At 71.7% G+C, this 223,743-nt stretch carries 214 protein-coding genes and 3 tRNA genes (2 of these 217 running past the window's edge); 98 read left to right on the forward strand and 119 right to left on the reverse strand.

All coding sequences use genetic code 11. The features are described from left to right. Positions 1–663, forward strand: partial view of a hypothetical protein gene (locus ABIB53_RS13345; RefSeq protein WP_354588513.1) — the 3' portion only. It extends 774 nt beyond the left edge of the window; 663 of the gene's 1,437 nt are visible here — the last part of the coding sequence; its start codon lies beyond the left edge, outside the window; it ends in the stop codon at positions 661–663. Here the strand turns inward: ABIB53_RS13345 and ABIB53_RS13350 are convergent. Then, a complete protein-coding gene (locus tag ABIB53_RS13350; RefSeq protein WP_354588699.1) occupies positions 644–1,681 on the reverse strand; it encodes an alcohol dehydrogenase catalytic domain-containing protein in 1,038 nt (345 codons plus the stop codon). The genes ABIB53_RS13345 and ABIB53_RS13350 overlap by 20 nt on opposite strands. Positions 1,682–1,733: 52 nt before the next feature. On the opposite strand from ABIB53_RS13350, the gene ABIB53_RS13355 reads away from it, so the two are divergent. The 4 genes from ABIB53_RS13355 (at position 1,734) to ABIB53_RS13370 (ending at position 4,289) form a co-directional block, all read left to right on the forward strand. Beyond that, on the forward strand, positions 1,734–2,291 hold the full coding sequence (locus tag ABIB53_RS13355; RefSeq protein ID WP_354588514.1) for a DUF4396 domain-containing protein: 558 nt from the start codon (positions 1,734–1,736) through the stop codon (positions 2,289–2,291). Further along, positions 2,288–2,932 carry a class I SAM-dependent methyltransferase gene (locus ABIB53_RS13360; protein WP_354588515.1) on the forward strand — a complete coding sequence of 215 codons (645 nt, stop codon included), beginning with the start codon at positions 2,288–2,290 and terminating at the stop codon, positions 2,930–2,932. The genes ABIB53_RS13355 and ABIB53_RS13360 overlap by 4 nt, the downstream gene beginning before the upstream one ends. A gap of 676 nt (positions 2,933–3,608) precedes the next feature. Continuing rightward, on the forward strand, positions 3,609–3,779 hold the full coding sequence (locus ABIB53_RS13365; RefSeq protein WP_354588516.1) for a hypothetical protein: 171 nt from the start codon (positions 3,609–3,611) through the stop codon (positions 3,777–3,779). Between the two features lie 33 nt (positions 3,780–3,812). Beyond that, the gene (locus ABIB53_RS13370; RefSeq protein ID WP_354588517.1) at positions 3,813–4,289 is read left to right on the forward strand and encodes a hypothetical protein; all 477 of its coding nucleotides are present in this window, start codon (positions 3,813–3,815) and stop codon (positions 4,287–4,289) included. A gap of 251 nt (positions 4,290–4,540) precedes the next feature. On the opposite strand, the gene ABIB53_RS13375 is transcribed toward ABIB53_RS13370, so the two are convergent. Beyond that, positions 4,541–5,116, reverse strand: coding sequence for a GNAT family N-acetyltransferase (locus ABIB53_RS13375; RefSeq protein WP_354588518.1), 576 nt, complete (start codon positions 5,114–5,116; stop codon positions 4,541–4,543). A 79-nt stretch (positions 5,117–5,195) separates the two neighbouring features. Here ABIB53_RS13375 and ABIB53_RS13380 point away from each other — a divergent pair, with 79 nt between their 5' ends. Further along, the gene (locus ABIB53_RS13380; protein ID WP_068271266.1) at positions 5,196–5,897 is read left to right on the forward strand and encodes a hypothetical protein; all 702 of its coding nucleotides are present in this window, start codon (positions 5,196–5,198) and stop codon (positions 5,895–5,897) included. 68 nt (positions 5,898–5,965) lie between these two features. Continuing rightward, positions 5,966–6,394: an adenosine deaminase gene (locus ABIB53_RS13385; protein ID WP_123092697.1), complete on the forward strand. Its 429-nt coding sequence runs from the start codon at positions 5,966–5,968 to the stop codon at positions 6,392–6,394. Positions 6,395–6,548: 154 nt separating this feature from the next. Here the strand turns inward: ABIB53_RS13385 and ABIB53_RS13390 are convergent, their stop codons facing one another. Together ABIB53_RS13390 and ABIB53_RS13395 are read right to left on the reverse strand one after the other, a co-directional pair. After that, entirely contained in the window at positions 6,549–7,376 is an 828-nt protein-coding gene (locus tag ABIB53_RS13390) for an oxidoreductase (protein ID WP_354588519.1), read from the reverse strand. Between the two features lie 265 nt (positions 7,377–7,641). Continuing rightward, positions 7,642–9,867, reverse strand: a complete 2,226-nt coding sequence (locus ABIB53_RS13395) for an MMPL family transporter (protein ID WP_354588520.1) — start codon at positions 9,865–9,867, stop codon at positions 7,642–7,644. 203 nt (positions 9,868–10,070) lie between these two features. Here ABIB53_RS13395 and ABIB53_RS13400 point away from each other — a divergent pair, with 203 nt between their 5' ends. The 5 genes from ABIB53_RS13400 to ABIB53_RS13420 are packed head-to-tail and all read left to right on the forward strand — an operon-like array spanning position 10,071 to position 15,308. After that, complete coding sequence (locus ABIB53_RS13400) at positions 10,071–11,375, forward strand: sensor histidine kinase (protein ID WP_354588521.1); 1,305 nt, start codon at positions 10,071–10,073, stop codon at positions 11,373–11,375. Then, entirely contained in the window at positions 11,372–12,052 is a 681-nt protein-coding gene (locus ABIB53_RS13405; RefSeq protein ID WP_123092701.1) for a response regulator, read from the forward strand. The genes ABIB53_RS13400 and ABIB53_RS13405 overlap by 4 nt, the downstream gene beginning before the upstream one ends. 1 nt (position 12,053) lies before the next feature. Next, positions 12,054–12,965 (forward strand): DUF4097 family beta strand repeat-containing protein, encoded by a 912-nt coding sequence (locus tag ABIB53_RS13410; protein ID WP_354588522.1) that lies wholly within the window; start codon positions 12,054–12,056, stop codon positions 12,963–12,965. 25 nt (positions 12,966–12,990) lie between these two features. Then, positions 12,991–14,031 (forward strand): peptidase dimerization domain-containing protein, encoded by a 1,041-nt coding sequence (locus ABIB53_RS13415; RefSeq protein ID WP_354588523.1) that lies wholly within the window; start codon positions 12,991–12,993, stop codon positions 14,029–14,031. A gap of 29 nt (positions 14,032–14,060) precedes the next feature. Then, complete coding sequence (locus tag ABIB53_RS13420; RefSeq protein ID WP_354588524.1) at positions 14,061–15,308, forward strand: glucose-1-phosphate adenylyltransferase family protein; 1,248 nt, start codon at positions 14,061–14,063, stop codon at positions 15,306–15,308. 277 nt (positions 15,309–15,585) lie between these two features. Here ABIB53_RS13420 and ABIB53_RS13425 read toward each other — a convergent pair whose 3' ends face one another. Then, complete coding sequence (locus ABIB53_RS13425; RefSeq protein WP_354588700.1) at positions 15,586–16,086, reverse strand: GNAT family N-acetyltransferase; 501 nt, start codon at positions 16,084–16,086, stop codon at positions 15,586–15,588. Further along, positions 16,083–16,952, reverse strand: a complete 870-nt coding sequence (locus ABIB53_RS13430; RefSeq protein ID WP_354588525.1) for an SMP-30/gluconolactonase/LRE family protein — start codon at positions 16,950–16,952, stop codon at positions 16,083–16,085. Before ABIB53_RS13430 ends, ABIB53_RS13425 begins: the two co-directional genes overlap by 4 nt. A gap of 79 nt (positions 16,953–17,031) precedes the next feature. Here ABIB53_RS13430 and ABIB53_RS13435 point away from each other — a divergent pair, with 79 nt between their 5' ends. Next, complete coding sequence (locus tag ABIB53_RS13435; RefSeq protein ID WP_354588526.1) at positions 17,032–17,622, forward strand: hypothetical protein; 591 nt, start codon at positions 17,032–17,034, stop codon at positions 17,620–17,622. A 193-nt stretch (positions 17,623–17,815) separates the two neighbouring features. Further along, positions 17,816–19,510, forward strand: a complete 1,695-nt coding sequence (locus tag ABIB53_RS13440) for an ABC-F family ATP-binding cassette domain-containing protein (RefSeq protein ID WP_354588527.1) — start codon at positions 17,816–17,818, stop codon at positions 19,508–19,510. Between the two features lie 46 nt (positions 19,511–19,556). Here the strand turns inward: ABIB53_RS13440 and ABIB53_RS13445 are convergent, their stop codons facing one another. Next, on the reverse strand, positions 19,557–19,901 hold the full coding sequence (locus ABIB53_RS13445; RefSeq protein ID WP_354588528.1) for a TraR/DksA family transcriptional regulator: 345 nt from the start codon (positions 19,899–19,901) through the stop codon (positions 19,557–19,559). Positions 19,902–20,001: 100 nt separating this feature from the next. Between ABIB53_RS13445 and ABIB53_RS13450 the strand changes: the two genes are divergently transcribed. The 3 genes from ABIB53_RS13450 (at position 20,002) to ABIB53_RS13460 (ending at position 21,944) form a co-directional block, all read left to right on the forward strand. After that, positions 20,002–20,190: a hypothetical protein gene (locus ABIB53_RS13450; protein WP_354588529.1), complete on the forward strand. Its 189-nt coding sequence runs from the start codon at positions 20,002–20,004 to the stop codon at positions 20,188–20,190. A 61-nt stretch (positions 20,191–20,251) separates the two neighbouring features. Further along, positions 20,252–21,031 carry a histidine phosphatase family protein gene (locus tag ABIB53_RS13455; RefSeq protein ID WP_354588530.1) on the forward strand — a complete coding sequence of 260 codons (780 nt, stop codon included), beginning with the start codon at positions 20,252–20,254 and terminating at the stop codon, positions 21,029–21,031. Further along, positions 21,024–21,944: an NAD(P)H-hydrate dehydratase gene (locus ABIB53_RS13460; RefSeq protein WP_354588531.1), complete on the forward strand. Its 921-nt coding sequence runs from the start codon at positions 21,024–21,026 to the stop codon at positions 21,942–21,944. Before ABIB53_RS13455 ends, ABIB53_RS13460 begins: the two co-directional genes overlap by 8 nt. Here the strand turns inward: ABIB53_RS13460 and ABIB53_RS13465 are convergent. Beyond that, positions 21,881–23,578, reverse strand: coding sequence for a hypothetical protein (locus ABIB53_RS13465; RefSeq protein ID WP_354588532.1), 1,698 nt, complete (start codon positions 23,576–23,578; stop codon positions 21,881–21,883). The two genes, ABIB53_RS13460 and ABIB53_RS13465, sit on opposite strands and share 64 nt — an antisense overlap. Positions 23,579–23,712: 134 nt before the next feature. Between ABIB53_RS13465 and ABIB53_RS13470 the strand changes: the two genes are divergently transcribed. The 3 genes from ABIB53_RS13470 to ABIB53_RS13480 all read left to right on the forward strand — a co-directional run bounded on the left by ABIB53_RS13470 (position 23,713) and on the right by ABIB53_RS13480 (position 26,520). Further along, entirely contained in the window at positions 23,713–24,597 is an 885-nt protein-coding gene (locus ABIB53_RS13470; protein ID WP_354588533.1) for a methyltransferase domain-containing protein, read from the forward strand. Positions 24,598–24,753: 156 nt separating this feature from the next. Beyond that, positions 24,754–26,004, forward strand: a complete 1,251-nt coding sequence (locus tag ABIB53_RS13475; protein WP_354588534.1) for a hypothetical protein — start codon at positions 24,754–24,756, stop codon at positions 26,002–26,004. Positions 26,005–26,178: 174 nt separating this feature from the next. Continuing rightward, positions 26,179–26,520 carry a YciI family protein gene (locus tag ABIB53_RS13480; protein WP_354588535.1) on the forward strand — a complete coding sequence of 114 codons (342 nt, stop codon included), beginning with the start codon at positions 26,179–26,181 and terminating at the stop codon, positions 26,518–26,520. 16 nt (positions 26,521–26,536) lie between these two features. On the opposite strand, the gene ABIB53_RS13485 is transcribed toward ABIB53_RS13480, so the two are convergent. Beyond that, positions 26,537–27,403 carry an endo alpha-1,4 polygalactosaminidase gene (locus ABIB53_RS13485; protein WP_354588536.1) on the reverse strand — a complete coding sequence of 289 codons (867 nt, stop codon included), beginning with the start codon at positions 27,401–27,403 and terminating at the stop codon, positions 26,537–26,539. Between the two features lie 112 nt (positions 27,404–27,515). Here ABIB53_RS13485 and ABIB53_RS13490 point away from each other — a divergent pair, with 112 nt between their 5' ends. Then, complete coding sequence (locus tag ABIB53_RS13490) at positions 27,516–28,220, forward strand: IclR family transcriptional regulator (protein ID WP_163562453.1); 705 nt, start codon at positions 27,516–27,518, stop codon at positions 28,218–28,220. 51 nt (positions 28,221–28,271) lie between these two features. Here ABIB53_RS13490 and ABIB53_RS13495 read toward each other — a convergent pair whose 3' ends face one another. The 3 genes from ABIB53_RS13495 to ABIB53_RS13505 form a co-directional block, all read right to left on the reverse strand. Continuing rightward, positions 28,272–28,565, reverse strand: coding sequence for a hypothetical protein (locus tag ABIB53_RS13495; protein ID WP_354588537.1), 294 nt, complete (start codon positions 28,563–28,565; stop codon positions 28,272–28,274). A 30-nt stretch (positions 28,566–28,595) separates the two neighbouring features. After that, a complete protein-coding gene (locus tag ABIB53_RS13500; RefSeq protein WP_354588538.1) occupies positions 28,596–28,832 on the reverse strand; it encodes a hypothetical protein in 237 nt (78 codons plus the stop codon). A gap of 260 nt (positions 28,833–29,092) precedes the next feature. Next, a complete protein-coding gene (locus tag ABIB53_RS13505; RefSeq protein ID WP_354588539.1) occupies positions 29,093–29,701 on the reverse strand; it encodes a hypothetical protein in 609 nt (202 codons plus the stop codon). Positions 29,702–29,943: 242 nt separating this feature from the next. Between ABIB53_RS13505 and ABIB53_RS13510 the strand changes: the two genes are divergently transcribed. Beyond that, positions 29,944–30,822, forward strand: a complete 879-nt coding sequence (locus ABIB53_RS13510) for a hypothetical protein (protein ID WP_354588540.1) — start codon at positions 29,944–29,946, stop codon at positions 30,820–30,822. A gap of 365 nt (positions 30,823–31,187) precedes the next feature. Here ABIB53_RS13510 and ABIB53_RS13515 read toward each other — a convergent pair whose 3' ends face one another. The 9 genes from ABIB53_RS13515 to ABIB53_RS13555 form a co-directional block, all read right to left on the reverse strand. Beyond that, on the reverse strand, positions 31,188–31,646 hold the full coding sequence (locus ABIB53_RS13515; RefSeq protein WP_354588541.1) for a hypothetical protein: 459 nt from the start codon (positions 31,644–31,646) through the stop codon (positions 31,188–31,190). 355 nt (positions 31,647–32,001) lie between these two features. Next, positions 32,002–33,117 (reverse strand): hypothetical protein, encoded by a 1,116-nt coding sequence (locus ABIB53_RS13520; RefSeq protein WP_354588542.1) that lies wholly within the window; start codon positions 33,115–33,117, stop codon positions 32,002–32,004. Then, entirely contained in the window at positions 33,114–33,599 is a 486-nt protein-coding gene (locus ABIB53_RS13525; protein ID WP_354588543.1) for a SigE family RNA polymerase sigma factor, read from the reverse strand. Before ABIB53_RS13525 ends, ABIB53_RS13520 begins: the two co-directional genes overlap by 4 nt. 286 nt (positions 33,600–33,885) lie before the next feature. Next, positions 33,886–35,118: a hypothetical protein gene (locus ABIB53_RS13530; RefSeq protein ID WP_354588544.1), complete on the reverse strand. Its 1,233-nt coding sequence runs from the start codon at positions 35,116–35,118 to the stop codon at positions 33,886–33,888. An 835-nt stretch (positions 35,119–35,953) separates the two neighbouring features. Next, complete coding sequence (locus ABIB53_RS13535; protein WP_251719609.1) at positions 35,954–36,559, reverse strand: hypothetical protein; 606 nt, start codon at positions 36,557–36,559, stop codon at positions 35,954–35,956. Beyond that, a complete protein-coding gene (locus ABIB53_RS13540; protein ID WP_354588545.1) occupies positions 36,556–37,041 on the reverse strand; it encodes an RNA polymerase sigma factor in 486 nt (161 codons plus the stop codon). Before ABIB53_RS13540 ends, ABIB53_RS13535 begins: the two co-directional genes overlap by 4 nt. A gap of 303 nt (positions 37,042–37,344) precedes the next feature. After that, a complete protein-coding gene (locus ABIB53_RS13545) occupies positions 37,345–37,824 on the reverse strand; it encodes a hypothetical protein (protein ID WP_354588546.1) in 480 nt (159 codons plus the stop codon). Between the two features lie 49 nt (positions 37,825–37,873). After that, positions 37,874–38,755, reverse strand: coding sequence for an MFS transporter (locus tag ABIB53_RS13550; RefSeq protein WP_354588547.1), 882 nt, complete (start codon positions 38,753–38,755; stop codon positions 37,874–37,876). A 189-nt stretch (positions 38,756–38,944) separates the two neighbouring features. Next, complete coding sequence (locus ABIB53_RS13555) at positions 38,945–39,805, reverse strand: LysR family transcriptional regulator (protein ID WP_354588548.1); 861 nt, start codon at positions 39,803–39,805, stop codon at positions 38,945–38,947. A gap of 108 nt (positions 39,806–39,913) precedes the next feature. Between ABIB53_RS13555 and ABIB53_RS13560 the strand changes: the two genes are divergently transcribed. The 8 genes from ABIB53_RS13560 (at position 39,914) to ABIB53_RS13595 (ending at position 51,035) form a co-directional block, all read left to right on the forward strand. Continuing rightward, positions 39,914–40,951 carry an EamA family transporter gene (locus ABIB53_RS13560; protein WP_354588549.1) on the forward strand — a complete coding sequence of 346 codons (1,038 nt, stop codon included), beginning with the start codon at positions 39,914–39,916 and terminating at the stop codon, positions 40,949–40,951. 683 nt (positions 40,952–41,634) lie between these two features. Continuing rightward, positions 41,635–44,316 (forward strand): BbrUII/HgiDII family restriction enzyme, encoded by a 2,682-nt coding sequence (locus tag ABIB53_RS13565; protein WP_354588550.1) that lies wholly within the window; start codon positions 41,635–41,637, stop codon positions 44,314–44,316. Between the two features lie 89 nt (positions 44,317–44,405). Next, a complete protein-coding gene (vsr, locus tag ABIB53_RS13570) occupies positions 44,406–46,040 on the forward strand; it encodes a DNA mismatch endonuclease Vsr (RefSeq protein WP_354588551.1) in 1,635 nt (544 codons plus the stop codon). Positions 46,041–46,261: 221 nt separating this feature from the next. Beyond that, a complete protein-coding gene (locus ABIB53_RS13575; protein ID WP_354588552.1) occupies positions 46,262–47,695 on the forward strand; it encodes an Eco57I restriction-modification methylase domain-containing protein in 1,434 nt (477 codons plus the stop codon). Between the two features lie 47 nt (positions 47,696–47,742). Then, on the forward strand, positions 47,743–49,404 hold the full coding sequence (locus ABIB53_RS13580) for an Eco57I restriction-modification methylase domain-containing protein (protein WP_354588553.1): 1,662 nt from the start codon (positions 47,743–47,745) through the stop codon (positions 49,402–49,404). Then, on the forward strand, positions 49,397–50,380 hold the full coding sequence (locus tag ABIB53_RS13585) for a hypothetical protein (protein ID WP_354588554.1): 984 nt from the start codon (positions 49,397–49,399) through the stop codon (positions 50,378–50,380). Before ABIB53_RS13580 ends, ABIB53_RS13585 begins: the two co-directional genes overlap by 8 nt. A gap of 72 nt (positions 50,381–50,452) precedes the next feature. Beyond that, positions 50,453–50,683, forward strand: a complete 231-nt coding sequence (locus ABIB53_RS13590; RefSeq protein WP_354588555.1) for a hypothetical protein — start codon at positions 50,453–50,455, stop codon at positions 50,681–50,683. A 172-nt stretch (positions 50,684–50,855) separates the two neighbouring features. Continuing rightward, positions 50,856–51,035: a hypothetical protein gene (locus ABIB53_RS13595; protein ID WP_354588556.1), complete on the forward strand. Its 180-nt coding sequence runs from the start codon at positions 50,856–50,858 to the stop codon at positions 51,033–51,035. Between the two features lie 279 nt (positions 51,036–51,314). Here ABIB53_RS13595 and ABIB53_RS13600 read toward each other — a convergent pair whose 3' ends face one another. The 7 genes from ABIB53_RS13600 to ABIB53_RS13630 all read right to left on the reverse strand — a co-directional run bounded on the left by ABIB53_RS13600 (position 51,315) and on the right by ABIB53_RS13630 (position 59,951). Continuing rightward, complete coding sequence (locus ABIB53_RS13600; RefSeq protein ID WP_354588701.1) at positions 51,315–52,487, reverse strand: AlbA family DNA-binding domain-containing protein; 1,173 nt, start codon at positions 52,485–52,487, stop codon at positions 51,315–51,317. A 173-nt stretch (positions 52,488–52,660) separates the two neighbouring features. Continuing rightward, positions 52,661–54,019, reverse strand: a complete 1,359-nt coding sequence (locus ABIB53_RS13605; RefSeq protein ID WP_354588557.1) for a TniQ family protein — start codon at positions 54,017–54,019, stop codon at positions 52,661–52,663. Further along, positions 54,016–55,506 (reverse strand): TniQ family protein, encoded by a 1,491-nt coding sequence (locus ABIB53_RS13610; RefSeq protein WP_354588558.1) that lies wholly within the window; start codon positions 55,504–55,506, stop codon positions 54,016–54,018. Before ABIB53_RS13610 ends, ABIB53_RS13605 begins: the two co-directional genes overlap by 4 nt. Then, positions 55,503–56,498, reverse strand: a complete 996-nt coding sequence (locus ABIB53_RS13615) for a hypothetical protein (protein WP_354588559.1) — start codon at positions 56,496–56,498, stop codon at positions 55,503–55,505. Before ABIB53_RS13615 ends, ABIB53_RS13610 begins: the two co-directional genes overlap by 4 nt. Further along, entirely contained in the window at positions 56,495–58,651 is a 2,157-nt protein-coding gene (locus ABIB53_RS13620) for a TnsB C-terminal domain-containing protein (protein ID WP_354588560.1), read from the reverse strand. Before ABIB53_RS13620 ends, ABIB53_RS13615 begins: the two co-directional genes overlap by 4 nt. Before the next feature lie 41 nt (positions 58,652–58,692). Beyond that, a complete protein-coding gene (locus tag ABIB53_RS13625) occupies positions 58,693–59,388 on the reverse strand; it encodes a hypothetical protein (RefSeq protein ID WP_354588561.1) in 696 nt (231 codons plus the stop codon). A 395-nt stretch (positions 59,389–59,783) separates the two neighbouring features. Further along, a complete protein-coding gene (locus tag ABIB53_RS13630; protein ID WP_354588562.1) occupies positions 59,784–59,951 on the reverse strand; it encodes a hypothetical protein in 168 nt (55 codons plus the stop codon). 462 nt (positions 59,952–60,413) lie between these two features. Here ABIB53_RS13630 and ABIB53_RS13635 point away from each other — a divergent pair, with 462 nt between their 5' ends. From ABIB53_RS13635 to ABIB53_RS13650, 4 genes are all read left to right on the forward strand, one after another. Further along, positions 60,414–61,202, forward strand: a complete 789-nt coding sequence (locus tag ABIB53_RS13635) for an 8-oxoguanine DNA glycosylase OGG fold protein (protein WP_354588563.1) — start codon at positions 60,414–60,416, stop codon at positions 61,200–61,202. A gap of 272 nt (positions 61,203–61,474) precedes the next feature. Then, positions 61,475–63,772, forward strand: a complete 2,298-nt coding sequence (locus ABIB53_RS13640; protein WP_354588564.1) for a sensor histidine kinase — start codon at positions 61,475–61,477, stop codon at positions 63,770–63,772. Further along, a complete protein-coding gene (locus tag ABIB53_RS13645; protein WP_354588565.1) occupies positions 63,769–64,974 on the forward strand; it encodes a hypothetical protein in 1,206 nt (401 codons plus the stop codon). The genes ABIB53_RS13640 and ABIB53_RS13645 overlap by 4 nt, the downstream gene beginning before the upstream one ends. Then, a complete protein-coding gene (locus ABIB53_RS13650; RefSeq protein ID WP_354588566.1) occupies positions 64,971–65,708 on the forward strand; it encodes a hypothetical protein in 738 nt (245 codons plus the stop codon). The genes ABIB53_RS13645 and ABIB53_RS13650 overlap by 4 nt, the downstream gene beginning before the upstream one ends. 254 nt (positions 65,709–65,962) lie before the next feature. Here the strand turns inward: ABIB53_RS13650 and ABIB53_RS13655 are convergent, their stop codons facing one another. The 4 genes from ABIB53_RS13655 to ABIB53_RS13670 form a co-directional block, all read right to left on the reverse strand. Next, complete coding sequence (locus tag ABIB53_RS13655) at positions 65,963–66,841, reverse strand: hypothetical protein (protein ID WP_354588567.1); 879 nt, start codon at positions 66,839–66,841, stop codon at positions 65,963–65,965. A gap of 224 nt (positions 66,842–67,065) precedes the next feature. Beyond that, on the reverse strand, positions 67,066–67,497 hold the full coding sequence (locus ABIB53_RS13660; protein WP_354588568.1) for a PaaI family thioesterase: 432 nt from the start codon (positions 67,495–67,497) through the stop codon (positions 67,066–67,068). A gap of 90 nt (positions 67,498–67,587) precedes the next feature. Next, on the reverse strand, positions 67,588–68,085 hold the full coding sequence (locus ABIB53_RS13665; RefSeq protein ID WP_354588569.1) for a hypothetical protein: 498 nt from the start codon (positions 68,083–68,085) through the stop codon (positions 67,588–67,590). A gap of 301 nt (positions 68,086–68,386) precedes the next feature. Continuing rightward, positions 68,387–69,598, reverse strand: coding sequence for an ATP-binding protein (locus tag ABIB53_RS13670; protein ID WP_123093145.1), 1,212 nt, complete (start codon positions 69,596–69,598; stop codon positions 68,387–68,389). A 126-nt stretch (positions 69,599–69,724) separates the two neighbouring features. Between ABIB53_RS13670 and ABIB53_RS13675 the strand changes: the two genes are divergently transcribed. Continuing rightward, on the forward strand, positions 69,725–71,266 hold the full coding sequence (locus tag ABIB53_RS13675) for an HNH endonuclease signature motif containing protein (protein ID WP_354588570.1): 1,542 nt from the start codon (positions 69,725–69,727) through the stop codon (positions 71,264–71,266). A gap of 191 nt (positions 71,267–71,457) precedes the next feature. Then, entirely contained in the window at positions 71,458–72,543 is a 1,086-nt protein-coding gene (locus ABIB53_RS13680; RefSeq protein WP_354588571.1) for a winged helix DNA-binding domain-containing protein, read from the forward strand. A gap of 116 nt (positions 72,544–72,659) precedes the next feature. On the opposite strand, the gene ABIB53_RS13685 is transcribed toward ABIB53_RS13680, so the two are convergent. Further along, on the reverse strand, positions 72,660–73,205 hold the full coding sequence (locus ABIB53_RS13685; protein WP_163562449.1) for a GNAT family N-acetyltransferase: 546 nt from the start codon (positions 73,203–73,205) through the stop codon (positions 72,660–72,662). Positions 73,206–73,380: 175 nt separating this feature from the next. Between ABIB53_RS13685 and ABIB53_RS13690 the strand changes: the two genes are divergently transcribed. The 3 genes from ABIB53_RS13690 to ABIB53_RS13700 all read left to right on the forward strand — a co-directional run bounded on the left by ABIB53_RS13690 (position 73,381) and on the right by ABIB53_RS13700 (position 76,356). Continuing rightward, on the forward strand, positions 73,381–74,862 hold the full coding sequence (locus ABIB53_RS13690) for an NAD-dependent malic enzyme (RefSeq protein WP_068271188.1): 1,482 nt from the start codon (positions 73,381–73,383) through the stop codon (positions 74,860–74,862). Between the two features lie 176 nt (positions 74,863–75,038). Next, positions 75,039–75,530, forward strand: a complete 492-nt coding sequence (locus ABIB53_RS13695; RefSeq protein ID WP_068271185.1) for a MarR family winged helix-turn-helix transcriptional regulator — start codon at positions 75,039–75,041, stop codon at positions 75,528–75,530. A gap of 34 nt (positions 75,531–75,564) precedes the next feature. Then, entirely contained in the window at positions 75,565–76,356 is a 792-nt protein-coding gene (locus ABIB53_RS13700; protein ID WP_354588572.1) for a fructosamine kinase family protein, read from the forward strand. Between the two features lie 85 nt (positions 76,357–76,441). Here ABIB53_RS13700 and xylB read toward each other — a convergent pair whose 3' ends face one another. The 7 genes from xylB to ABIB53_RS13735 form a co-directional block, all read right to left on the reverse strand. Next, entirely contained in the window at positions 76,442–77,884 is a 1,443-nt protein-coding gene (gene xylB, locus ABIB53_RS13705) for a xylulokinase (RefSeq protein WP_354588702.1), read from the reverse strand. Then, a complete protein-coding gene (locus ABIB53_RS13710) occupies positions 77,884–79,080 on the reverse strand; it encodes an NAD(P)-dependent alcohol dehydrogenase (protein WP_354588573.1) in 1,197 nt (398 codons plus the stop codon). Before ABIB53_RS13710 ends, xylB begins: the two co-directional genes overlap by 1 nt. Beyond that, positions 79,077–80,147 (reverse strand): zinc-dependent alcohol dehydrogenase family protein, encoded by a 1,071-nt coding sequence (locus ABIB53_RS13715; protein ID WP_354588574.1) that lies wholly within the window; start codon positions 80,145–80,147, stop codon positions 79,077–79,079. The genes ABIB53_RS13710 and ABIB53_RS13715 overlap by 4 nt, the downstream gene beginning before the upstream one ends. A gap of 393 nt (positions 80,148–80,540) precedes the next feature. Beyond that, complete coding sequence (locus ABIB53_RS13720) at positions 80,541–82,028, reverse strand: mannitol dehydrogenase family protein (RefSeq protein WP_354588575.1); 1,488 nt, start codon at positions 82,026–82,028, stop codon at positions 80,541–80,543. Further along, complete coding sequence (locus ABIB53_RS13725; RefSeq protein WP_123093151.1) at positions 82,028–82,891, reverse strand: carbohydrate ABC transporter permease; 864 nt, start codon at positions 82,889–82,891, stop codon at positions 82,028–82,030. Before ABIB53_RS13725 ends, ABIB53_RS13720 begins: the two co-directional genes overlap by 1 nt. After that, positions 82,888–83,829 (reverse strand): carbohydrate ABC transporter permease, encoded by a 942-nt coding sequence (locus tag ABIB53_RS13730; RefSeq protein WP_354588576.1) that lies wholly within the window; start codon positions 83,827–83,829, stop codon positions 82,888–82,890. The genes ABIB53_RS13725 and ABIB53_RS13730 overlap by 4 nt, the downstream gene beginning before the upstream one ends. Beyond that, positions 83,826–85,187: an ABC transporter substrate-binding protein gene (locus ABIB53_RS13735; protein ID WP_502914650.1), complete on the reverse strand. Its 1,362-nt coding sequence runs from the start codon at positions 85,185–85,187 to the stop codon at positions 83,826–83,828. The genes ABIB53_RS13730 and ABIB53_RS13735 overlap by 4 nt, the downstream gene beginning before the upstream one ends. Positions 85,188–85,306: 119 nt before the next feature. Between ABIB53_RS13735 and ABIB53_RS13740 the strand changes: the two genes are divergently transcribed. Beyond that, entirely contained in the window at positions 85,307–86,236 is a 930-nt protein-coding gene (locus ABIB53_RS13740) for a sugar-binding transcriptional regulator (RefSeq protein ID WP_354588577.1), read from the forward strand. On the opposite strand, the gene ABIB53_RS13745 is transcribed toward ABIB53_RS13740, so the two are convergent. The 6 genes from ABIB53_RS13745 to ABIB53_RS13770 form a co-directional block, all read right to left on the reverse strand. Further along, on the reverse strand, positions 86,229–87,089 hold the full coding sequence (locus ABIB53_RS13745) for a DNA-formamidopyrimidine glycosylase family protein (RefSeq protein ID WP_229300059.1): 861 nt from the start codon (positions 87,087–87,089) through the stop codon (positions 86,229–86,231). The genes ABIB53_RS13740 and ABIB53_RS13745 overlap by 8 nt on opposite strands. Next, positions 87,082–88,158, reverse strand: a complete 1,077-nt coding sequence (locus ABIB53_RS13750) for an App1 family protein phosphatidate phosphatase (RefSeq protein ID WP_123093154.1) — start codon at positions 88,156–88,158, stop codon at positions 87,082–87,084. Before ABIB53_RS13750 ends, ABIB53_RS13745 begins: the two co-directional genes overlap by 8 nt. Before the next feature lie 32 nt (positions 88,159–88,190). Beyond that, positions 88,191–88,727, reverse strand: coding sequence for a thioredoxin domain-containing protein (locus tag ABIB53_RS13755; RefSeq protein ID WP_191564659.1), 537 nt, complete (start codon positions 88,725–88,727; stop codon positions 88,191–88,193). A 160-nt stretch (positions 88,728–88,887) separates the two neighbouring features. Beyond that, the gene (locus ABIB53_RS13760) at positions 88,888–89,598 is read right to left on the reverse strand and encodes a GAF and ANTAR domain-containing protein (protein WP_354588704.1); all 711 of its coding nucleotides are present in this window, start codon (positions 89,596–89,598) and stop codon (positions 88,888–88,890) included. Positions 89,599–89,603: 5 nt separating this feature from the next. Continuing rightward, complete coding sequence (locus ABIB53_RS13765; RefSeq protein WP_354588578.1) at positions 89,604–91,007, reverse strand: MFS transporter; 1,404 nt, start codon at positions 91,005–91,007, stop codon at positions 89,604–89,606. A gap of 17 nt (positions 91,008–91,024) precedes the next feature. Continuing rightward, positions 91,025–91,864 (reverse strand): DUF3152 domain-containing protein, encoded by an 840-nt coding sequence (locus tag ABIB53_RS13770; protein ID WP_354588579.1) that lies wholly within the window; start codon positions 91,862–91,864, stop codon positions 91,025–91,027. A 36-nt stretch (positions 91,865–91,900) separates the two neighbouring features. Here ABIB53_RS13770 and ABIB53_RS13775 point away from each other — a divergent pair, with 36 nt between their 5' ends. Continuing rightward, a complete protein-coding gene (locus tag ABIB53_RS13775; RefSeq protein ID WP_354588580.1) occupies positions 91,901–92,848 on the forward strand; it encodes an aldo/keto reductase in 948 nt (315 codons plus the stop codon). Between the two features lie 77 nt (positions 92,849–92,925). Here the strand turns inward: ABIB53_RS13775 and ABIB53_RS13780 are convergent, their stop codons facing one another. Next, entirely contained in the window at positions 92,926–93,174 is a 249-nt protein-coding gene (locus ABIB53_RS13780; protein ID WP_354588581.1) for a DUF4287 domain-containing protein, read from the reverse strand. Positions 93,175–93,296: 122 nt separating this feature from the next. Between ABIB53_RS13780 and ABIB53_RS13785 the strand changes: the two genes are divergently transcribed. Next, positions 93,297–93,515: a hypothetical protein gene (locus ABIB53_RS13785; RefSeq protein ID WP_191564600.1), complete on the forward strand. Its 219-nt coding sequence runs from the start codon at positions 93,297–93,299 to the stop codon at positions 93,513–93,515. Between the two features lie 54 nt (positions 93,516–93,569). Here ABIB53_RS13785 and mgrA read toward each other — a convergent pair whose 3' ends face one another. Next, on the reverse strand, positions 93,570–94,640 hold the full coding sequence (gene mgrA, locus ABIB53_RS13790; RefSeq protein WP_201464600.1) for an L-glyceraldehyde 3-phosphate reductase: 1,071 nt from the start codon (positions 94,638–94,640) through the stop codon (positions 93,570–93,572). Between the two features lie 158 nt (positions 94,641–94,798). On the opposite strand from mgrA, the gene ABIB53_RS13795 reads away from it, so the two are divergent. Beyond that, positions 94,799–95,386: a hypothetical protein gene (locus tag ABIB53_RS13795; protein ID WP_354588582.1), complete on the forward strand. Its 588-nt coding sequence runs from the start codon at positions 94,799–94,801 to the stop codon at positions 95,384–95,386. A 22-nt stretch (positions 95,387–95,408) separates the two neighbouring features. Here ABIB53_RS13795 and ABIB53_RS13800 read toward each other — a convergent pair whose 3' ends face one another. Then, on the reverse strand, positions 95,409–96,332 hold the full coding sequence (locus ABIB53_RS13800) for an exodeoxyribonuclease III (RefSeq protein ID WP_354588583.1): 924 nt from the start codon (positions 96,330–96,332) through the stop codon (positions 95,409–95,411). Between the two features lie 55 nt (positions 96,333–96,387). Here ABIB53_RS13800 and yaaA point away from each other — a divergent pair, with 55 nt between their 5' ends. After that, on the forward strand, positions 96,388–97,164 hold the full coding sequence (gene yaaA / locus ABIB53_RS13805; protein ID WP_354588584.1) for a peroxide stress protein YaaA: 777 nt from the start codon (positions 96,388–96,390) through the stop codon (positions 97,162–97,164). Between the two features lie 54 nt (positions 97,165–97,218). Next, a complete protein-coding gene (arsC, locus tag ABIB53_RS13810) occupies positions 97,219–97,572 on the forward strand; it encodes an arsenate reductase (glutaredoxin) (RefSeq protein ID WP_201464596.1) in 354 nt (117 codons plus the stop codon). Positions 97,573–97,607: 35 nt separating this feature from the next. Here the strand turns inward: arsC and gdhA are convergent, their stop codons facing one another. The 3 genes from gdhA to ABIB53_RS13825 are packed head-to-tail and all read right to left on the reverse strand — an operon-like array spanning position 97,608 to position 100,284. Next, positions 97,608–98,948 (reverse strand): NADP-specific glutamate dehydrogenase, encoded by a 1,341-nt coding sequence (gdhA, locus tag ABIB53_RS13815; RefSeq protein ID WP_354588705.1) that lies wholly within the window; start codon positions 98,946–98,948, stop codon positions 97,608–97,610. A 17-nt stretch (positions 98,949–98,965) separates the two neighbouring features. Further along, the gene (locus ABIB53_RS13820) at positions 98,966–99,625 is read right to left on the reverse strand and encodes an SDR family oxidoreductase (protein WP_354588585.1); all 660 of its coding nucleotides are present in this window, start codon (positions 99,623–99,625) and stop codon (positions 98,966–98,968) included. 29 nt (positions 99,626–99,654) lie between these two features. Continuing rightward, on the reverse strand, positions 99,655–100,284 hold the full coding sequence (locus tag ABIB53_RS13825) for a hypothetical protein (protein ID WP_354588586.1): 630 nt from the start codon (positions 100,282–100,284) through the stop codon (positions 99,655–99,657). 62 nt (positions 100,285–100,346) lie between these two features. Here ABIB53_RS13825 and ABIB53_RS13830 point away from each other — a divergent pair, with 62 nt between their 5' ends. From ABIB53_RS13830 to ABIB53_RS13855, 6 genes are all read left to right on the forward strand, one after another. Continuing rightward, entirely contained in the window at positions 100,347–101,051 is a 705-nt protein-coding gene (locus ABIB53_RS13830; RefSeq protein ID WP_354588587.1) for a M50 family metallopeptidase, read from the forward strand. A 142-nt stretch (positions 101,052–101,193) separates the two neighbouring features. Beyond that, positions 101,194–101,937 carry an SDR family oxidoreductase gene (locus ABIB53_RS13835; protein ID WP_191681897.1) on the forward strand — a complete coding sequence of 248 codons (744 nt, stop codon included), beginning with the start codon at positions 101,194–101,196 and terminating at the stop codon, positions 101,935–101,937. Between the two features lie 110 nt (positions 101,938–102,047). Next, positions 102,048–103,049, forward strand: a complete 1,002-nt coding sequence (locus tag ABIB53_RS13840) for a DNA topoisomerase IB (protein WP_354588588.1) — start codon at positions 102,048–102,050, stop codon at positions 103,047–103,049. A gap of 61 nt (positions 103,050–103,110) precedes the next feature. Then, on the forward strand, positions 103,111–103,590 hold the full coding sequence (locus ABIB53_RS13845) for a MarR family winged helix-turn-helix transcriptional regulator (protein ID WP_354588589.1): 480 nt from the start codon (positions 103,111–103,113) through the stop codon (positions 103,588–103,590). After that, positions 103,587–104,009: an organic hydroperoxide resistance protein gene (locus ABIB53_RS13850; RefSeq protein WP_068271111.1), complete on the forward strand. Its 423-nt coding sequence runs from the start codon at positions 103,587–103,589 to the stop codon at positions 104,007–104,009. Before ABIB53_RS13845 ends, ABIB53_RS13850 begins: the two co-directional genes overlap by 4 nt. Next, a complete protein-coding gene (locus tag ABIB53_RS13855; protein WP_502914651.1) occupies positions 104,009–105,028 on the forward strand; it encodes an NADP-dependent oxidoreductase in 1,020 nt (339 codons plus the stop codon). The genes ABIB53_RS13850 and ABIB53_RS13855 overlap by 1 nt, the downstream gene beginning before the upstream one ends. 57 nt (positions 105,029–105,085) lie before the next feature. Here the strand turns inward: ABIB53_RS13855 and ABIB53_RS13860 are convergent, their stop codons facing one another. Beyond that, on the reverse strand, positions 105,086–106,231 hold the full coding sequence (locus tag ABIB53_RS13860) for an NYN domain-containing protein (protein WP_354588591.1): 1,146 nt from the start codon (positions 106,229–106,231) through the stop codon (positions 105,086–105,088). Positions 106,232–106,274: 43 nt separating this feature from the next. Continuing rightward, complete coding sequence (locus tag ABIB53_RS13865; protein ID WP_354588592.1) at positions 106,275–107,054, reverse strand: alpha/beta fold hydrolase; 780 nt, start codon at positions 107,052–107,054, stop codon at positions 106,275–106,277. Positions 107,055–107,106: 52 nt separating this feature from the next. Here ABIB53_RS13865 and ABIB53_RS13870 point away from each other — a divergent pair, with 52 nt between their 5' ends. Continuing rightward, entirely contained in the window at positions 107,107–108,873 is a 1,767-nt protein-coding gene (locus ABIB53_RS13870) for a GNAT family N-acetyltransferase (RefSeq protein ID WP_354588593.1), read from the forward strand. A 153-nt stretch (positions 108,874–109,026) separates the two neighbouring features. On the opposite strand, the gene ABIB53_RS13875 is transcribed toward ABIB53_RS13870, so the two are convergent. Both ABIB53_RS13875 and ABIB53_RS13880 read right to left on the reverse strand, forming a co-directional pair. Continuing rightward, a complete protein-coding gene (locus ABIB53_RS13875; RefSeq protein ID WP_354588706.1) occupies positions 109,027–111,354 on the reverse strand; it encodes an ATP-binding cassette domain-containing protein in 2,328 nt (775 codons plus the stop codon). 64 nt (positions 111,355–111,418) lie between these two features. After that, on the reverse strand, positions 111,419–112,747 hold the full coding sequence (locus ABIB53_RS13880; RefSeq protein WP_354588594.1) for a serine hydrolase domain-containing protein: 1,329 nt from the start codon (positions 112,745–112,747) through the stop codon (positions 111,419–111,421). Between the two features lie 202 nt (positions 112,748–112,949). On the opposite strand from ABIB53_RS13880, the gene ABIB53_RS13885 reads away from it, so the two are divergent. Then, entirely contained in the window at positions 112,950–113,825 is an 876-nt protein-coding gene (locus tag ABIB53_RS13885) for a sunset domain-containing protein (RefSeq protein WP_354588595.1), read from the forward strand. 309 nt (positions 113,826–114,134) lie between these two features. Here the strand turns inward: ABIB53_RS13885 and ABIB53_RS13890 are convergent, their stop codons facing one another. The 3 genes from ABIB53_RS13890 to ABIB53_RS13900 all read right to left on the reverse strand — a co-directional run bounded on the left by ABIB53_RS13890 (position 114,135) and on the right by ABIB53_RS13900 (position 116,083). After that, complete coding sequence (locus tag ABIB53_RS13890) at positions 114,135–114,626, reverse strand: pyridoxamine 5'-phosphate oxidase family protein (RefSeq protein WP_354588596.1); 492 nt, start codon at positions 114,624–114,626, stop codon at positions 114,135–114,137. A gap of 105 nt (positions 114,627–114,731) precedes the next feature. Next, a complete protein-coding gene (locus tag ABIB53_RS13895; RefSeq protein WP_354588597.1) occupies positions 114,732–115,433 on the reverse strand; it encodes a hypothetical protein in 702 nt (233 codons plus the stop codon). A gap of 29 nt (positions 115,434–115,462) precedes the next feature. After that, positions 115,463–116,083: a TetR/AcrR family transcriptional regulator gene (locus ABIB53_RS13900; RefSeq protein ID WP_354588598.1), complete on the reverse strand. Its 621-nt coding sequence runs from the start codon at positions 116,081–116,083 to the stop codon at positions 115,463–115,465. An 83-nt stretch (positions 116,084–116,166) separates the two neighbouring features. Between ABIB53_RS13900 and ABIB53_RS13905 the strand changes: the two genes are divergently transcribed. The 3 genes from ABIB53_RS13905 (at position 116,167) to betT (ending at position 121,577) form a co-directional block, all read left to right on the forward strand. Then, positions 116,167–117,657 (forward strand): aldehyde dehydrogenase family protein, encoded by a 1,491-nt coding sequence (locus ABIB53_RS13905; RefSeq protein WP_354588599.1) that lies wholly within the window; start codon positions 116,167–116,169, stop codon positions 117,655–117,657. A 159-nt stretch (positions 117,658–117,816) separates the two neighbouring features. Further along, positions 117,817–119,568 (forward strand): choline dehydrogenase, encoded by a 1,752-nt coding sequence (gene betA / locus ABIB53_RS13910; RefSeq protein WP_354588600.1) that lies wholly within the window; start codon positions 117,817–117,819, stop codon positions 119,566–119,568. Beyond that, the gene (gene betT / locus ABIB53_RS13915; protein WP_354588601.1) at positions 119,565–121,577 is read left to right on the forward strand and encodes a choline BCCT transporter BetT; all 2,013 of its coding nucleotides are present in this window, start codon (positions 119,565–119,567) and stop codon (positions 121,575–121,577) included. The genes betA and betT overlap by 4 nt, the downstream gene beginning before the upstream one ends. Before the next feature lie 257 nt (positions 121,578–121,834). Here betT and ABIB53_RS13920 read toward each other — a convergent pair whose 3' ends face one another. Both ABIB53_RS13920 and ABIB53_RS13925 read right to left on the reverse strand, forming a co-directional pair. Beyond that, the gene (locus tag ABIB53_RS13920; protein WP_354588602.1) at positions 121,835–122,272 is read right to left on the reverse strand and encodes a hypothetical protein; all 438 of its coding nucleotides are present in this window, start codon (positions 122,270–122,272) and stop codon (positions 121,835–121,837) included. A gap of 32 nt (positions 122,273–122,304) precedes the next feature. Beyond that, entirely contained in the window at positions 122,305–122,961 is a 657-nt protein-coding gene (locus tag ABIB53_RS13925; protein WP_354588603.1) for a dienelactone hydrolase family protein, read from the reverse strand. 108 nt (positions 122,962–123,069) lie between these two features. Between ABIB53_RS13925 and ABIB53_RS13930 the strand changes: the two genes are divergently transcribed. From ABIB53_RS13930 to ABIB53_RS13950, 5 genes are all read left to right on the forward strand, one after another. Beyond that, complete coding sequence (locus ABIB53_RS13930; protein WP_354588604.1) at positions 123,070–124,440, forward strand: lysine N(6)-hydroxylase/L-ornithine N(5)-oxygenase family protein; 1,371 nt, start codon at positions 123,070–123,072, stop codon at positions 124,438–124,440. After that, positions 124,437–126,773: a GNAT family N-acetyltransferase gene (locus tag ABIB53_RS13935; RefSeq protein WP_354588605.1), complete on the forward strand. Its 2,337-nt coding sequence runs from the start codon at positions 124,437–124,439 to the stop codon at positions 126,771–126,773. Before ABIB53_RS13930 ends, ABIB53_RS13935 begins: the two co-directional genes overlap by 4 nt. Further along, the gene (locus ABIB53_RS13940) at positions 126,766–129,273 is read left to right on the forward strand and encodes a GNAT family N-acetyltransferase (protein ID WP_354588606.1); all 2,508 of its coding nucleotides are present in this window, start codon (positions 126,766–126,768) and stop codon (positions 129,271–129,273) included. The genes ABIB53_RS13935 and ABIB53_RS13940 overlap by 8 nt, the downstream gene beginning before the upstream one ends. Before the next feature lie 131 nt (positions 129,274–129,404). Further along, positions 129,405–130,388 carry an excalibur calcium-binding domain-containing protein gene (locus ABIB53_RS13945; protein WP_354588607.1) on the forward strand — a complete coding sequence of 328 codons (984 nt, stop codon included), beginning with the start codon at positions 129,405–129,407 and terminating at the stop codon, positions 130,386–130,388. Positions 130,389–130,430: 42 nt separating this feature from the next. Continuing rightward, positions 130,431–131,117: a class F sortase gene (locus ABIB53_RS13950; protein WP_354588608.1), complete on the forward strand. Its 687-nt coding sequence runs from the start codon at positions 130,431–130,433 to the stop codon at positions 131,115–131,117. 110 nt (positions 131,118–131,227) lie between these two features. Here ABIB53_RS13950 and ABIB53_RS13955 read toward each other — a convergent pair whose 3' ends face one another. Beyond that, entirely contained in the window at positions 131,228–131,698 is a 471-nt protein-coding gene (locus tag ABIB53_RS13955; RefSeq protein ID WP_354588609.1) for an SRPBCC family protein, read from the reverse strand. Between the two features lie 36 nt (positions 131,699–131,734). Between ABIB53_RS13955 and ABIB53_RS13960 the strand changes: the two genes are divergently transcribed. Continuing rightward, the gene (locus tag ABIB53_RS13960) at positions 131,735–132,274 is read left to right on the forward strand and encodes a mycothiol transferase (RefSeq protein WP_354588610.1); all 540 of its coding nucleotides are present in this window, start codon (positions 131,735–131,737) and stop codon (positions 132,272–132,274) included. Positions 132,275–132,279: 5 nt separating this feature from the next. On the opposite strand, the gene ABIB53_RS13965 is transcribed toward ABIB53_RS13960, so the two are convergent. Further along, positions 132,280–132,657, reverse strand: a complete 378-nt coding sequence (locus ABIB53_RS13965) for a very short patch repair endonuclease (RefSeq protein ID WP_354588707.1) — start codon at positions 132,655–132,657, stop codon at positions 132,280–132,282. 252 nt (positions 132,658–132,909) lie between these two features. Between ABIB53_RS13965 and ABIB53_RS13970 the strand changes: the two genes are divergently transcribed. From ABIB53_RS13970 to ABIB53_RS13990, 5 genes are all read left to right on the forward strand, one after another. Further along, positions 132,910–134,385 (forward strand): DNA cytosine methyltransferase, encoded by a 1,476-nt coding sequence (locus ABIB53_RS13970; protein ID WP_354588611.1) that lies wholly within the window; start codon positions 132,910–132,912, stop codon positions 134,383–134,385. A gap of 468 nt (positions 134,386–134,853) precedes the next feature. Beyond that, positions 134,854–135,558, forward strand: coding sequence for a hypothetical protein (locus tag ABIB53_RS13975; protein WP_354588612.1), 705 nt, complete (start codon positions 134,854–134,856; stop codon positions 135,556–135,558). After that, complete coding sequence (locus tag ABIB53_RS13980) at positions 135,551–137,599, forward strand: Z1 domain-containing protein (RefSeq protein ID WP_354588613.1); 2,049 nt, start codon at positions 135,551–135,553, stop codon at positions 137,597–137,599. The genes ABIB53_RS13975 and ABIB53_RS13980 overlap by 8 nt, the downstream gene beginning before the upstream one ends. Continuing rightward, on the forward strand, positions 137,592–138,710 hold the full coding sequence (locus ABIB53_RS13985; RefSeq protein WP_354588614.1) for a ParB N-terminal domain-containing protein: 1,119 nt from the start codon (positions 137,592–137,594) through the stop codon (positions 138,708–138,710). Before ABIB53_RS13980 ends, ABIB53_RS13985 begins: the two co-directional genes overlap by 8 nt. Positions 138,711–138,765: 55 nt before the next feature. Next, positions 138,766–139,578, forward strand: a complete 813-nt coding sequence (locus tag ABIB53_RS13990) for a hypothetical protein (protein WP_354588615.1) — start codon at positions 138,766–138,768, stop codon at positions 139,576–139,578. Between the two features lie 222 nt (positions 139,579–139,800). Here ABIB53_RS13990 and ABIB53_RS13995 read toward each other — a convergent pair whose 3' ends face one another. Next, positions 139,801–140,703 (reverse strand): arylamine N-acetyltransferase family protein, encoded by a 903-nt coding sequence (locus tag ABIB53_RS13995; RefSeq protein WP_354588616.1) that lies wholly within the window; start codon positions 140,701–140,703, stop codon positions 139,801–139,803. 71 nt (positions 140,704–140,774) lie between these two features. On the opposite strand from ABIB53_RS13995, the gene ABIB53_RS14000 reads away from it, so the two are divergent. Together ABIB53_RS14000 and ABIB53_RS14005 are read left to right on the forward strand one after the other, a co-directional pair. Next, positions 140,775–141,506 (forward strand): hypothetical protein, encoded by a 732-nt coding sequence (locus ABIB53_RS14000; protein WP_354588617.1) that lies wholly within the window; start codon positions 140,775–140,777, stop codon positions 141,504–141,506. A 199-nt stretch (positions 141,507–141,705) separates the two neighbouring features. Continuing rightward, positions 141,706–143,334 carry an ABC-F family ATP-binding cassette domain-containing protein gene (locus ABIB53_RS14005; RefSeq protein ID WP_354588618.1) on the forward strand — a complete coding sequence of 543 codons (1,629 nt, stop codon included), beginning with the start codon at positions 141,706–141,708 and terminating at the stop codon, positions 143,332–143,334. A 97-nt stretch (positions 143,335–143,431) separates the two neighbouring features. On the opposite strand, the gene ABIB53_RS14010 is transcribed toward ABIB53_RS14005, so the two are convergent. From ABIB53_RS14010 to ABIB53_RS14030, 5 genes are all read right to left on the reverse strand, one after another. Then, entirely contained in the window at positions 143,432–143,881 is a 450-nt protein-coding gene (locus ABIB53_RS14010; RefSeq protein WP_252975616.1) for a DoxX family protein, read from the reverse strand. A 49-nt stretch (positions 143,882–143,930) separates the two neighbouring features. Continuing rightward, a complete protein-coding gene (locus ABIB53_RS14015) occupies positions 143,931–144,764 on the reverse strand; it encodes an alpha/beta fold hydrolase (RefSeq protein WP_354588619.1) in 834 nt (277 codons plus the stop codon). Next, positions 144,761–145,711: a 3-carboxyethylcatechol 2,3-dioxygenase gene (locus tag ABIB53_RS14020; protein WP_354588620.1), complete on the reverse strand. Its 951-nt coding sequence runs from the start codon at positions 145,709–145,711 to the stop codon at positions 144,761–144,763. The genes ABIB53_RS14015 and ABIB53_RS14020 overlap by 4 nt, the downstream gene beginning before the upstream one ends. Further along, positions 145,708–147,471 carry a bifunctional 3-(3-hydroxy-phenyl)propionate/3-hydroxycinnamic acid hydroxylase gene (locus ABIB53_RS14025; RefSeq protein ID WP_354588621.1) on the reverse strand — a complete coding sequence of 588 codons (1,764 nt, stop codon included), beginning with the start codon at positions 147,469–147,471 and terminating at the stop codon, positions 145,708–145,710. Before ABIB53_RS14025 ends, ABIB53_RS14020 begins: the two co-directional genes overlap by 4 nt. A gap of 280 nt (positions 147,472–147,751) precedes the next feature. After that, a complete protein-coding gene (locus tag ABIB53_RS14030) occupies positions 147,752–148,546 on the reverse strand; it encodes an IclR family transcriptional regulator (RefSeq protein ID WP_354588622.1) in 795 nt (264 codons plus the stop codon). Positions 148,547–148,672: 126 nt separating this feature from the next. Here ABIB53_RS14030 and ABIB53_RS14035 point away from each other — a divergent pair, with 126 nt between their 5' ends. Further along, positions 148,673–150,046: an MFS transporter gene (locus tag ABIB53_RS14035; RefSeq protein WP_354588623.1), complete on the forward strand. Its 1,374-nt coding sequence runs from the start codon at positions 148,673–148,675 to the stop codon at positions 150,044–150,046. Positions 150,047–150,184: 138 nt separating this feature from the next. On the opposite strand, the gene ABIB53_RS14040 is transcribed toward ABIB53_RS14035, so the two are convergent. Both ABIB53_RS14040 and ABIB53_RS14045 read right to left on the reverse strand, forming a co-directional pair. After that, positions 150,185–150,270: transfer RNA gene (locus ABIB53_RS14040), tRNA-Leu, on the reverse strand. Between the two features lie 77 nt (positions 150,271–150,347). Beyond that, positions 150,348–150,983, reverse strand: coding sequence for a MerR family transcriptional regulator (locus ABIB53_RS14045; RefSeq protein ID WP_354588624.1), 636 nt, complete (start codon positions 150,981–150,983; stop codon positions 150,348–150,350). Between the two features lie 84 nt (positions 150,984–151,067). On the opposite strand from ABIB53_RS14045, the gene ABIB53_RS14050 reads away from it, so the two are divergent. Next, the gene (locus tag ABIB53_RS14050) at positions 151,068–151,601 is read left to right on the forward strand and encodes a DUF4188 domain-containing protein (protein WP_354588625.1); all 534 of its coding nucleotides are present in this window, start codon (positions 151,068–151,070) and stop codon (positions 151,599–151,601) included. A 52-nt stretch (positions 151,602–151,653) separates the two neighbouring features. Here the strand turns inward: ABIB53_RS14050 and ABIB53_RS14055 are convergent, their stop codons facing one another. From ABIB53_RS14055 to ABIB53_RS14065, 3 genes are read right to left on the reverse strand one after another with little or no spacing between them, the layout of a single operon-like run. Continuing rightward, positions 151,654–152,184, reverse strand: a complete 531-nt coding sequence (locus ABIB53_RS14055; protein WP_354588626.1) for a DinB family protein — start codon at positions 152,182–152,184, stop codon at positions 151,654–151,656. 59 nt (positions 152,185–152,243) lie between these two features. Continuing rightward, positions 152,244–152,864: a response regulator gene (locus ABIB53_RS14060; RefSeq protein ID WP_354588627.1), complete on the reverse strand. Its 621-nt coding sequence runs from the start codon at positions 152,862–152,864 to the stop codon at positions 152,244–152,246. After that, on the reverse strand, positions 152,861–154,036 hold the full coding sequence (locus ABIB53_RS14065) for a sensor histidine kinase (RefSeq protein ID WP_354588628.1): 1,176 nt from the start codon (positions 154,034–154,036) through the stop codon (positions 152,861–152,863). Before ABIB53_RS14065 ends, ABIB53_RS14060 begins: the two co-directional genes overlap by 4 nt. Positions 154,037–154,190: 154 nt before the next feature. On the opposite strand from ABIB53_RS14065, the gene ABIB53_RS14070 reads away from it, so the two are divergent. Both ABIB53_RS14070 and ABIB53_RS14075 read left to right on the forward strand, forming a co-directional pair. Then, on the forward strand, positions 154,191–155,270 hold the full coding sequence (locus ABIB53_RS14070; protein WP_354588629.1) for an FtsX-like permease family protein: 1,080 nt from the start codon (positions 154,191–154,193) through the stop codon (positions 155,268–155,270). Further along, the gene (locus ABIB53_RS14075; RefSeq protein ID WP_354588630.1) at positions 155,267–155,959 is read left to right on the forward strand and encodes an ABC transporter ATP-binding protein; all 693 of its coding nucleotides are present in this window, start codon (positions 155,267–155,269) and stop codon (positions 155,957–155,959) included. Before ABIB53_RS14070 ends, ABIB53_RS14075 begins: the two co-directional genes overlap by 4 nt. Before the next feature lie 673 nt (positions 155,960–156,632). Here ABIB53_RS14075 and ABIB53_RS14080 read toward each other — a convergent pair. Together ABIB53_RS14080 and ABIB53_RS14085 are read right to left on the reverse strand one after the other, a co-directional pair. Continuing rightward, positions 156,633–157,112: a DUF427 domain-containing protein gene (locus ABIB53_RS14080; protein ID WP_354588631.1), complete on the reverse strand. Its 480-nt coding sequence runs from the start codon at positions 157,110–157,112 to the stop codon at positions 156,633–156,635. Positions 157,113–157,148: 36 nt separating this feature from the next. Next, positions 157,149–157,601: a MarR family winged helix-turn-helix transcriptional regulator gene (locus tag ABIB53_RS14085; protein ID WP_318835858.1), complete on the reverse strand. Its 453-nt coding sequence runs from the start codon at positions 157,599–157,601 to the stop codon at positions 157,149–157,151. 48 nt (positions 157,602–157,649) lie between these two features. Between ABIB53_RS14085 and ABIB53_RS14090 the strand changes: the two genes are divergently transcribed. Further along, positions 157,650–159,662 (forward strand): MMPL family transporter, encoded by a 2,013-nt coding sequence (locus ABIB53_RS14090; RefSeq protein WP_354588632.1) that lies wholly within the window; start codon positions 157,650–157,652, stop codon positions 159,660–159,662. A 157-nt stretch (positions 159,663–159,819) separates the two neighbouring features. Here the strand turns inward: ABIB53_RS14090 and ABIB53_RS14095 are convergent, their stop codons facing one another. Then, positions 159,820–160,728, reverse strand: a complete 909-nt coding sequence (locus tag ABIB53_RS14095) for a LysR family transcriptional regulator (RefSeq protein WP_354588633.1) — start codon at positions 160,726–160,728, stop codon at positions 159,820–159,822. A 260-nt stretch (positions 160,729–160,988) separates the two neighbouring features. Here ABIB53_RS14095 and ABIB53_RS14100 point away from each other — a divergent pair, with 260 nt between their 5' ends. Genes ABIB53_RS14100 through ABIB53_RS14115 form a run of 4 tightly spaced genes read left to right on the forward strand, consistent with a single transcriptional unit; the run spans position 160,989 to position 165,666 of the window. Beyond that, complete coding sequence (locus tag ABIB53_RS14100) at positions 160,989–162,110, forward strand: PrpF domain-containing protein (protein WP_354588634.1); 1,122 nt, start codon at positions 160,989–160,991, stop codon at positions 162,108–162,110. Next, positions 162,107–163,270, forward strand: coding sequence for a Bug family tripartite tricarboxylate transporter substrate binding protein (locus tag ABIB53_RS14105; RefSeq protein WP_354588635.1), 1,164 nt, complete (start codon positions 162,107–162,109; stop codon positions 163,268–163,270). Before ABIB53_RS14100 ends, ABIB53_RS14105 begins: the two co-directional genes overlap by 4 nt. Positions 163,271–163,279: 9 nt before the next feature. Then, on the forward strand, positions 163,280–165,265 hold the full coding sequence (locus ABIB53_RS14110; RefSeq protein WP_354588636.1) for a tripartite tricarboxylate transporter permease: 1,986 nt from the start codon (positions 163,280–163,282) through the stop codon (positions 165,263–165,265). Positions 165,266–165,288: 23 nt separating this feature from the next. Next, the gene (locus tag ABIB53_RS14115) at positions 165,289–165,666 is read left to right on the forward strand and encodes a universal stress protein (protein WP_354588637.1); all 378 of its coding nucleotides are present in this window, start codon (positions 165,289–165,291) and stop codon (positions 165,664–165,666) included. A gap of 263 nt (positions 165,667–165,929) precedes the next feature. Here ABIB53_RS14115 and ABIB53_RS14120 read toward each other — a convergent pair whose 3' ends face one another. Further along, the gene (locus tag ABIB53_RS14120; protein WP_068271025.1) at positions 165,930–166,613 is read right to left on the reverse strand and encodes a helix-turn-helix domain-containing protein; all 684 of its coding nucleotides are present in this window, start codon (positions 166,611–166,613) and stop codon (positions 165,930–165,932) included. Further along, positions 166,610–167,866 (reverse strand): sensor histidine kinase, encoded by a 1,257-nt coding sequence (locus ABIB53_RS14125; protein WP_354588638.1) that lies wholly within the window; start codon positions 167,864–167,866, stop codon positions 166,610–166,612. The genes ABIB53_RS14120 and ABIB53_RS14125 overlap by 4 nt, the downstream gene beginning before the upstream one ends. A gap of 187 nt (positions 167,867–168,053) precedes the next feature. On the opposite strand from ABIB53_RS14125, the gene ABIB53_RS14130 reads away from it, so the two are divergent. The 7 genes from ABIB53_RS14130 (at position 168,054) to pknB (ending at position 176,477) form a co-directional block, all read left to right on the forward strand. Beyond that, complete coding sequence (locus tag ABIB53_RS14130) at positions 168,054–168,716, forward strand: hypothetical protein (protein WP_354588639.1); 663 nt, start codon at positions 168,054–168,056, stop codon at positions 168,714–168,716. Between the two features lie 126 nt (positions 168,717–168,842). Continuing rightward, complete coding sequence (locus ABIB53_RS14135; protein ID WP_354588640.1) at positions 168,843–169,841, forward strand: FHA domain-containing protein; 999 nt, start codon at positions 168,843–168,845, stop codon at positions 169,839–169,841. A 79-nt stretch (positions 169,842–169,920) separates the two neighbouring features. Continuing rightward, positions 169,921–170,403 (forward strand): FHA domain-containing protein FhaB/FipA, encoded by a 483-nt coding sequence (locus tag ABIB53_RS14140; RefSeq protein WP_068271019.1) that lies wholly within the window; start codon positions 169,921–169,923, stop codon positions 170,401–170,403. Between the two features lie 3 nt (positions 170,404–170,406). After that, positions 170,407–171,651 (forward strand): Stp1/IreP family PP2C-type Ser/Thr phosphatase, encoded by a 1,245-nt coding sequence (locus ABIB53_RS14145; protein ID WP_123093211.1) that lies wholly within the window; start codon positions 170,407–170,409, stop codon positions 171,649–171,651. Beyond that, positions 171,648–173,024 (forward strand): FtsW/RodA/SpoVE family cell cycle protein, encoded by a 1,377-nt coding sequence (locus tag ABIB53_RS14150; protein WP_068272308.1) that lies wholly within the window; start codon positions 171,648–171,650, stop codon positions 173,022–173,024. The genes ABIB53_RS14145 and ABIB53_RS14150 overlap by 4 nt, the downstream gene beginning before the upstream one ends. Then, positions 173,021–174,475 carry a peptidoglycan D,D-transpeptidase FtsI family protein gene (locus ABIB53_RS14155; RefSeq protein WP_123093212.1) on the forward strand — a complete coding sequence of 485 codons (1,455 nt, stop codon included), beginning with the start codon at positions 173,021–173,023 and terminating at the stop codon, positions 174,473–174,475. Before ABIB53_RS14150 ends, ABIB53_RS14155 begins: the two co-directional genes overlap by 4 nt. A gap of 67 nt (positions 174,476–174,542) precedes the next feature. Beyond that, positions 174,543–176,477 carry a Stk1 family PASTA domain-containing Ser/Thr kinase gene (gene pknB, locus ABIB53_RS14160; protein ID WP_354588641.1) on the forward strand — a complete coding sequence of 645 codons (1,935 nt, stop codon included), beginning with the start codon at positions 174,543–174,545 and terminating at the stop codon, positions 176,475–176,477. A 13-nt stretch (positions 176,478–176,490) separates the two neighbouring features. On the opposite strand, the gene ABIB53_RS14165 is transcribed toward pknB, so the two are convergent. The 3 genes from ABIB53_RS14165 to ABIB53_RS14175 are packed head-to-tail and all read right to left on the reverse strand — an operon-like array spanning position 176,491 to position 179,047. Beyond that, positions 176,491–177,558, reverse strand: a complete 1,068-nt coding sequence (locus tag ABIB53_RS14165; protein ID WP_354588642.1) for a YihY/virulence factor BrkB family protein — start codon at positions 177,556–177,558, stop codon at positions 176,491–176,493. 24 nt (positions 177,559–177,582) lie between these two features. Beyond that, a complete protein-coding gene (locus ABIB53_RS14170; RefSeq protein ID WP_354588643.1) occupies positions 177,583–178,239 on the reverse strand; it encodes an aminodeoxychorismate/anthranilate synthase component II in 657 nt (218 codons plus the stop codon). Positions 178,240–178,258: 19 nt separating this feature from the next. Then, positions 178,259–179,047 carry a DUF881 domain-containing protein gene (locus ABIB53_RS14175; RefSeq protein ID WP_354588644.1) on the reverse strand — a complete coding sequence of 263 codons (789 nt, stop codon included), beginning with the start codon at positions 179,045–179,047 and terminating at the stop codon, positions 178,259–178,261. Positions 179,048–179,145: 98 nt separating this feature from the next. Between ABIB53_RS14175 and ABIB53_RS14180 the strand changes: the two genes are divergently transcribed. Continuing rightward, positions 179,146–179,496, forward strand: coding sequence for a cell division protein CrgA (locus ABIB53_RS14180; protein WP_354588645.1), 351 nt, complete (start codon positions 179,146–179,148; stop codon positions 179,494–179,496). A gap of 222 nt (positions 179,497–179,718) precedes the next feature. On the opposite strand, the gene ABIB53_RS14185 is transcribed toward ABIB53_RS14180, so the two are convergent. After that, complete coding sequence (locus tag ABIB53_RS14185; RefSeq protein WP_191564194.1) at positions 179,719–180,582, reverse strand: rhomboid family intramembrane serine protease; 864 nt, start codon at positions 180,580–180,582, stop codon at positions 179,719–179,721. 24 nt (positions 180,583–180,606) lie between these two features. Further along, positions 180,607–181,125, reverse strand: a complete 519-nt coding sequence (locus ABIB53_RS14190; protein WP_191564195.1) for a peptidylprolyl isomerase — start codon at positions 181,123–181,125, stop codon at positions 180,607–180,609. A 145-nt stretch (positions 181,126–181,270) separates the two neighbouring features. Between ABIB53_RS14190 and ABIB53_RS14195 the strand changes: the two genes are divergently transcribed. The 5 genes from ABIB53_RS14195 to ABIB53_RS14215 all read left to right on the forward strand — a co-directional run bounded on the left by ABIB53_RS14195 (position 181,271) and on the right by ABIB53_RS14215 (position 185,907). Then, entirely contained in the window at positions 181,271–182,392 is a 1,122-nt protein-coding gene (locus ABIB53_RS14195; RefSeq protein ID WP_354588646.1) for a hypothetical protein, read from the forward strand. A 568-nt stretch (positions 182,393–182,960) separates the two neighbouring features. Further along, positions 182,961–183,761, forward strand: a complete 801-nt coding sequence (locus ABIB53_RS14200) for a DUF4397 domain-containing protein (protein ID WP_123093221.1) — start codon at positions 182,961–182,963, stop codon at positions 183,759–183,761. Between the two features lie 35 nt (positions 183,762–183,796). Further along, positions 183,797–184,504: a class F sortase gene (locus tag ABIB53_RS14205; RefSeq protein ID WP_354588647.1), complete on the forward strand. Its 708-nt coding sequence runs from the start codon at positions 183,797–183,799 to the stop codon at positions 184,502–184,504. A gap of 64 nt (positions 184,505–184,568) precedes the next feature. Beyond that, the gene (locus ABIB53_RS14210; protein ID WP_123093223.1) at positions 184,569–185,093 is read left to right on the forward strand and encodes an RNA polymerase sigma factor; all 525 of its coding nucleotides are present in this window, start codon (positions 184,569–184,571) and stop codon (positions 185,091–185,093) included. Continuing rightward, entirely contained in the window at positions 185,086–185,907 is an 822-nt protein-coding gene (locus tag ABIB53_RS14215; protein WP_354588648.1) for an anti-sigma factor, read from the forward strand. Before ABIB53_RS14210 ends, ABIB53_RS14215 begins: the two co-directional genes overlap by 8 nt. 15 nt (positions 185,908–185,922) lie before the next feature. On the opposite strand, the gene ABIB53_RS14220 is transcribed toward ABIB53_RS14215, so the two are convergent. Continuing rightward, positions 185,923–186,285 carry a tRNA-binding protein gene (locus ABIB53_RS14220; RefSeq protein WP_354588649.1) on the reverse strand — a complete coding sequence of 121 codons (363 nt, stop codon included), beginning with the start codon at positions 186,283–186,285 and terminating at the stop codon, positions 185,923–185,925. Positions 186,286–186,333: 48 nt separating this feature from the next. Beyond that, positions 186,334–186,690, reverse strand: coding sequence for a hypothetical protein (locus tag ABIB53_RS14225; RefSeq protein ID WP_354588650.1), 357 nt, complete (start codon positions 186,688–186,690; stop codon positions 186,334–186,336). 181 nt (positions 186,691–186,871) lie between these two features. Between ABIB53_RS14225 and ABIB53_RS14230 the strand changes: the two genes are divergently transcribed. Next, positions 186,872–188,119, forward strand: a complete 1,248-nt coding sequence (locus ABIB53_RS14230) for an IS256 family transposase (RefSeq protein WP_354588651.1) — start codon at positions 186,872–186,874, stop codon at positions 188,117–188,119. A 64-nt stretch (positions 188,120–188,183) separates the two neighbouring features. On the opposite strand, the gene ABIB53_RS14235 is transcribed toward ABIB53_RS14230, so the two are convergent. The 18 genes from ABIB53_RS14235 to ABIB53_RS14320 form a co-directional block, all read right to left on the reverse strand. Beyond that, entirely contained in the window at positions 188,184–189,764 is a 1,581-nt protein-coding gene (locus ABIB53_RS14235; protein ID WP_354588652.1) for a tetratricopeptide repeat protein, read from the reverse strand. Between the two features lie 106 nt (positions 189,765–189,870). Beyond that, entirely contained in the window at positions 189,871–190,167 is a 297-nt protein-coding gene (locus ABIB53_RS14240; protein ID WP_354588653.1) for a hypothetical protein, read from the reverse strand. A 57-nt stretch (positions 190,168–190,224) separates the two neighbouring features. Beyond that, positions 190,225–190,545 carry a hypothetical protein gene (locus ABIB53_RS14245; protein ID WP_354588654.1) on the reverse strand — a complete coding sequence of 107 codons (321 nt, stop codon included), beginning with the start codon at positions 190,543–190,545 and terminating at the stop codon, positions 190,225–190,227. A 298-nt stretch (positions 190,546–190,843) separates the two neighbouring features. Then, positions 190,844–190,916 (reverse strand) — tRNA-Ala (locus ABIB53_RS14250). Between the two features lie 24 nt (positions 190,917–190,940). After that, complete coding sequence (locus ABIB53_RS14255) at positions 190,941–191,123, reverse strand: DLW-39 family protein (RefSeq protein WP_354588655.1); 183 nt, start codon at positions 191,121–191,123, stop codon at positions 190,941–190,943. A 38-nt stretch (positions 191,124–191,161) separates the two neighbouring features. Next, positions 191,162–191,235, reverse strand: a tRNA-Ile gene (locus ABIB53_RS14260). 141 nt (positions 191,236–191,376) lie between these two features. Next, positions 191,377–191,838: a DUF3566 domain-containing protein gene (locus tag ABIB53_RS14265; RefSeq protein WP_354588656.1), complete on the reverse strand. Its 462-nt coding sequence runs from the start codon at positions 191,836–191,838 to the stop codon at positions 191,377–191,379. Next, positions 191,835–194,432 carry a DNA gyrase subunit A gene (gene gyrA, locus ABIB53_RS14270; protein WP_354588657.1) on the reverse strand — a complete coding sequence of 866 codons (2,598 nt, stop codon included), beginning with the start codon at positions 194,430–194,432 and terminating at the stop codon, positions 191,835–191,837. Before gyrA ends, ABIB53_RS14265 begins: the two co-directional genes overlap by 4 nt. 50 nt (positions 194,433–194,482) lie before the next feature. Then, complete coding sequence (gyrB, locus tag ABIB53_RS14275) at positions 194,483–196,654, reverse strand: DNA topoisomerase (ATP-hydrolyzing) subunit B (RefSeq protein ID WP_502914656.1); 2,172 nt, start codon at positions 196,652–196,654, stop codon at positions 194,483–194,485. A 157-nt stretch (positions 196,655–196,811) separates the two neighbouring features. Beyond that, a complete protein-coding gene (locus tag ABIB53_RS14280; protein ID WP_354588659.1) occupies positions 196,812–197,711 on the reverse strand; it encodes a serine hydrolase in 900 nt (299 codons plus the stop codon). A 7-nt stretch (positions 197,712–197,718) separates the two neighbouring features. Further along, the gene (locus tag ABIB53_RS14285) at positions 197,719–198,657 is read right to left on the reverse strand and encodes a hypothetical protein (protein WP_354588660.1); all 939 of its coding nucleotides are present in this window, start codon (positions 198,655–198,657) and stop codon (positions 197,719–197,721) included. A 124-nt stretch (positions 198,658–198,781) separates the two neighbouring features. Continuing rightward, entirely contained in the window at positions 198,782–200,230 is a 1,449-nt protein-coding gene (locus tag ABIB53_RS14290; RefSeq protein ID WP_354588661.1) for an aldehyde dehydrogenase, read from the reverse strand. Then, entirely contained in the window at positions 200,227–200,451 is a 225-nt protein-coding gene (locus ABIB53_RS14295; protein ID WP_354588662.1) for a tautomerase family protein, read from the reverse strand. Before ABIB53_RS14295 ends, ABIB53_RS14290 begins: the two co-directional genes overlap by 4 nt. Further along, on the reverse strand, positions 200,451–201,254 hold the full coding sequence (locus ABIB53_RS14300; RefSeq protein WP_068270942.1) for a 2-keto-4-pentenoate hydratase: 804 nt from the start codon (positions 201,252–201,254) through the stop codon (positions 200,451–200,453). Before ABIB53_RS14300 ends, ABIB53_RS14295 begins: the two co-directional genes overlap by 1 nt. Continuing rightward, positions 201,254–202,342 carry a 4-hydroxy-2-oxovalerate aldolase gene (gene dmpG, locus ABIB53_RS14305; RefSeq protein ID WP_205473719.1) on the reverse strand — a complete coding sequence of 363 codons (1,089 nt, stop codon included), beginning with the start codon at positions 202,340–202,342 and terminating at the stop codon, positions 201,254–201,256. The genes ABIB53_RS14300 and dmpG overlap by 1 nt, the downstream gene beginning before the upstream one ends. Then, positions 202,339–203,334, reverse strand: a complete 996-nt coding sequence (locus tag ABIB53_RS14310; RefSeq protein ID WP_354588663.1) for an acetaldehyde dehydrogenase (acetylating) — start codon at positions 203,332–203,334, stop codon at positions 202,339–202,341. The genes dmpG and ABIB53_RS14310 overlap by 4 nt, the downstream gene beginning before the upstream one ends. 14 nt (positions 203,335–203,348) lie before the next feature. After that, positions 203,349–204,143 (reverse strand): 2-keto-4-pentenoate hydratase, encoded by a 795-nt coding sequence (locus ABIB53_RS14315; protein WP_354588664.1) that lies wholly within the window; start codon positions 204,141–204,143, stop codon positions 203,349–203,351. A 505-nt stretch (positions 204,144–204,648) separates the two neighbouring features. Then, entirely contained in the window at positions 204,649–205,461 is an 813-nt protein-coding gene (locus ABIB53_RS14320) for an IclR family transcriptional regulator (protein ID WP_354588665.1), read from the reverse strand. A gap of 78 nt (positions 205,462–205,539) precedes the next feature. On the opposite strand from ABIB53_RS14320, the gene ABIB53_RS14325 reads away from it, so the two are divergent. Continuing rightward, positions 205,540–206,292 (forward strand): IclR family transcriptional regulator, encoded by a 753-nt coding sequence (locus tag ABIB53_RS14325; protein ID WP_354588666.1) that lies wholly within the window; start codon positions 205,540–205,542, stop codon positions 206,290–206,292. Here ABIB53_RS14325 and ABIB53_RS14330 read toward each other — a convergent pair. The 7 genes from ABIB53_RS14330 to ABIB53_RS14360 are packed head-to-tail and all read right to left on the reverse strand — an operon-like array spanning position 206,289 to position 211,976. Next, complete coding sequence (locus ABIB53_RS14330; protein ID WP_354588667.1) at positions 206,289–207,161, reverse strand: alpha/beta fold hydrolase; 873 nt, start codon at positions 207,159–207,161, stop codon at positions 206,289–206,291. The genes ABIB53_RS14325 and ABIB53_RS14330 overlap by 4 nt on opposite strands. A gap of 8 nt (positions 207,162–207,169) precedes the next feature. Continuing rightward, the gene (locus tag ABIB53_RS14335; protein WP_354588668.1) at positions 207,170–208,264 is read right to left on the reverse strand and encodes an NADH:ubiquinone reductase (Na(+)-transporting) subunit F; all 1,095 of its coding nucleotides are present in this window, start codon (positions 208,262–208,264) and stop codon (positions 207,170–207,172) included. A gap of 42 nt (positions 208,265–208,306) precedes the next feature. Next, positions 208,307–208,645 carry a phenol hydroxylase subunit P4 gene (locus ABIB53_RS14340; RefSeq protein WP_068270924.1) on the reverse strand — a complete coding sequence of 113 codons (339 nt, stop codon included), beginning with the start codon at positions 208,643–208,645 and terminating at the stop codon, positions 208,307–208,309. Position 208,646: 1 nt separating this feature from the next. Then, positions 208,647–210,227 carry a YHS domain-containing protein gene (locus ABIB53_RS14345; protein ID WP_354588669.1) on the reverse strand — a complete coding sequence of 527 codons (1,581 nt, stop codon included), beginning with the start codon at positions 210,225–210,227 and terminating at the stop codon, positions 208,647–208,649. Positions 210,228–210,241: 14 nt separating this feature from the next. Then, the gene (locus tag ABIB53_RS14350) at positions 210,242–210,532 is read right to left on the reverse strand and encodes an MmoB/DmpM family protein (protein ID WP_068270921.1); all 291 of its coding nucleotides are present in this window, start codon (positions 210,530–210,532) and stop codon (positions 210,242–210,244) included. Positions 210,533–210,542: 10 nt separating this feature from the next. Beyond that, on the reverse strand, positions 210,543–211,550 hold the full coding sequence (locus ABIB53_RS14355) for a ferritin family protein (RefSeq protein WP_354588670.1): 1,008 nt from the start codon (positions 211,548–211,550) through the stop codon (positions 210,543–210,545). A 24-nt stretch (positions 211,551–211,574) separates the two neighbouring features. Then, a complete protein-coding gene (locus ABIB53_RS14360) occupies positions 211,575–211,976 on the reverse strand; it encodes a hypothetical protein (RefSeq protein ID WP_251720055.1) in 402 nt (133 codons plus the stop codon). Positions 211,977–212,321: 345 nt separating this feature from the next. Between ABIB53_RS14360 and ABIB53_RS14365 the strand changes: the two genes are divergently transcribed. After that, positions 212,322–213,260, forward strand: a complete 939-nt coding sequence (locus ABIB53_RS14365) for an AraC family transcriptional regulator (RefSeq protein ID WP_354588671.1) — start codon at positions 212,322–212,324, stop codon at positions 213,258–213,260. Between the two features lie 200 nt (positions 213,261–213,460). Here ABIB53_RS14365 and ABIB53_RS14370 read toward each other — a convergent pair whose 3' ends face one another. From ABIB53_RS14370 to dnaA, 8 genes are all read right to left on the reverse strand, one after another. Then, positions 213,461–213,898, reverse strand: coding sequence for a GlcG/HbpS family heme-binding protein (locus ABIB53_RS14370; protein WP_354588672.1), 438 nt, complete (start codon positions 213,896–213,898; stop codon positions 213,461–213,463). Continuing rightward, positions 213,895–214,824, reverse strand: a complete 930-nt coding sequence (locus ABIB53_RS14375) for a catechol 2,3-dioxygenase (protein ID WP_123093626.1) — start codon at positions 214,822–214,824, stop codon at positions 213,895–213,897. The genes ABIB53_RS14370 and ABIB53_RS14375 overlap by 4 nt, the downstream gene beginning before the upstream one ends. 3 nt (positions 214,825–214,827) lie before the next feature. Further along, positions 214,828–215,196 carry a 2Fe-2S iron-sulfur cluster-binding protein gene (locus ABIB53_RS14380; RefSeq protein ID WP_354588673.1) on the reverse strand — a complete coding sequence of 123 codons (369 nt, stop codon included), beginning with the start codon at positions 215,194–215,196 and terminating at the stop codon, positions 214,828–214,830. 152 nt (positions 215,197–215,348) lie between these two features. Then, on the reverse strand, positions 215,349–215,954 hold the full coding sequence (locus ABIB53_RS14385) for a DciA family protein (RefSeq protein WP_354588674.1): 606 nt from the start codon (positions 215,952–215,954) through the stop codon (positions 215,349–215,351). Further along, positions 215,951–217,159: a DNA replication/repair protein RecF gene (gene recF / locus ABIB53_RS14390; protein ID WP_354588675.1), complete on the reverse strand. Its 1,209-nt coding sequence runs from the start codon at positions 217,157–217,159 to the stop codon at positions 215,951–215,953. The genes ABIB53_RS14385 and recF overlap by 4 nt, the downstream gene beginning before the upstream one ends. Before the next feature lies 1 nt (position 217,160). Next, complete coding sequence (gene gnd / locus ABIB53_RS14395; protein ID WP_354588708.1) at positions 217,161–218,345, reverse strand: phosphogluconate dehydrogenase (NAD(+)-dependent, decarboxylating); 1,185 nt, start codon at positions 218,343–218,345, stop codon at positions 217,161–217,163. Beyond that, positions 218,342–219,475 (reverse strand): DNA polymerase III subunit beta, encoded by a 1,134-nt coding sequence (gene dnaN, locus ABIB53_RS14400; protein WP_068270893.1) that lies wholly within the window; start codon positions 219,473–219,475, stop codon positions 218,342–218,344. Before dnaN ends, gnd begins: the two co-directional genes overlap by 4 nt. A gap of 692 nt (positions 219,476–220,167) precedes the next feature. Further along, the gene (dnaA, locus tag ABIB53_RS14405; RefSeq protein ID WP_372456508.1) at positions 220,168–221,664 is read right to left on the reverse strand and encodes a chromosomal replication initiator protein DnaA; all 1,497 of its coding nucleotides are present in this window, start codon (positions 221,662–221,664) and stop codon (positions 220,168–220,170) included. Between the two features lie 443 nt (positions 221,665–222,107). Here dnaA and rpmH point away from each other — a divergent pair, with 443 nt between their 5' ends. The 4 genes in view from rpmH to yidC are tightly spaced (at most 12 nt apart) and all read left to right on the forward strand, a layout consistent with a single transcriptional unit that may run on beyond the window. Continuing rightward, on the forward strand, positions 222,108–222,245 hold the full coding sequence (gene rpmH, locus ABIB53_RS14410) for a 50S ribosomal protein L34 (protein WP_068270888.1): 138 nt from the start codon (positions 222,108–222,110) through the stop codon (positions 222,243–222,245). A gap of 12 nt (positions 222,246–222,257) precedes the next feature. Then, the gene (gene rnpA, locus ABIB53_RS14415) at positions 222,258–222,635 is read left to right on the forward strand and encodes a ribonuclease P protein component (protein WP_354588676.1); all 378 of its coding nucleotides are present in this window, start codon (positions 222,258–222,260) and stop codon (positions 222,633–222,635) included. Continuing rightward, positions 222,632–222,994, forward strand: a complete 363-nt coding sequence (gene yidD / locus ABIB53_RS14420) for a membrane protein insertion efficiency factor YidD (protein ID WP_201468136.1) — start codon at positions 222,632–222,634, stop codon at positions 222,992–222,994. The genes rnpA and yidD overlap by 4 nt, the downstream gene beginning before the upstream one ends. Further along, a protein-coding gene (gene yidC / locus ABIB53_RS14425; protein ID WP_354588677.1) for a membrane protein insertase YidC crosses the window boundary here: on the forward strand, positions 222,991–223,743 show its 5' portion. The gene runs 297 nt beyond the window's last position; the window shows 753 of its 1,050 coding nt (coding positions 1–753); the start codon lies at positions 222,991–222,993; its stop codon lies beyond the right edge, outside the window. Before yidD ends, yidC begins: the two co-directional genes overlap by 4 nt.

Genomic DNA, 223,743 nt, shown 5'->3' on the forward strand with positions numbered 1-223,743 from the left:
ATGCGGCGCGACGGCGACACCGTCGAGGTCACCTCGCTGCGCACCGGTGGCACGGTCGCGACGACGACCTGCCCGGGCGCCCGGCTGGGCAACCCGGGCGACACCCAGGGTCGTCTCTCCGAGGACGGGGTGCTCACCGTCGAGTGCGGCGACTCGGTCCGCCTGCTCGACGGGTCCACCTTCGTCACGGTCGACGCCCCCCCGGTCGGCAAGGACCAGCAGGTGCCCGACGGCGGGTCGGTCAGCCACGACCGGCTCGTGCTGACCCGCACGGGCGACACCCTCGCCGTCCGCGACGCGCTCGCCGAGCGCGACCTCGGCACCGTCGAGGTGCCCGAGGGCATGCGCATCGCCACGAACGAGCCGCGCGGCCGGGCCCTCGTCCTCTACGAGACGAAGGAGAGCTCGTGGTTCACCGGCAACCGCCTGCGCACGAAGGTCCAGGTGCTCGACACCCGCACCGGCGAGCTCGTCGTGAGCACCGACCGCGGGCTGTCGCCGGGCAGCTCCGTCTCGCCCGACGGATTCGTCGCGATGAGCGCGTCGGTCGACGGCCGGTCGACGACGTCACGCCGGTCGCGCTACCGCGAGGACTCGGTGCACTCCTGGGTGGTCTCGGTGCGCGAGGTGAGCCCGTCGTCGGTCACGGCCGGACGACGGTGATGCCGGCGGGTGCGCCCGCGCCCAGCGCGACGAGCGCGTCCGGGGCCTCGTCGAGGCCGACGACCCGCCCGACGAGCGCGGTGAGGACGATCCCGCCGGCGACGAGGTCGAGCATCGCGGGGTAGTCCGCGGCCGCGAGGCCGTGGGTCCCGTGCACCGACAGCTCCCACCCGACGACCCGGTCCATCGGCAGGGCGGCGTCGGCCTGGTCGCCGAGGAGCAGACCGGCCTGGACGTGACGCCCCCGGCGGCGAAGGGAGAGGACGCTCGCCCGCGCGGTGGGGACGGACCCGTAGGCGTCGAGGGATAGATGGGCACCACCGCCGGTCGCCGCGACGACCTCGGCCGCGACCTCCTCGGGGGTGCGACCCGACCCGTCGACGACCGCGTCGGCCCCGAGGGTGCGGGCCAGCTCGAGCGCGCTCGGCGCGACGTCGACGACCGTGACGCGGGCGCCCAGGGCGCGCGCGACGAGCAGCGCGGACAGCCCCACCCCGCCGGCGCCGTGGACGGCGACCTCGTCGCCGGGACGGACGGCCCCGTGCTGCGCGACGGCGCGATACGCGGTGGCGAAGCGGCAGCCCAGTGCCGCGGCCTCGACGTCGCCCACGCCGTCGGGCACGGCCACGAGGTTGTGGTCCGCGGCGTGCAGCGCGACCTGCTCGGCGTAGCTGCCCCAGCCGGTGAAGCCGGGCTGGGTCTGGTCGGGGCAGACCTGGCCGTCGCCCTGCGCGCACCACTGGCACCGGCCGCAGCCGCAGACGAAGGGAGCGGTGACCCTCTCCCCCACCTGCCAGCGGGTGACCTCGGGGCCGACCTCTCGGATCGTGCCGACGAGCTCGTGCCCGGGCACGTGGGGCAGCTCGACCGGGTCGTGACCCATCCACGCGTGCCAGTCGCTGCGGCACACGCCCGTCGCCGTCACGGTGACGACGACGCCGTCGCGCGGGCAGGCGGGGTCGGGCACCTCGGTGACCTCGGGGCGGGTTCCGGTGCGGGTGACGAGGACGGCGCGCATGGTCGTCATGATGCCTGGCGTGCATACCCCTATGGGGTATATGGTCATGATCATGGACACCACCGCTCACCACGAGGACGCGCACGACATGTCCGGCATGGCGGTCAGCGCGACCTTGCACTGCCTCACCGGGTGCGCCATCGGTGAGATCGCCGGTCTGATGATCGGCACGGCGCTGGGGTGGCACACGCTCGGCACCACGGCTCTGGCGATCGCGCTGGCCTTCGTCTTCGGGTACTCGCTGTCGGCCCTGCCCCTGGTGCGGGCCGGGATCGCCCTGGGCTCGGCGCTCACCCTCGTGCTCGCCGCCGACACCCTCTCGATCGCGACGATGGAGATCGTCGACAACGCGGTCATGTGGCTCGTGCCGGGCGCGATGGAGGCGGGGCTGGGCGACTGGCTCTTCTGGGTCTCGATGGGGCTCGCCCTGACGGTCGCGTTCTTCGCCGCGCTGCCGGTCAACCGCTACCTGCTGCGACGAGGCCGGGGTCATGCGATCACCCACGAGGCCACCGGGCACGCGGCGATGGACAACCGCCCGCTCGTCTTCGGCATCGTCGGCTTCCTGCTCGGCGGGCTCGCCGCCGCCATCGGGTCGGTGCTGTCGTGAGCGACACCGATGACGTGCGCGCGGCCTACGACGCGATGGCGCAGGCGTACGCGGCCGCGTACCCGACGACCGAGCCCGAGAGCGCGCCCGAGCTGGCGATGGTCGACCATCTCGTCGAGCTCCTCGGCCCGGCGGCCCGGGTGATCGACGCCGGGTGCGGCACGGGCCGGATGAGCCGCTACCTCGCCGACCGAGGGGCGGTCGTCGAGGGCGTCGACTTCTCGCCGGGGATGCTCGAGCAGGCGAGAGCCGCGCACCCGGACCTCTGCTTCGAGACCGGGTCGCTCACCGACCTCGGTGGCGACGACGGTCGCTACGACGGGGTGCTCGCGTGGTACTCGCTCATCCACCTCGACGACGCCGACGCGGCGCGCGCCGTGCGCGAGATGGCCCGGGTGGTCCGGCCCGGCGGGCTCGTGCTCGTGGGCTTCCAGACCGGGTCGGGGGTGCGCGACCTCGGCGAGCGGATGCGCGAGCGCGGGCTGGCCGTCGATCGCCTGCCCCGCTGGCACCGCGAGCCCGACGCGGTGCTGTCGATGCTCGCCCGAGCCGGCCTCGTCGAGGTCGCGGTGATGCGACGGGGCCCGGTGGGCGCCGAGCAGGACGGCCAGGCCGCCGTGCTGGTCCGTCGCGAGACCTGAGGCGGCGGGCCCTTGCTGGTCGAGGCGCGGAGGCCCGCCAGGGCCGGAGCCTCGAGACCACGCCTCGGTCGTGACCCGCGGGTACGACGACCACCGGGGTCACCCCCTTCGCGCCGGTCCCGCGATCGCGGGACCGGACGAGTGCGGCGGGACGGCAACGGTCGTCGCCCGCGCGCTGCCCGGGCAGCGGCCGGGTGCGTGGAGCATGACCGGGGTCTACTTCCTGCCCTTCTCGGCACGCGCCTCCACGAGCCGACCCGTGTCATGCCTTACCGGCAGGTCGTCCACCCACGAAGCGTAGGAGCGCACCCGGTGGGGTCTCGATCAGATGGCGGGCTCGCCGGGTGCCGTCCCCGCGGCCGCGAGCCCCGCTAGCGTCACGCCATGACAGTGCTGGCACGCACACGCCGAGGCCGGACCCTCCGCACGCTCACGCTGAGCGTCGGCCTCGTGGTGCTGACCGCGTGCGGGGGCGACGTCCAGGAGAGCGACGGCGGCGCACGTCTGGTGACCGGGCGCCTGGGGTCGATGAACGACGCTGAAGACCTTCACGGTCACGGGCCTCGACGACCAGGGCTGCGTCACCGCCACCTACGAGTCCCCGGCGTCGACCACGACCGGCGTCCTCGTCGTGCCAGAGGGGTCCACGGTGTCGGGGGGTGCCGAGGACCTCGTCGTGCGTCTGGATGACGAGACCGAGCTGCGGGCCGGGGACAGCGTCGACGGCGGTGGCGCGAGCCTGCAGGCGACGAACCGGGCCACGATGGATGCCACGAACGCCTCGGTGCTCGACCGGGTCGAGCAGACCTGCGGGGCAGACGTGGCCGTCGTCGTCAACAGCTGGTGATGCCCGCCCCTGACGGCACCTACGATCAGGCCCATGCGTGCGAGCTGGGGGATCAGGACAGGTGCGGCGGCGGCGACGGCACTCGGGGTGATGGCGCTCTCGGCGTGCGGCGCCCGCAGCGCGCACGACGCGGCGGACGACTTCGCCTCGGCGGTCGCGGACGGCACCGTCTCGGAGCACCCCGAGCTCTTCGAGCCCGCGCCGAGCGACGCGCAGATGGCCGTGCTCGACGACTTCCACACCCGGTGCTCGGTCGACGAGGACTCGGCCGAGGTCGCCCCGGGTGCGATCACCCCGCAGATGCGGAGCATGGCCGTGGTCGTCGAGTGCGACGGGCGGACCATGCTCATCGGGACGCAGGTCACCGAGCCGAGCTACGGGACGGACGAGAGCAGCGACTTCGTCATCGAGCCGCACTTCCTGCCCGGCGGCGAGCGGGACGGCAAGTTCTCCCGCTCCGGGCTGCCCGACGACATCAAGCACCTCGACCGGGTCCCCGCCGCCGGCTAGTCCGCCCCGTCGCCTCGCCACGTCCCGTGCATGGCGGCCGGTCGATACCCGCGGGGAGCAGGACTGCGTGCGGGGTCCATGACCCGCGCGTGGCCCACGACCCCCGCCGAGGTATGGCGATCGGTCCCGGATCCGTGGATCCGAGACCGATCTGCCATACCTCGGCGAAGGGGGAGTCAGGTACCTCGAAGGGGGAGTCAGGCCCGTCGGCGCGGTCCGTCGTCGACGACCCCGCTCGAGGGGCTCATCACCTATCTCAGGTCGAGACGCATGACGATGCGGGGCATCTTCGAGGCGACGGCGTCGGTGACGCCGACCTGCTCGAAGCCCGCCCGCTCGAAGATCGCCCGTGTCCCGACGAAGGCCATCGTCGTGTCCATCCGGCCCTCCGGGTCGACGGGGTACGCCTCGACCGCCGGGGCGCCGCGGGTGCGGGCGTACGCGACCGCGCCCTCGACGAGGTGGGCGGTGACACCCCTTCGCCGGTGCCCTCCGCGCACGACGAAGCAGATGATCGACCAGACGGGGACGTCGTCGACGGGGCGGATGAGCTCGGAGCGCACGAGCCGCGGGATCTCCTCGCGCGGGCTGATGTGGCACCACCCGACGGGCACGCCGTCCTCGTAGGTGATGACGCCGGGGCGGCTGCGGCGGGCGGCGAGCGCACGCATCGCCTCCTCGCGGCTCCCGCCGCCGAGCTCCTCGATCTCTCCCGCGCGCAACCGGTGCGACAGGCACCAGCAGTGGGTGGCACGGCGGTTCGGGTTGATGACGTCGGCGAAGTCCTCGAAGCGTGCGGGGGTCAGCGGATGGGTCTCGAAGGCCACGGCTGCCCCCTTCGCTCGACGTCGCGTCGAGCATGGCACCGCGACGAGCGCGAGGCGACCCACGACCTACCCTTCGTGCGTGCCTCGTCTCGACCGCCTTGACGCCGACCGCGTCCAGGCCACCATCGCCACCCTCGAGGAGCGCGTGACGACGCGCTTCCCCGACCGCAACCTCCCCCGTGTCGCCCGCGAGCTGTCGACGCTCGCCGACGAGGTCGAGGACGTCTCCGGTGCCTCGCGGGTGCGGCTGCGGATGACGCGGTGGCTGTCCTTCGCGCTCGGCCTGGTCATCGTCGGCGTCACGCTCTACGTCGTCGCCGCGGTGCTGCGCGAGGTCATGGGCACCTACGAGGGCGAGGCCGGCCGCTGGGTGCCGCTTGTCGAGTCGGGGATCAACGACGTCGTCTTCGCGGCGATCGCCGTGTGGTTCCTCCTCGCGCTGCCCTCGCGGCTCGAGCGTGCCCGGATCCTCGCCCTGCTGCACCGGCTGCGCTCGCTCGCGCACGTCATCGACATGCACCAGCTGACGAAGGACCCCGAGCACCTCAACCCCGCGTACGTCCCCACCGAGGCCTCGGTCGGCGACGCGATGACCCGCGCCCAGATGGCGCAGTACCTCGACTACTGCTCCGAGCTGCTCTCGCTCACCGGCAAGGTCGCCGCCCTGTGCGCCGAGGCGAGCGAGGACGACGTCGTCCTCGACACCGTCTCCGACGTCGAGACCCTGTGCTCGGGCCTCGCCGCGAAGATCTGGCAGAAGATCTCGCTCCTGCCGGGGTAGCCGCTCGCGGGCAGCCGGGGTGGACAAGAACCCCCGTCGGCCCACCCCCCGCGTGTCAGGGTGGAGGCATGAGCGACCAGCCCACCAGCGACAACACCGACCGCGAGATCGTCGGGCTCGACGAGCACCTCGACGAGGCTCAGCAGGACGTCCGGATCGGCTCCGACGAGACCGACGACCTGCCCATCACGCCCCCCGACATGCAGCCGCGCAACACCGAGCGCGAGATGGCCGGCTGGGCCGAGGGCGAGGAGACCATCGACGAGCGGATCGCGCAGGAGGTGCCCGAGGAGGGCACCGCCTACGGCGCCCCCGACAACGAGAGCGGCCTGGACCGCGAGCCGCGCGTCGGCGGCGACGACCCGCTGTCGATCCCGGCCGAGGACGACTTCGTCTCCGACTCCGCGGCCGACGAGCGGCACGTCTCGCAGGACGACCCGGCCGAGGAGGCCGCGATGCACGTCGAGGGTGACGAGCCCCTCGACGACACGGTCTGAGCGGTACCCGAGCCCGCCACCCCTCTCTCCACCCGCTGCCCGCCCGGGGCCAGCGACGCCAAGACCCGCTCGTGGTCCGTGACACCCGCTCCTCGCCGACCGGCGGGCACCGGGTCTCGCGGACGACGAGCGGGTCTCGGCGCGGCGGGCCGGCTCAGCCCATCCCGCGCGCGACGAGCGCGTCGAGCACCCGGGCCGGCAGGACCCTCGCGGCGACGGTCGCCGGCTTCGCGCCCGCGCCGATCGCGTAGCGGATCCGGGGGCGATCGGCCGTGGCGGCGTGCTCGATGGCCTTGGCCACGACGTCCGGCGACGACGCGATGCGCTCGATGCCGCTGGACAGCCCCTTCGCCATCCGCCGCACCCGCTCCGCGTACGGCCCGTCGCCGGACACCTCGACCGCCGAGTCGGTGGCGATCCCGCCCCACTCGGTCTTGATGGCGCCGGGCTCGACGACGCTCACCCGGATGCCGAAGGGGGCGACCTCGGCCCGCAACGAGTCGCTGAGACCTTCGAGCGCGAACTTGCTCGCGTGGTACCACCCGCCGAAGGGCCCGGCGAAGCGCCCGCCCATCGACGAGACGTTGATGATGCGTCCGGATCCCTGCGCGCGCATCGTCGGCAGGACGAGCTGGATCATCCGGGCCAGGCCGATGACGTTGGTCTCGAGCTGGCGCCGGGCCTCGTCGAGCGGCACCTCCTCGACCGACCCGTACGAGCCGTACCCGGCGTTGCCGACGAGCACGTCGACCCGGCCGTGCTCCTCGAGCACCTGCTCCACCCCGGCCACCATGCTCGCGTCGTCGGTGACGTCGAGGACGAGGGGGCGCACCCCGTCGCCGAGCTCGGCGAGGCGGTCCGCCCGGCGGGCGGCGCCGTAGACGACGAAGCCCGCGCGGGCGAGGCGGCGAGCGGTGGCCGCCCCGATGCCCGAGGAGGCACCGGTGACGATCGCGACGGGCGACGGGGTGGGTCCGGCCATGACAGCTCCTGCGGTGGGTGAGGGCGGGCTCCCATCGTCACCCACGACGGTCCCCCTTCGCCCGCCGACGTCCCCCGTCGCGCCGGCTCGACCCCCCTTCGTGCCGCGTCGTCTCCGTCCGCCGAGACCCGCTCGTGGTCCGTCATGCCCGCTCCTCGCGGGGCGGCGACGAGCGGGGTTCGCGGACCACGAGCGGGGTTCGGCGTGGGTGGGTGGGGCGAAGGGGGCCCGCGGGGGGGGGTGGGCGAAGGGGGACCGCAGCCCCTCAGTGGTGGAAGGCCGGCAGCCACCGCGGCCCGCGGTGCGCCCGGTCGCCGAGGAGCGCGAGCACCGCGGGGAGCAGCAGGGCGCGCACGACGGTCGCGTCGAGGAGGATCGCGACGGCCAGCCCGACCCCGAGCTGCTTCATGTCGAGCACCGACAGGGTGGCGAAGATCGAGAAGACGCCGATCATCACCGCCGCCGCGCTCGTGACGACCCCGGCGGAGCGGGCCACCCCGAGGCGCACGGCCTCGCGCGGTGACGACCCGGCCAGCCGCGCCTCGCGCACCCGGCTGGTGACGAAGACGTGGTAGTCCATCGACAGCCCGAAGAGCACGACGAACATCAGCAGCGGCAACCAGGCCGCGATCGCACCGGTCGAGTCGAAGTCGAGCACCGACTCGGCCCACGTGCCGGAGAAGATCGCGGTCATCACGCCGTACGCGGCGCCCACGGAGAGCAGGTTGAGCCCGATCGTCGCGGCAGCCAGCCACAGCGACCCGAAGGACAGCGCCATGACGACGAAGGTCAGCGCGAGGACGAAGCCGACGACCCACGGCAGGCGCGAGTCCATCCACTGCGTGAGGTCGGTCGACGCGGCCTGACCGCCGACGTGCACCTGCGCGCCGGGCACGTCGGCGAGCTCGGCGCGGATGTCGTCGGCCTCGTCGCGCACCTGGGCGACGACGCCGGGCAGGCGCTCGTCGGACGCGCTCATGCCGACACCGACGTCGAGCACGCTCACCGTGCCGTCGCCGGACACCTGCGGCTGGGGCGCCACCCCGGAGACGTGCGGCAGAGCGGCGAGGTCCCCCGCGGACGCCTCGAGCGCCCGGGCCACCTCGGCCTCGCTGCCGGTCGGAGCCCTGACGACGACCTGGACGGCGGTGCCGTCGCTCGGGATCGCCCGCTCGAGCTGGTGCGTGGCGGCGACGACGGGCAGGTCCTGGGGCAGGGTCTCGACCCCGCCGAGCGCGGTCTTCATGCCGAGCGCGGGGGCGGCCAGCGCGACGAGGAGCGCGGTGACGACCGCCGCCCACGCGAGCGGGCGGCGGATGGCCACGCCGGCGACGCGGCCCCAGACGGAGCGACCCGCGGCGCGGCGCGCCTCTCGGCGCCGGGCGAAGGGGAGCCGCAGCGCGTCGACCCGGTCGCCGAGGACGGCGAGCAGGGCGGGCAGCACGGTGGCGGAGAAGACGACGGCGAGCGCGACGACGACGATCGTCCCGACCGCGAGCGAGGAGAAGAGCCCGCCCGCGACGAGCATCCCCGCCATCGCGACGACGACGGTGACGCCGGAGATGACGACGGCCCGGCCCGCGGTGGCACCGGCGACGGCGATGGCGTCCTCGACGCTCGCCCCCGCGGCCCGCTCCTCGTGGGCGCGGCGCAGGACGAAGAGCGCGTAGTCGACACCGACGGCCAGCCCGATGAGCAGGACGAGGCTCTGGGCGTTCGGGTCGACGTCGACGAGGCCACGGCTCAGCGCGGCCGTGATGCCCATCGCCGTGACGACGCTCAGCAGACCGAGCACGAGCGGCACGCCTGCGGCGACGACCGCGCCGAAGGCGATCGCGAGGATGACGAGGGTCAGCGGGATGCTGAAGAGCTCGGCCCGGGCGAAGTCCTCGCCCATCGACTCGTCGAGCGCCAGGGAGGCCGACCCCTCGCCGACCTGCCCGACCTCGAGATCGGGGTGCGCCGCGCGCACGTCGTCGGTCACGGCGAGGACCGGCCCGACGACGTCGGAGGCGCTCGGCCCGTCGGCCTCTGCACCGCCGGAGCTCGAGACCGCGTCGAGCTCGACGGGCAGCACGACGCTCGCGCCGTCGGCCCCGGGGACCGGGTCGCCGACCGAGGCGACGCCGTCGACCCCTTCGTAGGCGGCGGTGAGCTCGCGACCGAGAGCGGTCCGCTCGGCCACCGACATCGAGCCGTCCCGCGCGGTGACGACGACGTGCTCGACGGGGGCGCCGCCGAGGTCGGACGCCATCTGGATGTCGACCGCCGCGCGGGAGTCGCCGACGAGCTGGGCCTCGGGCGGGGTCGTGACGATGCCCCGGCTCGCGGCGGCCCCGCCGCCGAGGAGGGCGACGAGGGCGAGCGCGAGGACGACCCACCGGTGGCGGGAGCACCACCGGGCGAGGGGGGATCCGACCGGGCGGGTCGACGCCCGGGTCGGCGGGGGCGTGGGCGGTGCGGGGTCGCGGTGCGGCGTGAGGACGGACATGGGTGGCTCCATGGGGTGGCGAAGGGGTGAGACGTGGCGTGGTCGTGCGCCTCCAACCTCCCGCCGGGCACCCGTGCGCCGCACTGGTGCCGGCGCCCGTCCTCGCCGCCGTCGACCCCACCTCGGGGGTGGGGCCAGCCCCACCCCCGACCTGGGTGCCCGCGGGGCAGACGTGGCGAGCCGGTCCTCCTAGGTTTGTCGACATGACCAGCACCGCCGTCGCCGCCCCGACGCACCCACCCGGCCTGGCCCGCACCTGGGTGCGCGGCTGGGGCTCGCTCGCCCTGCTCCTCACCGACCTGCTCACCGGTGCCGTCGCGATCGTGCTGTCCTCTGTGCTCCTCGCGAGCATCGTCAGCCTGCCCGGTGCCCTCGTCACCCTGCCGCTCGCCGTCGGCACGCTGCTGCTCGGCGGCTGGCTCGGTCGGGCCGAGCGCCACCGCGTCGGCGCGCTCACCGGCGCGACGATCGACCCTCCGACGGTGCGCACCGACCAGCCGCTGTGGCGCCGGCTCGTCCTCGACCCCGCCGACTGGCGGGCCGCCGCGTACTGGGCGCTCCACGCGCTGTGGGGCACCTTCATCGGGGCCGTGACGCTCGCCGTCCTCGCCCAGGCCCTGCTCCTCGCGCTGCTGCCCCTCATCCGGCTCGGCGTCGACGTCGAGACGGTCCGGATCTTCTGGGGCATCCCCATCGGCGACAGGAGCGGGCCGTGGGTCGGCACCGCGATCGGCGTCGTCGTCCTGCTCCTGCTGCCGCTGGCCGCCCGCGCCCTGGCCGCCGTCGACGTCAACCTCGCCCGGTGGCTGCTGGGGGCTGACCGCCGCCGGGAGGTCGAGCAGCTGAGCGCCCGGGTGGACACCCTCACCGAGAGCCGGCGCGAGACGGTCGACTCCGTCGAGGCCGAGCGCCGCCGGATCGAGCGCGACCTGCACGACGGTCCCCAGCAGCGGCTCGTCTCGATCGCGATGAGCCTGGGCATGGCCCGCGACGCCCTCGAGCGCGACCCCGCCACGGCCCGCGAGCTCGTCGACGAGGCGCACGCCTCGGCGAAGGAGGCGATCGTCGAGATGCGCCAGGTGGCGCGCGGCATCGTCCCCCCGATCCTCGCCGACCGCGGGCTCGACGCCGCGCTCTCCGCGCTCGCCAACCGCAGCCCGCTGCCCGTCTCCGTCACCGTCCGCGGGGTGGGCCGGGTCGACCCGACGCTCGAGGCGATCGCCTACTTCGTCGTCTCCGAGGCGCTGACCAACGTCGCCAAGCACGCCGCGGCCACCTCGGCCACGGTCGACGTCAGCCGCGCGACCGCCGCCGACGGCGAGGTGCTCGCGCTCACCGTGAGCGACGACGGCCGCGGCGGTGCCGACCCCTCGCGCGGCACCGGGCTCGCCGGCCTGCAGCAGCGCGTGGCTGCGGTCGACGGCCAGCTCTACGTCACCTCCCCCGCCGGCGGGCCCACCACCCTGCACGCCGTCCTCCCCCTTCGTCCCGGCAGGAGCCAGTCATGACCACCCCCACCCCCACCGACCTCACGGTCGTCCTCGCCGAGGACTCGGTCCTCCTGCGCGACGGACTGGTGCGGCTGCTCGGCGCGTCCGGCATCACCGTGGCCGCCGCGTGCGGCGACGCCGAGAGCTTCTTGCGCGCAGTTGCCGAGCACGAGCCCGACCTCGTCGTCGTCGACGTACGGATGCCGCCGACGTACACGAGCGAGGGGATCAAGGCCGCGCTCGTCGTGCGCGAGCAGCACCCCGACACCGCCGTCATGGTGCTCAGCCAGTACGTCGAGGAGCAGTACGCCACCGAGCTCGTCGCCTCGCGGCCGCGCGGAGTCGGGTACCTGCTCAAGGACCGCGTCGCCGACACCGGCGACTTCGTCGCCGCGCTGCACGAGGTGCACGGCGGCGGCACCGTCCTCGACCCCGAGGTCGTCGGCCAGCTGCTCTCGCGGGCCGCGAACCGCGACCCGCTCGCCGCCCTCACCCCCCGCGAGCGCGAGGTCCTCGGGCTCATGGCACAGGGCCGGACGAACTCCGCGATCGGTGCCGCCCTCTTCGTCTCGGACGGGGCCGTCGAGAAGCACGTCTCCTCGATCTTCACCAAGCTCGACCTGCCGCCGGCCGAGGGCGACCACCGCCGCGTGCTCGCCGTCCTGCGCTGGCTCGACCACGGAGAGGAGCGCTGAGATGGCCGCCGACGACCGCACCCAGCCGGTCCCCCCGCCCCCCGCGGGCTCGACCCCGACCGCGACCCTGGCGACGGCACGACCCGCAGGTGCGGGCGGCCCGGCGGCCCTGCCCGGTCTGCCCGGCACCTCCGGTGCACCCGGCGCCCCCGGCCAAGGGGCACCGCCCCAGCGCCCGCGCGGCGGCCCGACGACCCGGTCGCTCGCCTGGCTCGTCCGGCTCGTCGCCGGGGTCCTCGCCACCCTGCTCGTCCTCGGCGTGATGTCGGGACTCGTCGGGCCGATGATCACCAAGGAGGACCGCCAGGAGCAGGCCCTCCCGGCCGGGATGACGAGCCTGCGCGTCGCCGGGGGCACCGGGTCCGTGCAGGTCCGCGCCGCCGACCCGGGCGAGCGACCCTCGCTCGTGCGCACGACGCGGTGGAGCTTCGTGCGGCCGGAGGTCTCGGTGAGCACGGCCGGCGACGAGGTCGTGGCCAGCAGCGAGTGCCGCAGCGGGCCCTTCAGCAACCCCTGCGAGACGCGGTGGGTGCTCGTCGTGCCCGAGGGCACGCAGGTGGGCGTCGACCTCGACGTCGGCGAGATCCGCGTCGCCGGCACCTCCGGCGACGTCGACGTGCAGACCGACGTCGGGGAGATCCGCGTCGTCGGCACGACCGCTGAGCGGGTGACCGCCCGGGCGGACGTCGGCTCGGTGCGGGTCGTCGCGGCGTCTCCCGTCCGCTCGGCCGACGTGAGCACCGACGTCGGCGAGGCGGTCCTCGTCCTGCCCCGCGGCAGCGAGCGCTACCGGGTCGACGTGCAGGCCGATGTCGGCAGCCCCGTCGTCGAGGTCGACGACGACCCCACCGCAGACCGCTCGGTGACGGTGAGCAGCTCGGTCGGCGACGCCCGGGTCCAGTACGCCGACTGAGCCCGAGGGGGAGCACCATGGGGACATGAGCGTGCAGAGCGTCCTCGAGCCCCTCGCCACCGTCCGCACCGAGCTCGAAGAGCTCTACCGCGACCTGCACGCCCATCCCGAGCTCTCCCACGAGGAGCACCGCACCGCCGGGCTCGTCGCGCAGCGGCTGCGGGCCGACGGCTTCGATGTCCACGAAGGGGTCGGCGGCACCGGCGTCGTCGGGGTCCTCGCGCACGGCGAGGGCCCCGTCGTCCTGCTCCGGGCCGACATGCGGATGGTCGACGACGGGCTGGCCGATCTCATCCCTTCGCCCGACGTCGCGCTCGGGCAGCACGTCCTCGTCGCCCCGGCGGGCCACGTCGGCACCCGGTCCGGCCCGGTGCTCAGCGCCGCCGACAGCCTGCGGGTGACGATCCACGGGCGCGGCGCCCACGGGTCGATGCCCCACGTCGCCGTCGACCCGGTCGTCGTCGCCGCGACCGCGGTCGTCGCCCTGCAGCAGGTCGTCTCGCGCGACGTCGCGCCGACCGAGCCGGCGGTGCTCACCGTCGGCTCGATCCGGGCCGGCACGACGGCGAACATCATCCCCGACACCGCCGAGCTGCTCATCAACATCCGCACCTACGACGACGACACCCGTCAGGTCGTCCTCGACGGGATCGACCGGGTCGTCCAGGGCATCTGCGCAGCGGCCGGCACCCCGCACCCGGCGGACGTCGAGCGCTACCAGAGCTACCCCCTGACCGACAACGACGCCGGCACGACGCAGCGCGTCCACGAGGCCTTCGCGGCGGTATTCGGCGACGCGGTCGTCGAGCTGCCGCTGCAGTCGGCGAGCGAGGACTTCAGCGACGTCCCCACCGCGCTCGGGGTGCCCTACACGTACTGGGGCATCGGGGGCACCGACCCCGAGGTCTACCGCCGGGCGCAGGAGGAGGGCCGCCTCGGCGAGCTGCCGGTCAACCACTCGCCGGCCTTCGCCCCCGTCGTCCAACCCACCCTCGACACCGGGGTGAGCACCCTCGTCACCGCGGCGATGGCGTGGCTGGCGAAGGGGGAGCCACCCGCCGTGTGACGTCGGGCCGCGCGACTAGGTTGAGCCACATGTCGAGCGTCGTCCCCCTCTCCCGCATCCCGAAGATCGTCGGGGTCGTCCAGGCGGGTGGTCAGGGCTCCCGGATGGACGTCCTCACGCGTGAGCGCGCCAAGCCCGCCCTCCCCTTCGCCGGCAGCTACCAGCTCGTCGACTTCGCGCTGAGCAACTTCGGCAACAGCGGGATCGCCGACGTGTGGGTGTCGGTCCAGTACGAGGCGTCCTCGCTCGACCGTCACCTCGCCGGCGGGCGCCCGTGGGACCTCGACCGCACCCGCGGCGGCTACCGCCGGCTCGTGCCGGAGGAGGGGCAGCCCAGCGGGTCCGGCGGCTTCAGCGCCGGCAACGCCGACGACCTGCTGAAGATGGGGGCGCAGCTGCGCGAGGCGGGCGCCGAGGTCGTCGTCGTGACGAGCGCCGACCAGGTCTACCGCCTCGACATGCGGGCCGTCGTCGCCCAGCACCTCGAGCGCGGGTCCGAGGCCACGATCGTCACCGTCGAGGTGCCGCTCGCGCAGGCCAAGCACAAGACGGTCGTCGACGTCGACCGGGACGGCGTCGTGCAGGGGCTGACCGACAAGCCCACCGCCCCGCCGCACGGGACGATCGCCGCCGAGGTCTTCGTCTACGACGTGCCGGTGCTGCTGCGCACGCTCGACGCGATCCGGCACGAACGGGCGCAGGCCGACCCAGGGCTCACGGAGGGGATCGGCGACTTCCCCGACCGCCTGCTCCCGCGGCTCGTCGACGGCGGCAAGACCCACGCGTACGCGCTCACGGGCTACTGGCGCGACCTCGGCCGCCCCTCCGCCTACCTCGCCGCGCACCGCGAGCTGCTGCGCGGACGGGTCGACGTCTTCGACGACCCGGCGTGGCCGATCCTCACCCGGTCGCCGGAGATGCCGCCGCCGATGATGCACGCGGGCAGCGTCGTCGAGGACTCGATGATCAGCCCCGGGTCGCACGTGCACGGCACCGTGCGCCGCAGCGTCGTCGGACCGGGCTGCGTCGTCGAGGCGGGGGCGGTCGTCGAGGACTCGGTGCTCATGCACCGGGTCCGGGTCGCGTCCGGTGCCCAGATCTTCGCCGCGGTCGTCGACGACTCGTGCCGGGTCGGCGAGGACGCGCAGGTCGGGGCGCAGCCGAAGCGCTGGCCGCCCTCGGACTCCGCCGTCGTGCTCGTCGGTCGTGAGTCGCACGTGGCGAAGGGGGTCGTCCTCGAGCCGGGCGCCCGCCTCGAGCCCGGCACCACCGCCTGACGTCTTCGCTGGTCGAGGTGCGAGGGCATCGTGCCGGGCGAGACCACCCGGGACGATGACCAAGGTGCCGAGGGTGGCTTCAAAGCTCCTTCGTCGCACCTCAACACCGAGGTCGTTGGTCGCGGTCACCTGGTCGCCGCTCCCGCCTTCGCGACCGAGTGAGCGCGAAACGCCGCTACGCCCGCGACGTAGCGGCGAGTTGCGCTCACTCGACCCGGCCGGCTCACTGTCGGGGCTCGCTGGCGCTCGGCGCCCGAGCCTCGAGACCACTTCCCCTCTACAGCTCGCGGATGTAGCAGAGCATGAGGTCGCCGGTGCCGGGGTCGACGCAGGAGAATCCCCACCGCTCGTAGAAGCGGCGGGTGTCGGTGTCGACGGCGTCGACGTTGATGTCGAGCTCGACGGCGCCCGCGGCGACGGCGTCATCGAGGGCGCGACCCAGCAGGGCCGCACCCACCCCTTCGTCGCGCAGCGCCGGCCGGACGTAGAGCTCCTCGAGCTGGACGAGCGGGCCGTCGCCGTACGGGGTCGGGCGGTACGTGAGGTAGGCGAAGCCGATGTCCTCGCCGCCCTCCCGCGCGAGCAGCACGACGACGTCGTCGCGCTCGAGCAGCCGCTCGAAGCGTGCCGCGAGGACCGCGGCGGCCGGCGTCGGCGTGACGAACTCGGTGTTGAAGTCGAAGAGGAGCAGCCCGACGGTGCCCGCGTCGGAGGGACCCGCCCGACGGACCTCGAGGTCCGCCGGGCCGGGTGCCGCGCTTTCTCCCCCTTCGCTCAGAGCGTCGCCGCCTCGATCGTGCCGGCGCTGCGGCCGTCGACGTGCACGGGCTCGCTGCCGGGAGCGGTCATCGCGTAGAGGGTGCGGCCGTCGGGGCCGCCGACGGCGCAGGCGAAGGCGTTCTGCGTGGTCTGGACGGTGCCGGTGACCTCGCCGCCCTCGGCGTAGCGCACGACGGCCGCGCCGAGCGCCGCGGCGACCCAGATCCCGCCGTCGGGGTCGGCCGCGATGCCGTCGGGGGCGACCATCTGGGGGGCGGTCGAGGCCCAGACGCGGCGGTCAGTGAGGGAGCCGTCGGGCTGGACGGTGAAGGCCGTGAGCTGCAGGCGCAGGGTCTCGGCGAGGACGAGTGTGCGACCACCGTCGAGCAGCACCATGCCGTTGGGGAAGCGCACGTCGGGCGCGGCGACGCTCACCGTGCCGTCGGGGTCGACCCGCACGAGGTCGGTCAGCCCGGCCTGCTCGTCGGCGAGGATCGTCTCGACGTCACGCTCGTCCATGTCGGCGTGCAGGTCGTAGCCGAAGTTGCCGACGTAGGCGCGGCCCTGGTCGTCGACGACCATGTCGTTGGCGTGGAAGCCGCAGTGCTGCGAGATGTCGGCGTGCTCAACGAGGCTGCCGTCGGGCTCGAGGCGCAGCACCCGGTGGTCGGTCATCGACACGACGAGCATCCGCCCGTCCGGCAGCCAGCCCAGCCCGGAGGGCTGGCCGGGCACGTCGACCACCTTCGTCTCGTCACCCGTCTCCGGGTCGAAGGTGTACACGGCATGCCGGTAGAAGTCGCTGAACCACAGCAGACCACCCCGCCAGCGCGGACCCTCTCCGAAGTCGAGACCGTCACGGACCACCAAGGACGTCGTCGTCATGGCCGCAGCCTCGCACCAGGGGGCCCTTCGTGGAGGGGAATCGCTACGGTGACCTCTCCGGACCCTCGGCAGGAGGCCCATGACGACCTTCGTCGCCCACGACCAGCACGCCCCGACGGCCCGCGCCTTCGCGTGGGCGATGCGTGGGATCGGGCTGCTCGGCGCCCTCGTCGTCGTCGTCCTGCTCCTCACCGGTGTCCTCGACGTCGACGACGACCGCTTCATGGTGGTCTTCATGGCGCTGGCCGTGCTGGCGATGCTCTTCGTCGTCCCCGGCGCCATGGGTCAGCGGGCCGAGCTCGTCGCCGCGCACCCCCTGCTGCAGCTGCACCCGGACGGCTTCGCCTACGGCGGGAGCGACTTCCCCGCGAGCGCCGTCGTCGGGGTGCTCCGCGCCGACCTCGGGTCGCAGGGCGAGCACTCGAGCTACGAGCAGGGCGAGGCCTACTACGTGCGCTTCGACCCCGAGCGGCTCGGCTACAGCCGCCGCGACGACCTCATCCGCACGAAGACCCGCCGCCTCGTCATCAAGCCCTCCGACTTCGACGACCCGGTCGGCATGTCCCGCGCCCTCGTCGCCCACCTCGGCAGCCTCGGGATCACCTACGTCGACTGCGGCCGCTCGCAGCAGGACGTCGAGCGGGCCGAGACCGAGCTCTCCCGCCGCTGACTCCCCCTTCGCCCCCCTCCTACAAAACCCTGCTGGCTGGGTCTTGTCGTGCCAGGACCCCTTCGAGACCCTGCTGGCTCGTCGAAGGGCTGCCAGCAGGGTTTTGTCAGATCGGGGTTGCGAAGGGGGGCGACTCAACCGTCGCCCGAAACCCGGGTGACTCCGCCGGCCGGCTCGACCAGACTCCTGCCCCGTGGGACACGTCGACGTCAGCAGCATCCGATACTCCCTGCCCGACGGCAGGCCGCTCCTCGGCGACGTGAGCCTGCGGGTGGGCGAAGGGGCGAAGGTCGCGCTCGTCGGGCCGAACGGCACCGGCAAGACCACCCTGCTACGGATCATCTCCGGCGAGCTCGACGCCCACGACGGGGCGATCACCCGCACCGGCGGGCTCGGCGTCATGGCGCAGCACGTCGGCGTCGTCGGGCGCGGCGACGACGAACAGACGAGCGTGCGCGACCTGCTCGTCAGCGTCGCGCCGCCCGCCGTTCGTGAGGCCGCGCGGGCGATCGACGAGTCCGAGCTGGCGATGATAGAGCGCGACGACGAGCCCGCCCAGATGGCCTACGCGCAGGCGCTCGTCGACTGGGCCGACGTCGAGGGCTACGAGTGGGAGGTGATCTGGGACGTCTGCACGACGCAGGCCCTGGGGATGCCCTTCGAGCGGGCGCAGTGGCGCGACGTGTCGACCCTGTCCGGCGGCGAGCAGAAGAGGCTCGTCCTCGAGGCGCTCCTGCGCGGGCCCGACGAAGTGCTCCTGCTCGACGAGCCCGACAACTACCTCGACGTACCCGCGAAGCGCTGGCTCGAGGAGCAGCTGCAGACCTCGCCGAAGACGGTGCTCATCGTCACCCACGACCGCGAGCTGCTCGGGCAGGTCGCGACGCGGGTCGCCACCCTCGAGCCGACCGCGGCGGGCAGCGTCGCGTGGGTGCACGCCGGCCGCTTCGCGACCTATCACCAGGCGCGCGCCGAGCGAATGGCGCGGCTCGAGGAGCTGCGGCTGCGATGGGACGAGGAGCACGCGAAGCTCAAGGCCCTCGTGCAGATGTACAAGCAGAAGGCCGCCTACAACTCCGACATGGCCGCGCGCTACCAGGCGGCGCGCACGAGGCTGCGCCGCTTCGAGGACGAGGGCCCGCCCGAGGCGACGCCGTACGTCCAGGACGTGAAGATGCGGCTGACGGGCGGTCGCACCGCGAAGCGTGCCGTCGTCGCCGAGGGGCTCGAGCTCACCGGTCTCATGCGGCCCTTCGACCTCGAGCTCTGGTACGGCGAGCGGGTCGCGGTGCTCGGGTCGAACGGCTCGGGCAAGAGCCACTTCTTGCGGCTGCTCGCCTCGGGCGGGTCCGACCCCGACGTCGAGCACCAGCCGGTCGGTGACGTGCGCCCGGAGCCCGTCGCGCACAGCGGGGTCGTGCGGCTCGGGTCGCGGGTGCGGCCGGGGTGGTTCGCCCAGACCCACCAGCACCCCGAGCTGCTCGGTCGCACGCTGCTGGAGATCCTGCACCGCGGCGACGAGCACCGGGCGGGCATGGGCCGAGAGCAGGCGGCGCGCGCCCTCGACCGCTACGGGCTGGCGCGGGCGTCCGAGCAGACCTTCGCGTCGTTGTCCGGCGGGCAGCAGGCACGGATGCAGATCCTCCTGCTCGAGCTGAGCGGCGCGACGATGCTCCTGCTCGACGAGCCCACCGACAACCTCGACCTGCACTCGGCCGAGGCGCTCGAGGAGGGGCTCGACCGCTTCGAGGGGACGGTGCTCGCGGTGACCCACGACCGGTGGTTCGCGCGCCGCTTCGACCGCTTCCTCGTCTTCGGCGCGGACGGCCGGGTCTACGAGTCGGACGAGCCGGTCTGGGACGAGGGACGGGTGGCCCGCTCGCGCTGACCCGGCGAGCTGCCGGGCCGCAGGGCGAAGGGGGACCGAGCCCCCGTCAGCGCTGGGCCGAGGCGCACCGGATGCACAGCCGCGCGGTCGGCTTGGCCTCGAGCCGGGCCTCGCCGATCGGCTCGCCGCACCGCTCGCACGTGCCGTAGCCACCGCCGTCGAGGCGACGCAGGGCTGCGTCGATCTCGTCGAGGTGCTCCTGCGTCTGCCGGATGAGCGAGGTGACCTGCGCCCGCTCGAAGGCGATGGTCGCCCCCTCGGGGTCGTGCTCGTCGTCGGCGTTCGAGTCGCGCGAGGCGTCGACGACCATGTCGAAGTCGCCGGTCAGCGCCGCCAGCCGGCGCCGAGCCTCGGCCTGCTCGGCGTCGAGCCGCTCTCTCGCACCGTCCATCCAGCCATGCTCGCACCGCTCACAGACAGCCCACTTCGTAACGACAGCCGACGCGCAGCCAGCAGCGACACTGTGGCTGCACCCGACCCGAGGAGCAGCCATGAGCACGATCGAGATCCCGATGAAGCCGGACGCGGACCGCACCGTCCGTGAGCTGCTCTTCGAGCTGGGTCAGGTCGAGGAGGCCGAGCGCCGGGTGCAGGCGTCCACCGACCCCGACGAGCGCCGCCGCCGGGTCGTCCTGCGCCGCCGCGAGCGCCAGCTCGTCGCCGAGCTGCGCCGTCGTTGACCTCGCGCACCCCCTCATCGGGGTGAGTCCCCGCCCCTGACCTGATCCCTAGGGTGGACGGATGCCACTGCAGCAGGTCATCCTCGTCCGCCACGGCCAGTCCGAGGGCAACGTCGCCGCCGAGCTCGCCCAGCGCGACGGCCTCGAGCGCATCGACGTCCCGGCCCGCGACCCCGACGTCGAGCTCTCCGCGACGGGCCGCGAGCAGGCCGCCGCGGTCGGTCGGTGGCTCGGCGAGCTCGCGGACGCCGACCAGCCCGGGGTCGTGTGGACCAGCCCCTACCGCCGGGCGCGCCAGACCGGCGAGATCGCACTGCACGAGGCAGACGTCGACCTCGACATGCGCGTCGACGAGCGGCTGCGTGACCGCGACATGGGCATCACCGACATGCTCACCGCCGACGGGATCACCAAGAAGTACCCAGAGGAGGCCGAGCGCCGGGCCTGGATCGGCAAGTTCTACTACCGACCGCCGGGTGGCGAGTCCTGGGCGGACGTCGCCGGGCGGGTCCGCGCGGTGCTCGCCGAGCTCGCCACGGTCGAGGGTCACGAGGTCGCCCTCGTGACGGCGCACGACGTCGTCGTGCTGCTCTTCTGCTACGTCGCCGAGGGGCTCGACGAGGAGGCCGTCCTCGAGCGGTCGCGCTCGAACCCCCTTCGCAACGCCGCCATCTGTCGCCTCGTGAGCGACCCCTCCTCCCCCACCGGGTGGGCGGTCACCGACTACAACCTCGACGACCACCTCCGGCGCGAAGGGGTCGAGGTCACCGACCAGCCCGGTGCGTCCGACGAGGTCGGCGGCGGCTCCCGCGACGAGCAGAGCGAGGACGTCGATGCCTGAGCAGATCCCCGACGAGGTCAGCGGCGGGACTCTCGCCGACCCCCGACTCGTGACCCCCGACGTCCTGCGGCGGTGGCCGCTGCCCGAGCCCACCGGCTCGAAGTACGGCCGCGGCCAGGCGGTGGTCGTCGGCGGCTCCTGCTCGACCCCCGGAGCGGTCCTCCTCGCCGGGGTCTCGGCGCTGCGGATGGGTGCCGGCAAGCTGCACCTCGGGGTGGCCGAAGGGGTGGCCCCTCACCTGGCCGTAGCCGTGCCGGAGTCCGGCGTCACCGCGCTCGCGCAGTCCGCGTCGGGCGCGGTGACCGGCACCGGCGCCGGGGCGGCTCTCGAGCGCGAGACCGGCCGGGCCGACGCCGTGCTCGTCGGGCCCGGTCTCGACGACCCCGAGGGATCGGCCCGGCTCGTCGCCGAGGTCGTGCCGACCCTCGCCCCGGACGCCCCCGTGCTCCTCGACGCCTTCGGGCTCACGGTCCTGCCCGACCTCGACGACGACGTCCGGGGCTCCCTTCGTGGGCGTCTCGTCGCGACCCCCAACCCCGGCGAGCTCGCGCATCTCCTCGACCGCGCCGAGGTCGAGGACGGCGACGTGGCCGAGGCGACCGTCGAGGCGGCCCGGCGCTACGACGCCGTCGTCGGCTGCGGTGACTGGGTCGCCTCAGCAGACGGCGCCCTGTGGCGGATGACGACCGGCGACACCGGTCTGGCGACGTCCGGCAGCGGCGACGTCTGCGCGGGCGCCGCGCTCGGGCTGCTCAGCCGAGGCGCCGGCCTCGTGCAGGCGCTCGTCTGGGCGAAGTCGGTCCACGCCGCGGCCGGCGACACCCTCGCCATGCGACTGGGCCGGGTGGGCTACCTGGCCGGCGAGATCCCCTCCGAGCTGCCCCTCGTGCTGCGCACCCTGCGGGGCGACTGACGAGCGGGGTTGACACCCGCTCGACGCGGGCGGGGCTCAGGCTCCGGCCACGGTCCGAGCGGCTTCGGCTCTGGCTCTCGCGCCAGGTCCTCCTCGGTCGACCGCCCCCGCTTCGCACGCTCGAACCTGGCCAGGCTCTCTTCGAGCTCCCGTCCGAGCCGGTCGCTCTCGGCCATCTGCGCCTCGTGCTCGCGGACCCACTCCTCGTGCTCCTGGGCCACCTCACGCTGCTCCTGCTCGAGCGCACGGAGCATCTCGTCCCAGTCGAGATCTGCAGCGTCGTGCTCGCCCTCGATCATCCCCCGGTCCAGGGCGACCTGCCGGCTGCCGGCCGCGTCGTCGAGCGCCCGTAGCGTCGATGTGAGCCGACGGTGCGTGTCGTCCCAGGCGGCCTGCCGCCCAGCCTCTTCGTCCTCCTCCTCTTCCCGCGCGCGGGCCACCGGGCCATCAGGCCCGAGATAAGCGGTCATGCGGGCGGTCCACGCAGGCGCGCCTTGCGAGCCGAGCAGCTCACGGACCTGGGCCTCGACGATCGCCGGACCGATGAGGTCCCCGATCTCACGCAGACGCTCGAGCCACTCCCATGTGGCCTCAGCTGCGTCCTCGACCCCCGGCTCGTCCGCGTCGCGGCCGACGGTGGCGTCACGCAGCAGGACGGCTGTCAGACGTGCCTCCAGGAAGTGCGCGGGGATCCTGCGCAGCGCGCCTGCCAGCACCCCAGGTGTGGTGGGACGAAATCTCAGGTCGGTCGCCGAGAAGGTGCCGTCGGCGTGCACCACCTGCCGCATCCTGTCCCGCGGCTGGGCGACGATCTCGTCCCCGCGGGCGAGCGGACGGCTGCCCTCGTGATGCAGCCAGAGCCCGCGGACGTACTCGCGGACCGCCTCCTCCGTGTCGACCACCGGGCCGCGCTCGACGGCGTAGGCCCTGGCCCAGCACAGCGCGGACGACTCCGGGCCCAGCTCGACGGCGCGGTCGAGCGCCCACATCGCCGTGAGCCAGGTGTCCCGCGCGGGCAGCGGCCCGGCCATCGCGGCGAGATTCACGTTGCCGAGTGCGAGCCATGACGGCCCGTACGTCCCGCGTGCCCGACGCACCGCGTGCTCTGCCGCATCCCGGGCGGAGCTCAGCCGTTCAGACGTCGGCTCGAGCCCGAGCCAGGACGACTCGGCGTCCTCGGCTAGCCCGAGGACGCTGTCGTCCAGACGGGCCCGCACCTTGCGCCGTGCCCCGACGAGGTCGGCGGCCGAGGCGGCGAGGACGACGACTGCCGCGACGACGAAGGCGAGCAGCAGCCAGCTCTCCTGACCGCCGGCCTCACCCACGCCGGCATCCTGGGAGACGGCCGCCGACAGGACGACCACCGCACCTGCCAGCACGACGACGACCCCCAGGGCGATGCGGTCGAGACGGTCCTCGCTCGCCTCTTTCAGCGCGCGGTACTGGTTCTCGAAGAGGCCCGGCTCGATGACCCCGCCATCCGCAGCTGCCGCCTCGACGGCGTCGTCCATGTCCTGCGCGATGCCGAGCGCCCTGTCGAGCTGACGATGCACCCGTGTGGCGAGGAAGCCGGCCGCGAAGGTCGTCGCTCCCACCAACGCCCCCAACGTGGTCGATGTGGCCTCGTCGATCATGCCGACCCCCAGGTGGCGGACCGCCAGGTCGCGGCGGCGTGACCCCCTATCGTCCCGCTCGCCTGACCGGCAGGTCAACGGTGAGGTCGAGCCGGTCCGTTGACGACGCTGGGCCCGCGGAGGATCGTCGACGCATGACGAGCGACGCGGACTACCCGCGCACGACCCGCGGGGCCTTCCAGGAGAGCCGGTCCGCTGAGCTCAGCGAGGACGACGTCGCCGCCCTCGTGCGGGTGCTCGACCTCCAGGAGCGCTCCCCCGCCGTCCAGCGGCTGCGCGACTGGACCCTCGAGCGGCTCGAGCTCGCCGACGGCGAGAGCGCGGTCGACGTCGGCTGCGGCACCGGCAGCGAGGTGCGCCGGATGGCGCTGCGGGTCGGTGACAGCGGACGGGCGACCGGTGTCGACACCAACCCGCGCCTGCTCGCCGTGGCCGCCGACCGCACCCCGTCGCACTCGAGCGCGCGGTTGTCGCTCGCGTCGGCGAGCGACCTCCCCTTCGCCGACGGCAGCGTCGACGCCCTGCGCTGCGAGCGGGTCTTCCAGCACCTGGAGCACCCGCAGGCGGCGGCCGACGAGATCGCGCGCGTCCTGCGGCCCGGCGGCCGCGCCGTTGTCGTCGACTCCGACTGGGGCACCTTCGTCACGGTCACCCACGAGCCCGAGATCATGCGCCGGGTGCAGGAGTGGGGGTGGCACACGCAGTGGCCGAACCCCTTCGCCGGTCGCCACCTCCGTGCACAGCTGCGCACCGCAGGGCTCGAGGTCGACGACGACATCGGCTCCTCGGCCCTCGTCCTGCCGCCAGAGGCGCTTCTCGGCTGCGGTCCGCTCGGCCGCACCGTCGAGAGCGCGCAAGATGACGGGGCGATCACCCCCGACGAGGGCGGCCGCCTCGTCTCGGGGGTCGAGGCGAGCGCCCAGCGGGGCGACGCCTTCGTCGCCGTGACGATATTCGCCGTCGTCGCCCGCACCGGGCTGAGCAGCGGACCGGGCTCTCCCCCTTCGTCCGCAGCCTGACGGCGATGTCTGCACCAGGCACGCGACATACCCCGTGCCAGGTGCACGGATCGACGGCGGGCCACTCGAGGGCTCGCCCGAACCGCCCGCAGGAGGTACACCCCAGTGGATAGTTCTCTCTGAACGTCCTCCCACCACCAAGAGCCGAGGAACGATATGAGCGACGAGATCGAGCTGATCAGCGACGGGGACGGCCTTGCCGTGATCGGCGAGCGGTCTGCAGTCGAACGCTTCCTCGAGTCGCAGCGGCTCGAGTCCCGTGCGATCGATACGCGCCGTCTGAGTGCTGCGCTCGGGACGGGCGCTGCGATGGCAGAGAGCAGCGCCGCCATCTCCGCCGACTACGGGCGGTGGGTGAAGCTCACCAAGGAGTCCGCCGAGAGCGTGCAGAAGATTGGTCTGAGCAGGAGCGCGAAGACCGGGCTGGAGACCGGCGTCCTCCGAGGACCGAAGGGGCAGATCAAGGGGTTCGTCGAGTTCGCCTCGTCCCCCAGCTCGGCTCTCACCAATCCCGCGCTGCTGTCGGGCGCCGCGGGGATCATGACCCAGATGGCCATGCAGCAGGCCATGGACGAGATCACCGACTATCTCGCGGTGATCGACGCCAAGGTCGACGACATCCTTCGCGCGCAGAAGGACTCAGCCCTGGCCGAGATGATCGGCGTCGAGCTGATGATCGACGAGGCCATGCACATCAGGCACAGCGTGGGCCGCGTGTCCGAGGTGACCTGGTCGAAAGTCCAGGGTGCCTCGACCACCACCGCGGTCACGCAGTCCTACGCGTTGAAACGACTTGAGGCGGCAGCCGAGCGCCTTACGAAGCAGCGGAAGATGGGCGACATCGAGAAGGCCGCTCGAGCGGCCGAGACCGACGCCCACGAGTGGCTCGCAGTCCTCGCCCGATGCTTCCAGCTGCAGGACGCACTCGCGGTGCTCGAGCTCGACCGGGTGCTGGATGCATCGGCGGACGAGCTGGACGACCACAGGACCGGGCTGCAGGCCGCGCGCGAGCAGCGGATATCGAAGATTGCGGCAACCACCCAGGTCCTCCTAGATCGCATCACCTCCGCGGGCACAACCGCCGACACCAAGCTCTTGCTCCATCCCTCGTCGGCTACGCAGGTGGTCCAGATCAGCAACCGCTCCGCGTCGAGGGTCGTGGAGTTCAGAGAGCTGGTGGGCGTCAGCGTCGAGCGCTCTGACCTCGAGGAACGACGGTGGCGACAAGCCGCCGCGGAGACGCGTGACACCGTCCTCACGGCGGGCAGCGAGAAGGTGGGCGCAGCACGCCAGTTCGGCTTGGACCGCGTCGGATCCGCTCGTGCTGCTGCGGCTCGCATCCCGACGGTCGACGTGCGGGTCAGCCTGAGACGACGGGGTTCGAAGAGGGACGACGACACCGACTGAGGCGCTTCGCCATCTTCGTCCGCAGCCTGACGGCGATGTCTGCGCCTGGCACGCGACATACCCCGTGCCAGGTGGAGGTATCGCCGTCACCCCGTCGACCTGTTCCTGAGCGACTCCCCTTTCGCTACCCTGGTGGTTGCAGATCGCAACCACTACGGACGAAGGGGTCCGGCCATGACGAAGTACCTCATCTCCTTCCCGAGCTCGGCGATGCGGGTCACCGCCGAGGAGCTGCCGCAGGTGTCGGAGGACTCGCACGCGGTCATCGAGGAGGCCAAGGCGGCGGGCGTGTACGTCTTCGGCGGCGGCATCGACGAGAGCGTGGCCCCGGTCCTCGTCGACGCGGGCGGGGTGGTCACGCCGGGGACCTACCCGCAGACCAGCCAGATCGAAGGGGGATATCTCGTGCTCGAGGTGGCGTCCCGCCGCGAGGCCGAGGAGTGGGCCGCAAAGGTGGCGACCTCGTGCCGGTGCAGCCAGGAGCTGCGAGAGTTCGGCTACGACCCGGCGAGCTGATCCCCCTTCGCCCGACCTACGGGCAGACCCGCGCGACGTGGCCGGGTGACCCGGCGGGCTCGAGGTCGCGGTCGCGCAGCACCATGGAGCGCGGCGAGGCCTCGTCCGCGCACATGGCGGCGAAGGTGCGGGGCAGGTTGTCGGTGTACTCGATGTCGAGCACACGGTCGCCGTAGACCTGCTCGTACGTCGGGCACTCGCGGTAGGCCGCGCACTCCTCGACGACGGCGAAGTCGAAGCCCGCGCCCTCGCGCAGCACCTCGGAGTCCTCGGCGGCGTTCTTCTGGCCCGCCGCCAGCCCCTTCGCGTGCGCTGCGTCGACGAGCCGCCTCGCGAGCGCGACGTTGTCCTGCCGCTCCAGGGCCCCGCCCGAGCGGGTGTAGCTGTCGAGGTTGTCGAGCTCGACCGCGTCGTACCCGTCGTCGGCGCACCCCTCGACCCACGGGACGAGGACGGCCGCGATCCGCTCGCGCCGGGCGTCGGTCGAGGTGTCGAGCAGAGCCTCGTCGGGCCAGTCGGGGTCGGTGACCACCCGGCCGTCGCGCCGCAGCAGCGTGTCGTCCGGCCACAGCTCGCGATCGCCCGGCTGGGTCTGGAATGCGTTGACGTAGCAGACCGAGTACCGGTCGGGATCGGGGCTGGCGGCCCGGTCGCGCACGACGGTCTGGACCGGTCCCGCCGGGGGGTAGGCCCCGCCGAGCTGGTAGTCGACGCGACCCCCGGCCGGCGGCAGCGCGACTGCAGACGTCGACTCGGACGACCGGTCGGTGGGCGAAGGGGTGGAGCGCGCGGCGTCGGCACAGCCGGCGAGCGCGAGCGCGGTGGTGAGGGCGAGGGCCAGGTGGTGGTGGCGCCGGCGACGCCGGTCTGACCTGGACGACATGGGGCGAGGCTATCCACGGTCCTGGGAGGGCCTGGCTGCAGCGGCAGGCGGCCCTTCCTTCGCTGAACTATCGTGTTCACATTCCGCACACCTGGAACGAAGGACTGACGAGATGGCCGACCCGGCAGCGCCGACCGGTGCTCAGACGATCGACCGTGGCCTGCGGGTGCTGTGGCACCTCGCCGAGCAGCCGGGCGGGGCGAGCCTGGCCACGCTGAGCCGTGACCTCGACATGAACCGCACGGCGCTGCACCGGCTCATGGAGACCTTCCGGGCGCACGACATCGTGCGGCGCGACGAGAACAAGCGCTTCCACCTGTCGTACGGGCTCGTGCAGCTCGCGTCGCACGTCGACAACGACCTGCACCGCCTGGCCTACCCGGTCATGGCGCAGCTGGCCGATGCCACGGGCGGCACGGCGCACATCATGGTGCCGACGAGCGAGGTCGAGGTGCAGGCGATCAGCGTCGTCGAGCCGCGCAACGCCGCGGTGCACCTCGCCTTCCGCACCGGCCACCGCCACCCCATCGACCGGGGGTCGGGAGGGGTCGCGATCCTCGCCGCGCGCCCTCCGCGCGACGAAGACTCCGAGGAGGTCCGCGAGGCGCGGCGGCTCGGGTACGCGCTGTCCTTCGAGCAGATCATCCCGGGCGTCGCCGGGGTCTCCGTGCCGCTGTCGACCCCGACCCCCATGCCCGAGGCCTGCATCGGCATCTCGCTCGTCGACCGCAACGCCGCCGGTCGCGCCGCCCCGCTCGTCGTCGAGGCCGCCCGCGAGCTCAGCTCGCTGCTCTACGCGCACGAAGGGGGTCGCTGACCCCTTCGTCCATCTCGGGGCTCGCCCCGGGTGAGGGTCGGGCCGTACGGCTCATCGCTCGAAGGCGATGGTGTGCGAGGTGTACCTGCCGACGTCTTGCGTGCCGTGCACCAGGAGCAGATCGGCCTCGTCGTCAGCCGAGACGAAGACCGCCAGATCTGCGCCCGGCCACCGCTCCCGGGCGGCGCCAAGGACGCTCGTGACGTCGGGCGCGCCCGCCCAGTCGTAGTAGTCGACGCAGGTGCCGAGAGTCTCCGGATGCTCGACCGCTACGCGGACCATGAACCGCGGCGCATCCAGGGAGAGACGGCTGTCCAGCGACTCGGTCCAGCGGAAGTCGTCCATCAGCCCTCACCCCGGTCCGACCCGACCCCGTCAGCGCTCGCCCACGCCGATGCGCAGGCTGCGGAAGGCGGCGCGCTGCTCGCGGGTGGTGAGCGCGAGGAGGCCGGACCCGCGCAGCTCAGCCTCGAGCCGGTTGAGCGTGCGCGTGACGTGGTCGCGCTCGTCGTCGGCGACGACCTCCCAGAACCTCGGGTCACGCCGGAGGACCTTCACCACCCCGTGCATGTACTGCGCGGAGGGTGACGCTCGCAGACCGTTGCGGCTCATCGTGGGGTCCTCCCGATTCGGGCCCTGGACGGAGCGGTTCGCGGGCCGGGTGCTGTGCTCGTCGCGAACTCTGCCAGGGCGGACGGCTCGTCGCTGGGGAATGCCGTGGTTGCCCCCCCCCCCCCCCCCGATCCTGGTGACGGGCGCGTCCGAAAGTCACCGTGCGTCGCACTTTCGAGCAGGGCCCTCAGTGAGCAGGGATTTCGAACGCTCCCGAGGCCGGCCCAGGAGGGTGGGTGATGGCTGCTCGAAAAGGATCGTCAGTGGGCAGGGCCCGATGACCGATTTCTGCGAGTGCGCCGGATGCCGAAGGCGGCTGCAGACAGTGCAATGGCGCCGGCGCCGCCGAGAAGTAGGACTTTCCCCCCAGCCTCCTCCTTGGGAGGCGAGTCGGTCTGGACGACATCTGGTCGAGCGACGTCAGTGTTATCTGGGGAGGGTGCGGCGTGTGAGGGATGGGCTCCGAGGAGGGTGAGGGTGGCCGGCCTGGTGCTGTACCCATCCGCCAGCGTTGCGTAGATCTCGAGGTGCCCGGTGACGTCGGCAGGAAGGGTGACGCGCTGAGTGAAGGCGTAATCGGCGTCAGCGTCGACTGTGGCGAGGGTTGTTGGGGTGCCGTCAGCGTTGAGCACGAGGTCGATGTCCGCTGCCGGATCGCCCAGGACGGCGTCGGAGACCGTCGGCCCAGCGTCGTTGCAGTCCGTGCCGAAGGCGGCGCCCGTCACTGTGACCTGATCTCCGGGGCCTACTTTCTTCGGCAAGACCGTGATGGACGGCCCGACACAGCTGGCGGTAGCGGCTGGTGCGGCGACGACCCCGAGGGTAAGTGCGGCGGCGGCGGATGCGGCGAGGGCGGGCAGTCGGTTCATGGTGTTGAGACGTGAGCGCCGCGTGGACGGTTCCCCGCCTGACCGGTGAGCTAGGTGCAACTAGTGCCCGCTCGAAGACAGAAGCCGACGTCACGAAGCGATCTCGGCCTCGTGTCGCCGTTCGAAAAACCATTGTCACTGAGCACCCAACGAGGGGCAGTCGGGTTGTCGAGTCCGACGATCAGCCAGGATGCCGTTAGTAAACCGGCAGCCGGCCGCACGACTACCCGAGGGACACAGAGATGGTCTTCCACCACCGTCAGTACGCCGGCGAGCCACTAACACGAGACGCCCTCACGGCGCTGCTCGCGAACCTGAAGCGCCCCTCGTGCGTCCTCGTGGTCGCGACGGTGAAGGGCCCCTTTGGGTACGACGAGGTCCAGGCTGCACCCGAGGTCGTTCTCGAAGTCGTAGCCCAGCCAGGAAACCCTGGCTGTCGGTCGCCATTCGTGAACATCTCATCGGGCGGGACCTTCGTCGCGCGCGTCGAGCTCAACAGCCTCCTGGTGATGGAGCCCGGACCCTGGATCGACGAGCTGAGCCACCTCCCGCACGAGCGCGTGCCCTGGTCCTGGCTGAGCACGCACTTCGGCGGCGAGGGCTACCCGCCCCCGGAGATGAGGCGCGCGCAGCAAGCCGTCATCGACGTGGCCAAGAGCGAGGGCGAGGCCGTCGCGATCCGCCGGCTCGGGGTGGGCGACGTCGACCGCGACGTCGAGGCTTACCTCGATCGACCTGGGTCTCGGGCCCACTGGGTAGCGCGCAGCAAGCGCCGCCTGGGGTACTCCCAGCCCTGGGTCGACACCGGCGACCTGAACGCCGACGCAACGACGTGGTGGGATTCGTTCGTGAAGAAGATCAACCCCTCCGCCGACACCGCTGCGCCCACCGAGCACCTCGTGCGCTACTCGCTCACCGAAGCAGACTCGCTCGACCTCACCCCAGATGACGTCGAGGACGCCGTCGACGACGCAGTCGCCGCTCACGGCGGAGAGACCGACAACCCCACCGAGACCGGCGACTACCTCGAGATCCCCGTCATCGGCAGCACCACCGCCGGCCTTGCGGCAGCGATCAAAGCGCTCCACGACCTGGGACTGACCTCAGCCCACGAGGCATAACCGAGGCTCGTCGTCGAAGACTGCGCGGCGATCTGCTCGAAAAGATCAACCCACCCACACTGAGCGGCCCCACGACGACTTTCGAACCATCACTGAGCAGGCCGACGCCCGTCGGTCGTCACCGTTCGAAAACCATCGTCAGTGAGCGGCGGTTTGAGATTTGGCAGACAGGGGTGGTGAATGCGGCACCGAGCGGACAGCTCTTGGACGGCGACGCGCGGAGGCGCAACGACCAATCGAGCCTCGAGGAGCGGGCCGACCGGAAGGGCTCCACTACGCACATGCTGCCCCACAAGGACCGTTCAGGGGCCGCGCCAGTCACCTGCGGTCAGGAGGGCAACGCTTCGGCGCCGATTAGGAGCAGATTAATCAACGGGGGTGCTGAGTGCGTCGTCGATTGCAACCCACGGCGGTGGTCCGCAGTCGTCGGGCAGGTCCCCCCAGTCCGCGGACAGCCCCCGCTGATTGGCAAGGACGCCTTGCCCGACCACCTGGGAGCCTTCGCCGAAGCGGTCACCGTCGACCGAGACAACCGTCCACTCTGCGCCCTCCCCCTCGACCGTGGTCCCGTCGGGGAAAGCGATCGGATGGCCTCGGCCGTCGGTGACGCACCCAGTAGCGGGATCGAGCACCAACGTCGCGCGCACCTGCACCGCATTGGCGTCGCCGCGTGGTTCAAGGGTCAGGATGCGCACCGGGCCACCCGAAACGTGCACCCCGCTCCGCATCTCAACGATCGCCAGCCACACGACGACGACCATTCCGGCTGCGAGGAAGGCACCTGCAAGCACCCGCAGTCTCGATCGAGTCGACGCATCAGCCATGGCGACCGCGCACCCATCCTCGACAGCTCACGTGAGGTTGGCGCACCCAGCTGGGTCGCGGACCATGCCCAGCGACGCCCAGTGGAACCTCGCCGGCCGTCAGGGAGGCCTCAGAGCTGCGATCCAGCGCAGCGGCAATCACGGGCGGACGACTCATGGTGGTGAGACGTTAGCGCCGCACAGGAGGTTCCGCGCCTGACCAGCGAGATAGGTACAACTCGCGCCCGCTCGAAAGTCGGAGACAGACGTCACTGAGCCGCTCACAAACCGACTTTCGAACCATCACTGGGCACACTCTGGTCGGCCTCGTGCCGCCGTTCGAAAACGATCGTCACTGAGCACGCGCTGGCCACACCTAACGAGCCTTCGGCGCATCCTCAGGTATGACGTCGCTGAGCTCCATGCCAAACCCGTCGGGTTGGTGGGCGCCGGAGAGCGCGTCAGCAAGAGCCTGCTTAGTCAGGGACTTGATGGTCGAACCGTCATCGATGCCGCGGTGTGCGCATCCGGAGTAGCGCAGCACGACCTCGTGGGTGCGGCCGCTGGTGTCGCCCATCCGCAGCAGGGTGATCCGATCGCCGTAGTCATCGCGACAGTTCTTAGGATCGGGGATCCCACCGATCGGCGCAGCGGCGATCGCGTCGGCGGTGCGCCGGATCGCGCTGTCGGGGAGCTGTGTGGCTGCCCGCAGGCGCCCGCCGGTGCCGAGGTCATAAGTGCAGACCGCGACGTCAGCGATGGCGTCGGGCTCTGGCATCGGTTGCGCGGCCGGTCGCCAGGAAGGGTCGTCGATGAGGGGAACGTCGCGTCGGCACCCGTTGACACCCGAGGCGGGCAGCGGTGTGATGGTCGCCAGGATCTGGTTGCGAAGGGGTTGGGCGGCCTGGACCTCGATGGCTGTCTGACCCACGATCCTCGTCGCGCGGTCACCGGTGGTGTCACCGTCGGTGACCTTCGGCACCCGGTAGCGAAGATCTCGACTCGGGCTCATGTCGACGAAGGTGCCGGCGACTGCGACCGTGTCTGGCTGGAGACCCCCGCTACAACCCATGAGCGGCACCGCCCCCGGTCGTCCGACCGTGGTGCGTTCGGCGACGTCTTTGACCGCGCAGTAGGGGACGCCGCTGGTGCCGTACCCCCAGGTGTCCGGGACCGCGACGGCGACGTCGTGGTACGCCTCCCACCTCCACCCGTCCGGGATCGCGGGGAGCGGACCCCGAGCGGTGCCGACCGTGTAGCGATCTGACGGCGGTGGTGTTGCATCGCGGGCCGCGACAGACAGCCACCCCATGACGAGAGCAGCGGCGGCGGCCGACCCGATCAGCGCTGCTCGCCAGGGGCGCCGCGTCTGCTGTGTCGCGATGGTTTCTAGGACGGCCTCGCTGTCACTGGCCGGTGCCTGCTCGGCGAGGTGGCGCAGGCGCGCACGCAGTAGCTCTTCAAGGTCAGGGTCGATGGTCGGGTGGGTCATGGGGTCTCCACCTCCTGGGCGGTCAGCACGTCACGAAGGGCAGCCAAGCCGCGCGCGCGGTGGGAGCGCACCGTCGCGCGGGGCAGGTCGAGGGCCTCGGCGATCTCGTCGTCGGGCAGGTCTTCGAGGTAGGACATGGCGATGACTGCGCGGCGCACTGGTGGCAGACCAGTCATCGCTATCAGCAGAGCGTCGCGGTCCTCGACACCACGGACGTGATCAGTCGGGTCGGGACGGTCGGGCAGCACGTCTCGGGTCTCACGGCGCCACGGACGACGGGTCTCGTCGATGAAGGCATTCGTCACCGCCCGGCGCACGTACGCCTCTGGTCGGCCGGCCGAGACCTGAGACCAGCGGGGGTAGGAACGTGACAGCGCCTGCTGCACGAGGTCTTGGGCGAGATGCGCGTCGCCGCACAGCACGTACGCGTATCTCACGAGCCCCGCGTGCCGGGCTCGCACGAAGTCTTCGAAGCCGACCACGCCACCACCTCCTGAGCTCGCAGTCTTCCCCGTCTCTCGATCAACGGAGCAACACCGCCGCTCCGTTGCAGCCAACCGTGGTGCGCGAATCAAACCGTCCCCGCGCCAAGCGCCAGCACACGTGCCCGGAACTCCCCTCGGTGGCCTTTCGAGTCGCCCAGCGCCGACTTTCGAACCATCACTGAGCAGACTCTGGTCGGCCTCGTGGCGCCGTTCGAAAACGATCGTCAGTGGACAGCGGCCAATGGGGCGAAGGGTTGCTGCCCAGTCGGTGCCTAGTGCAGCCCTACGGGCGCCACGTGGCGACCACCCATCGGGCGGGGCGAGAGCCATCCGTCTTCTCCGGGTAGGCCAGTGTGTCGCCCTGCGCGCGTACTCGACCGTAGGCGCGGGTTGTCCCGAGCTCCGTCTTCTTCTGGGAGGCGATGTCGTAGAGGCACAAGGTGGCGTCTCCGCGTCCAGACCCTCGGCCCCAGGTGATGAAGCGATCACCGCAGCTGATCTCGGTCGAGCTGCCGGCGCTGCGAAGGGGGATCCGTCGCGGGTGCATCTCGTCTCGTGGAAGGATGTTGATCTCATCCTTCCCGTTCTTCGTCGCCGCCCATGCGATGTAGGTGCTGGTGCCGCACGTCATGGTGATCCTCGTGCTCGCGGTCGGGGCGTCGAAGCGGTAGAGCGTGCGTGATCTCGAGCCGTTGGACTCGACGATCCGCGGGGTGCCGGAGGTGCGCCCGCTGACGAGGCGGTCATCGGCGATGTAGATCAGCCGGTCACCTGCTCTTGCGGGACCGTAGGCCCCTAGAGCGACCTGGCTTGCCTTCTTGGACCCGTCCAGGGGGGCTGTGAGAATGCGGTAGGTGGGGCGGTCGGGGTACAGCCCACCTCGTTGCTCCGGTGCGTTTGGGGCGTCGGTCGGCCAGTCCCGGATGGACCAGTACGCGCGGTCCTCGACCAGGGCTAGGGGGTGTGGGTCGTCGTTGAACATCGGGACGACGTCGGCGCCGTAGTAGTTGTCGTAGCTGGCGATCACCTGCGCGGCAGGGCCGCCTACTGGCGACTGGGCCAGGATGCGCCAGTCCTCCGCCTCGAGGTTCGTCGAGCGAGTCTCCCGCCAGATGACGGTGTCGTCGTGTGCATCGGCGGCGACGAGCTGACTCGGGCCGGGCGGCTTTGGTGCATTGATCATGGTGGGCTCTTCACCGGGGAGCCACCACCCCATCTGCGTCGTGCCGGTCAAGAGGGGACCAGACGTTCCTGTGTCCGGCCGGATACTGGTGACGAACCTGCCGGAAGACGAGATCGCGGCGATCGACGCCGAACCGCCTCCCTTGACAGGGCCGCCGTAGAGACCCAGGCGTGTCAGGTCACCGTCGGTGGAGGAAGTCGGCGTCCACAGGCCCGTCGACGTGCGCTCTGACGCAGCCACTTCTCGCCCCGGCGGGTCGGGGGTGCTGGCGGTGCACGCCGGCGCAGCGATCAGCGCGACTACGGCGATGAGCCAGCGCGGCGAACGCGTCACGGTGCAACTCCTTCTGGATAGAACCACTCGCGTTGAACCCAACGACGCGCCCCACGCGCTGGGCGACGAGAGGATACGGTCACCACCGCCGCGCCGCGGCGGCTACTCACCTGGGTACGCGTGCAGATCGACGACTTCCTCCGGCGGGCTCGAGCACACCGAGCTATTCGACCTCGACAGCCCCGGCAGGGACCCAGGCAGGACCACCCAGCGTCTTTCCTCTTGATCCCACAACATCTGCCCCGATATGAAGCTCTCGTTTCGCCCGGCGATCCCACGCACCCACACGCAGGTGATCAGAGAAGAGTCACCATGGCCCCCGATCAGCGGCGGACCCATTGGTGTGAACCCTCGCGTGGCGTCGATGACCGTGGCGGCTTGATCGGTCGTCCCCTGCAAGACCGCGGCAACGCCAGCCACATCATGATCGCTGATCGCTGATCGGAAAGCCTGGGCTGTCGCACTTGGGGGAACCCGGCCCGGTGAGCATGCAGCTGGCAAGAACAGTCCCAGCAGGGCGGCTGAAGCCATCGTGCGCGCGCGTGCGGCCACTGTTTCAGATCCCCCGCTCGACTCCGGTCCAGCAGCCTGGCCGAGCCACCGACCCGCACCATCCTGCACCCCAACACACCCTGCCCGCCAGACATGGGCGTTGTCGCTAGAAAGCCTGAATCGCCGGCTCGAAAACCATCGTCAGTGAGCCGCTCCTGGCTCGTTGTGAGGTTGCACAAGGTCTTGCCGTCACTCGGTGGGAAGCGACGTCTTTCAAATGAGGTCGGCCGGGCCGCCGCCTCCGTTCCGTCGGGCCGCCCGGTGGTCCACGAGGTGTTCGCCGTCATGGGGCAGCGGGTGGGTTGAACGCTCCGAACACGCTCGGCTGCGCCCCAGCCGCGAGCATGGGAGCGCAGGCGGAGGCGCTGTCGAGGACGTCCTTCAGCCCCGGTTCCGGGGTGTGGACCACGGTGTCTCCCACAGTGGCTACAGAACTGCCGTTGCGGTCGCGCACCGACCAGGTGTCGCCCGGCTGATCGCGTTGCAGGGTCCAGCCGCTGTCAGCACTGGTGGCGAGCACGTACTTGCCGGGCACCGCTCGGGTGGGGTCCCCCTTGGGGACGGTCACGTATGGGCAACCCGTCTCGCTCACCTGCAGCTCCTGGTACGCCCCCACCGGGAGGATGGTCACGGGTCGCTCCAGCACCGGGAATGGCGCTGATGTCGCTGCAGGCCGAGCGACTTCGTCCCGCGAGCTGTCAAGGGCGACCGTCCCCCCGACGACGACAGCCACGGCAGCCACGGTCACCCCGAAGGTCATGCCGCGGCGGCGTCGACGTTCAGAGGAGACACGCTGTATGAAGGTGTCGATCGGAGGCATGCCGCGCGCGACGCGATCGGCCTCCTCGTCCAGGAGGGTTCTCACCTGTTCTGGGGTGGGCGTGTTCATGACGCATCTCCTAATCGCGATCGCAGGCTGCGTCGCGCGCGTGACAGACGGGATTTGACGGTTCCGATCGGGACGTCGAGGTGGGCGGCGATCTCGCTGTCGCTCTGCCCATGAGATGCGTGGCGGATCAGCACCTCTCGCTGATCGATGGGCAGATGTTGTATCGCCTCCCAGATCTCGTACTGCGACGCACCATCCGGCACCGCACCCCCGGCTCTCACCTCGTAATCGGGCAGAGGTGTGTGACGCGCGCGTCTTCGCAGCTCGTCGACGGCCAGGCGGTAGCCAACTGTCCGGACCCAGGCAACGGGTCGCTCGTAGGTAGACACCTTGTTCCAGTGCTTGACCAGGCGGGTGAACGCCTCGTTAGCGCAGTCCTCGCCGGAGGCCCTCGAACCTGTCACCAACGACAGCTCCGCTACGAGCCTGGGGTAGCAGGCGAGGTAGAGCGCCTCTAGGCCCTCGCGGTCACGCAGATTCATGCCTATACAGACGTCACGAGGTGCTGATAGTTCCATCGGACATGCCCGTGGTTGCGCACTCGTGACCAAGTGGCCATTCATGGGCCCGCACCCGAGACCCACGAGGTTCGATCGCAGGCCCAGGCACTACGTCGCTCTCGATGGAGCCTTCGACCGATGGCTAACCGGGCCCACCTCATCTGCAGGTCGATGCTGTGCTGCTCGAAACTCCGCAGAGCGCCCTTCCGAGCGGCTGCTCAGCGACTTTCGAACCATCACTGAGCCGAGCCCCGCGCGTCGCATGCCGTCGTTCGAAGACCATCGTTAGTGAGCAGGGTTCGACGCATCTTGCCTACGGGAGCGGCGAATGGCGAAGGCGGCTGCGATCAGCGCGATGGCGCCTGCGCCACCAAGCAGGAGGACCGGCCCGTTGTCCTTGCTCTTGGGAGGAGAGTCGGTCTGGACGACAGTTGGCCGAGCGACGTCGGAAGATGCTGAGGGCGTGGCGGTCGAGGGCTGCCCTTCTCGGATCGTGAGCGTGACCGGGTCGGTGTCGTAGCCCTCGGCGAGGGTTGCGTAGATCTCGACGGGTCCCGTGACGTCGGCAGGCAGAGTGACGCGCTGCGTGAAAGCGTAGTCGGCGTCGGCGTCGACCGTGGCGAGAATGGATCGAGTCCCGTCGGCGCTCAGGACGAGGTCGATGTCGGTCGCGGGATCACCGAGGACTGGTTCGGGGGCGGTGCCCTCGTCACCGTTGCCGGTGTCATTGCAGTCCGTGCCGAAGGCGGCGCCGGTGATCGTCACCTGATCCCCGGGCTTTGCTTTCGTTGGTGAGACCGTGATCAACGGCGCCTCACATGCGGCGGTGGCGGCCGGTGCGACGACAACCCCGAGGGCGAGCACAGCGGCGGCAGATGCGGCGAGGGTGCGCAGTCGATCCATGGTGCTCAGACGTCAATGCCGCGCCGACGGTTCCGCGCGTGATCCGCGCTCTCGAGCAGCACCCTGAGGGGGTCCTATCGTTCGTTCGATGAGTGCAGCCGTCGACGTGCTGATGCGCACGCCCCCCACCCTCGAGGACTACCTGCCCCTGCGCGCCTCGTCCGGGTTGTCCCCGAAGTCGAGAGCCGAAGGTGAGGGTGCGCTGCTCGGCAGCTGGTGCTGGGCGACTGTCCAGCACGAAGGCCGATCCGTCGCGATGGGGCGCGTCATCGGAGATGGCGCGTGGTCCTTCCACATCGCCGACATGGCGACCGTGCCCGAGCAGCAGGGCCGCGGGCCGGGCGGAGACGAAGGCGTTGGCCCCGCTCAGCTCGCCGCCGGCGGCGAAGCCCTGGAGGCAGCGGCACAGGACGAGGACCGCGGTCGCCCACACGCCGAGGGTGGCGTAGGTGGGCAGCATGCCGATGCCGGCGGTCGCGACCGCCATGAGCAGGATCGTGTAGGTGAGCGACTTCTTGCGGCCGTACTTGTCGCCGATGTGGCCGAAGAAGATCCCGCCGGGGATGCGCAGGAAGAAGGCGACGGCGAACGCGGCGAAGGTGTTGAGCAGCGCGGTCGTGTCGTCGGTCGCGACGAAGAAGTGGGTCGCCAGGATCGCGGCCATGTAGCCGTAAATCCCGAAGTCGTAGTACTCGACGACGGTCCCGAGCACGGCGGCCCGGATGACCTTGACGGTGGACTGAGGGGGACGCGCGAGCTCGGTCTGGTCGCTCGCGGCGGTGGAAGTGGACATCGTTGGCCTCTCGCCTATGTTCAAATGGTGAACGCCGTGTTCAAACTATGACGATACGATGCCAGGAGGGGGTCTCGAGCGCAAGACCCGGGCATGATCGGGTGGACCGAGGGCGTGGCGAAGGGGGCGCCCGCGGAGATCGCGCGGGCGGTTGGCGAAGGGGTGACCGGGGCTGGTCGACCCCGCCCGCTACCCGCCGGAGTAGAGCCGGGTCACCGCGTCGACGAGGTCGCCCAGGCCGGAGGGGACGCTGTCGCGCCACCACGTCAGGCGCACCGGGACGCGCGGGCCGTCCTTGACGGGGCGGAAGGTGACGCCGTGCCGCGAGTGGTGGTGGGCGGTCGCCTCGGCGGTCGTGCCGACGCCCCGGCCCGCAGCGATCGCGTCGAGCCAGCTGTCGACGTCCGTCGACTCGAGGTAGTCGCGCGGGGCACCTCCCTCGGGCCACAGGTCACGGCTCGTCGTCCCCGAGCGGGGGTCGACGAGCACGGTGCGCTCCGCGATCTCGGCCATGGTGATGACGCGGCGCCGGGCCCAGCGGTCGTCGTCGGAGGCGAAGGCGACGAGACGACGCTCGAGCCCCACGACGACCGAGTCGAGCCGCGGGTCCTCCGGCGCCCGTCGGACGACCGCGACGTCGCACACCCCTTCGACCAGGCCACCGGTGGGCGAGTTGTGGCGGACGAGCTGCAGCGTCGACCCGGTGCGCTCGGTCGACCACTGCCGCTGCAGGGGTGCCGTGTGGACCCCGAGCGCGGCCCACGCGTAGCCGAGCCGCAGGACGCCGTGCCGGGTCGCGAGGAAGTCGGTGAATCGCTCGGCCTCGGCCAGGACCCGCCGGGCCTGCGGGAGGACCTGCTGGCCGACGCTCGTCAGCTCGCAGCCGCGGGGGACGCGGCGCAGGAGCCGGTCACCCACGTCGTGCTCGAGCGCGGCGATCGTGCGCGAGACGGCGGCCTGCGAGACGTAGAGCCGGGCGGCTGCCTCGGTGAAGGAGCCCGCGTCAGCCGCGGTCACGAAGAACTCCAGCGCGCGCAGGCCCCATGCCATGACCTCAGCGTATGGCAGCGCCACAACATGCACTGGTGTCATGGGAAGAGCGGTCCTAGCGTCGAGTGCATGACGACGAGGACAGTAGTGAGGTGCGGGCCGTCGACGGTGACATCGGCACCGTCGACCCCCGACACCGCCCAGCGGCATCACGCCGGGGGCGTCGCGCTGGCGCTCCTCGGCGCGGTCTCGAACCAGACGGGGGCAGCGGTCGGGGCGACCGCCTTCCCGGCGATCGGGCCGGTCGGGGTCGTCGCCGTCCGCCAGCTCGTCGTCGCGGCGGTGCTCGTCCCGGCGGTCCGCCCCTCGCTGCGAGGTCTGCACCGCGACCAGTGGCTGCCCGTCCTCGGTCTCGCCGTGGTCTTCGGCGTCATGAACCTCGGGCTGTACGCCGCGATCGAGCGGATCGGGCTCGGGCTGGCCGTGACGCTGGAGTTCGTCGGCCCGCTCGCCGTCGCGGTCGTCGACTCGCGCCGCTCCGGGGGGCTGCTCGCCGCTGCCCTCGCGGGCGTCGGGGTCGTCGTCCTCACTGACCCGGGTTCGACGTCGGACCTGCTCGGGATCGCGGTGGCCCTCACCGCGGCGGCCGCGTGGGCGGCCTACATCGTGCTCAACCGCGCCGTGGGGCGAGCGCTGCCCGGCCTCACCGGGACCGCGCTCGCCAGCCTGATGTCGGCCGGGCTCTGGCTGCCCGTGGGGCTCGTGTGGTTCGCCGTGCACCCGCCGACGACGCAGGCCATCCTGCTCGCCGGTGCGTGCGGGGTGCTCGCCTCGCTCGTGCCCTACGTCGTCGACCTGCTCGCGCTGCGCCGGGTGGGCGCGGGCAGCTTCGCCGCCCTGACGAGCGCCAACCCGGTCGTCGCGGCGCTGGCGGGCCTGGTGCTGCTCGACGAGCGCCTCGGGCTGCAGGCCTGGGTGGGGATCGCTCTCGTCGTGACCGGCAACCTCCTCGTCACGATGCGAGGACTGGGCGGTCCCCCTTCTGTCCGGCATCGCGCGAGTCTGATCGAGTTGATTCACCCATTCGAGGACTCTGACCGGTCTGCGTTTGAAGACTTTGATCGACCATGTGCGCGAGAGCGAACTCCCAGTGAGGGTATGAGGCACGAGCCGCGGGGCGGCCGGCTGGGGCGATGCGGATGGTAGAGGGGGGGCAAATAGGTCACCGCGACATTGCGGCTGGGGTTCAGCATCTTGGGCTATCCATAATTTCCCGACCCTGTGCGTTTGATGCATCTGTTCGTGAGGCGCCAAGCCAAGATGGGTTCAGAGCCGAGGTCGTCGGCCCATCAACTGATCTCTGTCGAGCCGTCGACGCCCTGCTGCGGCTCGGACTACGCCTCGATGGGAGCAAGGCCCAGACGAAGAACGTCAGCAGACCGAGGGCTCCGATGAGCCTCACGCGCGTGGCCATCGCGCGCCCTCTTGATCTCGACACCATGGTCGAAGGCTAAGACTGCGAGCAAGCTGCGCGGGGGCGCGTGGCAGAGAGGGCGTCCACCTCACGGTCGAGATTGGTCGTCAATGGCATAGCCGTTCCATGTCCTGGCCCTCACAAGCGCTCCCTACAGAAACCTCCGTGTCGGCGTGCGGAGGCCCGAAGGACGCGGCGCGGGCCGTCGTGGTACTTCCACTCTCGCGTCGCGATACCCGGCGACCGACGCGGCTGGTCCCACGGACCTTGCCGATGGTTTCGATCCCGGGTCCAGGGCACGAGCGCCCAGAACCTGGGTCGACGGGGGTTGCACCGCGCCGTGTGGGTCGAGGAGGACGGGGGTCGACCTGGCTAGGGTCGGTTCGACCTACTGATGCGTCAAGGGGAGCAACCGATGACCGACGATTTCCGCACTGTGCTCGACCGGTACATCGAGGTCAACGGTGCCCAGGAGATGAACGACGTCGACGACGAGTACGCGCGCCGACTGTTCTCGCCCCTCGAAGAGGCGCCCCACCGCGAAGAGGTACTCGAGGCCGTCGCGGTCGGGCAGCTACCGATGCCGGCGTATGTGCTCGGTGACGGCACGACCATGCTCATGTACCCGGAGTACGCCACCCTGGTCGCCGAGGCGGGGGGCAAGGACCGGCTGCGGGACTGGTTCGTGGGCCAGTGGGATGAGTCGCAGCGCGGCCACGCCGAGCAGGAGTGGCAGCGGTACCGGTCGGGTCAGTACGTGACCTTGACCGAGGTGACCCCGCGGGCCATGCAGGAGAGGGATCGCCTCGTCGAGGCGACCGCAGGGTTGACCGCGACTCTGGACTCCGACCCCGACAACGACGATGCACGGCGCGCCCTCTCCTCGACACTGGACGACCTCGACCGGATGCTGTTGCCGCTGACCGGTTATGACCGCCGGCGCTTCGGGGGGACCCTGCCACGTGAGGAGCTGGTCGACGAGGTGCGGCAGAAGTACCTGCCCGACGCGGACGATTACCGCATGACCTTGAGCCTGAACGTGCTGAACCACCTCGGGATCAATCTCTACAGCAATCTCCCGGCCATCCTCTCCGAGGCCGTGGCCAACGCGTGGGATGCCGACGCCACGCGGGTGGACATCGACATCGACGCCCCGAACGAGACGGTGACGATCAGCGACAACGGGATCGGGATGACCCGACGCGAGATCAACCAGCGCTACCTCAACGTGGGCTACCGGCGACGTGAGGACGAGCAGAACGTCGCCGCGAGCACGACCCTTCGGCGCCGTCCGGTCATGGGACGCAAAGGGATCGGGAAGCTCTCCTTGTTCTCGATCGCCAAGAGCATCGAGGTGCAGTCCCGGGCACGTCGACCGGTCGGCGACTCCGAGGCAGAGCTGCAGCGGTCCGCCCTGATCCTGGACCTCGACGACATCATGGGCAAGATCGCCGGGCACGACGTCGCGACCTACAGCCCCACCACGATCGAGGCGGACCCGAGTTTGGGCGAGCCCGGGACCAAGCTGATCCTGACCCGTCCGCGCAAGGAGCTGAACAAGACCGCCGCACATCTGCGGCGACGTCTGGCCCGGCGCTTCGCGATGGTGTCCGACACCTTCGAGATCCGCGTCGACGGCCATGCGATCACCTTGGCCGACCGCGATCTGGCCAAGCGCTGCCGCTACCTGTGGGTCTACGGGCCGAAGGACTACCGCGATCGGGTCAAGGCCATGGTCAAGGGCGCCGAGCGGGTCCGCGAGAACGACGGGTCGACCAAGGGGGGCAACCAGGTGCAGGGGTGGATCGGCTCCGCGACCACCTCGACCGAGCTCAAGCCCGTGGACGAGCAAGACGAGACCCTGAACCGCATCTCCGTCCTCGTGCGCGGCAAGCTCGCCCAGGAAGACGTGCTCGAGTCGATCGCGCAGGGCGGGATCTTCACCAAGTTCCTCTCCGGGGAGATCTACGCCGACTTCCTCGACGAGGACGCCCAGGACGACATCGCCACGAGCTCGCGGCAGGGGATCGTCGAGGACGACCCCCGCTTCATGGACTTCAAGCAGTTCATGGCCGAGCGGATCGCCTCCATCGGCACGGACTGGAACAACTTCCGGGAGCAGGACGGGGTCGACGACGCCACGAAGCTGGTGCCCGCCATCGAGGACTGGCTCAAGGGGTTCAAGGGTGACACCAGGACGCAGGCCGCCCGCTTCGTCGCCCGGGTCAACAGCATCGCCGCAGACGACGCCCAGCGCCGCCAGCTCCTGGGCAGCGCGGTGATCGCCTTCGAGCGGCTGCGGCGGCGAGATCGCATCAGCGAGATCAACGCTGCGGACGACGCCAACCTGCCCGCCCTGATCGACGCGTTCAAGAACGTCGACGACGTCGAGGCGGCGATGTACTTCGACATCGTGCAGCAACGGCTGGAGATCATCCGCAAGTTCGAGACGCTCACCGACGACAACGCGTTGGAGAACATCCTGCGCGACTACCTCTTCGAGCACCTGTGGCTGCTGGACCCGGCTTGGGACCGGGCGACCGAGGGCAACATGGAGACCACGATCGCCAAGCTGATCAACAAGAAGAAGGGCCCGAAGGACCGGGTCGACATCAAGTACCGCAAGATCGGCGGCGAGCACGTCATCGTCGAGCTCAAGCGCGCCGGCCGGACCGTGAGCACCGGCGAGCTGCTGACCCAGACCGAGAAGTACCGAGGGAAGGTGCTCGACGCGCTCCGCCATGCAGCCGGAAGCGACGTGGACGTCCAGGTCGTCTGCGTCGTGGGCACAGACCTCAGCGACTGGGCGAAGGACGGCGGCCGGGAGCGGTCGCGTAGGTCTCTCGCGCCGTACAACACCCGCGTGGTCATGTACCAGGAGCTCGTCCAGAACGCGTTGCAGACCTATCAGGCCTACCTCGACGCCAACCGGGAAGTGGGCGCCGTGCGCGACGTCCTGCACGCCATGGAGACCCAGATGACCGCCGGACCTGCTGCCACGGACGCATCCGGTCCCGACGCGGCGGCACAGGGCCCCGGGGACGCCACCGACGCGTCCACGGACGCGGTGGAAGGACCGACGGCACCGCAGAGCTGAGGGTCCGCACCCCCACCTGCCGGCGCGCTTCGAGCGGACCGGAACGACGACGCGAGGAGGTGTTCGGCCCCTCGAGTACGATCGCGATCGTGCCCCAGACCCGCCCCAGCCGACCCGACGTCCTGCGCGTGGTGTCGCTGTTCAGCGGGATCGGGGGTTTGGACTCCGGACTCGAGCTCGCCGGTCACGAGGTGATCGAGATGTGCGAGTCCTGGGAGCCGGCTCGACGGGTCCTGGCCGAGCACTACCCCGACGTGCCGATCGCGCAGGACGTACAGTCCTACACCCCTGGCATGGAATATGACGTGCTGGCGGCGGGGTTCCCCTGCACGGACCTGTCCCACGCGGGCGGTCGCACCGGCATCTTCGGCAAGAGCTCCGGCCTGGTCGAGCACGTCTTCCGCATCGCCGAGCAGACCCGGCCGAGGTGGATCCTGCTGGAGAACGTGCCCAACCTGCTCGGGTTGCACTCCGGCGCGGGGATGGACCACGTCATCGGCGAGCTCGAGCGGCTGGGTTACCGGTGGGCGTACCGCACGGTCGACGCCCGGTTCACCGGGGTCCCCCAACGACGACCCCGCGTGATCATCCTGGCCTCGCCCACCGCCGACCCCAGCCGGGTGCTGCTCTGCGAGGACGCCGGCGCCCCCGCGGCCCCGACCGACCCCGACACGGCAGGGTTCTACTGGACCGAGGGGCGCACAGGCCTGGGCCTGGTCGAGGACGCCATCCCCACCCTCAAGGGGGGCTCGACCCTGGGCCTGCCCTCGGCCCCGGCCATCTGGTTCCGTGACCGGGACCGCGGTCACCGCCTGGCGCTGCCCGGTATCGAGGACGGCGAGGCCCTGCAGGGCCTGCCCCGGGGTTGGACCGCGCCGGCAGTCGTGCCCGACGAGCCCGACCTGCGCTGGAAGCTCATCGGCAACGCCGTCCCGGTAGGGGTCGGACGATGGCTGGGCGAGGCGCTGGCGCGCCATGGCCGGACCGCGGAGCAGCACTGTCCCGTACCCCACGACGGGACGGTGATCACGCGGGGCAAGAAGTGGCCCCAGGCCGGATGGGGGCAGGACGGGACGGGCTACAGGTCGCAGGTCTCGCAGTGGCCACGCCGAGAGGACATGAACCCCTTGGCCGCCGTCGTTCGATCCCCGGCACCGATGTCGTTTCGCGCCGCCGCCGGGTTCTTGTCCCGGGTCGAGGAGGCCGGACGGGACATCCCCGACGAGTTCAGACGCGACGTCGAGGACCACCTACGCCTGCTGCGCCCACGACCGAAGCCGTCGTGGGCCAGCAGCCCGGGATCGCGGCGCCGGATGCAGAAGCAGAAGCGTGCCAACACCAAGCCCGAGCTGGCGTTGCGCAGCCTGCTGCACCGTGACGGGCTGCGCTACAGGCTGCAGGTGCGTCCCAGCCCCGAGCTGCGTCAACGCGTCGACATCGCGTTCATGAAGGAGAAGGTCGCCGTCGACGTACGCGGATGTTTCTGGCACGCCTGCCCCGAGCACGGCACCGCCCCGAAGGCCAACGCTCAACGGTGGGCCGAGAAACTCCAGCGTAATGTCGACCGCGACGAGCGCACCCGACTGACCCTGACCGAGCTCGGCTGGGAGGTCATGGTCGTGTGGGAGCACGAGGACCCCGCCGTTGCGGCGACGAGGATCGCCGAGGCCGTGCGCTCCCGCCGCGGCGCCCAGGAGGTAGCCACCCACCCGGTGGCGTCGTGACCATCCGCCCGGTCCCCGCCCGGCACACGCCTCACCGTCCCGCCCTGGGAGCGGTGTACACCAGGGAGTGGGTGGTCGACCTCGTCCTCGACCTCGCCGGGTACACCCCCCGACAGGATCTGGGCGCCTCGACCGCGGTCGAACCCGCAGCCGGTCACGGGGCGTTCCTGCTGCCCATGATCGACCGACTGGTGCGATCGGCTCACGCGCACCGCCGCAGCGTGGACGATCTCGGTGAGGCGTTGCTGGCCTTCGACATCGACCCGGCAGCGGTCGCCACCACACGCCACCGCGTGGTCCAGGCCCTCACGGCCGCCGACGTCGCGGCCGGCACGGCGCGGCGCCTGGCGCGGACGTGGGTCCGGCGCGGGGACTTCCTGCGCGCCGCCCCCGACCTGCCACCCTCGGCGTGGGTGATCGGCAACCCCCCGTACCGGCGCGTCGAGGACGTCGACCGTGAGCAGATGGCCGCCTACCGCGCGACCTGGCCGACCATGACCGGTCGCGCCGACGTGTACGTCGGGTTTCTCGAAGCCGGTCTGCGGATGCTGCAGCCGGGGGGCACCCTGGCCGTGGTCTGCGCCGACCGGTGGATGCGCAACCAGTACGGGGCCGCACTGCGTGAGCTCGTCGGCGACGCCTTCGCCGTCCGCGCGAGCATCGCGATGCACGGGGTCGACGCCTTCGACGACCCCGTGGCCGCCTACCCGGCGATCACCGTCATCGAAGCCGGCGAGCAGGGCCCGGCCCTGGTCTGCGAAGCAGCCCCGCGGTTCGACGCCCGCGCGGCCGAACGGCTGCGCGCGACCCATCGAGGCGGGCCGCCCGAAGACGCGTCCGGGCGACGGCACGGCGAGGACCCCGACTTCACCACGGCGTGGACCAAGGGCTGGTTCACCGGCCGCGCCAGCTGGCCCGACGCCGACCCCGCCCACCTCGAGATGCTGTCGGCGCTGGAGGCACGCCTGCCCACCCTGGAGGAGAGCGGGGCTCGGGTCGCGATCGGTGCCGCCACCGGGGCCGACGAGGTCTTCATCACCCACGACCCGGGCCGGGTCGAACCCGAGCGCCTGCTCAAGGCCGTGACCGCGAAGGAGGTCCGTACCGGTCGGATCACCTGGGCGCGACGACACCTGGTCAACCCCTGGGACGAGGACGGCCTGGTCGCCCTGGAGGACTACCCCGGACTGGCCGCCTACCTCGTCGGGCACGAGCAGCTCCTGCGGGGCAGGCACGTCGCTGTGAAGAACCCGGCCCGCTGGTGGCGCACCATCGACCGGGTGCACCCCCGGCGGGCGAGCCGACCCAAGCTGCTCGTCCCCGACCTGACGGACCGGGTCCTGCCGGTCTACGACCACGGCGAGTACTACCCCGGGCACAGCCTGTCCTACATCACCTCCGAGACCTGGGACCTCGAGGTACTGGGGGGGCTGCTGATGTCCGACGTCGCCACCATGTTCGTGCGCGCCTACTCGGTGCGGATGGCCGGTGGGCACCTGCGGCTGGGCCCGCAGTACCTGCGCCGCATCCGGGTGCCCCTTCTCGAGGACATCCCCGCGCCGTTGGCGTCCTGCCTGCGCCGAGCGTTCCGGGAGCACGACACCACCGCGGCCGACGTCCATGCCCGCGTCGCGTACGGACTCGACCCGACCTAGGTGTGTCCGACCACGCGGTGCATCCCGCGCCGACCTACAGTGGCGTGGTGTCGAGTTCACAGACCCCGGACCGCGCCCTCGTCGACGCCCTCGACCGCAAGTCCCGAGGGGCGTTCTTCACCCCTCGGCAGATCACCGAGCACCTCGCCACGTGGGCCATCCGCTCCCCCCGGGACCGTGTCCTTGAGCCCAGTGCGGGTGAGGCCGCGTTCCTGACCTCTGCGGTCGCGCGCCTGCACGAGCTGGGCTGCGCACGTCCCGAGGTCGACGGCGTGGAGATCCACGGGCCGAGCGCGCACCTCGCCGCGGCCGCGGTCGCCGCGGTCGGGGGACGGGCCCACATCAGGACCGACGACTTCTTCCTCGTCGACCCTCGGGGCGGCTACGACGTCGTGATCGGCAACCCCCCCTTCATCCGCTACCAGGAGTGGACCGGCGCCCAGCGCGACCGGGCCCGTTTCGCGGCGCTGCAGCAGGGCGTCGCGCTCAGCGGTCTGGCCTCGAGCTGGGCGGCGTTCGTGGCGCACTCGGCCGGCTTCCTGGTCCGGGGAGGACGCCTGGGCCTGGTCCTGCCCGCCGAGCTGCTCAGCGTCAACTACGCCGCACCGGTGCGACGGTTCCTGCTGGAGAACTTCGCCTCCGTCGAGCTCGTCGTATTCGACCACCAGGTCTTCCCCGGCGCCGAGGCCGACACCGTCCTGGTCAAGGCCGAGGGTTGGAAGCAGCCCCCTGCCCAGGGAGCCGTCCTGCGCCAGACCCGGGACGCCTCGACCCTGTCGAGCCTGGGCGAGGGCACGCCGTGGCAGGCGGTCGACCTCGACGAACGGTGGAGCGCCAGCCCGCTGTCGCCGACCTCACGGGACGCCCTGGACACGATGACCGGCGACGGCGACCTGGTCCCTCTCGAGACCTACGGGGACACCTCCCTGGGAGCGGTCACGGGAGGCAACCGCTTCTTCTCGCTCTCACCTGCACGGGTACGCGAGCTGGGCATCCCCCGGGCGGACCTGATCCGGATCAGCCCGCCCGGCAGCGCCCACCTGCGAGGGCTCGACCTGACCGAGAAGGACCTCGTGCGGCTGGGCCGTCAGGGCCGCTCCACCTGGCTGCTGCACCCGCGTCGCACCCCCGGCGCCGCGACCGCGAGGTACATCGAATCCGGCCACACCGCAGGGGTGGACCAGGCATACAAGTGCCGGGTGCGCACACCATGGTGGAAGGTGCCCGTGCTCGCCGCGCCGGACCTGTTCCTGACCTACATGAACGCCGACACCGCCAGGCTCGTCACCAACTCGGCCGGTGCACGACACCTCAACAGCGTCCACGGCGTGTACCTGAGCGACGAGCTGCGTCCCCTCGCCCACGACGTCCTGGCCCTGGCCGCGCTGAACTCCTACACCGTGCTGTCCGCCGAGCTGGTGGGCCGCTCCTACGGTGGCGGCGTGCTGAAGATCGAGCCCCGCGAGGCCGACCGGTGGCTGATGCCCGGCCCCGCCCTGCTGCGCACGCACGGCCGGCGGCTACGACAGGTCGCACCGCAGGTCCGCTCACTGCTCGCGGACAGGCAGCTGGCGGCCGCGTCCGCGGTCGTCGACGACATCCTGTTCGCCGACCGGGACTCGACCCAGGCCGTGCGCACCGACCGGTCGAGGTTGCTGACCCGCCGCCAGGACCGCGGCCGCAGCGGGAAGCGGGCCGAGGGTGCCTGAGCATCCCCCGCAGCAGGATCCCGAGCCCAAGGCGCCAAAGCCGCCCAAGGCGCCCAAGCGCGACTCCTTCAGCCCGTTCGACGAGATCCTGGCCCGCGCCACCGCCGACGACCCCTGGGCGCACTCGACGGGGCAGAGCCCGCTGTACCGCCCCGACTACACCCTCTTCGAGACCCTGCTCACGGTGCCCGTGGGCAACATGTCCGCCCCGAACACCGGGGCCCTGGCCAACGGTGTCGACTCCTGGCTCTCGCACGAGCTGCGTCGCGCGGGGTTCGACCACGACTCGGTCTGGCCACGTCCGAGCCGGCCGCGCATCCTGCCCCGCGACATCTCCGCCCTGCTCGACGGGCTGCCCGCCGGGCTCGCCGGCGAGGTGCGGGACCGGCTGAGGGACATGCCTGCCGTCGCGCCCACCGACGCGAAGATCCTGGGTCGCGCCTACGAGAAGCAGGTCGACGTCGCCATCGCGCGCTGGGACCGAGGACCCGAGCTGCTGCTGTCCACCAAGACCCAGGTCTCCTCCTTTGGCAAGAACCTGCCCAACCGGTTCGAGGAGGCCTACGGCGACGCGGGGAATCTGCGCACCCGCTACCCCCTGGCCGCGGTCGGGTTCTTCTTCCTCCAGCGCTCCACCATCCTGGACAAAGAACCCGACGCCTTCGAGCGCACGATCGACATGATGCGCAAGCTGCGCGACCTCAACGGCAGCACCAACGGGTACACCGCCACCGGGCTGGCGCTGGCGTCATGGGACGAGAAGGACCGGAGGGTGACCATCGAGCTGGACGAGGTACCCGAGGACGTGCGGCCCGAGCAGTTCCTCACCCGCATGGTCGAGCAGGTCCTCGACGCCACGTCCGTCACCCAGCACATCGAGGTGCGCAACCGCGTCGCTCGGCGCACCGTACCCACTGGCGACGAGCAGGACACCGGGCCCTCGGTGGGCGTCCCCGGTCGCGACGGACTGCCGTAGCAGGTGACCACGAGGACACCACCGGTGCTCGTCCGGGCACACCGCCCACCGACCGGTCGTTACGATCACGCCATGGCCATCTGCAAGAACTGCGGCGAAGACTTCGACGTCCCCACCGTCCGGGCGGCGTACGACGAGATGCTCGACGGCGAGGGCGACTACGACACCGACGACGGCGGGGACCGCTGCCTGGACTGCTCGCTCCCGGACCACGTCGCGGGGGCACTGGCCCACGGCCAGGCGATCATGATGGTCAACGGCGAGATGGACTACGACGAGGAGCACGTCGAGAACCACCTGTGACCCGGTGATCCGCGCCCGGGAGACCCGGTGCGGGTCGGGTCGGACCAGAGGTCGACGGCGCCCCGTGCGGCCCGGACCGTGCTCGACGAGCTGATGCCCGACGAGGACGAGCCCGTCGTGGACACCGACCCCGACGGCGTCGATACTGGGGGCCGGGACGAGGAGGACGACCATGGCCGAGCAGGCGCGCGAGGGCACGCCGGCGACGAAGGCGAGGGTGCAGACCAAGTCCGGTCGGGTCATCTCCGCCAGGACCCAGCGTGCGGCCGCGAGGGTGTACGTCAAGGCCAGCGAGAAGGCCGGCGAACCGGTCTCCCAGCGCATCCGCGACCTCGCATCAGGACGACCCTGACCTCGGCAGGCGACGGGCCCGTTCACACCGGCGCGGCCCGCGCGCAGACCTCGGACCATCGGTCGTCGGGCCGGTTCACGGGGGCCGAGGAGCCTGGTGACCACGAGTCCGACGAGGTGGGCCGCTGCCTGGACTGCGCGTTCCCGGACCACATCGCGCGGCCCTGGCCTACGGACCTGCGATCGATGGTCGACGGCGGGATGGACCACGACGAGGGGCACGTCGAGAGGTACCTGTGATCCGGTGGCTCGCAACCGGGCGGCCTCGGTGCGGGCCGGGTCAGTGGCCCGGGTCGGCGAAGGCCGCCACCACCTCGGGGTGACGCTCGTGGTGGGTGGCGCGCGCGAAGCTGCGCATCAGCGTCCTGGTCACCGTCCCGGGAGCGTCGTGCAGGTCCGTTCCGGACACCTCTGTGGTGCGGTGGTGGTCGGCGAGGTCGTGCGTCACGGGGTGGTGCCGCACGTCCAGGGTGTGCCCTGCCACGCCGGTGACCGCGGCGCCGAGGGACCAACGACCCCGGTACCCGGCGAGATCGGCGACCAGAGCGACGACCTGGACGCAGTGGCGGGTCAGGACCACCGCGAGATCGGGCCAGATCGTGCTGTCGGTGCCGTCCCGGTCCCAGGCGCTGACCCGGGTCATCCGCACCCGGATGCACGCGTCCTCTCCCAGCTCGACCACCACCCCGTCCTCCCACCGGGGGTCTTCGGAGTCCAGGGGCAGGGTGAAGCTCGCCAGCCGGATCCCGTCGGAGGTCCGTGAGGGGGTGCTGGCCGCGCCCAGCATGTGTGGCGTCTCGGTCGCCGACGGTGCGGCGGCCCGGGCTCGGGCGATCAGGTCGTAGAGGTCGTTGTGGACGTTGACCCCGTCGAGGAAGTCCCCGAGCGTGCCTGCCGGTCCCGTGGTGGGTGCCGCGACGAAGTGGAAGTGGGCCTGGAGCCGACGCCCGGCGGGGACGTGGTCGTCGGCGACCCAGTCGCGCAGCGCGGCCTGGCGTGCGCCGGCCGAGGTCCGGCGCGCGTCGTGCATCCGTAGGACCTCGGGGTCGCTCAGGGTCCGCTTCTGGGTGTCGCCGCGACCGAAGTAGGCCCCCTCGACCATGTGTGGCGCCACCTGCGAGGCGGGCACCTCTACCCACAGGAAGCCGTGTCCCCGCTCCTGCTCGTCGGGCAGGACCAGGCAGCGCAGGTGCAGGGGTGGGTCGATCCGGGACCTCGCGACGCTCTCGACCCGCTCGCGCAGCCCGTCGAGCCGCACCGGTGAGGCGGTGGCGGGGGTTCCCCGGGTGAGATCGGCCTCTGCCACCCCGATGACCAGGGACCCGCCGTCGGGGGCGAATTGGGCCAGGTCGCGGGCGAGCTCGGCGTTGGCGGCCCGCCCGTCGTTGAGCCGGCGCTTGAACTCGAGGTAGTGGTCCTCGTCCGGCCGGTCTGCGTCGAGCCACTTCCTCAGCTCGGCGGCATCTGCCGGTGGCTCTCGTCGCGACGTCGGGGGACTCCCTGTGGGGTGCGGTGCCGCTGTCTGCGGCGTGCCTCATCGTAGGAGGGCCCGCGACCGGCTACTGCGCTGCCGGCCCGCCCCCCTTCGCGCCTCACCACGGGGGGGTGATGTCTTCGTGCGCCGCATCAAGCCGACCGCGGCGCCGCGGGGCGGGGTCGCGGCGACCCGTCCCCGTCCGACGGGGGGTGCTCTGCTGTCGGGGCGGGCGAGGACATCGGCTGGTCCAGGAGCAGGTGGACGGCTTGCCCGACGGCGTGCAGGTACTCCCCGAACCGCCCGGTCGACTCCAGGTGCCACCACAGCCGGCGGAGCGGGACCTGGTGGGGCTGGGACCAGCCCAGGTCGTCGCAGGCGTCCTTGAGGCAGGCGCCGGTGGTGAGCATGTGGGCGATCTGCGCGGCGGCGACCTGGCAGTGCGCGTCGGACATCCACGGGGTGAAGTCGGTGAGCGTGGGCACGGTGAGGTGCTCGGGCATCGAACGAGGCAGGAGCCGGCGTGCTCGCTCCCGGCTCCACGAGGCGGTGATCGGTCGGTGCGCGGTGGGCAGGTAGATGTCCTTGGCCCATGGGCGGATGAAGTGCCCGGGTTCACCGGCGAAGCGGGTCAGGTCGGCTCGCAGACCGAAGGGGCTCGACGAGCCGTGCTTCTGCAGCACCGCCGCCAGGTACGCGCCGCGGTGCTTGCCCTCGACGAGGACGTCCAGCTCCTCGGGCCACCGGTCCATCGGTGTCTCCACCGCGGTGAACGCGGCCGGCAGGACGTCGGCCATGACCCATGGCTCGTACACCGTCGAGGCCTCCAGCAGGATGTCCTGGCGTCGTGACGCGAGGACCTCGGCGGCGGCCAAGAGCTCGACGAAGCCGTCCCTGGGAGACAGGCGGGAGAACCCTCGGGTGCCTGCCAGGATGCTCTCCAGGCGGGCTTGCGTGTGGTGAAGACGTCCCCATCGCGACGCGCTGACGTCCCCGTTCCGGTCGGCGTCGTGCGGGTGGAGCAGGGTGTGGTGGGCCAGGCACAGCACAGCCCAGGGGTAGGCCCACGCGATCCGGTCGACGTCGGGGTCGCATCGTGGGCACCAGCGCCGTCGTCGCGGGTCGGCGATCCATCCCAGGGAGCGCAGGTCGGTGGTCGTGGCCGAACCGCTGACGGGGTCGAAGGCTCGGGTCGTCTCCTCGTCCAGGCTCACGGTGAGGCCGTGGTGGACGGACAGCTGCATGGCCTGGACCTCCTCGACCCGCAGGTTCAGCCGCCGGGCGGTGGCGGCGGCGACATCGTCGGTCATCGCGATCCCGGCGGTGCACGCCGCGAGGTGGGGGCGCCGGAGCCGGGAGGCCCATCGGCTGCTGATCGGTGCGACGAGGTGGGCCGGCTCGCATCGGTACGCCCGGGCGGTCCGGTTCAGGTAGCCCGGCCATGCCTCGGCGGTGGCCGGGGCGATGCGCAGGGGAAGCGGCTCGGGGTCGGGGTGGGGTCGAGTGGTCATCGTCGCTCCTGTTCGCTGCACGGGCACCACCTGCTGGTGGTGTCCTGTCGTCGGCAGGTGGGTGCCTGGGCCGGTGCGAGGCAGGTCGTGCCGTATCCCACGGTGATGTCGGGCCGCTCCTGCCAGCTGCCGCGTGCGGGTTGCCCGGGCAGGACGCCCGCCAGACGGTCCGCGGTGTCGAGGAGGTCCTCCCGCAGTCCTGGGAAGCGTGCCGAGAAGCAGTAGCGGGTCCAGTTGCGTGCGGTGTGCGGGGGTATCCCCAGCACGCTCCCCGCGCGGGTCCAGGTCGTGCCGTCGTGCATGCGCACCAGGATCATCGCGACCACGGCTCGCAGCAGGAGCTGGTCCGGTCGTGAGCTGGCCCGTCTGTGCTGCGGCAGGGCGCACGGCCAGACGAGCTGTGGCACGTCCGAAGGTGTCCAGGTGAGGACCTGCAGCCGGGACGGCAGGTCTCGTCGCCGCTCGAGACGCACATGTACGCGGCCGACGTGGGCCAGTGCCGCGTCGGTGACCGCCGTCAGGGCGGGGGCGGGCCGGGTGGCGCGGGCGAAGGTGTGCCGGTTCGGGCTGGTGATCCCGGCGGTGGCGCACCAGCCGAGGAGGACCTGGGCGGCGGCCTCGACGGTGGGTGCGTCCGTCAGGGGGGCGGCGTCGCGCAGGAGCGCGTGGAGCTGGGCGGCGTCTCGCGGTGGGCTGCTCCACCGGTGGTTCCTGGTCGTGGTCTGCACGTGGCTGCGGCCCAGGGAGATGGAGATGCCGATCGCCGCCTGCCAGGCCCGCAGGGTCTGCAGGCCGGTGTGCACCTCTCCGGCGACGACGCCACGGTCGGAGGCGATGACGAGGGCGCAGGTGAGCGTCGAGTCGACCGCGGCGGCCGGCGCGGGACGCGCCGGCGCACGGCAGAGATCGGCGCCGCAGACCCCGCCGCCGAGCGGGAGGTCGCAGTACGAGGTCCCGATGCGTGTCCGGGCGCGGGAGGGGGCGGTGGCGCTCAGGGCGTTGTACCGCCCCACCGTCTGGTGGCACGAGGGGCAGCGGTGCTCGAGCCAGACCCGGTGATGTGCGCACGTCGTGATCCAGGGGATGCGCCAGTCCAGGCGCCATATCCCGTCCCGTTGCAGACAGATGGGGCAGTAGCGCCCACCGGCGAGGAAGACCCAGCCCTGGTGGCTGACCTGCCGGGTGGCGTCGAGTGAGCCGTGCCGGGCCGCGTCGAGGCCGGTCAGGTCGAACGCCCGTCCGTGGAGTGACGACAGATGCATCGCATCGACCTGCGCGGGTTCGAGGTGGAGCAGCTGTGCGCACCTGGCGGTCCTCTCCCGGTCGAGGATCACCCCGTGATAGCCCGGCCACCGTCCGGCACGCCGCAGGGTGATGTGGTCGGCCAGGGTCGCGACGTCGGTGCCGTGAAGGGCGGCGGTCCGGGTGAGGTACCCGTGCCAGGCCTCCGCGGGTGCGGGGTCGATCCGCAGCGGCAGCGCGGTCATGCCGGGGCCGCCGGGATGGTCGGTAGGCCGGCGGCGGGGTCGACGAGCCGGGCGGTGGCTTCGAGGGCCATGCGGTCCAGGACGGTGTCGTTGGTGACGGCGTGGACGGCCGCCTCGGTGGCCCATCGGATGGCCAGGCCGGGGCGTCCCAGGGATCCCTCGGCGAGGGTCTTGATGCTCTGCCGGGTGGCGAGGTGGAACTGCCGCTGTCCGCCGGGGAACACCAGCTGCTGCTCGAGCTGGCGCACCAGTCGTTCCCATCCTGTGGTGGTGCGGCCGTCGGGTGGGGGCCAGTCGCCGCACATGACCCAGTTGCGGGCCGAGAGGCGGACCTGCTCGCCGGCCGTGCCCTGGAAGATCCCGTCCTGGCGCAGGTTCGTCCCGGTGACCACCGCGGTGGCCGGGATCCCGGTGATCAGGCCCTTCAGGGCGGTGGCCAGCGAGCTCGTGTCCCGGCTCCTGGCCCCGAGCAGGCCGTGGGAGTCGTCGATGATGTACCCGCGTAGGCCGACCTTGGGTGCCATGTACCGGATGGCGGCGACGTGCTGGTGGATCCCGGCCGACCTGTCGACGAGCGCACCGACGGAGTGCGCGAGTGCCTGGGCGATGCTCTTGGCGCCGGTGTGGTTCAGCACCTCGATGTACGCCCAGGGGCGGGGACGGTGACAGGTCGGGTCCTGCGGCGGACGATCGAGCGCCTGGCGTGTCTGCTCCAGGGCGGTCGCGATGGTCGCGTAGGTCTTACCCGCCAGTGGTGGCCCGTCGACGACGACGATGTTGCGGCCGGTCAGGGGCGCGCGGAGGTTGCGGTGCTGGGCCTGGGCGACGGCGTGCGCGACCTTGTGGGTGTCGTCGGTGGTCAGCGGGCCGATGTTGAGGTTCCAGTCCACGAAACTGTCGACGGGGTCGCCGGGGGTCGGCGCCACCCGGCTGCGCAGGTGTAGCGCGTGCTCGGCCCAGGTGTCGGGGTCCTGGGGGTGGAACGCGGTCATGGCGCCCTCCCCGTCGAGGTGTCGGTGTCGGGGTCGAACTCCTCGAGGTCGTCGAGGTCGACGGCCTCGTCCCTCTCGTCCAGGTCGGCGTCGAGGATGTCGTCGCTGTCTGCTGTCGCCGGGACGACCCGGGCGGTGAGGCCGTCCCGGGCCGGTTCGTCGCCGAAGGCGAGCCGGCGGAACTCGGGCGGGGCGTCCTGCAGGTCGTGGGCGTAGTCGTGCTGCCGGCTGTCCTCGATGGCTCGGATGCGGGCTTCGTTGCGGTCGGTGAGGCGCTCCGGTGCCCAACGGTTGACGAATTGCGCCCTGGCCGTCGCGGCGTCGTTGGGTCGAAGCGGGCGGTGGTCTCCTCGGATGACCTGGGTGCGGATGGCCTTGTCGAACATGTCGCTGCACGGCATCTGCGCATCGGTGGTGTCACCTGCTCGGGGGATGCACAGCCATTCGCCGGTGATCGGGTGGCGGGTGTACACGCGGCTGACGTCCCACCGGTCGTAGAAGACCAGCAGTCGGCGCGCCGGACCGCTGACCCCGCGCGCGAGATGGGTCCGCAGCGCGACGAGGGTGGCGTTGTTGTAGACCCGGCCCTCGATGTTGACCCCGTACGCGTTGACCGTGCAGCTCTTCGAGCTGAGCAGCTGGATGAGCCGGTACGGGTCGGTGGGGACGGTGACCTCCCCGCCGGATTCGAGGTAGGCCTCGAAGACTCCGGCGGGGCACAGCGGTGTGGCGGAGTCGTGCAGCGCGGTCAGCCCGCGGTGCTCTTGCCAGTGGTAGATCTCCAGGATGTAGTCCCACAACGCGTCCCGCAGGTCCTGGGCGGTCAGGGCCGCCAGATCCTCGACACCCTTGGGGTGGTTGCTGACGTCGGCGCCCTTGTACGCGGCGAGGAGGGACTGGATCTCGCGCAACGAGTTGTGCAGGGACTCCACGACTCCCTTGGCGTGGGCGGCTCGTGGCGGGCAGAACACGACGTCGACGTCGATGCGGGCGCAGGCGGAGACGAGGTGCTCGCAGTCGAACTCGCGCCCGTGGTCGACCACGATCGCGCTGGGGATCAGGGCCGGCTTGGTCCCCAGGACGGGGTGCGGTGGGTCCTCGTCGGGATCGAGCACCGGGACGATCAGGGTGGGCATGCCGTGGTGGTGGACGAGCTCGTAGGGGTACCCGGAGCGAGTGATCGTCGGCCTGCCGATGTCCCACAAGAGCATCGCCACGTCACGGCTCGTCGCCGATCCGGTGACCACCCGTAGCGCGAGGACGCAGCGGGTGAAGACGTCGACGGCGGTGAGGATCGTCGATCGCTGCCACCCCACCCCGGGCGCCCACACGTGGAGGTTCGTCGTCGTGGCGTCGATCTGGACGATCTCACCGGGCCTGGACACCAGGCGCCGCCGGTATGCATCGGCGGGCTTCATGGCGACCCGCTCACGCCCCTTCGCGTCGAGGTGCAGGTCGAGTGAGCGGGAGAGCTCGTTGACGATGTCGCGCAGCTTGTACTGGGAGATGTCCTCACCGATCCCGGCGTGGATCAGGGCTGCGCGTGCCGTCGTCATCAGGGCCTTGACGCTCAGACGCGCGCGCGCAGGCTGGTCGGCGAGGACCTTGCCGATGATCTCGAGGACCTCGTCGTCGACGTTGCTGATCCGCTGGGGCCCGACGCGGCGGTTTCCGTGGATGAGGGCTTCGATGCCGTCGCGTTCCACTGCCCGGAGCTGTCGGCGTAGCTGGACGACCGACGAGGCGGGGATCTCGCGGTCCCGCAGCTCGCGGGACTTCAGGTTCAGACGCTCGGTCAGGGTCGTGTGCTCCGGGTCGTAGGACCGGGACAGCGCGCCGCGTTCTCGGTCACCGTCCGCGTCGCCGCGTCGACTCCCGGTGCGGATCTGCAGCAGGTCTCGATACCGGTCCTCGATGCGCTGGCGTTCCTGGGCGGGGAGCTGCTGCAGGAGCGGCGAGCCCGTTTCACTGGCCCCGACGGGCTCGGGCGGGCGGTCGGCCAGGGTGGCGAAGAACTGGGTCGTCGGGATCCGCCGCAGACCGTCACCGGTGTCGATGAGCACTTCGAGGCGCTGCTCGGAGTTGCGGCCGAAGCTGACGACCCGCGCGGGCGACCCTTCGAAGGTCACCATGGCGCCGGGGGTCACCGTCACGGACCGTTCGTGGCCGCTCTCGCCGGCGGGCGGAGGCGGGGTCAACGACTGATCAGGCATCGGGTGCTCCTTGGGGGCGATGGGCGACGCCGGATGACCGCATCCGGTGTCAGAGGTGCGGCGAGGTCGACGAAGAGATGCCGGGTGGCGACGAGGTGCCACACGGCCGAGTAGCTGGGTCGTGCGGGCGGGCCGAGCGCTCCGGCTGCGTCGGCGATCTGCTGGACCGCGGGCATGGTGGCCAGGCGGGCCAACCACCCGGCGGTGCCGGCCGAGCAGTGGCGGTGCGCGTAGATCAACGAGATGTTGCGCTGATGCTGCGGTGTGAGCTCACCGCGGAGCTGATACCGCCACCGCATCCGGTGCGCGGTGGCCTGTGTCAGACGGAAGATCGCCAGCGCCTCCGCGGTCTGCAGCCTCGATCGACGGGTGATGTCGACCAGGGTCACCTGCCCGTCCGCGCGCAGGTGGAGCGCATCGGGGACGTGGGTGCGTACCCGCGCCCCGATCGGCCACGCCAGGCGCATGGGCTGGGTGACCATCTGCACGACGGGCTCGCCGGTGAGCAGGTCGCGGTAGTTCTCCTGCTCGTTGCGCGACTCGAACCACCCCGCGTGTGACTCATGCGCCTGTGACGGCATCGTCATCCGGCCGATGTAGTTGCGCATCCCTTGGTAGGACACGGGCCGCCTGACCTCGGCGATGTCGTCGGGCACCAGGCTCGCGCACTGGCTCACCGACAGGTCGAGGCTGGCGGTGCGCGACGTCGACGGGTCGAGCCTCCGGACGGCGACGCGGGTCGCGTCGAGGACCTCCTCGAGACCGTCACCGTCGGCGGTTCGGATGACGTGGTCCCAGGGGGCGAACGGGCCTTGGGATCGCGGCAAGAAGTCCACGCGGGCGCCACGACGGTGCGCCGCCCGCGTCGTGGCCTTCAAGACGCCGACCCGACAGGTCTGGGGCGTGGACCTGTTGACAGGTGCGATCGGGGTCGCCAAACTGACATGAGTGAACCTCCACTTCAGCGGTGGATGAGCAAGGACAGCTCTTTGGTGATGCGTCAGCCGGGTTGCAGCCCGGCTTTTCGCATGTCTGGGGTGTGTCGGGGCTCAGACATCTGCCCGGGGTCGGCCTACATCTCGGCACCTCGCTCGGGTGAAGCCGCCGTGCGCCACGCTCGCGCGACGGCGTGGCTGATGGTGACGTCGTCGCGGTCGGCGACGGCGTAGATGTCTGCGGCGACCTCGCGTGGGAGACGCAGCTCGACGCGGATCACCGGCGCGGACGGCTCGGGGGTCACGCGGGGTCGCCCGCGGTGGGCCGTGAAGGGTGGCCGGTCGGCCGAACGGTCGGGCACGGGGATCTCCTCTCACGGGCGTGCGAGCCCGGTCGCGCTGGTCAGGCGCACGTGCTCCGACGAGCACGGAGAGGGTTGGTTAGTCCCTGCCGGTCGTGGGTGTGGACGGCACCCCGGCGACCATGTCAGCTGTGACTCCTTCATGAGGAGTATTACCGGTAGTCCTCGGGCGGCACAAGGACTCCCACCACCCCGCTCCCGGATCGCGCGTGCGTGCGTTCGAGGTGGCAGGCTGCGGGTGTCGATCTCCAGGGGAGGTCTCGGATGAGCGGCCCACCCGCGCTGTGCGGCGTCTACTCGCGGGTCTACCCGCAGCCCCGATGCTGTCGTGAGCCCCTTCATCGTGGTGCCCACGAGAGCGTCGACGGCCACGAGTTCTTCGCCTCCATCGGTGGGACGTGGCGGATGTTCGAGGCGGTGCGGTCCTCGGCGACGGGGGACGTGTCGTGCCTGCCCTTGCCCGCGGCGCTGCGGGTCCACCTGTCGACCACGACCCGGCACGGCTCGGTCCACGATCAGGACGTGAGCGTCGACCCGACGTGGTGGCGCACGGTCCTCGGCGACACGGGGCTCCCCGGCGACCCGCCCGGGGGCACCCGCCGTGACGGGCACACCCGGGAGCTGCTCTGCCGCCGCCGTCTGTTCGAGCTCGGCGACACGGTCGGGCACCGCTCCTCGCCCGAGACGGTCCTGTCGTTCCTGTGGCACGTGATGGCGTGGGGCTCACCGCCCCGGGGCCGGCGGCGCAGGGTCTCCTCCCTGGTGGGCAGGATCCCCGAGACCGTCGACGCGCTGCGCACCGCGTGCGAGCAGGCCGGCTCGGATCCGGTCGCGGGGTACCGCACGCTGCGCCCACGGGGATCGGGTGGCCCGCCAGGGCTGGGGCCGGCGCTGTCGACCGGCGTGCTGTACTTCGCCGGTGGCGGGAGGGCAGATCACCCGGCTCTGATCCTGAACGAGGGGATCGCGGCGGCCCTGCACGCGCAGGGTTGGGACCTCTCACCCACCGCCGCGCACTGGTCTGGCCGGACCTACGACCGCTACTGCGTCCTGCTGGGTCGGTGGGCCCGGGAGGCGAGCCGACAGCTGGGCCGACCGGTGGGCGCCGACGAGATCGAAGTCTGGCTCTCCTGCCAGGCCGGCGCCGATCCGGCCGCGTCTACACGTCCAGAGGGTCGGTCGCGACAGTTATGACGAGATATGTGGCGGTATAGGAAAGTCGTATACCTCTTCATACTTCGGGCGGTCTCGCAGGTCACCTTGCCCGCCGAGCGCCGCCGGACGTCAGTCGCAGGACCCGTGTAGGAGCTCACGGGCGAGAAGGCCGGCCGGATCGATACCACCCGCCGGGGTGCCGGATGCGCGAGAAGGTACCGATACCGGGGTCCACTCCGTACTGTCGCTGCGCCGCAACCAAATGCACCTATGGTGAGACTGCTCGGGCGCTCGGCGAAGGGAGGACATGCATGTCGAGGTTGACCTTCACCGTCGATGCGAAGCTGCTCCGCGAGCTCGGGGAACGCCTGGTGGGGCGTCCGCACATCGCCCTTGCCGAACTCATCAAGAACTCCTACGACGCCGATGCCAGCACCGTGGTGATCACCTTCGCCGATGGGCTGCTGCGCGTCGAGGACGACGGGCACGGCATGACCCGTCAGACCTTCACCGACCGCTGGATGCGGATTGGTACGACGGTCAAGGTGCGCCAACGGGTCAGCCCGGGAAGGTTGCGGACCCTGACCGGGTCCAAGGGTGTCGGCCGTCTGTCGGTCCAGCTCCTGGCCCAGGAGCTCACCCTTCGCAGCGTGGCGCTGCGCGAGGTGTCCCCGGAGAACCTGGAGCGTCGAAGGGTCCTGGACGACGGCGATCTATGCAGGGAGATCTGCGCGGACATCGTCTGGCCGGACGAACTGAGGAAGAAGGACCTCACCGAGGTCGGTGTCGACTTCTCCACCGCGAAACCGCGCACGCTCTTCGCCGGCGGGTCCCGATGCGGCACCTCGATCGAGCTCGGTGGTCTCGTCGACGAGTGGGACGCAGAGGCCTTCCGGCGCCTGGCGCGCGAGGTCTGGGCGTTGCGGCCCCCGTTCGCGGTCGAGGGCAACCCCAGGGATGCGTTCACCGTGACCCTGGTCAGTGACGACGCCAAGGCGCGCGAGTCCTTCGAGGACCAGATGGGCAAGATCCTCGACATCGCCTCCGCCACCGTCTCGGGTCGCCTCCTCGGCCCCGACGAGTCCCCGTCGCAGGAGGCTCGCCGCTTCGTGCTGCCTGCCCCCGAGGCCCAGCGACGTCGCGCCGAGAGGGCCCCGACCCGGCACGTCGAGGTGAAGGTCAAGGTGGCCGGGCGCCGCCCGACCACATTCACCGCCGAGGTGGAGGACTGCCAGATCGACCGGCTCCAGTACGAGCTGCGCGTCTTCGACCTGCAGCATCGGCAGCCGGACGGGATCAAGGTCGGCCTGGCGCGTGAGTACCTCGCCCAGTGGGGTGGGGTCCACATCTACGACAACAACTTCCGCTTGCCCTACTACGGGCCCGATGTGGACTGGTTGAAGATCGAGGTCGACCACGCCAACCGGCGGTCTCGAAGCAAGCTCCTGCCGCAGGACCTGTACGAAAAAGACGCCATGCACGACCTCCCGACGAACCGACGGGTCTTCGGCAGTGCGTACATCTCCACCTCCGACGAGCAGCGCGCGGCCGAGGACGACCCGCTGCGAAGGGTCCCCGACGCCCTGGCGATCCAGGTCACGCGTGACCGGCTGGCCGACAACCTGGCCTTCGAGCAGATGGCGCAGTGCGTCCGTGTCGGACTCGACCTGTACGCGTTGGAGCAGGCACGCAATCGACTGACCCGTGCGGTCACACGCCGACGGGGCAGGGTCTCCGACCCCTCCACGGCCCTGGAGCGGGCATCTGAGGTCGTCGAGGAGCTCAAGCCCAAGATCGCCGAGGCCGAGTACGTCGCCCTGCGCGAGACACTCGACGATGTCGTCGAGGACAGCGAGATCCAACGCGACCAGACCCGTGCGTATCTCTCCCTCCTGGGGGCCCTGGCGACAGCCGGGATGACCTCGCTGGCCTACGAGCACGAGATCTCCAAGCAGAAGGCACTGATCCGTGACGCGGCACGCGACCTGCGCCGGCTCCAGCGACACACCTCCGGTGAGCTGCAGGAGGAGATCGCGTCCATCGCCCTGTCGTTGACGGACTGGTCGACCCGCGCGGAGCGGATCCGTGCCCTGTTCCGGCCCCTGCTGGACGAAGAGAGCCGGACGGACACTTCCAGGCAGGATGCGGGCAGGACCTTGCGACACATCTCCAAGCAGATGCAGGTCCTCTCGCGAGGCACCCAGGTCGACGTCACGGGTATCCCCGAGGGGCTGAAGCTGCCGCCAGCGCAAGATGCGGCATGGTCCGCTGTCTTCCAGAACCTCCTGACTAACGCCTTCCGGGCCACCTCGGGCAACAAGCCAGGTCGGGTCCTCATCGACGGCGGGTCCTCGGGTCGGACGGCCTGGATCCGGGTCCAGGACGACGGCGACGGTGTGGATCTGCAGGACGCGGCGCGTCTGTTCGAGCCGTTCGAGCGGGCTGCCGGGATCGACCCCCGCAGCGAGGCGCTGGGTCTGGGCGGCAGCGGTCTGGGGCTGGCGATCGTGCGGATGATCCTCGACGAGGTCGGCGCGGACGTATCGTTCACCACCCCCGATCCGAGCTGGTCGACCGCTGTCCGCGTGCAATGGAAGGAGCCCAGATGAGCGATGCCATGCCTGTGCGGGTGGTGGTGTGCGACGACGACGTGGCTCGCGCCGCGAAGTGGAGTCGCAGGATCCAGGAGGTGGACGACCGGCTCGAGGTCTCGGCGTTGAGCGGGGACGACTTCGGACGCACCGTCGGGCAGCTGAAGGCCCGCAAGATCCGGGCGAAGCGACAGGGCGCGAGCTCGGCCGAGATCATGGGCGAGGCGCTGGGGATCGACACCGCCGACGTGCTGGTCGTCGATTCCGACCTGACCCCGGACGCGGTCACGGATGTCGAGGACGGATCTGCCGTCATGGAGCACCTCGTCGGCGAGCTGGGGGGCGAGGTGGCCCACCTCGCCCGCTGCTACTCCGACGCCGGGGCGATCGTCGTGGTCAACCAGAAGTGGAGACACCGCGCGTTCGACCTGACCATGAGGGACATCGCCGACGAGGTCGCCGACGTCTACGTCAGCGAGGACGACATCGACAACCCCGCGCTGTGGTCGCCGCTGGCTCCCAACCCCGAGGGCTTCCGGCCATGGCACTGGCCCGACCTGAGGGCACTTCCCGGCCAGATCGCCGACGTGCTCGGCAGGGTCGACCCCGAGACCCCCGTGAGGGATCTGCTCGACATCACCGAGGGTGACCTGAACATGCTCACCGGCCGTCAGCTGGAGGCACTCGGCCTCGAGGATCTGACCACCGGCACGACACTGACCGCCGTCGCGCAGGACAGCGCCTACGGGCTGAGGCTCAAAGAAGGCGCCTCCCCGCAGCAGAAGGTCCGTGTAGCCGTGTTCGGGTTGCGGCGCTGGCTGGACCGAGAGGTGCTCAACGCCCAGAACGTCTTCGTCGACATGCCCCACCTGCTCGTGCGGCAGCCGTGGCGGGTGCCGGGGCGCGAGGACATGGACACGTGGAACGCCGCGGCTGCGTGGTGGGACCTGAGCGGCGCGGCGGTCGACGCGCCCGTCGTCGCGGGCGCCTCGTGCCTGCTGGGCCGCCCGGTGTGGCGCTGGGCCGACGTGTCGGCACTGGGCCCCGGTGGGGCCAGGTCCCGCCGCGAGGATCCCGTGTTCTGCGAGGACACCTCCCGCTTCGAGTCAGCCGATCACGCGAAGGACTACTTCTCGGACGTCGACGGCCCGTGGGCCCAGAGATACGTCGCCGAGATCGCCGACGTGGACTACCACCCCAGACGCCGCCTCCTGGTATGACCGTCGTCGCGGGGGGCCATAAGGACCGCATGGGGATGTGGCGCGTCCTCGCCGCGTGGGTGTCGGCCCGGGCGTCCGGCGGCACGGGAGACGGGCTCGTCGACGCGTACGTCGAGGCGTTCACGAGGATCGAGGCCTCGGAGGTGCGCGAGAGCCTGCAGCCTGCGGGGACCAGCCTGGATCTGATCGACCGGGGTCAATGGCTGTGCGGTCCGTCGATGCACGACGGGCCCCGGCTCGTGGTGCCCATCGCCACCGTGCAGCTGGACGGGAGCAAGGAGCAGGTGACCCGTTGCGCCATCCGGCTGTCCCTGATCCAGTCCCGAGACGAGGGCGTCGTCCACGCCACAGGTTGGCGATTCGAGATGGCCGAGTCCTCCGCGACGGCCTCGCTCGCCGTCCACCCGTATCAGCATGCCCAGGCCATCATCGGATGGACCATCGGCACCGAGTGCCTCATCCATCCTCACCCGAGATGCCCGCCGGACTGTGAGGGTATCGATCGCGGCGACGAGGACGTGCTGAACCGAGAACGACTCACTGCGGCACGCCTGGTGATGCAGTCGCACCCGGCGTTCCCGCTGGGGACCGTGTCGTTGACCGGTCTGGCGGCCTCGTTGGTGGCGACCCTGCACGGTGCGCCCCAGGCATCGGCCATCCTCGACAAGGACGACCAGCTCGGGCGGATCGGTGGCGCCCCGCGGGCGGACCTGGAGCGGCTGCTCGCGTGGTGAGCCGCCCCCCGGGGCGCACGCACGCAGGTCGAGCGCGCGACAGCGGCGCACCGAGGGTGCACAGCTGCGGCTCCGCTGCCGTGCCGATGCCACCGCCTGTGTGACCGGACCCGGCAGGTGGTCCTCCGGCCGGTCGAGGCGAGCCGCTCGAGAAGAGCCTCGCCGTCCGGTGCGGACGGTGTCGCGCCGGCCCGGGAGATCGCGTCCCGTCCCCACGTGTGGTCGCCGGCAGAGCCCGAGGGCTGCGGGCGGCTTCATCGCGTCGTCGTGACCGAGGACGCGTGATCGACCCAGAGGTTGACGTAGTGGTTGTCCGAGTCCTCCGGTTCGAAGTGCTCCCAGCGGCCGTAGCCCAGGACGCGCTGTCCGACCTCGCGGGGCAGCGCACCGGGTGCCTTGCTCATCAGGCGCACGTGGATCCACCGTCCGTTGGGTGGGTGGGTGACGCCTCGGCCCGTGGCCAGCTCCACGACGTCGGCGGTATCGCGGGCGGTGCGGCCGACGCGCTTGACGTGGCCGCTGACCGCGACCGGGTGGTCGCGGCCGGCGACGACCCGGGCGAGGCGTCTGGCGTCCTGCGCGACGTCGAAGTAGAAGTCCTCCCAGGCGATGCGCTCGCCCTTCCAGCGGGCTGCGAAACGGGCCCGGGCCTGGGGGTCGTCGTCGTAGGTGGAGATCATGGCGGCGATCGCTGCGGCCGCCGACAGGACCGGTGCGAGGGTGTGGCCCCGACGGGGGTGGATGGTGAGCCGGTCGCGACCGTCACTACGGGTGTCTGCCAGCAGGGCGGCCCCGGGGGGTGCGGTGTCGGTCTCGGGCAGTCGGAGCTCGTAGACGTCCCCGTCCTTGGTCAGGGCACTGCGGTGCTCTTCGTGCAGTCGACCCACCCGGGCGTCGAAGTCGTAGCGGCAGTGCGGGTCGTGCGGCGCCTCGGTGCGGTGGGTGAGCCGGTAGTAGGGGTCCACCAGGGTGCCGTTGCGTCTGGGGTACCCGTGCACGGCCTGCACGACGGTGGTGCATCCGGCGCAGCGCAGGGGCCCGTCGAAGGGCTGGGGGACCCTCTCGATGGCGGTGCGGTCGAAGGTGCGACCGGCGCTGTCGACGGCCCTGGGGATCCCTACCCGCTCTGTCATGTCTGCCTCCCTGCCGCGCACGAGGTGCGCTCGTCGTCGGATCAGTGTCGTGTTGACCACCGTGCCCACCCGTGGGCAGTGCTCGTCGACGAGCCTGGCGGTCTGCACCGCGTGGGCGGCGAACCCGGAGTCGACGACGGTCGGGTTCGAACCGCGCAGGACCGTCAGGTTGCAGTCGGGGAACGGACGCTCGACCCATGCGACCGAGGGCGGCAGGAGAGCGCTCAAGCATCCACCCGGATCACGGTCTGCTGCCCCACTGCCACCAGCGTGGACCGATCCCCGTCACGGGCGTACACCTCGAGGCGGCACACCGACAGGGTCCGACCACTCTTGATCACGCTCCCCACCGCCTCCAGCTCCTCCCCTCGGGCCGGTGCCAAGAAGTTGACCTTCAGCTCCACCGTGAGGACCTCGCTCCCATCATCGAGAAGGGTCAGTGCGGCGTAGCCACCAGCGCTGTCCGCGACGGTGGTGGTGACCCCTCCGTGGAACATCCCGTGCTGCTGGGTCACTGCCGGGCTCATCGGCAGGTGGATGTGCACCTCCCCGGACTCCACCGAGCCCAGCCTCGCCCCCAGGGTGTGCATCAGACCCTGCCTGTCGAAGCTCGCGGTGATCTGGCGGGCACGGTCGGGGTGGCTCGACTCGAACATCGCGCTCCTTCATGTCGGTGGGCGTCGTCCCAGCACACCACCTGCTCGAGGTCCTCGCCCGTCAACCGATCGCGGACGCCCTCCGTGTCCTCATGAACTGGGGTCGACCCCGCGCGCACTTCGTGAGCTGCCCAGGTCGGAGCGGACGACCTCTCGCGCCCTGGCCAGGCTCATAGAGGCTGTCTTGAGTGTCTCTACCGCCCTCCCGTGCAACTGCGGCGGGACTATCCATTTCAGCTGGTTGAGCATCAGGATCGCCTCATCGACGTCCCGAGATGCCCGGGCGACCGCATCGATCGTCTCGTTCGACCCGAATGTGTAGATCTGTGCCAGCGTCTCGATCGGGATACCGATAGACGTACCGGGCAGCTCGATGTTGTTGCGAGGAGACCCTTCGCGCAGAGCCATACGCCAGGGCACAAGCTGATGCGACGACTGGACGATCCATTGCATGACCAGCGCGTAGACCCGCTCGCGCGATCCGTACAGCCGCGCCTGCTCGGCTTCGAGTTGCGTGAACTCCCGTTCGCGCTCGGCGTTCTCCCGCGACAGCTCCGCGATCTGCCGATTGCTCCGGTTGGTGAACAACCCGACACCGGCTACGGCTAGAGCTGTTATCGCAGCGGACGCGATGTATGCCCACCAAGTCATTTCCACCCCTACCACTCGACATGGTCAACCCTGCCGATCGAACATATCGGTCGCCAACGCGACGACGGCCGCCCCAACAGAACCCGACGGGCCACGCGCGGCGCCTCATCGAGTGGACCAGGATCCTCGAACACAGCGATCAAGTTCGTCGAAAAATCACTCGCCTTGATCACGACAATCAGATTCGTCGCGGGACTGGGCCAGGAGATCAGAATCGGTAATGCCCGGACACCTTCGCTCAGGTCTGCTCGCGCAGGTACCGGCCGAAGTGCGGCACGGTGAAGGCGATGCGGCCGCGCTCCCCCGAGTAGATGAGGCCCTTCTTCAGCAGTGCGTCGCGAGCCGGCGAGAGCGACTGCGGCTTCTTGCCGAGGTGCGAGGCGACCTCCGCGGTGGCGACGGACTCGATGTCGTCGAGCTCCTCCCCCTTCGCCGCGGTGTCGGCGGCCAGGTCGGCCATCGCGCGCAGGTACTCGCGCTCCCCCGGCGTCGCGCGCTCGAAGCGCGAGCCGAAGAAGCCGACGGCGAGCTCGCTCTCCGCGTCGGGAGCCGCGACGGTGACGTCGTCGGGGGTGATCGGCGAGCGGGGGGCCTTGTCCCACACGGACTTCCCGTACGCCTGGATGAAGTAGGGGTACCCGCCCGTCGCCGCGTAGAGACGGTCGAGGGCCTCCTGCTCGAAGGCTGCGCCCTCGAGCTCGGCGGGCGAGGTGAGCGCCCGGTCGGCGGCCTCGCGCGGCAGCCGGTCGATGCGCACGTAGCGGAACAGGCGCTCCGAGTAGGACTTGCTCGCCGAGAGCACGGCCGGCAGGTGCGGCAGCCCGGCGCCGACGACGATGACGGGCAGACCGGACTGGCTGATCTCGTGGCAGGCGGCGCACAGCGCGGAGATGTCGTCGGGCCCGAGGTCCTGCATCTCGTCGATGAAGACGGCGACGCCGCGGCCGAGGTCCGCCGCGAGCCCGCCGACGTCGGTGAGCAGCTCGACGAGGTCGATCTCGATGTCGCCGGAGTCGGCGCGACCCTTGATGGCGGGCGCGTCGATGCCGCCGGTCCACATCTCGCGCAGCTTCGTGCCCGGCGCGGAGTCACGCTGCCCGAAGGACTTGATGACGCCGAGGACGTGCTCGACCTCCTCGGCCTGGCTGTGGCCGAGCTCGCGGACCGCCTGGTGCAGGGCGCTGGCGAGGGGGCGGCGCAGCCGCTGGTCCGGGCGGGCCTCGATCTTGCCGGTCCCCCACCGCGCGCGGACGGCGGCGCTGCGCAGCTGGTTGAGGAGCACCGTCTTGCCCACGCCGCGCAGCCCGGTGAGGACGAGGCTGCGGTCGGGACGGCCGGCGGCGACCCGCGCGAGGACGACGTCGAAGGTCTGCAGCTGCTCCTCGCGACCCGCGAGCTCGGGCGGTCGCTGGCCGGCGCCGGGCGCGTACGGGTTGGTGATCGGGTCCATGAGATCGGACGGTATCCCGATGTCTAGCCGTCTCCCGATATCTCGGTAGCGAGTCGCAGCGAAGGGGTGTCGGTCAGGTCTCGTCGGGGCGGCAGCGTTGTCGGTGGTCGAACGTATGTTCTACCCATGGCTCTCGCACCAGCCCTTCGCCCCTCTCCGGACGGTCCGCGTCCGGGTGGGGCCTGCGGTGAGGTGCACGCCGGTCTGGACCGGCTCGAGGCCGATCTCGACGCGCTCGGGCGGGCGCCGGGGGTCACCGCCCGCGAGATGGGCGAGGTCATGCGTGAGCTGACCCGTCTGCTCAACCGGATGCAGGCCCTCACCGACAAGGGCGCGGCCGTCGCCGCGTCGATCGACGTCGCCGGACGGACCGGGGCGCGGTCGACGGGGCAGTGGCTGGCCCAGGTGACGAGTAGCGACCCGCGGGCGGGCTACCGGCAGGCCCAGCGGGCCGAGGGCGCGGGTCTGGCCGCCGTGACGTCGGGCGGGAGCGTGTTGAAGGGGTCCGGGGCGGTGGGGGTCGGTTCGGTGGCAGACGGGTCCGCTGGAGACGGGGCGAAGGGAGCCGAGGTGAGCCTCACGGGGCGTGCCCAGCTCGCCGGCGACCTGTCGCGCGAGCAGGTCGAGGTCATCCAGACCAGCCTGTCCGCGCTGCCCGACGGGCTGGCGCCGGAGGCGGTCCTCGGGTGCGTGCGCGAGCTCATCGAGCTCGCGCACGGGCACGGGCACGGGCACGGACCACGAGACCTCCGCCGCCTCGCGGCACGGGTGCTCGAGCAGGTCGGGCAGCCGGTCGAGGTCGTCGACGCCCACGAGGAGCAGCAGGTGCGCAGCGCCGAGGACCTCGCGTGGGAGCGCGCCTCCTTCTGGATCCGCGACAACGGCGACGGGACGATGCACGGTCAGTTCACCGTGCCCACCCTCGCCGGGCAGACGCTGAAGAAGATCCTCGACGCGATGTCCTCGCCGCGACGACGCGGCGCCGCAGGTCCTGACGGCAGCACCGGGGCGGGTGACGAGACGTCGGCTGGCGCGGGCGCGTCAGGGGCGGATGCCTCAGGGGCCGGCGCGTCAGGGGCCAGCACGTCAGGGGCCGGCGTGCCGCTCCCGGCGTGGTGCGACCCCGGGCTCAGCCCGCGCGACCGGCAGGTCGCCCGCCAGCAGCGCCAGGGGCAGGACCTCTCCGTCCTCCTCGGGCACCTGCCGACCGACCACCTCCACGAGAAGACCGCGGCCACCGTCGTCGTCACCACGCGCCTCAGCGACCTCGTCGGGGAGACGCTGCGCGTCGGGTCCACCGACACGGGCGACACGCTCAGCCCGGGCGAGGTCCGCCGGGTCGCGTGCCAGGCCGGCATCGTCCCCGCGGTCCTCGACGGAGACTCCGTCCCGATCGACCTCGGCCGGCAGACCCGCTTCTACTCGTCGACGCAGCGCGTGGCGCTCGCGACGATCTACGACACGTGCGCGGCACGAGGGTGCGACATCCCCTTCGCCTGGACGGAGGTCCATCACGCGCACCCGTGGAAGCTCGGCGGGAGCACCGACCTGAAGAACGGCATCCCCCTGTGCGGCAGGCACCACCGCATGCTCGACCGGGGCTTCGAGCATCGGGTGCTGCGTGAGGGCAGCCGTGTCGTCGTCGAGCTCGCGAGACGACGGACGTAGGGGCGTGCCGTGGTCCCGAGGTGCGAGGACGTGACGAAGCGGGGCGACGAGCCTCGACCAGCCGTGGCCCCTGAGGTGCGAAGCGAAGCGGCGAGCCCCGACGGGCCGTCCACCGGCACGTGCGACGAGACAGGAGGGGTCCGCGTGACCGAGGTCGTGACGGCGGGGCCGCAGAGGCCTAGGTTCGTGCCATGACGCGCTGGACGGTCGAGGACGTCGCCCGGATGAGGCTGCTCTCGCAGCGGCTCGTCGACCCGATGGGGTCGCCGACGGAGGTGGTGCGGCACCTGACGTGCACGCAGGCGCAGGACTTCCCCGGGTCGACCATGTCGATCGCGCTGCGGACGACGGGGCGGTCGCTCGCCGAGGTCTACGACGCCTACGACGCGCGCGAGATCGTGCGGTCGTGGCCGATGCGCGGCACCCTCTTCGCCGTGGCGGCCGAGGACCTCGGCTGGATGCTCGACGTCATGGGCGAGCCGACCCTGCGCTCGACGCAGCGTCGTCGTCTCGAGCTGGGTCTGCCCGACGAGGTGATCGAGCGCTCCGAGCAGGTGGCCCGCGAGGCGATCCCCGCCGAGGGGCTCAGCCGGTCCGAGCTGCTCGAGGCATGGACCGGGGCCGGGGTGCCGGTCGACGGCGGCCGGGGGTACCACCAGATCGCGCACCTCGCCCTGAGCCAGGTCATCTGCCTGGGCCCGACCCGTCGCGCGGAGGGGCGAGCGGTCGAGCAGCTCTTCGTGCTCTGCGAGGACTGGCTGCCGGCGACGGAGCGGTTGACGCGCGAGGAGGCCGTGACCCGGTGGTTCACGCGGTACGTGCTCGGGCACGGCCCGGTGGCCGAGGCCGACTTCATGTGGTGGAGCAAGTTCCTGCGCCGCGACCTCTCCCCCGTCGTCGCCGACCCGCCGACCACGCTGACGTCGATCGAGGTCGACGGGGTGAGGCACTGGGTCGACCCCGAGGTGCTCGAGACGTACGGCTCGCGCAAGCGGGCGACCGCAGCACCCCTGCTGCTGCCCGGCTTCGACGAGGTCGTGCTCGGCTACGGCGACCGCTCGCCGGTGATGACCGACGAGCAGGAGCGCGTGCACGTCGTCCCGGGCAAGAACGGCGTCTTCCGCCCCACCGTCGTCCAGGCCGGGCGCGCGCTCGGCACGTGGACCCGGCCCAAGGGCAAGGCCACGACGGTCGACGTCGTCGTCTTCGACGAGGACGGGCTACCCGGGCCGGTGGAGCGAGCGCTCCCCCGCCTCACCCAGGGGTTGCCGCGATGAGCCCGGTCCGACGCTGACCCGCGGAGGCCGGGCTACCTGAGACGGTCGATGAGCCCTTATGACGCCGTCTAGCGGTCAGGACATACGAGTGGAGACGGCGTCATCGACTCGGGTGGTCAGCCACCCGGGCGGTCGGCGACGAAGAGCATCGTCTCCTCGTCGTAGTAGTCGCGGCTGAGGCCGACGCGGGTCATGCCGATGCGCTCGCAGACGGCCTGGGAGGCGGAGTTCGCGGGGTCGGTGACGGCGACGACGCGCGGGAGCCCGGAGGCGAGGACGTGGTCGAGCACGGCACGGGCGGCCTCGGCGACGTAGCCGTGACCGGTGTGCTCGGGATGGGCGCGCCAGCCGATCTCGACGTCCTGCAGGGCGACGCCCGTCGAGGCCGGGATGGGCTGCAGCATGATGAGGGCCACCGGCACGGCCGGTGCGTCGTCGGCGGGCATCGTCTCGACGAGGACCACGCCGAGCACGGGATCCGCGTCGTAGCGGCGGAAGCGCTCGATCCGCGCGGGCACGGCCTCGGCCGCGTCGGCGTCCTCGATGACCTGGCGCGGGATGAAGCGGCGCAGCCCGGGGTGCTGGTGCACGGCGAGGACGAAGTCGGCGTCGTCGGGCGTGAAGTGGCGCGTCCGCACACGCTGGGCCGAGAGGGGGATCACCGCCCCATCGTCACCCAGCCGCGGTGCCAGCGAGGTGGCACGAGGCACGACGCGCGCGAGGGGCCCGACCGGTGAGCGAGGTGGGGGCTCGGCCGGCGGCTCGACACGCCCGCGAGACCGCGTGAGACATGAGACCGACTACGCCCCGAGCCCCCGGTGGTGAGACCCTACTCACATGGCCGCCGCTACTCCCTCGTCGTACTCGATCACCGTCCGCCTGCACACTGCGCCCGACCACGCCGTCGTCGGCCAGGTCGCCACCGTCATCGCCCAGCAGGGCGGCATCGTCACCGCGATCGACGTCGCGGACTCCCGGCACGACCGCCTGGTCGTCGACGTCACGTGCTCCGGCATCGACGCCTCGCACACCGACCAGCTCGTCGCCGCCGTCGAGGAGGTCGAAGGGGTCAAGGTCCACAAGGTCTCCGACCGCACCTTCCTGCTCCACCTCGGCGGCAAGATCGAGGTCAAGTCGAAGGTCCCCCTTCGCACCCGTGACGACCTCTCGATGGCCTACACCCCCGGTGTCGGCCGGGTGAGCATGGCGATCGCCAAGCAGCCCGAGGACGCGCGTCGCCTCACCATCAAGGGCAACACGGTCGCCGTCGTCACCGACGGCTCGGCCGTGCTCGGCCTGGGCAACATCGGGCCCGAGGCCGCGATGCCGGTCATGGAGGGCAAGGCCGCGCTCTTCAAGCGCTTCGCCGACATCGACGCCTGGCCGATCTGCCTGGCCAGCCAGGACCCCGACGAGATCGTGCGCGCCGTCGAGATGATCGCCCCCGGCTTCGGCGGCATCAACCTCGAGGACATCGCCGCGCCGCAGTGCTTCGAGATCGAGCGTCGGCTGCGCGAGAGCCTCGACATCCCCGTCTTCCACGACGACCAGCACGGCACCGCGATCGTCGTGCTCGCCGCACTGCGCAACGCCCTGCGCGTCCTCGGCAAGGAGCTCGACACCGCTCGTCTCGTCGTCTCCGGCGCCGGCGCCGCGGGCAGCGCCATCGTCACCCTGCTCATGGCCGCGGGCGCCAAGGACGTCGTCATGTACGACCGCGAGGGCTGCCTGTCCGCCGACGACGACTCGCTGCCGCCGGCCAAGCTCGAGCTCGCGCAGCGGACCAACCCGCGTCGGGTCCGCGGCGACCTCACCGCCGGCCTCGAGGGCGCCGACGTCTTCATCGGCGTGAGCGCCCCTGGCATCCTCAAGGCCGAGTGGATCCGCGACCACATGGCGAGCGACCCGATCGTCTTCGCGCTGGCCAACCCCGACCCGGAGATCGACCCCGCCGAGGCCGCACAGTACGCCGCGGTCGTCGCCTCGGGCCGCTCGGACTACCCGAACCAGATCAACAACGTCCTCGCCTTCCCGGGCGTCTTCCGCGGTCTGCTCGACGCGGGCGCCGAGGACGTGACGATCGAGATGCTCATCCGCGCGGCCGACGCCATCGCCGGCGTCGTCACCGACGAGGAGCTCAACCGCAGCTACATCATCCCCAGCGTCTTCCACGCCGACGTCACCGACGCGGTCGCCACGGCGATCGCGGGCGACGGCAAGACCACGACCGGGTCGGGCGCCGGCGGCAGCGACGGCCCGGCCGTCACGCGGCCGGCCGTGGACCCGATCGAGGAGGTCGGCACCACGCCGACCGCCTGACCCGCCTGAGCGCCGCCGCGTCCGCCACCTCCACACGCCGACGCGCTGACCGGGCACGACGTGCGCCCCGCCCGGGTCGAGGGCGGGGCGCGCGTCTGCCGGCAGGGTGACCACGAGCGACCGCCCCGTCGCCCGCGTCATTTGTTGACAAGACAACTTTTGCGTAGACTGCACGCATGACGACTCCCTGGCTCAGCACCCCGCAGCTGGCCACGTGGGTCCGCACGGTGGCGGTCATGGAGCTGCTCCCCGCCGCGCTCGACGCGCAGATGCGCCGCGAGAGCGCGATGACGAGCTTCGAGTACCAGGTCCTCGCGATGCTCTCGGAGGCGACCGACCGCACGTTGCGGATGACCGCGCTGGCCGCGCAGACGAACTCGACCCTGCCCCGCCTCAGCCACGTCGTGAAGCGTCTCGAGGACCGCGGGCTCGTCGAGCGCAGCCGCTGCCCCAGCGACGGCCGGGCGACGAACGCCTCGCTCACCGACGACGGCGTGCGCGCGGTCGAGGCCGCCGCGCCCGGTCACGTCCGCGCCGTGCGCGAGTACGTCGTCGACGCCCTCACCGAGGAGCAGATGACCCAGCTCGGCGAGATCACCGACGCGATCCTCGGCCGGATCGACCCCGACGGCAAGATGACCTCGCTCTACCACCGGCACGACAGCTGACCGGGGGCGCGCTCCCCCTTCGTAGGCTGGTCCGGTGAGCACCGAGGACCCAGAGATCTTCCGCAAGGACGCCGGCGAGGCGCCCGCCGGCTACACGGCCTGGGAGGCCAGCGGCCTGCTCTGGCTCGAGGAGGCCGAGGAGGGCGGCGGCGCGCGGGTGGTGCGCGTGCACGACGTGCAGACCGGCCACCTCGACCTCGAGCGGCTCTCGCCGGTGCCGCCGACGAACTTCCAGGCCGACGCCTTCGGCGCTGCGCTCGCCGCGACGCACGCGGCCGGGGCGCCGGCCTTCGGCTCTCCGCCCGCCCGATGGACGACCCACGGGTTCCTCGGACCGTCGATCCGACCGCTGCCCCTGCCGCTGCAGGAGACCGCGACGTGGGGCGAGTTCTACGGCGAGCAGCGGGTGCTCCACACGTACCGGCTCGGTCGCAACCAGGGCACCTTCGACACCGACGGCGACCGCGCCCTCTTCGAGGCGGTCGCCGCGCGGCTGGCGACCGGCGAGCACGACACCGACGACGCGCCCGCGCGCCTGCACGGCGACCTGTGGGCGGGCAACGTCATGTGGACCCGCTCCGGCGGGGTGCTCGTCGACCCCGCCGCCCACGGCGGCCACCGCGAGGGCGACCTCGCGATGCTCATGCTCTTCCGCGGGCCGCACGTCGCGCGCATCGTCGCGGCGTACGACGAGGCGGCACCCCTCGCCGACGGGTGGCAGGAGCGCGTCCCGCTGCACCAGCTGCACCCGGTGATGCTCCACGCCGTCCTCTTCGGCGGGGGCTACGTCGAGCAGGCCCGGTCGATCGCCCGCCGGTACGTCTGAGCCGCGGCCGTCTGAGCCGCCGACATGTCAGAGCCGCCGAGTCGAGCAGCCGCTGAACCGCTGGGTTGAGCAGCCGCTGAGCCGGCTAGAGGGCCTGGGCCCCCGCCGCGACCTCGCCGAGCTCGGGGTGCCGCGTGCGGAGCAGCTCGGTGTAGCGCTCGCGGACCTCGGCGTGCGCCTGCGCGGCAGCGCCGATCGGCTCGCGGGTCACGTCGTGACGCACCGACCACGTCGGCGGCGCCTCTCCCCCGTCGAGGACCCACGCGGCCTGACGCGCAGCCCCGAGGGCGACGTACTCCCCCGCCACCGGGACGACGACGGGCAGGCCGATGAGGTCGGCGGTGATCTGCGGGACGAGCGGTGAGGCCGAGGCACCGCCGATGAGCAGCACGCGTCGCGCCTCGATGCCCGCCTCACGGATGCGGTCGACCCCCTCGGCGAGGTTGCACAGCATCCCCTCGTGCGCGGCCCGGGCCATGCCCTCGCGGGTCATCGCCGCCCGGGTCAGACCACCGAGCGTGCCGGTGGCGGTCGGGAGGTTCGGGGTGCGCTCGCCGTCGAGGAAGGGCAGGAGCGTCAGCCCGCCCGACCCCGGCTCGGCCCGGCCGGCCAGCTCGGCCAGCTCGGCGAGGTCGACGCCGAGCAGCTGTGCCGTCGCGACGAGGACGCGGGCGGCGTTGAGGGTGCACACGAGAGGCAGGAAGCCGCCTTCGGCGTCGGCGAAGCCGGCGATGTCTCCGCTGGGGTCGGCGACGGCGCGGTCGTGCCGGGCGAAGACCGTGCCGCTCGTGCCGAGCGAGACGACGACGTCACCGGGCTCGAGGCCGAGACCGAGGCCGGCGGCCATGTTGTCGCCGGTGCCCGCGCCGACGAGGAGGCCGTCGGGGGTGCGGCCCGCGGCCTCGCCCGGGCCGAGCACGCGCGGCAGCTCGGGCACGTGGCCGAGCGAACGACGCAGGAGGTCGGGCAGGTACTCGCCGCTCGCGGGCGAGTAGTAGCCGGTGCCGGAGGCCTCGCCGCGGTCGGTGACCGCGGGGGCCACCGGCTCGCCGCCGTCGAGCATCCGGCCGGTGAGCCAGTCGTGCGGCAGCTCGACTCGAGCGGTGCGCGCGGCGTGCTCGGGCTCGTGCTCGGCCATCCACCGCAGCTTCGTCACGGTGAAGCTCACCGTCGGCACCGACCCGGCGCTGTCCACCCAGGCCTGCGGGCCACCGAGCTCCTCGACGAGGGCGCGGGCCTGGGGCGCGGAGCGGGTGTCGTTCCACAGCAGGGCGTCGCGCACGACCTCGCCGGACTCGTCGGTCGCGACCATGCCGTGCTGCTGGCCGCCGACGGCGATGGCCTCGACGCCGTCGAGCAGCCCGCCGCGGGTCGCCTCGCACCACGCGTCCCACCAGCGCATGGGGTCGACCTCGGTGCCGTCGGGGTGGGCGGCACGGCCCTGCCGCACGACCTCACCGGTGGCGGCGTCGCAGACGACGACCTTCGTGGACTGGGTCGAGGAGTCGACCCCGGCGACGAGACGGATCACGAGCGGTCCTCCGTGTCGGGGGTGGGGCGGGAGCCGGGCGACGGGGTGCCCGGCCTGGAGGTCGAGGTGTCGGGCGAAGGGGTCGGCCCGGGCCTGGTCGACGAGGTACCGGGCGACGGGGTGTCGAGCGACGGGGTGTCTGGCGACGTGCGGGCCAGTCCCGGCACGACGAGCGCCTTGACGAGACCGGGGTCGTCGCGACCCGCGGTGAGCGCGGCCGCGGCGTCGTCGAGGGCGAAGGTGCGCACCGGCAGCGCGTCGAGGACGACGGCGCCGGATGCCGCGAGCGCGATCGCGGTAGGCCACGTCCCGGCGTAGCGGAAGGTGCCGGTAATGCTCACCTCGCGGTCCTGCAGGATCGCGAGCGGGATGCTCACCTCGTCGCCACCCATGCCGACGAGCACGGCGCGGCCGGCGGGCGCGAGCGCCTCGAGCCCGGAGGCGACGGCCGAGGGGTGACCGGAGCACTCGAGGAGCACCTCGACCGGGCCAGGACCCGCGCCCGCGGTCTCCTCGGCGGGGTCGTGGACCTTCAGACCGAGGGCCGCTGCGACAGCCCGGCGCTGGGGGGCGACGTCGCTGACGACGACGTCGGCACCGGACGCACGGGCGACCTGGGCGGCGAGCAGCCCGACCGGCCCCGCGCCGGTGACGAGCACGCGGTCGCCGAGGGCGACCTCGGCCCGGCGGCAGGCCCAGATGCCGACCGACAACGGCTCGAGCATCGCCGCGGCGACGTCGCTCACCTCGTCAGGCACCGGGTGGGCCATCGAGGCGTGGATCGCGACGTGCTGCTGCATCGAGCCGTCGACGGGCGGTGTGGCGTGGAAGACCATCTGCGGGCAGAGGTTGTAGCGGCCCGACCGGCAGGTCGGGCAGGTGCCGCAGGGCACGCCCGGCTCGAGGGAGACTCGCTCGCCGACGCGGGCCGGGTCCACCCCTTCGCCCACCACGACGACGCGACCGCTCGCCTCGTGGCCGAGGACGAGGGGCTCGCGCACGACGTGCGGGCCGATGCGCCCGTGCAGGAGGTAGTGGGTGTCGGAGCCGCACACCCCGACTGCGGCGATCTCGACGAGGACCTCGCCGAGCCCGGGGGCGGGCACGGGGCGCTCCTCGACGACGATGTCACCGACGCCACGCAGCACCGCCGCGCGCATCGTCTCCGGCACCGCGGCCGCCGCGGCGCTCATCGCTCGTCCCACGTGATGACGACCTTGCCGGCGGCGCCGGCCGCGGCGAGCTCGTAGGCCCGGTCGGCGTGCGCGAGCGGCAGTCGGTCGGTGACCACCCGCTCGGGGTGCTCGCCCCATCGGTCGAGCAGGCTGAGCAGCTCGGCCATGTGGTGCAGCGAGGTCACCCACGAGCCGTGGACCTCGAGCTGCTTGTGGATCATGAGGTCGGAGACGGCGAAGTCGACCGTGCCGCCCTCGCCGACGAAGACGCAGCGTCCGCGCACCGCCGTGCTGCGCAGGGCGGCGTGCCGGGCGTCGGGGTGGCCGGAGCAGTCGATGCTCACCTCGACGCCGTGGCCGCCGGTGTGCTCGGCGACGACGTCGTCGAGGGTGCTCGCATCGGTGATCGCCGCGTCGACGAGACCGAGCTCGAGGGCGAGGGCGGCCCGCTCGGGCGAGGGGTCGGAGCCGATGACGGTCGTCGCGCCGAGGTGGCGACCGAGCATCGCCGCGGCGAGGCCGACCGGGCCGAGCCCGGTGACGAGCAACCGGTCGCGGCCGCTCACCCGGCCGCGCAGCAGGCCCTCGTAGGCGGTGCCGAAGCCGCACGAGACGAGCGCGCCGTCGACGTGGGTGAGCGAGTCCGGCAGCGGCAGGCACGAGACGGCGTCGGCGAGCATGTAGTCGGCGTGGCCGCCGTCGCGCTGCCAGCCGTGGGCGGCGCGCTGCGCGGAGGTGCACCCGATGGGGTAGCCGCGGCGGCACTCGTCGCAGCGCTGGCAGCCGGCGATGTGGTAGACGACGACGCGGTCGCCGACGGCGAGGTCGACGACGCCCGGCCCGAGGACGGCGACGTCGCCGCACGGCTCGTGGCCGCCGACGACACCCTGGTAGGCCTCGGCACCGTGCCCGAGGTGCTCGCGGTAGATCGCCCGGATGTCGCTGCCGCAGATCGAGGACGCCCGCATCCGGAGCAGGACCTGGCCCGGCCCCGGCTCGGGGACGGGCAGGGTCACGTGCTCGACGGTGGAGTCCCCGGGCAGACGCACGCCGGGCATGCTCGTCGGGATCGTCGTGGTGCTCATCTCAGTCATGCTCTCGTGCTCGGCGGGTGGGGAGTGGTCCTGGGGGTCGGTGGTCTCGAGGCTCGCGCCCTGGCGGGCGACTCGCACCTCGACCAGCGAAGGGAGCGAGCGGTCTCGGGCTCGCCGGCGCTCGCACCTCGACCAGCGAAGGTGAGGTGAGCGCAGGCGCGGGAGGGTTCGCGGAGCATCAGGCGGACCGGACCGCAGCGAAGGGCGCGCAGCGCCCGAGCGGAGGGAGGACCAAGGCTCCGCGAGCCCTGCTGCGCCGGAGCGGCGGGGAGGTGGTCTCGAGGCTCGCTGGCGCTCGCACCTCGACCAGCGAAGGGCGGGTGGTCTCGAGGCTCCCTGACGCTCGCACCTCGACCAGCGAGCCCTCCCCCCGCACCCCGACCGTCACTGCTGGGTGTTGACGCGGCGGACCGCCTCGCGGGCGCCGTCGCGGTGGAGGACCTCGAGGTGCTCGAGGTAGACCGACGTGAAGCGCTCTTCTTGCGCGAGGTCGCCGAAGAGCTCGTCGTCGCGCAGGAAGGCGAGCGGGTCGTCGCCGAGCTGGGCCTGGGCCGCCGCGAGCACGCGGTCGCGGCGGTGGTCGATGACCTCGATCGGCTGACCCTGCTCGTCGACGCCCTCGGCGTACCGGGCCCAGGCGGCGACGACGAGCGCGCTGCGCGAGATCTCGCCGCCGTGCTCGAGGTTGTGCCGGACGACGGGGAGCAGCCACTTCGGGATCCGGTCGGATGACTCCGCGCACAGCCGGGCGAGGGTGTCGCGGATCTGCGGGTTGGCGAAGCGCTCGACGAGCGTGTCCGAGTACTCCTGCAGGTCGACCCCGGGCACCTCCGGCAGGGTCGGTCGGCCCTCGTCGCGCATGTACCCCTGGAGGAAGGTGACGAAGTCCTCGTCGTTGCACACCTCGTGCGCGTACCGGTGCCCGGCGAGGTAGCCGAGGTAGCACAGCGCCTGATGGCTGGCGTTGAGCAGCCGCAGCTTCATCAGCTCGTAGGGCTCGACGTCGTCGACGAGCTGGGCACCGACCTCCTCGACCGGCGGTCGCCCGTCGACGAAGTGGTCCTCGAGCACCCACTGGGTGAAGGGCTCGCACACGACCGGCCAGCCGTCGTCGACGCCGAGCTGCTCGCGCACCGTCGCGCGGTCCTCGTCGGTCGTCACCGGGGTGATCCGGTCGACCATCGCGTTCGGGAAGGCGACCTCCTCCTCGATCCAGCCGGCGAGCTCGGGGTCGCGCTGGGCGGCGAAGGTCGTCACGGCGTGCCGGGCGACGTCGCCGTTGCCGGGCAGGTTGTCGCACGACATGACGGTGAAGGGCGCGGTGCCGGCGTCACGTCGTCGGCGCAGGGCCTCGACGAGGTACCCGAAGGCGGTCCGCGGCGGGCCGTCCCCGGCGAGGTCGGAGGCCAGGCTCGGGTGCGTCGGGTCGAAGCGACCGGTCACCTGGTTGATGAGGTAGCCGCCCTCGGTGATCGTCAGCGAGACCACACGGGTCGTCGGCGCGGTGAGCCGGTCGAGGACGGCCTCGGGGTCGTCGGGGGCGAGCAGCGCCTCACGGATCGAGCCGACCACCCTCCCCTCGAGCTGCCCGTCCGGGTGCTTGACGACGAGCGTGTACAGGCCGTCCTGCGCCGTGAGGGTCTCGACGACCCGGCGGTCCTGGTCGAGCAGGCCGACACCGGTGACCGCCCACTCCTGCGCCCCGGGGACTCCCCCTTCGAGCAGCCGGTCGAGGTACATCGCGAGGTGCGCCCGGTGGAAGCCGCCTATCCCGAAGTGCACCACCCCGGTCCGCAGCGCGGACCGGTCGTACGTCGGCACCGAGACCTCGCCGAGCTGCGCGAGCGCGGACTGCTCGAGAGCCACCGCCATCAGCGCACCGCACCCATCGACAGGCCCTGGACGAGCTTGTCCTGCGCGGCGAAGCCGGCGATGAGCACCGGCAGCGAGACGACGAAGGAGGCGGCGCACACCTTGGCGAGGAAGAGGCCCTGGCTCGTGACGAAGCCGGTGAGGAAGACCGGGGCGGTCTGGGCGACCGTGCTCGTGAGCACCCGGGCGAGGAGCAGCTCGTTCCAGCTGAAGATGAAGCAGATGAGCGAGGCGGCGGCGATGCCCGGCATGACGACGGGCGCGATGATCCGCGTGAGCGTCCGGATCAGCCCGGCGCCGTCGATCTGCGCGGCCTCGAGCATCTCCACCGGTACCTCCGCGAGGAAGGAGCGCAGCATCCACACCGCGATCGGCAGGTTCATCGCCGTGTAGAGGATCGTCAGCGCCCAGATGTTGTCGAGCACCTGCAGCTTGCTGGCGAAGAGGTAGATCGGCATGATCGCCGCGACGATCGGCAGCATCTTCGTCGAGAGGAAGAAGAAGAGGACGTCGGTCCACTTCTCCACCGGCTTGATCGACAGCGCGTACGCGGCCGGCAGGGCGAGGACGATGCACAGGACCGTGCTCACGACGCTCGCCGTCATCGAGTTGAGCAGCGGCGGCCACGGCCCCGCGTCGAGGAAGGTCTGATAGCCCTCCGTCGAGATGGGCGCGAAGAAGCTCGGCGGGTTCGTCGCCGCGTCGGCCTCGCTGTGGAAGGACGTGAGGATCATCCACAGCACGGGGGCGACGAAGAGCAGGGCGATGACCCAGGCGGCGACGCTCAGCAGGACGCCCTTGCGGCTGGGCCCGCTCCGCGGCTTCTTCGTGCGTGCTCCGGGGGTGGCGGTCGCGGTGCTCACTTGTCCTCCTGGAAGATCGACAGGGCCGTGCGCAGGGCGAGCGAGGCGACGATCAGCGTGCCGATGACGGTGATGACACCGGCAGCCGACGCCCGGCCGTAGTCCTGCCCGATGTAGAAGGTCTCGTAGATGTAGTACGGCAGGTTCGCGGTGCCGAGCCCGCCGCCGGTGATCGTGAAGACGTGGTCGAAGTTCTGCACGACGTAGATCGCGCCGAGCAGACCGGCGAGCTCGATGTAGCGGCGCAGGTGGGGCAGCGTCATGTTCGTGAAGATCTGCCACGAGCTCGCGCCGTCGATGCGCGCTGCCTCGACGACGTCGAGCGGTCGGCTCTGCAGCCCGGCCAGCAGGATGAGCATCATGAAGGGCGTCCACTGCCACACGAGCGCGACGATGATCGAGATGAGCGGGTTGTTCGTGATCCAGTCCGGCTGCGGCGCGTCGTCGCCGAAGATCGTCGTCAGCATGCCGTTGAGCAGGCCGTACTCGGGGTTGTAGAGCGCGTGCTTCCACAGCAGCGCGGCCGCGACCGGCACGACGAGGAAGGGCGTGATCATCATCGTGCGCACGAAGCCGCGACCCCGGAAGGGCCGGTCGAGCAGCAGCGCGATGCCCAGGCCGAGCAGCAGGCTGAGGATGACGACGCTCGCCGTGAGGATGATCGTCACGACGACCGCGTTGCGCGCGTTGGTGTCGGTGAAGATGTCGACGAAGTTCTGCACCCCGGCGAAGCCGCGGTCGTCGGGGTAGTAGGAGTTCCAGTTCATGAAGGAGATCCCCAGGGCCACCACGAAGGGGAGCTGGGTGAGGATGATCGTGAAGATCAGCGCGGGCAGCAGCGGGGCCCGCCGTGCCCACCGACCGGCCTGGTCGAGCCGCCTGTCGTCCGTGGCGGGTCCCTCACGGTCCACCCGGCGCTGCTGCGTCGTCGCGCTCACTGCCCCTCCTCGCGTCTCTGGTACTTCGTGCTGACGTCCTCCGCGAGGACCTGCCCGTTGGCGAGAGCCTCGGGCACCGTCTGCTTGCCGGCGATCGCCGAGCTGATCTCCTGGCTCACCTGGGTCCCGAGGATCGGGAACTCGGGGATGTCGACGAACTGGATGCCCGGCGCGGGCCGCGGCTGGAGCCCGGGGTTCTCCGGGTCGGCGGACTCGATCGCCTTGAGCGTCGGCTCGGCGAAGGCTCCCGCGACCTCGAGGTAGTCCTTGTTCTCGTAGGTCGAGCGGCGCTTGCCGGAGGGCACGTTGGCCCAGCCGATCTCCGTGCCGACCGTCTCCTCGAACTCTTTGCTGCTCGCCCAGGAGATGAACTCCCACGCGGCGTCCTTGCGCGTGCTCGCCGACTGCATCGACCAGGCCCACGTGTAGAGCCAGCCCGAGCTCTTCGTCTCCTTGACCGGCGCGGCGGCGTAGCCGAACTTGCCCTTGTTCGGCGAGTCCTCGGCCTCGATCGAGCCGGCGGCGGAGGTGGCGTCGTACCACATCGCGGTCTGCCCCTGGACGAGGCTGTTGAGGCACTCGGCGAAGCCGGACTGCGCCGCGCCGGTCTGCCCGTGCTCGCGCACGAGGTCGACGTAGAACTGCACGGCCGCGGTGAACTCCGGGGAGTTGACCTTCGCCGTCCAGTCCTCCTCGAACCACGTGCCCCCGTAGGTGTTGACGACGGTCGTCAGGGGGGCGAAGACCTGGCCCCACCCGGGCAGGCCGCGCAGGCAGATGCCGTCCATGCCCGGCTCCTTGTCGTCGACCGCCGCGGCCGCCTCGGCGACCTCGTCCCACGTGGGGTTGGCCGGCATCGTCACCCCGTGCTTGTCGAGGACGTCCTTGCGGTACATGAGGAAGGAGCTCTCGCCGTAGAAGGGCTCGGCGTACACCGACCCGTCGGAGGACAGCGACGTCGCCATCGACTCGAGGATGTCGTCCTGGTCGAAGTCGGGGTCGGCGTCGATGTACTCGTCGAGCGGGGCGATCCAGCCGGCCTTGGCGTAGATCGGCACCTCGAAGTTGCTCAGCGAGGCGACGTCGTACTGCCCGGCCTGGCTGGAGAACTCCTGGCTGATCTTGCCGCGGACATCGTTCTCCGGCAGGACGGTGTAGTTGACCTTGATCCCCGTCTCCTTGGTGAAGTGCTCCTCGGTGAGGTTCTGCAGGTCGATCATCTGCGGGTTGTTGACCATGAGGACGTTGATGCTGTCCTGCCCGCCCTCGCCGGCCCCGCCTCCCCATCCGGCGGTGCAGCCACCGACGAGGAGGACCGAGAGCGTGGCCCCGATCGTGCGAGATCTCTTGTGCGACACGTCAGTCCTCCGTCGTGGCGGGTCCGGCCCGATGGCCCCTCGTGGCGCTCTCCGTCGAGCGCGGGACGCTCATCTGAGCAGCCGTGGTGCTCAGATGAGTATTGGAGTACCGTGCATCCGTGTCAACCGGAAGCGCGCTGGAGCCGCTGAGCCCCGCGGAGCGGGCCTCGTGCGTCGCCGCTGCCCGGATGCACTACCTCGAGGACCGCAGCAAGACCGACATCGCCGAGGCGCTCGGCGTCTCGCGCTTCAAGGTCGCCCGGCTCATCGAGCTCGCCCGGCAGCACGGGATCGTGCGCATCCAGATCGACGACGACTCGTGCGTCGACCTCGAGCTCTCCGAGCGGCTGCGCTCCGAGCTCGGCCTGCAGCGCGCGGTCGTCGCGACCGGTGACGTCGCGCTCGCCGCCGCCGACCTGCTCCCCCAGCTGCTCGCCGACGGCGACGTCCTCGGGCTGCCGTGGTCGCGGACCATCGCCCGCATGGTCGAGCACGTCCACGACCTGCCGGTCGTCGACGTCGTCCAGCTCACCGGGGCCCACCAGTCGCCCGGGATCGACACGAGCGCGGTCGCCATCGCGCGCGCCGTCGCCCGGGTGAGCGGGGGCCGCTCGACGCTCTTCTTCGCCCCCTTCGTCGCCGAGGACGCCGAGGCCGCGGCGACCTTCGCCCGTCAGCCCGAGGTCCGCGCGGCGCGCGCGCAGCTGCGCCGCGTCACCCACGCGCTCGTCGCCGCCGGGGCCTGGCAGGAGGGCTCCTCGACGGTCCACGACGCGATCTCGGCGACCGCACGGCGCCAGACCGCCCGGCAGGGCGTCGTGGGCGAGGTCGCCGGCGTGCTCCTCGACGCGCAGGGGCGCGGCGTCGCGAGCGCGACCTACGACCGGCTCGTCACCCTCACGCTGCGCGACCTCGAGCGCATCCCCCACGTCGTCCTGCTCGCCGCGGGTGCGGAGAAGGCGCAGGTCGTGCGCGCCGCCGTCGCCGGCGGCTTCCCCGAGGCGATCGTGTGCGACCGCGCGCTCGCCGAGGCCCTGCTGACTACTTGAGGAACTTGCTGCTGCGGCGGTCGGCGAGCGGCTTGCCGCCGGTCTGGCAGGTCGCGCAGTACTGCAGTGAGCGGTCGGCGAAGCTCACCTCGCGCACGACGTCGCCGCACACCGGGCAGGTCTCACCGGTCCGGCCGTGCACGCGCATCCCGGCCCGTTTCGCGTCCTTGAGCTCGGCGGCCGGCTTGCCCGACGCCGCCTCGACGGCCTCGGCGAGGACGTGGCGCATCGCGTCGTAGAGCAGGTCGAGGTCGTCGTCGTCGAGCGAGGAGACGAGGGCGAAGGGGGAGAGCCGCGCCGCGTGGAGGATCTCGTCGGAGTAGGCGTTGCCGATGCCCGCGATGACCCGCTGGTCGCGCAGCACGCCCTTGATCTGGCCCTTCTGCGCCCGGACGACCTCGCCGAAGCGCTCACGGGTGAAGTCCGTCGTCATCGGGTCGGGCCCGAGCGCGGCGACGCCCGGCACCTGGGCGGGGTCGCTCACGACGTAGGCGGCGAGCGACTTGCGGGTGCCGGCCTCGGTGAGGTCGAAGCCCGACCCGTCGGAGAAGCGCACGCGCAGCGCGATCGGCCCCTTGCCCGGACGGGCCGTCGCCGCGGGTGCCTCCTCGTACCAGCGCAGCCAGCCCGCTTTGGCAAGGTGGAAGACGAGATGCGTGCCGTCGCAGTCGAGGTCGACGAACTTGCCGTGCCGTCGCACGGCGTCGACCGGCAACCCGGCGAGCGCCTGGGGCGGCGGGTCGTAGGTCTTGAGCACCGTGATCGAGGCCAGCTCGAGGCTGTCGACGGCCAGGCCGTCGAGGCGGTGGGCGAGGAAGTCGACGAGGCCGGTGACCTCGGGCAGCTCAGGCATCAGCGGTCCTCTCTTGGCCGGCGGCGATGGCGCGTCGTAGCACCGGCGCCATCGCGAAGCCGTCGGGCGCGCGCACGACGGGCAGGTCGACGCCGACGTGCTGCTCGAAGTCGTCGGTCGCCACGGGGGTGAAGTGCGAGAGCATCTGCTCGGTCGCGGTGAGCACCCGGATGCAGATCGCCCGGACGCGGTCCGGGCGCTGCTCGGCGAAGGCGCCGTAGATGCTCGGGTCGTGCTGCCCGTCGTCGCCGACGAGCACCCACCGCACCTGCGGCAGGTCCCGGGCCAGGCGGTGCAGGCAGGCCCGCTTGTGGTCCTGCCCGGAGCGGAACCAGCCGGTGTTCGTCGGGCCCCAGTCGGTCATGAGCAGCGGCCCGGGCGGGAAGCCGCCGCGGCGCATGAAGCGGGTGAGCTGGGGCACGGCGTTCCACGCCCCCGTCGAGACGTAGACGACCGGGGCACCGGGGTGCTCCTCGAGCAGCGAGCGGTACATCGTCGCCATGCCGCGCACCGGTCGGCGCGAGCCCTCGTGCCGGAAGAAGGTGTTGTACGCGGCGATGAAGGGCCGGGGCATCGTCGTCGTGATGATCGTGTCGTCGATGTCGCTGACGAGCCCCATCGTCGTCTCGGGCGCGACGACGAAGACCGAGGCGGTCGTCTCGGCCGCCCGCGGCGACTCCAGGCGCACCTCGTGCCAGCCCGGCTCGAGACCGTGCCCGGTGACGGTGAGGTCGAGCAGGCCCGAGCGGTCGGCCCGGGCGCGCACCTCGCGGTCGCCGACGTGCACGGTGACCGGCTCGCCGATCGCCGGGGTGGTGAAGAAGGCGCGCCACCCGCGTCGCTCGACGTCGGCGTTGCGCAGCTCGAGCCAGGTCGCGCCCGCGTCGGCGGCCGCCGGCGCGTAGGGGCGGCGGGTCATGAGGACGCGCCCGAGGATGCGCACCGACGAGGTCGACCCGTACCCGGTGAAGGCGAGCACCCGGGTGCCCCAGCCGCGGCGGCGCATGACGCCGGCGAGCTGTCGGTGCCACGCGTCCTCGAGGAGGGCGGCGGTGTGCGGGCGCGCCATGGCGTCACCCTAGCCGCGGGCGGCGAAGGGGGTCAGCCCGCCGGGTGCACCTGTCGCAAGGCTGCGTACAGCTCGCGTGCCGAGCTGCCCGGACCGGGGAGTCGATGGATGTCACGGCCGGCGAGGTAGTACAGGGCGTGGTCGGCCGGGTCGCCGAGGCAGCGGGCGATGTCGCGGTCCTCGGCGGCCATGCCCGCGACGGCGTCCGAGCCGACGAGGACGCGCACGGCCTCGGCGTCGAGACCGCGGCGGTCGGCGAGCTGGGCGACGACGCCGTGGTCGGCGAGGTCGAGGGCGTCGTCGAGGTGCGCGCGGCACACGTCCTCGACGACGCGCACGGGGTGCTCCGGGCTCGTCGCGAGGAGGGCGAGGACGGCGGTGCTCGCCGCGGCGGCGCGCTCGTCCTCGCCGGTGACGACGACCTCGACGGGCAGCTGGCCCTGGACGGCGTGGGCGATGTCGCGCACGACCCCGAGGTCGGCGCGGGTGACCGGGCTGCTCGGGTCGACGACCCACAGCAGCGTCGGCTCAGCGCGACGGGCGCGTCGCGACTCCCAGGTGATCGACACCGGTGCGGCTCTCCTTCGCGGGACCGTCGCGAGGGCCGACCGGGGGTGCCGAGGGCAGGGCCGACGGGGACGCTCGCGCGATCCCCGGTTGGCTTCAGGGCAGGGAGAGCATACGAAGGACGGGAGCCCTCGCGCGACTACCCGAAAGGATGTACCGGTGTCAGGACCGCCCGCTCGTGCCGGCGACGACGGAGGCGGCGATCTGGCGGAGCTTGACGTTCGTGCGTGACGACTGCTCTCGCAGCAGGTCGAAGGCCCGGGCCTCGTCGACCCCGTGCCGACCCATGAGGATCCCCTTCGCCTGCTCGATGACCGCGCGCGAGGCCACGGCCTGCTCGAGCTGGCCGACGAGCTCGGTGGCCTCCGCCAGCGCGATGCCGGAGGCGACGACCTCGGCGATGCGCCTCGCCGTCGCGCGCAGCATGGAGTCGTCGGCGTGCTCCACGGCGGACACGCTCGCAGCGTAGAGGTTGAGCGCGCCGTAGGACTCGCCGTCGACGAGGAGCGGGTAGGCGACGAGCCCGCGGGTCGGGGTGGGCTCGATCGCGGCGACGAAACGCGGCCAGCGCTCGGCGGCCTCGTCGAGGTCGGCCCGCACCGAGGTCATCGTGTCGTGGGCCTCGAGGCACGGGCCCTCGTCGAGCGAGTACTGCACCGCGTCGATCTGCAGGGTCATGGCGGTCGTGTAGGCGGCGGTGAAGGGTCGCTCCCCGCACACGACGGTCACGCCGACGGCGTCGCACCCGGGGATCGCCGCCCGCACCGTGTGGACGACGCCGCTGAGGTACTCCTGGAGGTCGTCGAGGGTGCGCAGCACCGCTCCGACGCGCTCGACGAGCGGGGCGTCGCCGCTCGTCGTCTCGGTCTTCATCTCGCTCACAGTCCCGGACCGTACTCCGCGGACCCCCCGGTCCGCTCCCCCTCGCCGCCGTGCGGCCGGGACGCAGCCCCCTTGCCCGCACGTCGTTCCCGCAGCAACCGGGGCAGGTCGGCCTCCGGCACGTCGTAGCGCAGGAGGGGCAGCATCGCGGCGGCGCTGCTCAGCGCGGGCACGATCGTGAGCCAGCGCCACAGCTCCTCGCGCATCGAGGGGGTGACCTCGACCCCCTTCGCGTAGCCGACGGCGCTCACCGCGACGCCGAAGACGAGGGTGGCCAGGGCGCCCCCGAGCTTCGTGACGAAGGTCAGCCCGGCGAAGGAGGCGCCGTCGACCCGCTCGCCGGTGCGGATCTCGGCGAGGTCGGAGGTGTCGGCGACGAGGAGGGTCTGGGTGACGGCATGCACGCCGTTGCACAGGCCGACGAGCGCGAAGAGCGCGGCGACGAGCGGCAGCGAGCCCGGTCCGACGGCGAGCAGGACCAGGCCTGTCGCCGACATCGCCGAGAGCGCGAGCAGGGCGGTGCGTCGACGGGTCGAGCGCCGCAGCACGCGGGGGGCGAGCGCGGCGCCGACGACGACCCCGGCGACGAGCGCCCCGCCGAGCGTCGTGAAGACCTCGACCCCGCCGAAGACGACGCTCGCGACGACCGCGCCGCCCACCTGCACGACGAGCTGGCCGAAGCCGAGCACCCCGGAGAGTAGGACGAGGAGCAGGGGGCGGTTGTACAGGTAGCCCCGGGCGGAGGTGCGAAGGGGGATGGGCGCTCGGTCGTGGGCGACCCGCTCGGTCGTCGCGAAGAAGGCGAGCGAGTACAGGCCCATGCCGACGAGGGCGACGACCAGCGCGGCCCGGCTCCATCCCTGCGCGGTGACCTCGGGCCCGGCGCTCAGGGCGAGGGCGAGAGGGGCGCCGGCGAGGGTCGCGACCGCGAGCCCAAGCATCGCCGCCGCCCGGGCCCACGCGACGAGCCGGCTGCGGCTCTCGTCGTCGGTCGCGACGACCGCGGTGAGCGACCACAGCGGCACGTCGCACGCCGTGTAGGTGATGCCCCACAGCAGGTAGACGACGGCGACGAGGGCGACCTGGGCACCCTCGCCGATGTCCGGCACGCTGAAGAGTGCCCACGTGAGCAGCGCGACCGGGAGCGCGGTGAGCAGCACGTAGGGCCGGTAGGTGCCCCACCGGGTGCGGGTGCGGTCGACGACGAGGCCGACGAGGAGGTCGTCGACGGCGTCCCAGACGCGGATCGCGGCGATGGTCGCCGTGAGCACGACGACCGCGCGCTCGGAGAGCCCGACGGTGTCGTAGAGGTAGACGAGCAGGTAGAGCCCGAGGAAGGTGTAGACGAGGTTCTGCCCGGCCACGGCGACGGCGAAGCCGAGCCTCTCCCGCACCCCCATCGCGGCAGGCTAGCCGCTCAGCGCAGCACGGAGCCGTCGCCGACGGGGTAGGGCCACGACCAGCAGCGACCGACGCCGAGGGTCTGCTGCATCATCACCGGGGCGCGGCGGCCGGCACCGGCGCACTCCTCGTGGCCGTAGCCCAGGCCGTGGCCGACCTCGTGGTTGACGAGATAGGTGCGGTAGTCGGCCAGACGACCCTTGTAGGCGGGCGCGCCGGTGAGCCAGCGACGGCTGTTGAGCACGACCCTGCCGCCCTGCCAGCACGACACCTCGCCGCGGGTCTGCAGCGGGGCGCACAGCCGGTCGGTGGTCTGCGGGCTGGCCAGGGTGATCCGGATCTGCACCGGCTCGCCACGGGCGACCCGCCAGGCCGGCACGTGGACGAAGCGGATGCCGTCGGCGCCCCGCCAGCCGCGCCGGTCGACGAGCGTGCTGCGCACGACCCGGGCGAGCTCGTCGAGGTCGACGCCGAGGCCCTGCTCGGCCTGCAGGCTCCACCGCACGACGCGCCCGTCGCCGCCGGGGTCCGCCCCGCTCACCGAGACGGGGGCGAGACGGCCGTTGCCGCTCTCGACGACCCGGGGGTCGGCGGGGGTGGGCGACGCGGTGGCCGGGGGGACGTCCTCCCCCTTCGGGCCCGAGGTCGCCGTCGGGCCGCCCGCCGGCGGGCCGGCCGCCGAGGTGGACGACGACGACGAGGACGTCGAGGCGACCGGCTGCGCTCCCTGGCCCGGACCGGCGCTGCGGGTCGCGAGGACGGCGAGGACGAGCCCGACGACGGTGAGGGCGACGAGGACGACCCAGCCCCGGTCCCGCGAGGGGGCCGGCGGCTCCTGCTCGGCCGGGGTCGTCACGCGTCGAGCCTAGGCGCTGGCCTCTACGGTGCGGGTATGAGCATCGACCAGCTGGTCCTCGGGACCATGTACTTCGGCACGCGGGTGGAGCAGGGCACGGCCCACGACCTCATGGACCGCTTCGTCGACGCGGGAGGGCGGATGATCGACACCGCCGACGCCTACTCCTTCTGGACGAGCGAGTCCGGGCGGGGCGGGCAGTCCGAGGAGTGCGTCGGCGAGTGGCTCACCTCGCGGCCCGGCATGCGCGCCCGGGTCGAGCTGGCGACGAAGGTCGGGGCCGAGCCGGACCACCCCTTCGACGGCGAGATCCGCCGGACGGTCGGGCTCGGGCGCGACCACGTGCGCTCGGCGGTCGAGGCCTCGCTGCGCCGGCTGCGCACCGACGTCGTCGACGTCTACTGGGCCCACGTGCCCGATGAGCGCACCCCGGTCGAGGAGGTCGCGCGCACCTTCGGCGAGGTCGTCGCCGAGGGCTCGGCCCGACGGGTGGGGATGTCGAACTTCCCCGTGTGGCAGGTCGAGCGGGCGCGTGCGGTGGCCGTCGCCGCGGGTCTGCAGCCCGTCGACGCGCTCCAGCTGCACACGTCCTACGTCTCGCCCCGGCCCGGTGCCGCCGTGCCGGGCAAGGACAACCCGTACGGCTGGGTGGGGGTCGACACCCTGTCCTACCTCGACGCGCACCCGGGCACCGAGCTGTGGGTCTACAGCCCGCTCGTCCAGGCGAGCTACACCCGGCGCGCCGAGCGGCCCTTCCCCGAGGCCTACGACCACCCGGGGACCACCGCCCGTCTCGCCGTCCTCGACGCGGTCGCCGACGAGAGCGGGCTCGACGCCGGTCAGGTCGTCCTCGCATGGATGCTCGCGCGCGGGTGGCGGCCGATCGTCGGTGTGAGCACCGCCGAGCAGCTCGACTCGGCGCTCGTCGCCGCGCGCGCCGAGCTCGCCCCGGAGCAGCTCGAGCGGCTCGACGCCCCCGCCTGAGCGGGGACGCGGGCCCGCGCGAGCGGGTGGACCCGCCCCGCCCCGCCCCTGGGACAGGACGCGGCTGGGTCGGCCGGTCAGCCGTCCTGGGCGGCCCGGACGTAGGCGACGACGGCGTTGGCATGCCCGTGGCCGAGGCCGTGCTCCTGCTTGAGCATGCCGACCACCTCCATGTGAGTGCGGGTCTCGAGCGCGTCGGCGGCCATGTCGAGCCAGCCCTGCACCGGCCGGTCGTACGTCCGCTCGATCGCCGGGAAGTACGAGGCGGGACCCGTGACCTTCTCGCCCTCGCCGATGACGGGGGCCTGGACTCGATGAGTCGTCATGCCGTGAGGCTAGCGAGCACCTCGTCGCGGCGTCACACGAAGCGCACAGCCGACCCACAAGGCCCCGCCCCAGAGTCGGTCGTGCCGCCACCACCGGCGGACCGACCGATGAGGAGATCGTCATGGCCCACCGCACCGCCCGCACCGCAGCCCGGCTCGCCGGAGCCGTCCTCACCGCCTCGGCCGTGGCCGTCGTCGGCCCCGCGGCCGTCCCGGCCTCCGCGGCCGGAGTGGTCCAGCTGGGGCACTCGCCGACCCCGACCTACGCCACCGTCGCCACGGCGAGCGCCGGGCCGGCCGAGCTGCCGCGCTCCGACGTGCGGGTCGTCCGGGTCCGCTGAGCCGACCCCCTTCGCGCTGTCAGAGGCGTGCCGTCCACGACGTGCCGTCCCGCCTCAGTGCGCGCTGCTCGGCGCCCAGAGGTTGATCCCGGCCTCGACCGCGTGCTGGTCGATCGCCGTGAGCTCCTCGGTCTCGAAGTCGAGCGACCCGAGCGCGTCGAGGCTGCTGTCGAGCTGCTCGACGCTGCTGGCTCCGACGAGCGCGGAGGTGACCCGCGGGTCGCGCAGCACCCACGACAGCGCGAGCTGGGCCAGGCTCTGGCCGCGGTCCTGCGCCATAGAGTTCAGCGCCCGCACGTGGGCGAGCGCGGAGTCGGTGAGCAGCGAGGGGTCGAGCGACTTGCCCTGCGCGGCCCGCGATCCCTCGGGGATGCCGTCGAGGTACTTGTCGGTGAGCATCCCCTGGGCGAGCGGGCTGAAGGCGATGCAGCCCACGCCCTCGACGCCGAGGACGTCGAGCAGGTCCTCCTCGACCCAGCGGTTGAGCATCGAGTAGCTCGGCTGGTGGATGAGCAGCGGGGTCCCGAGGTCGCGCAGGATCGCGATGGCCTCGCGGGTGCGCGGCCCCGAGTAGCTGGAGATGCCGACGTAGAGCGCCTTGCCCGCCCGCACGACCGAGTCCAGCGCACCCATCGTCTCCTCGAGCGGGGTCGTCTCGTCGAAGCGGTGGCTGTAGAAGATGTCGACGTAGTCGAGCCCCATCCGCTGCAGCGACTGGTCGAGGCTGGAGATCAGGTACTTGCGCGAGCCGCCGCCCTGGCCGTACGGACCGGGCCACATGTCGTAGCCGGCCTTGCTGCTGATGACGAGCTCGTCGCGGTAGCGGCGGAGGTCGCGCTCGAGGTGCACCCCGAAGTTGCGCTCGGCCGAGCCGTACGGCGGGCCGTAGTTGTTCGCGAGGTCGAAGTGGGTGACGCCGCGGTCGAAGGCACGTCGCAAGATGTCGCGCTGGCGATCCATCGGCACGTCGTCGCCGAAGTTGTGCCACAGCCCGAGCGAGATCGCCGGCAGGTCCAGGCCCGAGGCCCCGCACCGTCGGTAGACCATCCCCGTGCCGCTCGTCGCGGCGGCGCCGTGCGCGTAGCGGCCCGCAGCCGCCTGGTACTCGTCCACTCGGTAGGTCATGGCCGCCATCCTCTCGCCGTCGGCGCGGGCGAAGGGGGTGAGCGCCCCCCTTCGTCCAGGGTCACCCCGAACCGGTCGGCGACCTGCGACGTCGTAGGAGGAGAGCCCGCAGGGGGCTCGCGGCGCCCGCCCGGGCGCCGGAGAGGAAGGGGAACGCCATGCGTCATCACCTCATCACCGCCACGGCCGCGCTCGGTCTGCTCGCGCTCGCCGCGCCCGCCGCCACCGCCGCGCCATCAGCAGCGGCCCCGTCGGCAGGCAGCGGCGCGACCGCGCCGACGTGCAGCGGCAGCGAGGTCACCTCACGGCTGCGTTCGGGCTGGGCCCTGCCCGACCGGGCCCGCCGCACCGCCGAGGCGATCCGCACCGACACCGTCGGCTGCCGCCAGGACGCCCTCGTGTGGCGCACGACCCGTGACCGCACTCGGCTGAGCTTCGGGATCACCACCCCGCGCCAGGCGTGGGCGCTGCCCGACGACCCGGAGCACCGCTACGGCTGGACGGCCGTCGCCATGGGTACGCAGTGGGGCACGCAGAAGACCGCCTACGCGACCTACCGCGTGTGGCCCCGAGTCGCGACCCCGTACTGGGCCGACAGCGACGCCGCGTGGGACGAGGTCGTCGACGCCGGTCTGCTGACGCCCGCCCAGGCGGAGCAGATGCGCGAGGCCGGCACCGGGTACATGGGCTGGCGGGTCGGCGTCAGCGACGGCGGGAAGTGGATGTTCGACATCGCGGGCGACTGACCGCCCCGCCCCGGCTCCGAGGTCAGGTCGCGTAGTCGACGACGACGGGCGCGTGGTCGCTCACGCGCGCGTCGGCGGACGGCTCGCGGTCGACCCCGGCGGCCACGGCCGTCCGCGCCAGCCGCGGGGTGGCGAGGTGGTAGTCGATGCGCCAGCCGACGTCCTTGGCGAAGGCCTCGCCCATCCACGACCACCACGAGTACGGGCCGTCGGCCGGACCGACGTGCGAGCGCAGCACGTCGACGAGGGTGCGCGGCCCGATGAGCGCGTCGATCCACTCGCGCTCCTCGGGCAGGAAGCCCTCGGACTGGCGGGCCCGGCGCCAGTTGCGCACGTCGTGCTCGAGATGGGCGACGTTGAGGTCGCCCATGAGGAGGAAGTCCCGCCCGGCGGCGAGCGCCGCCTTGCGCGAGCGGGCGAGCTGGCGCGCGAAGGCGTCCATGAAGTGCATCTTGCGCTCGTAGCGGGCGCCGCCGTCGGGGGCCTCGCGCATCCGGCCCGGCTTCTGCAGCTCGGCCGGCAGACCCCCCTTCGGCAGGTAGAGCGAGGCGACCGTGAGGGGACGGTCGGCGAGGTCGACCTCGACGTATCGGCCCTCGGTCGCGTAGCGCGAGATGCCGCGGGCGAGGGTGCCTGGCGGCGCCTCGACGACGTGCTGCTCCTGGCCCGGGGCGATGACGACGGCGGTGCCGTCCCACGTGCGCACGGCGGTCGGGGCCTCGCGGGTGAGCACGGCGACGCCGTTGCGGCCGGGGATCTGCCCCGGCTCGTAGACGCAGTGGAGGTCGCCGAAGGCGCCCTCGGGGATCGCCGCAGCGGGCGCCCGGACCTCCTGGAGGGCGACGACGTCGGGGTCGCGGCGGGCAAGCCACTCGCCGAAGCCGCGGCGGTGCGCGGCCCGGATGCCGTTGACGTTGTACGACGCGACGCGAAGGGAGGAGCTCACTGCCCCATCCTCACCGACGTCGCCGACAGCCGGCCCGGCCGGGTAGCGTCGTGGCGTGCTCGCGCTGCTCTCCCCCGCCAAGTCCCTCGACCTCGACTCGCCGCTGCCGACGCGCAAGCACACGCAGCCGCGGATGCTCGAGCAGGCCGAGCGGCTCGTCGAGGTCATGCGCACGAAGTCGCCGGAGGAGATCGGCGACCTCATGGACATCTCCCCCGAGCTCGGGCGGCTCAACGCGCAGCGCTACGAGGACTTCGAGACGCCCTTCACGACGAAGAACGCCCGGCCGGCGATCTACCTCTTCGACGGCGACGTCTACCGCGGGATGGACGCGCGCGAGCGCTTCGACGCCCGGGACCTCACCGAGGCGCAGAAGGTCGTGCGCATCCTCTCCGGGCTCTACGGGGTGCTCCGCCCGCTCGACCTCGTCCAGCCCTACCGGCTCGAGATGGGCACGCGCCTGGCGACGGAGCGCGGCGACTCGCTCTACGCGTGGTGGGGCTCGCAGATCACCGACCTCGTCGCCGCCGACCTCGCCGAGTCTCCCGGTCCGGCGGTCGTCGTCAACCTCGCCTCGCAGGAGTACGCGGGCTCGGTCGACCTCGACGCGCTCGACGCGCGGGTCGTCACGCCTCGCTTCGAGGACCAGGACCGCTCCGGGCGGTGGCGCGTCATCTCCTTCCCCGCCAAGCGGGCCCGCGGCGAGATGGCTGCGTGGATGGTGCAGCACCGGGTGCGCTCGGTGCGGGCTCTGCGCGACTTCGACGGCGGCGGGTACCGCTTCGAGCCGTCGGTCTCGAGCAGCGACGTCCCCGTCTTCCGCCGCGGCTGAGCCGGTCGCCGACCCGCCGCACCGAAGGGGGTCCGCGGCCCTATCGTCGGTGCCATGGCTGAGATCACGCTTCTGCACAACCCGCGCTGCTCGACCTCCCGGCACGCGGTGGAGGTCGCCGAGGCGGCCGGCGCCGACGTCGAGGTCGTCCAGTACCTCAAGGACCCGCTCGACGAGACCGCGCTGCGCGAGCTCGCCGGCAAGCTCGAGGACCCGGTGACCGACCTCGTGCGGCGCGACAGCCACTTCAAGCAGCTGGGCCTGGGCGAGGACGACGTCGCGAGCGAGGACCAGGTCGTCGCCGTGCTCGTCGACCACCCCCGCCTGCTCCAGCGCCCCGTCCTCGTCCGCGGCGACCGCGCGATCATCGGCCGGCCGAAGGACCGCGTGCAGTCCTTCCTCGGCTGAGCGGTCCGGGTCTCTAGACCACCGAGGCGGACGGCTCAGACGACGCCGAGGGCGACCATCGCGTCGGCGACGCGGAGGTAGCCGCCGAGGTTGGCGCCCATGACGTAATTGCCCGGGTCGCCGTACTCGTCGGCGGTCGCGACGCACTGCTCGTGGATCGAGGTCATGATCTCGCGCAGCCTGTCCTCGGTCTCCTCGAAGCCCCATGACTCGCGGCTGGCGTTCTGCTGCATCTCCAGCGCGCTCGTCGCGACCCCGCCGGCGTTGCTCGCCTTGCCGGGCGCGTAGAGCACACCCGCGTCGCGCAGCACCTCGACGGCGTCGGTCGTGCACGGCATGTTCGCGCCCTCGGCGACCAGCCCGACCCCGTGCTCGACGAGCGTCTTCGCGTCACGCCCGGTGAGCTCGTTCTGGGTCGCGCACGGCAGGGCGATGTCGCACGGCACGTCCCAGATCGACCCGTCCGCGACGTGGTGGGCCGAGGCCCCCTTTGCGCTGACGTACTCGGTGAGCCGCTCGCGCCGCTGCTCCTTGATCTCCTGCAGCAGGGCGACGTCGATCCCGGACTCGTCGACGACGTAGCCGCCGGAGTCGGAGACGGCGACGACCGTCGCACCGAGCTGCTCGGCCTTCTGCGCGGCGTACGTCGCGACGTTGCCCGACCCGGAGATGACGACGCGCTTGCCGTCGAAGGAGTCGCCGCGGGTCGCGAGCATCTCCTGCGCGAAGTAGACGGTGCCGTACCCCGTGGCCTCGGTGCGCACCCGGGAGCCGCCCCACGACAGGCCCTTGCCGGTGAGCACCCCGGACTCGTAGCGGTTGGTGATCCGCTTGTACTGACCGAAGAGGTACCCCAGCTCGCGCGCCCCGACGCCGATGTCGCCGGCCGGCACATCCGTGTACTCGCCGATGTGGCGGTGCAGCTCGGTCATGAAGGACTGGCAGAAGCGCATGACCTCGCCGTCGCTGCGTCCCTTCGGGTCGAAGTCCGAGCCGCCCTTGCCGCCGCCGATCGGCAGACCGGTGAGCGCGTTCTTGAAGACCTGCTCGAAGCCGAGGAACTTGACGATCGAGATGTTCACGCTGGGGTGGAAGCGCAGCCCGCCCTTGTACGGCCCGAGCACCGAGCTGAACTCGACGCGGAAGCCGCGGTTGATCTGCACCTCGCCGGCGTCGTCGACCCACGGGACGCGGAAGATGATCTGCCGCTCGGGCTCGCACATCCGCTTGAGCACCGACCACTGGGCGTAGTCGGGCCGGCGGCCGGCGATGGGGCTCAGCCTGAGCATGAGCTCCTGGACGGCCTGGAGGAACTCGGGCTCGCCGGGGTTGCGCGCCGTGACGAGGTCGAGCTGGGTCTGGAGTCGGGGGTGCAGGTCGGGCACGTCGGTCCTCAGCCCGCGCGGTGGGCGGCGAGCGCCTCGGCAACCGGGGTGTCACCGGTGTTGAACTCCACGGTGACCCCGCCCAGGCGCGCGCCCTCGCGGACGGTCCCGGCGATGACGGCGGCGACGTCGGCCCGCGGGACGTGACCGCCCTCGGTCGCGTCGGCGTCGATCCGCCCCGTGCCGGGGTCGAGGGTGAGCCCGCTCGGGCCGAGGATCGTCCACGTGAGCCGGCTCGAGCGCAGGTGCTCGTCGGCCTCGGCCTTGGACTGGGCGTAGGCGTAGAAGCCGTCGTCCTCGGGGACGCCGTGGTCGAGCCCGGCGCCGTAGTAGCTGACCATGACGTAGTGCCCGACGCCGGCGCGGGCCGCGGCGTCCATGCTGCGCACGGCGGCATCGCGGTCGACGGCGTAGGTGCGCTCGGGGCTGCCACCGCCGGCACCAGCCGACCACACGAGGACGTCGACGCCCTCGAGCAGCTCGGCCATCGCGTCGGTGTCGAGCTCCTGGACGTCGGCGACCTCCGGGTCGGCACCGGTGGCGGCGACCTCGTCGGCGTGGTCGGGGTTGCGGATGAGCGAGGTGACGCGGTGCCCGTCCGCGACGAGGAGAGGGGCGGCCAGCAGGGCGACCTTGCCGTGTCCGCCGATGATGAGCACGTGTGCCATGAGGGTCCTTCCGCAGGGGATCGGGTCCCTCACGACCCTACGACCTCGCTGCGCACGATCGTCGTGCGCACCCTCGTCAGGCTCGGCGTGCGGGGGGTGCTGCTGAAGCCGAAGCGCGGCGGCGGGTCCACCGGGGCGAGTCGGCCGAGGTCGACGCCGCGCCAGCTGCCCGCGACGGCCTCGACGGCGTGCTGGTCGCGCGCGCCGTAGTACTCGCGGCGCCCGCCCCCGGCGGTGCCGACCGTGCGCACCCCGGGGTGGAGGAGACGGGCGAAGGGGTCGGCGAGGACGGCGACGGGACGGCTCGTCGCGAGCGCGGTGGGGATCGGGCGCAGCAGCCGGCCGGTCGCGGTGCGCCCGCCGAGGACGACGTCGAGGACGAGCTCGCCCGCGCTGACGTGCCACCTGCGGCTCGCACCGTCGCCGGTGTCGCGCACGGTCACCGGGCAGTGGACGACCTCGTCGAAGTTGTAGGTCTGCGAGACGTACTCGGCGACCGCCTCGTCCGGGGCGAGCAGCACCCGCTGGTCGTCGGCGGTGGCGAGCATGACGTCGGCGAAGGCGCCGAGCGGCGAGCCCTCCCAGCGCCCCACGACGACCCGGACCCCGGAGGTCGTGCCGACGCCGAGGATGGCGCCGTCGAAGCGATCGATGGCCATCTCGTCATCCTCGCACCGAGGGGCCCCAGGGAGCGGTCAGGGGGCAGCCCTACGGTGACCCCGTGGAGTGGGCCGATCTCGCGCAGCGCTGGTCCCCTGCGGCGCGCACCGAGCTGCTCGCGCCCCAGGGGGTCCTCGTCGTCCTCGCGGTCACCGCGGTCGCCGTCGGCTGGGCCCCCGCCTGGCGGGTCCTGCGGCTCGGCGTGACGCTCGTCCACGAGCTCGGGCACGCCGTCGTCGGGGTCCTCTCCGGTCGCCGCTTCACCGGCTTCGTCCTGCGCCCCGACATGTCGGGCCACACGGTGACCGTCGGGCGCCCGCGCGGCCCGGGCCTGGCCGCGACGACGTGGGCCGGCTACCCCGCGCCAGCCGTCGCGGGGGCGGTGCTCGTGCTCGCCGCCGCCCGCGGCTGGGCCGCGCCGGTGCTCACCCTGACCCTCCTCGCCCTGCTCGTCTCCCTCGTCTACGTGCGCTCGGCCCTCACCGGTGTCGTCGTCCTCGCCGTCCTCGCCGCGGGCGGCTCGCTGTGGTGGTGGCGGGACGACGTGGTGCAGCAGCACGTGCTCGTCGGCCTGGGCCTGCTCCTGCTCGTCGGGGCGTGGCGTCACCTCGGTGCCACCGTCCGCTCCCACGACGCGGGCAGCGACTCCTCGGCGATGGCCCGGCTCACCAGCGTGCCGGGGGCCGTGTGGCAGGGCAGCTTCGCGCTCGTGTGCGCCGGCGCCACCTGGGCGAGCGGCGCCGCGCTCCTCGCCGCCTGGGGCTGAGCCGCACCGACACCCCGTCCTGCCGACTCGGTCGCTGCCCCGTACGTACGGGGCAGCGACCAAGTCTCCGATCGACATGCCCTGCGCCTCACCCGCACGACCCGCGTCGAGGTCTCGGCCACCCGGTCCTAGGCTCGCGCCCATGACCTCACGTGGCGTGGCAGTGGTGACCGGGGCGAGCAGCGGGATCGGCAAGGCGTGCGCGCAGCGCCTCGCCGCCGACGGGTACGACGTGGTCCTCGCCGCCCGCCGCACCGAGCGCGTCGAGGCGCTCGCGGCCGAGATCGGCGGGCGCGCGGTGACGTGCGACGTGACGAAGCCCGACGACGTCGCGGCGCTCGCCGAGGCTGCGGGGCCGCAGGTCACCCTCCTCGTCAACAACGCCGGCGGTGCCCTCGGGCTCGAGCCGGTCGCCGAGGCCGACCTCGACGCGTGGCGCGCGATGTACGAGACGAACGTCATCGGGACGGTCGCCGTGACCAAGGCGCTGCTGCCCGCCCTCCGTGCCGGCCGCGGGACGGTCGTCATGATCACCTCCGTCGCGGCGCTCGTCGCCTACGAGGGCGGCGCCGGGTACTGCGGGGCGAAGGCCGCCGAGGCCTTCGTCGCGGACACCCTGCGGCTCGAGCTCAACGGCGAGCCGGTGCGGGTGTGCGACATCGCCCCGGGGATGGTCCGCTCGGACGAGTTCTCGCTCGTGCGCTTCGACGGCGACCAGGCCAAGGCCGACGCGGTCTACGCGGGCGTCGAGGAGCCGCTGACCCAGGAGGACATCGCCGAGTGCGTGTCGTGGGTCGCCGGGCTCCCCCACCACGTCAACATCGACAAGCTCACCGTGCGCCCGCTCGCGCAGGCCGCGGCGCACAAGGTGCACCGCACGAGCTGACGGTCAGAGCCGGCGCCGACCTCCGACCCGACGCAGCGCCCTTGCTCAACCCTGGACGACCCCCCTTCGTGCCAGCCGTCTGAGGCCTGCGGCGCGCCATCATCGGGCAGATGAGGCTGCGGACCGTGTCGCCGAGCGCGAAGGGGTGGACCCGCCGGCGTGCCGGGCGGGGCTTCTCCTACGTCGACGCGGACGGGCAGCGGCTGCCGGCCGAGGAGGTCGCGCGGATCCGGGCGCTCGCCATCCCGCCCGCGTGGGAGCAGGTGTGGATCTCCCCCTTCGCCAACGGGCACATCCAGGCCGTCGGCACCGACGCGGCCGGGCGGCGGCAGTACCTCTACCACCCGCACTGGCGCGAGAAGCGCGACGCCGCGAAGCACGACCGGGTGCTCGCCGCGGCGGCCCGGCTCCCGCGTGTGCGCAAGCAGCTCGCTCTCGACCTCGCGCTCGACGGCATGCCGATCACGCGGGCGACGGCGACCGCGGTACGCCTGCTCGACCTCGGCTACTTCCGGATCGGCAGCGAGAGCTACACCGACGAGCACGGGTCCTTCGGGCTGACGACGCTGCAGCGCACGCACGTGCGCCGGGCGAAGGGGGCGCTGCTCTTCACCTTCGTCGGCAAGGGCGGTATCCAGCAGTCGATCACCGTCGAGGACGTCGACGTCGCCGCCTCGCTGCAGGTGATGCGCGGCCGACGCGGCGGGTCCGACCGCCTGCTCGTCTACAAGGACGGGCGGCTGTGGAGCGACCTCGACGCCGCGATGGTCAACGGCTACCTCGCCGAGCTCTTCCGCGGCGAGGTGACGGCCAAGGACTTCCGCACGTGGCACGCGACGGTGCACGCGGCCGTCGCCCTCGCGCAGTCGAGCGAGGACGGCCTGACCCAGGCCTCACGTCGCCGGGCCATCAAGCAGGCCGTCGAGCAGGTCGCCGACTACCTCGGCAACACCCCGACGATCGCGCGGACGTCCTACATCGACCCGCGGGTCATCGACCTCTACGAGGAGGGCCGCGTCCTCACGGTCCCCCGCGCCCGGCGCCCGCGCACCCCCGCCCAGGAGCAGGCCGTCGTCGAGCGCGCCGTCCGCGCCCTCCTCGCCGAGGCGTAGCAGCGCCCCTCCCTGCGAACCTAAGTTGCGCACAACTCAGTTGTGTGCAATCTTTATCTCCATGGCCGACTCCCACCCCCTCGACGAGCAGCTCTGCTTCGCCCTGTACTCGGCGTCGCGGGCGGCGACCTCGGCCTACCGGGAGTCGCTCGCCGACCTCGGGCTGACCTACACGCAGTACGTCACCCTCCTCGCCCTGTGGGAGCGCGACGGCCAGGCCGTCTCCGAGCTCGGCACCGCGCTCCGCCTCGACAGCGGCACGCTCTCGCCCCTGCTCACCCGCATGGTCTCGCTCGGCCTCGTCGAGCGTCGTCGCGAGAGCACCGACGCCCGTCAGGTCACCGTGCACCTCACCGAGCACGGCCTTGAGCTCGAGCACGAGATCGCCGCCCTGCAGCGGCGCGTCTTCGCGGCCGTCGACATGACCCCCGACGAGCTGAGCATGCTGCGCAGCCTCGCCCGCCGCTTCTGCGACGCGGCCTCCGGCGCCCCCGCCGACCAGACCACCACCCCCTCGCCCCACGAAGGAGCATCATCATGAAGACCCTCTACACCGCCGAGGCCCTGGCCACCGGCGCCGGCCGCGACGGCCACGCCCGCACCGCGGACGGCAGCCTCGACCTCGACATGGCCATCCCCACCGAGATGGGCGGCAGCGGCCAGGGCGCCAACCCCGAGCAGCTCTTCGCGCTCGGCTATGCGGCCTGCTTCCACTCCGCGCTCCAGGCCGTGGCCCGCCGCACGAAGGCCGACGTCAGCAACTCCTCCGTCGGCTCGCGCGTCCACATCGGCCCGACCGACGACGGCGGCTTCCAGCTCGCCGTCGAGCTCGAGGTGACCCTCCCGGCCCTCGACGCCGACGCCGCCCAGCAGCTCGCCGACGCCGCGCACCAGGTGTGCCCGTACAGCAACGCGACCCGCGGCAACATCGACGTGACCGTCACGGTCGCCCAGGACTGATGCCCGTGACCTCCTCGACCCCCACCAGCACCCGCCAGGTCGTCCTCGCCTCCCGCCCGAAGGGAGAGCCCACGCCCGACGACTTCCGCGTCGAGACCGTGGACCTCCCCGAGCTCGCCGAGGGCGAGATCCTCGTGCGCACGACCGTCATGTCGGTCGACCCGTACATGCGCGGCCGGATGGACGACCGCGACTCCTACGTCGCCCCCTTCGCCGTCGACGGCCCCCTCGACGGCGGCGCCGTCGGCGAGGTCATCGCCTCGCGCTCGGACGCCGTCTCCGTCGGCCAGCACGTCGTCCACGGCCTGGGCTGGCGCGAGCACGCCGTGCTGCCCGCCGCGCGCGTCCGCGTCGTCGACACCGACGCAGCCCCCACCTCCGCCTACCTCGGCGTCCTCGGCATGACCGGTCTGACCGCGTACGCGGGCCTGACCGCCGTCGCCGAGATGAAGGAGGGCGACGTCGTCTTCGTCTCCGGCGCCGCCGGTGCCGTCGGCTCCGTCGTCGGTCAGGTCGCGAAGGCGCTCGGCGCCTCGAAGGTCATCGGCTCGGCCGGCAGCGCCGAGAAGGTCGCCCGTCTGCGCGAGCTCGGCTTCGACGAGGCCTTCAGCTACCGCGACAAGCCGGTCCGCGAGAGCCTGCGCGAGGCCGCTCCGAACGGCATCGACGTCTACTTCGACAACGTCGGCGGCGACCACCTCGAGGCCGCGATCGGCAGCCTCAACCTCTTCGGCCGCGTGGCCATGTGCGGCGCGATCGCGCAGTACAACTCCACCGAGCCGACCCCCGGCCCGCGCAACCTCGCGATCGCCATCGGCCGCAACCTCACCCTGCGCGGCTTCATCGTCGGGCACTACGAGCACCTCGCGGCCGAGTACCGCGAGCGCGCGACGCAGTGGCTCGCCGACGGGCAGCTGCAGGCCGACGAGACCTTCCGCGACGGCCTCGGCGCCGCACCGCAGGCCTTCATCGACCTGCTCGGCGGGGCCAACACGGGCAAGATGCTCGTCCGCCTCTAAAGGCTCACGCCTCACCGCACCACCCCGGGCGCGTCCGCCGGGTGACCCCACGTCGGGTCACTCCATGCGGACGCGCCCGACGTGCACCCAGAAGCGGTCGCGCAGGTGCTGACGGGCCTCGTCGTCGACGTGGTGGTCCTGGGTGCGGCTCGCGAGGTCGACGAGCAGGGCCCGGTCGAGCTCGGCGGGCAGGGTCGGCGCCGCGCGCCGCAGCTCGGCGAGCTGCTCGGGCGTCGAGGTCGCGCACCACGACGCGACGAGACGCTTCGCGACGCCGTCGACGACCTCCTCGGTGACCCCGAGCTCGGGGTCGACGGCGACCTCCATGTGCATGTCTGCCCCGGGCAGCACGAGCGCGGTCGCCCGCCGCCGGGCGAAGACCGCGGGGCTCGGCAGACCCGGCCGCGGCGCCCCGTCCGTCGCGGGCGAGGGCGTCGCCTCGGCCGCGGCCACCGGCACGGGAGCGGGCGAAGGGGGAGCGGGCGAAGGGGGTGCCGTCCCCGTCTCGACGGGGTCGGCGGCCGGCTCGCCCGGGCCCTCCTCCTCCACCGCCGCGGGCATGACCTCGTCGACGCCCTCGGGCGCGACGGCCGCGCACTCCTCCTCGAGGGTCTCCCCCTTCGCCCCCTCGGGGAGCAGCTCCTCGGGGATCGCGACGGAGCGCACGGTGGCCTCGATCGTCTCGGGCCCGACGAGCAGCAGCCCGTCGACCGCGCGGCGCAGGTGCTTCGAGACGCCGTGGGGGCGGCCGGCGCGGTCGGCGACGGCGAGCAGGACGACCTGCACCCCGTGGCTCTGCGCCTCCTCGACGGCCTCGGTGAGGTCGTCGTCGCCGGAGACGAGGTAGACGGCGTCGGCGACGCGGTTGCGGCCCTGGATCGCGAGGTCGAGCCCGATCCGGATGTCGACGCCCTTCTGGTCGCCGGAGTACGACAGCCGGCCCAGGCGCAGCTTGACCCGCGGGAGCAGGCCGATCTCCTCCTGCTGGTAGTCGGGCATCCCGCCGGGGCGGGCGCCGGAGTCGTACCAGTTGACCCGGAGCAGCGGCAGACCGGAGTCGGTCTCGGCCTGCTCGACGAGACGGGCGATGAGGGTCGGGTAGTCGACGACCACCCCGCGGCGCAGCGAGCTGCCGGTGACGTACGTCGCCGCCGAGGCGAGCAGGTAGCCGACGTCGACGTGGACCGCGCAGTAGGACCTCATGGGGTCACCTTCCCACCTCGACGACCCCCGCCGAGGCGAGTGCTCAGCGCGTCTCGAGGACCTGCTCGTGGAGCATCGCCGGCCACTGCGCGACGTCCTGCGGGGTGCGCGCGAGGACGAGCCGGCTGCCCTGCACCAGGCCCGCGATCGCCTCCGCCGAGCTCACCGGGTGGGCCGGGTCGTCGACCCACGCCATGACCGTCGTCGGCACCGCCACCCGCGCGACGACCTCGCGCGGCGGCAGGTCGGTGAGGGCCGCGCCGCGGAAGAGCGTCGGCAGCAGCTCCTCGGGCACGTCGGGCTGGGTGATCGGGGTGCCGACGGTCGCCGGCGGTCGCGGCGCGAGCGCCCCGAGGGCGGCGAAGGTCTCGAAGCCCTGCTGCTCGACGACGTCGGCGCTCGCGCGGTACTCGGCGGCCCGCGCGGCCCGCGTCTCCCACGCCGTCGCGGGCACGACGAGGGTGAGCCCGCGGAAGCGCCCGGGGTCGAGGGCGATCGCGTGCAGGAGGGTGCCGCAGCCCATCGACGGCCCCACTCCGTGGACCGCCTCGCCGGGGAAGACGTGGTCGAGCAGCGCGAGCAGGTCGTGCGCGAGTGGGTCCCACCGGTAGTCCTCGGGCACGGCCCGGCCGGTCGAGCGTCCGTGACCACGGGCGTCGTAGCGCAGCAACCGGGTGCCGCTCAGCCCGAGGCCGAGGTCGACCCCGAGCAGACGGTCGCGGTAGCGGCTCGACGTCAGGCCGTGGAGCTGGACGACCGGGGCGCCGCCCTCGTCGCTCAGCTCCCAGTCGAGCTCGGCACCGGGGAGGGCGAAGCGCGGCACGGTGGCTCCTGTCGTCGTCCTCGGGCGTGAGGTGAGGCATAGGGTACGGCGCATGCGGCTGACCAACATCGCGCAGCTGCGACTGCCCTTCGGGCACCTCAGCGGGTACGACCTCGACGTCGTGCCGACCGACCGGCTGCGGCCGATCTCCTTCGACCAGCGCCGGCACGTCGGCGAGGGCGAGCGCCCCGGGTCGTGGATGGCGCTGTCCTTCCGCCTGCCCCAGTCGCCCCCGGCCGACGAGCTCGCCGCCGCGTGGCGTGCCGTCGTCCAGCGGCACGGGACGCTGCGCACGGTCGCCGAGCCCGGGCCGGACGGTCCGGTGCTGCGCGAGGTCGAGATCGGGGACGGGCGCTGGGTCGAGCACCCCGTCGCCCCGGGCCAGGCCGTCGAGGACGCCCTGCGCCGCGTCCTCGACGCGACGTGCACCCCCTTCGCCCGGCCCTCGCACCGCCTGTGCCTGCTCGAGACCGCCGACGGCCCGACGGTCGTCGTCGCCGCCGACCACTCGCACGTCGACATGTGGTCGATGCTCGTCCTCGCCCGCGACCTGCTCGCCGCGCTCGAGGCCGTGCGCGGCGGACGGACCCCCTTCGCCGGAATGCCCAAGCCGCCCGACTTCGCCGAGCACACGGCTGCCCTCGCCGAGCGGCCGCCGGTCGACGACGACCTGCGGGCGCGGTGGGCCGAGGTGATGCGCGGCGCCGGCGGGGTCATGCCGTGCTTCCCGCTGCCGCTCGGACCTGGCGACTCCCCGCAGCCCGAGCGCGTCGAGGTGCGCGACGTCCTCGACGTCGACGCGAGCGCGGCCCTCGGGGTGCGCGCCGCCGAGGAGGGCGTCTCGACGCTCTCGCTCGTCGTCGCCGCGATGACCCGGGTGACGCGCGAGCTCGCCGACCGGCCGCTGCGCGCGGTCTTCCCCGTGCACAGCCGCTACGAGCCGCGATGGCACGACTCCGCCGGGTGGTTCATCACGAACTCGGTGCTCACGAGCGCCGACCCCTCCCCCCGCGCCGCCGCCGCAGCCGTGCGCGAGGCCGTGCGGCTCGGGTCCTGCTCGCTCGCCGACGTCCTCGGCGAGGACATGCCGACCGCGCCGGGGATGTTCGCCATCTCCTGGCTCGACCTGCGCCGGCTGCCGGTGCGCGTCGACTCGCGCGGGCTGCAGGCGCAGTACGTCGGGGCCGCGATCCGCACCGACGGCGTCATGCTGTGGTTCGTCCTCGACGAGTCGGGGCTGCACCTGCGCTGCCGCTACCCCGACACCGACGAGGCCCGCCACCACGTCGGGAGGTGGCTCGACCGGCTCGTCACCGAGCTGCGCGCCGAGGCCAGCGAGGCGGTCGGCGGTCTGCTCAAGGTCGGCGGACGCCGCTACCGGGTGCAACGGGCCCGGCGCACCGACGTGCCGGCCGTCGTCGGGCTGCTCTCCGACGACCCGATCGCGGCCGTGCGCGAGAGCCCCGAGCTCGCCCGCTACGAGGCCGCCTACGACGTCATCGCCGGCGACCCGGCGCAGTACCTCGCGGTCGTCCGCGACGACGAGGGCACGGTCGTCGCGACGGTGCAGCTGAGCGTCGTGCCCGGGCTGTCGCGGGCGGGGGCCACCCGCCTCGAGCTCGAAGGGGTCCGCGTCGCCTCCCCCTGGCGCGGCCGGGGCATCGGGACGGCGATGCTCGCCTGGGCCCACGACCACGGCCGGGCGCGCGGTGCCTCGCTGGCGCAGCTCGCGACCGACACCGACCGTGTCGACGCCCACCGCTTCTACGCGCGCCTGGGCTACGAGGCCACCCACGTGGGGATGAAACTGCCCCTCTGACCCCTTCGCCGGGCGTCCCGCCGCACTGCAACCCGCTCCCCCCGGCTACAAAAGGCTGCTGGCTGGGTCTTGATGTGCCAGGACCCTTTCGAAAGGGTCCTGGCTCGTCGAAGTGCTGCTGGCAGGGTTTTGTCAGCCGGGGGCGAAGGGGGGTCAGCCCCCGACGTATTCCGCGAGGACCTCGGCGGTGGCGCCCGACCCCGTCGCGACCATGTCGGCGGGGGTGCCGGTGAAGACGACCTGGCCGCCGTCGTGCCCGGCGCCGGGGCCGATGTCGATGACCCAGTCGGCCTGGGCCATGACGGCGAGGTTGTGCTCGATGACGACGAGCGAGTGCCCCTGGTCGACGAGCCCGTGGAGCATCGTCAGCAGGCGCTCGGTGTCGGCGAGGTGCAGGCCGGCGGTCGGCTCGTCGAGGACGATGATCGCGCGCTCCTTGCCGAGCTGGGCGGCGAGCTTGATCCGCTGGCGCTCGCCCCCGGAGAGGGTGATGAGCGGCTGGCCGAGGGTGAGGTAGCCCAGGCCGACGTCGCGCAGCTTGGTGATGATCGTCCTCGGCTTGCCGGTGGTGAAGACCTCGGCGGCCTGGTCGAGCGAGAGGTCGAGGACCTCGGCGATGGTCAGCCCGTGCAACGTGTACTGCAGCACCTCGGGCTTGAAGCGGCGCCCCTCGCACGCCTCGCAGGGGATGGCCACCCCGGCCATCATCGCCAGGTCGGTGTAGATGACGCCCTGCCCGTTGCACATCTCGCAGGCGCCCTCGGAGTTGGCGGAGAAGAGGGCGGGCTTGACGCCGTTCTCCTTGGCGAAGGCGGTCCGGATGCCGTCGAGCAGCCCGGTGTACGTCGCGGGGTTGGAGCGGCGCGAGCCCTTGATCGCGCCCTGGTCGACGACGAGCACGTCGTCGCGCCCGCCGAGCGAGCCGTGGATGAGCGAGGACTTGCCCGACCCGGCGACACCGGTGACGACGCACAGGACCCCGGTCGGCACGTCGACGTCGACGTCGCGCAGGTTGTGCGTCGACGCGCCCCGGATCTCGAGCTGCCCGGTGGCCTCGCGCACCGGCTCGCGCAGCCCGACGCGGTGGTCGAGGTAGCGCCCGGTGAGCGTGCCCGAGGCGCGCAGCCCCGCGACGTCGCCCTCGAAGGTGATCGTGCCGCCGTCGCGACCTGCCCCCGGCCCGAGGTCGACGACCCGGTCGGCGATCTCCATGACCTCGGGCTTGTGCTCGACGACGAGCACCGAGTTGCCCTTGTCGCGCAGCTGGAGGAGCAGGTCGTTCATCTTGCGGATGTCGTGGGGGTGCAGCCCGATCGTCGGCTCGTCGAAGACGTAGGTGACGTCGGTGAGCGCCGACCCGAGGTGGCGGATCATCTTCACCCGCTGCGCCTCGCCGCCCGAGAGCGTCCCTGACTCGCGGTCGAGGCTGAGGTAGCCCAGGCCGATGTCGACGAAGCCGCGCAGCATCGCCGCGAGGCTCGCGACGAGCGGGCCGACACCGGGCTCGTCGAGCCCCTCGACCCACTCGAGCAGGTCGCTCACCTGCATCGCGGAGCACTCGGGGATGGTCCGACCGGCGACGGTCGCGGTGCGGGACGCCTCGGCCAGGCGCGTCCCGTGGCACTCCGGGCACGTGTCGTACGTCGCGACCTTCGCCGCGTACTCGCGCACGTGCGCCTGCTTGCTCTCGGTCTCGCGGTCGATGAAGCCGCGCCGCACCCGCTCGACCAGCCCGAGGTAGGAGTAGTTGATCCCCCCGAAGCGGACCTTCGTCGTCTCCTGGTGCATGAGCCAGTGCCACTCGTCGGGCGTGTAGTCGGCGAGCACCTTGTCCGCATCGAGCTTGTCGGACTCGGCATAGCTGCGCCACTGCCAGCTGCCGGTGGGCATGCCCGGCACGAGGACCGCTCCCCCGTTGAGCGACAGCGAGGTGTCGACGATCGCGGACTCGTCGATGGTCGAGACCTTGCCCTTGCCCTCGCACCGCGGGCACATCCCGCCGACGACCTCGAAGGTCTTGCGCTCAGCCGACCCGTCGGCCTTCTTGAGCATGCCGCTGCCGCTCGCGCTCGCGATGTTGAAGGCGAAGGCCTGCGAGCTGCCGACGTGAGGCTGCGAGCGGCGCGAGTACAGGACGCGCAGCATCGAGTAGGCGTCGGTGACCGTGCCGACCGTCGAGCGGCTGTTGGCCTGCAGCCGCTCCTGGTCCACGACGATCGCCGGCGTGACGCCTGCCAGCTCGTCGACCTCGGGCCGCGGCGGCGTCCCCATGAAGGACTGGAGGAAGGCCGAGTACGTCTCGTTGATGAGCCGCTGCGACTCCGCCGCGACCGTGCCGAAGACGAGGCTCGACTTGCCCGACCCGGACACCCCGGTGAAGACCGTGAGCCGTCGCTTGGGGATGTCGACGTCGACCCCCCGGAGGTTGTTGACCCGCGCGCCGCGGACCCGGATGACGTCATGCCGGTCGGCGGCGTGCATCTCGCTCATGACAGCGATCCAAGCACGCCGCCGACCGGCACGTCAGCCGCCGGCCGACGGGGGGTCAGCAGGTCGCGCGAGCCAGCTGGGTGTAGAGCCCGAGCAGGTCGAAGGGCTGCGCCTGGGTCGGGTCGGTCTCGCTGAAGTAGCGGCCCGTGACGCCCAGGGTCACCTGACGCCGGCCGTCGGGGCTCGACAGCGCCATGCTCGTCGTGCCGTACGACCCGCCGTCGTGGCCGTAGAGGTAGCGCTGCGCCGCCCCCTTCGGCGTGCACGGGTCGGGCAGGCGGTAGATGCCCAGGCCGTACCACCCGGTCTCGTCGCGAGGGACCTGCATCTCGCGCACGGTCGAGCGCTTGAGCAGGGTCCCGTTGTTGACCGCCTTGGTGAAGCGGCCGAGGTCGCGGGTGGTCGAGATGACCGCCCCGGCGCTCGAGAAGAGGTCGGGGTTGAAGCCGGCCTCGGAGTACCAGCCCTGCGAGGTGCTCGACGCGCCGACGAGCATCGGGCCGGGGGTGCCGACCCGGGTGGCGAAGCTCGAGTGGGTCATGCCGGCGGGCCGGAAGACCTCCGTGCGCAGCAGCTGGGCGACGTCGCGGCCGGTCTCCTCGCGCAGCATCATCCCGAGCAGCACGTAACCGGCGTTGGAGTACAGGTGCTGGCCGCGCGGGCCCCACGGCAGCGCGGCCGCGTCGGCGACGAGCTGCTCGTCGGTGTAGTCCGCCCCCGTCGCCGCGAAGAAGTCGTCCCACGAGCTCGGGTCCTGCATGTGTCGCAGGAGCGAGGCGTCGGTGCCGGTCTGCAGCCCCGAGGTGTGGCTGAGCAGCTCCTCGACGGTGACATCGCCGTGGCCGGGCAGCGCGCCCGGCAGCACCTCGTCGACGGTCGTGCCGAGCGACCACGTGCCCCGCTCGACCTGGCGCATGACGAGCACCGAGACCATCGACTTCGTGTTGCTCGCGACGCGGAAGCGGTCGCCCTCGCGGGCCTTCGCGGGCTTCGTGCGATCGCGCACGCCGGCCGCGCCGGCGTAGTCGCGGCCGGGCCGGTCGACGCGGGCGACGACACCGACGGCCCCGTCGTCGACGAGCCGGTCGAGGCTGGCGTCGAGGACCGCGTCGCGGGCCGGGCCGTTGCGCGGCACCGGCTTGGCGAAGGTCCGCTGCCCGGTGCCCCGGCGCTCGGCGGCCGACGGGCTCGTGGGCGCCGAGCTGCGGGGCGCGACCGGCTCGAGGGCCCGGGTGGAGCGCTCGGCGACCCCGTCGGAGGGACCGGGCTCGGCGGGGCTCGCGGTCGCGGGCAGCGCGGCCGTCATGGCGAGCGCGAGACCCGCGCCGAGGGCGGCGGTCGTGCGCGGGCGGGTGCTGGGGCGTCGGCTGGTGCGGCGGTGCATCGTCTCTCTCCCTGCTGTCGTCTGCGTGTCCCCCCACGGTGCTGCACCCGCGCCGCGGGCGGATCCCACCACCGGATGAGATCGGGGTCCGCCTCGGGTGGGAGGGCGGGGGACGAAGGGGGGCCGCTCGCCCGCCCCGGGCCGCACCGACGTCGATAGCGTGGGCATCCCTTCCAAGCCCGACCCGCCCGTGGAGGCGACGATGAGCGAGCAGGACGCACGAGAGCAGAGCACCGGCAGCACCCCCGCACCCGCAGACCCGGCCCTGGACGCGGGGGTGCGCACCGACGACGACGGCCCGGTGGACCCGCAGGAGCAGGTCGAGGAACGGCTGCAGCAGATCGAGGACGAGCAGCGCGACCACGAGCCCCGGCACGGCGGGGGAGAGGACGAGGGCGCCGACGAGCCTGCTGGCGACGAGCGCGGTGCCGACGACGAGGCGGCGACCGCGTCGGGCGCCGGTGACGCCGAGGCGGACGCGGCGAGCGGGCCCGAGGGGGCGGCCGCTCCCCCGACCTCACGCGCCTCGGGCGACGACGACGCGGATGACGACGCCGGCGACGACCCGCGAGTCGAGAGCGACGAGGAGCGCCGGGCTCGCGAGGAGGCCTTCGCCGCCGAGCACGACCCCGACGACCACGACGTGGCGGCCGGCGAGGAGTTCCGTCAGGCCGGTGACTGGACGGCCGAGACGGGCAAGCTCACCGAGGACGACGTGACCTCGGGCGAGGGCAGCTCCGACGACGCCCCCGGCACCGAGGCCCACGGCAGCGCGCAGCACGATGACACGCCGCACGACGGCACCCAGCACGAGGACACCCAGCACGGCGAGCAGGAGCGCGGGGTCGACGGACGGCGCGTCTCCTCCGTCGAGGAGATCCGTGACGGCGGCTACGGCGTCGGCTCGGCCGCGCCCCTCGACGACGGCGCCGTCCCCCTCGACCACACCGTCAAGGCGTGGGAGGACACCCGCACCTACCTCGTCCCCGGCGAGGAGGGCTACGACGGAGCCGACCCCCACGTGTGGTTCCTCGACGACCGCTCCGCCGAGCGCGCCGGCTTCGACCACGCGGGCTGACTCCCCCTTCGCCCCCAGGAACACGCTGCTGCATGCAGCACCTCGAAGCGGGGGGGGCCCCCCCCGGGGGGGGGGGGGGCGGGGGGGGGGGGGGGGGGGGGGGGTGGGGGGGGGGGTGGGGGGGGGGGCGGGGGGGGGGGCCCCGCCCCGCGGCCCCCCCCCCCCCCCGCGCCCCGCCCCCCCCCCCCCCCCCCACCCACCCCCCCCCCCCCCCCCCCCCCCCCCCACCCCCCGCCCCCCCCCCCCCCCGCCCCCCCCGCCCCCCCCCGGGGGGGGCCCCCCCCGCTTCGATGTGCTGCTGGGTCGTGACTAGAGGCTGATGGTGCCGCTCTGGCCGTCCTGCGGCTCCGGGTCGGCGTCCGTACCCTGGACCTTGCCCTTGAGCAGCTGGACCGCGACGGCGACCTTGCCCGGGGACTCCCAGTACGAGGCGGTGTCGGCGGTGACGGTGAGCAACGTGCTGTTGGGGTCCTCGGGGCCACCCTCCATCCACGCGCTCGCGGAGGAGTCCCAGAGCCGCTCGAGCAGCGCGCGGTCGTCGTTGCGCGCACCCGTGCCGGCCAGGCTCACCCAACCCTTGTCGGAGGAGTAGGCGACGTTGACCTGCGGGTTCGCGGCGATGGCGTGCATCTTGTCGGTGTCGGCCTCGGTGATGAAGTGCACGCGGCCCGGGTCGTCGAGGTCTTGCGTGCCCATGGGCGTCGAGACGAGGCGACCCTGCGCGTCCACGTAGGTGAGGATCGCGATGTGGGTGTACTTCATGATCTCGGCGACGATCTCGTGGGGGTCCTGCTCAGCCATGTCAGCTCCTGACGGTCGACGGGTGGATTCGTCTCGACGGTAGGCCAGGCGGAGGGGCCGACGGGGTCGGAGCACCCCGGGCTGTCCAGGGTCCGTCCGGTTCGCTCAGAGCGAGCGCATGAGCCCCTCGAGCCGCTCGGAGGCCTCGCACCCGCAGCGGGCCGGGCCGGCGAAGGCGACCCGGATGTCGCGGTGGCAGCCGGGCAGCTCCTCGCGCAGGACGATCCCGTTCTCGTCGGCGAGGACCGGGCGCACCCGGGCCGCCGCGTCGAGCGAGGTCACCGACCCGGCGAGGCAGCGCAGCGACTCGCCGTGGCAGGCGTCGAGGTGCGCCATCCACTCGTCCTGCCACCCGCCGAGGGGGTCGACGAGCGCGCCGGCGAGGCGGTGCGGCTCGACCGGCACCGGACCGCCCGCCCCCGCGCCGCTCTCGACGTGCCACTCGAGGGTCACCGAGCGCGGCACGACCCGGGCGACGAGCTCGCCGGGCCGGGCACCGAGCCGCTCGACGAGGTCGTCGGAGGGGTCGGTCACCGTCTCGAGGACCCCGGAGAGCCGGACCGTGCCGCGCACGCGATCGGCGAGCGGCACCGAGGTGACGTCGGAGGCGACGGCGTGCACGAGCGGCCCCTTCGCCCCGGGCACGACCCGGTCCGCGCACTCGGGCGCGAGCCGGGCGAAGGGGAAGAGCAGTCCCCCGGTCTGCTCGACGGCGTGGCGCCACAGGCGCACGCGCCGGCCGGCGCAGCCGACCTCGACCGAGGTCGCCGTCGCGAGGACGGTCTTGGCCCGACGTGCTGCATCCATGACGCCACCCTTCGTGAAGTTAGGTGACCCTAACCTACGCAGGTCGCGCCGCGCACCCCTTCGTCTGAGGACCGGGCGAGGGCAGCCCCGACGAGCACCCGGGCGGCCTCCTCGCCGGCGGCGATGGAGGGCGCGTCCGGCTCGCGCAGCATCGACACGATCGTGCCGGCGTAGGCGATGCAGACCTGCCGCACGAGGGCGGCGGCGACCTCCTGCGTCAGCGGCAGGTCGGCGACGGTCGCGCAGATCCGGTCGTGGAGCATCGCGCGCTCCTCGGCGAGCACCGCCTCGAGCTCGGGGCTCGGGTCGGGCACCGCGGAGGTCGTCGCGGAGAACGCGCACCACCGCTCGCGCAGGTACTCCTCCTGGTAGGCGCGCAGCGCGGGGAAGACGGCGAGCACCCGCTCGACCGGGTCGTCGGTCGCGTCGATCGCCCGCTGCCACACGCCTGCCCACACGTCGAGACGACGGCGCAGGGCGGCGGCGAGGAAGCCGTGCTTGTTGCCGAAGTGGGCGTACAGGCTCGGCGGCGAGGCGCCCGCGGCGCGGCAGATGACGTCGACCGGGGTGTGCACCGAGCCGTCGACGAAGAGGACCTCGTCACCGGCGTCGAGCAGACGCTGGCGGACCGGGGTGCTTTGACGAGCCATGCCCCAACTCTATAACGTGCGTTACTGAAACGTGCGTTATCGGCCGTTCGACCGACCGGCCGCCCCGACCGAGAAGGAGAGCGATGTCGAGCCTCTACGTCGACGGCCAGTGGCAGGCCGCAGCGTCCGGAGCCACCCGTGAGATCCGCTGCCCGGCCGACCAGCAGGTCGTCGCGACCGTGAGCGAAGGGGGAGCCCAGGACGCGCAGGCCGCCGTCGCCGCCGCGCGCCGGGCCTTCGACCACGGGCCGTGGCCGGCCACCCCCACCCCCGAGCGGGCCGCGATGCTCACCCGCGTCGCCGACCTCCTCGAGGCCGAGCTCGAGGAGGTCGCCCGGCTCGAGTCGCTCGACACCGGCAAGCGGCTCGTCGAGTCGCGGATCGACATGCAGGACGTCATCGGCGTCTTCCGCCACTTCGCCGCCCTCGTCCAGGGCGAGGCCGGCCAGGTCGTCGACACCGGCATGCCCGACGTCGCGTCGCGCGTCGTCCACGAGCCGGTCGGCGTCTGCGCGCTCGTCACGCCCTGGAACTTCCCCCTCCTGCAGACCTCGTGGAAGGTCGCCCCGGCCCTGGCCGCCGGCAACACCTTCGTCCTCAAGCCCAGCGAGCTCACCCCGCAGAGCGCGATCTGGCTGCTCGGCGCGCTCGAGCGGGCCGGCCTGCCCGCGGGCGTCGCCAACCTCGTCCTCGGCACGGGCGCCGAGGTCGGCGCGGTGCTCAGCGAGCACCCCGACGTCGACCTCGTCTCCTTCACCGGCGGGCTGCAGACCGGCCGCACGATCATGGCCGCCGCCGCCCCCACCGTGAAGCGGGTCGCCCTCGAGCTCGGCGGCAAGAACCCCAACGTCGTCTTCGCCGACGCCGACCTGCCCGCCGCGATCGACAACGCCCTCACCGCCGTCTTCCTCGACTCCGGCCAGGTCTGCTCGGCCGGCACCCGTCTCGTCGTCGAGGAGGGCATCCACGACGAGGTCGTCACCGAGCTCGTCCGCCGGGCGAAGGGGATCCGCCTCGGCGGCCCCTTCGACGAGGACGCCGAGACCGGCCCGCTCATCAGCGAGGCGCACCGCGCGAAGGTGCACGCCTACGTCGAGGCCGCCGTCGCCGAGGGGGCTCAGCTGCTCACCGGCGGCGAGATCCCCGGTGGCGACCTCGCCGGGGGCTGGTACTACCCGCCGACGATCCTCGACGGCTGCACGCAGGAGATGGGCTGCGTCCACGACGAGTCCTTCGGCCCGGTGCTCACCGTCGAGACCTTCTCCGGCGCCGACCACGACGCCGCCGAGGACGCCGCGGTCGCCATCGCCAACGACACGATCTACGGCCTCGCCGGGGCCGTGTGGACCCAGGACGCCGGCCGTGCCGAGCGGGTGGCCCGCCGGCTGCGCCACGGGACGATCTGGATCAACGACTTCCACCCCTACGTGCCCCAGGCCGAGTGGGGCGGGATGAAGCAGTCGGGCGTCGGGCGCGAGCTCGGCCGCGCCGGGCTGCACGAGTACGTCGAGACCAAGCACGTCTGGCACAACACCCGTCCCGCGAAGGCCGACTGGTTCGCCGACCGCGGCTGACCCCCCCTTCGCACACCGCACCACCGCACCACCGCACCACCGCACCACCGCACCACCGACGCACGACGCCACCTACCCCGCGACCTACCACGCAGTACTGGTCGTGATCACGACCAGTACTGCGTGGTAGCGGGACCACCTACGGAACGAGAGACATCGATGCGCACCCGATACGACTACGTCATCGTCGGCGGAGGATCCGCCGGCTCCGCCCTGGCCAACCGGCTCTCCGCCGACGAGAGCACGACCGTGCTCGTCCTCGAGGCCGGCCGCTCCGACGTCCTGGCCGACCCGCTCATCCACATGCCCGCGGCGCTGATGTTCCCCGCCGGCAACCCCCTCTACGACTGGGCCTACGAGTCCGACCCCGAGCCGCACATGGACGGCCGGCGCATCCCCCACGCCCGCGGCAAGGTCCTCGGCGGCAGCTCCTCGATCAACGGCATGATCTTCCAGCGCGGCAACCCCGGCGACTACGACGCGTGGGCGCGCAACGACGGCATGGAGCAGTGGGACTTCGCCCACTGCCTGCCCTACTTCCGCCGGATGGAGACGTGCACCGAGGGCGCCGACGCGTGGCGCGGCTCCGCCGGCCCGCTCAAGCTCGAGCGCGGCCCGGCGTCGAGCCCGCTCTTCCAGGCCTTCTTCGAGGCCACCCGCGAGGCGGGCTACGCACCGACCGACGACGTCAACGGCTACCGCCAGGAGGGCTTCGCCCCCTTCGACCGCAACGTCTACCAGGGCAGCCGGATGTCGGCCTCCCGCGCCTACCTGCGCCCCATCCGTGACCGCAAGAACCTCGACATCTCCACGCTGTCGACGGCCACCGGGCTGCGCTGGGAGGGCACCCGCGTCACGGGTGTCGACTACCGCCGGATGCGCACCCAGCACAGCGTCGACGCCGGTGAGGTCATCCTGTGCGGCGGCGCCTTCGCCTCGCCGCACCTGCTCCAGGTCTCCGGCGTCGGCAACCCCGACGTCCTCTCGGCGGCCGGCGTGCAGACGCGCGTCGCCCTGCCGGGCGTCGGCGAGAACCTCCAGGACCACCTCGAGGTCTACCTCCAGCACACCTCGCTGCAGCCGGTCTCGATCGCGCCGTGGCTCAAGAAGTGGAAGGCGCCCTACATCGGCGCCGAGTGGCTCTTGCGCAACCGCGGCGTCGGTGCGAGCAACCACTTCGAAGGGGGCGGCTTCATCCGCACCAACGACGAGGTCGAGTACCCCAACCTCATGTTCCACTTCCTGCCGATCGCCGTGCGCTACGACGGCACCGCGGCGGAGGGCAAGCACGGCTACCAGGTGCACATCGGACCGATGAACTCCGACGTGCGCGGTCGGCTGCACATCACGAGCGACGACCCGTCGGTGCGCCCGTCGATCCTCTTCAACTACCTCTCGACCGAGCGCGACCGCCGCGAGTGGGTCGAGGTCGTGCGCGCCGCGCGCCACATCCTCTCCCAGCCGGCGTTCTCCCCCTTCGACGGCGGCGAGATCAGCCCCGGGCCCGGCGTGCAGAGCGACGAGGAGATCCTCGACTGGGTCCGCCGCGACGCCGAGACCGCGCTGCACCCCAGCTGCTCGGCGAAGATGGGCGTCGACGAGATGTCCGTCGTCGACCCGACGAGCATGCGCGTCCACGGCACGCAGGGGCTGCGCGTCGTCGACGCCTCGGTCTTCCCCAGCATCACCAACGGCAACATCTACGCGCCCGTGATGATGGTCGCCGAGAAGGCCGCCGACCTCATCGCCGGCAACACCCCGCTCGCCCCCCAGGACGTGCCGGTCTACCGCGCCGGCCAGGGCATGCCGCTCTACCCGCAGGGCGACCCGCGCAACGACGCCTGGGACGCCGCGGCCGAGCAGCCGAGCGCCCTGACCGCCATGGCCCGCGCGACGGAGGAGACCCGATGAGCACGACCACCACGAGCACGCCGCCAGGTCCGAGCACCACCCGCACGAAGTGGCCCGTCGTCCTCGCCGTCGGCGCCGTCACCGCCGTCGTCGCGCTGTGGGCGCTCATCGCCCCCGAGCGCTCCGAGGAGGTCCTCGGCTCCGTCGTCGGGTGGACGAGCGAGTGGTTCGGGTGGTTCTACATCCTCCTGGCCACCGTCATCCTCGTCTTCGTCGTCTACGTCGGGCTGCGCTACGGCAAGGTCCGCCTCGGCCGTGACGACGACCGGCCCGAGTTCTCCACCTTCGCCTGGGCCTCGATGCTCTTCGCCGCCGGCATCGGCACCGACGTGATGTTCTTCGCCGTCGCCGAGCCCGCGAGCCAGTACCTCGCCCCGCCGCAGGGCGAGGGCGGCACGCTCGAGGCGGCCCGCGAGTCGACCGTGTGGACGCTCTTCCACTACGGCATCACCGGGTGGGGCATGTACGCCCTCATGGGCATCGCGCTCGGCTTCTTCGCCCACCGCAAGGGCCTGCCGCTTGCGGTGCGCTCCGCCCTCTCGCCGATCCTCGGTCGGCGCACGAAGGGGGGAGCCGGCGCGGCCGTCGACATCGCGACGATGCTCGGGACGATCTTCGGCATCGCGACCTCGCTGGGCATCGGTGTCGTCATGCTCAACGTCGGCCTCGACATCCTCTTCGGCATCCCGCAGGGCGTGCCCGCCCAGATCGGGCTCGTCGTCCTCGCCGTGGCCGTCGCGACGGTCTCGGCGGTCACCGGTGTCGACCGCGGCATCCGGGTGCTCTCGCAGCTCAACGTGCTGCTCGCGCTGCTCCTCGCCGCGTGGGTGCTCGTCACTCGCGACACGGCCTTCCTCCTGCGCGCCGCGGTGATGAACGTCGGCGACTTCGTCTCGCTCTTCCCGGGCATGACGATGGACACGATGGCCTTCGACTACGACGCCGAGTGGATGGGCGGCTGGACGCTCTTCTTCTGGGCGTGGTGGATCGCCTGGGCGTCCTTCGTCGGGATGTTCCTCGCCCGGATCAGCAAGGGGCGCACCATCGGCCAGTTCGTCGTCGGCACGCTGACGATCCCCTTCTGCTACATCGTCATGTGGGTCACCGTCTTCGGCAACAGCGCGGTGCAGAAGATCATGGACGGCGACACCGGCTTCGGCGAGGCAGCGGTCAACACCCCCGAGGCCGGCTTCTTCGCCCTGCTCCAGGACACCCCGGGCGCGCTCGTCCTCGTCGCGCTGGCGACCTTCGTCGGGCTGCTCTTCTACGTCACCTCGGCCGACTCCGGCGCGCTCGTCATGGCCAACCTGTCGGCCGAGCTCGACGACCCCGACACCGACGCCGCCCCGTGGCTGCGCATCCTGTGGGCGAGCGCGACGGCCGTGCTCACCATCGCGATGCTGGTCGTCGGCGGGATCCCCGCGCTGCAGAACGCGACGATCATCATGGGGCTGCCCTTCGCCGTCGTCATGGTGCTCGTCATGTGGGGCCTGCACCGGGCGCTCGAGGAGGAGCGCGTCATGACCGACGCGATCCGCACCTCGCTCGCGAGCTCGCTGGCCGGGCGCTCGCGCGGCGCCGGGTCGTGGCGCCGTCGGCTGTCCGAGGGCTTCGGCCGGGTGTCCCCCGAGCAGGCCGCCCGCCGGCTCGACCGCGTCGTGCTGCCCGCGCTGCAGGACGTGCGTGACGGCCTGTCCGGCGAGGGTCTGGACGCCGTCGTCGAGGAGGTCGAGGGCGAGGGCCGGCTCGTGCGCTCCGCGACGCTCGTCGTGCCCGGCGAGGTCACCGACTTCCGCTACCCCGTCGAGGTCCGGCGCTCCCCGGCGCCGAGCTACGGCGCGGGCGTGCGCGAGGCGGACGACATGACGACGGTCCTCGAGGTCGTCCTGCCGACCGGTGGTCGCTACAGCCTCATGGACCGCAGCCAGGACGAGATCTGCCACGACGTCCTCGACCACTACGAGCGCTGGGCGACGAGCTCCGCGACGACGGCCGAGATCGTCGGCTGACCGAGCCGCACCACGGCGAAGGGGGCGGGTCCAGGACAACTGGGCCCGCCCCCTTCGCCATGGGCTAGGACCAGCCACCCCCCGTACAAAACCCTGCTGGCTGGGTCTTGATGAGCCAGCAGGGTCTCGACAGGGTCCTGGCACGTCGAAAGGCTGCTGGCAGGGTTTTGTAGCCGGGGGCGGGCAGGACGACGAAGGGGGCGAGTCCAGCACGACTGGACCCGCCCCCTTCGTCATAGGGCTAGGACCCCGTGCGCCTAGGACCAGCGCGCCACCACGACGTCGTAGGGGCCGGCGGGGGTCGTCTCGCTCGCCGCCGAGGCGGGCACGACGTTGCGCATCGTCATCGCCGTCGAGCTCTCGCCGAGGTCGAGCTCGACCTGCCAGCCCCACTCCTGCTCGTACGTCGCCTCGAGACGCACGTGCCCGCCCACCCGGCGACCGGTGAGCGTCATCAGCCCCGGGTGCTGGTGCCACGTGTCGTACCAGGCGGCCTCGACCGCGCCCTCCTCCGCGCGTCCGACGAGCAGGCTCCCGTGCTGGTCGCCGTCGGCCGGGTGGGTCCAGCGGTAGCCGAGGACGACCGCGCCGTCGGGCAGGGTCGTCAGGGTCGCGCTCGACGCCGCCTCGGCGAGGGGGTCGTCGGGCATGAGGCGGAAGGAGCAGCTGCCGGTGAGCGTCACGACGTCGGCCATGAGGCCAGTGTGCTCCGCCGCGGAGGTCGGCGTCAGACGCCGGGGACGAGACCGGTGACGGCCTCGCCGGCCCGGCGGTGCCAGCGCCACGGCCGGTCGAGCATCGCGTGGTTGCCGCCCGGCACGCCCTCGAAGGTCGCGTCGACGCCCGCCCGCACGGCCCGCTCGACGTAGGCCCGCGAGCGCACGGGGCTGCACACGGTGTCGGACTCGCCGTGGATGACGCGCACGTGGGCGTCGGAGCGCACGAGGTGGTCGACGCCCTCGCCCTCCTCGACCCACGGGGCGAGCGCGACCGCGCCGGCGACACCGGGCTCGTCGGCGATGCGCAGGGCCGCCCACCCGCCGCTGGAGTGCCCGAGGAGCACGACCGGCAGCCCGTGGGTCTCGCTCAGCCCTCGCACGAGCGCGCGCGCCTGGACGAGCCCGCTGCCGGACGAGGCGATCCACCCCCCGTGGGTGTTGTGCACGAGGTAGGGGGCAACCCGGCCCCGAGAGGCGCGCATGACGGCCATCCCGAAAGGGAGCATCCGCAGGTAGGAGATGTCGCGGAAGCGGTCCGGCTGGGTCTTGACCGAGCGCCCGCCGTGGAGCAGCAGCGCGATCGCGCTGGTGCGCCGGGTGACGCGCAGGCTCCCGGTCCGGATGTCGGCGAGCAGCCGGTCGACGTCGTGGTGGGGAGGGGTCACGAGACCACCTTCGCACCGCCCACCGACGGTCCACGCCTCGGTGTCGAGGTGCGTCCGCCTCGGCGTGACTTAGGTTTGGCTTACCTAACCAATTGTAGGAGGACTGACGTGCGCGACCGCACCGACTCTCGCACCCCGGAGCGGGTCGACCTGCTCGGGGTGGGGCTCGGCCCCTTCAACCTCGGGCTGGCCGCCCTCACCGAGCCGCTCGCCGCCCCGAGCACGGCCTTCGTCGAGGCCGACGCCGACTTCCGCTGGCACCCGGGGATGCTCATCGAGGGCTCGACGATCCAGCTGCCCTTCATGGCCGATCTCGTGACGCTCGCCGACCCGACCTCGCCGTACTCCTTCCTCGCCTACCTCAAGGCGTGCGGGCGGCTCTACTCCTTCTACATCCGCGAGGACCTCAACCCCCTTCGCGCCGAGTACGAGCGCTACTGCCGCTGGGTGAGCGACCAGCTGCCGACCCTCCGCTACGGCGAGCGGGTCGTCGCCGTCGAGCGCGACGACGAGGGCTTCGTCGTGACGAGCGAGCGCGAAGGGGGAGCCCCCGTCGAGCGGCTGACCCGTCACCTCGCCCTGGGCATCGGGACCGAGCCCAGCTATCCCGCCGCCGCGGCCGGCATCACCGGCACCGTCGTGCACAGCGGCCACTACCTCCAGCGCCGCGACGACCTCGCCGAGCTCGACCACGTCACCGTCGTCGGCTCCGGCCAGTCGGCCGCCGAGATCTACCACGACCTGCTCCAGCGGGCCGAGGGCACCGGCCGCCACGTCGCCTGGGTGACGCGCAGCCCCCGCTTCTTCCCCATGGAGTACACGAAGCTCACGCTCGAGATGACCTCCCCGGACTACGCGCGCTATCACCGCGAGCTGCCCGAGCCGGTCCGCGCCGGGCTGGCCCGCAGCCAGCGCCACCTCTACAAGGGCATCAGCAGCGAGCTCGTCGACGCCATCTACGACACCCTCTACCGGATCGAGGTCGAGCAGGGCGGCGTCGCGACGACGCTCGCCACCTCGAGCGAGCTGCGCGGCGGGCGCGACGAGGACGGGCGCACCGTGCTCGACCTGCACCACCTCGAACAGGACCGCGGCTACACGCTGACGACCGACGCCGTCGTGCTGTCCACCGGGTACACCCCGCGGGTCCCCGCGATGCTCGACCCTGTCCTCGGGCACCTGCGCCGCGACGAGCGCGGCCGACTCGTCACCGACGCCGCCTTCCGCGTCGACCTCGCCGAGCCCGACGCGCCCCACGGCCGCGTCTACATGCAGAACGGCGACGAGCACGTCCACTCGCTCATCGCCCCCGACCTCGGCATGGGCGCGTGGCGCAACTCCGTCATCCTCGCCGACCTCCTCGGCGAGGAGATCTACCCCGTCGAGCGCCGGATCGCCTTCCAGGACTTCGGCGTCCCCGCCGGGGCGGGCGCCCCCGCGCCCGCCCGCCCGGCCCGCCACCTCGAGGTGACCCGATGACCGCCACCCTCGAGACCACGACGACGAAGGGGGCGACGGTCACCCCTTCGCCCCGCCTGCGCCTGCCCTCGCCGATCGGCGAGATCACCATCCGCCCGCTCGACCTCGGGCTCGACGCCGACCGGCTGCACGCCTGGGTGACGACGCCACGGGCGCGCTACTGGCAGATGGAGGGCTGGAGCGCCGAGCAGGTGCGCGAGGCCTACGCCCAGATCGACACTCGCGACGACCACGACGCGTGGGTCGGCGAGGTCGACGGCCGCCCGACCTTCCTCGTCGAGACCTACGACCCGGTGGGCAGCGAGCTCGCCGACCTGCCCGAGATCGCCCGCGGCGACCTCGGGATGCACGTCCTCGTCGCGCCTGCCGAGCACCCCGTGCCCGGCACGACGACCGAGGTGATGCGCGCGGTGATGGAGCTGTGCGTCGGGCCGCTCGGCGCGCTGCGCGTCGTCGTGGAGCCGGACGTCCGCAACGACGCGATCCACGCGAAGAACGCGCTCGCCGGCATCCGCGTGCAGCGGGCGGTGCCGCTCGCGGGCAAGACGGCGCTGCTCGGGGTCGTCACCGCGCACGAGTACCGCACGAGCGAGCTCGGGCGACGCACGCTGCTCGCTCACCTGCGGCCGGACGTCGCGGAGCGGGCCCACCGTCACGTCGCCGCGAAGGCGCTGGGCGAGCTGACCCACGAGCACCTCATCACCCCAGAGGTGGTCGACGGGCGGTACGTCGTCACGACGCCGAGCGGGGCGCGGTGGGGCTTCGCCGCGACGCGGCACGCGCTCGAGCACTGGCGGGTCGACCCGGCCTCGGTCGAGCACGACTCCGGTCCCGTCGACGCGCAGCTGCTCCTCAGCCAGCTCGCCCCCGTCCTCGGCATCCCCGAGCACCTGCGCTCGGTCTACCTCGAGGAGATCGCCTCGACGATCGCCTCGCTGTGCCACAAGTGGACCCACCAGCGCCGCACGAGCGCCGAGCTCGTCGACGCCGACTTCCAGGACGTCGAGCAGGCGATGAGCGAGGGGCACCCGGCCTTCGTCGCGAACAACGGGCGGATCGGCTTCGGCGTGCTCGACCACGCCCGCTACGCCCCCGAGTCCGGTGCGCCCGTGCGCCTCGAGTGGCTCGCGGCCCGCCGCTCGCTGACCCACCTCGCGCTCGGCGGCGACCTCACCGAGGAGCGGCTCTACCGCGAGGAGCTGGGCGAAGGGGTGGTCGACGGCTTCCGCGCGCACCTCACGGCACTCGGGGAGGACCCCGACCACTACGTCTGGCTGCCGGTGCACCCGTGGCAGATGGAGCACAAGATCGCGGTGACCTTCGCGCCCGACCTGGCTCGGCACGACCTCGTGCACCTCGGGCCGGGCGAGCAGCACTACCGGGCGCAGCAGTCGATCCGCACCTTCTACCCGATGGAGCGCGAGAGCCGGTACGTCAAGACCGCCTGCGCGATCCAGAACATGGGCTTCCTGCGCGGTCTCTCACCGGCGTACATGCGCGTCACCCCGGCGATCAACGAGTGGGTGCTCGACACCCTCGACGGCGACCCGGTGCTCGCGTCGTGCGGCTTCACCGTGCTGCCCGAGGTGGCCTCGATCGGCTACACCGGCGACGCCTACCACCAGCTCGGCACCCGCACCGCGCACACGAAGATGGTGGCCGCGCTGTGGCGCGACCACCCGGCCCCCCTGCTCGCCCCCGGCGAGCGGCTGGCGACCCTCGCCGGGACGCTGCACCGCGACCGCGACGGGGTGTCGCTGCTCGGGGAGTGGATCCGCGCGAGCACGGTCGACCCGGAGCAGTGGGTGCGGGCGCTGCTGCGCGCGTACGTGCGGCCGGTCGTGCACTGCTTGCGGGTGCACCGCATGGCCTTCATGCCGCACAGCGAGAACCTCGTGCTCGTCCTCGGGCCGGACCACGTGCCGGCGCGCGCGATCATGAAGGACATCGGCGAGGAGGTCGCCTACCTCGGCTCGGGGCCGCTGCCCGAGGAGGTCGAGCGGGTGCGCATGGCCGACGACGTCGAGCTCACCGCGCAGTCCTTCTTCACCGACGTCATGGACGGCGTGCTGCGCTACGTCGCCGAGATCCTCGCCGACGACGGGCTGCTCGACGGCGACGACTTCTGGGCGCTCGTGCGCGAGTGCGTCGCCGAGACGGTGCGCGACGGCGGCCCGGTGGCCGCCGACCTCGCGCTGGACCGGGCGACCTTCGCCCACTCGTGCCTCAACCGGCTCCAGCTGCGCAACACCCTGCAGATGGTCGACCTCGCCGACCAGGCCTCGTCGCTGACCTACGTCGGCGAGCTCGTCAACCCGATCGCCGATGCCTGAGGTCGTCGCCTCCGGCGCGCGGTGGCGGGTCGAGAGCGACAAGCACGGCATCGCCCGGTGCGTCGGGCGCGGTCTCGACGACCTCGCGTACGCCCAGGGCTGGGCGTGCGCGCACGACCGGGCCTGGCAGGTCGAGACCGACCGGCGTCGCAGCACCGGCGGGCTCGCCGACTGGCTGGGCGACGAGTCCTGCCGAGGCGTCGACGAGCTCGCCTCCCGGGCACGGCTCGACGCGCTCGCGCTGCGGTGCTGGGCGCGACTGCTCGAGGAGGAGCCGGAGGTCGCGGCCTGGCTGCAGGCCTACGTCGACGGCGTCAACGACGGCATGCAGGTCGGCGCCGCCCGCTCCCCCGAGATGGCCGCCGCCCGGGTGCAGCCCGGGCGGTGGGCGCCGTGGTCGCCGATCGGGGTCTTCCTCGTCAACCACGTCCTCTTCGGCAGCTATCCGCACGAGCTGTGGCGCGAGCACGTCGAGGGCACGCTCGGCGAGCGGTGGGCCGACGTCCTCGCGCCGGCGCACGGCCACCCGGCGCTGTCGGGCAGCAACGCGTGGGCGGTGACGCCGTCGCGCAGCGCGACCGGCGCACCGTTGCTCGCGGCCGACCCGCACCGGCTGCTCGAGTGCCCGGGCATCTACCAGCAGGTGCATCTCGTCGCCGAGGAGGACAGGGTCGACGTGCTCGGCCTCGCCTTCCCCGGCGTGCCCGGCATGCCCCACTTCGGGCACACGGGCGACGTCGCGTGGGTCATCACCAACGCGATGGCGCACTACCAGGAGCTCGTCGACGACGGGCCCCAGGTGGAGGAGGCCACGGACGGGCCGGTCGTGCTCGACCCCGTGGCCGGGCGGCCCGCACGTCGGCTCCGGACTCCCGCGTGGGTGGGTTCGCGGGTCGGCGTGCGGGCCTGGCGCGACCTGCTGCTCGCCCACGACGTCGAGGACGTCGACGCCGCGCTCGAGCACTGGGTCGAGCCGGTCAACGCCGTGCTCGTCGCCGACAGCACGGGGCAGGTGCTCGAGCGGGTCGCCGGCCTGACCGCCGCGGGGCCGACGACACGGACCACCCGCGTCGTGCCCGACGGGTCGGTCGCCGTGCACGCGAACCACGCGAGCGCGCTCACCGCACCGTGGGGCCAGGCCTTCGCGCCCGACCACCGGGCGCGACGGGTCGAGAGCCTCCTCGAGCCGCACGACCAGGTCACCCTCGACGACTGCGCGCAGATCCAGCGGGACGCGGTGAGCGGGTCGTGGCCCGTCCTGCGCGGGCTGCTGGCCCGCCCGGTCGTCGGGCGCGGTCTCGACCCGGCCGCGACGCAGGTCCGGGAGGAGCTGCTCGGCTTCGACGGCGCGATGGTCGCGGCGAGCGAAGGGGCGGCCCTCGCCGCCCGCTTCCGCCTGCACCTCGCGCAGGCCGTCCTCGACGACCCGGCGCTGCTCCCCCTTCGCTCCGGCAGGGGTCTGCCCGCTCTCTACGCGCCCTGGACCGACCCGCTCGCCCGGGTGACGACGAGCCTGGAGCGCGTCGTCGAGCGGGGCGAGGGGCTGGGTCTCGCGCTCGAGCCGGCCACCCGGGCGGCCCTGCACGCGGTGGCCGCGGAGGGTCGGCCGGCGACGTGGGGCGAGCTGCACCGGGTGCTCCCGCTCGTGCCGCCGGGCTCCACGACCCCTCGGCTGCGGACCCCGGTGAGCGGGGCCGACGACGCGGTCTGCGCGACGAGCACCCACACCGGCACCGGGCACGACGTCGTCCGCGGACCCGCCGCCCGGGTGCTGTGGGACCTCGGCGACCGCTCGCGCAGCCGGTGGGTCGTCCCCTTCGGCGCCGACGGGGTGCTCGACGCGCCCCACGCCCTCGACCAGGCCCCGCTGTGGGCCGCCGGCACCACCCTCCCCGTCCCGACAGGAGACCCGATGACCGTGACCATCCCGCTGCCCGGCGGTGCCGAGGCGACCGCCCGGCTGCTCGACCCGCGCGGTGACGCCGCGCTCGTGCACCGGTGGGTGACGCAGCCGCGGGGGCGCTTCTGGGGCATGGGCGACCAGAGCCTCGAGGAGGTCGCGCAGACCTACGAGTACGTCGCGTCTCTGCCCACGCACGACGCGTACCTCGTGCACGTCGACGACCGGCCGTGCGCGCTCGTGCAGCTCTACGACCCGGCGCAGGACCCCCTCGGCGAGGTCGTCGAGGTGCGCGAAGGGGACCTCGGCCTCCACCTCTTCGTCGGGCCGGAGGCGGTCGGCGTCGCCGGTCTCGACCGGACCGAGACGGCGATGGTCGCCGCGATGCGGCTCGCCTTCGGGCGGGCCGGGGTGCGGCGGGTGGTCGCCGAGCCCGACGAGCGCAACGTCGCGATGCTGCGGCGCATGGCGCAGGCCGGGGCGGACATCGGCGAGCGGATCCGCGTGCACGACAAGGACGCCCGCTACGTCGTGCTCGACCGCGCAGCCTTCGAGCGGGCGGAGGAGCGGGTGCTCGCGGCGTCGGTGGCTCGCGTGTGAGACCGACCGCCCGGCGCACAGTCGCGCCGGGCGGGCGGTGTCGTGAGGCGGCGGGGCGGTGACCTGGGCATACTGCTGCCATCTCGCACCGGCGACGCCACGTCCGGTGCCTGCAGGGGAGGTACCACCCTATGCGCGCTGCCCACCGCACCGCTCTCGCCGTCGCCGCGGTCTCGCTCGGGCTCGCCACGCCCGTGCTCGCGAGCCCGGCCCTCGCCGCGGGCGGAGGTGCGCTGTGCGAGCCCGGTACGACCGTGACGATCACCAGCGCCGCCGACGCCGCGACGACCGACGCCGTGCGCGACGCCCTCGTCGCCCGGGGGCTGGCCCCGGCCGCGTCGGGAGGCGCGATCACCGCGACCCTCGCTCCGGCCGACGCGGTCGTCGACGGGGGGTCGCCCTCGGTCATGGCCGTCGCGATCCACGCCGGCGAGCTCGACCCGGCCGCGGCCGTGGAGGGCTCGGACTGGGCGCCCATCGGTCTCGCCGGCGGCGGAGCGGCGACCGAGTCGCTGCTCACGCAGGCGTGCGGCGAGCTCGAGGTGCCCGCGGTCGAGGCGCCGGCTCAGGCGCCCGCTGCTGACTCGGCCCCGCCCGCGGCGCCCGCGGCGCCCGCGGCTGCTCCGGCCGAGGCTCCGGTGGCTGCGCAGCAGCAGGCTCCCGCCGCCGCGCCGCCGGCGGCAGCCCCGAAGGCTGCCGCTCCTCAGGCTGCTCCCGCTGCAGCCCCTCAGGCCGCGCCGAAGGCGGCTGCACCGAAGGCCGCCGCGCCGAAGGCGGTCCCCGCGGCCAAGGCTGCGCCCGCCAAGCCCGCTGCTGCGGCGAAGGCTGCTGCGCCCATCGCCGTCTTCGACGACAAGAACTGCGCCGACTTCGCGACCCAGGCCGAGGCCCAGGCCCTGTACGACAGCCTCGGTGGTGTCGCCAACGACGTGCATCGCCTCGACAGCGACCGGGACGGCATCCCGTGCGAGACGATGCTGGCCTCCGACCGCAGCGGAGCGATGCTCATCGACAGCGGCTTCGGCGACCAGGCCGACCTCCTCGGTCTGCTCGGCGGCAGCCTCCTCGTCGCCGCCGGTGTCGGCTGCGCCCTGCGGATCCGCCGCGTCGCCTGACCCGCAGCTGATCCCCCTTCGACCGCTCGTGACGGCATCAGCGTGAGCCCGGACGCGAAGCGGGCCACCCTGCTCACCCTCGCCGTCGCGCTCGTCAGCGTCGGCGGGCTCGTCATCTGGATGTCCCTACGCACCGAGCCGCCGGTCGCCGCGCTGAGGCCGAGCGAGACGTACATGGTCGCCGAGCCGACGCCCGACCCGGTGACTGCGGCGCCGGTCGAGCCGATCCCGGACGACTCGTCCTCGAGCGCGCCGGCAGACCCGGTCGGGCAGATGGATCCCGCCGACATGGGGCCGGACCGGCTCTACGTGCCGGCGCTGCGGATCTACGCGAGCCTGGCGCCGGTACGCTTCAGCGGGGGCCGGCTCACGGTGCCGGACCAGCCGTGGCGGGTGGGCATCGACACCGAGTCGGCGGGTCTGTCCGCCGGTGAGGGCACGACGCTGCTCGCCGGTCACGTCGATCTCGGCGGCACCCCCGGCGCGCTGTCGCCGCTGGCGCAGATGCCGGTCGGCGCGCGCGTCTACGTCACCGACGAGCAGGGCCGGCGCAGCGACTTCGTCGTGTCGTCGCTGCAGCAGTACTCGAAGGTCGCGCTACCTCGCGAGATCTTCGCGACCGACGGCGCCCGCCAGCTCGCGCTCGTCACGTGCGGCGGCCCGGTGATCTCCGACGGCATGGAGCGGCACTACCGCGACAACGTCGTCGTCACCGCTGTCCCTGTCTGAGCGCCATTGGTGATCGAGGTGCGAGGGCGCTCAGCGCCCGAGCTTGTTGCTGGTCGAGGTGCGAGGGCCGCCAGGCCCGAGCCTCGAGACCACCACCACCCGCCGAGCGGTCACCCCTTCGCCCGCTCCTCCGCGAGCGCCTTGAGCTGCACGAGCCCGCGCTCGAAGTCGCCGCCGAGCTTGTCGTCGAGACGCAGCACCTTGGCGAAGACCTGGCCCGCGACGCCTCGCGTCCCGCGCATCGTCCACGTGACGTCGGTGCCGCCTTGCGCGGAGGAAACGAGGGCGAAGGTCACCTGGTTCGTCGCCTTGAAGGGCTTGAGGAAGGCGAGGTCGACGTCGACCTGCTGCGGCGTCGAGCACGTGACGACCATCGAGCCCTGACCGGCCTTGGCGTTGCCGCGCCACTCGTAGCGGGCGCCGGTCCCGCGCTCGGCACCGGAGTACGTGCGCTGCAGGTCGGGGTCGCTGCCCTCCCAGGGCGACCACGCGACCCACTCGTGGAAGTCGTCAACGCACGCGCGGACGACCTCCGGGTCGGCGACGACGTGGGTGGAGCGCGAGATGACGAAGTCGGCCATGGGCCGATCGTAGGACCGCGGTGGCACGCTGGTCAGATGACTGAGCAGACCGGCCCGACCCCCGCCCTCGACGTCATCCGTGAGGCCTTCGCCCGCGTGCGCGACGGCCTGCCCGACCAGGTCCGCGGCCGCTCCTCTGACGACCTGCTGTGGCGCCCAGCGCCCGACGCGAACCCCGTGGCGTGGCTCGTGTGGCACCTCGCGCGGGTCCAGGACGACCATCTCGCGGGCGTGGCGAAGGGGGTGGGTCACCCCGTCGAGGAGGCGTGGCCGCAGTGGGAGGAGCGCTTCGGGCTGCCCTACGACTCCGACTCGATCGGGTACGGGCAGAGCAGCGAGGAGGTCGGCGAGTTCTCGGTCGGTGACGCCGAGCTGCTGCTCGGCTACCTCGCGGCCGTGCACGAGCGGACCGAGGAGGTGCTCGGGTCGATGAGTGACGACGACCTCGCGACGGTGGTCGACACCTTCGACGGCGAGGACGTCACCGCCCAGGCCCGACTCGTCTCCGTCATCGGGGACATCACGCAGCACCAGGGGCAGATCGGCTACGTGCTGGGGCTGCTTGAGCAGCGGTGAGGCGTTCAGGCCTCGGTCTCGTCGAGGAGGCGCTCGACCTCGTCGGCCGCTGCGGCGGGGTCGACGTGCTCCCAGATGCGCAGGACGCGCCACCCGGCAGCCTCGAGCAGGTCGTCGGTGTCACGATCGCGGCCGTAGTTCGCGGCGAGCTTCTGCTCCCACCACGCCGAGTTCGCCGCCGGCCTGGTCCCGTGCTCCGGGCACCCGTGCCAGAAGCAGCCGTCGACGAAGATCGCCAGCCGCTGCCGAGGGAAGGCGATGTCGATCGTCCGCCGGTTGTTGCCAGGCACCTTGACGACGAGTCGGAACCGTCGACCGCGGGCGTGCAGCTCGCGCCGAAGAGCCACCTCAGGGGCTGTGTCTCGTCGCCTCGCGACGGACATGCGGGCCGAGAGCGAAGGGGACGACGCCCCGGGATGACGGGGGACGTTGAAGGTCGCCACGGCCCGTCCCCCTTCGTTGTCGGCGCTCGATGATGAGATCTCGGCTCACGATCAATCACACCATCTGCCAGGGTCGAGCGGGGGTGACGACCCTGCGAGGTGCACGTGCTTCAGCCATCACTCGACCTCGACCTGAGGACACCCCGAAGGAGCTCCCAAATAGCTGACGCTTCAGCTGCTAAGCTCGTACACGTGAACGAGCTCACCAGCGTCAACCGGCACGACGGACCGAGCGACCTCGCGTCTCCGGGCGCTGCTCCGGCCTTTCGCTACGTAGATCTCTTCGCCGGGATCGGGGGCTTCCACGCAATGCTCGACCACGCCGGTGGCGAGTGCGTCTACGTCTCCGAGATCGACCGCGAGGCTCGGATCACGTACGCCCGCAACTGGATCGACCCGCTGCCCGAGCACCGCCGCCCGATGGTGAATACGGACATCACGCTCGACACCCCGGAGCAGGAGGAGGTCGGAGTGCCGGAGCATGACGTCCTCGCAGCCGGTTTCCCTTGCCAGCCCTTCTCGAAGTCCGGTTACCAGCGCGGGATGGACGAGGCCCGCGGCACGCTCTTCTGGAACATCGCCCGGATCCTGCAGGACCGCACCCCCGCTGTCGTGCTGCTGGAGAACGTCCGAAACATCGCAGGACCGCGTCACCGGCACGAGTGGGAGACGATCATTCGCACGCTGCGTGAGATCGGGTACCGCGTCTCCGAGACGCCGACCGTCTTCTCCCCGCACTTCCTGCCGCCGGAGATGGGTGGCACGCCGCAGGTGCGCGACCGGGTCTTCATCCTGGGCACCTTTATCGGTCCTGAGCGCGTGCGCGAGGAGCTGGAGGCGGGCCTGCAGCCTGCTCCGACGGTGGTCCGTGCCCCGGTCAACGGCTGGAAGGCCACGGACTGGCGCACCGAGTGGGTCCTCGACGCGGACGAGTCGATCAAGGACATACAGCGGTATCGCCTGAGCGCGGACGAGGTCGCCTGGGTCGACGCCTGGGACGACCTCGTGCAGCGCATCTGGTCGAGGACCGGCACGCGGCTCCCTGGGTTCCCGCTGTGGGCCGATCACTTCATGCCGGAGCGCACGCTTGACCCCGTCGAGCTCGAGGCCCTCCCTCGGTGGAAGAGCCAGATCCTCGTCAAGAACGCTCGCTTCTACGACGACAACAAGGCGGTCGTCGACGAGTGGCGCAAGGCCCACCCCGGTTTCAAGGCCTTCCCGGCTTCCCGTCGCAAGCTCGAGTGGCAGGCGCAGGACACCGCCAGCCTGTGGGACACGGTGATGCACTTCCGCCCGTCCGGCATCAGGGCGAAGGCGCCGACCTACCTGCCAGCACTCGTCGCCATCACGCAGACGTCGATCTACGGCCCCCGCCGCCGCCGCCTCACTCCGCACGAAGCCGCACGCCTGCAGGGGTTTCCCCGTTCTTTCACCTTCGGGGATCAGCGGGACTCTGCGTCCTACAAGCAGGTCGGCAACGGTGTCGCCGTCGGAGCAGCCTGGCACGTCCTACAGACTCATGTTCGAGCGAATGCGTCGGATCTGCCGAACCAGTTGGTGTTGGCGGTCCTAGACGCGGACTCAAACCCAGCCAGTGATGCAGTAATTGTCAGAGGTCCGGAGCACGCCTGCAGCGCCGATCGTCAAACTAGGCTAGAGGCAAGTTGACATCACAAAGACCCGACGCTTAGCCGCGAACAACAGTCCGGCTACTCAGACTGCTACCCGGGAGGTCCTACCATGAAGGACGTGTGTTGGTCGCCTTGCGGAATCACCAGGTAGCGCGCTATGGATGAACGCACTATGGCTGCGGTGATAGACGTTTTTCGAAGCAACCCAGGCAAGTTCTACACAATTGGCGACGTTGTCCTGTCTGTACGTATAGCTGCTGCCAATACCCACGATCAAGATGTCAGGCATTGCGTCCTTGCCATTGCCGAACTGTCGCCGTCGCCTCTAGCGCGACTTGGTGGCTCATTCGCCTGGGTGCCCGAGGCTGAAACCCCTCAAGACCTCTTCGAACGTCCTCACGCAGACCCCGGAAACAGCGGACCATCTGCTGGGGGTCCACGGCCCAATGGCCCACCCCCGCTCCGGGACCAGTGGATCGTGCAGCAGCGTGCTAAGGGTCGGGGGTTGGCCGAGATCGCCTCTCAGACTGGGGTCACCCGCGAGAGAGTTCGCCAGATAGTCAAGAAGCAAGGAACCGTATCCGCAGAACAGGTGCGGCTGGCGAAAGCCCGAGCCAAACAGGACAAGGTCGATTCGCAGACTCAGGCAATCCGTGAAACCATCGATACTCACGGGCCGATGACGCACGAACAAGTCGCTGCGCAAACTGGTCTGACCAATCCCGAAGTGCGCCGACACTGGCCCAAGGACTTACTTCACATGCGACTCGAGGGCTCCAGCGGGCGGCGTAGGGTGACGTGGACCGAGACGTCAATCCTGGATGCCTTGCGCGATGCTGCGACCTACGAGTACCCGCTCACCCGGAGCGCTTATGCCGAGCTGGTGCGCGCCGGAGCCGTCAAAGGGCCCAGCGCTCCAGCAATTGACAAGCGCTTTGGCAGCTGGGTCTCTGCCTGCGACGCTGCGGGCGTGGAACCAGGCGCTACGCCTCGAACGACGTATCAGTCCAAGTGGACAGACGACGACCTACTCGACTTCGCTCGGCAATACTTCCTCGACCCGCTGTATCCAGCCTCCGCGCACCGATACGATGATTGGAGGCGCACCAACGCACCCGATGCTCCATCGATGCCCACATTGCGCAACCGGTTCGGAACTTGGTCCGAACTCAAGCGCCAGGCTCTGACAAGAAAGCCAGACGATGACTGAGGTCAGCAGGCTAGACGCCATTCTCGCGGGGCACATCGATGCGGACACGCGTACCAGTATTTGGGAGTCCGCAGGACGGATTTTGGAGAATGGCCCGTCGGAGGGCTCCGCGAGCGGTCAGACTGCTCTGGCGCTCGGATACGTCCAGTCAGGAAAGACGACATCGATCACAGCGCTCGCCGCCGCAGCCGCGGATGAGGGCTACCAGTTGATCATCGCCCTCCTTGGCTCGACCAACCTCCTCCTCGACCAGAACAGGTCCCGCTTGGAGACGTCTCTGGGCGTGGCACGCCCGAGCGAGTGGGTCTGGTACTCCACTACAAACCCGACGACGGAGACCGCCGGAAAGAACCTGGCTGACTACGTAGACCGCGGCAGGGTCTGCCTGGTCTCGGTCTTGAAGCACGCCGGCCGAATCAAAGCAGTCGCGAAGCAGCTCGAGAAGATTCCCGACGACATCAAGGTCCTCATCATAGACGACGAGGCTGACCAAGCATCACTGAATACCGGCCGAGAGGTTGAGAGTCGCACGTATGCGGCAATAAAAGTACTCAGAGATGCAGTTCCCCGTCATCTGTACGTGCAGTACACCGCCACGCCCTATGCTCCGCTGATGCTGGAAGCCACCGACTCCCTGAAACCCGATAGTGTCGAATTTCTTCAGCCAGGGAAGGGTTACACGGGAGGGAAAGAGTTCTTCCTCGACAACTCATTCAGGGTGGTTCGGAACGTCCCCATGCTCGACGAGCAGGCCTCAAAGTCGCCCCCCCTGGAGTTGCAAACCAGCCTCACGCAAGCATTATCTTCATTTCTTGCAGGTGCATCGCTTCTTCTTGCGAACGAGCCAGCAAGCCCACCGATCAGCATGCTCATCCACTCCACGGCACGAAACGACGTCCAAGCCAGGTACGAATTTCTGATCCGGCAACAGGTCAAGAAGTGGCGGGCGGAGCTGTTGGCTGACCCGCACCAGAGCATACCCGGGTTGATTGCGGAGGAGCGGGCCCGCCTAGTAAGAAACGGTGCATCAGATGTCGATGATGCCGTTTTTCAGGCCAAGCTTCAGTTCGCTCTCGCGGAAACCACTACATGGCTGGTCAACAGCACTGCTGATATCAATAAGGTCGAATGGCATGTTGCTCCCATTCACATACTGGTCGGCGGAAACAAGCTGGACCGTGGCTTCACTGTCGAGGGGCTGACGGTCACGTACATGAACAGACCTGCCAGCCCCCAGGTTGACACCTTGGAACAGCGCGCCCGTGCGTTCGGTTATCGAGCAGATCTTCTTCCGTACTGTCAGTTCTTCGCCAGCAAAAAGACAACCCGGTCGTTGACGGAAATTGTTCATACTGAGGAGGATCTCAGAGCTCGCCTGCAAGATCATGTAGCAGAGGGCGGATCGGTCAAAACCTGGGCTGAGGAAATCGGACTCTTGCTGCCGGAAGGTATGGCTCCGACACGAACTAGTGTCGTTCGTGCGCTGTCCACCCTCGCCCTCGGTTGGCATGCGCAGCGTAAGCCATCCCTGAACTCTGTTGACAACCAATTCAATCGGCGTTTAACTCGCGAAATTGGGCTTCTCGATGCCCCCAGACAACTTCACGGCCGCCTCCACCTGAAAACTCTACAAATGACGGACGCCACTCCGGTCGTTAACTTCTTGACCGCATGGCGTCGCTCCGAATATAGCCCAGGCTGGCTTCAAGATGAGTTCACGGACGCATTGGTGCGCGCCTTCGCACACGTTGGCGTGATTACTCTCATCCTCATGGAAGATGGAGACCGGCCCCGGGTGCGCAAGTGGTCCGAGGAGTCTGGCTTCGTCAACCTCTTTCAGGGGCGCGACCTGAAGCCCCAGCCCAATGGCGATTACTACCCGGGTGACAGAGATGTTCTGGACCTCCAAGACGATCCCGATCAGATCGTGATCCAAGTTCACAGAACTGTCGTTCGTGGCGACCCTTTGGGGAATGAAATCCTCGCGCTAGCGCTATACCTCGGTAATGGTAGAGTAGTTCGAAAGGAACTCAGTGTCTGAGAACATCCCCTCAAGCTCGGGTCGCCCAGGGAACGTCGCGCTTCGCGACCTTCGGCTCGATCCTGAAAATCCACGTATTCCAGAAAGCCACCGCGGAAAGCCTACGAATGAGCTTGCCGTACTGCTCGAGATGGGGTTTGAGGCCTTTCCGGTCGCTCAGTCGATTGCACAACTTGGCTTCTTCAATGCGGAGCCGCTGATCGTGATCCCAAACCCTTCTGAAGCAGGCACCTGGATTGTCGCAGAAGGAAACCGGCGGCTGACCGCCCTGCTTGGCCTCGCGGACCCCGGCGTTCGGTCGCAATTCGCTACTCCAGACCGATGGGAGCGACTAGCGAAAGAGCGGTCTTTCAACTCCAGCATGATGATCCCCGTTATCATGCATGACTCTCGGGACACGACACATGCAGAAATCGCGCGGGTCCATGTGGTCGGGAAATTGCCGTGGCGCCCTTTCATGCAGGCAAAGTACATCGCTGCTCGAGTGGCAGAGGGCCGCACCATTCAAGAGGTAGCGGACTTGATTGGCATACCGAAGAGCAAAGCAGCCGACCTGTATCGTGATCAAGCAGTTCTAACTCAGGCCGCTAGTCTTGGACTGCAGACATCGCAAGTCGAAGCCGCCTTCTCGCTGCTCACTGTTGCTATGGGCAGTACCAAGATCAGGAATCATGTTGGCGCGCCACTTGGTTCTCGAACCGAGGTAGGTGTGGACCCAATTCCGTCAGATAAGTCAGCGGAACTCAAAGAGATGATTCAATGGGTGTTCGGTGATGAAGAGCGGGAACCTGTGGTTTCTGACTCGCGGCAGATTCCCCAGCTAGGAAACGTTATCGCCAATGACGTGGGTCTGAGCGTGCTGCGTCAAGGCAAGACTCTCGAGGAAGCGAAGCAGACCATTCAGGCCGTCGGCCTTGACCCGCTCGAGTCTCTCACTAGGAGACTTACCGCCGGGAGAAACTCTCTCAGCGCGGCATCGAGTGATATCGCGGAATTCGCTGCAGATGCGCAGATACAGACCCTCGTTGCTGACGTTGAGTCGATCGTGGAGAGTCTCCGTTCAACAATCGACGAGGTCCTCGTCGAGCAGATGGCGCCCGCAGTTGAGTGATTTCTCGGCCGGCTCTTCGGAACTCCTAGCAGACTGGGTCGAGAGCAGCCTACTCGTGAGCACAGCAGGGCACCTCAGTAGAGGTTTACTGTTTGATCTCGCCAGCAGCGAGCTTGGCTCCAGCGAGGCATCAGTCTCATTGGCACTCGACGTCATGGTGCGTCGCGCGAAGAACCTCGGGAAAACATACCCTTTTGTCGTGAATGAACTGGCGGTGCTGCGCACGAACTCCTCCTGGGCAGAGGTATACGCTTGTTTGCTCCACCTGACGCCCGGGTCGATAGCGCGGCAGACCATTCGTCATTCCGAGACACCTCTCATGGGTGCGCTTCTTGAGGAGGTCTCCGAGGTCGCCCTAGCCAACTTCTGGGGACACGGCGGCGAGGCACTGGCGTTCGGGTACCCGTCGAAGCATGGGCGCCCGAAGGAGTTCAGCCTCGCGGTACCGTGGGTGGCTGAGAAGATTGGGCTAAGCGTTGGTATGGGATACAGGCCCCCACGGCGCAAGGATGGTGGAGTCGATGTCATTGCGTGGAGACAGTTCGCGGACCGCCGTCCCGGTTTTCCCATTGCTCTCGCCCAATGCACCATTCAGTCCGAAGCCTTTACCAAGACCTCGGATATCGATCTCCGTCTTTGGGCAAGTTGGCTGGCAACTGACGTCGACCCGCTGAGCCTGTTGGTGTTGCCCGGAACAATCAGAGCATCGGGACCTGAGTGGGGCCAGCTTACGACGGTGGTAACCGTGATCGACCGAATACGGGTCATGGAGTTGCTGCAGCGGGGTTGCGACCCTCCGGCCGTAGGAGGTTGGGTGACGGAGACCACAAATGGCTTGAGACCTCTCATGAAGGCGAGCGAATGGTAGTGCTCAAGGAAGACATCGTCATTCAGATCTCCCACCTCCTGGGTGCGTCTCCACCGCCGATGTCGACTGGATCCACCGAGCCTCGCGAGATATTCGATCTGGTCAACAGCACCTTGGGCCTCGAGCTTGGAGGGTCGTTGACGAAGCCACAGATGGCGCAAGCGATCGTCGAAGCTGCGGGACACCCTTGGAATGCCGACTACGAATCTGCGGGCGGCACTGTCACGAAGAAGGGTCTGCAGGCCGTTCTGGAAGCCGTAGAGTTCTTCGTCGGTTAGCGATGGCGTGTTGCGCTGACTTGCGTTGTGTCCGCAGCTCCCTCACGCGCTCGACAAGGCGTCCCCCTTCGTCGTCCGTGAGGTGAGCGCCGATCTCCTCGCACACCTCCGGGATCTCCTCGTCTGCCAACTCCCGCAGCTGCGTCTCCTCCCCCGCCCGCCGGATCTGCAGCCCGTCGATCGTCAGCGTCATGTGCACCGGACGCCCGTCGGCGTCGACGTGGTGCCGCGCCACGGTGAGCGTCCGGGTGAAGTGCGACGCCGGGTGCGTCGACGTGTAGTGGTGACCCATGACGACGTCGATAGGACGCACGGGCAGCTCGTCGGTCGAGTGCATGAGCTCCCACCCCTTCGCCCGCTGCCGCCACAGCTGCCAGGCCGGGCCGGCTCCCCCTTCGTCGACCCGACGGATCTCGTGCTCCCAGATCCCGCCCTCCAGCCGTGCACCGTCGCGCAGCTCGATCGGCGCGAGCGGCGGGACGCCGATGCCCGGGTCGCTGAGGTAGCGCGTGCCGTCGATCGTCATGACGACCGCGAGATGCGTGCGCGGGGCCTGCTGCGGGTCCCCCACCCGTGCGAGCCGCAGCTGCGCGTCGTACCCAAGCGCGGTCACCACGGCGTGGAAGAGCGTCGCGTGCTCGAAGCAGTAGCCGCCGCGCCCCCGGCCGACGAACTTCTCGGCCACGGCGTCGAGACCGACCCCGGGATGCTGACCGAGGAGCACGTCAATGTCGTCGAAGGCGAAGGTCCGCACGTGCGCCGTCTGCAGCGCACCGAGCGCGGCCAGGCTCGGCGGCTCGGCGGAGGCACCGGTGCGGGCGAGGTAGGCGTCGAGGGCGAAGGGCATGTGCCCACCTTCGACCCTCAGGTGCACGTGAGGTCAACTCCCGCAACGACATCCGTGCGATGCTCGGCCCCGTGACGAGCAGCGCGCGCAGGATCCGAGGCCGGCAGTCCCCGGGTCGGCTGCTGCTCGACGAGATCTCGCCGTACACGTGGGGGCTCATCGGGCTGCTCGCCGTGGCGAGCGCCTACGGCAGCTACGACAGCCTGAGCGACGCGTACGGCGACCGGCACCTCGGTCAGCTCCCGCTCGCCGCGCCGTCGGCGGTCGCGGTCTGGGCGAGCTTCGAGCTGCTCTGGCGCCGGACGGCCCTCCCGCTCGCGCAGCGGCTCTTCATCGCCTGCATCCTCACGCCGCTGCCGAGCGTCGTCATCTCGACGGTCGTGTGGGTCGCCTTCGGCGCGAGCGGGTACGGCCAGGACCTCATCACCTCGACGAGCGAGGGCATCTACGACCACTACTACTGGCCGCGTGATGAGCGGGGCTTCGCCGCGGCGCCGCTCATGTTCTTTGGCGGGTGGGGCGTCGCCGGCTTCATGGGGCTGATGTCGCTGCTCGTCGCCGTGCTGCCGGTCAAGGCCTTCCTCGCCACCCGAGAGGTCATGGACGGGACGCGGCTCGACCCGGCGGCCGCCTCAGGGGCGGCCGTCGTGCGCATGGCCTTCGGCGCGATGTCCCTCGGCACGCTCACCGCGATCTCCTGGGCCGCAGGCGGCCCCGAGGCACTGACCCTCGGCCTGCTCGTCGTCACCGTCGCGCTGCTCGGCTGGGCGGCGGCCACCGCCGTGACGCGCCCCCGACGCTGACCTGGCCGATATCGCGTCGACGCTGTCCTCCCCCTTCGCTAGCCTGGCAGCGACCGACGTCGGCGGTGACAGCACCGACGCCCTGCCACGCATGAGAGCCGAGATGACCGAGATCCGCGGAGCCGCGACCACGCGCTGACCCGACGACCACGCATCGTCGACGCACCCGTCAGCGCCCCGACGCTCGACAGGATCTCCCATGGCTCAGCCCGCCATCACGCTCACCCACGCCCAGCTCGTCTGGCGCGACGGCACCGTCGTCTTCGGCCCGCCCGAGGGCCTCACCGGATCCCTCAGTCACGGCACCACCGGCCTCGTCGGCCGCAACGGCGCCGGCAAGACCACCCTCCTGCGCCTGCTCGCGGGCGACCTCGCACCTACCGCGGGACGGGTCGACACCAGCGGCACCGTCGCGATGCTGCCGCAGCACCTCGCCCTCGGTCCGGGCACCGTGGCCGACGCCCTCGGGATCGGTCCCGTGCTGCGCGCCATCGCAGCCATCGAGTCCGGTGACGTGTCGACGGAGGTCTTCGAGACCGTCGGCGACCGCTGGGACGTCGAGGCCGAGGCCCTCGCAACCCTCGCCGGCCTCGGTCTGCGCGGCGACCACTCGCTGCTCACCCGCCCGGTCGCCTCGCTCTCCGGGGGCGAGGCCGTGCTCGTCGGGCTCGCCGGCATCAGGCTGCGGCGCGCCGACATCGCCCTGCTCGACGAGCCGACGAACGACCTCGACGCGACCGCCCGCGCGCTCGTCCACGAGGCCGTCGCCACGTGGCGCGGCACCCTCGTCGTCGTCAGTCACGACACCGCGCTCCTCGAGCGGGTCGACCGCATCGCCGAGGTCCGCGGCTCCGAGCTGCGGACCGTCGAGGGCCCGTACTCGGTCTACCGCGAGGCGGTCGAGGCCGAGCAGGCCGTGGCCGCCCAGGACGTGCGGGACGCTCGCGCCGAGGTCCGGCGGGAGCGAAGGGAGCGCATCGAGGCGCACGAGCGGCGGCAACGGGCCGAGGCGGCCGGGCGTCGGGCGCAGCTCGCCGGCGGCATCCCGAAGATCCTCGCCGGAGGCCTCGCCGCGCGCTCGGAGCGCACGAGCGCTCGGTCCAAAGCACTGCACGAAGGGAGGGAGGCCGGCGCGCAGGCGGCTCTCGAGTCTGCGGAGGGTCGGGTGCGCGACGACGCGACGATCCGCGTCGACCTGCCGCAGGCCCGGGTGCCGGCGGGGCGCGACGTGCTCACGCTTCAGCCCGCCGGCAAAACGTCTGTCGTCGTGCGCGGGCCGGAGCGCATCGCGCTCACCGGGCGCAACGGCGCCGGCAAGTCCACGCTGATCGGCGCGATCATGCGGCACGGCACGCAGGAGTTCTCGCCCGACGGCGCTCCCGCGCCGGTCGCCGCGGTCGTGCAGCGCGTCGCGGAGACCGGGCTGCTGCCGCAGCGGATCCGCTTCGACGACGAGGACGCGACGCTCGTCGAGACCGTCCGGGCGGCCGCACCGTCACGTACACCGCACGAGGTGCGCGCCCAGCTGGCCCGCTTCCTCTTCCGCGGGTCGCGCGGCGACCAGCACGTGCGCGAGCTCTCCGGTGGGGAGCGCTTCCGTCTCGCCCTGGCACGGGTGCTGCTCGCCGACCCCGCGCCGCAGCTGCTGATCCTCGACGAGCCCACGAACTCGCTCGACGTCGAGTCGGTCGCGCAGCTCGTGCAGGCGTTGTCGGCCTACGAGGGGGCGTTGCTCGTCGTGAGCCACGACGAGGACTTCCTCGGACGGATCGGGCTGACACGTCGGTGGTCGATCAAGGACGGGGTACTCGTGGATGGAGGGGTGTGATACACCGATGGGACCCCTGAGGTCGTAGGACTCCATATACGAGAGCAACCGCCCAGGAGGTCCCGTTACTGCCGGGTAGGTTCCCTCGGGAGCGGGTTCACCCCCGCCGCCGGCGCCACTCCCCGACCGCGTCGGTCGCCCACAGCGCCCAGGCGACGAGGAGCGGCTGGAAGACCAGGCGAGCCGCACGGGCGCCGTCGCTGTCGAGCCCGAAGGCGTCGCGGCGCTCCGTGAGCTGGGCGATGTTGCCGGGGAAGACCGCGACGAAGAGCAGACCGGTCGCGGCGCCGACGAGGGCTCGGCGGGGCTGGCGCCAGGTCGCGAGCAGAGCCGCCCCGACGGCGATCTCGACAACCCCCGACGCCAGCACGACGAAGTCGACATCGAGCGGGACCCACGGCGGCACCTGCGCCTGGAACTCCTGCCGGGCGAAGGTGAGGTGCCCGGTCCCGGCGAAGAGCATCGCGCCCCCGAGGGCGACCTGCGCGACCCGGCGCAGCACCCCCGTGCTCGATCCATCGGTCTCGAGGCGCGCAGGTGAGGTCATGCACCCATCCTGCCGCCACCTCGACACCCCGACCAGCGCCCGCGTGACCTCAGCCGTGGAGGAAGTGCAGCACCTGACTCGTGAACTCCTCCGCGTGCTCGGTCTGCAGCCAGTGGCCGCAGCCGTTGATGAGGTACAGCCGCGAGTCGGGGATCAGCGACGTGAGCCGCAGCGAGTGCTCGAAGTGCACCACCCGGTCGTCCCGCCCGTGGAAGAGCAGGGTCGGCGCGGTGATGCCGCGCAGCCGCGCGTGGTCGAGCTCGACGACGGGGCGCTTGCCCGTGCCCTCGATGAAGTTCTGCGCGTGCTCGGGATGAGCCAGCACCATGTCGGCGCGGCCCTGGATGAGCTCGTCGGTGGCGAAGGTCGAGTCGAAGGTCATGATGTCGACGAGCTCGCGCATCGTCTCGAAGGACGGCTCTCGATACCCCTTCTGCAGCACCTTCAGGCCCTCGGTGAGCCCGGCCGGACCCATGAGCGTCGGCCCGCCGGAGGAGGAGCCCATCGTGACGAGCCGCTCGACCCGCTCGGGGTGCTCGTACCCGAAGCGCAGCGTGGTCCCGCCGCCCATCGAGTTGCCGATGACGGCGGCCGCGCGGTCGACCTCGAGCGCGTCCATGAGGTCCGCGAGCGTCGTCGAGTGGTCCCGGTCCTGCCAGCTCACCGGGTCGGACTCGCCCCACCCGGGCATGTCGACGGCGATGACGCGGTGGTCGCGCGCCAGCGCCGGGATGTTCTGCGAGAAGTTGCTCCACCCCGTCGCGCCCGGGCCGGACCCGTGCAGGAGGAAGACGACGGGGCCGTTGCCGGCCTCGTTGACATGGATCCGCCACTGGCGCGTCTGCACCATCCGGCTCGTGGAGTCGTACGTCAGCTCGCTCATCGCGGCGTGTCCTCTCGTCGTGCGGTCATGACCCCGAAGCCGGCGATGAAGTGCCGGATCGGGCGGTAGTACTCGTAGCCGACCTCGTAGCGGCCGGTCGCGCCGAGCGCGGAGAAGGCCGCGACCCAGCCACGCACCTCGTGGCTGGAGTTGCCCGCCTCGGCCGCCATCTCGCCCGCCTCGTAGGCGTCGAAGGCGGCGGTGTCCTGCGCCGCGCAGACCCGCATGAACTCGCGGTCCCACTCCGGGTTGAGGTCCTGGATGCCGGCCTCGCCCTCGGCGAAGGCGAGCGCGGTGTCGACGACGCGCTGCTCGCGCGCGGCCCGCGCCTCGGGCGTCGGGTCGCGCCCGTCGAGCAGGCCCTCGCGGACCTCCGGCGGCGCCGTCGCCCACCGCGGCACGGGCGGGTCGTGGCTCAGCCCGCCCGACGCGATGAGCAGGATGCGCTCGGGCCGATCGGCAGCCCACCGGCCGATCGCCTCGCCGAGCGCACGGATCCGCGCCATGGGAACGAAGGGGGCGGCGACACCGTTGACGAAGACGGGGATCGTCGGGAGGGTGTCGACCCCGCCGAAGATGACGTCGAGCGGCTGGACGGCGCCGTGGTCGACACCCATCCGACGCGACACGGTGAGGTCCACCCCTTCGCCCTGGACGTACCCGGCGAGCTCCTCGGCGAGCTCGGACGGCACGTCGAGCTCGCCGGTCGGCGTGCCGTAGTCGCCGAGCCCGAAGGCCCCGAGCCCGAGGCAGAAGGGCGGCATCGTGTCGTAGAAGAAGCCGTTGTAGTGGTCCGGCCCGAAGGTGATGACGAGCTCGGGGTCCACCTCGCGCACGAAGTCGCGGACCGCGGTGAAGGCCCCCTCGACCTCGCCCGAGATCTCCGGGCCCGGGTCGATCCGGCGCAGCAGCGGCGTGTGCGACATCGCGACGAGCGAGAGACTCATGCGACGACCTCGAGCGAAGGGGTGGCCGCCCCGGCATCTGTGACGTCACCGGCGACGTCAGCGGCTTCGGCGACCGCACCCGGCGCGACCGGCGTCGCGTGCATCGCGGTGCGCAGCGAGGCGAGGGCCTTGCCGGCCTCCTGGGCGAGGCACGCGGCGGCGACGAAGCGGTCCGGCCGCAGGAAGACCACACCCATGGCGCGGGTGTCGAACCAGCTCTTCAGCGCGCCGTCGACGCATCCGACGACGAGCGTCTCGGGGTCGGCGAGGTTGTCCTGCGCCCACGCCCGCTGCGACTCGGAGGTGAAGCAGACGAGCTGAGCGCCCATGTGCCGCAGCTGCTCTCGCTCCTGCGGGGTGAAGAGACGGGCGGGGTCGTTGCCCCACGCGGCGACGGTCCACCACGGGCCGACGACGTCGTCGAGACGCGCCTCGTGCACGTCGGCGGTGCGCACCCGCGGCTGGATGAACTGCGTGCCGACGGGGGTGACCTTCGAGACGGCGTTGCGCACGGTCATGAAGCGCGAGCGCCGCGTGCGCTCCTGGCGCCCGGGGCGCAGGGTGTCCGGCTCGACGACGACGCCCTCGGCGTAGAAGGGCATCGGCTTGAACTTCATGTCCGCGAAGTAGTCCTTGACCTGCGGGCTGAGGTTGAGCACGCGGCTGGCGACGTCGCGAGCGCCGCACACGAGACGGTTCGTCGGCTTGATGACGTTGCCGAGGGTCATCGACAGGTCGATCATCGCCTTCGCGTGGTCGCGCCGCTCGGACTCGTAGCTGTCGAGGATGCCCTCGTCGGCCTGGCCGGACAGCACGCTCGCGAGCTTCCACGACAGGTTCGTCGCGTCGCGCATGCCGGAGTTCCACCCCTGGCCCATCCACACGGGCATGAGGTGCGCGGCGTCGCCGGCGACGAGGACGCGACCCTCGCGGAAGTGGCTGGCGATGCGCCCGTGGTGGGTGAAGACGCGGCGGCGGATGACGTCGAGGCTCGCGGAGTCCGGCACGTGCTCGCGCAGCAGCTCGGCGACGAACTCGTCGTCCTCGACGCGCTCGCTCGGCTCGTCGTCGAAGAGCATGAACTCCCAGCGCCGGATCGCGTGCGGCAGCCCGATGGAGACGTAGGGGCGGGCCGGGTCGGCGCCGAGGTAGACGTTCGGCACGCCGAGGGGGTCGTTGCGCACGTCGATGACGACCCACCGGGTCGAGGGGGACTCCCCGACGAAGTCGACGTCCATCGCCTTCCGCGTCCGCGAGGACCCCCCTTCGCAGCCGACGAGGTACTGCGCGGTGATCGTCTCCTCGCGCACGGTGCCGTCGTCCTGCGCGACCGAGACGGTGACGGCGACGTGGTCGCCGTGGTCGACGTGACCGGTCACCGTGTGGCCGAAGCGGACGTCGACGTCGTCGTAGCGCTGCGTGCCGCGGTAGAGCTCACGGTCGACGAGCGGCTGGATGAAGCCGAACTTCCGCGGCCAGCCGAAGGGCTCGCCCGTCGGGTCGTTGGTCACCATGACCTCGCCCTTGCCGTTGACGAGCCGCATGACGTGGTGCGGGATCGTGTACGGGACGACCTCGTCGGTCAGCCCCATCGTCTGGATCGTGCGCATCGACTCGTCGTCGAGACCGACCCCCCGCGGGTAGTCGATGAGGTCCGCCCGGGCCTCGAGGACGACGACCTTGCGGCCGTACTGCCCCAGCAGGTTGGCCAGTGCCAGGCCGCACGGCCCGGCGCCGGCGATCACCACCTCGGTCTGCATGTCTGCTCCTTCGCACGACGATGTACGCGTTGTCCTGGCGGACGCTACGAAGGGGGAGACCACCCCCGCGAGGACACGTGCCACCGAGTGGCACGACCCTTGCTGGTCGAGGTGCGACGAGAGTCTTGCTGGTCGAGGTGCGACGAGCGCAGCGAGGAGCCTCGAGACCTTTGCTGGTCGAGGTGCGACGCAGGAGCCTCGAGACCACCGACCCGAGGCGCCGGTTTCGAGGCTCAGGCCCTGGCGGGCCTTCGCACCTCAACCAGCGAAGTGGCCGCCCTCAGATCGAGCGGGGGTGCGCGACGAGGTCGTCGGCGTCGGCGTCGCCGACCGCGGCGAGCGCCTTGCTCGCCCGGGCGCACACCTCGAGCACGACCTGCTCGTTGCCGACACCCAGCACCGCGCCGGCCGGCCCGGTGACCGCGAGCGAGGCGACCGCTGCCCCCGACGCGTCCGTGACGACCGAGGCGACACTGCCCACCCCTTCGACCGTCTCGCCGTCGTCGAGCCCGACCCTCGTGCGTGCGACGCGGGTCAGCTCGACCCGCAGCGTCTCGCCGTCGGTGATCGTCCGGCTCGTGAGCGCGGGCAGCGGACGCGAGCAGACACGATCGGCCGCGGCCCGGTCGAAGGCGAGCAGCGCCTTGCCGAGCGACGTGCAGTGCGCAGGCTGGCGACCGCCGATGCGCGATGGCGAGTGCGCGCGGTGGATCCCGTGGAGCTTGTTGAGGAAGAGGATCTCGTCGCGGTCGAGCACCCCGAGCTGGCAGGTCTGCCGGCTCGCCTCGTACAACGACGCGAGGAAGGGCGTGAGCACGACCTGCAGCCGCGCGACGAGCGAGTTGCTCGGGATCGCGAGGTTCGTGCCGAAGAGCGGACCTGTGCGGTAGCCGTCCTCGTGCCGCTCGACGGCGCCGTTCTCCTCGAGCGTCGTCACGAGGCGGAAGACCGTCGACTTGGGCAGCCCCGTGCGTCGGGCGAGCTCGCTCACGCCGAGCCCGTCGGTGCCGAACTGGTCGACGGCGGCGAGCAGCTGGACCGCGCGGTCGACGGAGGTGACCCTCTTCGGTGCCATGCTGGGTCCCCCTTCGTCGACCGGATCAGGCTACGCCCGGCGTGCCGCCTGGTGGCACGACTCCTGGTGCGCCGACCCGCGGACCCCGCCAATGAGGACGGTCACCGCTTCCGTGAAGGGACCCCCATGATCAACGACGATCTCCGCTCGACGGCGCCCGCCGCCCCGCCCGCGGCCCTGGCCACCTCGACGCCGACCGAGCGCCGGCGCGCGCAGGCCTCGAGCTTCCTCGGCTCCGCGGTCGAGTACTACGACTTCCTGCTCTACGCGGCGGCCGCCGGTCTCGTCTTCCCCGAGCTGTTCTTCACGGGGATGGACCAGGGCGTGGCGATCCTGCTCAGCTATCTCACCCTCTTCACCGGGTACATCTCGCGACCCATCGGTGGTCTGCTCTTCGGGCACTTCGGCGACAAGATCGGTCGCAAGCGGATGCTCTTCATCACCCTCATGGTCATGGGGCTCGTCTCGATCGCCATCGGCCTCATGCCGACGGCCGGCTCGATCGGCATCGCCGCCCCGATCCTCCTCGCCCTGATGCGGCTGCTGCAGGGCTTCGCCGTCGGCGGCGAGTGGGCCGGCGCGATGCTCATGTCGATGGAGCACTCGAAGTCCGAGTCCCGCGGCATCGGCGCGAGCATCGCGATGGCGGGCGCCCCCTTCGGCGCGGTGCTGGCCACGCTCGTCCTCGCGCTCACCTCGTCGGCGACCGGTGACGCCTTCCTCGAGTGGGGCTGGCGCGTGCCCTTCCTGCTCTCCGCGGTCGTCGTCGCCGTGGGTCTCTACCTGCGCACGCGGGTCTCTGAGAGCCCGGAGTTCGAGGCCGCTCGCGAGCGCGGCGAGGTGCACACCGGTCTGCCCGTCGCGATCCTCGTGACGAAGTACCGGCGCGCCGTCCTGCTCGGCACCCTCGGCGTCATGGCGCCGCTCTTCATCCAGAGTCTGCTCGCGGTCTTCATGGTCCCGTACGTCGTCGAGGCGGGAGTCGTCACCCGCGAGACCGCGCTGTACATGCTCACGCTGAGCAACTTCGTGCATGTCTTCGCGATCCCGTTCTTCGCGTGGGTGAGCGACCGGGTCGGGCGGCGCCGCACGATGGTCGCGGGCGCGATCTTCTCCGCCGTCGCGATCTGGCCGATGTTCGCCCTCTTCGACAGCGGGTCACCAGTCCTCGTGGCCATCGCCTTCCTCGTCGGCAACCCGCTCATCCAGGCCTCGATGTTCGGCCCCGTCGGCGCGTACCTGTCGGAGATGTTCGAGCCCACCGCGCGGTACTCGGGCGTCTCGGCGACCTACCAGCTCGGCTCGCTCCTCGGCGCCGGCCTCGCCCCTCTCGTCGCGCAGGAGCTCGTCACCGCCGACGCAGGGACGCGCGACCTCGGTCTGTACATCGTGGCCGCGTACGTCGTCAGCGGTCTGGCCGTGTGGTTCTCGCGGAACGCGGGAGAGCGAAGGGGTGACCCCGCCGCCACTCAACCGGCCCGGACCGCGGTCGACGCCTGAGCGCCACCGCAGAGTGAGCGCGAATCGCCGCTACGCCATCTGCATAGCGGCGATTCGCGCTCACCGAGGTCGGGACGCGAAGCCAGCCCGGGCACGACGAAGGCCCCGGGACCATGTGGTCCCGGGGCCTTCGGCATGTGGTGCGAGAGGGGGGATTTGAACCCCCACGCCCATAAGGACACTGCCACCTGAAGACAGCGCGTCTGCCGTTCCGCCACTCTCGCGTGAGTGCGCCCACGACCGAAGTCGCAAGCGCGCCCATTGTGCCCTACCAGCAGCCCTTCGACCAAAGCGGTTGCGGCTACGCCGTCGGCGGCGGGCTGATCGCGCCGGCCCGCACGGCGACGTCCTGCTGGGCGAGGCGGCGAAGTGAGAGGAGCACCGGGTCGACGAGGACCGTGCCGAGGACGACCTGGCGGACTGCCCCGGCCGGGTCGGCGGGGACGCTCGAGACGTCGGTCTCGGCGACGCCGTGCATCGAGGTCGCGTACCGGCGCATTCGGTCGGCGTCGAGACCGATCCCCGCGTCCGAGCACGCCGACCACGCCTCGTCGAGCGCGGTGAGGGCGGGGTCGTCGGGGTAGATGTGCCAGCCGAGGTCGTCGACGAGCTCGCGGGCGGAGGAGTCATCGCTCGCAGAGCGCGAGGCGTCGTGGGCGTCCGGCTCGTACAACGACGCGGCGGCAGCAGCCATGACGTCGGTCGGGCCGACGCCCGGGTCCTCGATGACCTCGAGCACCCGACGGACGGCGGCGATCGACAGACCGCCCACCCCGGTGAGCGCCCGGACGAGCCGCACCCGCTCGACATGGCTGTCGTCGTAGCTCGCCTGGGTGCGCGAGCGCACCTCGCCCGCGTGGAGCACCCCTTCGCGCAGGTAGTACTTCAGCGTCGGCACGCCGACGTCGGTCACGCTCGCCAGCTCGGAGATCTTCACCGCCGGACCCCTTCCCTCTTGACACTGGATAGTACTAGTACCCAATACTGGATATCAGCACTATCCAACGACCGAGGAGCAGTCATGGCCGATCGCAGGACCCACGCCCACGACGGCGACGTCGTCGTCTTCCTCATCGGCATGCGCCCGATGAAGTGGTGGCGCGTCGACAGGCTCGCCCCCGTCTTCGCCGCGATGCCGCGCATGCTCGCCGAGCTCGAGCGCAACAAGGCCCGCGCGGCGCAGGGCCTCGAGCCGCACCTCGGCTACCTCGGCTCGCGCACCGCCATCGGCCCCGGCGGACCTGTCGTCATCCAGTACTGGCGCAGCACCGACGAGCTCTACGCCTACGCGAGCAACCCCGACGCCGCGCACGTCCCCGCCTGGCGCGCCTTCAACCGGGCCGTCCGCAGCGCGCCCGGCGCGGTCGGCATCTGGCACGAGACCTACGCCGTGCCCGCGGCCGGCATCGAGACGATGTACGTCGACGCCGAGGTCGGCCTTGGCGCCGCCACCGGCACCGTCCCCGCCGGGCGCCGCGGCAACCGAGCCGCCCAGCGGCTCGGCACGACGACCCAGACCGATGCCGCGACGGACGCCGAGGTCGCCCCCGCCTGACCGGCCACCCCGGCCCACCGGTCCGACGGAGCCGACCGGCGACCCGGACCCCTCAGTACCCGAGACGCCCGTCGACGGCTCCGCGCAGCATGTCCATGTGCCCGAGGTGCCGCGCGTACTCCTCGATCAGGTGCACGAGGATCCACCGGACGTTGACCGGCTTGCCGTGACGCAACCCCTTCGCCAGCTCGTCGACCGACCCGACCCCGGCCAGATGACGACGGGCCTGGGCGACCTCGTCCTCGAAGCGCTCGAGATCGGCGGGCGCGCTCTGCGGCGTCCCGAGCTCGAAGTCTCCTTCCGGCGCCTCGCGGTGGCTGTAGATGTCGGGGCTGTCGTCATCGAGCAGCACGTCGGTGAGCCAGTAGCGCTCGACCTCGGTGAGGTGCCGCACGACCCCGAGCAGGCTGAGGGTCGACCCGGGCACCGGCTGACGGCACAGCTCCTCGCCGGTGAGCCCGGCCACCTTGAGCGGCACGGTCGCGCGGTACATCTCGAGCCACTCGAGCAGCCCCGGCAGCTCGTCGGCGGTCATGTCCAGGTCGGGTCGCTCGTCGGCGACCTCGGGTGCGGTCCACGTCATGGGCGCCACCCCACCACGTCGCGCGACTGCCAGGCCACCGACTTACCGGGCGAAGGGGGTCAGCGCAGGATCCCGAGCGAGCGCGCCGCAGAGACGGCCGCGGTCCTCGAGGTCACCCCGAGCTTGGAGTACACGTGCACGAGGTGCGACTTCACCGTCGCGTCGGTGATGTGGAGGCGCCCGGCGATCTCGCCGTTCGACGCGCCCGCGGCGACGAGGGCGAGCACCTCGATCTCGCGCGCCGACAGGCTGACCCGCGGCGCACGCATCCGCGCCATGAGCCGGCTGGCCACCGCCGGCGCGAGCGCGCTCTCCCCCGCCGCGGCGGCCCGGACCCCGGCGAGCAGCTCGTGCGGGGGCGCGTCCTTGAGCAGGTAGCCGCTGGCCCCCGCCTCGACGGCGCCGAGGATGTCGCCGTCGCTGTCGTAGTTCGTCAGCACGAGGACGTACGGCGGGGCGTCGAGGGCCCGGATGCGACGGGTCGCGTCCGCCCCCGAGAGCTCCTGGCCGAACTGCAGGTCCATGAGCACGAGGTCGGGCACGAGCGAGCCGGCGAGCTCGACCGCCGCCCCCGGGGTCTCGGCCTCGCCGACCACCTCGACGTCCTCGGCCGTGCTCAGCAGGGCCCTCAGACCGGCCCGCACGACCGGGTGGTCGTCGGCGATGACCACGCGGATCACGGTGCCGCCTCCAGGGTCACGGTGAGCGTCGTCCCGTCGCCCGGGGCGCTGTCGACGACGAGGTCGCCGCCGAGCTGCTCGACCCGCTCGGCGATGGCCCGCAGCCCGAAGGAGTCGCTGGCGCCTCCCCCTTCGCGCACCACCTCGGGGTCGAAGCCGACCCCGTCGTCGGCGATCACGAGCCGCGCGCCCCCGCCGAGATCGGTGAGCGCCACCCGCACCTCGCTCGCCCCGGCGTGCTGAGCGACGTTGGCCAGCGCACCCTGCGCGACCCGGAGCAGCGCCGTCTGGGCGTCCATGCTCAGCGCGGGGTCGACCGGCGGCACGCTCACGTGCACCTGCATCCGCTCGCGCTCCCACCGCTCGCCGAGCCGCACGAGCGCCGGCCCGAGACCGGCGTCGAGCGCCGGCGGGGCGAGCTCGCGGATGAAGCGCCGGGTGTCGGCCAGGCCCTCCGCGGCGGTGGCCCGGGCGAGCCGGATGTGCTCGAGCCCCGGCCGCTCCCCGTCCGCCGCCTCGGCGGCGTGCAGCAGCATCTGGATGCTCGACAGGCCCTGGGCGACGGTGTCGTGGATCTCGCGGGCGAGACGCGACCGCTCCGCGAGCACCCCCTGCTCGCGCTGCGTCGCCGCGAGCCGGTCACGGGTCGCGACGAGCTCGGCGAGCAGCGCCTCGCGCTCGACCGCCTCGCGCGCGAGCGCCCGGTAGCCCAGCCCGATGAGCAGGGCGACCCCCGCGCCGACGAGCGGCCCGATCACCCCGCCGACGGTGAAGCCCCCGTGCAGGCCGAGCGCGACGACCGCCACCCCGGTCGCGAGCACGACGGCGACCGGACCGACCGCGCCCGGCAGCACGTGGAGGTAGAGGAAGAAGAGCGGGAAGACGAGGTATGCGGCCTCGGGCACGAGCCACAGCAGCGCGACCCAGACGAGCGTCAGTGCCCCCACCCACAGCGCCGACGCCGCGGCCCGTCGCGCCCCGGTCGTTGCGGCGAGCCGCGCCCCGAGGACGTAGACGAGCGCGAAGAGCGCGGCGAGCACGAGCGCGACCCACGTCGTGCTGTCGTGCCGCGTGAGCACCTGCACGACGACGAGCGCCAGCAGCGCCGCGAGCAGGACGTGCAGCCCGGTGCGCAGCCCGACGAAGACGGGGGTGAGGGAGCTGTGCCGCATGACGACCTCAGCCTACGAAGGGCGAGCCCCTCCCGGATCAACCGAAAGGTGGATCGCGAGACCAGTCCTCACGGCGATGGATCGCGCGGTCGTCGTCGCGAGGCTGGAGAGGACACCGGGGAGACCCCTCGGCCCCACCCAGACAGGAGATCTCGTGTTCGTCGCCTGGCGCGACCTGCGCTTCGCCCGCGGTCGCTTCGCCCTCATCAGCGCGGTCGTCGCGCTCATCACCGTGCTCGTCGGATTCCTCGCCGGGCTCACCGGTGGCCTCGCGTCGCAGAACGTCTCGGCGGTCCTCGGGCTGCCCGGCGACCGGCTCGTCCTCGAGCTGCCAGCGGACGGGCAGCCGTCCTTCGCCGACTCCTCGGTCGGCGAGCGCACCGTTGACCGGTGGCGTGAGACCCCCGGCGTCACCGGCGTCACCCCGGTCGGCGTCACCCAGGGCCGCGCGACCGGCACCGGGTCCGGCCCGGTCGCGGTCGCCCTGCTCGGCCTCCCCCACGACGCCCCCGCCGGCGCGGTGTCCGACCTCGCCCCCGCCGCGGACGACGAGGTGGGGCTGTCCTCGGGGGCTGCGTCCGACCTCGGCGTGACGAAGGGGGACGACGTCACCGTCGGCGGCACGACCTACCGCGTGGCCTCCGTCGGCGGCGACGTCTGGTACAGCCACACCCCCGTCGTCGCCCTCAGCCCGAAGGCCTGGGCGGCGGCAGACCGCGGGCTCGGCGGTGACGGCGAGGCGACCGTCCTCGCTGTCAGCGGCTCCCCTGACTGGGAGGCGACCGCGGCCGCCACCGGCACCTCGGCGGCCTCGCCGCTGCGCAGCCTCACCGCGCTGGAGACCTTCCGCTCCGAGGTGGGCTCGCTCGGTCTGATGATCGCCATGCTCTTCGGGGTCTCGGCTCTGGTCGTCGGCGCGTTCTTCACCGTGTGGACGATGCAGCGCGCCGGCGACATCGCCGTCCTCAAGGCCCTCGGCGCGTCGACCCGCTCGCTCGTCCGCGACGCTCTCGGCCAGGCCCTCGTCGTGCTCGTCGTCGGCATCGGCGTCGGGCTGGCCCTCGTCGTCGGGCTCGGGCTGCTCGCCGGAGGGGCGCTCCCCTTCGTCCTCAGCCCGCTGACCACCGTCGTCCCCGGCCTCGCCATGGCCGCGCTCGGTCTCTCCGGGGCCGCGGTCACCCTTCGCACCGTGACCAAGGCAGACCCCCTCACCGCCCTCGGGAGCAACCGATGATCACCCTCGACGACGTCACCCTCACCTTCCCCGACGGCGACGCCCGCGTCACCGCGGTCGACCACGTCACCCTCGCCGCGCCGGACGGCGCCGTCACCGGCATCACCGGGCCGTCCGGCTCGGGCAAGTCGTCGCTGCTCGCCGTCGCGGGCACCCTCATCCGGCCCGACTCCGGGCGCGTCCTCGTCGACGACGTCGACGCCGCCGCGCTCACCCCCCGCGAGGCGACCGCGCTGCGCCGCGAGCGCATCGGCATCGTCTTCCAGCAGTCGAACCTCCTGCCCTCGCTCACCGCGCGCGACCAGCTGCTCGTCATGGCCGAGCTCGGCGGCGACGGTCGCCGACGCCGGGCCGCCGTCCGCTCGCGCGCCGACGAGCTGCTCGAGGAGGTCGGTCTCGCCGGGCAAGAGCACAAGCGGCCCGCCCAGCTCTCCGGCGGTCAGCGCCAGCGGGTCGCCATCGCGCGGGCCCTCGTCGGCGACCCCTCGGTGCTCCTCGTCGACGAGCCGACGAGCGCGCTGGACCAGGAGCGCGGCGCCGAGATCATGGAGCTCGTCGCCCGCCTCACCCACGAGCGCGGCACGGCCACTCTGCTCGTCACCCACGACCTCGTCCACCGCGACGCCCTCGACGCGCTGGTCACGGTGGTCGACGGCCGCGTGGTCGAGCCGGCGCTCAGCCCGGGGTGAGTCAGCCCGCCGGGACGAAGGGGGGCGGCGAGGGCGACCACCGCGGCGGCCACCTCGTCGGGGGCGTGGATGTGGTGGAGGTGCGCGCCCTCGAGAACGCGCACGGGCCAGTCCCACGACCGCGCAGCGGCGATCTCCTCGGCGTAGGTCTGCCCGAAGGCGAGGTACGCCGACGGCCGCGTCGCCCACCCCTTCGGCGCCTCGAAGATCTCGTCGACGTAGGTGACGGGCAGCCTCGGGCAGGCGGCGTCGAGCTCGGCGAGACGGTCGGCGGGCACGACGTCGTCGAGCGCGCCGGAGGGCCACCAGCGGGTCCACGGCGGCAGCAGACCGTCGGCGTCCGCGAGCGCGGTCAGCATGTCGCGCAGCGCCGGCGGGGCGAGCGCGTACCGGCCCTCGGCCGGCGGCAGGGCGGCGTCCATCGCGACGAGGGGCACGTCGAGGCCGGCGGTCTCGCGCACGAGCGGGGCGAGGTAGCCGGCGTTGCTGTGGGCGACGAGCACGTCGCTCAGGCCGACCTCGCCGGCCCAGCGCTCGACGAGGTCACCCGCGCCCTCCCCTTCGCCGAGGTCCGCGGCGGCCACCCGGGCCGACCACCCCGCCCGCGTCAGCGCGTCCGCGAGCTCGACGTAGGCGAGCGCCGGCAGCAGCGGGCTCGGCAGGACGAGGGCCCTCACCACCCGCGCGTCCCCGGTCCGCCCTTGAAGGGGCCGGTGATCCACGACGTCACCCACCCGCCGTAGAAGTCGCCCTCCTGCGCGACGACGACCTCGCCGTCGACCCGGCACTCGTCCATGAGCCCCGGCATGAGGGAGACGTGGCCCCGCAGGTCGGCGAAGGCGGGCGTCGGGTCGGGGTAGGTCCACACCGCGCGGGAGATGACGCGGTCGCCGACGACGACGTCGAAATAGCTCGCGACGCCCTTGAACTCGCAGATCGTGCGCCCGCCGTCGACGGGTCGCAGCAGCGAGGTGTCGACGTCGGCGAGCGGCATGTAGTACGTCGGCGGGTGGCTCGTCTCGAGCACCCGCAGCGCGGAGGTCGTGCGGGCCAGGCTCTGACCGGCGACGTCGACCTCGACGAGACCGGCGAAGGGGACGAGCGCGGGCGGGCGCGGGTAGTCCCAGACCGACTCGACGGGGTGCTCGCTCATCTGGCGATCGTCGCACCGCGGGGGCGGTGCCAGGGCTCAGAGCAGGCGGCGGATGGCCTGGGTGGCGCCGTCGAGGTAGCGCTGGACGGCGGCCCGGTCGGCGTCGGTCATCGCGTCGTCGAGGGCCTGGAGCGGGCCGAGCATCGGCAGCAGGTGCCCGAGCATCTCGGTGCGACCGGCGTCGGAGATCTCGACGAGCGTGCGCCGCCCGTCCTCGGGGTGCGGGGTGCGCACGGCGTAGCCGCGGGCGACGAGCCGGTCGACGATGCCCGAGGCGGCCGCCGAGCTCACGGAGAGGGCGCGCGCGATCTCCGCCGGTCCGTGCGGCGCGTCGCTCAGCAGGTCGAGGACCGCCATCTCGTTGTGGGAGAAGCCGGCACGACGGGCCATCGCCCCCGGCACGCCGGCCGCGACCTGGACGAGGGTGCGCAGGGAGCGGGCTGGACTAGAAGTGGACGGACCACCTCGCCCCGTCGTACCTTCGTTCACGATATAACTCACTTAGTTAGCAATCTTCTTCGACACCAGGAGTCTACGGTGCGTCATCGCGTCGCCGCCCTCATCACGGGCAAGCGGTCCGCCTGGGCCGTCATCGTCCTCGGCCTCGTGCTCATCGGCGTCGTCATGTCGCTCGGCGCCGGCACCCGTCAGGCCACCCCTACCGACTCGCTGCCCCGGGGCTACGACTCGACGGCCGCGGCCGAGCTGCGCGAGCAGCTGCCCGAGCAGGACGGCACCCAGGCCCTCGTCCTCTTCACCGCCGACGAGGGCACGATCGACAAGGCCGAGCTGCCCGAGCTCGCGAAGGCCGCCGGTCTCGGCGAGGACGCGACCGTCGTCCCGAGCGAGGACGGCACCGCGGCGATCACCTTCGTGCCGATCGAGACGACGGACAGCCCGAAGATCCGCGACGCGGTGCGCGACCTGCGCGCCGACCTCGGCGAGCGCACCCCGGACGGCATCACCGCCGAGGTGACGGGGCCCGCGGGCATCACCGCCGACCTGGCCGCCGTCTTCGACGGGGCCGACACCCGGCTGCTGCTCTCGACCGCCTCGATCGTCGCCGTCCTGCTCATCCTCACCTACCGCAGCCCGGTCCTGTGGATCATCCCGCTGACCGTCATCGGCGTCGGCGACCGCACCGCGACGGTCGCCGCGACCCAGATCCTCGAGCGCCTCGGCATGACGTGGGACGACTCGACGACCGGCATCCTCTCGGTCCTCGTCTTCGGCGCGGGGACGAACTACGCCCTGCTCCTCATGTCGCGCTACCGCGACGCGCTGCGGGTGACCGAGGACCGGCGCGAGGCGCTCACCGAGGCCCTCGCGAAGACCTTCGAGCCCGTCCTCGCGAGCGCGACGACGGTCGTCGTCGGCGTGCTCTGCCTCCTGCTCTCGCTCACCCCGGGCACCCGCGGGCTCGGTCTGGCGAGCGCGATCGGCATCGTCATCGCCGTCCTGTCGGCGCTCGTCATGCTGCCCGCGGTGCTCTCGCTCTTCGGGCGCTGGGTCTTCTGGCCGAAGGTCCCCCACGCCGGCGAGACGACCCTCAGCGACGGCCGCTCGCTGTGGCGCCGCATCGGCGACGCGGTCGCCCGCCGCCCCTCCGTCTTCGTCGGCGGTGCCGTCGTGCTCCTCGCGGTGATGTCGGCCGGCGTCTTCTCGGTCCGCCTCGGCCTGCCGCAGTCCGAGCAGTTCCTCGACAAGCCCGAGGCGATCGTCGCCGCCGAGCGCCTCGCCGAGTCCTTCCCCGCCGGCTCCTCCGACCCTGCGGTCATCGTCACGAAGGCCGACCCGGCGGAGGTCACGAAGGTCGCCGAAGGGGTCGACGGCATCGAGTCGGTCCGCCCCGGGGCCTCGGGTGACGGGGTGAGCGAGCTCCAGGCGGTGCTCCCCGGTCAGCCCGACAGCCAGGAGGCCGAGGACGCGGTCGTCGCGCTGCGCGCGGCCATCGCAGACGCCAACCTCACCGACACGCACGTCGGCGGCACCACGGCCGAGGCGGTTGACGTCGGCGACGGGGCCCAGCGCGACCGGCTGCTCATCCTGCCCCTCATCCTCGGGCTGGTCCTCGTCGCGCTCATCGCCCTGCTGCGCAGCCTCGTCGCGCCGCTCGTGCTCATCGCGACGGTCATGGCGACGAACTTCGCGGCGATCGGCGTCTCGTGGTGGATCTTCACGAAGGTCTTCGGCTTCAGCGCCCTCGACCAGATCACCGTGCTGTACGCCTTCCTCTTCCTCGTGGCGCTCGGCGTCGACTACAACATCTTCCTCGTCACCCGGGCGAAGGAGGAGACCCGCGAGCACGGGACCCGCGAGGGGATGCTGCGCGCACTGGCCGCCACCGGTGGGGTCATCACGAGCGCGGGCGTCCTGCTCGCCGCGGTCTTCGCCGTCCTCGGCGTCCTGCCGCTCGTCGTCCTCGCGCAGATCGGCGTCATCATCTGCATCGGCGTGCTCCTCGACACCCTGCTCGTGCGCACCGTCGTCGTCCCGGCGATCACCCTCCTGCTCGGCGACCGCTTCTGGTGGCCGCGCAAGGTGAGCTGACCCGCTCCGCCCTTCGCCAAACCCCGCCCCCCCCTTCGCCGAGCCCCGCTCGTCGTCCGCGAACCCCGCTCGTCGCCGCCCCGCGACGACCGGCCCTCACGGACCATGAGCGGGGCTCGGCGCATCTGGGGGCGGGCGAAGGGGGGCGAAGGGGGGGTCAGTCCGGCTCGTAGCCCTGGGCCATGTCGAGCAGCACCTCGTGGAAGGCGATCTCGGCAGGGGCGCGGACCCGGTCGTGCCGGTGGGCGACGACGATCCGGCGCGGCGGGGCGGAGTCGCCGAGCGAGACGATGCGCACCCCGGGGTGCTTGTTCGTCAGCGCGGTGCGCGGCGCGAGCGCGACCCCGAAGCCGACGCTCACCATCGCCTGCGCCTCCTGGTAGTCGTTGGCCTCGAAGGAGATCCGCGGCTCGAAGCCCGCGGCCGCCGCGCTGCGGTGGAGCACCTCGACGACCGCGTGCTGCTCGGAGCGGATGATCCAGCCCTCGTCGGCGAGATCGCGCATGTGCACGGAGCGCTCCCCGGCGAGCGGGTGGTCCGCGGCGACGACGAGCACAGTGGGGTCCTCGAAGAGCGTCGTCAGCGCGACCTGGCTCGGGTCGATCCGACGCCACTCGTAGTCCCACAGCAGCGAGAGCCCCACCTCGCCCTCCTCGAGCTTGTCGATGAGGCCCTGCTCGCGGTCGCTGTGGATGTGCATCCGGATCGAGGGGTAGAGCTGGCGGAAGCGCTGCACCGCGAGCGGGACGAAGGACGAGCCCACGGTCGCGAAGGTGCCGATCGACAGCTGCCCCCGGCGCAGACCGGCGATCTCGGCGAGATCGGCCTCGGCGGCGGTGAGCTGGCGCACCACCTTGCGGGCGTGCCCGGCGAGCACCTGACCGGCCTCGGTCGGCACCATGCCGCGCGCGTGCCGGGTGAGCAGGGGCTGCCCCACCTCGCGCTCGAGCCGCCGCAGCTGCTGCGAGACGGCCGACGGCGAGTACTGCAGCCGGGCGGCCGCCGCGGTGACCGAGCCCTCCTCGATGACGTGCAGGAGGACCTGGAGACGACTCACGTCGAGCACGTCGACCTCCGACCCTGAAGCATCGCTTCAGCCTCGTGCACTGCGACCATCATGGGCTTCAGCGTAGCGGGCATCCGCATGGCGCCGGGCGAGCCCGACGGGAGCGGGAGGAGACCGCACCCCCGCCTCACCCCCCTTCGACTCCGCGGTTGAAGCGATGCTTCAGACCCACGCTCGATCTCGCGCTGGTCCTTCAGCCAGATCGCCGTCACTCTCGTCTGCGGCGACCACTCGGTCGCACGAGATGTGAGGAGGCCCGGATGGAGATCCCGGCGACGTGGATGCGCGGAGGGACCAGCAAGTGCTGGGTCTTCCGGCGCGACGACCTCGACGTGCCCGGCATGTCGGTCGACGAGGTGCTCCTGCGCGTGTACGGCAGCCCCGACGTGCGCCAGGTCGACGGCGTCGGCGGCGGCACCTCCACGACGAGCAAGGCGGTCATCCTCTCGGCCTCACAGCGCGAGGGCGTCGACGTCGACTACACCTTCGCTCAGGTCGGCATCGAGGCCGCCACGGTCGACTGGGGCAGCAACTGCGGCAACTGCTCGGCGGTCGTCGCGGCCTTCGCCGTGCGCGAGGGCTGGGTCGCCGCGCAGGACCCGAGCACCGAGGTCCGTGTGCTCAACACGAACACCGACCAGGTCATCGTCCAGGAGCTGAGCACCCCCGGAGGCGTCCTCACCGAGGACCTGACGACCGCGATCCCGGGCGTGCCCTTCCTCGGCTCGCCCGTGCGGATGGGCTTCCTCGACCCGGCCGGCCGCACGACCGGCCGGCTCTTCCCCACCGGTCGCGAGCGCGACCGGCTCCCCGACGGCGAAGGGGGCATCGAGGCCACCCTCGTCGACGCCGGGGCGCCCGTGGTCGCCCTTCGCGCGGCCGACGTCGGTCTCACCGGTCACGACTCGCTCGCCGCCCTCGACGCCGACCCCGCTCTCCTCGGCCGGCTCGACGCGATCCGGCGCGAGGGCGCGGTCGCGATGGGCCTCGTCGCCGACGTCGGCGAGGCCGCCCGCGCCGTGCCGAAGCTCGCGCTCGTCGCCGCACCGCGCGAGGAGGGCTGCGACGTCGACGTCCTCATGCTCTCGATGGGCCGCGCGCACCCCGCCATCCCCATCACCGGCAGCGTCGCGCTCACCCTCGCGTCGCGCCACCCCGGCACCGTCGTCGCGCAGCTGCTCGACGACGAGGAGACCCAGGCCGACCAGCTCGTCATGCGCACCGCCGCGGGCGTCGTCACGACCTACGTCTCCGAGACCGACGGGCAGGTCGTCGTGGGCGCGACCCGCACCTACCGCCGTCTGGCGCAGGGAGTGGTCTTCCTGCCCGACCCGCCCACGAGCACCGCCACGCACCGCATCCTCAAGGGAGAGGAATCATGACCCAGGACAACCTCGTGACACCCGCACGGCCGGAGGACCCGCCGCCGCCGAACCGCCGGACGGCGCTGGCCATCATGGCCGGCTTCGCCGTGGCCGGGGTCGGCGGCACCCTGCTGGGCGGCCGCCTGCTCAACCCGCCGGCCTCGACCGCCGACGGCGACTTCGCCGGCGAGACCGTCGAGTTCCTCATCCCGCTCGCCGAGGGCGGCGGCACCGACACCTGGGCCCGCTTCGTCGGGGCCGAGCTCGTCCACAAGATCCCCGGCGTGCCCGGCTTCGCGCCGGTCAACGAGGCCGGCGGCGAAGGGATCACCGGCACCAACCACTTCGTCAGCTCGGCTCCCCCGGACGGCACCGAGGTCCTCGTGAGCACCGCGACGACCGTCGTCCCGTGGCTGCTCACGCGTCCCGCGGTCCGCTACGACTTCACGAGGCTCCAGCCGATCCTCGCCAACGGCACCGGCGCGGTCGTCTACGCGCGCACCGGCGCCGGTGTCAGCGGCCTGTCCGACCTCGTCGACCGTCCGACCCCGCTGAAGTTCGGCGGCATCACCGCCACCGGGCTCGACCTCACGACGCTGCTCGCCTTCGACCTGCTCGAGATGGACGTCGACGCGACCTTCGGCTTCGAGGGCCGCGGGCCGGTCAACCTCGCCCTCCAGCGCGGCGAGATCGACATCGACTACACGACGACGTCGACCTACGCGTCGGCCGTCGAGCCGATGGAGGAGGCGAAGACGGCCGTCGTGCTCTTCTGCCTCGGTCAGCTCGACGAGTCCGGCGAGGTCGTCCGCGACCCGAACTTCCCCGACACCCCCACGGTCGTCGAGGCCTACGAGGAGCTGCACGGCTCGGCCCCCTCGGGCCCGAAGCTCGACGCCTACAAGACGGTCCTCGGCGTGACGTACACCTACCAGAAGGCCCTCTGGGTCCCCGCCGAGACGCCGAAGGCCGTCGTCGACCTCATGCGCACGTCCTCGCAGGCGCTCGCGCAGGACAAGGACTTCGAGGAGGCCGCCGACAAGGTGCTCGGCGGGTACCCACTCGACGCGGGCGCCGACCTGGCGACCCGCATCCGGGAGGCGTACACGGTCGACGCCTCCGTCCGGGAGCACGTCATCACGCTGCTCTCGAGCTCCTACCACGTGACGGTCGAGTGAGGTCCTGACATGTTCGACGCTGCACTCTCAGCCCTGGGCTCCCTCTCCGAGCCCTCCCTGCTCCTCATGCTCGCCGCCGGTGTCATCGCCGGTCTCGTCATGGGCCTCATCCCCGGTCTCGGCGGCACGGGCGCGGTCGCGATCCTGCTGCCGGTGACCTTCGGGATGGAGCCCGAGCAGGCCTTCGCCCTGCTCATCGGCGCCCTCGCGGTGGTCCACACCTCCGACACCGTCTCCGCGGTCCTCCTCGGCGCACCGGGATCGGCGTCGGCGAGCGTGACGATGCTCGACGGCTACGCCATGGCCCGCAAGGGCGAGGCGAAGCGGGCGCTCTCGCTCGCCTTCCTCTCCTCCATGGCCGGCGGTCTCATCGGCGCGCTCGGCCTCACCCTGGCCATCCCGCTCGCCCGCCCGCTCGTCCTGTCCTTCGCCAGCCCCGAGCTCTTCATGCTCACGGTGCTCGGCGTCTCGCTCGCCGCCGTGCTCTCGCGCGGCAACGTCGTCAAGGGCCTGCTCGCCGGTCTGCTCGGCCTGCTGCTCGGCTTCGTCGGCACCTCGCCGACGACCGCCGAGGAGCGCTTCACCGGCGGCAGCCTCTTCCTCGGCGACGGCCTCTCGCTCGTCGCGGTCGCGCTCGGCATCTTCGGCCTGGCCGAGATCGCCTCGCGCGTCGGCCAGCGCACCGTCGACCGCGACATGGTCAGCCTCGGCGGCGGCTGGATGTCGGGCATCAAGGAGTGGGTCACCCACTGGACCCAGGTCATCCGCGGCTCGCTCATCGGCATCTGGGCCGGCGTCCTGCCCGGCGTCGGCGCGACCGCCGGCACCTGGCTCGCCTACGGCCAGGCCGTCGCGACGGCCAAGGACAAGCGCAAGTTCGGCAAGGGCGACCCCCGCGGCATCGTCGGCCCGGAGAGCGCGAACAACTCCGTCGAGGCCGGCGACCTCATCCCGACGCTGCTCTTCGGCATCCCCGGTGGTGTCCCCTCCGCGATGCTCCTCGGGATGCTGCTCACCTACGGCATCCAGCCGGGGCCGGCGATCGTCACCGAGCACCTCAACCTCATGTACCTCATCGTGTGGTGCTTCGCGATCGCGAGCATCGTCGGCGCCTTCTTGTGCTTCCTGGCCACCCCCGGGCTGGCCAAGCTGACGAAGGTCCCCTTCGCCGTCCTCGGCGCCGGCCTGCTCGTCATCATGCTGCTCGGCGCCTTCCAGGAGGGTGGCCAGATCGGCGACCTGTGGATCATGGTCGCGCTCGGCGCCGCCGGCTGGCTGATGAAGGCCACCGACACCCCCCGCGCGCCCTTCCTCATCGGCTTCGTCCTCGCGATCCCGATGGAGCGCTACTACTACCTCACGGACTCGCTCTACGACGGCGTCGGCTGGCTGACCCGCCCGGGCGTCCTCGTCTTCCTCGCCGTGCTCGTCGGCCCCCTCGTGTGGGGGCTCGTCAAGCGCACGCGTCGCAACCGCGACCAGGCGGCCGACCTCGGCCACCGCGGCGAGGCCGACCTGCGTCACGACGACGACGAGGACACCGAGCAGGGCATGCTCAAGGACTCGCCGTGGTCGCTGGGCTTCGCGGTCCTCACGACGGTCGTCTTCGCGGTCGCCCTCGGGGTCAGCCAGACCTTCTCCCCGGAGGCGCGGCTCATGCCCCAGCTCGTGAGCGCCGGCGGTCTGATCATGGGGCTGGTCCTCGTGTGGGCCGAGCTGCGCACGCGTCGCGACGGGGCGGCCCCTCGCCCCGGGTGGACCCACGACGTGACGATCGCGGTGAGGATGTTCGGCGCGATGGCGCTCTTCCTCGTGCTCGTCATGCTCGGCGGCTACCTCGTCGCGGTGACCCTCTTCGTGCCGGGCTTCCTGCTCTACGTGGCCCGGGCCCGGCCTCGCACCGCGATCATCTACACACTGGTGCTGTGCCTCGTGCTGGCCGCACTGCCCTCGATCCTGCCCGTGGACCTGCCGACCGGTCTGCTGCAGGGCTGACCACCACCTGAGAGGACACGCTCATGACCATCGTCGTCGCCTACGCGGACACCCCACCGGGTCACGCCGCGCTGCGGGCAGCCGCCCGCGAGGCCGTCCTTCGCTCCGAGGAGGTCGTCGTCGTGCCCGCGACCGCGGACCTCGACCCCACGGCCGAGTCGCTGCGGGCCGTGCTCGAGGGGGGCGAGGGGCCGGACGCCACCGGCGTCTCGCTCGAGGTGCGCACCTCGGACCTGCACGACCCGGCCGACGCCGTCATCCAGGTCGCCCAGCAGGTCGAGGCCTCGCTCATCTGCCTCGGTCTGCGCCGCCGCTCCCCCGTCGGCAAGCTCCTCATGGGCAGCACCGCCCAGCGGGTCCTGCTCGACGCGACCTGCCCGGTGCTCGCGGTCAAGCCGTAGCGCGCGGCTGCCGACGCCCCATTCGCCCGACCGGGTGGAGGGGGCGTCGCCGTCCCCGTCCCCCCTCGCCCCCGCTTCGCTCCCTCCCTCTTCGGCCCCGCACCGCTCCCCCTTCGCCGCTCCCCCTTCGCCGAGCACCGCTCGTCGTCCGCGAACCCCGGTCCTTGCCGGCCCGCGACGACCGTCCCTCACGGACCACGAGCGGGGCTCGGCGCATCGGGGGGGTGTGGCGGGGGCGGGCGGGCGAAGGGGGGCGAAGGGGGTCAGCGGGGGCGGGCGGGCGACTCGGGCCAGAACTCGAGCAGGTCACCCGGGCCGAGGCCGAGCGCGCGCTCGATCTCGGCGGGGGTCGTCTGCTGGAGGTGGGTCGAGACGTTCGTCGTGAGATCGCGCCAGTAGCCGCGCAAGGTCGACTCCGACAGGTAGAGCTGGGTGCTCAGCTCGGCGTAGGTGAGCCCGCGGGCGCGACCGGCGAGCACCTGGCGCTGGCGCTGCGAGAGGATCGTCAGGCTCTTGCGGCGCACGAGCACCTCGATGAGCCCGATGATCGCCTGCGGCACGACGACCCGACCGGCCGCCGCGTCGACGAAGGCCTCCTGGGCCTCGGCCGTGGGCGCCGACTTCGAGACGATGCCGGTCGCCCCCGCCGCCATGCACGCCGCGAGCACGAAGCGGCGCTCCTCCTGGCTGTACACGCACACCCGGTAGCCCGCGTCGACGAGCATCCGCACCGCCGCGACGCCCTGGCGCGCCGAGGGCTGCGTGCTGTTGACGAGGTGCAGGTCGAGCACGACGACGTCGGCGACCGGCCGGTCCTCGAGCAGCGTCTCGACCCTCGAGTACTGCCCCACGAAGTCGATCCCCGGCATGAGCGCCGGCATCGACTCGCGGATCACCGTCGCGTCGTCGACGACGAGCGCGCGCACCCGTGGCTGGTCCTGCGTCATCCCTGCTCCACCCCGATCTCCATGGTGCCCATGCGCACCGTCGTCCCGATCCCGGGCTCGGAGTCGATGTCGACCCCGATCCCCCGGCTGGAGAGCTCGCCGACGACGACGTCGCCGAGCCCCACCCCCCTGTCCGTCACCTCGGGGTCGAAGCCGACCCCGTCGTCGTGCACCGAGAGCACCCAGCGAAGGGGGGTCCTCTCACCCGCGCGGGCACCCCCGTCATGCGCGTCGTCGTCTCCCTCGTCCGAGTCGAGGTGGACGACGACGAGCGAGGCCGCCGCGTGCTGGCGCACGTTGAGCAGCACGCTCGCGAGCGCCTGCTCGACCGCCTCGGTGTCCTCGGCGGCCAGGCGCACCTGCGCGCCGAGGTCGAGTGAGGTCTCCAGGCGCAGGTCGACGAAGCGCTCGCACACGGCCTGGACACGACCGGCGAGGGCGACCTCGCCCCGAGCCGGGGTCGCGCCGGGCGTCGGCCCCTGGAGGTAGGCGCGCATCCGGCGCGACTCGACGAGGGCCTGCTGGCGCAGCCGCTCGCGCGTGCTGTCGTCGACGTCGTCGTCGGTGAGCAGGCGCATCACCGCGGCGCCGTTGTGGATCGCCACCCGGGCGCGGTGCTCCTCCTCGCGTCGGCCGAGCTCGGCGGCGAGCGCGCGGGCGTGGTCGGCGTCCTGCGCCAGACGCAGGTTGTAGCCGACGAGCAGGCGCCCGACGATGCCGAGGGCGATGTAGGTGAGCAGGTTGCCCAGGACCGTGCTCGGGTGGGTGCGCGTGCCGTCGGCCATGTACACCGAGGCGGAGGCGACGACGGCGGTCATCGAGCCGAGCCACAGGACGTGGCTGCGCAGGGCGCTCGCGGTGAGCAGCACCCCCAGGGCGTACCCGGGCTGGAAGCCCACCCACGTCCCGACGCGGAAGTCGTCGGGCACGGTGAGCGGCCCGAGGACGAGCAGCATGCAGGCGACGGCGAGGTCGACGGCCGTCCACGCCGTCGACAGCGGTCCGCGGGTGGCGATCATCCGCACGCACACCGCGACGGTCATGACGAGAGCAGCCAGCCACGTGAGCGCGGCGGCCCGCTCGTCGGGAGCCACCCGCAGCGCGGAGGTGAAGGACGGCGCCATCTGCACGAGCGTGCCGACACGCGCGCCCATGACGAGCAGGGCGATGCCCCACAGCGCCCCGGCCTGAGTCGTCGGCAGCGAGTCCGGCCACCACCACCGGCGGCTCGGGGCAGGGCTGTCGTCGGTCACGCGTCGATGATCCCCGACGGATCACCCCAGGTCACCCCGCGAAAAGCGCGGAGCCCGCCTCCCGAGCGCGAATCCCGGTGTCAGGTCTGCGATTTCGTGGGGTGTTGCGACGCCGAGGGGTCGACGACACTGGCAGCGGTGTGCACCGCTGCAGGGGGCGGTGCACCCATCTACCGAGAGGCAGCCCGTGCAGATCCGCACCGTCACCGCGACCGCCGCCGTCGCCGTCCTGCTCACCGCGTGCGGGGGTGGCGAGTCCGGGAGCGGCACGACGCAGTCCGCCAGCACGTCGAGCAGCACGAGCGAGAGCACGCCGTCCGAGAGCAGCGCGTCCGAGTCGGAGAGCCCCGAGAGCTCCGAGACAGAGAGCTCCGGGACCGAGGCCTCCGAGAGCGATTCGGGATCGGCCGGCGGCGAGATGGAGGAGGTCGAGGTCGGCGAGAGCGTCGAGGACCCCGAGCTCGGCAACACCGTCGAGGTGACGAAGATCGTGCGCGACTTCGCCTCGGAGGACTTCGCCAACATCGCCGAGGACGGCGGCGAGATCGTCCTCGTCGAGATCGACGCGAAGGCCGGCGACGAGTTCAGCGGCGGCGTCAACGGCCCCTTCAAGCTCCGCGCCGACGGCACCGACTCCTCCTCGACGAGCATCGTCGACGACGAGCTCGAGGCCGCGGGCATGACCCCCTTCGACGGCCCGAGCCGTGGCGAGGAGGCCACGGGCTGGCTCGCCTTCCAGGTCAACACCCGCGCGGACTCCTACGAGTTCGTCTACACCCGCCTCGCGGCGAAGGTCATCGGCTCCGACAAGACCTTCCCCAAGGAGGAGTGGACCATCGAGCTCCCGTGAGCGAGCGGTGACGAAGGGGGACCACCGTGAGGTGGTCCCCCTTCGCCCGTCCCAGGCTGCGCCCAGGCTGGTGGTTAGGATCGATGACGCACCCAGCCCGCACGCAGACGAAGGGAGGGCCTCGGCATGAGTCTCTTCGAGCGCATGGAGCGCAAGCTCGAGCGCACGGTCAACGGCGTCTTCGCCAAGGCCTTCCGCTCCGAGGTCCAGCCCCTCGAGCTGGCCTCCGCCGTCCGGCGCGCCATGGACGACCGCGCGACCCTCATCGGGCGCGGCCGCACCGCGGTGCCCAACCTCTTCACCATCGAGCTCTCGCCCGGTGACTACGACCGGCTCACGGAGTACGACGAGGAGCTCGAGGACGAGCTCATCGCCGCGGCCCAGGAGCACGCCGAGACCCAGCGCTACCGCCCCGGCGGGCCGCTGCAGGTGATCTTCGAGTCCGACGACGAGCTCGAGACGGGTGTCTTCCGGGTGCGCCCGGCGACCGCCCGGCAGCGCGTCGAGGACCCCTCGGCGGTGCGGGAGTACCGCGAGGAGTACGTCGAGACCGAGGGCGAGGACTACGACGAGTACTCCGCGCCCGTGCCGCAGGGCCGGGCCCAGGCCCCGGCCGCGCCCACCCCGGCGCCCGCCCGGGGGCCGGCCGCGCCCTCGGCCGACGAGTGGTGGGACGACGACGTCGAGGACGACGAGTGGGAGGTGCCGACCTCCGCCCGCGGTGCAGCCGCCGCCCCTGCGCCGGCTCCCGTGCCAGCACCCCAGCCCCGCACCCCCGAGCCCCGCGCCCCGGAGCCCGCTCGTGCGGCCGCCCGCCGGCCGCGGGTGCAGGACCTGCCCTGGCTCGAGGTCGACGGCGAGCGCTACCCGCTCATGAGCGCGATGACCGTGCTCGGCCGCGACGAGAGCGCCGACGTCGTCCTCGACGACCCGGGCATCTCACGCCGCCACGCCGAGGTCCGCGTCACGAACGACGGACCGCACCAGGTCGCCCACCTGCGCGACCTCGGCAGCACCAACGGCTCGTACGTCAACGGCGAGCAGGTCGACGCCTGCCCCCTCCACGACGGCGACCGCATCACCGTCGGGCGCACGAGCGTGATCTTCCGGCTGGCACGTCGCTGAGGTTCGACGACTACCCTGCCCACCTGCGGCCACCCGCGCCGTGACCATACCGTCCGACGCGACACCCGAGAGGAGCCCCATGAGCGAGCTGACCGTCACCGTGCTGCGCCTCGGCCTGCTCATCCTGCTGTGGGCCTTCGTCCTCTCCCTCGCGGGCGTGCTGCGCTCCGACCTCTACGGCACGCGCGTCATCGCACGCCAGGGCTCGGCCTCGAGCCGGCGCTCGCGCAAGGAGAAGCGGGCGGCCGACACCCCGCGCCGCAACCCCCGCACCCCGACCCACCTCGTCATCACCGGCGGCGCCCTCGCCGGCACCTCGCTGCCGCTGCGCGACAAGGGCGTGCTCATCGGGCGCAACCCCGAGTGCACCCTCGTCCTCGACGACGACTTCGCCTCAGGGCGTCACGCCCGGATCATCCGCGGTGACGACAGCTGGTACGTCGAGGACCTCGGCAGCACCAACGGCACCTTCATCGGCGAGTTCCGCGTCGGCGAGGCGGTGCCCGTCGAGGCCGGCACGACCGTGCGCATCGGCAAGACCCGCCTCGAGCTGCGGAGCTGACGCATGGCCATCGGACTGAGGTACGCAGCGCGCTCCGACGTCGGGCTGGTCCGCTCGGACAACCAGGACTCGGGCTACGCCGGGCCCCACCTGCTCGTCGTCGCCGACGGCATGGGCGGGCACGCCGGGGGCGACATCGCGAGCGCCACGGTGATCACCGAGCTCGTCGAGCTCGACCACGACTCGCTCGGCGCGTCCGAGGCGAGCGCCCAGCTCGGCAAGGCCATCCGCCGGGCCAACCGCGAGATCGCGCGCATCGCCGAGGAGCGCAAGGAGCTCTCGGGCATGGGCACGACGACGACCGCGCTCATGCGGGCTCGCAACAAGCTCATCCTCGCCCACATCGGCGACTCCCGCGCCTACCTCCTGCGCGACGGCACCGTCACCCAGATCACGACGGACCACTCCTTCGTCCAGACCCTCATCGACGAGGGCCGGATCACCGAGGAGGAGGCCTCGACCCACCCCCAGCGCTCGGTCGTCACCCGCGTCCTCACCGGCGACGAGGACGACGACCCGGACGTCGGCGCCCGCGAGGCCCGTCTCGGCGACCGCTACCTGCTGTGCTCTGACGGCCTGTCCGGCTTCGTCGCCCGCGACACCATCGCCGAGCAGCTCTCCTCGGGGCGCACCCCCGCCGAGACCGCCGACGACCTCGTCGCCCTCGCCCTGCGCGCGGGCGCACCCGACAACGTCACCGTCATCGTCGCCGACGTCGTCGACAGCGCCGACGGGACCCCGCCCTCGACCCAGCCGCAGGTCGTCGGGTCGGCCTCGATGCGCTCGAGCTCGACGCGCGCCATCCCGACCACCCCGGCCGAGAAGGCTGCCGCCCTCGTGCGGCCCGAGACCCCCGAGCCCGACCTCGAGCTCGCCGAGGAGGGCTCGACCCGGCGGGGCCGCTGGCTGCGACGGGTCGCCGCGCTCGGCGTCGTCGCGCTCGTCCTCGGTGCGATCCTGTACGGCGCGTGGGCCTGGACGCAGCAGCAGTACTACATCGCCGGTCAGGACGGCCGCGTGACGATCTACCGCGGCATCGCCTCCGACCTCGGCCCGATCCCGCTGTCCTCCGCGGTCGAGCAGACCGACGTCATGCTCTCCGACCTGCCCGACTTCTACCGCAGCAGCATCGAGGAGAGCGTGAGCGTCGACTCCGAGCGCGACGCCCAGAAGAAGGTCGACGACCTGCGCGTCGCCGCGAAGCGGTGCGCCGAGCTGCGCAGCGAGGGCGAGCCGTGCGGTCGCTGAAGACGATCACGACGATCGCCCCGAAGCGCGGCCGCAACGTCGAGCTGCTGCTCGTCGCGCTCGCGATCGGCGTCGTCGTCCTCGCGTACATCAACGTCGAGGTGGCGGCCAACGGCTCCGTGCCGCCGGACCTGCTGGCCCACACCGGCATGCTCGCGGCCATCGCGCTCGTCTTCCACGTCGTGCTGCGCTGGCGCGCGTCGTACGCCGACCCGCTCGTGCTGCCGATCCTCACCCTGCTCAACGGCATCGGCCTGGTGATGATCCACCGCCTCGACCTGGCTGCCGGCCGGGACTTCAGCGAGGGCTACGCCCTCAAGCAGCTGCAGTGGACGGCGCTGGGCGTGGCCCTCGCCCTCACCGTGCTCGTCGCCCTGCGCGACCACCGCGTCCTGCGCCGCTACACCTACACCGCCGGCCTGCTCGGCCTCGTGCTGCTCCTGCTGCCGCTGCTGCCGATCATCGGTCACGACGTCTACGGCGCGAACATCTGGATCAAGATCGGGCCCTTCACCTTCCAGCCCGCCGAGGTCGCGAAGATCTGCTTCGCCGTCTTCTTCGCCGGGTACCTCGTGCAGACCCGTGACGTGCTCGCCCTCGCCGGGCGCAAGGTCCTCGGGCTCACCCTGCCGCGCGGCCGTGACCTCGGGCCGATCCTCGTCGCCTGGGTCGCCTCGGTCCTCGTCCTCGTCCTCGAGACCGACCTCGGCACCTCGCTGCTCCTCTTCGGCCTCTTCGTCTCGATGCTCTACGTCGCGACCGAGCGGGTGAGCTGGATCGCGATCGGCCTGAGCCTGGCGGCCTTCGGCGCCTTCGTCGCCTACCGCCTCTTCCCCCACCTGCAGACGCGCGTCCTGTGCTGGGTCGACCCCTTCAGCGAGGAGGGCACCCGCCAGTGCGGCCAGCTCGTGAGCGGCCTGATGGGGCTCTCCGCGGGCGGGCTGCTCGGCACGGGGCTCGGTCGCGGGCGGCCGTGGTCGACGCCGCTGCCGGAGACCGACTTCATCTTCAACAGCCTCGGCGAGGAGCTCGGGCTCGTCGGCATCATGGCGATCATCGCCCTGTACGCGATCCTCGTCGAGCGCGGCCTGCGCTCGGCCATCGGCCTGCGTGACGGCTTCGGCAAGCTGCTCGCGACGGGTCTGGCCTTCACCGTCGCGCTCCAGGTCTTCGTCGTCGTCGGCGGGGTCACCCGGGTCATCCCGCTCACCGGTCTCACCCTCCCCTTCGTCGCGTACGGCGGGTCCTCGCTCCTCGCGAACTGGACCCTCGCCGCGATCCTCCTGCGCATCAGCGACCACGCGCGCCGTCCCGAGCCCGAGCTGGACCCGGCGTCGATGGACGCCCCGACCGAGGTGGTGAGCACCCGATGAACGAGCCCATCCGACGCCTCTCGATGCTCGCGGCGCTGCTCTTCACCGCGCTGCTCGTCTCCTCGACCTGGCTCCAGGTCGTCGGGGCCGAGGCGATCAACGACCGCCCGGACAACCGCCGCACCGCGCTGAAGAACTACGGCCAGGAGCGCGGCCAGATCCTCCTCGGCGGTCAGCCGATCGCCCGCTCGGTACCCTCCGACGACGAGCTGCAGTGGCAGCGCGTCTACGCCTCGCCCGAGACCTACGCGCACATCACCGGCTACTACTCCTTCGAGTACGGCGCCGGCGGCGGGCTCGAGGGCGCCGCGAACTCCCTGCTCAGCGGCACCGACGACACGCTCTTCTACGGCCGGGTCTCCGACATCCTCTCCGGCAAGGCCTCGAAGGGGGCCTCGCTCGAGCTGACCATCGACCCGCAGGCCCAGCGGGCCGCGAAGGAGGCGCTCGGAGACCAGCGCGGCGCCGTCGTCGCCATGGACCCGCGGACCGGGGCGATCCTCGCGATGTACTCCTCGCCGACGTACAGCCCGACCCCGCTCGTCAGCCACGAGCAGGGCACGGCGGCCAAGGCGTGGGAGAGCCTCAACGCCGACTCCTCCCGCCCCCTGGTCAACCGCGCGATCGGCGGCAACCTCTACCCGCCGGGGTCGGTCTTCAAGGTCGTCACCGCGGCCGCTGCCATCGAGTCCGGTGACTACGACGAGAGCTCGTCGATCCCCGGGCCCGCGGTCCTCGACCTGCCCCAGACCGACGTCGGCCTGCCCAACAGCCACCCCGGCGCGTGCGGCCCGAACGACCGCGTCACCCTCGCCGTGGCGATGCAGGACTCGTGCAACACCGCCTTCGGCTGGCTGGGCATGGAGCTCGGCGGCGACACCGTCGGCGACCAGGCGAGCAAGTTCGGCTTCGGCGACAAGCTCGAGATCCCCATGGACGTCACACCCTCCACCTTCCCCACCGGGCTCAACCCGCCGCAGGAGGCGCAGTCGGCCATCGGCCAGTACGACGTGCGCGTCACGCCCCTGCAGGTCGCGATGATGAGCTCCGCGGTCGCCAACGACGGGGTCGTCATGCGGCCCTACGTCGTCGAGCGGGTGCAGGGCGACGACCTCTCGGTCATCTCCGACACCAAGCCCGAGCAGCTCTCGCGGGCGATCGACCCGGAGACCGCCACCGAGCTCACCGACATGATGAAGCTCGTCGTCGAGCGCGGCACCGGCACCCAGGCCGCGGTCCCCGGCACGAGCGTCGCCGGCAAGACCGGGACCGCCGAGCACGCCGAGGGCGCGGCCCCGCACGCGTGGTTCACCGGCTTCGCCCCGGCGGACAACCCCAAGGTCGCGGTCGCGGTCGTCGTCGAGGACGGCGGCCGGGCGGGCAACGAGGCGTACGGCGGCTCGGTCGCCGGACCGATCAGCGCTGCGGTGATGAAGGCGGTGCTCGAGTGAGCAGCGGACCCCTGACCAGGTCAGACGTCGTGTCGGCCACAATGGCGGCACAGGAAGAGAGGACGTCGTGACGACAAGCACCCCCCGGCTGCTCGGAGGACGGTACGAGCTCGGCGAGCTCATCGGCCGAGGCGGCATGGCCGAGGTCCACCGTGGCTACGACACCCGTCTCGGACGACCCGTGGCGGTGAAGATCCTGCGCAGCGACCACGCGCGGGACACCTCCTTCCTCCACCGCTTCCGCCGCGAGGCCCAGTCGGTCGCCGGGCTCAACCACCGCTCGATCGTCGCGGTCTACGACTCCGGCGAGGACCGCACGACCGAGTCCGGCGGCGCCGGCCTGTCCGTGCCGTACATCGTCATGGAGCTCGTCGAGGGCCAGACCCTGCGCGAGGTCCTCAACGACCAGGGCCCGCTCGCGCCCGCCGAGGCCGCACGGATCTGCGAGGGCGTCCTCGACGCGCTGTCCTACAGCCACCGCATGGGCATCGTCCACCGCGACATCAAGCCCGGCAACGTCATGCTCACCGCCGACGGCACGGTCAAGGTCATGGACTTCGGCATCGCCCGCGCGGTCGCCGACACCCAGGCGACGATGACGCAGACCGCGGCGGTCATCGGCACGGCGCAGTACGTCTCGCCCGAGCAGGCCCGGGGCGAGACCGTCGACAACCGCAGTGACGTCTACTCCGTCGGCTGCCTGCTCTTCGAGCTCATGACCGGCACGACGCCCTACACCGGCGAGCCGATCAGCCTCACCTACCAGCACGTCAACGCGCCGATCCCGCTGCCGAGCTCGCTCGAGCCCACGGTCTCGAGCGACCTCGACGCCGTCGTCGCCGCCGCGCTCACCAAGGACCGCGACGAGCGCTACCAGGACGCCTCGGACATGGCCGACGACCTGCGCGCCGTCCGCGCCGGCCGTCCGGTCAGCGAGCTCGCGCAGGGTGCCCTCGCGGCCGTCGCGGGCGCCGGCGCGCTCGAGGCCGACCCCACGGTCGCCCTCGCCGCGGCCGCCCCGGCGCAGCACCTCGGTGACACCTCGACCTTCCGTCCGATCCAGGACCCGCCCACCCCGCTCGAGCCCGAGCGTCGCCGGCGCGGTGGCCTGGGCTGGCTCCTGGCGCTCCTGCTCCTCATCCCCGTCGCCGCCCTCGGGTGGTACGTCTGGGACTCCAACCAGCCGCCGGAGATCGTCCGGGTCGCCGCGCCGCAGCTCGTCGGGCTCGACGAGGACGCGGCGGAGGCGAAGCTCACCGACCTCGGTCTCGACGGTGATCGGTCCGAGGCCAACAACGCGGCCCCCGAGGGCGAGGTCTTCGAGCAGAGCGTGCCCGAGGGCGAGATGGTCGACGAGGGGTCGACGATCGCCTACACCGTGTCGCAGGGCCCGGAGCAGGCCACCGTGCCCCAGGTCGTCGGCCAGAGCCGCGCGGATGCCGAGAAGGCGATCCGCGATGCCGGCCTGGAGGTCGGCGACGTCACCTTCGAGGACAGCAACGAGCAGAAGAAGAACCGCGTCATCTCGGTGAGCCCCGGGCAGTCCGAGCAGGTCGAGGCCGGCAGCACCGTCGACCTCGTCGTCGCGAGCGGTGACGTCAAGCTCGAGGACTACGTCGGCCAGCAGATCGAGCAGGTCCGTCCCGACATCTACGCGCTGGGGCTGAAGACCCGCGAGGTCACCGTCCCCTCGGACGAGCCGGCCGGCCAGATCCTCAGCCAGGACCCGCAGGGCGGCGGCACGATCGCCCAGGGCCGCACCATCCGCCTCGAGATCGCGGGCCCCCAGGACAAGACGGAGACGACGACGGTCACCCCGCCGCCGCCCTCCACCTCCGAGACGACTCCTCCGGAGACGAGCGACCCGAGCACGACGAGCCCGCCGGAGACGACGACGGACCCGAGCGACGGCGAGGAGGGCGACCAGGGCAACCAGACCCCGGGCGGCCCGGCCAGCCCGTCGACGCCGAACCCGCGCTCGACGACGGCGCAGACGCCGTAGCCGGACCCGCCCGTCAGGATGCGGTCGAAGGGGGAGCCTCGGCTCCCCCTTCGTCGTCCTCCGGGACCTCGGGGCGGGGTCGCTCGAAGCTCACGGAGATCTTCTCGAAGCCCTTGAGCCGCTGCGCCCGGGCCTGCCCGCGGTAGGCGCGGCGGTCGGCGTCGGTGAGCTCGACGTCGTCGGTGAAGATCGTGAGGAGCGCACGCGGCCACAGCCGCTCGGCGAGCACGACGTTGATCTCGACGCACAGCAGGATGACCACGGCGTTGCTGTAGATGAAGATCAGCAGGCCGAGGACGATCGCGAAGACCGAGCTGACGTTGCTCGCGCGGCTGACGACCGTGCCGACGTAGAGCACGCCGACGTTCTGCAGCAGCAGGAAGAGGATCGAGGCGATGACCGCGCCCGGCAGCACCTGGCGCGGCGTGGGGGCGCGGGTCGTCGAGATGATGAAGAGGAAGGTGAAGACGCCGGCGTTGAGCACGACCGACCCGAGGTCGACCGCCAGGCTCTGCCAGGCACCGACGACGAGCCTGTTCGCCACCTGCGTGAGCACGCTCGTCGCGACGACCGCCAGCCCCGCGGTGAGGATGATCATCAGGCCGCGGGCGCGCGAGACGAAGGGGTTGGGCCGCGAGTTGCGCGGGACCATCCACGCGGTGTTCATCGCGTACTGGAGGGCCTGGGCCACGCCGAGCCCGCCGTAGATCGCGGCGACCGAGCCGATGATGACGCCGAGCGTGCCGCCGCCGAGCGTGCCGGTCTGGCGCAGCTCGTCTCCGACGATGGGGAACTCCGACAGCGCGGAGTCGAGGATGCGCTGCTGCCACTGCGGGTGCCCCTCGAGGACGATGCCGAGCAGGGTCGACAGGAGCAGCAGCAGGGGGAAGAGCGAGAGGAAGCCGTAGTAGGTGATGAGCGCGGCGAGGTACCCGCCGAAGTCGTCGAAGAACTTGTAGACGACGGCGATCGGCATGCCGATGACCGGGTGCTTGCGCTGGAAGCGGTCGACCGGGCCGACCCGTCGCCGCTCGTCCTCTCCCCCGCCCTGCCCGCTGTCGCTGCCCTGCTGCGTCGTCACCCCCGCGCTCACGGTCGGTGCGCCCTAGCCCGCGGCGACCATGCGGGCGACGCCCTCGGCGTCGCGCACGAGGGGGCTCAGCCCCTCGGAGCGGGCGACCGCGCCGTCGTCGCCGAGCAGCTCGAGCCAGTTGGCGAGGATCCGGTGACCGCCCTGGGTGAGGACGGACTCGGGGTGGAACTGCACGCCGTGCAGGGGCAGGTCGCGGTGGTGCGCGGCCATGACGATGCCGCTCGCGGTGCGCCCGTTGGGCACGAGGGTGTCCGGGATCGTCTCGGGCTCGATCGTCAGCGAGTGGTAGCGGGTGGCCGTGAAGGGCGCGGGCAGCCCGGCGAGGACGCCGGTGCCGTCGTGCTCGACCTGGCTGGTCTTGCCGTGGAGCAGCTCGGGCGCGCGACCGACGGTTGCGCCGCACACGACGCCGAGGGCCTGGTGGCCCAGGCACACGCCGAGCATCGGCTGGGCGCGCTCGGCGCAGGCCTCGATCATCGCCATCGAGACGCCGGCCTGCTCGGGGGTACCGGGCCCCGGCGAGACGAGCACGCCGTCGAAGTCGGCGCCGTCGGCGGGGCTCACGGCGTCGTTGCGCACGACGGTCGTCTGCGCGCCGAGCTGCTGGAGGTAGCCGACGATGGTGAAGACGAAGCTGTCGTAGTTGTCGACGACGAGGACGGTGCTCACACGTGCAGTATGCCTGCGATCAGCGCGCAGCCCGGGCGTGTGCCAGCTGGCTCTGCCCGGCGTAGGCGGGCAGTGTCGTCTCGTCGCTCGACGTCACCTCGTAGCCCAGACCGATCTGGTCGACGTACTCGCGGTAGATGCTCACCGTCGGGTCCTCGTCGAGCGAGGCCTGCAGGGCGTCGCGGTCGCCGATCGCGGTGATGACGAAGGGGGGCGAGTACACCCGGCCCTGGAGGATGAGGGTGTTGCCGACGCAGCGCACGGCGCTCGTGGAGATGATCCGCTGGTCCTGGATCATCATCGCCTCGGCCCCGCCGCGCCACAGCGCGTTGACCACGCCCTGCACGTCCTGCTGGTGCACGACGACGTCGTCGACGTCGAAGCCCTCGGGGATCTGGTCGGCGTCCAGCGGCGCGTCGTCGAGGCTCACCGAGACCGAGGGCCCGCGGACCTCCTCGAAGCCGGCCTTCGGCGCGGCGTTGGCCGTGTCGCGGCTGATCCGGTCGATCTCCTGGTTGCCCGGCGAGCGCTCCTTCGTCAGCGCGGTGACGGTCGTGCGCAGCTCCTCGGCGCGCCGGGCCTTCACGGCGTTGTCGTGGGTGCGCTCACGGATGAGCGCGGGCAGCGTCGTCACCTCGGAGCGCAGGTCTCCGCCGCGCGCGGTCGTGCCGGAGACCGAGAAGAGCAGCCCGGCGCACAGGGCGATGACGGGCACTCCCGCCGACCACCGGGTGGGCCGGTGGTCGAGGTACCAGCGCACCAGACGACGCGGTCCGTGCGGACGGCTCGGGGCCTCGTGCTCCCCCATGGCGGGCACCTCCCTTCGTCACCGGTGCTCAGACCTCTACGCTAAGGCACTGACCCGGCGCGTCCGCGCGCCTCCCCGTGACGAGGAGCACTGACGACGTGGCGCCGTCGAAGAAGAACGAGGACGAGCTCGAGCAGACCGAGAAGGTCGCGAGCACCGGCACGAGCGCGGGCAAGCGCTCGGGCGACCCCCGGCGCCGTGCGGAGGCGGAGGCGGAGGCCGACAAGCCCGTCAAGGCCAAGCGCGAGAAGGTCAAGGCGCAGAAGATCGGCAACCCCAGCTGGTACGTGCCGGTGATGCTCGGCCTGATGATCCTCGGGCTCATCTGGGTGGTCACCTTCTACATCACCCAGCAGGAGTACCCCGTCGCCGCGTGGGGCCAGTGGAACCTCGGCGCCGGCTTCGCGCTGATGATGGCCGGCTTCGTCATGACGACCCGCTGGAAGTAGCCCCGGCACACCTGATCGTCTCGTCTGGCCCTCTCTAGCCCTCGCGCTAGAGGGGGCCAGATGCGTTCATCGAGGCCTCGAGACGCCACGGTCACACACAGGCCTGTGGACAACTCAGACCGGCCTGTGTGTGGATATCGGGGTTTGTCCACAGGCTTGTGCACACCTGGGGATGAATGACACGCGTGTAAGACGGGCGAAGGGGGCCCGCGGTCACCGGTGTCAGGCGATGGGGATGACGACGGCGGGCGCGAGGATGACGTACTTGACGACGAAGAGCGCGATCGTCAGGCCAGCGACGGCGCCGAGGGTGCCCCACGCGATGGCCGGTGCGCGGCGCTGACGGGCGAGCGCGAAGCCGGCCGCGATGGCGGCACCGGCGACGAGCCCGCCGAGGTGGGCCTGCCAGGCGACGTTGGGGATGACGAAACCGAGGACGGCGTTGATGGCGATCGTGCCGACCATCGCCGAGGAGTCACGGCCGAGGTGGCGCTGCAGCACGACGAGCGCCCCGAAGAGGCCGAAGACCGCGCCCGAGGCACCGACGACGCCCTGGGTGGAGCCGACCGGCTGGAAGAGCAGGTAGGTCACCGAGCCAGCGAGCGCAGAGACGAGGTAGAGCCCGAGGAAGCGGGCGCGCCCGAGCAGGCCCTCGAGGTAGGGCCCGACGAACCACAGCGCCATCATGTTGAAGACGATGTGGAAGATCTGCGAGGGCGAGTGCAGGAAGGCCGAGGTCAGCAGGCGCCACGGCTGGTCGACGGCGAGGAAGGCCGCCAGGGCCCCTTCGCCGTAGACCTGCGGGGTCGCGAGCTCGCCGAGGTAGACGAGCACGCAGATCGCGACGATCGCCCGGGTGAGGTAGGGGGTGTCGCTGCGCGAGGCCCGGCCGCCGAGCGGCGTGAGCGTCGGTCGGTCGGCGCGGGCGGCCTCGCGCACGCAGTCGACGCACTGCACGCCGACCGCTGCGGGGCGCTGGCAGTCCGAGCACGCCGGCCTGCCGCACCGCTGGCAGCGGACGTAGCTGACCCGGTCAGGGTGACGGGGGCAGGTCGGCGGGGGCCCGGAGATGGGCTGCTCGGACATGCGCAGCGCGAAGGGGGAGAGCCGTCAGTCGACGATCTCGACGGACTCCATGACGACCGGCTCGGCCGGCTTGTCGTTGGCGCCCGTACGGACCGCGGCGATCTTGTCGACGACCTCGCGGCTCGGGCCGTCGGCGACCTCGCCGAAGACCGTGTGCTTGCCGTAGAGGAACTGCGTCGGCGCGACGGTGATGAAGAACTGGCTGCCGTTGGTGCCCTTGCCCATGCGCTTGCCGGCGTTGGCCATGGCGAGCTGGTAGGGCTTGTCGAAGGTGTGCTCGGGGTGGGGCTCGTCGTCGAAGGTGTAGCCCGGGCCGCCGAAGCCCTCGCCGAGGGGGTCGCCGCCCTGGATCATGAAGCCGGAGATGATCCGGTGGAAGACCAGGCCGTCGTAGAAGGGCGTCGGGTTGGTGCGGCCCGCGTCGTCCTTGTACTCCTTCGTCCCCTTCGCGAGGCCGACGAAGCTGTCGACGGTCTTCGGAGCGACGTCCGGGAAGAGCTCGATGGTGATGTCGCCGTGGTTGGTGTGGAGGATCGCCTGCATGTGGCGAGTTTGGCACAGCGACCCGTGCGTGCGGTGAGAGCCCCGGATTCCCTGGACGCCGACGGCATATCGCCAGGCGATCCGGGGCAGGATGGGTCGCAAGCACCACGCACGAAGCACCACCCACGACATTCGAGGAGGACCGGTGTTCCGCACGGAGAGCAAGGTCGAGAAGGGCCGCGTCGCCGCCCACGAGGGCGCCGAGTCGGGTGTGGCCAAGATCCACACCCTCATCGACAAGGTCGCCGAGGGCGCCGAGACCGGCTCGGACCGGGCGGCCGGGCTCGGCGCAGCAGCGAGCGCGAAGAGCGCCGACCTGCGCGCCCAGGCCGCCGACGCGAGCAAGGACGTCCGCAAGGACGCGAAGAAGACCGGCAAGCAGCTGCGCAAGGACGCCTCGAAGAGCACCAAGCAGCTGCGCAAGGACGCGAAGAAGGCCGGCAAGCGTGCCGGTGACGGCGCCCAGGACCTGCGCGACACGATCGTCGACGACGTCCTGCCGAAGGTCGTCGCCACCGCGACGGGCCTGGCCGCCACCGGCGCCGCGACGACGAAGTCGGTCGCGGACGAGGCGGGCAAGCGCGCTCCCGAGGCCTTCCACGCGCTCAAGGACGACCACGACACCCACGCCGCGCTCGCCGCGATCAAGGGCGAGACCCGCCGCTCGGGCCGCAGCTGGAAGGTCCTGCTGCTGGCGCTCGTCGCCGGTGGTGTCGCCTTCTACGTCGCGAAGAAGCAGCAGAAGCCGAAGAAGGACCCGTGGGCCGTGCCCGCCGGTGATCCGTACAAGGCCCCCGACACCGGGCGCGCCTCGAGCGTCACCCCGGCCGCCCCGGTGACCGACGGCGCCGCGGCGACGAGCCAGACGCCGATCGCCGACGAGGTCGTCGCGGACGAGGTCGTCTCGACCGACGACGTGCCGGTCGCGGGCTCCGCGGCCCCCTCGCTCGACGCCGGTGACGGCCCCGTCCTCGGCGAGGGCGACACGACCCACGCCGCGATGACCGGCCACCCGGACGGCGTCAGCGACCAGGGCGCGTCCTCGACGAGCACCTCGGCGTCCACGGGCTCGGGCGACACCGGTCTCGGCGAGACCCGTCCGCTGTCCAACGAGGAGATCGACGAGCTCGCCTCCGACGACCCGACCCAGGCCCACGTCGGTTCTCCCGACGAGACCGCTCAGACCAACGGCGAGGGCGGCGACGCCTGGAGCAGCGCCCGCGACTGGGCCGACGACGGCCAGAACCCCGACGACAAGCGGGGCTGACCCAGCACGACCCATGACGAAGGGGTGGGTCACGGCATCAGCCGTGACCACCCCTTCGTCGTGTCCTGGGTGGGTTGAGATACGAGCGCCAGCCGCGTTGATGGTCGAGGTCCGAGCGCCAGCCCCCTTTGCTGGTCGAGGTGCGAGCGCCAGCCCCCGTTGATGGTCGAGGTGCGAGCGCCAGCCCCCGTTGATGGTCGAGGTGCGAGCGCCAGCGAGCCTCGAGACCACCACCGCCGGGTCTCTAGGGATGCCCCCCATCGCTGGTCGAGGTGCGAGCGCCAGTCCTGTCCTGAGGTGCGACGAAGGAGCCTCGAAGGGGAGCCTCGAGACCACATCACCAGGTCTCGAGGCTCAGGCCCTGGCGGGCCTTCGCACCTCGACCACCAGTGGCTCGCTGGTCGCGAGCCTCGAGACCACCACCTCACGACCCCAGATCGAAAAAACTTCAAAAAAGTCTTCGGAGCTGCATCCGACAATGCCTCCCCGCGGGAAGTACGAGATGACAGGACGCACACGGCGTCCTCGCCTAGGGAGAGGAAACCCAATGTCCGCAACCACTCGCGCCATGGGAGTTACCGCAGCGATGGCCCTCGTCGGGCTCTCGGCCGCCGCGCCGGCGCACGCCGCCGACGACGCGCACGTCTCGATCCTCCACGCCGTGCCCGGCGCCACCGTCGACGTCTACGTCAACGGCGACGCCCTGCTCACCGACTTCAAGCCCGGCACCCTCACCGACCCGCAGGCCCTGCCCGAGGGTCAGTACGACCTCAAGGTGACCGCCGCGGGCGCCGGTGCCGACGGCGACGCCATCGTCGAGGCCAACGACGTCGACGTCCCCGCCGGTGCGAACATCACCGTCGTCGCCCACCTCGACGCCGACGACCAGCCGGCGCTCACCCCCTTCGTCAACGACACCAGCGCGATCGACGCCGGCAAGGCCCGCCTCACGGTGCGCCACACGGCCGCCGCCCCCGCGGTGGACGTCCGGGCGAACGAGGAGGTCGTCTTCTCGAACCTCACCAACCCCAACGAGGAGAGCGCTGACGTCGCGGCCGGCACGGTCTCGGCGGACGTCGTCCTCGCGGGCACGGACACCGTGGCGATCGGCCCGGCGGACCTCAACCTCGGTGAGGGCACGAACACCATCGTCTACGCGTGGGGCAGCGCGAAGGACAAGAACCTCAAGCTGGCCACCCAGTCGATCTCGGGCATGCACTCCTCCCCCAACGGGGTCCCGAGCGGTTCGGGCGGCCAGGTCGCGGCGGCTGACGAGACCGGTCGCTACGCGATGGCCACCCTGGGCGCACTCGCGGCCGGCGGTCTGGTCTTCTTCGCGGGTCGCCGCAAGTCCCGGGTCCAGGCCTGATCCTGATGACCCGGGCGCGGCACCCACGAGGGCGCGTGATCGGTCTCGCCGCCGTCACCGCGCTCCTCGTGGGTGCCGTCCTGCTCTTCCTCACCCGCCCGTCGGCCGACGACGCCGGCACCGTGGACGCGGCCCTGTCGGGGCCGTCGGCGACGGGCGGGTCGAGCAGCAGCTCGAGCACTGCTCCCTCACCGACGTCCTCCCAGACGTCGCCATCACCGGGCTCGACGAAGGCCGCGAAGGCCCCCCGGACCGCCGTCGCCACGGCGCCCGCCACCCCTTCGGCCGCCCCTCCCGCACCCACCTCGGTGAGCGTGCCCGAGCTCGACGCGACGCTCCCGGTCCGCCCGGTCGGCGTCGACACGACCGGGGCGATGAGCATCCCCGAGGACCCGAGGCAGGCGGGCTGGTACAAGTTCGGGTCCGCCCCCGGGCAGGACGGCGCGACGGTCATCACCGCGCACGTCGACACCAAGGAGCTCGGACCCGGGCCGTTGGCCCGTCTCGACACCCTCTCGAAGGGGGATGCCGTCACCGTGAGGACCTCGGCCGGGACGACCACCTACCGCGTGCGCGAGGTCGTGCTCGCCCGCAAGACCGAGCTCGACCTCGACGCCCTCTTCCGCCGCTCCGGACGGCCCGCGCTGCACCTCGTGACGTGCGGGGGAGCCTTCGACCCGAAGACCGGGCACTACGAGGACAACGTCGTGGCGATCGCCGACCCCGCCACGGGGCGTGAATAGGATCGGCGATGTGCCACCGACCACGCCTTCGCACCGGGACCTTGCTCCCGAGGAGCGTGAAGCCATGGCCGTGCAGCTGAGCGAGGGGCAGCCGTCGGCGATCGAGGCGGCCTACCAGCACTACTCGCACCTGATCTACACGATCGCGCTCCGGGCGCTCGGCGACCGCCAGGACGCGGAGGACGTGACGCAGCAGGTCTTCCTCGCCGCGTGGCGCGGTGCGCAGAACCTGCGCCCGTCCCCCACCGCTCTGCCCGGCTGGCTCGTCGGCATCGCCCGGCACAAGATCGCCGACGTGCTGCAGGCCCGGGGCCAGGAGTCGCGGCGGCTGCGCGCCGTCGCCGACGAGACGGGTCGGATCGGTCCCGCACCGGCGCGAGATCATGCCCTGGAGATCGCGATCATCGCCGAGCTCGAGGCGATGGGCGACCCACGGGGTCCGATCCTGCGGATGACGATCATGGAAGGGCTGAGCCACAGCGACGTCGCCGACCGGCTCGACCTGCCGCTCGGGACCGTGAAGAGTCATGCCAGACGAGGGCTGATCCACCTACGACAGGTGCTCAAGGAGGTGCGAGACGATGACTGAGACCATGCGATGGACCGATGGCCACCCGGACGAAGAGGCCCTGGCCGACCATGCCTTCGACGTGCGCGACGGTCTGCCGGGTGACCCGGACGTCGTCGCGCACGTCGCCGGGTGCGCGCAGTGCTCCGCCGACCTCACCGAGCTGAGCGACCTGGCGCGCGGCCGCGTGCCTGGCGAAGGGGGACCCCTCGCCCGCGCGGTCGACGACCGGGGCGAGATCGCCTGGCAGTACCCCGACGAGCGGGTGTGGGACGCGATCGCCGCCGAGATGGGCAGGCCTGCGCTCATCGTGGTCGGCGAGGAGCGGCCGGCTCGTGCCGTGCCGGCCCCGGCCGACCGGGCGGGCGATGGCCCTACCCCCGCTGCGGAGCGGTCCGCCGGCGGCTTCAGCCTGCGGCGCACGGTGCCGTGGCTCGCCGGTGTCGCCGCGCTCGTCGTCGGCCTCGCCCTCGGGCGCGGCATCGGCGACCCGAGCCCCGAGGTGACCGAGGTGGCCCGGCTCAGCACGGTCGACGACGCGAAGGTCGCGCGCGGCCAGGCCGAGCTCGTGCGCGCCGGCGACGGCCTGCAGCTGCAGGTGCAGCCGCAGTCTCTGCCGAAGGGTCCCGGCTACCTCGAGGTGTGGCTGCTCAACACCGACGGGTCTCGCATGGTGTCGGTCGGTGTCCTCGACGGTGACTCGCCCCAGGACTACACGGTGACGCAGGACCTCATCGACGAGGGCTACACGGTCGTAGACATCTCGCGCGAAGCCTTCGACGACAAGCCCGAGCACTCCGGCGACTCGCTGGCCCGCGGGACGCTCGGGGCCTGAGGTTCGCTGCCGGGCTCAGGCGAGCCGGCTGCCGTCGGGGACTGTGCTGGCTGTCGTCGCGAGGACGATGCGGCCCTCGGCATCGGGGACCCCGGTCACGAGGACCTCGGACACGACTCCCGCGATGCGCTTCGGCGGGAAGTTGACCACGCACAGCACCTGACGGCCGACGAGGTCCCCGGGCTCGTAGAGGTCGGTGATCTGCGCGCTGGAGGTCTTCGTGCCCAGCGGGCCGAGGTCGACCTGGAGGACGTAGGCCGGCTTGCGCGCTCGGGCGTTCGGCTCGGCCGCCGTGATGGTGCCGACCCGCATGTCGACCCGCTCGAAGCTCGCCCAGTCGAGGGGCTCCGGAGTCGGTGCGTCCTGGGTCTCGTCCACGGGGGTGATGCTCGCACGCGAGTGACTGGATGGGGGCCCGTGCGTGGGTCAGCGGGTGAGGGTCGCGAGCCGGCCGGCGAGGACCTCACGGGACCAGGTGGCGGTGAGGTGGTTGGAGACGCCGCGGTAGATCTGGACCGGCCCGTCGGTCCCCGTGTGGACGGGCGAGTAGGTCGGGCCCGACCCGCGGGCGGCGAGAGGCGTGAGGTCGAGGACGGAGATGCGCGGGCTGGCTTGCCGGGCGGCGGCGAGCGTCGCGGACCGTCCGGCGTCCGCGTCGGTGAGGCGGAAGCGGCAGCGGGTCGTCGGGCTGCTCGACGCGACGACGCACGAAGGGAGCGTCGCGACGTCTGCGGGCAGCGGCGACGCCGTGACGAGATGGACCGTGGCGCCGTCGGCTCGCAAGCGCCACACGGTCGACCGGATCTGGGTGCTCGTGCCGAGCCCTCGTCCGGCGAGAGTTGAGTCCCCGATAGTGGTGTAGCGCGGTCGCCGAGATCGTCACCGGCGTGTACGTCGGACGTAGGCGCGGCCACCGCGTGATCCTTCGAGTCAACCTTCTACCGAATCCTCGAGGACCATCACGATGACCGCTCCCCACATTGTCGACCCTGCACGTCTGCTTGGCGAAGCCCTCGCCGAAGCATCGCCCGATCTGATGCGCGATCTGCTGCGGACGATGATCAACGCCCTGCTCTGTGCCGATGCCGATGCGGTGGTCGGCGCCGAGTACGGCCGCCCCACCCCAGGCCGGGTCACCCAGCGCAACGGCTACCGCCACCGCGACCTCGACACCCGGGTCGGGACCATCGACGTCGCGATACCCAAGCTCCGCAAGGGCACCTACTTCCCGGAGTGGCTGCTCGAGCGCCGCAAACGTGCCGAGGCGGCGCTGATCACTGTCGTGGCCGACTGCTACCTCGCCGGGGTGTCCACCCGGCGGATGGACAAGCTCGTGAAAACGCTGAGGATCGACTCGCTGTCGAAGTCGCAGGTGTCGCGCATGGCGGCCGAGCTCGACGAGCACGTCGAGCAGTTCCGCCACCGACCCCTCGGCGCAGCGGGACCGTTCACCTTCGTCGCCGCGGACGCGTTGACCATGAAGGTCCGCGAAGGCGGGCGGGTCATCAACGCCGTGGTGCTGCTGGCCACCGGCGTCAACGGCGACGGGCACCGCGAGGTCCTCGGGATGCGCGTCGCGACCAGCGAAACCGGGCCGGCGTGGAACGAGTTCTTCGCCGACCTCGTCGCCCGCGGTCTGACCGGGGTCCGGCTGGTCACCAGCGACGCCCACCAGGGTCTGGTCGAGGCGATCGCAGCCAACCTCCCCGGAGCCTCGTGGCAGCGGTGCCGCACCCACTACGCCGCGAACCTCATGTCCGTGACACCCAAGAGCATGTGGCCCGCGGTCAAGGCGATGCTGCACAGCGTGTACGACCAGCCCGACCGTCCCGCGGTCCACGCCCAGTTCGACCGACTCCTGGACTACGTCGAGGGAAAGCTGCCCGAGGTCCACGACCACCTCGACGCTGCCCGCGCCGACATCCTCGCGTTCACCGGCTTCCCCAAGGACGTGTGGACCCAGATCTGGTCCAACAACCCCGCCGAACGCCTCAACCGCGAGATCCGGCGCCGCACCGACGCCGTGGGCATCTTCCCGACCCGCGACGCCATCGTCCGCCTGGTCGGAGCCGTGCTGGCCGAGCAGACCGACGAATGGGCCGAAGGCCGCCGCTACCTCGGACTCGAGGTCCTCGCCCGCTGCCGAGTCAACATCGTCCCCAACACCGAACCCGAGATCGGAGGCGACGACCTGCCCGCCCTGACCGCCTGACCCATCACGAAGGAGAACGCACCGCTACACCACTACCCGGGACTTGACCCAGGACGGACGAGCCCTAAGGACCGCTCAACTCGTCAAGCAGCTCCTGGAGGTAGGCGTGCTGCGTCTCAGCGTGGTCTAGAGTCAGGGCCCCGTCGGCATCCCTTCTCCACACGTAACATCCGTGATCCCGGGATGGATGGCTGCCGATCTTCTCGATGCTGGATTCAGCCAGGTTGCGGGCGTCGGCATGCCGGTCTAGAAGCGCCAACGCTAGAACGCGGTTGGCCACATTGATAGTGAGGCCGCCACTGGGGTACAGCGAAGCCTCTTCCAGACGCTGCAGCGCGGCCCACGGATCGATGGGCATCAGGCAAAATCCGAGGTTGTTGAGCGCATCGCCATCCCACGGACGAAGCTCTACCAAGCCCGAAAACACGTGTGACGCCGCTTGGTGGTCTCCGGCTCGAAGCAGTTCAACGGCGCGATTCATCAGGTCCTGGGCGCGGAGCCCCTCAACAGGACGGGGTCGATTCGGCCTGGACTTGCTGAGCCGCGTCAAGGCGGTTGTTGCAACCTGTTCGTGGTCGCAACACCTCTCTCCGTAGACAAGGGGAGCGAGATTGTGGTCAGCCACTTCGTGCGCACGCCACTCGGCCATCAGGCTGGTGGTTGACCACTCGTCGAGGTGCGTAACGGTGTTGCGCTCCCATAGCCACAGCCCGTGCTCCTCGACTGGGCGGTGGGTCCTGAGCGCGCTAAAAATGCCAGGGGGAGGAGGCTGCCATCCGAGCACCAAGAGCTTGTCATCAGCTAGCGCACGGTGAAACCAACTGAGAACGCGGTCAACGAAGCGACCCGACATCGCGTAGGCGATCAGCAGGCCGTAGGGCCCCTCGTCCACGATCGACGCTTCTTCGTCTACGCCAGACCGACCCCCCAGAGGTGCCCTCCTGCCAAGCAGCCGACGGTTGAGCTCTTCGGGCTTGGAGGTAAGTCGTATTGCTTGTCGAACGTCATCTTCCGACCCTTCCTCGGCAAACGCCGCCTCCAAGAGGCCTTGCCACGGTTCGATAAACTCCCCAAGCCGGGCAAGCATCTCGCCGCTGACCTCGTGCGAGTCTCCCTGAAAACGGACGTATGGGATCGTTGTTAACGCCGCGAGATGTGTTGCCAAAGTCGGGAGGATGCCTGCTCTTACGACAGCATCTACTGGCAGACCGCGCCTATCCAGTTCGTCCCACAGGTCCAGCGCTTGACTCATTGATTTCAGGCGCTCGGGCCGAGGCATCGCAGTCATTGCAGCTTCAAGTCCCAAGAGCAGACTGCCGGTGCTCTGCTGTGTTAGCGGCAAGGCTCGGTCGCGTAGATATCGCTCAGCGGCATCGAACGCGGTCACCCCGCTCGCAGAAGCTCGGGGGATTGCGCGTCCCGTGAGCACCAGGCTGCCCTGCCGGTGTGATTCCACTGGGCGTTCGCCGCCGCCCCATTCAGCTATCAGACGGCGACATTGCTCCTCACATGTCGGCACGCTGTCCACCACTGCGTAATAGGGACAGGACGGTGTGAGGTGGGGGAGCGTGCACGCGTCACTGTATGAAACCAACGCATCGAGCACGATGTGCTCTTGGCGCCGATCGTTGTCGTCCAACTCCATGCGTCCCCCGAACTAGTGTCCTTCAAGCCGACAGGATACTGGGTGCACTGCTGCGGGCTCGAGGGCGAACCACCCGCTGATGACTCGGCGTAGGTAGAGACGTCGGTCAGGGATGTGGTCCGATTGTCAAGATGGTGATCTCGTTCTCCGACGGGCCGTAGTGCCAGAAGACGCGCCACGCTCCGGGGGTCTGGTTCTCGACGTAGGACTCCCAGACGTCCTCGCCTTGATCACCGCTTAGCGAGACGTATTTGTGGGAATTCAATCCCGGATATCTAGGATTCTGTTGGATGAGCCCTAGGGTTTTACGAACCTTTTTCAACTTTGCTTGGTACTGCTTCTTCGCCGCGAGGTCGTCTAAAACACTCTTGGCTTCAGCGGTAACTAGGAGTCTGGTAGTCATGACGACGAGGGCTCCACCCCCCACGAATGGCTCTGCCGCCCTCCGAAGGGGATGGGATTACTCCTGCGGCTCCTTGGTTACGTCCTCATCGAGGTACTGGGTGAAATCTCCGAGGTCGCTCACCCGGCCCGCAGCGCTGTCGCCGAGGCCTCGAGCCAAGCTGGCGCGCAATTCAGCGTTCTCCCAGACAAGTAGCTCCCGCCGGGGGATTGTGGCCAAGGGCGTTAGCAGGATTGCGCCGTCATCGTTCACTGCGATGGCGTACCGGTCGTCTTTGCGGACGCCCGTCTTGCCAAACGCGATGCGAGCGCGGTCGTCTGCCACTACCTCGCCGATCGCCCGGAACCCTGAAGTTGCTTCCATCGTCGCCTCCTTCATAAGTGCGACCGTACCTCATCGTTGGCCGTTGGGGCGAAACCCACTTGCCCATCTGCCCACTCAGCACGATACAGCGTCCGCTCGCAGTGCGCCATAGTTCGGGGCAACCGCTACGCGTACGTCTCGGCGAACGATGCAGAGCAGTCGAGCTGCGGGCGAGGGGACTCGACCGCTTCTCGGCCGCGCGGCGGACGGGTGAGCCACTGCCACCGAAGGTGGGCCAGCATTGCAGTACTTCCTTGGGGTACGGACGCCAAGAGGCCCTGACCGACAAGCGGAAAGGGCCTCTGACCTGCGGTGGAGCCAAGGGGACTCGAACCCCTAACCCCCTGCTTGCAAAGCAGGTGCGCTACCAATTGCGCCATGGCCCCTGGATGTGAAGTTGTGCGATCCCGTCAGGCGCGGGAGTCGGTGGCCGCGGCCCACACGTCGCGCGGCGGGGCGGACGCGGTGCCTCCGCGCTGACCACCGGCGGCAGCTGCGGCGTAGAGGTCCTTCTCCGAGCGCTGCGCCTCGATCTTGCGGCGGGCGTACGCGGCTACTGCGGCGACGGCAGCGAGGGCGAGGATCTTCTTCATCGGCTGCTCCGTGGTCGGGCATCGAAGGGGGGATCGGGTGGGCCTAAGAGGACTTGAACCTCTGACCTCTTCCTTATCAGGGAAGCGCTCTAACCGTCTGAGCTATAGGCCCGTGTGCGACCAGATGCGTGGTTTCGAGGCTCAGGCCCTGAGGGCCTTCGCACCTCAACCACCGTGGCTGACGCGACGCCCGAGGTTACCCCACGGCTGGCGTCACGGCCAAAACGCGGGGGTCCGTGGGGTCGTGCAGCGCTCAGTCGTCGGTGAGGGTGAGGTGGAGGCCGCCGACGAGGCTGGCGACGATGTTGTAGAGGAAGGCGCCCAGGGTGGCCAGGGCGGTCAGCAGGACGACATCAACCACGGCCACGACGACCGACAGCGAGACGACCCGGCCGAAGCCGAGGAAGTCCATGATGTCGAAGGTCTGGCCCGAGCCGTCACCGATGATCTGGCTAGCCAGGGAATTGATGGAGTCGAAGACCCCCATCGCCGACATCAGGCTCCACAGCACCGCGCTCATGACGACCATCGCGATGCCCAGGGCCACGGAGAGGAGGAAGCCGACCTTCATCGCCGACCACGGGTCCACCCGCGAGACCATGAGCTTGACCCGACGACCGCCCCGAGCGGGTCGGGGCGCCGCGGGACGGGGGGCGCCCGCCCCCTTCGCGCCCTCGCTGCCGCGAGAGGCCTGCATCACCGTCGTGTCGCTCACTGGTCACCTCCGGGGGCCTGGTCCCCGCTGTCAGTCGTGGCGCCCGTGGCCGGCTCAGAGCCGCCCTCGGACGCAGGTCCAGGCTCTGACGCTACCGCGTCGTCCTCCACCTCTGCTGCGACACCCCGGTCGACGTTGCGCGCGACCGCCACGATGGCGTCGCCCTTGCGGGGGGTGGCGAAGGAGACGCCCATGGTGTTCCGGCCGGTGCGGGAGACCTCGGTGACCGCCGAGCGCACGATGTTGCCGCGCTCCATGACGACCATGACCTCGTCGTCCTCGCTCACCGTGAGCGCCCCGACGAGCTGGCCGCCCTTGCCCGACTTAGCGGCCATGACACCGAGGGTGCCGCGGCCCTTCGCCGTCCACTCCGAGGCCGGCGTGCGCTTGGCGACGCCGTTCTCGAAGACGACGAAGACGTCGGGGTCGGTGCCCTCCTCGATGACCTGCATCGACAGCAGCGAGTCGCCGTCGCGGAACTTCATGCCCGTGACACCGCTCGTGCCGCGCCCCATCGGGCGCAGCTGCTCGTCGGTGGCGTGGAAGCGCACCGACATCGCGTTGCGCGAGACGAGGAGCAGGTCGTCGGCGGCGGAGGCGAGACCCGCGGTGACGAGCTCGTCGCCGTCGCGCAGGTTGATCGCGATGAGACCGCCGGAGCGGGGGGAGTCGTACTCGGTGAGACGCGTCTTCTTCGTCAGGCCGTTGCGCGTGGCCAGGACGAGGTAGGGCGCCGCCTGGTAGTCCTTGATCGCCAGGACGGCCGCGATCTGCTCCTCGGGCTGGAAGGCGAGCAGGTTCGCCACGTGCTGGCCCTTGCCGTCGCGCGACGCCTCGGGCAGCTCGTAGGCCTTCGCCCGGTAGACCCGCCCGAAGTTGGTGAAGAAGAGCAGCCAGTGGTGCGAGGTGGTCGTGCCGAAGTGCTCGACGACGTCCTCGCCGCGCAGGGTCGCGCCGCGCACGCCCTTGCCGCCGCGCTTCTGGCTGCGGTACTCGCTGACCTTGACCCGCTTGGCGTAGCCGCCGCGGGTGATCGTCACGACGACGTCCTCCTCGGGGATGAGGTCCTCCATCGCGACATCGCCGTCGTAGGGCAGGATCCGCGTGCGCCGGTCGTCACCGTACTTGTCGACGATCGCCTGCAGCTCCTCGGAGACGATGCTGCGCTGGCGCTCGGGCGTGGCGAGGATGTCCTGGTAGTCGAGGATCTGGGCCTCGAGCTCGTCGTGCTCGTCGATGATCTTCTGCCGCTCCAGCGCGGCGAGCCGGCGCAGCTGCATCTCGAGGATGGCGCGGGCCTGCTCCTCGTCGATCTCGAGCAGGTTGATCAGCCCGTCACGGGCCGCCTCGACGGTGCGCGACGCGCGGATGAGGGCGATGACCTCGTCGAGCGCGTCGAGCGCCTTGAGCAGGCCGCGCAGGATGTGGATCGCGGCCTCGGCCTTGGCCAGGCGGTACTTCGTGCGCCGGACGATGACCTCGATCTGGTGCTCCACCCAGTGCCGGATGAAGGCCGAGATCGGCAGCGTGCGCGGCACCCCGTCGACGAGGGCGAGCATGTTCGCGCCGAAGTTCGTCTGCAGCTGGGTGTGCTTGTAGAGGTTGTTGAGCACGACCTTGGCGACCGCGTCGCGCTTGAGCACGATGACGAGCCGCTGGCCGGAGCGCCCGGAGGTGTGGTCCTGGATGTCGGCGATGCCCTGGACCCGGCCCTCCTTGACGAGGTCGGCGATCTTCAGCGCCAGGGTGTCGGGGTTGACCTGGTAGGGCAGCTCGGAGACGACGAGGCAGGTGCGCCCCTGCAGCTCCTCGACCTCGACGACCGCGCGCATGATGATCGAGCCGCGACCGGTGCGGTACGCCTCGTCGATGCCCCGGGTGCCCATGATGAGCGCGCCGGTGGGGAAGTCCGGACCGGTGATCCGCTTCATCACCGCCTCGAGGGCCTCCTCGCGGCTGGCCTCGGGGTTCTGCAGCATCCACTGGGCGGCGTCGGCGACCTCGCGCAGGTTGTGCGGCGGGATCTGCGTGGCCATGCCGACGGCGATGCCGGCCGAGCCGTTAACGAGCAGGTTGGGGAAGCGCGAGGGCAGGACGTCGGGCTGCAGCGTCTTGCCGTCGTAGTTCGGCACGAAGTCGACGGTGTCCTGGTCGATGTCGCGCACGAGCTCGAGGGCGATCGGCGCCATCTTGCACTCGGTGTACCGGGGGGCGGCCGCGCCGTCGTTGCCGGCGGAGCCGAAGTTGCCCTGGCCGTCGATGAGCGGGTAGCGCAGCGACCACGCCTGCACGAGGCGCACCATGGCGTCGTAGATCGCGCTGTCGCCGTGCGGGTGGTACTGACCCATGACGTCGCCGACGACGCGCGAGCACTTGTTGTAGCCGCGGTCGGGGCGGTAGCCGCCGTCGTACATGGCGTAGACGATGCGGCGGTGCACCGGCTTGAGGCCGTCGCGCACGTCGGGCAGCGCACGGCTGACGATGACGCTCATCGCGTACTCGATGTAGCTGCGCTGCATCTCCGCGTTGAGGTCGATCGGGTCGATCCGGTCGGTGGTGACCTCGGTGCCGGTGCCGTCGGGGGTGTCAGTCATGTCGTCCTCTAGCTCGCAAGTTCGGGCGAAGGGGGGTGCTCGGGCCCCGGTCAGATGTCGAGGAAGCGCACGTCGCGTGCGTTCTTCTGGATGAAGGAGCGGCGGGACTCGACGTCCTCGCCCATGAGCACGGAGAACATCTCGTCGGCCGCGGCGGCGTCGTCGAGGGTCACCTGGAGCAGCACCCGCGAGTCGGGGTCCATCGTGGTCTCCCACAGCTCCTGGTAGTTCATCTCGCCCAGACCCTTGTAGCGCTGGACGCCGTTCTCCTTCGGCAGGCGCCAGCCCTGGCTCTGGCCGTGGGCGATCATCGCGTCGCGCTCGCGGTCGGAGAAGGAGAACTCGTGCTCGTGGTTGCTCCACTTGAGCCGGTAGAGCGGCGGCTGGGCGAGGTAGACGTACCCGGCCTCGATGAGCGGCTTCATGAAGCGGAAGAGCAGCGTGAGCAGCAGCGTGCGGATGTGCATGCCGTCGACGTCGGCGTCGGCCATGAGGACGATCTTGTGGTACCTCGCCTTGGCGATGTCGAAGTCCTCGCCGATGCCGGTGCCGAAGGCGGAGATGAGCGCCTGGACCTCGGTGTTGGCCATGACCCGGTCGATGCGGGCCTTCTCGACGTTGAGGATCTTGCCGCGGATGGGCAGGATCGCCTGGTTCTCGGGGTTGCGACCCGCCTTCGCCGAGCCGCCGGCCGAGTCGCCCTCGACGATGAAGACCTCGGAGATCGTCGGGTCCTTGCTCTGGCAGTCCGAGAGCTTGCCAGGCAGGCCGCCGGACTCGAGCAGGCCCTTCCGGCGGGTGGCGTCGCGCGCCTTGCGCGCCGCGATCCGGGCGGTCGCCGCCTGGACCGACTTGCGCACGATGTCCTTGCCCTTGGTCGGGTTGGCCTCGAGCCAGTGGCCGAACTCGTCGGTCATCGCGCGCTGGACGAAGCCCTTGACCTCGGAGTTGCCGAGCTTGGTCTTCGTCTGGCCCTCGAACTGCGGCTCGCCGAGCTTGACCGAGATGACGGCTGTGAGCCCCTCGCGGATGTCGTCGCCGGTGAGGTTGTCGTCCTTGTCCTTGAGCAGGCCCTGCTTGCGCGCGAAGTCGTTGATCATCTTCGTCAGCGCCGCACGGAAGCCCTCCTCGTGGGTGCCGCCCTCGTGGGTGTTGATGTTGTTCGCGTAGGTGTGGACCGACTCGCTGTACGCCGTCGTCCACTGCATCGCGATCTCGAGGGAGAGCGAGCGCTCGGTGTCCTCGGTCTCGATGTCGATGATCGTGTCGATGACCGGCTCGGCCTTCTTGCTGCCGACGAGGTGGGTCACGTAGTCGACGAGGCCGTTCTCGTAGCGGTAGGTGACGGTGCGCGCCGTCTTCGTCGTCGCCTGGCCGCCGTCACCGGCGTCGTCGTCGTGCTCGACCTCGGTGATGTCGGCGTCGACGGCGTCGAGGTCCTCGTCGGCGTCCTGGTCCCGCTCGACCCGCTCGTCGATGAGGGTGACCGTCAGGCCCTTGTTGAGGAAGGCGGTCTGCTGGAAGCGCGCCCGGATCGTCTCGTAGTCGTACTCGACGGAGTCGAAGATCGCGGCGTCGGCCCAGAAGGTGATCGTCGTGCCGGTCTCCTGCGTCTCCTCCATCCGCTCCAGGGGAGCGGTGGCGACGCCGTAGTCGAAGGACATCCGGTGGGCGTAGCCCTTCTGGCGCACGCAGACGTCGAGGCGCGTCGACAGCGCGTTGACGACCGAGGAGCCGACGCCGTGCAGACCGCCGGAGACCTTGTACCCGCCGCCGCCGAACTTGCCGCCCGCGTGGAGCTGGGTGAGCACGAGCTCGACCGCGCTCACGCCCTCGCCCGCGTGCATGTCGGTGGGGATGCCGCGGCCGTCGTCCTTGACCCGGACGGCGCCGTCGGCCATGAGGGTGACGGTGATCGAGGTGGCGTACCCGGCGAGGGCCTCGTCGACGGAGTTGTCGACGATCTCCCACACGAGGTGGTGCAGGCCGCGCTCGCCGGTGCTGCCGATGTACATGCCCGGACGCTTGCGGACGGCCTCGAGACCCTCGAGCACCGTGATCGCGCTCGCGTCGTACGCGGCGGGGTCGTCGCCAGCGGCGACGAGGGCGGCCGCGGCCGCCGCCTCGTGCTCGGCGCGGGCCTGCTCGGCCTCCGCGGGGGTGAAGGTCTCGTCGGTGCCTGGGGTGTCGTCCTGCTCGGCCACAGGTCTCCTCGTCGTCATGCCGACGGCGCGCCGTGAGCGCGCCGTCCGACGTGTGTCCATGATGTGCCCTCAGTCTACCGCCCGAGCGCGACAACGTACGCACGTGCGCGCCCGTGGCGGCCGATCTGAGCGCCAGAACTCCCCGTCGAGGACTCCCGGTATGGCTCCTACCCCCTCAGCGGCTGTGAGAGGCCTTCTCGCAGCGCCCGCCCGGGAGGTCCCCCGCGTGCTCCTCGAGGACCTCCGCCAGCTCGTCCCCCAGCGCGCTGCCGCGCTCGTAGCTGCTCGTCCGGATCGTCATGGTCACGGCGACGTGCTCCCCCTTCGCGCCCCTCATCACCCCGAGCTGACGGGCGACGTAGCCGTCGTCGGTCGGCCCCCACCCGCCCTTGACGAGGGAGCCGTCGAGCCGGCCGACGCCCCACGCCTGCCAGTCGAGGACCCGACCCATGGGGTCGGTGACGGTCTCCGCGTCGGGCAGGCAGACCGCGCCGGCGACGAAGCGGGCCTGGTCCGAGGCGCGCCACCGCGTCTGCCCGAAGGGGGAGAAGCCGGCCACGGTCGAGCGGCGCTGGACCGTCGTACGACGGTCGCCGCCGTCGGCGAGGACGTCCTCGACCGCCCGCTGCGCCCGGCTCGGCGAGCCCAGGCCCTGCCACAGCCGCAGCGCGGCGTCGTTGTCCGAGGCGGTGAGGGCGAGCTCGACGTCCGCCTCGACCGAGCCGTCGTCCGGGGCCGCGCGGGTCGCGGCGAGCGCGAGCGGCACCTTGATCGTCGACCAGGCGGGCAGGGCCTCGTCGCGGCCGATGACGGCGGGGGCGCCCGAGCCGCCGACCGGGGCCACTGCCAGGCTCACCTGCTCGTCGGGGTGGCGGGAGATCACGGCCCGCAGGTCGCGCCGGGTGGCCGCGTCGAGCGTCGCCCGCTCGGGGGCGGGCGTCGCGGACCGCGTCGCGGTCGGGCTCGGTGAGGCGGAGGTCGTCGTCGGCCCGGGGTCGACGGGGCTCGCCGTGCACCCCGCGAGGGCGAGCGCGGCGACGACCGGGACGAGCGCCCGGCGGGCGCCGCGGCTCACCAGCGGCCTAGTAGAGGACGACCGAGGCGTCGTTGCCCCCGGTGCACGTCGTCACCGTCGCGCCGGAGCAGCGCATCGTGTACGTCTGGTCGGTCACCGGGCTCTTGACGAGAAGGGTGGCCGACCCGTCGCTGCGGGGTGTGCCGGCGAGGTAGGCGTCGCGGACCGCCTCGGCGAAGGGGCACGACGTCACCTCGGTCGCGATGCCGGCTCGAAGACCCTGCTTCGCGGTGCCGCAGGCGGTCGCGCCCTCGGGCAGCACGCCGGCGCGGGTCGCCGAGGAGGAGCTGCTCGAGCTGCTGCTGGAGCTGGACGAGGACGACGAGGGCTGACCGCCGTCCGCGGACGAGGAGGTCGGCGCGGGCGAGCTCGCGGTGCTGCTCGGCTCGTCGTCACCGAGCAGCCGCAGCCCGGCGACGGCCAGGAGCGCACCGGCGACGAGGGCGCCGACGAGCAGCAGGACGAGCCCGGCCGTGCGGCCGCCGCCGGAGCGCTGCGGCGACCGCGGCAGCGGCGCGGGGGCCGCGCTCTGCTGGTGGTGCTGAGGGCCCGGCTGGGGCGCGGGCGCCCGGTGGGCTGCCGCGCCGGCCGCGGCACCCGCGCCGGCGCCGGCTGCGGGGGAGACCCCGGTGCTCGGGTCGTCGGGGTGGCGCTCGTAGCCGGGGCGGTAGGCCGCCCACTGCTGCGGGGTCTGCTCGGGGGGCTGCGAGGTGGCGGCCGGACGGTCGGCGGCGGTCTCGGACCCCCCTTCGTCCTCGGTCCACCAGTGCGTCGGGACCGCGTCGGAGGTCGCCTGCGGGGGGCGGGCCATGACCTGCGTCGGGGTGTCCTCGCCGTCCTCGACGCGCGGCAGCTCGGTCGTCGCGTCGGCGCCGTCCTCGGCGCGATCGGGGTCGCCGAAGAGGACGTCGTCCAGGGGTGTGGGCTCCTCGCCGTCGCGGCTCATCGTCGCCCTCCTCTCGTCTCGGGCAGTCGACCAGCCTGCCAAGGATCGCCGCAGTTGTCACAACGCAGACGTCCCGGGCGCGCGTGACGCGCGCCCGGGACGACCCTGAGGAGGGCTGCTGCGGTCAGGCGCTCGTGCGGTCGATCTGCATGACGACGGCCTTGGGCTCGGTGAAGAACTCGCGGCTGAAGTCCCCGCCCTCGCGGCCGACGCCGGAGTCGCCGACGCCGCCGAAGGGGGTGCGCAGGTCGCGGATGAAGAAGCAGTTGACCCACACGGTGCCCGCCTTGAGCCGGGAGGAGACCCGGTGGGCCCGCGAGAGGCCCTCGGTGAAGAGCATCGCGTTGAGCCCGTAGCGCGTGTCGTTGGCGAGGTGGACGACCTCGTCCTCGGTGCTGAAGCGGTTGACGACGCACACCGGCCCGAAGATCTCCTCGCAGTACGCGGGGGCGTCGAGGGGCAGGTCCTCGATGATCGTCGGTCGCACGAGCCAGCGGCCCTCGCCGTCGACGCCGCCGGTGCGGATCGTGCCGCCCGTGGCCTCGACCCCTTCGACGTAGCCGACGACCTTGTCGTAGTGGCGCTTGGAGGCCAGGACGGAGAACTTCGTCTCGGGGTCGAAGGGGTCGCCGATCGGCAGCGCCTCGGCCGCGGCCTGGAAGCGCTCCATGAACTCGTCGTAGATGCCGTCCTGGACGAAGAGGCGCGAGCCGGCCAGGCAGATCTGCCCGGAGTTGCGGAAGATCGCCTCGACCGCCCAGTGGACGGCGTTGTCGAGATCGGCGTCGTCGAAGACGACGTTCGCGCCCTTGCCGCCGAGCTCGAGGGAGACCGGGGCGAGGTGGGTCGAGGCCGAGGCCATGACCGCCTTGCCGGTCGTCGAGGAGCCGGTGAAGGTCACGCGGTCGACGCGGTCGTCACCGGTGAGGGCGGCGCCGGCGGGCGCCCCGTGGCCGTTGAGCACGTTGAGGACGCCGGGCGGGAAGCCGGCCTCGACCGCGAGCCGCCCGAGGAGGGTCACCGAGGCGGGGGTGTCCTCGCTCGGCTTGATGATGCACGTGTTGCCCCAGGCGATGGCGGGCGCGATCTTCCACGTCGCCATCATCAGCGGGAAGTTCCACGGCGAGATCGCCGCGACGACCCCGACGGGGCCGAACTCGCTGTACGTGTGGTGGCCGCTGTCCATGGGGAAGACCGAGCCGACGTGGTCGCGCTGGTGGTCGGCGAAGAAGCGGAAGTTGTCGGCGGAGCGGCCGACGTCGTGCTTGGCCTGGGCGAGGGGCTTGCCCATGTTCGTGCTGTCGAGGGTCGCCAGCTCGTCGGTGCGCTCCTCCATGAGGTCGGCGAGGCGGTGGATGAGCCTTGCGCGCTCGACGCGGCCCATGCGGGGCCACGGGCCCTCGTCGAAGGCCGTGCGGGCGCTCGCGATCGCGCGGTCGGCGTCGGCCTCGCCGCCCTCGGCGGCCTGGGCCCAGACCTCCTGCGTCCACGGGTTGTAGACGTCGAAACGGCCGCCGTCGAGCGACTCGACCTCGACGCCGTCGATGATGTGACCGAAAAAGGTGTCGCTCATGACGAGCTCCTCTCTGCGGAGGCGTCCTGCGACGCCAGCCGCTCGGCGATCGTCACGTCGCCCGCCGCGAAGTGCTCGCGGGGGATCTCGGTGACGAGCACACGGATGGTGGGCTTGGGGGCGACCTCGGCCTCGACGATCGCGTCGGTGACCTTCGAGATCATCGAGCGGATCGCCTCCGGCGAGCGCCCCTGGGTGAGGGTGATCTGGACGACGGGCATCAGGCGTCCCCCTTCGTCCCACCGCTGATGAAGACCGAGCCGAGGTTGCTGAAGTGGCAGGCCACGCTCGACCCGGGCGGCGCGAAGACCGCGTCGGTCATGCCGCCGGTGAGCACGACCCAGCCGGCCTCGATGGCGTGGCCGCGGGTCGCGAGGTCGTTCGCGGCGAGCGCGAGCGCCTCGCCGGGGTGACCCTGGACCGCGGCGCCGGTCGCCGAGTCGACGACCTCGCCGTCGACCTCGACGAGGACGGCCTCGAGGGAGAGGTCGACCTCGCTCGGGGCGAGCCCGAGACCACCGGTGACGAAGGCGCCCGAGCTCGCGTTGTCGGCGATGACGTCGCCGGCGGCGAACTTGAAGTCCTTGTACCGGCTGTCGATGACCTCGGCGCCGCCGTGCACGGCGGCAACGGCCGCCATGGCCTGCGCACCGGTGACGCCGGGGCCCTCGAGCCGCTCGCCCATGACGAAGACGAGCTCGGGCTCGATGCGGGGGTGGATGAGCGCGTCCTGGGGCACGGGGTCGCCGGCGGGCAGGATCATCGCGTCGGTGAGCCAGGCGACGAAGGGGGTGTCGACCCCCATCCGCTGCTGCTTGGCGCGCGAGGTGAGGCCGAGCTTGACCCCGATGAGCTTCTCGCCGCGCTCGAGGCGCTTGGCGAGGGTGAGGTCCTGGATCTCGTAGCCGGTCGCGACGTCGAGCTCGGGCCACTCGTCCGTGAACTTCACCCGGTCACGGCGCTCGTCCTCGCAGGCGAGGAGCTCGGCGGCGACGGACTCGACGTCCCACTGCTGGGCGGCCATCAGGAGGTCGCCCCGAGCGCCTGGAGGTCGCCCATGTCGATCTCGTGCTGCTTCTGCAGCTCCAGCGCCACGTCGATGATCATGTCCTCCTGGCCGCCGACGTAGCCGTACTCGCCGACCTTCGACAAGATCGCGTGGGCCGGGACGCCGTAGCGCTCCGAGGCCCGCTCCGCGTGGATGAGGAAGGAGCTGTAGACGCCCGCGTAGCCCTGGGTGATCGAGGAGCGGTCCATCCACGGCAGCCGGCGGATGTAGGGCCGCACGACGTCCTGGGCCGCGCCGAGGATGCCGTCCATGTCGACGCCGGTGGAGATGCCGAGGCGCTCGAAGGCGACGGCGAGGACCTCGGTGGGGGAGTTGCCCGCCCCGGCGCCGAGCGCGCACAGCGAGCCGTCGATCTGACGGGCTCCGGCGCGGTAGGCGAGCACGGAGTTCGCGACGCCGAAGGACATGTTCTGGTGGCCGTGGTAGCCGACCTGGGCCTGCGAGCCGATCTCGGAGACGAGGGCGCTCACGCGCTCGGAGACGTCCTCGAGGATGAGGGCGCCGGCGCTGTCGACGACGTAGACGCACTGGCAGCCGGCGTCGACCATGATGCGCGCCTGCTTGGCGAGCTCCTCGGGCGTGACCATGTGGCTGAGCATGAGGAAGCCGACGGTCTCCATGCCGAGGTCGCGGGCTGCGCCGAAGTGCTGGATCGAGACGTCGGCCTCGGTGCAGTGCGTGGCGATGCGAGCGATGTCGGCGCCGTTGTCGCGGGCCTGGTGCAGGTCGTGGACACGGCCGAGACCGGGCAGGAGGAGGACGGCGATCTTGGCCCGCTCGGCCTCGGCCCGGGCGGCCTTGATGAGGGACATCTCGTCGACGGCGGAGAAGCCGTAGTTGAAGCTCGAGCCGCCGAGCCCGTCGCCGTGGGTCACCTCGATGACCTGGACGCCGGCCTGGTCGAGGGCGCGGACCGTCGTGCGGACCTGCTCCTCCGTGAACTGGTGCGACATCGCGTGCGAGCCGTCGCGCAGCGTCGTGTCGGTGAGGCGCACGTCGACGCCGCCGGAGAACTCCGGGATGGGGTGGGTCATCTCGCTCATGCCGAGACCTCCTGCTGCTTCGTGTCGGGCGAGGGGGTGGTGGCCGGGTCCTCGGAGACCCAGCCGGTCTCGACGCCGAGGCGGTGGGCGACCATCATGTCGCCGACCCGGGCCGCGGCCGAGGTGATGATGTCGAGGTTGCCGGCGTAGTCGGGCAGGTAGTCGCCGCGACCCTTGACCTCGACGGGGACGGTGACGCGCGCCATGCCGTTCCACAGCTCACGGGCGTGGTCGAACTGCGGCTCGGCGCGCAGGTGGTAGCCGGGGACGTACTCCTGGACGCGCTCGACCATGGCGGCGATGGACTCGCGGACCCGGTCGTTGAGCTCGCCGGCCTCGGCGGCCTCCTCGGGGATGGCGCAGAAGACGGTGTTGCGCATCATCAGCGGGGGCTCGACGGGGTTGAGGATGATGATCGCCTTGCCCTTCGTCGCGCCGCCGACGACCTCGAGGGCCTCCGAGGTGGTCTCGGTGAACTCGTCGATGTTGGCGCGGGTGCCGGGGCCGGCGGACTTGCTCGAGATCGAGGCGACGATCTCGGCGTAGGGGACCGGGACGACCGAGGACACGGCCGCGACGATCGGCGTCGTCGCCTGACCACCGCAGGTGATCATGTTGACGTTCGTCGCGTCGAGGTTGAAGTCGAGGTTGACCGGCGGGCACAGGTAGGGGCCGACGGCGGCCGGGGTGAGGTCGACGGCGAGGATGCCGGCTTCGGCGTAACGCGGGGCGTTGGCCTGGTGCGCCTTGGCCGAGGTGCACTCGAAGACGACGTCGGGCAGCTCGTCCTGCGCGAGGAGCCAGTCGACCCCTTCGTGGCTGGCCTCGAGACCCAGGGTCTTCGCGCGGCGCAGGCCGTCGCTCGCCGGGTCGACGCCGATCATGTAGCGCGGCTCGATGACCTCGGAGCGGCGCATGAGCTTGAACATCAGGTCGGTGCCGATGTTGCCGGGGCCGACGATCGCGGCGGTCCCCTTCGTGCGTGCAGTCATGTCTGTCTCGTCTCTCAGCTGTGGGCGAAGCGGGCCGTGACGCTGCCGAGCCCGGCGAAGGTGGCGGTGAAGGTGTCGCCCGGGGCGACTGGGCTCATGGCGGTGACGGAGCCGGGGAGGATGACCTCGCCCGCCTCGAGGGTCGTCCCGAGCGCGCCGAGGGTGTTGGCGAGCCAGACGAGCGAGGTGATCGGCGAGCCGAGGACGGCGCCGCCGGCCCCGGTCCCGATGACCTGGGCGTTGCGGTGGAAGACGCAGCCGACGAGGCGCAGGTCGACCTCGTGCAGGGGGGTCGGCGTCGAGCCGAGGACGTAGCCGCCCGAGCTCGCGTTGTCGGCGATGGTGTCGGCGAGGGTGATCTTCCAGTCCGCGACGCGGCTGTCGACGACCTCGAGGGCCGGGAGCACGTAGTCGACCGCGGCGATGGCCTGGGTGACGGTGACGCCCGGGCCGGCCAGCGGAGACTTGAGGACGAAGGCGATCTCCGGCTCGACCCGCGGCTGCAGGAAGCGGTCGGCGGGGATCGGCTCGTGCTCGGAGTACACGAAGTCGGCGAAGAGGTGGCCGAAGTCGGGCTCGGTGACGCCGAGCTGCTTCTGCATCGCGGCGGAGGTCAGCCCGACCTTGTGCCCGACGACCGTGCGCCCGTACTCGGTCCAGCGGCGCACCTGCTCGAGCTGGATGCCGTAGGCGTCCTCGACCGTGAGCTCGGGGAAGTCCGCGGTGAGCGGCGGGATCGGGGTGTGGGTCTCGTAGGCCCGCAGCAGGCGCTGCGCTGCCTCCTGCTGGACCTGGCTCGGCTCGCCCATGGGTCTCCTTCGACGGTGCGGACTTCGATCAAAACTAGGGATGTCGGGGGCGCGGTGGTCGGCTCGTTCCCTTCGGTGGAACGTGCGCCGGGTGCGTCCCGCAGCGACCTCATGAGGCTCCCGCACCCACCCCGACCAGGGCTACGAAACCGTCCCGATCAGCGGGACACCCCCGTCTGCGGCTGGTCGAGGCCCCTGCTGGTCGAGGTGCGAGACCCGGCAGGCCCGACCCAGCCTCTTGATGGTCGAGGTGCGACGGAGGAGCCTCGAGACCACACCCCCCCCCCAACTGCTCGAGAAGCTGGCAGCCGCGCGGGTTGCAACCCGCGCGGGTGCCAACATCTCGGGAGAGGCGGGATCCCCCTTCGCCAGGTCGAGGTGACCCCACGACCCCCAGCACACCCTGATACCTCGACCCGCCCAGCACCGTCGCCCGACGAGCAGGCCACGACAGGGCAGACCCCCGCCACCTCGCGAGGTGACGGGGGTCCGGGGGGTGGCGGGGTCAGTGGGTCTGGCGGCCGATCCGGCGGGCGGCGGCTCGCAGCAGGGGGACGATGCGGTCCTCGCGGGCGACGACGGACTCGCTCGGCCCGAAGACCGAGATCGAGGCGACGGCGAGCTCGCCGCGCAGGACGGGCACGGCGATCGAGCCCACCCCGTCGAAGGACTCGTCGACGGCCATGGCGTACCCCTTCGAGCGCACCCCGGCGAGCTCGTGCGCCCAGTCCTGCTCGGTGCGCACGGTGCCGCGCACCCGCGGCGGGAAGCCGGCCTCGCGGCGGGCCCGGTCGACGGTGAGGCTGAAGGCGGCGATCGCCTTGCCCGAGCTCGTCACGTGGGCGGGGAAGCGTCGGCCCGCGTGACCGAGGATGTGCTCGCCCGCACCGAGCGCGATGCGCTCGAGGAAGACGACGTCGGCGCCGTCGGGGACCCCGAAGTTCACGGTGAGCCCGGTCTGGGTGGCCACCTGGCGAAGGGTGGGCAGCGCCCGGTGGCGCAGCTCGTGGCGCCCGATGGTCAGCTCGCCGAGCTCGTAGAGGTGCAGCCCGAGACGGTAGAGCCCGGTCTCCGGATCCTGCTCGATGAAGCCACGGCCGGCGAGCGTCGTGAGGACGCGGTGCACGGTGCTCTTGGCGATGCCGAGCCGGCGGGCGATGTCGGAGACACCGAGCTCGCCGTCGGCGGCGAAGCACTCGAGCACGTCGAGAGCCGTCGTCACCGAGCGCAGGCCACCACCGTCGGACGGCTTGCGGCGCAACGGGGTCGACGCGCACCAGGCGGTCTCGACGGGCTGGATGACGGGCTGTGCTGACATGGTGCTCTCCTCGGCAACGACGGTGTCGTGAGGTCTGTTGTGTCGACGATCCCGCCGCGCGTGCGGCATGATCAAGGAATGCGTCCCGATGAGCGGAACACCGCTGACGACGGCGTCATCGCCCGTGCCAGCGCGATCCTCGACGCCGTGGCGAAGGGGGCGTCGGGGGTCCGGGCGATCGCCAGGGCGACCGACCTGCCGGTGAGCTCGGTGCACCGGCTCGTCGCCCAGCTCGTCGAGGTCCAGGTGCTCGAGCGTCTCGACGACCGCATCCGCCTGGGGCCCAAGCTCTTCGAGCTCGGCACCCAGGTGCCGGCCCATCGCGACCTGCGCGACGCCGCCGACCCCGTCATGGAGGACCTGCGGGCGGCGACCCACCACCGCGTGCACCTCGCGATGCTCGACGGGGTCGACGTCGTCTACCTCAAGATCCTCGGCCCGAACCTCGGCCTGGACTCCCGGCTCGGCGGCCGTCTGCCCGCCCACGCGACGGGGGTGGGCAAGGTGATGCTCGCGTACTCCCCGATGGCGACCGTGCGGGCCCGCGTCGACGCCGGGCTGCCGCGCTTCACCCCCCGCACGATCACCACGCCGGGCCAGCTCACCCAGGAGCTGCGCAAGATCCGCAGCGTCGGCATGGCGCTCGACCTCGAGGAGTCGACGGTCGGCGTCTCGTGCGTGGCAGCGCCGGTCTTCGGCTCCGACCGCAAGATCCGCGCGGGCCTGTCGGTGACCGGGCCGACCCGCTCGATCGACCCGGCTCATCTGGGCATCGCCGTGCGCACCGCGGCCTTCACCCTCAGCCGGACCCTGCGCGACTCGGGGCTCTAGCCCGGCTGCTGGTCGAGGAAGTCCAGGACCAGCTCGTTGAAGGCCGCCGCGTGCTCGATCTGCGTCCAGTGCCCGCACCGGCCGAAGACGTGCAGCCGCGCGTCGTCGATCCACTCGAGCATCGTCACCGAGGTCGACAGCGGGATGACCTTGTCGTCGCGCCCGTGGACGAGCAGCACCGGGGCCTCGATCCCGCGGATCGAGCCCTCCGGGTGGGCCATCGCGTCGACCCACCGCTGGCGCGGCGCCGGGAACATCGAGGAGAAGGCCTCCATCGTCCCGCTGCGCGTCGACGCGGCGTACCGGCTCGCGACGAGCTCGTCGGTGATGAGCGAGCTGTCGTACGCGAAGGTCTCGCGCATGAGGCGGCCCATCGTCTGGACGTCGGGCTCGTAGCCCCACACCGCGTCGAGCCCCTCGGTGATGGCGAAGGGGACGCCGACGCTGCCCATGAGGATGACGGAGCGCACCCGCTCCGGGTGGTGGATCGCGAGCGCGAGCGCCATCGACCCGCCGAAGGAGTTGCCGACGACGTCGACCCGGTCGACCTCGAGGGCGTCGAGGAGGTCGACGACCTGGCGCAGCCACACCTCGCGGCTGTACTCCTGCCCCTCCGGTACGTCGGTGAAGCCGAAGCCGGCGAGGTCGGGAGCGATGACGCGGTGCCGCGCACCGAGAGCGGGGATCTGCAGGCGCCAGTTCGCGAAGGCGCTCACCCCCGGTCCGGACCCGTGGAGGAGGAGGACGGTCCCCCCTTCGCCCCCCGACGGGGGACCGCTGTCGTGGTAGTTGGTGCGCAGCTGCCCGGTCCGGACGGACAGGCCGATCTCGGGGTTGGTCTGCGGGGTCGGGGTCGTCGTGCTCGTCACTGCTCGGATCACCTCTTGATCAGGGGGGACTTGAGGCCGCCGTCGACCTTGTCGGCCTCGTTGAAGAAGTCCTCGCGGTAGATGTCGCGGGGGAAGAGCCGCTTGGACATGAGGACCTTGAGCGCCGACTCGACCATGAGCGGCGGGCCGCACAGGTACCCGGCGCAGCCGGAGAGCTTGTCGTGGTCGGCGGCGATGACGTCCGTCACCAGCCCGTAGCCGTAGCGGTCGGGGTCGTCGCCCGAGGCGGCGACCTCCTCGGGGGTCTCGTCGGACAGGCACGGGCGGAAGGTGAAGCCCTCGTGCTCCTCCTCGAGCGCCCGGAAGACGTCGACGTCGTAGAGCCAGGCGCGCGAGCGCCCGCCGGCGTAGAGGGTCAGCTCGCCCTCGTACTCGCCGTTCTCCAGGGCGTGGCGCACCATCGACTTCATCGGGGCCATCCCGGTGCCGCCGCCGACCATGATCCCGTGGCGGTCGTCGCCGGTCTTGAGCACGAAGCGCCCGTACGGCCCGGAGAGGCGGATCTGCTGGCCCACGGCGAGGTCCTTGAAGACCCAGCCGTCGGACCCGCGCCCGCCCTCGACCTTGCGGATGTGGAACTCGAGGGTCCTCGTCTGCGTGGGCGGGTTGGCCATCGAGTACGTGCGGTCGACCTCGGGGCCGTCCGCGCACGCGGGGACGAGCAGCTTCATGTACTGCCCGGCGTTGAAGCCCATCTCGCGGTCGAGCTCGACGACGAGGCGGCGGGTGTCGGTCGCGATGTCCTCGAGCACGGTGACCGTGCCCGTGTAGTCGTCGACGGGGAAGACCTCGAGGTCCTCGTCGACGTCGAGGTCGGCCTCGATCGTCACGTCGGAGCGAGGCTTGGCGCAGCAGGTGAGCAGCTTCTCCTCGCGCTCGAAGTCCATGAGCGCGAAGGAGCTGGCCTGGCCGTGGTCCACCTCACCGTCGAGCCACTCGCTCTTGCACGTGGCACAGGTGCCGTGGGTGCACGAGTGGGGCAGCCACACGCCGTTGCGCAGGCAGGCCTCCAGGATGGTCTGGTCCTCGTCGCACTCGATCTCGCGACCGAGCGGCTCGACGGTGATGGTGTACCGCGTCATGACAGTCCTCGCTCTTCGTGGGTACCGCCGGGGCGGCCGCGCTCAGGCGGCCGCACCCCGCATGGACAGCGTGGCCTTGTGGGCGATGCCGAGGTCGGCGAGCGACTTCTGCGGGTCGGGGGCGAAGGGCTCGCCCCCGAGGGTCCACTCGAAGTCGCTCCAGTCCTTGCCCTCGGCGAGCTCCGGGTCGGTGCCCGCCCACGGCACGATGAGCTGCGACCAGAAGTCGCCGAAGGTCATCGAGCGCGGGGCCCGCTGCGTCACCGCGGAGCACAGCCACGGGTTGTCGCGCCACCACACGTGGACCATCTGGTCCTCGCCGTAGAGCTCCTGGCGCGAGCGCGACGGGAAGTCGTACGCACCCATCGTCTTCAGAGCCATCTCAGCTCCTCCCCTCGGCGGCCACGGCGGCCGCGTCGTCGTTGGCGGCAGCTGTGGCGTCGGCGGCGGTGCCGCGGCCGTGCCACTTCTCCCAGTTCTGGTGGTCGACGGAGCCGATGTACTCGCCGCCGTCGCCCTCCTGCAGGCCGTACCAGTCGAGGACCTCGGGCACGCTCGGACCGCCGCACGCGCCCTGGAAGATCTGGTGCACGGGCAGCCAGGCCTGGACGTACTTCTCGGGCTCGCGCTCGAAGATCCACTGGCAGCCGTCGGAGCAGGTGTTGTACAGCTCGCCCTCGTGCTCGGACTCGCGCTGGACGATCTCGTCCGAGCCGTCGGTGGCGCGGAAGAGCATCGGCACCTGGCAGACCTGGCACAGCTGGGGCAGCCCGCGGTAGAAGGTGCGCCCGCCCTCGGCGACGATCTTCTTCTCCTTCTCCCACAGCGGGAGGAAGTCCTTGGTGAAGGCCTCGCCGTAGTTGTCGGAGAGCCACTGCAGGTGCTCGTCGTCGGGGACGGTCGTCGTGAAGGACGCGGCGAAGGCGAACTGGTAGAGCGTCCAGTAGACCTCGTGGCTGAGGATGTCCTTTTCGGCGATCGCGTCGTCGACGTGCTTCGGCGGGCGGATCCCGTAGAACTCGAGGTCCTTGAAGAGACCGTTGAGCATCTGCTCCTCGAAGTAGAGCTCGAAGCTCTCCTTCCAGCTCATGACCTTGCGCGGGAGCATGTAGTCGAGCATCTGGGCGATGAGCGCCGTGACGCGGTAGCCCCGCCAGAACCACTTGTCGACCCACGCCTGGACGATCGGGACGTTGTCCTCGTCCTGCTCGAGGATGAACTTGATCGCCTCGAGGCCGAGCGTCATGTGCCGCGACTCGTCGGACTGCGCCGAGAAGCCGAAGGTCATCGTCGGCAGGTCGCCGTTGAAGGACGCCCCCGACATGAAGGGCACGAAGAGCAGGTTGGTCAGCAGGTACTCGAAGGAGAAGCCGACGGCGATGAGGAACTCGAAGGGGCCGGCGGTGAGGGCGTCGTCGAAGAAGGACTTCGGGACGGAGAGGTACCAGACGCGGTCGTACATCTGCACGTAGTTGTGGAAGCCGCCGTAGTACTTGTTGTAGTTGCTCAGCGTGTGCGTCTCGGTCTGGAAGTGACGCATCTCGTCGATCGACTGGCACATCGCCGCGAAGCGGGGGCCAGGACCGGCGAGGTGACGCGCGAGGAAGGCGAAGTGGCGGTGGGCCGCGTACTCCAGCGGCGTGACACCCTGGATGAAGAGCTTCATCGCGTTGAGGTAGTTCGCGTCGGTGAGGGAGAGGTGGCCCTGCCCCTGGGCGAAGCCGTCGAGGACGGCGTAGAGGCGCTTGTCCTTCTCGGCCTGGTACTTGCAGTACGCGTCGATCGTCAGGCGGAAGGGGTCCTCCCAGGCCGCCCAGTCGTGGATCTTGATCCCCTCGAACTCGAGGTAGGGGAACATCTCGTCCTTCTCGACGTAGCTCGGCTCCCAGTCCAGGTCACGGGTGAGCGCCTGGTAGCGCGACTTCATCGAGAGCTTGCGGGTCTTCTTCGGTGCGATGGTCATGGTGATCGGTCCTCTCAGTGGTCCCAGGCGATGACGATCTCGTCGTCATCCCATTCCTGGATGTGTCCGAAGTAGCTGACGATGGCCATCTGGAACTCGTGGGTCTCCCACGGGCGGCCGAGCTTTTCCTCGACCGTGGCCTGCTGGATGACGAGGCGGCCGGGGGCGGCGATGCGCACGAGGCCGGGCGAGTGGGTGAGCTCGGCCTCGGGGTTGTCGGCCTCGATCGCCTCGATGACCCCGCGGTTGTTCTCCGACTCCTGGATGTCGACGCCGACCTTGCGCGTCTGGGTGGTCTCGCTCATGGGTGCCTCCTCAGGCGGTCGTGGGGACGACGTGGGCGGCGCGCAGCTGCTCGGCCTTGGCCGCAAGCGCCTCGACGGCGCCGGCGTCGAGCAGGCGGTCGATCTTCTCGGCGACGGGGCGAAGGGCGATCTCGGCCGAGCCGAGGGCCTCCTCGACGGTCGAGGCGAGCAGCTCGGTGTTCTTCGCACCGGTCCGCGGGTCCTCGCGCCACGTGACGAAGAGCTTCTCGATCCACGTGCGCTGCTCGGCGAGCCAGCCGGCGAGGTGCTGCATCGCCAGCGAGTACGCCGGTGCGCCTCCGGTGACGGCCTTGTCCTCGAGGTGCACGTAGAGCAGGTCGTAGAGCATCTCGTCGAGGACGTAGAGGGTGACGAGCCCGATGCCCCAGTCGTCGACGCAGATCGTCTTCTCCATGTGCTCGCGCAGCGGCTGCAGCGCGTCGTCCTCGAGCCACGTCGTCTTCGCCGTCGCGAGCTGGTCGGCCGTGCCGCCGCCCAGTGCGATGCCGATCCGGGAGATGACCTGGGCGTTGCCGGTGCGGTCGAAGCCGGCGTAGCTGAGGCACTGGGCCAGGGCCGAGCCGTTGCTGAAGCGGGCCGCCGCCGTGAGGATCAGCTGCGCGCCGCTCTCGTAGTGGCGCATCGGGATGACGACCTCGGAGACGACGTCCTTCCAGTCCTGGGGCAGCCGGCCGAGCAGGTCGCGGTCCTCGATGTAGTCCAGCGAGGTCTTGAAGCTGTCGTAGGCCTCGGCGCGGTTGGCGACGTACGGCGCGTAGTAGTACTGCCGCGGGTCGAGGAAGGCGTTGGGGTCGCTGAGGACGAAGGCGCTGAAGTCGTCGCCGTACAGCTGGGCCTGCGGCGCCCACATCGGGGCGTAGTGGAAGTTCTCCTTGGGCTGGATGTTGACCGAGCCCTCCTGGTACCGGGTGGCCGGCCGGTCGCCGAAGATCGCGGCGACGTGGTCGAAGGTGTGGCGCTGGGTCTCGATGACCTGCGTCTTCAGCTCGTACTGCACGGTGTCCTCCTGGGTGGGCGTGGGTCAGGAGGCGACGGGGCGGTGCGCCCCGGCCTCGACGATGAGTCGGACGAGCAGGTCGGGCAGGGCGTCCGCGCTGTCGAGCTCCTGCGGGAGCTCGCTGTCGAAGCCCTGGCCGACGAGGCGCCCGTAGGCGATGCCGTCCTCGAAGGTGGTGGAGATGCGGGCGGCCCGCTCGTCCATGCGCACCTCGAAGGCGAGCTCGCTGGGCAGCGTCTCGTCGACGAGGGAGAGGTGGTGGCGCTGCGGGCCGAGCACCGCGTTGGCCTCGCACAGCAGCTGCTCGGCGAGGGAGCGGATGGCGACGTGCCGGTCGGCGCCGGTGCCCGTGGAGATCCGCTGGCTGATGCGGGTGGTCGGCATCGGCGCGATCGCGCCCACGTCGGGCTGGTCGTCGGCGTCCACGCCGACCACGTCTGCCACTCGGAGCATGAAGGGGGTCATCGTGCTGACTCCTCGGTCCGTTGCGTTGCGTGGCTCCCGGCGAAGGGAGGGCACGTCGCCGGCGTCGTTGCACGGCGTGAGAGGGACGTTAGGAGCGGGTGGGCGCGGGCACGATCCGCTGAGCGCAGCCGCTGTCCGGGGAGCGCACCCACCCTCACGGGCGGGCTTGCCGCCCCCTTCGCGCCGGGGTTCTTCGTCCGGTCGAGGCAGGCCGGGACGTTCCCCGGTGCGGAACGCGTCTCGGCGATCGCTTCCCCGGGCACCCCCCGGGTGCTCATACTCACGAGACGAAGGAGGTGAGGTGCGATGCGGCACCTCCATGAGAGCACGCCCACCTTCTCCGACTGGGAGGGCGTGCACGACGCGGTCGCCGACGCCTACTTCCCGCATGCCCTGAGGCCGCGCTCCGAGGGCTCTGCCGCCCGCTCCGAGCTCGAGGTCGTCGACCTCTCCCTCGTCCGCGTCGCGCACATCCGCTTCGGCGCCACCGTCGACATCTCGACCGACCACGCCGGCGCCGTCGCGATCAACCTCCAGCTGCGCGGCTCGATGGAGTCCGTCCTCGGCGGCACGTCGGTGACGACCGAGCCCGGCCAGGCCGCGATCTTCCCCGCCGATACCCCGGCCCGGCTGCCGGCCTGGACCCCCGACAGCGACGTGCTCGGGCTGCGCGTCGACGAGGACTACCTCGCCCGCGAGAGCGAGCGGGTGCTCGCCCGCAAGGGGCTCGTCCTGCCCCGGGTCGTCGACCTCAGCGGCCCCGAGGGGCGCGCCTGGGTGGCGATGGCCCGCACGACCCTGCGCAACGCCCGCGACTGCGGCGGCGTGCTCTACCGCGACCCCCGCGTCGCCGAGTCCGTCTCGAGCATGCTCGTCACCGGGCTGCTCCTCGCGGCGGTGCCCGAGGACTCGCTGACGAGCACCCGGCCCCGCCCGGTGCACCGCGCCGTCGAGGCGATGGAGGCCGACCCCTCCCGGCCGTGGTCGCCGGCCGACCTCGCCGAGATCGCCGGGTGCAGCGTGCGCCGGCTGCAGCAGGCCTTCCGCGAGCACGTCGGCACCTCGCCGCTGGCCTACCTGCACGACCTGCGCCTCGACCGGGTGCGCGTCGACCTCGCCGCCGGCGCCGGCCCGGTCACCGATGTCGCGATGCGCTGGGGCCTGCACCACATGGGCCGCTTCGCCGCCGACTACAAGCGCCGCTTCGGCGAGCTCCCGAGCCAGACCGCCGCCCGCGCCGCCTGACCCCTTCGCCCCCTCCGCCCCTTCGCCCGCCCCACCCCTTCGCGCAGCCCACCCCGGGCATGCCGAAGGGGGACCCACCACCTGGTGGGTCCCCCTTCGTACGTCCTGGGTCGCGATGCCCCCCGCTCTGCCGCGGGCTACCACGCAGTACTGGTCGTGATCGCGACCAGTCCTGCGCCGTAGCGCGGGGGCGAAGGGGGTCAGCGCACGGCGTCGGCGCCGGCCCGGGCGACCTGCTTGTCCTGCGCTGCGCTCCCGCCCGAGGCACCGACGGCGCCGACGAGCTCGCCGTCGACGACCACCGGGACGCCGCCGCCGAAGGCCGCGACGCCCTCACGACCGGCGATGCCGTCGCGGACCGCGGGCTCGCCCTCGATCGCCGCGTACAGCTCGTCGGTCGGGGCCCCGCCGAAGCAGACGACGGTGCGCGCCTTGTCCCTCGCGATGTCGCCGGATCCGGCGAAGGCCCCGTCCATCCGGGCGAAGGCGAGCAGGGCGCCGCCGGGGTCGACGACCGCGACGTTCATCGACGCCCCGATCGCGGCGGCCTGCGTCAGCGCGGCGTCGACCGCGGCCCGGGCGCCGGCGAGCGTGAGCGTCGCCGACGTCCGGGTGTGCGCGTCGTGCGCCCCGCTCACGTGAGGACGGTGGTGAAGCGCTCGTTGAGCTCGCGGGAGTGGTAGAAGATCCCCCTGCCGATCTGGTCGACCGTCCACACCGTCGTCGGGCGGTCCGGGAAGGCGAGGTAGCCGCCGGAGAAGACCTCGTTGCGGTTGCCCGACGGGTCGAAGAAGTAGACCGTCTGGCCGCGGGTGATCCCGTGGCGGGTCGGGGTGACGTCGATCGGCACGTCGTCCATCGTCATAAGGTCCGCCGCACGGCCGACGTCGTTCCAGCTGTCGAGGCGGAAGGCGAAGTGGTGCAGCTTGCCCTGCGGTCCGCCGATGACAGCCAGCTGGTGGATCTGGTTGTTCGACGTCATCCACGTGCCGACGAGGTCGTGGTCCTCGTCGAGGCTGGTCTGCACCCGCTCGGTCGCGTAGAAGCCGAAGACGTCCTTGAGCATGCGCTCCATGAGCTTCGGGTCCTCGGTCGTGATGAGCGAGTGGTCGAGCGCGGGGGCGCCGATACCGACGAGGTGACGGGGGAAGGCGTCGGGGTTGTGCGAGCCGACCTCGGTGCCGTACGCCGTGGCCTGGTGGTAGACCTCGAAGACGTGCTCGCTCGGGGTGGTGAAGCGGATGCCGTCGCCGATCTCGGGGTTCTCCCCCTTCGCCATCCGCTCGACGGTCAGGCCGAAGGCCTTCGCCTTGGACTCGATGTCGTCGATGTCGGACTCGTGCTCGACCTTCCAGCCGTACTTGACGACGCCGACGCCGCCCTCCTCGAGGACGAGGGAGTGGTGGTCCCACTCGTCCCAGCCCTTGTAGAAGGTGCGCTTGGCACCGTCGGCGGCCGTGTCCGAGTGGGTCTCGTACAGGCCGAGCGTGCTCGCGTAGTGGTCCTTGGCCTCGGCCATGTCGGTGACGCGCACGTGCGCGTACCCCAGACGCATGATTCCCATGGGTTACTCCTTCTCGGTGCCGGCCGCCAGCGCCTGGGCGCGCTCGCGCGCCTTGGCGTTGATCTGGCGGAGGATCGGGTTGACCAGGCGCAGCTCGCTCGTGCGCATCTGGATGGTGATGTCCGAGTCCGGGACGGCTCGGCAGCTCAGGCAGGTCCCGTCGGTGCGCTCGTCCGCGCTCACGACGGAGTCGGCGACCGGCCGGTTGTAGGTGAAGTCGCCCTCGAGGACGTCGAGCTTGCAGACGCCGCAGCCCCCGCGCTTGCACCCCACGGTGTAGGCGTACCCGGCCTTGTACAGGCCGGACAGCACCGTCTCGTCCGGCTCGAGGTACACGACCTCGTCCAGCGCGGGGATGGACACGTGGGGCACCGGCGCTCCTTCGCGGTCGGTCGACGGCGGCACCAGCGCCGCTCTCCCCGTGAGAGTGCCCGGGCGAAGGGGGGAGCCTCCACGCGCGTTCGCGCGTGCGGAACGTCGGGCCAGGACCGCCTCCGTGGGCGGCGACCGGCGGCTCGCCCGGCTCAGCCGTAGGTGTCGCGCGGGCCGCGCATGCCCGGGGCCCGGCGCGGGCCCTTCTTCCACGACGGTGCGCTCGGCCCGACGACCCGCAGCTCGACCACCGTCTCGGGGCCGACCTCCTCCGCGAGCCGGCCGAGGATGCTCGAGGTGAGCAGCCGCAGCTGGGTGGCCCACGCCGTCGAGTCCGCGCGCACCGTGAGGACGCCGTCCTCGAAGGACACCGGAGCGCTGTGCTCGGCGACCTGCGACCCGACGAGATCCGGCCAGCGCGACATCACCGAGCCTGCCGCGACGTCGGTGCGCCACCCGCGGTCGGCGATCATCCGCTCGATCTGGTCGCCGAGCAGCTCGGGGTCGCGCCCGGTGGGGATCGCCGACCCTTCCGGCTCCATCCCCCGACGCACCCGGCGTCGGCGCGGCTTCATGCCCGGGCGCAGCCCGCGGCCCGCGGCGACGGCCCGCGCCCGCGACAGGGCCGTGGCCGCGGCGTCCTCGACCTCGCCGAGCGCCTCGTCCTGCGTGGCACCCTCGTCCTGCGCGGCGTCGTCGTGACCGGCGCCGAGACCTCCGTGCGCCCCGGCCCCGGGCTCCTCGCTCGACCCGCTCATGCCGGGCTGACCTCCCCCTTCGTCACCGCGAAGCGGGCACCGCTGAGCTCCTCTGGCACGTCGGCACCGACGGCAGCGGTGATGAGCACCTGCTCGGAGCCGGCGACGAGACCCGCGAGGCGGGTCCGGCGGCCCGAGTCGAGCTCGGCGAAGACGTCGTCGAGCACGAGGACGGGGTCGTCGTCGAGGTCGTGCTGGAGCAGGCGGTAGGCCGCGAGGCGCAGCCCCAGGGCGAAGGACCACGACTCGCCGTGGCTCGCGTACCCCTTCGCCGGCATCTCGCCCAGCGCCAGGGTGATGTCGTCGCGGTGCGGCCCGACGAGGCTCACGCCGCGGTCGAGCTCCTGGTCACGCACCTGCGCCATCCCCTCGAGCAGCTCCTCGCGCAGCCGCTCGACCGGCGGCACGTCCTGCGCGCTCTCGAAGCCCTCGGCGAGCGCCTCGCCGACGGGGCCCGGGATCGAGGAGCGGTAGCGGGCGGTCGCCTCGCTGACGCTGGCGCTCACCTCGCCGTAGGTCTGGGTGAGGTGGGGGACGAGGTCGGTGAGCAGGCGCAGGCGGGCGTACAGCAGCTGTGCCCCGACGGTGGCGAGCCGGTCGTCCCAGATGTCGAGGGTGCGCATCGCCTCCTCGCGGGCGGCGCCCGGGTCGACGCCCTCGGGCACCCGGGCCCGACGGCCCCGGCCGCGCTTGTCGGCGCCGGCCTGCTTGAGCAGGGCCGAGCGCTGGCGCACGACCTTGTCGTAGTCGCCCCGGACCCCCGCCCAGCGCGGCTGGCGCTGGACGAGCAGGTCGTCGAGGAAGCGGCGGCGCTGGTCGGGGTCGCCCTTGACGAGGGCGAGGTCCTCGGGGGCGAAGAGCACGGAGCGCACGGCGCCCAGGACGTCCCGGGTGCGGGGGAGCGGCGAGCGCCCGAGCTTCGCCCGGTTGGCCCGGCCCGGGTTGATCTCGAGCTCGACGACCTGCTCGCGACCGTCGCGCACCACCGCGGCGCGGATGATCGCCCGCTCGGCACCGACCCGCACGAGCGGCTGGTCGGTGCTCACCCGGTGGCTTGAGAGGGTCGCGAGGTACCCGATCGCCTCGACGAGGTTGGTCTTGCCCTGCCCGTTGAGCCCGACAAGGGTCGTGATGCCCGGCTCCAGGGCGAGATCGGCCGCCGCGTAGCTGCGGAAGTCCCCGACCGTGAGGTGCCGGACGTGCACCTCAGCTGGAGCTGCGGGTGGAGCGGGTGCCCGACGTCGGGCCCTTCGAGCCGCCGGTGCTGCCGCTGCCCGAGGAGGGGCCGGCCGAGGCGGCCTTGCGCCCCTTCGCCTGCGCGGTGCCGGCGTCCTTCGTCGGCTTCTCCTTCTTCGCGGCCTTGCGCTGGGTGGTCTTCGCGTCCTTCGGACCGGCCGCGGCCTCGGCGCGCAGCTGCTCGCCCTCGGCGGTCGTCATCACCTGGTGCCCGCCGAACTGGCCGCGCAGCGCGGCGACGGCCTGCATCGTCGGGCTGGAGTCCTGGCGCGAGGCGAAGCGGGCGAAGAGCGAGGCCGAGATGACGGGCATGGGCACGGAGTTGGCGATGGCCTCCTCGACGGTCCAGCGGCCCTCGCCCGAGTCGGCGGTGTAGTCGGAGACGTCGTCGAGCGTGGGGTTCTCCTCGAGCGCCTTGACCATGAGGTCGAGCAGCCAGGAGCGCACGACGGTGCCACGGCTCCACGCCTTGAAGGCACCGGGCACGTCGGTGACGATGTCCTTCTTCTCGAGCAGCTCGTAGCCCTCGGCGTAGGCGTGCATGAGGCCGTACTCGATGCCGTTGTGGACCATCTTCACGTAGTGGCCGGCGCCGACGGCACCGGCGTGCACGAAGCCCTCGTCGCGCGGGCCCTCGGGGCGCAGCGCGTCGAAGATCGGCATCGCCCGGGTGACGTGCTTCTTCAGCCCGCCGACCATGAGGCCGTAGCCGTTCTCGAGACCCCAGATGCCGCCGGACACCCCGCAGTCGAGGTACCCGACACCCTGCGCCTTGAGCATCTCGGCGTGCACGGCGTCGTCGCTGAAGCGGGAGTTGCCGCCGTCGATGACGAGGTCGCCCTCGTCGAGGCGCTCGGCGAGGTCGGCGACGACGGAGCGGGTGATCTCACCGGCCGGCACCATGACCCACACGACCCGGGGCGCCTCGAGCTGGTCGATCATGTCCTGGACGCTCGTGCTGTCCGAGATGGACTGGTCGCGGTCGTACCCGACGACCTCGTGACCGGCGCGGCGGATGCGCTCGCGCATGTTGCCGCCCATCTTGCCCAGGCCGATGAGTCCCAGCTGCATGAGGTGCTCCTTGGTGTGTCGACGTTCGGGTCGGGGGTGCGGGGTGCCCCGCCCGCGCGCGGCGGGCCGGGCGAAGGGGGTCAGCCGGCGAGTCGCACGGGCTGCAGGACGTAGCGGTAGGTCGTGTCGAGCTCGCCGTCCTGGCTCGTCTGACCCGTGATCATCGCGGCCTTGAGCGCGCCGGTGAAGGACATCCGGGTCCACTCGGTGCCGAGCACCCCGAGCCCGTCGAGGAGGTAGCCGGGGTTGAAGGCCACGGCGATGTCCGGGCCGGTGACGCTCGCCTCGAGCGCCTCGGAGGCCTGGGCGTCCTCGCCGGTACCGGCCTCGATGGCCAGCTGGCCCTCGGAGAAGCGCAGGCGCACCGGGGTGGTGCGCTCGGCGACGAGGGCGACGCGCTTGACCGCCTCGATGAGATCCGCGGTCGCGATGACGGCCTCGGTCTCGCTGCTCGTCGGGAAGATCTTGGCGACCTTCGGGTACTCGCCGTCGAGCAGCCGGGAGGTCGTGCGGCGCTGCCCGGCCTCGAAGCCGACGAGCCCGTCACCGCCTGCCGCGCTGCCGAGGGCGACGTCGATCGTGCCGACGGCGCCGAGCGAGCGGGCGGTCTCGGAGAGGGTCCGTGCCGGGATGAGGGCGACGTGGCTGGCGTCGGAGGTCCGCGGCGACCACGTGATCTCGCGCATCGCGAGGCGGTAGCGGTCGGTGGCGAGCAGGGTCATCCGGTCGCGGTCGACCTCGACACGCACGCCGGTGAGGATCGGCAGCGAGTCGCCGCGGTCGGCGGCGATGGAGACCTGGGCGACGGCCTGGGTGAAGACGCTGCCGTCGATCGAGCCCGAGCCCTCGGGCGCGGTGGGCAGCGTGGGGTACTCGTCGGCCGGCATCTGCAGGAGGGCGAAGCGCGAGCTGCCGCACGTCACCTGGACCTTCGTGCCCTCGGTGGAGACGTCGACGGGTCGGCCCGGGAGGTTGCGGGAGATGTCGGCGAGCAGACGACCGAGCACGAGCACGGTGCCGGACTCCTCGACGTCCGCGGCGACGGTGATCCGGGCGGAGACCTCGTAGTCGAAGGCCGAGAGGGTGACCGTCCCCCCTTCGTCGGCGGAGACGAGGACACCGGCGAGGACGGGGACCGGCGGGCGGGCCGGCAGACCACGAGCAACCCAGGTGACCGCCTCGGCGAGGACGTCACGCTCGACGCGGAACTTCACGAGTACCTACCCATTTCCCGCGCGGAGCCTCCGCGCGTGTGCGATGACAAGTGTGTCACCCGTCTCGGCTCGCATGATCACCGCACGGGAGCCCAACCCTAGATCCACAGCAGGTCGGTCCGCCATGCGTGGGGACGGGAGATGAGGTGGAGAGGACTCATCGTTGTCATAGGTCGTGTGGACAGTGGGGACAACCCGCTGCGAGGGGCCTGCAGCCCGCTCGTGGGGCGGATCTGCGTCCGCGGTGGGGTGTGGACGACCTGTCGACGCAGCTGTGCACGACCGGGTGGGGGGTGTGGACGGCGCAGGCGCGTCCTCATGCGCTCCCGGTCCGTCCACAGCTGTCCACAGGCTCGTCCGCAGGGATGTGCACCGATCTCGTGGCGTCCGGGGCCCTCGACGGTGGCGTCGGCTGTCCACAGGTGTGTGGACACGTGCGGCTCGTGGCGAGGTTGTGGACGGGACCGGGCGTGTTGCGTGCGTCTGCACCGCGATCGCTGGGTGCACAGAGTTGTCCACAGCCTGTGGATCTGTGGACAACTCGGGGGACAACGTGCCTCGACCCGGTCGCCGGCGGTGGGGACGGCAGAGGAGGGGCACTCTTCACACAGGTGTGGACAACTGCTGTGGACAGGGTCGCCAGGACGGCCGCGACCCGTCGTCGGGTCTCGCGGCGGCGCCGGCACGGCGGTCTAGCTGTTCGCCTGCTGCTTGATGCGGTTGGTCAGCTCGGTGACCTGGTTGTAGATCGCGCGCCGCTCGGCCATGAGCTCGCCGATCTTGCGGTTCGCGTGCATGACGGTCGTGTGGTCGCGCCCGCCGAAGAGCTTGCCGATCTGGGGCAGCGAGGCATCGGTGAGCTCGCGGCACAGGTACATGGCGATCTGCCGGGCGGTCACGAGCACGCGGCTGCGCGAGGCGCCCTGGAGGTCCTCGATCGTCAGACCGAAGTAGGCCGCGGTCTGCGCCATGATCGTCGCGGCATCGATCTCGTTGGGCGCCTCGTGGGGGATGAGGTCCTTGAGCACGATCTGGGCCAGACCGAGGTCGACCGGCTGCCGGTTGAGGCTGGCGAAGGCGGTGACGCGGATGAGCGCGCCCTCGAGCTCGCGGATGTTCGTCGAGATCCGGCTGGCGATGAACTCGAGGACCTCGTCGGGCACCGACAGGCGCTCCTGGATGGCCTTCTTGCGCAGGATCGCGATCCGCGTCTCGAGGTCGGGCGGCTGGACGTCGGTGAGCAGCCCCCACTCGAAGCGGCTGCGCATGCGCTCCTCGAAGCCCTGGAGCAGCTTGGGCTTGACGTCGCTGGTGATGACGACCTGCTTGTTGGCGTTGTGCAGCGTGTTGAAGGTGTGGAAGAACTCCTCCTGCGTCTGCATCTTCCCCGACAAGAACTGGATGTCGTCGATGAGCAGCACGTCGACGTCGCGGTAGCGGGCCTGGAAGGCGGCCGCCTTGTCGTCGCGGATGCTGTTGATGAAGTCGTTGGTGAACTCCTCGGAGTTCACGTAGCGCACCTTGACGTGCGGGTAGAGGTTGCGCGCGTAGTGACCGATCGCGTGGAGCAGGTGGGTCTTGCCCAGCCCCGACTCGCCGTAGATGAAGAGCGGGTTGTACGCCTTGGCCGGCGCCTCGGCGACCGCGACCGCGGCCGCGTGGGCGAAGCGGTTGCTCGAGCCGATGACGAAGGTGTCGAAGAGGTACTTCGGGTTGAGCCGGGTCAGCTCGACGCTCTCGGGCTGGGTCGCCCCGCGCCCGGCCCGTCCAGCGCTGGCGGCCGCCGTCTCGCGCGTCGTCATCGGGTCGCCGACCGGCAGCGGGTCCTGCGTGGCCAGACCCTGGCGAAGGGGGAGGACGTCCGCCTCGTCGCGCGGCGACCCGTCGGCAGAGGACTCGGGCAGGTGGTCCTCGCCGTCCTGGTGCAGGTCCGGGTCGACGGTCACCGCGATCCGCACCTCCTGCCCGAGCTGGGCGGACAGGGCCTGGGTCAGCTGCATCCGCAGGCGCTGCTCGACGAACTCCTTGCTGAAGTCGTCGGGCACGGCGATGAGGGCGGTGCTGTCGAGGAGGCCGACGAGCTGGGCGTGGGTGAGGAAGGCGCGGCGGCCCACGGGCACGCCATCGGCGTCGAGGGAGTCGAGGGTGGAGCGCCAGACCTGTGCGAAGTCCATGTCGGCGTCAGCCACGCTCTACCACCTCGGTCGGTCCGGCCGGTCTCGCCGCGGGGGCGACGGACATGTCGTCGTCATCCTCGCGTCCACGGCAGACCGGTGTCCACACGCTTGTCCACAGGCTGTGGGTACCGAGGGGGATGAAGGGCGACGCTAACAACTCGGCGTCCCCCCGGCAAGCCGGTCGGCACAACTGCGAGATGTCGTCGGCGTGTCGTGGGTGCGGCCGAAGCCGGTGCTGGCACCCTGGGGTGTTTGTCGCGCCCGCGCGTGCTCCCTCGCGTGGTTTGACCGGGTCGAGCGGGCTGCCGTAACCTGGCAGACGGCCTGATCGGCCGCTTTCGCATGCCCATGATCGCGCGTCCCTCGCGGACGAGCCACGTGGGCCTCCGATCGCGGCTGATCCACGAACCCCACCCGGACGTGCCCGATCGTCCGACGACACATGGAGTACCGCGATGAGCAAGCGCACCTTCCAGCCGAACAACCGTCGCCGCGCCAAGACGCACGGCTTCCGTCTGCGCATGCGCACCCGCGCCGGCCGCGCCATCCTGGCCAACCGCCGCGCCAAGGGGCGCGCCAAGCTCTCCGCCTGAGCAGACCCTCCCGTGTTGCCCGCGCAGCACCGGCTGACGGAGCGCGGGGAGTTCACGGCGACGGTCCGTGGCTCCGGCGCTCGACACCAGGGCTCGCGGCTGCTCGTGGTCCACGCCCGTCACACCGACGCGCGGTCGGCACTGCCACCGCGCGTCGGTGTCGTCGTGTCCAAGGCCGTGGGCAACGCGGTCGTGCGCAACCGGGTCAAGCGTCGGCTGCGCGCCCAGGTGGCGCCCCTCCTGCCGGCCGTGCCGAGCGGGACCGACCTCGTGCTGCGGGCCAACCCCGCCTCCGCCAGCGCCACCTCCGCGCAGATCGGCCGCACCCTCGGCTCGGTCCTGGCCTCCTTGGGCCTGACCGAGCCCTCTCCCGCGGAGCCCACGCCATGAGCGGGAGCCGGGCTGCGACCCCCTTCGTCCTGCTCGTCCGGGGCTACCAGCGCTACCTCTCCCCGCTCCTGCCGGCCAGGTGCCGGTACTACCCGACGTGCTCGGCGTACGCCGTCACCGCGCTGCGCCGCTTCGGGCCGGTGCGTGGTGGGTACCTCGCGGCGCACCGGATCGGACGCTGCCACCCGTGGTCGCACGGAGGTGTCGACTTCGTGCCCGACACGTGGGCCCAGCGCGGCTCGCCCGAGCTGACCCGGCCGCGGCTGGGTGACGACACCCCGGCCCTCAGCGAGGCCGATCTCCAGACCTCCCGGCGCCGCCTCGGCGCACCCCGACAGCGAAGGATCACCTCCCCGTGAGCTTCAGCGACATCATGTATCCCTTCGAGTGGCTGGTCGCCTGGATCATCGTCCTGTGGCACAAGCTGCTCGTCGTCATCGGTCTGCCGAGCGACAACGGCTGGACGTGGACGCTGTCCATCGTCGGTCTCGTGCTCGTCATGCGTGCGGCGCTCATCCCGCTCTTCGTCAAGCAGATCCACGCCTCGCGCAAGATGCAGCTCATCCAGCCCGAGATGCAGAAGATCCAGAAGAAGTACAAGGGCAAGAAGGACCCCGAGTCCCAGCAGAAGATGCAGCAGGAGATGATGTCTCTCTACCGGGAGACAGGCACCAACCCGCTCGCGTCATGCTTGCCGATCCTCGTGCAGTCGCCCTTCTTCTTCGGCCTCTTCCGCGTCCTCAACGGCCTCGACGAGATCGCCAGCGGCGAGCGTCAGCCCATCGGACCGCTGACCAAGGCCCTGGCTGCCGAGGCCGAGAAGTCGACGATCTTCGGGGCCCAGCTCTCCGACATCTTCCTGGGCGCGAACACGCTCAACGTCCAGATCGTCACCGTCGTGCTCATCATCCTCATGTCGGCGACGACCTTCACCACGCAGCACCAGCTGATGCGCAAGAACATGCCGACCGCTGCGCTCGAGGGCCCCTTCGCCCAGCAGCAGAAGATCATGCTCTACCTCTTCCCGATCATCTTCGCCGTCTCCGGCATCAACTTCCCGATCGGTGTCCTCATCTACTGGTTCACGACGAACCTGTGGACGATGCTC

The sequence above is a fragment of the Janibacter sp. UYMM211 genome (genome assembly GCF_040547045.1).
In the GTDB taxonomy this organism is placed as follows: Bacteria; Actinomycetota; Actinomycetes; order Actinomycetales; family Dermatophilaceae; genus Marihabitans; species Marihabitans melonis.

Bases quoted from the DNA above. Each gene is read 5' to 3' on its own strand.
- ABIB53_RS13795 (WP_354588582.1), top strand. From the start codon at position 94,799: ATGCGTCATCACCTCATCACCGCCACGGCCGCGCTCGGTCTGCTCGCG.
- ABIB53_RS13780 (WP_354588581.1), bottom strand. From the start codon at position 93,174: ATGACGACTCATCGAGTCCAGGCCCCCGTCATCGGCGAGGGCGAGAAG.
- ABIB53_RS13760 (WP_354588704.1), bottom strand. From the start codon at position 89,598: ATGAAGACCGAGACGACGAGCGGCGACGCCCCGCTCGTCGAGCGCGTC.
- betT (WP_354588601.1), top strand. From the start codon at position 119,565: ATGAGCACGACCACCACGAGCACGCCGCCAGGTCCGAGCACCACCCGC.
- ABIB53_RS14185 (WP_191564194.1), bottom strand. From the start codon at position 180,582: ATGTCCGAGCAGCCCATCTCCGGGCCCCCGCCGACCTGCCCCCGTCAC.
- ABIB53_RS14055 (WP_354588626.1), bottom strand. From the start codon at position 152,184: ATGACGTGGACCGCACCCGAGGTCGCCGACGAGCGACCCGACCTGGAC.
- ABIB53_RS13510 (WP_354588540.1), top strand. From the start codon at position 29,944: ATGGTCTTCCACCACCGTCAGTACGCCGGCGAGCCACTAACACGAGAC.
- ABIB53_RS13980 (WP_354588613.1), top strand. From the start codon at position 135,551: ATGACTGAGGTCAGCAGGCTAGACGCCATTCTCGCGGGGCACATCGAT.
- ABIB53_RS13390 (WP_354588519.1), bottom strand. From the start codon at position 7,376: ATGGCCGGACCCACCCCGTCGCCCGTCGCGATCGTCACCGGTGCCTCC.
- ABIB53_RS13515 (WP_354588541.1), bottom strand. From the start codon at position 31,646: ATGGCTGATGCGTCGACTCGATCGAGACTGCGGGTGCTTGCAGGTGCC.
- ABIB53_RS14365 (WP_354588671.1), top strand. From the start codon at position 212,322: ATGCGGCACCTCCATGAGAGCACGCCCACCTTCTCCGACTGGGAGGGC.
- ABIB53_RS13880 (WP_354588594.1), bottom strand. From the start codon at position 112,747: ATGCACCGCCGCACCAGCCGACGCCCCAGCACCCGCCCGCGCACGACC.
- ABIB53_RS13610 (WP_354588558.1), bottom strand. From the start codon at position 55,506: ATGACCGCGCTGCCGCTGCGGATCGACCCCGCACCCGCGGAGGCCTGG.
- ABIB53_RS13420 (WP_354588524.1), top strand. From the start codon at position 14,061: ATGTCGAGCGTCGTCCCCCTCTCCCGCATCCCGAAGATCGTCGGGGTC.
- ABIB53_RS13695 (WP_068271185.1), top strand. From the start codon at position 75,039: ATGACGACTCCCTGGCTCAGCACCCCGCAGCTGGCCACGTGGGTCCGC.
- ABIB53_RS13555 (WP_354588548.1), bottom strand. From the start codon at position 39,805: ATGGCATGGGGCCTGCGCGCGCTGGAGTTCTTCGTGACCGCGGCTGAC.
- ABIB53_RS13870 (WP_354588593.1), top strand. From the start codon at position 107,107: ATGCGGCTGACCAACATCGCGCAGCTGCGACTGCCCTTCGGGCACCTC.
- ABIB53_RS13945 (WP_354588607.1), top strand. From the start codon at position 129,405: ATGCGCGCTGCCCACCGCACCGCTCTCGCCGTCGCCGCGGTCTCGCTC.
- ABIB53_RS13535 (WP_251719609.1), bottom strand. From the start codon at position 36,559: ATGAACACGCCCACCCCAGAACAGGTGAGAACCCTCCTGGACGAGGAG.
- ABIB53_RS13655 (WP_354588567.1), bottom strand. From the start codon at position 66,841: ATGACAGAGCGGGTAGGGATCCCCAGGGCCGTCGACAGCGCCGGTCGC.
- ABIB53_RS13680 (WP_354588571.1), top strand. From the start codon at position 71,458: ATGACGCGCTGGACGGTCGAGGACGTCGCCCGGATGAGGCTGCTCTCG.
- ABIB53_RS13675 (WP_354588570.1), top strand. From the start codon at position 69,725: ATGGCTCTCGCACCAGCCCTTCGCCCCTCTCCGGACGGTCCGCGTCCG.
- gyrB (WP_502914656.1), bottom strand. From the start codon at position 196,654: ATGACGACGAGGAGACCTGTGGCCGAGCAGGACGACACCCCAGGCACC.
- ABIB53_RS13480 (WP_354588535.1), top strand. From the start codon at position 26,179: ATGACGAAGTACCTCATCTCCTTCCCGAGCTCGGCGATGCGGGTCACC.
- ABIB53_RS14340 (WP_068270924.1), bottom strand. From the start codon at position 208,645: ATGGCTCTGAAGACGATGGGTGCGTACGACTTCCCGTCGCGCTCGCGC.
- ABIB53_RS13520 (WP_354588542.1), bottom strand. From the start codon at position 33,117: ATGACCCACCCGACCATCGACCCTGACCTTGAAGAGCTACTGCGTGCG.
- ABIB53_RS13965 (WP_354588707.1), bottom strand. From the start codon at position 132,657: ATGTCCGTCGCGAGGCGACGAGACACAGCCCCTGAGGTGGCTCTTCGG.
- ABIB53_RS14230 (WP_354588651.1), top strand. From the start codon at position 186,872: ATGACCGCTCCCCACATTGTCGACCCTGCACGTCTGCTTGGCGAAGCC.
- ABIB53_RS14175 (WP_354588644.1), bottom strand. From the start codon at position 179,047: ATGGGGGAGCACGAGGCCCCGAGCCGTCCGCACGGACCGCGTCGTCTG.
- ABIB53_RS14375 (WP_123093626.1), bottom strand. From the start codon at position 214,824: ATGGGAATCATGCGTCTGGGGTACGCGCACGTGCGCGTCACCGACATG.
- rpmH (WP_068270888.1), top strand. From the start codon at position 222,108: ATGAGCAAGCGCACCTTCCAGCCGAACAACCGTCGCCGCGCCAAGACG.
- betA (WP_354588600.1), top strand. From the start codon at position 117,817: ATGCGCACCCGATACGACTACGTCATCGTCGGCGGAGGATCCGCCGGC.
- ABIB53_RS13405 (WP_123092701.1), top strand. From the start codon at position 11,372: ATGACCACCCCCACCCCCACCGACCTCACGGTCGTCCTCGCCGAGGAC.
- ABIB53_RS14345 (WP_354588669.1), bottom strand. From the start codon at position 210,227: ATGACCATCGCACCGAAGAAGACCCGCAAGCTCTCGATGAAGTCGCGC.
- ABIB53_RS13415 (WP_354588523.1), top strand. From the start codon at position 12,991: ATGAGCGTGCAGAGCGTCCTCGAGCCCCTCGCCACCGTCCGCACCGAG.
- ABIB53_RS14320 (WP_354588665.1), bottom strand. From the start codon at position 205,461: ATGTCAGCACAGCCCGTCATCCAGCCCGTCGAGACCGCCTGGTGCGCG.
- ABIB53_RS13750 (WP_123093154.1), bottom strand. From the start codon at position 88,158: ATGGCGCGCCCGCACACCGCCGCCCTCCTCGAGGACGCGTGGCACCGA.
- ABIB53_RS13605 (WP_354588557.1), bottom strand. From the start codon at position 54,019: ATGACCACTCGACCCCACCCCGACCCCGAGCCGCTTCCCCTGCGCATC.
- ABIB53_RS13720 (WP_354588575.1), bottom strand. From the start codon at position 82,028: ATGGCGGTGGCTCTCGAGCAGTCCGCGCTCGCGCAGCTCGGCGAGGTC.
- ABIB53_RS14110 (WP_354588636.1), top strand. From the start codon at position 163,280: ATGTTCGACGCTGCACTCTCAGCCCTGGGCTCCCTCTCCGAGCCCTCC.
- ABIB53_RS13640 (WP_354588564.1), top strand. From the start codon at position 61,475: ATGTCGAGGTTGACCTTCACCGTCGATGCGAAGCTGCTCCGCGAGCTC.
- ABIB53_RS13400 (WP_354588521.1), top strand. From the start codon at position 10,071: ATGACCAGCACCGCCGTCGCCGCCCCGACGCACCCACCCGGCCTGGCC.
- ABIB53_RS13885 (WP_354588595.1), top strand. From the start codon at position 112,950: ATGAGCGAGCAGGACGCACGAGAGCAGAGCACCGGCAGCACCCCCGCA.
- ABIB53_RS13855 (WP_502914651.1), top strand. From the start codon at position 104,009: ATGCCCGTGACCTCCTCGACCCCCACCAGCACCCGCCAGGTCGTCCTC.
- ABIB53_RS14030 (WP_354588622.1), bottom strand. From the start codon at position 148,546: ATGGCACCGAAGAGGGTCACCTCCGTCGACCGCGCGGTCCAGCTGCTC.
- ABIB53_RS13690 (WP_068271188.1), top strand. From the start codon at position 73,381: ATGGCCGCCGCTACTCCCTCGTCGTACTCGATCACCGTCCGCCTGCAC.
- ABIB53_RS13615 (WP_354588559.1), bottom strand. From the start codon at position 56,498: ATGACCGCGTTCCACCCCCAGGACCCCGACACCTGGGCCGAGCACGCG.
- ABIB53_RS13775 (WP_354588580.1), top strand. From the start codon at position 91,901: ATGAGCATCGACCAGCTGGTCCTCGGGACCATGTACTTCGGCACGCGG.
- ABIB53_RS14010 (WP_252975616.1), bottom strand. From the start codon at position 143,881: ATGACCTCACCTGCGCGCCTCGAGACCGATGGATCGAGCACGGGGGTG.
- ABIB53_RS13410 (WP_354588522.1), top strand. From the start codon at position 12,054: ATGGCCGCCGACGACCGCACCCAGCCGGTCCCCCCGCCCCCCGCGGGC.
- ABIB53_RS13590 (WP_354588555.1), top strand. From the start codon at position 50,453: ATGGCCATCTGCAAGAACTGCGGCGAAGACTTCGACGTCCCCACCGTC.
- ABIB53_RS14140 (WP_068271019.1), top strand. From the start codon at position 169,921: ATGAGCGAGCTGACCGTCACCGTGCTGCGCCTCGGCCTGCTCATCCTG.
- ABIB53_RS13450 (WP_354588529.1), top strand. From the start codon at position 20,002: ATGAGCACGATCGAGATCCCGATGAAGCCGGACGCGGACCGCACCGTC.
- ABIB53_RS14240 (WP_354588653.1), bottom strand. From the start codon at position 190,167: ATGACTACCAGACTCCTAGTTACCGCTGAAGCCAAGAGTGTTTTAGAC.
- ABIB53_RS13395 (WP_354588520.1), bottom strand. From the start codon at position 9,867: ATGTCCGTCCTCACGCCGCACCGCGACCCCGCACCGCCCACGCCCCCG.
- ABIB53_RS13715 (WP_354588574.1), bottom strand. From the start codon at position 80,147: ATGAGCACCACGACGATCCCGACGAGCATGCCCGGCGTGCGTCTGCCC.
- ABIB53_RS13565 (WP_354588550.1), top strand. From the start codon at position 41,635: ATGACCGACGATTTCCGCACTGTGCTCGACCGGTACATCGAGGTCAAC.
- ABIB53_RS14020 (WP_354588620.1), bottom strand. From the start codon at position 145,711: ATGAGTCTCTCGCTCGTCGCGATGTCGCACACGCCGCTGCTGCGCCGG.
- ABIB53_RS14025 (WP_354588621.1), bottom strand. From the start codon at position 147,471: ATGCAGACCGAGGTGGTGATCGCCGGCGCCGGGCCGTGCGGCCTGGCA.
- ABIB53_RS13900 (WP_354588598.1), bottom strand. From the start codon at position 116,083: ATGGCTCGTCAAAGCACCCCGGTCCGCCAGCGTCTGCTCGACGCCGGT.
- ABIB53_RS13875 (WP_354588706.1), bottom strand. From the start codon at position 111,354: ATGCACGCCGCCGACCGGCATGACGTCATCCGGGTCCGCGGCGCGCGG.
- gyrA (WP_354588657.1), bottom strand. From the start codon at position 194,432: ATGACTGACACCCCCGACGGCACCGGCACCGAGGTCACCACCGACCGG.
- ABIB53_RS13710 (WP_354588573.1), bottom strand. From the start codon at position 79,080: ATGAGCGCCGCGGCGGCCGCGGTGCCGGAGACGATGCGCGCGGCGGTG.
- ABIB53_RS14065 (WP_354588628.1), bottom strand. From the start codon at position 154,036: ATGCGGCACAGCTCCCTCACCCCCGTCTTCGTCGGGCTGCGCACCGGG.
- ABIB53_RS14145 (WP_123093211.1), top strand. From the start codon at position 170,407: ATGGCCATCGGACTGAGGTACGCAGCGCGCTCCGACGTCGGGCTGGTC.
- ABIB53_RS14050 (WP_354588625.1), top strand. From the start codon at position 151,068: ATGGCCGATCGCAGGACCCACGCCCACGACGGCGACGTCGTCGTCTTC.
- ABIB53_RS13765 (WP_354588578.1), bottom strand. From the start codon at position 91,007: ATGGGGGTGCGGGAGAGGCTCGGCTTCGCCGTCGCCGTGGCCGGGCAG.
- ABIB53_RS14290 (WP_354588661.1), bottom strand. From the start codon at position 200,230: ATGAGCGACACCTTTTTCGGTCACATCATCGACGGCGTCGAGGTCGAG.
- ABIB53_RS13595 (WP_354588556.1), top strand. From the start codon at position 50,856: ATGGCCGAGCAGGCGCGCGAGGGCACGCCGGCGACGAAGGCGAGGGTG.
- ABIB53_RS14080 (WP_354588631.1), bottom strand. From the start codon at position 157,112: ATGAGCGAGCACCCCGTCGAGTCGGTCTGGGACTACCCGCGCCCGCCC.
- ABIB53_RS13860 (WP_354588591.1), bottom strand. From the start codon at position 106,231: ATGAGGTCCTACTGCGCGGTCCACGTCGACGTCGGCTACCTGCTCGCC.
- ABIB53_RS13895 (WP_354588597.1), bottom strand. From the start codon at position 115,433: ATGGATGCAGCACGTCGGGCCAAGACCGTCCTCGCGACGGCGACCTCG.
- ABIB53_RS13650 (WP_354588566.1), top strand. From the start codon at position 64,971: ATGACCGTCGTCGCGGGGGGCCATAAGGACCGCATGGGGATGTGGCGC.
- ABIB53_RS13785 (WP_191564600.1), top strand. From the start codon at position 93,297: ATGGCCCACCGCACCGCCCGCACCGCAGCCCGGCTCGCCGGAGCCGTC.
- ABIB53_RS13890 (WP_354588596.1), bottom strand. From the start codon at position 114,626: ATGGCTGAGCAGGACCCCCACGAGATCGTCGCCGAGATCATGAAGTAC.
- ABIB53_RS13490 (WP_163562453.1), top strand. From the start codon at position 27,516: ATGGCCGACCCGGCAGCGCCGACCGGTGCTCAGACGATCGACCGTGGC.
- ABIB53_RS13370 (WP_354588517.1), top strand. From the start codon at position 3,813: ATGCGTGCGAGCTGGGGGATCAGGACAGGTGCGGCGGCGGCGACGGCA.
- ABIB53_RS14135 (WP_354588640.1), top strand. From the start codon at position 168,843: ATGAGTCTCTTCGAGCGCATGGAGCGCAAGCTCGAGCGCACGGTCAAC.
- ABIB53_RS14245 (WP_354588654.1), bottom strand. From the start codon at position 190,545: ATGAAGGAGGCGACGATGGAAGCAACTTCAGGGTTCCGGGCGATCGGC.
- ABIB53_RS13505 (WP_354588539.1), bottom strand. From the start codon at position 29,701: ATGAACCGACTGCCCGCCCTCGCCGCATCCGCCGCCGCCGCACTTACC.
- ABIB53_RS13825 (WP_354588586.1), bottom strand. From the start codon at position 100,284: ATGGCCATCGATCGCTTCGACGGCGCCATCCTCGGCGTCGGCACGACC.
- ABIB53_RS13445 (WP_354588528.1), bottom strand. From the start codon at position 19,901: ATGGACGGTGCGAGAGAGCGGCTCGACGCCGAGCAGGCCGAGGCTCGG.
- ABIB53_RS14350 (WP_068270921.1), bottom strand. From the start codon at position 210,532: ATGAGCGAGACCACCCAGACGCGCAAGGTCGGCGTCGACATCCAGGAG.
- ABIB53_RS13955 (WP_354588609.1), bottom strand. From the start codon at position 131,698: ATGGCCGACTTCGTCATCTCGCGCTCCACCCACGTCGTCGCCGACCCG.
- ABIB53_RS14190 (WP_191564195.1), bottom strand. From the start codon at position 181,125: ATGCAGGCGATCCTCCACACCAACCACGGCGACATCACCATCGAGCTC.
- ABIB53_RS13820 (WP_354588585.1), bottom strand. From the start codon at position 99,625: ATGGCACACGTGCTCATCATCGGCGGACACGGCAAGGTCGCCCTGCTG.
- arsC (WP_201464596.1), top strand. From the start codon at position 97,219: ATGGCTGAGATCACGCTTCTGCACAACCCGCGCTGCTCGACCTCCCGG.
- ABIB53_RS14210 (WP_123093223.1), top strand. From the start codon at position 184,569: ATGGCCGTGCAGCTGAGCGAGGGGCAGCCGTCGGCGATCGAGGCGGCC.
- ABIB53_RS13465 (WP_354588532.1), bottom strand. From the start codon at position 23,578: ATGATCGACGAGGCCACATCGACCACGTTGGGGGCGTTGGTGGGAGCG.
- ABIB53_RS13940 (WP_354588606.1), top strand. From the start codon at position 126,766: ATGCCTGAGGTCGTCGCCTCCGGCGCGCGGTGGCGGGTCGAGAGCGAC.
- ABIB53_RS13745 (WP_229300059.1), bottom strand. From the start codon at position 87,089: ATGCCTGAGCTGCCCGAGGTCACCGGCCTCGTCGACTTCCTCGCCCAC.
- mgrA (WP_201464600.1), bottom strand. From the start codon at position 94,640: ATGACCTACCGAGTGGACGAGTACCAGGCGGCTGCGGGCCGCTACGCG.
- ABIB53_RS13475 (WP_354588534.1), top strand. From the start codon at position 24,754: ATGAGCGACGAGATCGAGCTGATCAGCGACGGGGACGGCCTTGCCGTG.
- ABIB53_RS13835 (WP_191681897.1), top strand. From the start codon at position 101,194: ATGACCTCACGTGGCGTGGCAGTGGTGACCGGGGCGAGCAGCGGGATC.
- ABIB53_RS14315 (WP_354588664.1), bottom strand. From the start codon at position 204,143: ATGGGCGAGCCGAGCCAGGTCCAGCAGGAGGCAGCGCAGCGCCTGCTG.
- ABIB53_RS14385 (WP_354588674.1), bottom strand. From the start codon at position 215,954: ATGAGCGGGTCGAGCGAGGAGCCCGGGGCCGGGGCGCACGGAGGTCTC.
- ABIB53_RS13960 (WP_354588610.1), top strand. From the start codon at position 131,735: ATGACTGAGCAGACCGGCCCGACCCCCGCCCTCGACGTCATCCGTGAG.
- ABIB53_RS13850 (WP_068271111.1), top strand. From the start codon at position 103,587: ATGAAGACCCTCTACACCGCCGAGGCCCTGGCCACCGGCGCCGGCCGC.
- ABIB53_RS14310 (WP_354588663.1), bottom strand. From the start codon at position 203,334: ATGACTGCACGCACGAAGGGGACCGCCGCGATCGTCGGCCCCGGCAAC.
- ABIB53_RS13935 (WP_354588605.1), top strand. From the start codon at position 124,437: ATGACCGCCACCCTCGAGACCACGACGACGAAGGGGGCGACGGTCACC.
- ABIB53_RS14295 (WP_354588662.1), bottom strand. From the start codon at position 200,451: ATGCCCGTCGTCCAGATCACCCTCACCCAGGGGCGCTCGCCGGAGGCG.
- ABIB53_RS13905 (WP_354588599.1), top strand. From the start codon at position 116,167: ATGTCGAGCCTCTACGTCGACGGCCAGTGGCAGGCCGCAGCGTCCGGA.
- ABIB53_RS13500 (WP_354588538.1), bottom strand. From the start codon at position 28,832: ATGAGCCGCAACGGTCTGCGAGCGTCACCCTCCGCGCAGTACATGCAC.
- ABIB53_RS14235 (WP_354588652.1), bottom strand. From the start codon at position 189,764: ATGGAGTTGGACGACAACGATCGGCGCCAAGAGCACATCGTGCTCGAT.
- ABIB53_RS13660 (WP_354588568.1), bottom strand. From the start codon at position 67,497: ATGTTCGAGTCGAGCCACCCCGACCGTGCCCGCCAGATCACCGCGAGC.
- ABIB53_RS13485 (WP_354588536.1), bottom strand. From the start codon at position 27,403: ATGTCGTCCAGGTCAGACCGGCGTCGCCGGCGCCACCACCACCTGGCC.
- dmpG (WP_205473719.1), bottom strand. From the start codon at position 202,342: ATGAGCGAGATGACCCACCCCATCCCGGAGTTCTCCGGCGGCGTCGAC.
- ABIB53_RS13385 (WP_123092697.1), top strand. From the start codon at position 5,966: ATGAGCGACCAGCCCACCAGCGACAACACCGACCGCGAGATCGTCGGG.
- ABIB53_RS13460 (WP_354588531.1), top strand. From the start codon at position 21,024: ATGCCTGAGCAGATCCCCGACGAGGTCAGCGGCGGGACTCTCGCCGAC.
- ABIB53_RS13840 (WP_354588588.1), top strand. From the start codon at position 102,048: ATGAGGCTGCGGACCGTGTCGCCGAGCGCGAAGGGGTGGACCCGCCGG.
- ABIB53_RS13645 (WP_354588565.1), top strand. From the start codon at position 63,769: ATGAGCGATGCCATGCCTGTGCGGGTGGTGGTGTGCGACGACGACGTG.
- ABIB53_RS14005 (WP_354588618.1), top strand. From the start codon at position 141,706: ATGGCTCAGCCCGCCATCACGCTCACCCACGCCCAGCTCGTCTGGCGC.
- ABIB53_RS14075 (WP_354588630.1), top strand. From the start codon at position 155,267: ATGATCACCCTCGACGACGTCACCCTCACCTTCCCCGACGGCGACGCC.
- ABIB53_RS14200 (WP_123093221.1), top strand. From the start codon at position 182,961: ATGGGAGTTACCGCAGCGATGGCCCTCGTCGGGCTCTCGGCCGCCGCG.
- ABIB53_RS13495 (WP_354588537.1), bottom strand. From the start codon at position 28,565: ATGGACGACTTCCGCTGGACCGAGTCGCTGGACAGCCGTCTCTCCCTG.
- ABIB53_RS14335 (WP_354588668.1), bottom strand. From the start codon at position 208,264: ATGACGCGGTACACCATCACCGTCGAGCCGCTCGGTCGCGAGATCGAG.
- ABIB53_RS14120 (WP_068271025.1), bottom strand. From the start codon at position 166,613: ATGACGCAGGACCAGCCACGGGTGCGCGCGCTCGTCGTCGACGACGCG.
- ABIB53_RS13455 (WP_354588530.1), top strand. From the start codon at position 20,252: ATGCCACTGCAGCAGGTCATCCTCGTCCGCCACGGCCAGTCCGAGGGC.
- ABIB53_RS13670 (WP_123093145.1), bottom strand. From the start codon at position 69,598: ATGGACCCGATCACCAACCCGTACGCGCCCGGCGCCGGCCAGCGACCG.
- ABIB53_RS13350 (WP_354588699.1), bottom strand. From the start codon at position 1,681: ATGCGCGCCGTCCTCGTCACCCGCACCGGAACCCGCCCCGAGGTCACC.
- ABIB53_RS13995 (WP_354588616.1), bottom strand. From the start codon at position 140,703: ATGCCCTTCGCCCTCGACGCCTACCTCGCCCGCACCGGTGCCTCCGCC.
- ABIB53_RS14155 (WP_123093212.1), top strand. From the start codon at position 173,021: ATGAACGAGCCCATCCGACGCCTCTCGATGCTCGCGGCGCTGCTCTTC.
- ABIB53_RS14300 (WP_068270942.1), bottom strand. From the start codon at position 201,254: ATGGCCGCCCAGCAGTGGGACGTCGAGTCCGTCGCCGCCGAGCTCCTC.
- ABIB53_RS13635 (WP_354588563.1), top strand. From the start codon at position 60,414: ATGTTCGAGGCGGTGCGGTCCTCGGCGACGGGGGACGTGTCGTGCCTG.
- ABIB53_RS13435 (WP_354588526.1), top strand. From the start codon at position 17,032: ATGACGACCTTCGTCGCCCACGACCAGCACGCCCCGACGGCCCGCGCC.
- ABIB53_RS14100 (WP_354588634.1), top strand. From the start codon at position 160,989: ATGGAGATCCCGGCGACGTGGATGCGCGGAGGGACCAGCAAGTGCTGG.
- ABIB53_RS14285 (WP_354588660.1), bottom strand. From the start codon at position 198,657: ATGAGCCGCGACGGCGAGGAGCCCACACCCCTGGACGACGTCCTCTTC.
- ABIB53_RS14215 (WP_354588648.1), top strand. From the start codon at position 185,086: ATGACTGAGACCATGCGATGGACCGATGGCCACCCGGACGAAGAGGCC.
- ABIB53_RS13550 (WP_354588547.1), bottom strand. From the start codon at position 38,755: ATGTCCACTTCCACCGCCGCGAGCGACCAGACCGAGCTCGCGCGTCCC.
- ABIB53_RS13845 (WP_354588589.1), top strand. From the start codon at position 103,111: ATGGCCGACTCCCACCCCCTCGACGAGCAGCTCTGCTTCGCCCTGTAC.
- ABIB53_RS13355 (WP_354588514.1), top strand. From the start codon at position 1,734: ATGGACACCACCGCTCACCACGAGGACGCGCACGACATGTCCGGCATG.
- ABIB53_RS14115 (WP_354588637.1), top strand. From the start codon at position 165,289: ATGACCATCGTCGTCGCCTACGCGGACACCCCACCGGGTCACGCCGCG.
- ABIB53_RS13540 (WP_354588545.1), bottom strand. From the start codon at position 37,041: ATGAATCTGCGTGACCGCGAGGGCCTAGAGGCGCTCTACCTCGCCTGC.
- ABIB53_RS14035 (WP_354588623.1), top strand. From the start codon at position 148,673: ATGATCAACGACGATCTCCGCTCGACGGCGCCCGCCGCCCCGCCCGCG.
- ABIB53_RS14015 (WP_354588619.1), bottom strand. From the start codon at position 144,764: ATGAGCGAGCTGACGTACGACTCCACGAGCCGGATGGTGCAGACGCGC.
- ABIB53_RS13470 (WP_354588533.1), top strand. From the start codon at position 23,713: ATGACGAGCGACGCGGACTACCCGCGCACGACCCGCGGGGCCTTCCAG.
- ABIB53_RS14325 (WP_354588666.1), top strand. From the start codon at position 205,540: ATGCGTCCCGATGAGCGGAACACCGCTGACGACGGCGTCATCGCCCGT.
- ABIB53_RS14105 (WP_354588635.1), top strand. From the start codon at position 162,107: ATGACCCAGGACAACCTCGTGACACCCGCACGGCCGGAGGACCCGCCG.
- ABIB53_RS13430 (WP_354588525.1), bottom strand. From the start codon at position 16,952: ATGACGACGACGTCCTTGGTGGTCCGTGACGGTCTCGACTTCGGAGAG.
- yidD (WP_201468136.1), top strand. From the start codon at position 222,632: ATGAGCGGGAGCCGGGCTGCGACCCCCTTCGTCCTGCTCGTCCGGGGC.
- ABIB53_RS14255 (WP_354588655.1), bottom strand. From the start codon at position 191,123: ATGAAGAAGATCCTCGCCCTCGCTGCCGTCGCCGCAGTAGCCGCGTAC.
- ABIB53_RS13920 (WP_354588602.1), bottom strand. From the start codon at position 122,272: ATGGCCGACGTCGTGACGCTCACCGGCAGCTGCTCCTTCCGCCTCATG.